We start from the raw sequence: 225,528 nt of genomic DNA, 5'->3' as shown, positions 1-225,528 counted from the left end.
ATGATCGGCGTGCGGCCGCCGGCCGGGGTCTATACCCACATCATCGGCGTCGACATCGTGCGTATCAGCGAGGACGAGTTCTATGTGCTGGAGGACAATGCGCGCACACCGTCCGGTGTCTCCTACATGCTGGAGAACCGCGAAACGATGATGCAGCTGTTCCCCGAGCTGTTCCAGAAGATCAAGGTGCGACCGGTGGAGAATTATCCGCAGCTTCTGCGCCAGTCGTTGGCGGCGGTGCGGCCGCAGAACACCAAGGGTGCGCCGACCATTGCGGTGCTGACGCCCGGCAGTTTCAATTCCGCCTATTTCGAACACGCCTTCCTCGCCGATCAGATGGGTGTGCAGCTGGTGGAGGGGCAGGATCTGCGCGTCGTCGATGGCCATGTCGCGATGCGCACGACCGAAGGCTACAAGCAGATCGACGTTCTTTACCGCCGCGTCGATGATTCTTTCCTGGACCCGCTGACCTTCAGGCCGGATTCAGCTCTCGGCATACCCGGCATCATGGATGTCTACCGCGCTGGTAACATCACCATCGCCAACGCACCGGGAACCGGCATCGCCGACGACAAGGCGATCTATTCCTACATGCCCGAGATCGTCGAATTCTACACCGGCCGCAAGGCAATCCTCGGCAACATCCCGACCTGGCGCTGTTCGGAGCCGGACAGCCTGAAATATGTGCTCGAGCATATCCATGAGCTGGTTATCAAGGAAGTGCATGGTTCCGGCGGCTACGGCATGCTTGTCGGCCCGGCCGCGACCAAGAAGGAATGTCAGGATTTTGCCAAGAAGCTGCAGGCCAAACCGTCTAATTACATCGCCCAGCCGACGCTCGCCCTCTCGACCTGTCCGATCCTGACTGAAAAGGGCCTGGCGCCGCGCCACGTCGACTTGCGGCCTTATGTTTTGGTTTCCGATCGCATCCAGATCGTGCCCGGCGGGCTGACGCGCGTTGCGCTGAAGGAAGGCTCACTGGTGGTGAATTCGTCGCAGGGCGGCGGGACGAAGGATACGTGGGTGCTGGATGATTAATGAGCGAATAGGGAGTAGCGAATAGCGAGTAGGGTAGAGAAAAGGGGGACGAGACGACGATAAATTCTTACAGAGACCTGATTGTTTGGAAAGTGGCCGTTGACTTGGCGGTAGATTGCTATTCGGCAACGAAGGCCTTTCCAAACAGTGAAGTCTACGGAATGACCTCACAAATACGCCGGTCGTCCGTATCGATTGCCGCGAATATTGCCGAAGGACATGGGCGAGAAAATACCGGCTCATTCATTCAGTTTCTACGTATCGCTCAGGGATCCCTGAAAGAGTTGGAAACGCACCTAATCGTGTCAGGAAAAATAGGTTTGATGGTCGAAGTCGAGGTTGCGCGTTTGCTCAAACAAGCCGACGAGATAGGGAAGATGCTGCATTCCATGATCAGGAGCCTGCAGCAAAGAACATGAAGCTAATTTTCCCCTATTCGCTATTCGCTACTCGCTATTCGCTCATCGGAGCACATTGACATGCTTCTCGGCCGCACCGCCAACGGGCTCTACTGGATGAACCGCTATATCGAGCGGGCCGAAAACATGGCGCGGCTGGTCGACGCCGGCCTGCGTATGGCACTCACTCGCACCCAGAGCGCCTCGGAGGAGTGGAACTCCGTGCTGCTCAGCGCCGGCTCCGACGTCGCCTTCAAGCAGAAATACCCGGACTATACCGCGGCCAATGTCTCCGACTTCCTTTTGCGCGACACGTCGAACCCATCGAGCACGATGTCGTCGATCGAAACGGCCCGCAACAATGCGCGCATGGTGCGCACCGCGCTGACGCGCGAGACGTGGGAGAGCATCAACGAAGCCTGGATGGCGCTGAAACGGATGCTGGCGAGGCCGATCGACGAGCGCGACCTGCCCACCGTGCTCGATGCGATCAAGCGTGAGACCGCACTGATCCGCGGCTCGTTCTACGGCACCATGCTGCGCAACGAGATTTTCGACTTCTCGCAGCTCGGCACCTATGTCGAACGCGCCGACAACACCGCGCGCATCCTTGACGTGAAATACTACGTGCTGCTGCCATCGATCTCCTGGGTCGGCTCGACGCTCGACAACTATCAGTGGGAATCGATCCTGCGCTCGGTGTCGGCGCATCGCTCCTACCGCTGGGTCTATGACGCCGACTACAAGCCGACCAATATCGCGGACTACCTGATCCTCAACGTCCGCATGCCGCGATCGCTGACCTTCTGCTACCGCTTCCTGGCAGAGCATCTGAAGTTTCTCTCCGACGACTATGGCGAGCGCCATGCGTGTCACGCAACGGCGGAAAAAACGCAGGCGATGCTGAGGGCAGGGTCGATCAAGGATATATTCGACGCCGGCCTGCACGAGTTCCTGGCCGGGTTCATCCGCGACAACACCAGGCTCGGCGACGAGATCGCGCAAGACTACAGGTTTTATTGAAACATGATCCCGAACCGAAGGACCGCGTCAGCGAAAGGTGGGTACCAGCTTTCGCCAGGGATCATGCACTCGAACGGAAGATGGCGATGCGGCTGAAAATCACGCACCGGACAGAATACCGCTACGACGCACCGGTGCAGTATTTGCTCCAGAGGCTACGGCTGCTTCCCATGAGCGGGCCGACCCAGACCGTGCTGTCCTGGGCGCTGAAGGTCGAGGGCGCGCGCGAGGAAGTGCGATTTACCGACCATTACGGCAATGATAGCAGGCTGTTGAGCGTCGAGGGTGATCACGACTTCATCACAGTCGAAGCGTTGGGCGAGGTGGTGACGCGCGATACATCAGGTGTTAGCGGGCCTCATCAAGGCTTCGCGCCACTCTGGTTGTTCGCGCAGGAGACCGCTTTGACCACCATAGGCGGCGGCATCCGTGATCTTGCCGAGGCGCTCGGCAAGGGCACCGACCTTGACAGGCTGCACCGGCTGATGGCCGCCATCGGCGAGCGCGTCGCCTACACGCCGGGAACCACCAATGCGACGACTCCGGCCGAAGAGGCATTGATGCTGAAGACCGGGGTTTGCCAGGATCATAGCCACATCTTTGCCGCCGCCGCACGCGCCATGGGATTTCCGGCCCGCTATGTTAGCGGCTATCTGATGATGGATGCGGCGGTGGAGCAGGCGGCGAGCCACGCCTGGGCCGAAGCCCATGTCGCGGGCCTCGGCTGGGTTGCCTTCGATCCCGCCAATGGTATTTCTCCCGACGAACGCTATGTGAAGGTGGCCACCGGCCGCGATTACCGTGACGCTTCGCCGGTGTCGGGAATTCGACTGGGACAGGCGGAAGAACTGCTTGCGGTCACCGTCACGGTAGAGCAGTAATCCCCCAGGGATTACTGCTCAAGAGATTCCATGACCTATTGCGTCGGCCTCAAGATCGATCGCGGGCTCGTGTTCATGTCGGACACGCGCACCAATGCCGGGATGGATTCTATCTCGACCTTCAAGAAGATGCACGTCTGGGAGCAGCCGGGCGAGCGCGTCATCGTTTTGATGTCGGCCGGCAATCTGGCGACGACGCAGGCCGTGGTCAGCCTGCTCGACGAACGCACCAAGGCGGTGACCGACCGCCACGAGAAGCTGCTCGAAACGCCATCCATGTACCAGACGGTGCGGCTGGTCGGGGACACGGTCAAGGAAGTGATCGCGCAATCATCACCCGCGGGCGAGAAAGCCGATTCCTATTTCAATGCCTCCTTCATCCTCGGGGGGCAGATCAAGGGCAGCCCGCCGCGCCTGTTCATGATCTATCCCGAAGGCAATTTCATCGAATCGACTGACGACACGCCGTTCTTTCAGATCGGGGAAACCAAATACGGCAAGCCGATCATCATCCGCGCTTACGAAAAGACGATGAGCCTCGCCGAGACGGTCAAACTCCTGCTGGTGTCGTTCGATTCGACGCTGAAGTCGAACCTGTCGGTCGGCTTGCCGCTCGACCTGCTTTTCCTGGAACAGGGCGCCTTTCAGGTTGGTCTGAAAAAGCGGATCGCCCAGGACGACCAGTATTACCGCACGATCTCCGACGGATGGTCGAATGCCCTGAAGACGGCGTTCGCCAGCCTGCCGGACTTTCCTGGCTAGTCCGCATATCTCGCCGTTCGCGAAAGCCGGCGCATCGCCGGCGGCGAAAGATCATGTCGGGAGGACAAGATGAACAATGATGATTTCCGGCAATGGTCGCAACGTGCCGCTGATTGGGGCGCCGATTATCGCAACAATCTGCGTGAGCGACCGGTGCGGCCACTGGTCGAGCCGGGCGACATTTTCAGGGGCATCGAGGCGTCGCCACCCGAAGACGCGGAGCCGATGGACAGGATTTTCGCCGACTTCGAAGAGAAGATCGTGCCGGGGATGACGCATTGGCAGCACCCGCGCTTCTTCGCCTATTTTCCGGCCAACGCGGCGCCCGTCTCGGTGGTGGCTGAATACCTGGTGTCGGCGATGGCCGCGCAATGCATGCTTTGGCAGACGTCGCCGGCGGCGACCGAGCTTGAAACGCGGACCGTCGACTGGATGCGCCAGGCGCTCGGCCTGCCGGAGGGTTTCTCCGGCGTCATCCAGGATTCGGCCTCGTCGGCGACACTCAACGCGGTGTTGACCATGCGCGAGCGGGCGCTGGACTGGCAAGGCAACAAAAAAGGATTGGCTGGGCAGGGGCGGTTGCGCATCTATTCCTCCGACCAGGTGCACACTTCGATCGATCGGGCGATCTGGGTGTCAGGGATAGGCGAGGACAATCTCGTGCGCATTCCGGTCGCCGGCCGTTTTCGCGCCATGGAAGCGGCCGCACTCGAAGCGGCAATCGTCGACGACCGCGAGGCCGGCATGCTACCCGCCGGTATCATCGCCAGCGTCGGCGGCACCAGTACCGGCGGCACGGACGATATTGCAGCGGTTGCGGACATTGCTAGGCGGCAGGGGCTCTACCTGCATGTCGATGCCGCCTGGGCCGGGTCGGCGATGATCTGCCCGGAATTTCGCCATTTCTGGGCAGGCGCCGAGTTGGCTGATTCCATCGTCTTCAACCCGCACAAATGGCTGGGCGCGCAGTTCGATTGCTCGATGCAGTTCATCCGGCATCCGGAAGATCTGGTTCGTACGCTGGCGATCAAGCCCGAATTCCTCAAGACACATGGCCGCGACGGCATCATCAACTATTCCGAATGGTCGGTGCCGCTTGGTCGACGCTTCCGGGCGCTGAAGCTTTGGTTTCTGCTGCGCGCCCATGGACTGGAAAACCTGCGAACCATGATCCGCAACCATGTCGCCTGGAGCGAAGGCCTTGCGCTGCGTCTGGCAAGGGAGGCGGATTTCGAAATCGTCAGCGAGCCGATGCTGTCGCTGTTTTCGTTCCGGCACAAGGCTGCATCGGGCGCCGATGCCGACGAGCACAATCTGCGGCTGGTCAATGCGATCAACGACGATGGCCGCATCTACCTGACGCAAACGAAAGTCGATGGGAGGGTGGCGATCCGCTTCCAGGTCGGTCAGTTCGATGCCACGGCAGAGGACGTCGACGCCGCTTTCACCGTCATCACCGAAATAGCGCGTGCCATGGCCTGAAAAGGCTGGGTCAAGGTCGCGCCGAGGTTCACCCGTACAATCATCGGATTTCGTTAGCCGGCTTGCGCCTTTTCATCGGTTTCGTTTTCGATTATAAGCAAGAAAAACGAAAACGGGAGGTCGCCCATGTATCTATCGCCACGCCATGCCGAAATCATCCAGATGGCCAAGGATCATGGTCGCGTGCTGGTCGATGATCTGGCCACGCATTTCAACGTGACGCCGCAGACCATACGCAAGGACCTCAACGATTTGTGCGACCAGCGGCTGCTTTCGCGCATCCATGGCGGCGCCTTGTTCCCGTCTGGTATCGAGAACATGGAGTATGAAGCCAGGCGCAAGATCGCGGCCGACGAGAAGGAAGCGATTGGCCGCGCGGCGGCCAGGTTGATCCCCGACAACGCCTCGCTCTTCATCAACATCGGCACCACGACGGAGGCGGTCAGCAAGGCGCTGCTCGATCATGACGGCCTGATGGTCATCACCAATAACATCAATGTTGCCAATAGGATGCGAATCTACCCGTCGATCGAGGTGGTGATTGCGGGCGGAGTGGTGCGCGGCTCGGACGGGGGTGTCGTCGGCGAGGCGGCGGTCGATTTCATCAGGCAGTTCAAGGTCGATTATGCTGTCATCGGCGCCTCGGCCATCGATCATGATGGCGCCTTGCTCGATTTCGATTTTCGCGAGGTGAAGGTGGCGCAAGCGATTATCGCCAATGCTAGGCATGTCATCCTTGTATCCGACCAGACCAAATTCGAGCGTACGGCACCTGTGCGCATCGGTCACCTGTCGCAGGTCAACACCTTCATCACCGATCGCTGCGATATCGCTTCGGTACGCAAGATCTGCCAGGAGGCCGAGGTTCAGCTGATCGAGACATCGCTTGGCTGAGATGATTCACGGTCTTCTCGCAGGTGTGTGATATTTCGTTTGACATTCGTTATGAGTTCGAAATAATTCCGCAACGGTTTCGCAAAAGACCCAAAATGGTGCAATGCGAAATCGTGGAGGAGCTAAGTGGACACATCTTCAGTCCGGGACATTTTCGTCATAGGCGGCGGCATCAACGGTTGCGGCATCGCCCGTGATGCCGTTGGGCGCGGGTTTTCGGTCTTTCTCGCCGAGATGAACGATCTCGGCAGCGGAACCTCGTCCGGCTCGACCAAGCTAATCCATGGCGGGCTGCGCTATCTCGAATTCTACGAATTCCGCCTGGTGCGCGAGGCACTCATGGAGCGCGAGGTTCTGTGGAAGAACGCGCCGCACATCATCTGGCCGATGCGCTTCGTGCTGCCCTATGCCAAGGGCCTGCGCCCCGCCTGGCTGATCCGGCTTGGCCTTTTCCTTTACGACCACATCGGCGGGCGCAAATTGCTGCCGGCGACCAGGACGCTCGACATGACGAGCGACCCGGCCGGAAAGCCTTTGAAACCCTTGTTCAAAAAGGCTTTCGAATATTCCGACGGCTGGGTCAACGATGCGCGGCTGGTGGCGCTGAATGCACGTGACGCCGCTGACCGGGGCGCAACGATCCGGACCCGCACGAAAGTGATTGGAGCCCGCCGCGAGGGCGGCATCTGGACGATAAAGATCGAGAACCTGCAGACCGGCGAGACCGAAGAGGTCAAGGCCCGGTTGCTGGTCAATGCGGCGGGTCCTTGGGTCGACCACGTGCTGTCGGGCGTCGTCGGGCAGAATGACGTTCACAATGTTCGCCTCGTGCAGGGCAGCCACATCGTCATCGCCAAGAAGTTCGACGATCCGCGCGCCTATTTCTTCCAGAACAAGGATGGCCGCATCATCTTCGCCATTCCCTACGAGGACGAGTTCACGCTGATCGGCACCACCGATCAGGATTATCCCGGCGATCCGCATGATGTGAAGATCAGCGACACAGAGACCGATTATCTCTGTGCCGCGGCCAGCGAGTATTTCGCGGTTCCGGTCAAGCGCTCGGACATCGTCTGGACCTATTCGGCCGTGCGTCCGCTCTATGATGACGGCGCCTCCAAGGCGCAGGAAGCGACACGCGACTATGTGCTGAAGGCCGATGGCGGCGAGGGGGCCGCGCCGCTGGTCAACGCGTTTGGCGGCAAGATCACCACCTATCGCCGGCTGTCGGAATCGATGCTGGAGAAGATCGAAGGGTTTCTCGGCAAGCGCGGCAAGCGGTGGACATCAGATGCGCCGCTGCCAGGCGGCGATTTTCCCGCCACCGGTTTCGATGCGCAGGTGACGAAGCTGAAATCGGCCTATCCGTTCCTCGACGCACGCCTGGCCCGCCGGCTGACCCGGCTTTACGGCACGCGAGCACAGGTTCTTCTGGGCCTGGCCAAATCGAATGCCGATCTGGGCCGCAATTTCGGTGCCGATCTCTACGAGGCCGAGATACGTTACCTCGTTGAAAACGAATGGGCTATCACGGCTGAAGATGTACTATGGCGCAGGACCAAGCGCGGCCTGCATCTCGGCCGCGAGCAGGTGGCATCGCTCGATGAATTTATGCGCGGCATAAGCCGACGGCATGTCGCGGCTGCTGAATGAAGAAGGTTTTGAGCTGATGCGGAAAGCCTGGGAGGAGGCGTCATGCTGGAACTGAGGAACGTCACCAAGACGGTGGGTGCGGTCGAGCACATCCGCGATGTGTCGCTGACGCTTCAGCACGGCTCGCTCAACGTTTTGCTCGGGCCCACGCTTTCCGGCAAGACCAGCTTGATGCGGCTGATGGCCGGCCTCGATGTGCCGACTTCCGGCTCGGTCTGGTTCGACGGCCAGAATGTTACCGGCACGCCGGTGCAGAAGCGCAAGATCGCCATGGTCTACCAGCAGTTCATCAACTATCCGGCGATGACCGTCTATGACAATATCGCCTCGCCGCTCAGGGTGGCCGGCGTCGAGCAGCGCAAGATCGACAGTCAGGTGCGCGAAGCGGCGGCTCTCCTCAAGCTGACCCCCTATCTCGACCGCACGCCGCTCAGCCTGTCGGGCGGCCAGCAGCAGCGCACGGCGCTGGCGCGTGCCATCGTCAAGAATGCCAGCCTGGTGCTGCTCGACGAACCGCTTGCCAATCTCGACTACAAGCTGCGCGAGGAATTGCGGGCGGAACTGCCAAGGATATTTGCCGCCGCCGGCACCATCTTCGTATATGCCACCACCGAGCCGCATGAGGCACTGCTGCTCGGCGGCAACACGGCAACGCTGTCGGAAGGCCGCATCACCCAGTTTGGGCCGACCATCGACGTGTTCCGCAAACCGGTCGATCTGGTGACGGCCAGGACCTTCGCCGATCCGCCGCTCAACACCATCGTGCTGGCCAAAAAGGGGGCGGATTTTCTGCTCGAGGGCGGCGTCAAGCTGCCGGTGCCGGCGGAACTCGTCGGCATCGCCGATACGAACTATACGATCGGCTTCCAGCCGCACCATCTTTCGCTCGATCGGCCCAATGTCTCCGCGGTGCCGGTGCGGGCAAAGGTCACCATTACCGAAATCACCGGGTCCGAGAGCTTCATCCATCTCGACTTTGCCGATGCCCGCTGGGTGATGTTGACCCACGGCATCAGGGATTTCGAGACCGACGCGGTGGTCGAGGTGTTCATCGACCCGCGTCACATCATGGTCTTCGACGAGCACGGCCAGGCCGTGACCGCGCCGAAGCTGGCGGCGTAGGAGGGGCGATATGGCACGCATCGACGTCAACCATGTCAGGCATTCCTATCTGCCGAACCCGCGCAAGGATGCCGATTTCGCGCTACGCGAAGTGCACCACATTTTCGAGGATGGTGGTGCCTATGCGCTGCTTGGGCCGTCCGGCTGCGGCAAGACCACGCTGCTCAACATCATATCGGGGCTGCTTCACCCCTCGCACGGCCAGTTGCTGTTCAATGGCAGGGACGTGACCACACTGTCGACGCAGGAGCGCAACATCGCGCAGGTGTTCCAGTTCCCGGTCATCTACGACACCATGACCGTCTACGACAACCTGGCCTTCCCGCTGCGCAATCGCGGCGTGCCGGAACCAGATGTCGACCGCAAGGTGCGCGAGACGCTCGACATGATCGACCTGGCCTCGTGGGCGAAAAAGAAGGCAAGGGGCCTGACCGCCGATCAGAAGCAGAAGATCTCGCTCGGCCGTGGACTGGTGCGCTCGGACGTCAACGCCATCCTGTTCGACGAACCGCTGACCGTCATCGACCCGCACATGAAATGGGTGCTGCGCTCGCAGTTGAAACAGCTCCACCGCCGCTTCGGTTACACGATGGTCTATGTCACGCACGACCAGACCGAGGCGCTGACCTTCGCCGACCAGGTGGTGGTCATGTATGACGGCGGCATCGTGCAGATCGGCACGCCGGCGGAACTGTTCGAGCGGCCGCGCCACACTTTTGTCGGCTATTTCATTGGCTCGCCAGGCATGAATGTCGTGCCGGTGGCAATCGATGGCAGGACGGCGACGCTTGGGTCGCAGCGGATCGAATTGCCGGGTGCGCCCAAGGCCGGCGGTGGCGCCATCGAGCTTGGTATCCGTCCCGAATATGTGCGGCTCGGCCGCGATGGAATGGCCGTTTCAATCACCAAGGTCGAGGATGTCGGCCGCCACAAGGTGGTGCGCGCCAAGCTGGAAGGCCGCGACATCGCGGCGGTCATCGGCGAGGACGAAACCGTACCCGCCGAACCAAAGGTGCGGTTCGACCCGGCCGGCATCAACATCTATGCTGATTCCTGGCGCGTCGAGATGGGGGCGTAGATGGAAAAGACCTGGAACAACAAGACCTGGTTCCTGGTGCTGCCGGTGCTGGTGCTGGTGGCCTTCACCGCGGTCATCCCGCTGATGACGGTCGTCAACTATTCGGTGCAGGACACGTTCGGCAACAATGTCTTCACCTGGGCAGGCACCGAATGGTTCGAGGAACTGCTTTCGTCCAGCCGCTTCTGGGAAGCAATGGTTCGCAACCTGATCTTTTCCTTCATCATCCTGGCCATCGAAGTGCCGCTCGGCATCTTCATCGCGCTCAACATGCCGAAAAAGGGCTGGGGCGTGCCGGTCTGCCTGGTGCTGATGTCGCTGCCGCTGCTGATACCGTGGAACGTGGTCGGCACCATCTGGCAGGTGTTCGGGCGCAGCGATATCGGCCTGATGGGCTATTACCTCAACGCGATCGGCATCGACTACAATTATGTGCAGGATCCATTCGACGCCTGGGTGACGATCATCATCATGGACGTCTGGCACTGGACGAGCCTTGTCGTGCTGCTCTGCTATGCCGGCCTGGTCTCGATCCCCGACGCTTTCTACCAGGCGGCCAAGATCGACGGCGCGTCGCGCTGGGCGGTCTTTCGTTACATTCAGTTGCCGAAGATGCAGCGCGTGCTTCTGATCGCCGTGCTGCTGCGGTTCATGGACAGCTTCATGATCTACACCGAACCCTTCGTCGTCACCGGCGGCGGTCCGGGCAACTCGACGACGTTCCTGTCGATCGACCTCGTCAAGACGGCACTCGGCCAGTTCGACCTTGGTCCGGCGGCGGCAATGTCGCTGGTCTACTTCCTCATCATCCTGTTGTTGTCATGGGTATTCTACACCGTGATGACCAACTACGACGCGGAGCGCTGATATGGCTGGCGCCAACGAACGCACCGAGCGCAATGCAATGAGCCGGACCGTCGCCGCGGAAGGGGGGCTCGCCAGTTCGCTGTCACAGGGCGAACTCGACAGGCGGATGCGCCGGCGCGGCGAGGAGTCGCGCTGGTGGTGGATCGTGCCAACGCTCTACATCATCGTTCTGCTGCTGCCGATCTACTGGCTCATCAACATGAGCTTCAAGACCAATGCCGAGATCGTCAACTCGCTGACGCTTTACCCGCATGCACCGACGATCGCCAACTACGTCACCATCTTCACGCAGAAGGCCTGGTATTCCGGCTACATCAACTCGATCACCTATGTCGTCATGAACATGGTGATTTCGGTGTCGGTGGCTCTGCCGGCGGCTTACGCTTTCTCGCGCTATCGCTTCCTTGGCGACAAGCATCTGTTCTTCTGGCTGCTGACCAACCGCATGGCGCCGCCGGCCGTGTTCGCGCTGCCGTTCTTCCAGCTCTATTCGGCCTTCGGCCTCATCGACACGCACATAGCGGTGGCGCTGGCGCACTGCCTGTTCAACGTGCCGCTGGCGGTGTGGATCCTGGAAGGTTTCATGTCGGGCGTGCCGAAGGAAATCGACGAGACAGCCTATATCGACGGTTATTCCTTTCCGCGGTTCTTCATCAAGATATTCATGCCGCTGATCGCCAGCGGCATCGGCGTCGCCTGCTTCTTCTGCTTCATGTTTTCATGGGTGGAACTGTTGATCGCGCGCACGCTGACCACGACCGATGCCAAGCCGATCGCCGCCACCATGACCCGCACGGTTTCCGCAGCCGGCATGGATTGGGGCCTGCTCGCCGCCGCCGGCGTTTTGACGCTGATCCCCGGCGCGCTCGTCATCTGGTTCGTGCGCAACTATATCGCCAAGGGCTTTGCCCTGGGGAGGGTGTGACAAATGAATCTCGACCTCTCCTGGATGGCGTGGACATGGCCGACGGCGGCCTTCTTCGCGACCATTCTTCTGCTGCTGTGCGGCATGGCAGTGTGGGAATACGCCTCGCCAGGCGGCAATCCACGCAACGGCATCCTGCGCTTCGAGACGACGCGCGGCGACCGTCTTTTCCTGTCGCTGCTCGGCAGCGCCTTTATCCATCTCGCTTGGCTGGGTCTTGTCGGACCCAATCTGTGGTGGGCTCTCGCTCTCTCCGTGGTCTACGCCGTCGGCGTGTTCCGCTACGTATAGAGGGGGAAACTGTTGGAGCGACCGCGTGCCGGCGGCCGCTCCAGATCGCACTTGAAACCTGAAACAGTGGAGGAAACACATGCGACGGCAATTTTTAACATCAACGACTGCCCTTGTCCTATTGCTCGGCGTGGGCAATGCCTACGCCGGGATGGACGAGGCAAAAGCCTTTCTGGACAAGGAGATAGGTCCGCTCTCGACGCTTTCGCGCGCCGACCAGGAAGCCGAAATGCAGTGGTTTATCGACGCAGCCAAGCCGTTCGCCGGCATGGACATCAAGGTCGTCTCCGAAACCATCGCGACCCACCAATACGAATCGCAGGTGCTGGCGCCGGCCTTTACCGCCATCACCGGCATCAAGATCACGCATGACGTCATCCAGGAAGGCGACGTCGTCGAGAAAATCCAGACTCAGATGCAGACCGGCCAGAACCTCTATGACGGCTGGGTCAACGACAGCGACCTGATCGGCACCCACTGGCGCTACCAGCAGGTGCGCAACCTGACCGATTGGATGGCGGGCGACGGCAAGGATGTCACCAACCCGAACCTCGACCTGAAGGACTTCATCGGCACCTCGTTCACGACAGCTCCGGACAAGAAGCTCTATCAGCTGCCCGACCAGCAGTTCGCCAACCTCTACTGGTTCCGTTACGACTGGTTCAACGACGAGAAGAACAAGGCCGACTTCAAGGCCAAATACGGCTACGACCTCGGCGTGCCGGTCAACTGGTCGGCCTATGAGGACATCGCCGCGTTCTTCACCGGTCGCGAGATCGACGGCAAGAAAGTCTATGGCCACATGGACTACGGCAAGAAGGATCCGTCGCTCGGCTGGCGGTTCACCGACGCCTGGCTGTCGATGGCCGGCAATGGCGACAAGGGCCTGCCGAACGGCCTGCCGGTCGACGAATGGGGCATCAAGGTCGACGAGAACTCTCGTCCGGTCGGCTCCTGCACGGCACGCGGCGGCGACACCAATGGGCCGGCCGCCGTTTATTCGATCCAGAAATATCTCGACTGGCTGAAGGCCTATGCACCGGCTGAAGCCCAGGGCATGACTTTCTCCGAGTCCGGACCGGTCCCGGCGCAGGGCGCAGTTGCCCAACAGATATTCTGGTACACCGCCTTCACCGCTTCGATGGTCGACGCCGGCGCCAAGGCAGTGTTGAACGACGACGGCACGCCGAAGTGGCGCATGGCGCCGTCGCCGCATGGCGTCTATTGGAAGGACGGCATGAAGCTCGGCTATCAGGACGTCGGTTCCTGGACGCTGATGAAGTCGACGCCGACAGACCGCGCCAAGGCCGCCTGGCTCTATGCGCAGTTCGTCACCTCGAAGACCGTGGACGTGAAGAAGAGCCATGTCGGCCTGACCTTCATTCGCGAGAGCACGATCCACGACAAGAGCTTCACCGAGCGCGCGCCGAAGCTCGGCGGCTTGATCGAGTTCTATCGCTCGCCGGCTCGCGTGCAGTGGTCGCCGACCGGCACCAACGTGCCTGACTATCCGAAGCTGGCACAGCTCTGGTGGCAGGCGATCGGCGATGCGTCGTCGGGTGCCAAGACCGCGCAGGAAGCGATGGACTCGCTCTGCGGTGAGCAGGAAAAGGTCATGACCCGCATCGAGAAGTCGGGCGTCCAGGGCGATATCGGCCCGAAGATGGCCGAAGAGCATGACCTCGCCTACTGGAATGCCGACGCGGTCAAGAAAGGCAATCTCGCGCCTCAGCTCAAGATCGAGAACGAGAAGGAAAAGCCGGTCACCATCAACTACGACGAACTGGTGAAGAGCTGGCAGAAATAGGACTGTTCCAGGCGGGCGTTCGCGCCCGTGTGAAAATTGGGGAGGCGGCACATTGCCGTCTCCCCTGTTCGTATCAAGGCGGAGGATGTGGGAATGAGCGGTTTTGTGCTGGCAATCGACCAGGGGACGACATCGACCCGGGCGATCCTGTTCGACGGTCAGATGAAGGTCGTGGGCAGCGGGCAGAAGGAATTCGCCCAGCACTATCCGGCCTCCGGCTGGGTCGAGCACGATCCCGAAGAGATCTGGGCGAGCGTCATAACCACCGTGAAGGCTGCACTGAAGGCCGCTGGCCGCGAGGCTTCCGATGTGGCGGCGATCGGCATCACCAATCAGCGCGAGACCGTCGTCATCTGGGACAAGGCGACGAGTAAGCCGATCCACAACGCCATCGTGTGGCAGGACCGGCGCACCGCGCCGCTGTGCCAGAAGCTGAAGAAGCAGGGGCTGGAGAAGAAATTTACACGCAAGACAGGGCTTCTGCTCGACCCCTATTTCTCGGGCACCAAGATCGCCTGGATGCTGGACAAGGTGAAGGGCGCGAGAAAACGCGCGGAGAAGGGCGAATTGCTGGCCGGTACCATCGACAGTTTTTTGATCTGGCGGCTGACCGGCGGCAAGGTGCACGCCACCGACGCCACCAACGCCTCGCGCACGCTGGTCTATAATATCGAGAAGAATGCCTGGGACGACGAACTGCTTTCCATCCTGCGCATCCCGGCCGCGATGCTGCCGGAGGTCAAGGATTGCGCCAATGATTATGGAATCACAGAGAAAAACCTGTTTGGCGCCGGGATAAGAATCCTCGGCGTTGCCGGTGACCAGCATGCAGCGACCATCGGCCAGGCCTGTTTCGAGCCGGGCATGATGAAATCCACCTACGGCACAGGCTGTTTTGCGCTGCTCAACACCGGCAGCGATCTGGTGCGCTCCAAGAACCGCCTCTTGACGACCATCGCCTACCGGTTGAACGGCAAGACCACTTATGCGCTGGAAGGCTCGATCTTCATCGCTGGAGCTGCCGTGCAGTGGCTGCGCGACGGCATCAAGGTGATCGGCAAGGCCGAGCAGAGCGGCAAGCTCGCGGCGGAGGCCGATCCGACGCAGAACGTCTATCTGGTACCGGCCTTTGTCGGGCTCGGCGCGCCGCATTGGGATGCCGGAGCGCGGGGCGCCATCTTCGGGCTAACCCGAAATTCCGGTCCGGCCGAGTTCGCCCGAGCGGCTTTGGAATCCGTTGCCTACCAGACCCGCGACCTGCTCGATGCCATGCACAAGGATTGGAAGGGCGCCAAGGCAAAGACCGTGCTCAGGGTCGATGGCGGCATGGTGGCTTCGGACTGGACCATGCAGCGCCTGGCCGACATTCTCGATGCACCGGTCGATCGGCCGACCATTCTCGAGACGACCGCGCTGGGGGCCGCCTGGCTCGCCGGCTCGAAGGCGGGCGTGTGGCCCGCAGCGAGGGAGTTTGCGAAAAGTTGGGCACTTGAGCGACGCTTTCAACCGGAGATGGACGCTTCCAGTCGTGCCGCGAAACTAGCAGGCTGGCGTGATGCCGTGCGCAGGACACTGAGCGCATAAGGGAAGGCCCGCGCCGTTTCTGCCGCAGGCCTTTCACTCACATTTGCAGGTCACTCATACTTACCCACGCATCAGTAAGGCGAACGGCACTCCCGACGAGGACCGTTGTTCGGCTGGAAGGTGTTGTCGGAGGCGCGGTAGCTCCGATAATGATCGTAGCACCACTGCACATGGGCATTGCCTTCATAGACGCGGTTGTTCTGGTTGACGATCGCGCCGGTGATCAAGGCGCCAGTCGCGAAGGCCGCGAGCGGGAACCAGTAGTCGCCGTGACGGCGATAGCCGCGGCGATATTCACGATAGCCGCGATGACCATTCCAATACATGTCACCGTTGCGGCTAAAGCTGCGATTGCGTGAGAAATTGCGGTCGAAGGAGCGGTTTCTCCTCCACTCCCGGTATTGCACTGTCTGCACATCCGGCGTTGCCGCCTGGGATAATGGCACGTAGGCCGGCTGGGCGTTGACCGGCACCACCTCCGCCGCGACAAATGTGGCCGACAGGGTGGCGGCAAGCAGGCCCGTTGCGATTCTGTTCATTGGTATTCTCCTCAAGCGTTTGTCGGTCGTCCCATTGGCAAAAAACGATAGCGCGTCGGATTTGTTCCCCATGCTGGCGCCCGCCGCCGGACTGAGATCGAAACTGCCCGGCTGCTCGCCAGAACCCGGGGAACAAGCAGGGGCCAACGATTTAAGGGCAAGGAGCGGGTTTGGACCCCATCTTTTCCGGTTGACCGGTCGCGGCACTCTCCCTATGTTCCGCGCAATTTCGAGGGCGGCCTTTTCGAGCCCGCGGGAGCGCGTAGCTCAGCCGGTAGAGCAACTGACTTTTAATCAGTAGGTCATGGGTTCGAATCCCATCGCGCTCACCACAATTTCACGTGAAAAAACATCAACAACTTGGCAATTCGGCCTCTGGAACAGAGCCGCAACCTGTGCGGATAAAGCGGGCCGTGCGGATAGATTTATCCACACGGCCGTTCTCCGACTGTTCTATGCCGCCATGCGCAGAATTCGCGACACGTCGCGGTTGGCGCGTCGCACCGGACAACCAGTGACAGGATCCAAAAAGAATTAGGCGCCGCTAATGTTCGTCCAGCAATCTACATGGGGTTATAGGTTTCCCGCCGCCGGCAGTACATCGGTGCTCGGCGACGGGCGGGCGGGGTACACCCAGAGTTCGGAGCAATGCCTATTTTGCAGGATCGTCGTTCCAGATATCGCGATAGAGCAGCCAGTTGCCGTCCTGCGCCTTCTTCCAGACCACTATAGACTTGCCGGCGCCGTCCACGGTCTTGGAGTCTTTGCCGGGCATCTTGTATGTAAAGGCGCCTTGCTCAAACGCGAAATCTCCGCTCTCTACCACCTCAACAGTTGTAAGTTTGAGGTCGGAAACGCCATAATCGATTATGCCCTGCCAAAATTTGCGAATGTTCTCCCGCCCGTCGGCTCGCATCCCATTCGGCGGCAATACTCTCGCATCCTCAGCGTAGTGCGATGCCACACCCGCGGCATCCTTGCTGTTAAGGGATTTCATGAACTCGGCATTGCTGGCTTCAATGGCGTCTTTGGCCGACTGGGCATTGGCTGGTCCTAGGCACAGCGCCCCGATAGCTACGATCAGAAGACAATGTTTGAACTTCATTTCTTCCTCCCTCTTTGCTGCGTGTGAACTTGGCACGCGAGAAGGGATTTATATTAGAAATCTCTAAACTAGGCGACCAAAATCGGCACTAAGGAGCGAGCGAACCCGCCGCGCCAGTACCTCCGTGGTCGCGACGGGCGCCGCCGGCTACAGGAGCCCGCAAAGGTGACGCGCCGCACGAGCGCATCAACCGCGTGCGCGACGAATATGTGCGCCGCGTCGTCGACCACGACGGCCACATGACGCGCATGGAAACGAACGTCAAGGAACTGCGCGAGGAAGGCCGCGAGGGCGCCCGCGAAATCAACCGACGGCTCGATCAGGTGCTGACCACATTGCAGCCGCGATCGACGCGCACGGAGCGGTAGCAGTCCGCAAGGATCGTGCGGAAAAAGCGGTGGCGATTTTGTAAGGCTTTGAAATCTTTTAATTTATCACGAACTTTTAATCAGTAGGTCATTGGTTCGAATCCCATCGCGCTCACCATTGTCGAATGACATGCCAGCACTTTTGGTTTGCCCGTGAATCCGTGCGGGGCGCAACAACCGCTCAGACGCCTGGTGACAGATGCACCTCCAAAACGGCGGCTTTCTTGGCAATCAATCCTTCCAGATCCGCGTCGGATCGCTTGGTGCCGGTACGTTCGCGCAGCAACGAGATCACCGCGCTCATCGAAAGCTGGACGGTGCGATCGCTCAGGATAGCGTCCACCGCGCCGGCGACATCGGGAGTCTCCGTCGGTGCTCGCATGATCGGTTCCTTTCTGTTCAAGTCGGCCTCGGCGCCGTCGGCCGGTCCCCGCACGCCCCGGTCGAAGATGACCGCCAGGCCGTTCTTCACGGCGAGGGCGGCGACCATGTCGTCGAGGTGGCGATCGGAGACCGCTGGCTCCAAAGGATCGGGTTTCAGGGTTCTGCGGATCACCCGGGCGGCCTGGTCCGTCGACACAAAGCCAAAGTGCCGTTTTCTGGCCTCGACATATTGTTCGACGATCATGCTCAGACGCCGGGCTGCGATATCCCTGGGTTCCTGCATCTGGACCTCCTTCGGCTGCCGTAAGCGCAAGGTCGGCATTACCGACAGGAAATAGGGCGGCTGGTCGAGTCACACAGGGGAGGGATCAATCATTCCATGCATCTTCCAAAGAATCAGGAACGATCCCGGCCCTGATGCATTTTGGCTCTATGACCAGCTCATTGAGGGACGCCGGGACATGAAGATTGCGCATGTCGCACCACTTTACGAATCGGTGCCACCAAGGCTCTACGGGGGTACCGAGCGTATCATCTCATACCTTACCGAAGCTCTCGTCGATCTCGGCCACGAGGTGACATTGTTCGCCAGCGGCGACACAAAGACCTCCGCCAAACTGGTGCCATGCCGCGAAAGGGCGCTTCGTCTCGATCCCCGCCCGCTGAAGTCCGAGATCGCCGCGCATCTGTCGATGCTCGACGAGGTGAGGAACCGGGCCGACGAGTTTGACGTCGTTCATTTCCATCTCAGCCATTTCCTGCATTTTCCGTTTTTCCGCGATATGCCGCAACGCACGGTGACGACCCCGCATGGCAGGCTGGATTACGCGGACCTCGCGCAAGCCTACGACCGGTTTCCTCGGTTTCCCATGATTTCCATATCCCGCAGCCAGCGGGCGCGGTTCGCATCCGCGAATTGGCTGGCTACAATCCATCACGGGCTGCCGCTCGACCTTTACGAGCCCGATTTCGAGGCAGGCTCCGATGGGACCTATCTTGCATTTCTCGGCAGAATGTCGCGTGACAAGCGGCCGGACCGGGCGATCGAGATCGCCCGCCGCACCGGCCTGAAACTGAAGCTCGCCGCCAAGGTCGGCGATGGCGACCGCGCTTATTTCGAGGAAGTCGTGCAGCCGCTGATCGATGGCGACCAGGTCGAGTATGTCGGCGAGATCGGCGAGGATCAGAAGAGCAGGTTTCTGGGCAATGCGGCCGCTTTGCTGTTTCCCATCGATTGGCCCGAACCCTTCGGGCTTGCGGTGATCGAGGCCATGGCCTGCGGAACCCCGGTCATGGCCTGGAGTTGCGGCGCCATGCCCGAGATCATCGATCATGGCGCCACCGGCTTTGTCGTCGAAAGCATCGAAGATGCCGTCGCCTCGATGCCGGCTCTCCTGCAACTCGACAGGCGACGAATAAGAACGGCCTTCGAAAAGCGGTTTTCCGCCGTCAGAATGGCCCGGGATTATGTCGCGGCCTATTCGCGGCTGAGCGACCGCCACGAGCAGAGCAGAGCCTCGTAACCTTCACCCGTCCAGAAATCAGCACGGGACAATCTTCTTGACCATTACCCAACTCGACGAGCGCAAGCTCGACCCTGCAATAGCACTGGCTTCCCTGGACGACACCGCTCCCAGGGAACCGCATCGGCTTTACGCCCTCAAGCATAGCGATTGCTTTGCCGTCGCCGATGCCTATGGCGACATACGCGGCGCTGGCGACGGCTTCTTCCGTGACGACACGCGCATGCTCTCCGAATTTCGCCTGACCGTTGGCGGGCGGTCGCTGTCGTTGCTTGGCGCATCGCTTAGTCAGGACAACGTCCTGTTCACCAGCAACCTGACCAATCTGCCGATCGAGAGCGCCGCGGGCCGTCAGATTCCGCAGGGCGCGATCCATATCGAGCGGGTCAGGCTTCTGTGGGAGGAAAGGCTGTATGAACGCATCACGCTCTCCAATTATAGCCGGGAGCATTCGACGGTCCTGGTGTCGCTGCGCTTTGGCGTCGATTTTCGCGACATGTTCGAAGTCCGGGGCTCGACCCGTTCCAAGCGCGGCACCGCGCATACCGCAGAGATCGACCAGAGTTCGGTCGTGCTTCGCTACGAAGGTCTGGACGAAGTGGAGCGGACATCGGCGATCTCGTTTTCACAGCCGCCCGATCAACTGACCTCCGAGCGGGCGGATTTCTTCATTGCCGTCACCAAGCGCAGCCGCCAGACGCTTTACGTGGAGGTGGGGAGCAAGACAGACGCCCGCCCGCAAAGCGATCGGTTCCGGGCCGCCGCCGCCCGCGCCCGTTTCGGCATGCGCGCCAAGCGCCGGCATGGGGCGACGCTCCACAGTTCGGGCCGCGTCTTCAATGACTGGATGGAGCGCGCCCGCGCCGATGTGGCGTTGCTGACGACGGAACTGGCGACCGGGCCTTACCCCTATGCCGGCATTCCGTGGTTCTCCACCGCCTTCGGCCGGGACGGCGTGATTTCCGCTCTGCAGATGCTTTGGCTAAATCCCGGCCTCGCCCGTGGCGTTCTTGCGTTTCTCGCCCAGCACCAGGCGACCGAGACCTCACCCTTCAGCGATTCCGAGCCCGGCAAGATCATGCATGAGACCCGCAAGGGCGAGATGGTGGCGCTGAGTGAGTTGCCGTTCGGCCGCTATTATGGCGGCGTCGACACGACGCCGCTCTATATCCATCTCGCCTGTGCCTATGCGGACCGCACGGGAGACACGGAATTCATCGATAGCCTGTGGCCATCGCTGTGCGCCGCCGCCGAGTGGATCGAGACGGCGAGCCGTTCGACCGGGTTCCTTACCTACCAGCGCGCCGCGGAATCCGGTCTTGCCAACCAGGGATGGAAGGACAGTTTCGATTCCGTCTTCCATGCCGATGGCCGCATTCCGAAAGGACCGATCGCGCTGGTCGAGGTCCAGGGTTACGTCTTTGCGGCGTTCCAGGGATTGGCAAAGCTCGCACGGCTGCGCGGCGAAGAGGAGCGGTCGGAAAATTGGGAACTACGCGCCGATGCGATTCGCCAACACGTCGAACGCCATTTCTGGATCGAAGACCTTGGCTATTATGCGCTGGCGATCGATGGCGATGGCCAACCCTGCAAGGTGCGCACGTCCAATGCAGGCCACCTGCTCTATGTCGGCCTTCCCAATCCGGATCGCGCACGCATTGTCGCCGACCAACTGCTATCGGCTTCGTTCCACTCCGGCTGGGGGCTGAGAACGCTGGCGGACGACGCTATCTTCTTCAACCCGATGTCCTATCACAACGGCTCCATTTGGCCGCACGACACCGCGATCTGCGCCGCCGGACTGGCGCGCTACGGCATCCGCGACAACGTGGTGCGGTTGATGAGTGGGACCTTCGAATCCGCGGTTCATTTCAACATGCGGCTGCCCGAACTGTTCTGCGGATTCACGCGCGCGGCCGGCGAAGCGCCGATTGCCTATCCGGTGGCTTGCCTGCCGCAGGCCTGGTCCGCAGGCTCCGCCTTCATGCTCATGCAGGCCTGCCTGGGCCTTCAGATTGACGGTCGGACGAACGAAATTCACGTGACCCAGCCGCGCTTGCCGATCGGTATCGACAATCTCGTCATTCGCCATCTCTCGGTCGGACATGTGGCGGTGGATCTGACGTTCCAGCGCGTGGGAGATCGTGTCGGCGCCTTCCTTGCGGATGCGCACGAGGGACTGGTGCCTCTGGTGGTCAGGAGTTGAAAAATCGGAACCATCATGAGTGCGGAGCGTTGGATCACCACGTCGTGGATGCCGGAGATCCTGTCGGTGGATTTGCCGCGTCCCATTGAAAGGTAGTCAATTCGAAATGCCCGACAACAGTTGGTATCTGGTCGTCCCTTCGGCTGCAATGTGGCTCTTCATTCTCGCAATTGTCGGTATCTCATGCGTCGCGCTTGCGGTGGCAATATCGCGAGGAAATCGGGCCAGAAGCGCGAAGCTCGCCAGGTCTGAAGCAGAACCCATTCGCGGTCCGTTGCCGGAATTCGAGAAGAACGGGCAATCCGCGACCGCCGCTCTCGTCCAGTGGTCGCCGGAAACGTTGCGTCACATTTTGGCGAAGGAACTTCCCGATGCGCAGGTGATCGTGGTTTCAAACCGCGAACCCTACATCCACAACCGCAGCGGCGACGAAATCCAACTGGTCGTGCCCGCCAGCGGGCTGGTCTCCGCGCTGGAGCCGATTACGCGCGCCTGCGCCGGCACATGGATCGCCTATGGTGGCGGTTCGGCCGATCCGCTTGTCGTCGACGAAAATGACCGCGTCGAGGTGCCGCCTGAAAATCCGTCCTATACGTTGCGCCGCGTCTGGCTGAGCGAGGAAGAACTGCAAGGCTATTACCTGGGCTTTGCCAATGAAGGGCTCTGGCCGCTGTGCCACATAGCCTTCACCCGGCCGATATTCCGCGCCTCCGACTGGGAGGCCTATGAGGCGGTCAACCGTAAATTCGCCGATACCGTCGTCGCGGAGGCACGTAACGAGCGGCCCATCGTGCTGGTCCAGGACTACCATTTCGCGCTGTTGCCGCGGATGATCCGGGAGCGCCTGCCGGAAGCGATCATCATCACCTTCTGGCACATTCCGTGGCCGAATTCAGAGGTGTTCAGCATCTGCCCATGGCGCGAGAAAATTCTCGAAGGATTGCTGGGCAGTTCAATCGTCGGCTTTCACACCCAGTTCCATTGCAACAACTTCATCGATAGTGTCGACCGCTTCCTGGAGAGCAGGATCGAGCGTGAGGATTCCGCCATCTCCTATGGCGGTCAGATCAGCCTGGTTCACGCCTATCCGATTTCAATCGAATGGGAGCCGCCGCGTCTGAGCAAACTGCCCGCCGTTGCAGAATGTCGCCGGCTTATCCGCGATAAATTCGGCTTTGCCGAACACGTCAGGCTGTGCGTGGGCGTCGAACGCCTCGACTATACCAAAGGCATCCTGGACCGCCTCAACGCGCTCGATGAGCTGCTCACACTGCATCCGGAATGGGTCGGCAAGGTGGCGTTCCTGCAGGTCGCCGCGCCAAGCCGCGGCACCTTGCCTGCCTATCAACAATTGTACGAGGAATGTCTGCGCCATGCCGAGGATATCAACCAGCGCCATGGTCGTGAAGGCTATGCCCCGGTGGTGCTGGTGACCGAACATCACTCGCAAACACAGGTCTACGAGATTTACCGGGCCGCCGACGTCTGCATGGTCACCAGCCTTCACGACGGCATGAACCTGGTTGCAAAGGAGTTTGTCGCGGCGCGCGAGGATGAACAGGGCGTGCTGCTGCTCAGCATGTTTGCCGGCGCGTCGAAGGAGCTGCTGGAGGCGTTGATCGTCAATCCCTATGACGCGGCGATGATGGGCGACGCCCTGCTGCAAGCCTTGACCATGTCACCGGAAGAGCAAAGTCAGCGCATGCGACGCATGCGCGAGGTCGTACGCGAAAACAATGTCTATCGATGGGCTGGCAGCATGCTGTTCGATGCGGCGCGCCTGCGCAAGCGCGATGCGGTCGATCGTGCCGTCAACGGCGCCCCCGGTTCTCCTGGCCCCGGTTCTCGTGGCCCCGGTTCTTCTGGCCCCGGTTCTACTGGCAATGTGATATCGCTGCTCGACCGCAAGCGCGTGGCAGCGCTGTGATGTCGACATTATCAAACTTGACCGAACCCAACGTCCCGCAGGATGCGTGGTGTCTTTTCCTCGATATCGATGGCACGCTTCTCGAACATGCCGCGCATCCAGATGCGGTGGTTGTCGGCGATGAGTTGCGGACGCTGTTGGCGGGGCTCGAATTGCAATTGGACGGAGCTCTGGCGTTCATCACGGGACGGTCGATCGCCGCGGTCGATCATCTTTTCCAGCCCCTCAGATTGCGCGCCGCCGGGCTTTACGGCCTTGAACACAGGCTCACGCGTGATGGTCCGGTCGAGGCGGCGGGAGAGCCGGCCGACATTGCGGCGCTTGCCGAGGAAATCGAAGCGGAGCTGGGCAGTGCGGACGTCTATATCGAGCGCAAGGGTCCGATCCTCGCAATCCACACACGCGCGGCACCGCAATTGTTGCAGCGCGCGACGCAACTGGTCGAGCAGGCGCTGGACAGGTTGCCCGTGGGGTATCGGGTGCTGGCTGGCAATGCCGGCGTTGAATTGATGCCGTTGGAGGCGGCGAAGGGAGCGGCAATCAGGCGCTTTTTGGATCTGCCGGCTTTCGAGGGGAGGCGGCCGGTGTTTCTGGGCGACGACACATCCGACGAGAATGGTTTCGAGGCCGTGAATGAGATGGACGGCATTTCGATCCGCATCAAACCGAGCGGACCGACAGCGGCGCGCCATGTGCTTGCCGGCGTTGGCGAGGCTTTGGCTTGGCTGGGTGCGGTGAGCCAGCGCAACTTGGATGGATCGACCGGTCTGGTCCATCCCTCGAATCGAGGGAGTCGGTGATGACCCAATTCACCAGTCTCATCCTGGAGATCATGCCTGCTTGGCTACGCCGGCGGTCGCTCCCGAACGAGCACGAGAGCGAGCCGGGTTTCGATCCGTCGCGCCCGCAGGACGCGGACGAGGTCTGGCGCCAGTTTGTCCAAAAAGATCTCTTTGACACCAACACGCAGGATTACGCCGAGACCGGGGATAAAAAGACCAACCGTCACTGACGGCGGTCAGCCTTCCCCGAAAACCAGCGAAACATTGCCACCCGCGTGGCGCTCGAGGCGGCCGGCGAGGTCGAGTTCCAGCAGCACCATGAAGACCTGGGCCGGGTGCAGGCCGGTGTGGCGGATGATTTCGTCGACCGGCACCGGTGTCGGTCCCAGTGCCTCGATCACCTTGGCGCGGTCGCTCTCGCCCGGTGGCGGTGTTGCCGAAAAATCGGGCGGGTCTTCAAACGGCGGCACCTCAGGCGCACGCATGCCGGTCAGCGGAAGGATCGCCCTGGAGATGTCCGAAGCTTCGGTGACCAGCGTGGCGCCGTCCTTGAGCAGGCCGTTGGTACCGGCGGCGCGCGGATCGAGCGGAGAGCCGGGCACGGCAAAGACCAGTCGGCCCATCTCGCCGGCAAGCCTGGCGCTGATCAGCGAGCCTGAGCGCTGCGCTGCCTCGACCACCACCAGTCCAAGGGCAGCCCCTGCGACAAGGCGGTTGCGGCGCGGGAAATCCTGGGCACGCGGTTGCCAGCCGAACGGCATTTCCGAGATGATGGCGCCGCGCTCGGCAATGTCATCGCACAGGCCGGCATTTTCGGGCGGGTAGGGCAGGTCGAGGCCACCGGCGAGCACTCCGACCGTACCGGTCAAGAGACTGCCCTGATGCGCCGCCGTGTCGATGCCGCGCGCCAGGCCGGAGATGATGCCGTAGCCCTCTCTTGCGAGATCGGCTGCCAGCATGCGCGCCATCTTGATGCCGGCAAGCGACGCGTTGCGGGCGCCGACAATCGCGACCCCCGGCAACCGGAACACCGCGGCGTTACCCTTGACCGCCAGCAACGGCGGCGGATTGTCCATGCTGCGCAGCAGCGGCGGATAGTCTGCCTCGCCGATGCCGACAAAGCGTGCACCGATCCGCCGCGCGGCCTCCATCTCGGCCTCGGTTTCGGCAACGGAAGGGATGCGCACGATCCGGTTGGCGCCACCGGAAATCATCAGTTCCGGCAGCATTTCCAACGCGACCTCGGCCGAACCGAAGCGGTTGATCAGGTCGCGAAAGGAGGCCGGGCCGACATTCTGGGTGCGGATCAGCCGCAGCCAGCTTAGCCGCTGGCGATCGGTGAGACGCGGCCCGGCGGCCGGTTCGCTCACCCCTTGGCTCCGATCTTGCCTTCGGTGCCGGCAATCAGCCGCGAAATGTTTTCCCGGTGTTTGATGAAGACAATGATGCTCATCACCACGAACAGCGCTGCAATCCGCGGTGTGCTCATGAAATACAGGGCGACCGGAACGACGACGGCCGCAGCCAGCGCTGCCAGCGAGGAGAAGCGGAACAGAAAAGCCATCACCAGCCAGACAATGGCGAAGATCAGCGCCACCTGCCAGGCAAGGCCGACCAGCACACCGAGATAGGTCGCGACGCCCTTGCCCCCTTTGAACCCCAGCCATGCCGGGAACAGGTGGCCCAGGAAGGCGCCAAAGCCAGCCCAGACCGCCGTCTCAGGCGCGAAATGGCCTGCTATCAGCACGGCGGACGTGCCTTTCAGCGCGTCGAGCAGCAAGGTCGCGGCGGCAAGCCCCTTGTTGCCGGTGCGCAGCACATTGGTGGCGCCGATATTGCCGGAGCCGATCTTGCGTACGTCACCAAGGCCGGCCGCGCGGGTGAGCAGCAGGCCAAACGGAATTGAGCCCAGCAGATAACCGAACACCAACGCCAGGATCAGGCCGTAAGTCATTGTTTCCCCCGCATTTTCCACAACCATGCTCGATGTGGCATGGTTACCGCCGGCTCAGGCAGGAAATACTGTGCGGCCCGCCACCAGCGTTTGCAAGACCTTGCCTTGCAGTCGTGCGCCTTCGAAGCATGTGTTTTTCGAGCGCGAGCGGATGCCGCTTTCACTGACGATCCAGGGTTCATCCAGATCGACGAGCGCGAGATCGGCTACCGCGCCCGGCTTCAGTGTGCCGCCGGGCAATCCAAACAGCCTCGCCGGCGCGGTGGACAAGGTTTCGATCAGCCTGAGCAAAGGCACGTCGCCATTGTGGTAGAGCCGCAAGGCCGCCCCAAGCAGGGTTTCGAGGCCGATGGCACCGGCTGCTGCATCGGCGAAGGGCAGCCGCTTGGTGTCGACATCCTGCGGATCATGCGAAGAGACGATGACATCGATCGTTCCGTCCTTCACCGCCTCGATCACAGCCAGCCGGTCTTCCTCGGCGCGCAGCGGCGGCGTCAGGCGGAAGAAGGTGCGGTACTCGCCGACGTCGTTTTCATTGAGCGACAGATTGTGGATCGATACGCCCGATGTCACGGCCGCGCCGTCAGCTTTCGCCCGCGCCACGGCGCTTGCCGCCATTGCCGTCGATATCTTTGCCGCATGGTACGAACCGCGCGTCAGCCGCGCCAGCGCAAGGTCACGCTCGAGCGGGATGGATTCGGCCTCACGCGGAATGCCGGAAAGGCCAAGCCAACTGGCGTACAGGCCTTCATTCATGACGCCCGATGACCCAAGGTCGGCATCCTGCGTTTCATGGACGATGGTGGCGCCGAAATCGCGCGCGTAGGTCAGCGCGCGGCGCATCACCAGCGCGCTCGATATGGTATGCCGCCCATCGGTGAAGGCGACCGCACCCGCCTCGCGCAGCAGGCCGAACTCCGTCATCTCGCGCCCGTGGAGGCCCTTGGTGATGGCGGCGGCCGGAAAGATGTTGACGACGGCCGTATCCTTGGCGGTGCGCAGCACGAATTCGACCAGCGCCACATTGTCGATCACCGGGTCGGTATCGGGCATCATGACGATCGACGTCACCCCGCCCGCGGCCGCGGCGACACTCGCCGAAGCGATGGTTTCGCGATGCTCGCCGCCCGGCTCTCCGATGAAGACGCGGCCATCGATCAAACCTGGCATGATCGCCTTGCCGGCGCAGTCGATCGCCGTGGCGCCGTCGGGGACGCCCTGGTTCAGCGCAGCCTTGCCAGCGGCAACGATTTTCTTGCCATCGACTATGACCGAGCCGACTTCGTCGATGCCGCGCGAAGGGTCGACGATGCGGGCACGTTCAAAGACCGTGATGCTCATGCGCCGCGGCCCCCATGATTGCGGCCCTCTTGATTACGACGGGGATCGAGCAGGGCTTCCATCACCGCCATGCGCACGGCGACACCCATTTCCACCTGCTCCTGGATGACGCTTTGCGGGCCGTCGGCGATTTCGGAGGCGATCTCGACACCTCGGTTCATGGGGCCGGGATGCATGACAAGCGCGTCGTCCTTGGCCGCTTTCAGCTTCTCGGCATCCAGGCCGAAATAGCGGAAATATTCGCGCACCGACGGCACGAAGGCGCCCTCCATGCGCTCGCGCTGCAAGCGCAACATCATCACCACATCCGCGTCCTTGAGGCCTTCCGCCATCGAGCGGCAGACGATGACGCCCATCCTGTCGATGCCCGAGGGCAACAGCGTCGAGGGCGCCACCACGCGGACCTGTGCGCCGAGTGCGTTGAGCAGCATGATGTTGGAGCGCGCCACGCGCGAATGCAGGATGTCGCCGCAGATCGCCACGATCAGCTTCGACAGCGGACCCTTGGCGCGGCGGATGGTGAGCGCGTCGAGCAGCGCCTGTGTCGGGTGTTCATGCGCGCCATCACCGGCATTGACCACCGAGCAGCCGACCTTCTGCGCCAGAAGGGCCGCCGCGCCCGCCGACTGATGACGGATGATCAATATATCGGGCCGCATGGCGTTCAGTGTCATCGCGGTGTCGATGAGCGTTTCGCCCTTCTTCACGGAAGAGCTCGCCACCGACATGTTCATGACGTCGGCGCCGAGCCGTTTTCCGGCCAATTCGAAGGACGACTGCGTGCGGGTCGAGGCTTCGTAGAAGAGGTTGATCTGGGTGCGGCCGCGCAGCGTCGATGTCTTTTTCTCGGACTGCCGAGAGATCGCGACCGCCCGATCCGCCCTGTCGAGCAACAACTCGATATCGGCGGGCGAAAGATCGCTGATGCCCAGAAGATGGCGGTGAGGATAGAATGGCAGGGACGAAGCGTCGGTCATCTCAAGGGGCTGCTATAGGGTGCGGATTTCGCGCCCGCAAGCACCCGCTTTGGATTGACGCCGTTCTCCCCGGTATTTTCGTCGCGCGCGCGGCAACGCTTGGGCTATATCTAGCCGATGGCCTCGGATTCGAGGCTTTCCGACGACAGGGCCTTTCTAGAAGGATTGGGCGTGACCGACGACGTGACGAACCAGCCGCCGCCGCTGACGGGCGGCAACGCCTGGCGAGGCGATCCGTTGCTGATCCAGCTTGCCGAACGCTTTTCGGATCCGGTGCGCAAGGATCTCGATGGGATTGGCCGTTTCGTGCTCACGCAAGAAGCCCAGGAACTGGCGCGCCTCGCCAATGTCGAGACACCGAAACTCAGGACCCACGATCGCCAGGGACGGCGCATCGACCTGGTCGAATTCCATCCCGCCTACCACGCCTTGATGCGCCGTTCGGTGGCCAACGGCCTGCACTCTTCAGTCTGGGAAAATGGCGACGCCGAGATTGGCCGCCGCCACCAGGTGCGGGCCGCCCGTTTCTACCTGACCGCCGAGCTCGAGACCGGACACCTTTGCCCCATCACCATGACCAGCGCCTCGCTGGCGGCGCTGATGGCCAGTCCAAAACTGTTTCGCGAATGGGCGCCGCGCGTAACGACACGCAAATACGACCAGAGCCAAAAGCCGCCGGTCGAGAAGACCGGGCTGACGCTCGGCATGGGCATGACCGAGAAACAGGGCGGCACGGACGTGCGGGCCAATGTGACCAGGGCGGAACGCGTCGGAAGTGGGTTCTACCGCCTGACGGGACACAAATGGTTCATGTCGGCGCCGATGTCGGATGCCTTCCTGGTGCTGGCGCAGGCGCCGGAGGGGCTGTCGTGCTTCCTGGTGCCGCGCGTGCTCGGCGACGGGTCGGGCAATGGCTTTCGTTTCCAGCGGCTGAAGGACAAGCTCGGCAACCGCTCCAACGCGTCTTCCGAGGTCGAGTTCGTCAACGCCATCGGCGAGATGGTCGGCGAGCCCGGCGCCGGCGTCAAGACGATCATGGACATGGTGACGCTGACCCGGCTCGACTGCGCGGTGGCGTCTTCGGCGATCATGCGGGCGGGGCTGGCCGAAGCGATCCATCATGCTCGTCATCGCCAGGTGTTTGGGACCAACCTGATCGAGCAACCGCTTATGCAGCGCGTGCTGGCCGACATGGCGCTCGATGTCGCCGCGGCGACCGCGCTCTCGTTCCGGTTGGCGCGTTCCTTCGACGAGGCGGCGAGCGATCGCGGCGAGGCGGCGTTCGCCCGCGCCATGACACCGGTCGTCAAATACTGGGTCTGCAAGATCGCACCGCCGCTGCTTTATGAGGCGATGGAGTGCCTTGGCGGCAATGGCTATGTCGAGGAAGCTCCGCTCGCCCGCTATTACCGCGAAGCACCTGTCAACGCGATCTGGGAAGGATCGGGCAATGTCATGGCGCTCGATGTGCTGCGCGTGCTTGGCCGCGCCCCGGGCCTTTTCGACGAGGTGCTGGGCGGCATCGACCGCGATCTCGGCGCCGGCGGGCGCGGCACGATCGGTGTTCTGAAGGCGGCCATGCAGGTCGCTTCGACCGACCAGGGCTCGGCCCGGCTGCTGACGGAGCAGCTTGCGCTGTCGGCGGCGGCGGCCGAGTTGCGCCGGCTGGGGGCAGGGCGGATCGCCGACGCTTTCGTCGAGACGCGGCTCGCGGGCCAATGGCGCAATACCTACGGTATGCTTGATTCGCGCCACGACGCGCGCATGATCATCGATACGCTCTATCCGCCGGTGAATTGACGGCGATGCCATTCATCATTCGAGGCTGTTGCCGGACTCTTCACCGGCCCGGCCGTCGCCGTTAACCTTAACAAATGGTTTCCATTGCGGCGGCGGACCGCAAAGCCCACTGTCATTCCTGTCGAAGCAGGAATCACGATGCGACACGTATTGACCTCCTTTCTGTCGGTGCACTGGGCGATCGTTTTCGGCCTGCTCGCGCTGATCTGTATCGATGGAAATCGAGGTGTGGCGGCGGCTCTTGGGGTACTCGGGGTGGCCGTCGAGAGCGCCCGATTGATCAATCTGGAGAATATCGTCGTGGTCGCTCCGCTGGCGACCGCGTTGCTGGTCGTGGCGGTGCTGTTCTTCTGGGCCTTTGTCGATACGCTGATCAACGACGCGTCCAGCCCGGGCGCCGACAGCGTAATTCGCATCGCCTTTATTTCCGCTTCCGGCGTGATGTCGATGATCCTGATCGGCGGCGCGGCGCAAGGCATCAACGGTCTGTTCATGGTGGTGGCCGTGCAACTGGCCGCACTTCTGGCTTCCTATGTCGCCATGCTCGCCGAACGGCGTTCGGTAGCTGCGTCGGATGAGGACGAATTCCACGCCACGGCGCACAGCATGGCGAAGGCCGCGGCGCATAATTCGCTGCTCTCCCTGATATCGGGCCGGACCGGCTCGAACGGCAAGGGAGGTCGCTGATGCGCTACATCTTCGCGTTGTGGGCGGGCCCGATGGCGCTGTTCTGGGGCTGGTTCTATCTGTCGGCCAACGACATGAATTTCGGCTACGTCATGCTCAGCCGGCAGATGCACGACTTCTTCTTCCAGCTCTATGGTCAGATACTCGGTATCGATCCAGCGATCATCCCCGGTATGGTGGCCAAGACCTGCATCTTCGACGGTTTTCTGCTTATGGCGCTGTGGGCGTTTCGCCGCCGCAGTGAGATCATCGGCTGGATCAGGCAGAGGTCGGTGGTTCAGGTTCCCTTCGATCGGCTGCATCGAGCGACTGAAGCCGGTCCAAAACTCCCTGCAGAATAAAGGCGGCTGCCGCCGAATCGATCTTGCCGGCGCGTTTGGCGCGCGAGAAGTCCATTTCGATCAGCGTCCGTTTGGCGGCGACCGTCGACAACCGCTCATCCCAGAACACGAAGGGCAGGTCACTCAGCTGCGCCATGTTGCGCACGAAGGCGCGCGATTTCTGTGCGCGTGGGCCTTCCGACCCGTCCATGTTGATCGGCAGTCCGATCGCCACCGCACCGACATTCTCCTTCTCCAGCAACGCCAGAAGGACGGCGGCATCGAGTGAGAATTTCTTTCTGAGGATGACCGGGCGGGGATGAGCGAAGGAGAAACCCCGGTCGGAAACAGCGACGCCGATCGTCTTGTCGCCGAGATCGAGCCCCGCCAGGGTCTTGCCATGGGCGAGCCGTGCCGGCAATTGCTCAATCGTGATGACAGCCAACGGTTTTTCCTCGTCTTTTCGGCGCCACGCGTCTTTTCGGATGCGCGGCGGACACTATACCCTTTGATATCTGGGCTATCGGCGTTCTATCGTCTGGCTCGGCAAAAATCGAGGAAATGCATTCATGAAACTGACCTGGTACGGCCACTCGGCCTTCCGCATCGAAACTGGTGCCGCGAAAATCCTGATCGACCCCTATCTGATCGGCAACCCATCCTGGACGGGCGATTGGGAAGGGCCGGCCGAAGGGATCACGCATGTTCTTTTGACACACGGGCATAGCGACCACATCAGCGGCGCGCTGGAAGTGCTCGGCAAGAGCGGCGCCCAACTGGTCGCCAATTTCGAGATCTGCATGTACCTGGTCGGCAAGGGCGTCAGCGACAAGAAGATCAATCCCGGCAATATCGGCGGCACGGTCGATTGCGGCGGCTTCACCACCACCTTCGTCCAGGCGCTGCACTCTTCCTCGTTTGGCGAAGAGGGCGGCAAGAACGTCTATCTCGGCAATCCGGGTGGGCTGGTTCTGCATTTCCCGGAAGACAAGACGCTCTACCACATGGGCGATACCGACATCTTTTCCGACATGGCGCTGATCAACGAGCTGCACGAGCCGAAGATCGGCATTGTTCCGATCGGAGACCGCTTCACCATGGGTGGCGCGGTGGCAGCCCTTGCCTGCCGCCGCTTCTTCAAGTTCGACACGGTTGTCCCTTGCCATTTCGGCACGTTTCCGATGATCGATCCGACGCCTGAGAAGTTCGAAGCCGGCATGGAAGGATCCGGCGTCAAGGTCGCATTGCCGAGGATCGGGGAAACGATTACGATCTAGAAACAACCAAAGCGGACAAATCCATGGTGTTGGGGCGATCTCTTTGCGTGTCGATGTTTGTCGCGGCGTCGCCCGCGCTCGCCGCGGATGATTTCATCGAAGGCGTCTATCTCCAGTCCGAGGAACTTTGCGCGCAGGCCAAAAAGGACATGCTGCAGACGCTTGTCGATGCCGGCAACATCGTGCTTTCGAAGAATGGCCTGCAAGGCGTGGAATACAATTGCGAGTTCGTGCAGGTCAGCAAGGCGACGCGCTCGCCGAGCTGGGCGGTGACGGCGATCTGCCAGGAACCGGGCTATGTCTTTCCCGATGTCCTGTCGGTAACGCGGATCAGCCCGACGCAGCTCGATCTCGTCTCGGTCCGGCCCATCGACGATGAAAGCGAGGCGAGCGGTAACAGCGGCAGCTATTATCTGTGCGAGGGCGTTGCCCTGCCATGAAGCTGTTTGCCCGATTGTCGGCCGGCGCATGTTGCGCGCCGCGCGCCGCGCCGCTATAGCGCGGACTGGTTTTTCCCGAGGCGAATACATGTCCGTTGATGTCAAGACAGTGAAGCGCGTCGCGCATCTCGCCCGCATCGCAGTGAGCGAGGAAGATGCCGAGCGCATGACCGGCGAGTTGAACGCCATACTGGGCTTCGTCGAGCAGTTGAACGAGGTCGATGTTTCCGGCGTCGAACCAATGACCTCGGTAACGCCGATGGAGATGAAGAAGCGCGGTGATGTCGTCACCGACGGCAACAAGGCGGCCGACATCGTCGCCAATGCACCGGCGACCGACGAGAATTTCTTCCTCGTGCCGAAGGTCGTGGAGTAAGGCGCCGATGGCAATCGAGATCGCCATCGAGACGCCGCTGCAGGATGACGTGCGCGACCTGGTCAGGCAACTCAACGAAACCTTGCTCGAATTGACGCCGCCGGAGCATTGCTACCATCTGACGGTCGAGCAGATGGCGGGCCATGACACGACCGTGTTCATCGTCCGCGACAACGGCACCGCCATTGGTTGTGGAGCGCTGAAGCGCCATGGCGGCTCCATTGGCGAGGTCACGCGCATGTATATCAGGCCGTCGCATCGTGGTCAGCGGATCGGTGCCAGGATTGTGGAACGCGTTGAAGCCTTGGCGCGCGATGAAGACCTCAAGCGGCTGGTGCTGGAGACCGGCGATCGCCATCCCGCCGCCTGGACCGTCTACGAACGTGCCGGCTTTTCGCGTTGCGGCCCGGTGCTGGATTATCCCGATTCCGAATGGTCGGTGTTTTACGAAAAGAGCCTTTGATGAGCGACCTGACCCATCTGACGATTTCACAGGCCCGCGCCAAGCTGCGCGCCAAGGAGATTACCGCGACCGAGATCACCGAGGCCTATCTCTTGGCGATCGATCGCGCCAATCCGACGCTCAATGCCTATGTCGCGGTGACCGGCGACAGGGCGCGCGACATGGCCAAGACGTCGGACGCCAGGCTGCTCAAGGGCGAGGGCGGTGCGCTGGAAGGCATTCCGCTCGGGATCAAGGACCTGTTTGGCACCGAAGGCGTCCACACCCAGGCTTGCAGCCACGTGCTCGACGGCTTCAGGCCGCGTTATGAATCGACTGTCACATCCAATCTGTGGGCCGACGGCGCGGTCATGCTGGGCAAGCTCAACATGGACGAATTCGCCATGGGGTCGTCCAACGAGACCTCCTACTACGGCCCGGTCATCAACCCGTGGCGGCGTTCGCGCCTCGATACGGTGGTGATGCCGACGACACATCAGGGCGATGGCGGCTTCGTTTCGGCCGGTGGCACGAAGACCCAGCGCAGCCTCGACAATGCGCAACTGGTGCCGGGCGGCTCTTCCGGCGGTTCGGCGACCGCTGTATCGGCCTTCCTGTGCGCCGGTGCGACAGCGACCGACACCGGCGGTTCGATCCGCCAGCCGGCCGCCTTCACCGGCACGGTCGGCATCAAGCCGACCTATGGCCGCTGCTCGCGCTGGGGCATCGTCGCCTTTGCCTCGTCGCTCGACCAGGCCGGGCCGATCGCCCGCGACGTGCGCGATGCCGCGATCCTGCTCAAGTCGATGGCCTCGGTCGATCCGAAGGACACGACGTCCGTCGACCGGCCGGTGCCGGACTATGAGGCTGCGATCGGCAAGCCGATCAAGGGCATGAAAGTCGGCATTCCCAAGGAATACCGCGTCGACGGCATGCCGGAGGAGATCGAGGCGCTGTGGCAGAAGGGTATTGCCTGGCTCAGGGATGCCGGTGCCGAGATCGTCGACATCTCCCTGCCGCACACCAAGTATGCGCTGCCTGCCTATTACATCGTCGCGCCCGCCGAGGCTTCTTCCAACCTCGCCCGCTATGACGGCGTCCGCTACGGCTTGCGCGTGCCGGGCAAGGACATCGTCGAGATGTACGAGAAGACCCGCGCCGCCGGCTTCGGCCGCGAGGTCAAGCGCCGCATCATGATCGGTACCTATGTGCTGTCGGCCGGCTACTACGACGCCTACTATCTGCAGGCTCAGAAGGTGCGTAATCTGATCAAGCGCGACTTCGAAAACGTCTTCGCCGCCGGCGTCGATGTCATCCTGACACCGGCTACACCGTCCGCCGCCTTCGGCATCGCCGACGAGGACATGGCCGCCGATCCGGTCAAGATGTATCTCAACGACATTTTCACGGTCACCGTGAACATGGCCGGCCTGCCGGGCATTGCCGTGCCCGCCGGCCTCGATCCCAAGGGATTGCCGCTCGGCCTGCAACTGATCGGCAGGCCGTTCGAGGAAGAGACATTGTTCCAGACCGCGGCCGTCATCGAGCAGGCGGCCGGCTCATTCCAGCCGGAGAAGTGGTGGTAAGGGTATCGCTCGCCTGACGCGTGACCTCCGAAATCGCGTCGATTTCGGAGAGAATCATGCGCAAAACCAAAGCACTGCAGCGTCAACGACGCCGTAAGGGTTGAGCGATGTTCTACTATCTTTCCAAGATCTTCTGGTTCTTCGTCCAGCCGCTCAACCTGGCGATCTTCCTGCTTTTGGCGGGGCTGATCGCCGGGACGATCGGCCGGCGGCGACTTGCCGTCACCGGCAGCGTGCTGGCGTTCCTGATTCTTGCGCTGTCGGCGTGGACGTCGCTCGGCGCCATGATGCTCAATCCGCTGGAGGAACGCTTTCCCAAGCCGCCGCTTCCGGAGAGGGTGGACGGCATCGTCGTGCTCGGCGGCGGCTTCGAGGGCGCCATCAACCTCGCGCGTGGCGGCTATGAATTGAACAGCAGCGGCGATCGCATGGTCGAGACCGCAATCCTCGCCCGGCGTTTCCCGCAGGCAAAGGTGGTCGTCTCCGGTGGAAACGGCTCACTGTTCTTCGACGGCGAAGGTGATGCCGACACCGCTCCGCGCCTGCTCGAGGCGCTGGGTGTCCCGGCCGATCGGCTGATCCTCGAAGACAAATCCCGCAACACCTACGAGAATGCGGTCTTCAGCCACGAACTGGTCAAACCCAAACCGGCCGAGACATGGCTACTGGTGACATCAGCCTTTCACATGCCACGCGCCAAGGCGCTGTTCGACAAGGCCGGTTTTTCAACCGTTCCCTGGCCGGTCGACTATCGCACCTCCGGTCGGGAAGGCATCGGGCTGTTTCGCGACAATGCGGCCGATTCAGTACAGAACACGACCATGGCCATCCGCGAGTGGATCGGACTTTTCGCCTATTGGCTTTCCGGGCGTATCGATCAGCCGTTTCCGGCGCCGGGCGGCTGACCGATCACGGCGCGCCGCGCCGCCGAGAAGAACTGGCGCCGTATCAGGACGGCCAGCAGCAGAAGCGTCGACAGCACGAACACCACCGGATCCACGAACCAGCCGAGATAGCCGATCGAGAAGAACACGCCGCGCAAGCCCGAATTGAAATGCTTGCCGGCCAGCATATTCATTTGCGTCGCGCGCCACACAGCCGTTTGCGTGACGGGATTGCGCGAGGCTTCGCCATGTGGGATCGGCACCGCGCCAATCAGGATCGAGCAGTAATTGAACAGCCTGTAGGCCCAGCCGAATTTGAAGAAGGAAAAGGCCAGGATCAGCACCAGTCCCAGCACCTTTATCTGAAAGGCGGCGCGCGACGGCGCGCCGCCGAAGGGCAGGGTGCTCAGCACCTCAAGCACCCGGTCGGACGCACCAAGCAGGGCGAAACAGCCGCCGAGCGCGATCAGTGAACTGGAGGCGAAGAAGGCGGTCCCCTGCTGCAGGCCGCTCATGATGGCGGTATCGACGATGCGGATCTCACGCTCGGCCATGGTGCGCATCCAGGCCTCTCGTTGGGCATTCATGGCAGTCGTCAGCGACATGCGGCTAACCAGCTTGCCATCGGAAGCAAGCGTGTGCAGCACCCATGCGAGGAGGAAAAAGCCCAGCGCCGCGAGATCGGCCGTCGAAAGATAGGAGGAATCGCCCATAGGGTGAATTTATCACATCTTCATTGCTTCGATCGCCGCATGCAGCGTCGGGCAATCAATGTCGCTGCCGGAGCAAACAAGGTCGGCAGGTGCTGCGCCGCGATTGTCAAAAGAGCGGAAACATCTCGGGAATTCCTATATGTAGTCCTCGACGTGATCCAGGAGACAGCGTGTTCCTTTCGGTTTTCGACCTGTTCAAGATCGGCATCGGCCCCTCGAGCTCGCACACGATGGGGCCTATGACGGCTGCGCGCCGGTTTCTCGACGAGGTCGCGGGCGACGACTGGCCGCGGCCGGCCGGCGCCAAGGTCGACCGCATCGGCGCCAGCCTGCATGGCTCGCTCGCCTATACCGGCATCGGCCATGGCAGCGATCGTGCCGTCATTCTGGGCCTTGCCGGCCAGACGCCGCAAACGGTCGACCCCGACCAGGCCGACGGTATCATCAGCCGCATCACCGCCGACAAGCTGATTTCACCGCCCGGCCACCCTTCCTACCATTTCGACCCGGCCACCGATCTGGTGCTCGACCGCAAGACGCCGCTCACTGGTCATGCCAACGGCATGGCGTTCTACGCCTACGACGCCGGCGGCCGGTTGCTGCTCAAGCGCATCTACTATTCGATCGGCGGTGGCTTCGTGGTTTCGGAAGAAGAGCTGCAGCGGATGAAGGCAAAAGGCTCGGTCACGACCGAGGGCAAGAAGGTGCCGTATCCCTTCAAGAACGCGGTCGAGATGCTGAAGATGGCGGCCAAGAGCGGCCTTTCCATCGCCGACATGAAGCGCACCAATGAGGAAACGCAGATGTCGCGCGAGGCGCTCGACGCCGGTCTCGACGCCATCTGGGACGCGATGAAGGGCTGCATCGACCGCGGCCTGTCGCAGGACGGCATCATGCCGGGTGGGCTGAAGGTGCGGCGGCGCGCCAGGCAGCTGCATGACAAGCTGCAGGAGCAGTGGCAGCAGAACCGGCCGAACCCGCTGCTCGCCAATGACTGGCTGTCGATCTATGCGATGGCCGTCAACGAGGAAAATGCGGCCGGCGGGCGTGTCGTCACCGCGCCGACCAACGGCGCGGCCGGCACGCTGCCCGCGGTGCTGCGCTACTGGCTGCATTTCCATCCCGAGGCCGACCAGCCGAGCATCCGCGACTTCCTGCTGACGGCAGCGGCCGTCGGGGGCATCATCAAGTCCAATGCGTCGATCTCCGGCGCCGAGGTCGGCTGCCAGGGCGAGGTCGGCTCAGCCTCGGCGATGGCGGCCGCCGGCCTGTGCGCCGTCATGGGCGGCACGCCCGAACAGGTCGAGAATGCCGCCGAGATCGCGCTCGAACATCATCTCGGCATGACCTGCGACCCGGTCGGCGGGCTGGTCCAGGTGCCATGTATCGAGCGCAACGCGCTGGGTGCCGTCAAGGCGGTGACGGCCGCGTCATTGGCCATCAAAGGCGACGGCGTGCATTTCGTGCCGCTCGATGCCGCGATCGAGACCATGCGCCAGACCGGGCTCGACATGAACGAAAAGTACAAGGAAACCAGCCTTGGCGGGCTGGCGGTCAATGTCGTGGAGTGTTGAGGACTGGCCCAAACCGGTACTGTGGAGAAGTCCGTCAGGCCGTTGACGTCTCGACGCCCCGGACTAACCTTAGCGAATGGCTCTCAATCTCCTAAAGCTTTGCGTCGGCTGCGACAGTGTCGAGGATCTCGAAGAGTGGATCGCCTTCCGTCTTGACGAGCGCCGCCGTGCCGGTGAGCCAGCCGAACACTGGCACACCACCCGCATGGTGCCGACACGTGGCGACGAGGTAACCGATGGCGGCTCACTCTATTGGGTGATCAAGGGCAGCGTGCAATGCCGCCAATTGATCACGGAAATCCGGCCGTTCACCGATGATGACGGCATCGGCCGCTGCCATTTGATGCTCGATCCCGAGGTGGTGCGCACCGACTGGCAGCCGCGCCGCGCCTTCCAGGGCTGGCGTTACCTGAAGCCAGCCGACGCTCCGGCTGATCTCGGCAAGGGCAAGGCGGGATTGGTCGAGATGCCGCCGAAACTCAGGCGCGAGCTGGCCGAACTCGGCTTGCTCTAATGCATGTCGCCCAAAAGTGACCTCGGTTTTGGGAGAACGACATGCATAAAGACAAAGCCTCTGAAGCGCGTCGCATAGGTCCGTTTCGACGCGACGCGCTTTAGACATTTTCTGGCCCTCAATCTTGCCTCGTGCTGGACTTGCAAGCGAGGGGACAACGCCACATCTTCAAATCCATGCGCGATGAAGAACCGTCGAAGTCGACACAGGCCGCGGCGTTGCGGAACCAGTTCGCACGATGGTCCTCTTCCAGCCCGGGTAAAGGCCATGATTCTGGCGCAGAAAAAGTGTTGAAGGACATCACGCGGCTGTCCAGGCGGACAGGATACCTGCGGGGCGATGGGAAATGTTAGGCGCAATTATCGTTGTGGTCGCGTTGTTGCTGGTGCTCCTGGGGGTAGCCACGGCTTTTCTCCGCGCGGATCCGGCGCAACTCGCAAGCGGGATGAGAACCTTGGGGCCGATCCTGCTGGCGCTGGTCGGTGGCGCCGTGCTCCTGGTAGGGCGTCAAGCCATCGGCGGCATCATCCTGTTCGTGGCAATCGCCTGGTACGGCGCCACGCGTACGGGCCGGCCAAATGCCAGGCCGGTTGCTGGAAAACGCTCAACCGTGCGGACGGCGGCACTCGAGATGGAACTCGATCACAATACGGGCGGCCTTGAAGGGCTGGTTCTGGCCGGCCGCCACGACGGCAAGATGCTTGGCTCGATGACCCTTGCGGAATTGCAGCATCTCTACCGCGAGCTCTCCGGCGATCCGGAGAGCCGGCAGTTGCTAGAGACGTATCTTGACGGCAGAGTTCCCGTCTGGCGCAAACACGCTGAGACGAACGGTGGCGAAGGGCTGGGTGTTGCGCCAAGTCCGGGCGCCATGACTAAGGAGGAGGCCTACAAGGTCCTTGGTCTTGAAGCGGGGGCCGCCGCGGCGGATGTCCGCAAGGCGCACCGCCGCCTGATGCAGCGCCTGCACCCCGATATCGGCGGCACGTCTTTCCTGGCGGCGCGGATTAACGAAGCCAAGGACGTCTTGCTCTCCAATCACAACTAGTCTCCTTCGACGCAAAATTTTTCCGGGAGATACCTTCCACGCGGTCCTATTGCTGGACGGCGTAGCACTCGATTTTCTTCTTCTTCAAAGCGGTGCAGGCCTTCCACGCGGCGTCCTTCGACCCAAAGCCGCCGAAACGGGCGCGGTAGTAGGTGACGCCGTCCTTGTCGAAAGCGACGGTGAAGCCGGAAGCGTCGGCCAGCACCTTGGGAGCCTGCTTGGTTGTGTTGTCGAGGAAAGCCTGGGCTTCGGACTGCTTCGGCGAGGAAGCGACCTGGATGGCCCAGCCTGATGGAACCGACGCGGTGTTGACCGGATCAACGGCCGGGGCGGGCTCTGCATAGGCAGCCACGACCTGTGCGGTGGCGACCTTGGGGGCGGAGACGATGACCGTCTTCACCTTCTTTGCCGGGACAACCAGCTTGGGTGCCTCTGCCTCAGCTGTATCCTCGTCCTCGCTGTCGCCCTGGGCAACGGTCGCGTCGTCCGCGACGGCCGTATCGGCTTCCGCCACGGCCACCGGCTTTTCGTCCGGGGTCGGCGCGTCATGCTTGGGCAGGAGAACCTTCGCAAGTGCGCTGATGGGATTGCTGTCCGCCTTGGCGACCAGATCGCCACCACCGCGGGTCGATGCCCTCGGCAAATAGGCGTTGATCAGACCAGCCATCTGGTTGTCGCGGCTGCCGCCCGAGGTGCCGCCCATGACGACGGCGACAAGGCGGCGGTTGCCGTCATTAACGGAGGAGACGAGATTGAAGCCGGAGGCGCGGGTATAGCCGGTCTTGATGCCGTCGACGCCCTTGATGCGTCCGAGCAGGCGGTTGTGCCCATTGATGCGCTGGCGACCGTAGAGAAAGGAGCGCTGCGCGAAATAGCCGTAGTACTGGGGAAAATGTTCCCTGAGCGCGATGCCGAGCGTGGCCATGTCGCGCGCGGTGGTGAATTGCCCCGGGTCGGGCAGGCCGTTGGCGTTGCGGAAGACGGTGCCGTTCATGCCGAGCTGCCGCGCCTTGGCCGTCATCATGCGGGCGAAATTGGTTTCGTTGCCGCCGAGCATCTCGCCGAGCGCGGTCGCCGAGTCGTTGGCCGACTTCGTGACTATCGACAGGATCGCGGTCTCGACCGCGACCGATCCGCCCGGCTTCACGCCGAGTTTGGTCGGTGCCTCGGCGGATGCATGGGCTGAAAACACCACTGGCGTGTTTCTGCTGATCTTGCCCTTCGCCATCGCTTCGAAGGTCAGGTAGAGCGTCATCATCTTGGTCAGCGAGGCAGGATAGCGCCGGCCATCGGCATTGGCCGAGTAGAGCACCTTGCCGGTCTTGGCGTCGACGACGATGGCTGCCGATTTTGCCGCGAACGACGAGGCGGCACCCGCGACGACGAATGTCATCGCCATGGCGAGGATCATGATCGTTTTGAGAGGGGACGCGGATTTGGAAACGATGCCCGACAACGCCTGACGCACTGGTAGTTCCTTTGAATTTCTCGTTGCGTTGGAGGCGGCAAAGGGATCCTGCCTCACTTTCGGCCAAGCTAGCGGGGCAGCGTTACCAATCCGTTTATGGTAACCGCCGCGTTCACCATTTTCTGGCGGTTTGAGCCTTCCTTTATTTGAATTTTAGCCATTGCCGCGGCCAGCGCGGCCGCGAGCCCCTGAATTCTTGACTTTTGTGCGCCGCACAATATATATTATGCATTGCACAACGGCGCTCGGGGCAGGGCGCGTCAACCGTCCAGGGAGAGTACGAAATGACCCAGACCTATGAGGACTTCAGCAAATACGGCAAGGAGTTCACTGACACCGGATTGAAGAGCTTCGCCTCTTTGTCCAAGGGCGCGCAGGCGATCGCCACCGAGGCCGGCGAATACACCAAGAAGAGCCTCGAAGCTGGCAGCGCCGCGGTCGAGAAGCTGTTCTCGGCCAAGTCGCTGGACAAGGCGATCGAGATTCAATCCGACTATGCCAAGCAGTCCTACGAGGCGTTCGTTGCCGAGGCCACCAAGATTGGCGACCTCTATGCCGAACTCGCCAAGGAAGCCTACAAGCCGTTCGAATCGATCGTTGCCAAGGCGAAATAATTTTCGCCCGAGAATTCCAGATCCGGCCCTTTGGGCGCGGGAAAAAACCCGGTCGTGGAAACGCGGCCGGGTTTTTTCATGTCAACGCTTCACGATCGCGAAATTCCGCCAAGTTGGTCACCTAGCCATATTGTCAGCTAACCAGAAGGGCTTAAAATCGTCCATCGAACACCTACATGTGAAACTCGCATGAGGATTCGAAGAGGCAGGAATACGTGACGATCGGTTTGACTGCCACGAGACGAGTGGCGCGGATGCAAAACGGCGGCGGCGACGGCAATGAGGCCGGCCGCGGGACGGCCGTCATCACGCGCACCAAAACCAAGACCAAGAAGCCCAGCCTTTACCGGGTCCTCATCCTCAACGACGACTACACTCCGATGGAGTTCGTGGTTCACGTGCTGGAGCGTTTTTTCCAGAAGGACCGCGAAGCTGCCACACGCATCATGCTTCATGTTCACAATCATGGAGTGGGCGAGTGCGGGGTCTATACATTCGAGGTGGCCGAGACCAAAGTGTCTCAGGTCATGGATTTCGCCCGACAGAATCAGCATCCGCTGCAATGCGTGATGGAGAAGAAGTGAGGTAACATGCCGGCTTTCTCCCAAGGCCTGGAAAAGGCGCTTCATCAAGCGCTGACGCTCGCCAACGAGCGGCACCATGAATATGCAACCCTTGAACACCTGCTGCTCGCGCTCATCGACGACACCGAGGCGGCCGCCGTCATGCGCGCCTGCAACGTCGATCTCGACGAGCTGAAGCATACCGTTCTGACCTACATCGACACCGAGCTCGACAATCTGGTCACCGGCTACGATGAGGATTCCAAACCGACCGCCGGTTTCCAGCGCGTCATCCAGCGCGCGGTGATCCATGTGCAGTCATCTGGCCGCGAGGAAGTGTCGGGTGCCAACGTGCTCGTCGCCATCTTCGCCGAGCGCGAAAGCCATGCCGCTTATTTCCTGCAGGAACAGCAGATGACCCGCTACGACGCGGTCAACTACATCTCGCATGGCATCGCCAAGCGTCCGGGCGCGTCCGAGAGCCGCACCCCGCGCGGCGCCGATGACGAGCAGGGCGGCCAGAACGGTGCCGAGCCCCAGGAGGAAGGCGGCAAGAAGAAGCAGCAGCAGGACGCGCTGACCGCCTATTGCGTCAATCTCAACAACAAGGCCAAGGCCGGCAAGATCGATCCGCTGATCGGCCGCGAGAGCGAGATCAACCGCACCATCCAGGTGCTGTGCCGCCGCTCCAAGAACAACCCGCTCTATGTCGGTGATCCCGGCGTCGGCAAGACGGCGATCGCCGAAGGCCTGGCCAAGCGCATCGTCGAGGGCGACGTGCCGGAAGTCCTGCACAATGCCACCATCTTCGCGCTCGACATGGGCACGCTTTTGGCCGGCACGCGCTATCGCGGTGATTTCGAGGAACGGCTGAAGCAGGTCGTCAAGGAGCTCGAGGACTATCCGGGCGCGGTGCTGTTCATCGACGAGATCCACACCGTGATCGGTGCGGGTGCTACGTCAGGCGGCGCCATGGATGCGTCGAACCTGTTGAAGCCGGCTCTGTCGTCGGGTGCGATCCGCTGCATCGGTTCGACCACCTACAAGGAGTTCCGCCAGTTCTTCGAGAAGGACCGCGCGCTGGTGCGGCGCTTCCAGAAGATCGACGTCAACGAGCCGACCATCGAGGACGCCATCGAGATCATGAAGGGCCTGAAGCCTTATTATGAGGAATTCCACAAGGTGAAGTTCACCAACGAGGCGATCAAGGCCTCGGTGGAGCTGTCGGCGCGCTACATCAACGACCGCAAGCTGCCGGACAAGGCGATCGACGTGATCGACGAGACCGGCGCCTCGCAGATGCTGGTGCCCGAAGCCAAGCGCAAGAAGACGATCGGTATCAAGGAGATCGAAGCGACGATCGCCACCATGGCGCGCATCCCGCCGAAAACGGTTTCGGCCGATGACGAGAAGGTGCTGCAGGGCCTGGACATCGAGCTCAAGCGCGTCGTCTACGGCCAGGACACCGCCATCACCGCGCTGACCTCGGCGATCAAGCTGGCGCGTGCCGGCCTGCGCGAACCGGAGAAGCCGATCGGCTCCTACCTGTTCTCAGGTCCGACCGGCGTCGGTAAGACCGAAGTCGCCAAGCAGTTGGCCGCCTCGCTCGGCGTAGAACTGATCCGTTTCGACATGTCGGAATATATGGAACGCCACACCGTCTCGCGGCTGATCGGCGCGCCTCCCGGCTATGTCGGCTTCGACCAGGGCGGCCTTTTGACCGACGGTGTCGACCAGCATCCGCACTGCGTGCTGCTGCTCGACGAGGTCGAAAAGGCGCATCCCGACCTGTTCAACATCCTGTTGCAGGTGATGGACCACGGCAAGCTGACCGACCACAACGGCAAGCAGATCGACTTCCGCAATGTCATCCTGATCATGACCACCAATGCGGGCGCATCCGATGCGCAGCGCGCGGCGATCGGTTTCGGTTCGACCAAGCGCGAAGGCGACGATGTCGAAGCGATCAACCGGCTGTTCACGCCGGAATTCCGCAACCGTCTCGATGCGATCATTCCGTTCGGCTCGCTGCCGGTGCCGGTCATCCACCAGGTGGTGCAGAAGTTCGTCATGCAGCTGGAAGCCCAGCTTTCCGAGCGTGGCGTCACCTTCGACCTGTCGCCGGACGCGATCGCCTGGCTCGCCGACAAGGGCTATGACGAACGCATGGGCGCGCGTCCGCTCGGCCGCGTCATCCAGGAGCACATCAAGAAGCCGCTGGCCGACGAAGTGCTGTTCGGCAAGCTGAAGAAGGGCGGCACGGTGCGCGTCACCGTCGAGAAGAAGGAAACCGGCGAGACCGGCCTCAAGCTCGAATCGCTCGCCGACGAGGCGCCGGTGAAGCCGAAGAAGGAAGAGCCGGAAGACGCGCCGAAGCCCTCCAAGGCCGTGGCCAGGAAGCCTGCGGCAAAGAAGGTCGTGGCGCAGAAGCCCGAGCCCAAGGGCAAGGACGGCGGCAAGCGCAGCCTCGTGCCGCAACTGCCCAGAAAGAACTGAGCCTGACAAAAGTTGAAGAGAGCCCCGGAAACGGGGCTTTTTCATTGGGACGACGAGGTGGCGCGTTCAGGAAGTCGAGCATCGCCGGGGCCCTCGGGGAAGCTTCTGCCTAAGGACTGATGCAACGCCCCCGCCCGAGCGCGATCGAACGGCTCACGCGAGCGGCCGATTCTCTTCGCGAAATGATGCGCGGAATCAGCTTCCCAGCGCGGCACGGATCTTGTCTGCGTTCCGCGCCAGCACTTCCGGATTCTCCATCTGGCCGCTGTGGGGCTTCAGCGGGATGCCGTCGAAGCGCGGAATGACATGCACGTGAAGATGATAGACGGTCTGCCCCGAAGCAGGTTCATTGAACTGCATGACGGTGACGCCGTCGGCATCAAATGCTTTGCGGACGGCCCGCGCCACTTTCTGGACCACCGTGAAAAGCGGACCGAATGTTGACGGATCGGCGTCGAGCAGGTTGCGCGACGGCACCTTCGGCATCACCAGCGTATGCCCCGGCCCCTGTGGCATCACATCCATGAAGGCCACGACCGCTTCGTCCTCATAGATGCGGTGCGAGGGTATTTCGCCGCGCAGGATCTTCGCGAAGATGTTGTCGGTGTCGTAGGCGGTTTGGGCCATCGTGAACGCTCCGGATTGTGTCTTTCGTGTAGCGAAGCCGTCGAAACTCGGCAAGACGATCGGGCGAAGTCGACACTGCCCAGGCAGCCCGGTCGCTATTCCTCGAGATCTTTGCGGAACGGGGTATGTTCTTCCAGATATTCGCCCATCCGCTCCACCTCGCGCCGCTCGCGGCCGAGATAATCGGCGACCGCTTTGCGCAGGCCGGGGTGGGCAATGTAGTGCGCCGAATGCATGGTCACCGGTCGGTAGCCGCGCGCCAGCTTGTGCTCGCCTTGCGCGCCTGCTTCGACCACCTTCAACTTGCGTTCGATGGCGAAGTCGATGGCCTGGTGATAGCAGACCTCAAAATGCAGGTAGGGATGATCCTCGATGCAGCCCCAATTGCGGCCATAGAGCGCGTCGGAGCCGATGAAGTTGATGGCGCCGGCAATGTAGCGCCCGTTGCGCCTGGCCATCACCAGCAGGATGTCGTCCGCCATGCGTTCGCCGATCAGCGAGAAGAACTGGCGGTTCAGGTAGGGGCGGCCCCATTTGCGGCTGCCGGTGTCCATATAGAAGGCGAAGAAGTCGTCCCAGGCCTTTTCGGTCAGGTCCTTGCCGGTCAGCCAGTCGATCGAGATGCCATCGGCTAGCGCCTCGCGCCGCTCCTTCTTCATCGCCTTGCGCTTGCGCGAGGCAAGCGTGGCGAGGAAGTCGTCATAGCTGGAAAAGCCTTCGTTGAAGAAATGGAATTGTTGGTCGGTGCGATGCAGGAAGCCCGCGGCCTCCAGCATCGCGACGTCGCTTTCCTGCGCGAAGGTGACATGCGCCGAGGATATGCCGAGCTTGTCGGTCACCATTTTGAGCCCGGCGGCAAGCCCGGCCTTAACCGCGTCCTGATCCTCGCCCTTGCCGACCAGCAGGCGAGGGCCGGTGACCGGCGTGAACGGCACGGCACTTTGCAATTTTGGATAGTAACGGCCGCCGGCGCGCTCGAAGGCATCCGACCAGCCGTGATCGAACACATATTCGCCCTGGCTGTGCGACTTGAGATAGCAGGGAACAGCGCCGAGCAGCCTGCCTTGCGCGGTTTCCAGCCGCAGGTGATGGCCTTGCCAGCCAGTGCGCCGCACGGCGCAGCCCGAATCCTCCAGAGCGCTCAAAAAAGCGAATGAAACGAGCGGGTTATATCCGGCCGCGTCGCCGCGCGTGGTCCCGGCAAAGCCGTTCCATTCATCGCAGGTAAAGGCGCCTATGCCCGCGGCGATGCGGATCGAATAGCCCGCATTCGCCGATTGTCCGTCGCAGTCGTCGCCCTGATCCATGAGGCTTATTTAAGCTCCATTCGGGCCGCTACAAGTCACGTTTCGGACACCCTGCTCAGGCGACTTTGACCAGGTCGGGTTCGAAACCTTCGAACGTCATCTGGTCGGCATATCTAAAGGTCAGGTCGACCGCCGGCTGGTCATGCACCGTCCAGGTGATGACAGGCATTTTGAGCTTTTCGCGCACGAAGCTGACAAACGGGTTCGGCAGATCGCCGGCGGCATAGGAGGTAAAGGAGAGTTCGTGCGCCAGCATGGAAAAATGTGCTTCGATCAGCTTGGCGTCCTTGCCATAGGCGGTCAATCCAGCCGGAATGCCGGGCGCGTGCCTGGGGAAATCGCGGATCAGCCAGTGATCGAACGACATGATCGCCGCCTTGCCCTTGTAGCGCTTCAGCATCTTGCCGACGCGCGCCACCAGGCCCTCATCGCGACCGGGAGTTCCTTTCAGCTCGACGACCACGGGCACGCGGCCGTCGACGAGGTCGAGCGTTTCCTGCAGCGTCGGCACGTGATCCGCCGTGCCGCCGACCTTGAGCGCGGTAAGTTCGGCCGCGCTGCGTTGCCAGACGAAGCCGTCCTGACCTGTCAGCCGTTGCAGATCGTCATCATGGATGACGATGGGAACGCCATCCGACGACAGATGCACGTCGCATTCGATCGCGTAGCCGCGTTCGGCCGCGGCGGCGAAGGCGGAAAGCGTGTTTTCCCAGCGCGTCTTGTTCATGTCGTGAAAGCCGCGATGGGCAACCGGCCGGGCGGTCAGCCAGGAGAGGTCGGTCATGTCCGCACCTTCACTCATTCGACTTCAAAGATCGCTTCGATTTCCACCGCGGCATTAAGCGGCAGGGAGGCGGTGCCGACGGCGGAGCGTGCGTGCTTGCCGCTTTCACCAAGCGCGGCAACCAGGAAATCGGAGGCGCCGTTGGCGACCAGATGCTGTTCGACGAAGTCGGGGGCCGACGCCACGAAGACGGTGATCTTCACCAGACGGCGGATCTTCTCGAGGTCGCCAAGTGCCGCCTTGGCTTGCGCCAGGATGTTGATGGCGCAGTATTTCGCGGCGTCCTTGCCGCTTGCCGTGTCGACGTCGCGGCCGAGCAGGCCGCTCGCCTGCAGCTTGCCGTCCTTAAGCGGCAATTGTCCCGCCGTGAACAGCAGGTTGCCGGTCCTGCAATAGGGCACGTAGTTGGCGGCAGGCGCGGCGGCAACAGGAAGCGTCACGCCGAGATCACTTAGCCGCTTTTCGATTGTTTCACTCATTGCTTTTCCCTATTGCTGGAAGGTGCCGCGCTGGCCGGGCCGAAATTGCTATTTTTGCCTCGCTTCCGCCACGACTTTTTTTAAGCTGGACCATCTTTCCCTGCGGCCCTGCCATCAGCCGCGACGATTGGAGTACCTCATGCGCGCAGCGCGCCTTGCATTCCACGCCGTTCTGTTGTCGGCGCTGTTCCCTGTGGGCTCCGCTTTCGCCGTACCGGCGTTGCAGGCGCATCGCGCCGTCTACGATCTCACCCTCAAGAAGGCGGATGATCGATCCGGCATCACCGGTATCACTGGCCGTATGGTCTACGAGTTCAACGGCTCGGCCTGCGAAGGCTACACGGTGAAATTCCGTTTCGTCACCCAGATCGCGACCAGCGACAACACGAAGCTGACCGACCAGCAGACCACCACCTTCGAGGATGCGGAAGGCAAGGTGTTTTCTTTCGTAACGAAGTCCTTCGTCGACCAGAACCTCGACAAGGAGGTCAAGGGCGTCGCGACAAAGAATGCCAAGGGGCTGAAGGTCGATATCGACAAGCCGGAGAAGAACAGTCTTGAACTCGCGGCCACCCAGTTTCCGACCCAGCATCTGGTCGAGTTGATCGGCAAGGCCGAAAAAGGCGAAAACTTCTATCAGACCAACCTGTTCGACGGCTCGGAGGATGCCAACAAGGTGATGACGACCACGGTTGTCGTCGGCAAGAAGACCGAAGCCGACAAGGCCGATCCGGAAGCGCCGGCACTGGCGAAGCTTGCCACCGACAAATATTGGCCGGTCGACATCGCCTATTTCGACGACAGTGCCCAGAAGGGCGAGGAAGTGCCGGAATACCGGATCAGCTTCAAGCTGCACGAAAACGGCATCACCCGTGATCTCGTCATGGACTATGGCGACTTCTCCATGACCGGCAAGCTGGTCAACCTGTCCCTGTTCGACCAGACAAAGCCTTGTCCCGTATCGAAGTAGCAGCGATGCGCAAGTGAACTGGCCGGGCTTGATGGCGGTCTATGTCGATGCGGCGATCTGGAAGTGGGCAGGCCATCGCTGGTGCCATTTGATGGCCGACGACACCGAAGAGCTGCATCGGTTCGCATCCCGGCTTGGCGTGAAGCGCTCGTCCTACCAGGGGCCGCCCAGGACATCGGCGCCACACTATGACATAACCGGTTTCGAGCGCGACCGCGCGGTGCGGCTCGGCGCCATCGAATGCAGCCGCGAGGAGATCGTCGCGATCTTCAGGCGCGTGCGGGTACCCAACGGAAAGGCCCGGTCATGACACCAACGGCATTTTTCGCGTATTGCGCAGCCGTCACACTCGCCGCCGCCACACCCGGGCCAGCGATGTTCACGGTCATCACCAATGGCGTGTCGCGTGGTTTTCTTCGCGCCTTCATGGCCGGCGTGGGGGTTGCCGCCGGCGATGCCGTGCTGGTCACTCTGGCACTGCTCGGGCTGGTAGCCCTCGCCCAGACATTCGAATGGATATTCCTCCTGCTTAAATATGCAGGCGCCGCCTACCTGATTTTTCTCGGCATCAGGATGTGGCGGGCCTCGGCCACGCAACCGAACGGGCCGCAGACGGCACAGGCGAGATTGTCGCGATTCTTCTTCCTTGGCGCGTCCATTGCGCTGGGGAACCCGAAGGCGATCCTGTTTCATGCCTCGATCATGCCGCTGATCCTCGATCTCGACACGCTGACGTTTGTCGATGGCCTGCTGGTGGTGGCAGTCGTCGTCAGCGTCAATATCGTCACCATGGGTGTCTATGCGGTACTTGCGGGCCGGGCCTCGGGCTGGTTCAGGACGCCCGGGCGCATGCGGCTGATGAACAGGTTCGCCGGCAGTGCCATGATCGGCACCGGAGCGCTGATTGCCGCACGCTGAGCGGAAAGCGTCACACGGCTTGCGTTTATCGCACTTCCCCTCTATATGCCCGCTCATTCCACACACGGACTTTGGTGTCTGCCCGGGAGAAATCCGGCTGAAACCTCCGGTGGCGTTCGAGGACTTCGTCCAAAAATGCCTGTGTCCGTGGAGGCTAACCGGAAAGGAAATGAGAATGGCACTGCCTGATTTCAGCATGCGCCAGCTTTTGGAAGCTGGCATTCACTTCGGCCACCAGACCCACCGCTGGAACCCGAAGATGGCGCCCTACATCTATGGCGCCCGCAACAACATCCACATTATCGACCTCTCGCAGACGGTGCCTTTGCTGCACCAGGCGCTGAAGCAGGTTTCCGATACCGTTGCCAAGGGCGGCCGCGTGCTGTTCGTCGGCACCAAGCGCCAGGCGTCCGACATCGTCGCCGATGCCGCGCAGCGTTCGGCCCAGTACTACGTCAATTCGCGTTGGCTCGGCGGCATGCTGACCAACTGGAAGACGATCTCGAACTCGATCCAGCGCCTGCGCAAGCTCGACGAGATGCTGGCCGGCGAGGCGCAAGGCCTGACCAAGAAGGAACGCCTGAACCTCGACCGCGAGCGCGAGAAGCTCGACAAGGCGCTCGGCGGCATCAAGGACATGGGCTCGACGCCCGACCTGATGTTCGTGATCGACACCAACAAGGAAGCGATCGCCATCCTCGAGGCCAAGCGCCTGGGCATCCCGGTCGTTGCCATCATCGATTCGAACTGCGATCCGGACAAGATCGATTTCCCGATCCCCGGCAATGACGACGCGGCCCGCGCCATCCAGCTTTATTGCGATCTGATCGCCAAGGCCGCGATTGACGGCATCGCCCGTCAGCAGGGCGCGCTCGGCATGGATATCGGCGCTTCGGTCGAAGCTCCGGTCGAGCCGGCGCTCGATCCGGCTCCGGCGTCGGAAGCCCCAGAGGCTTGATAGTCGAAGGCCGGTTTGCGGCCTTCATCTTTCTCATATTTTGGCACGCTAAACAGACGCACCATCAAATAACGATGGTGCGTCGGTGCATTTAAACAAAGAGGCGACAATGAGCATTTCGGCTGCACAGGTCAAAGAACTCCGCGACTTGACCGGCGCGGGCATGATGGACTGCAAGGCGGCGTTGAACGAGACCAATGGCAACATGGAAGAAGCCGTTGACTGGCTGCGCAAGAAGGGCATCTCCAAGGCCGACAAGAAGGCCGGCCGCACCGCCGCCGAAGGCCTGATCGGCGTCGACAACGGCGTGCGCGAAGCCGCCGTCGTCGAGGTGAATTCCGAGACTGATTTCGTCGCCCGCAATGCCGCCTTCCAGGAAATCGTCGCCAACGTCGCCAAGGTGGCGCTTGCCTATGGCACGACAGAGGCTGTGGCCGCCGCGAAGTATCCGGGTTCGGACAAGTCGGTCACCGACACCATCAAGGACGCTGTCGGCACCATTGGCGAGAACCTGGGCTTCCGTCGCTCGGCCAAGCTGACCGTGCCGCATGGCGCGGTTGCGACCTACGTCCACAATTCGGTCGCCGATGGCCTTGGCAAGCTCGGCGTGCTGGTCGCGATCGAGACTACCGGCAACGAGCATGCCGCCAATGCCTTTGGCCGCCAGGTCGCCATGCATGTCGCCGCCACCAACCCGATGGCGCTGACCGCCGAGCAGATCGACCCGGCAGCGGTCGAGCGTGAGAAGGCAATCTTCTCCGACCAGGCGCGCCAGTCCGGCAAGCCGGAAGCCATCATCGAAAAGATGGTCGAGGGTCGCCTGCGCAAGTTCTATGAGGAAGTCGTGCTCTTGAAGCAGGCCTTCGTGCTCAACCCCGACATCACTGTCGAGAAGGCGCTGAAGGATGCCGAAAAGGAAATCGGCGCGCCGGCCAAGATCACGGCCTATCTGCGCTTCGCGCTTGGCGAGGGCATCGAGAAGGAAGAGTCCGATTTCGCCGCGGAAGTCGCGGCGGCGGTCAAGAAGTAAGCGTCCTACCGCTTTATTCCGACTGTGTTTTTCGGCCGGGCGTCCGCAGGGATGCCCGGCCGATTTCGTTTGCTGTATCGATAAACGCCCTGAGCTTCGGCGCCATCGCGGCGCGGCGCGGGAAGTAGAGGAAAAGGCCGGGTTCCTCGATCGCTGATTGCGGCAGAACCTGCACTAGGCGCCCGGCTGCCAGATCCGCGCGGGCCAGCGGCTCGAACATATAGGCGAGGCCGACGCCAGCGAGCGCCAGATCAATGGCGGCGAGCGAATCCGTCACGATGGCCGTACCGCTGGTTTCCATGACCACGTCCTTGCCATCCTCGGTCAAATCCCAGCGATAGAGAGCCCCCGAGCGGACAAGCCGGTACCCTATGCAATTATGGTTCGCGAGATCGGCTACTCGGCGCGGACGGCCACGTCGCCCGATATAGGCGGGAGAGGCGACGATGACGACTTTGAAGGGCTGCGTCAGGCGGATGGCAACCATGTCCTGCGCGATCATCTCGCCGAGCCGGATGCCGGCGTCGAAACCTTCGCCGACGATGTCGACCAATCCCTGATCGGCAAAAATCTCGACCGTAATGTCGGGATAGCGCTCGGCCATCGCGGCGACGACCGGCGTCACCGCCAATGGAATCGCGATGTTGGAGGCGTTGATCCTGAGCAGGCCAGACGGCCTGCCCTTGTCGCTGCGGATGCGGTCCATCCGCTCGGCAATATCCTGGAGGGCAGGGGCCGCCGTTTCCACCAGCGCCTTGCCGGCCTCGGTGAGCGAAACGCTGCGCGTCGTGCGCGCAAACAGCGGCTGGCCGATACGCTCCTCGACGAGCCGCACCGCGTGGCTGACCGCCGACGGGCTCATCCCGAGTTCCGCCGCGGCAAGTGCGAAGCCGCCCCGCCGCGCAACGGCTACAATGACAGGCAGGTGGGTGAGCAGGTCTCGGTCCATTCATGAACCATATCGCACGGTCCATGCAGATCATGCAATCTTATCGAGGAGGCAAAAGCGGGGCATTTAAGACGGCATCGAACGGCAAGCATCAGACAGGAGCCTCCGATGTCCGACCTTCATTCCAGACAAGCCCGCAACCTCCAGACGGTACACAACTTCTTTGACCTGATGCACCGCAAGGATATCGACAGTTGGAGTGAACTCTGGGCCGAGGATGGCCGCATCATAGTCTTCTATCCGCCGGCGGGATTTGGCGACAGCATCGACGGCAAGGCAGCGATCGTGGCCGCTTTCAGGGGACTGTTCGGCAATTTCGAAACCTTCGAATCGCAACTGACGGCCATCTATCCCGCCGCGGACTCCGAAGCCGTGGTGGTCGAATACCGGAACCGCGCCGTGCTCGTGGGCGGCACCGAATACACCAACAGCAACATTGCCGTCTTCCATTTCGAGAATGGCCTGATCAGCGCCTATCACGACTATTTCGACCCGCGCCGGTTCCAGGTCGTTGTCGACGCGCTGTCAAAAGGCTGAAGGCGGACCTCCCCGACTGATCATCCGTCCGTTTGCAAACCTATCCACCAAAGGAGAAGCGAAATGAATGCCTTGAAACACGTTACCTTCGCCGCAGGCCTTGCCTTGGCGCCCGTCGATGCCGGTGGTGCCGAACCGACCGGCTGGCAGGCACTTGCCGATGAACGCGCCGTGATCCGTATCGCCGATGCCATCGACCGCGCCGTCGACGCGCAGGACTGGAAACGCGCGCGCAGCTATTTCGCGGATAGGGTCACCGCCGACTTCAGCAGCCTGTCCGGGCAGCCCGCGGCCAACATTGCCTCCGACGATCTGATCGGCGCCTGGGCCGGCAATCTCAAGGGCAGCAAGACCAGCCTGCACCTGCGCACCAATCACCAGGTCGTCCTCGAGGCGGACACGGCGACTGTTCTGTCGAACGGCTATGCCTGGAACCGGATGGAGGGCAATGGCGATCCACTCTGGGAAGTCTGGGGCACCTATGAGCACCACCTGACGCGTTCTGGCACCGCCTGGAAGGTCGATGGCTTCACCTTCCACATGACGCATGAACGCGGCAATCCCTGGGTCAAGACGACCCCGGGCCAATGACGCCCGCATCAACCGGATCAGGATCGGAAAAGACAATGACCATGAGCTACTACACACTCGGCAACAGCGGCCTGCGCGTCAGCCGGCTGGCGCTGGGCACGATGACCTTCGGCACGGAATGGGGCTGGGGCGCGGACCGGGATACGGCGCGCGCGATGTTCGACGCCTATGTCGAGGCCGGCGGCAATTTCTTCGACACCGCCGACCTTTATACCGCGGGCACCGCCGAGACCTGGCTCGGTGAATTCGTGGCCGAGCGAGGCTTGCGCGACAAGGCGGTGATCGCCACCAAGTTCACCATGAACTCGAACCCCGGCAATCCGAACGCCGGCGGCAATGGCCGCAAGAATATCATGCGTGCCGTCGACGCCTCGCTGAAGCGGCTGGGCACCGACTACATCGATCTCTATCTCATGCATATCTGGGACAGGCTGACGCCGGCCGAGGAAGTACTGCGTACGCTCGACGATCTGGTTCGGGCAGGCAAGATACGTCACATCGGCCTGTCCGACGTGCCGGCCTGGTATGCTGGGCGGGCTCAGGCGATCGCCGAACTGCGTGGCTATGAGCCGATCTCGGCGTTGCAGCTCGAATACTCCCTGGCGGAGCGTGCCATCGAGCATGAATTCGTGCCGTTCGGGACACGTCATGGCGCCGGCATCATGGTCTGGAGCCCGCTGGCCAGCGGCCTGTTGAGCGGCAAATACCGGCCGATGGAAGCGGGCAATGCCGGCCGGCTCGACGGCTTCCGCAACACCACCCATCCCGGCTTCCAGAAATTCACGGATCACAACTGGGCTGTTGTGGCGGAGTTGGAGAAAGTCGCCGCCGAACTCGGCCGCGGCATGGCTCAGGTGGCGCTCAACTGGGTGGCGACACAGCCAGGAATCGCCACCGTCATCCTTGGGGCAACGAGACTTTCGCAGTTGCAGGACAATCTTGCCGCGCTCGATTTCTCGATACCGCCCGCGCTTCGCCAGCGGCTGGACAAGGTGAGCGGCACGCCGGCGCCGTTCCCGCATTCCTATTTCGGTCCCGAGATCCAGGTCCGTGTCGCCGGTGGTGTCGTGACCGGCGACAAGCCGTCCGGTTATGCGTTGCCGGTCGTGGTCGAAGGCGAGGCCGTTGCCATCAGCAGCAACTGATCCAAAAAGCCTGGAATTTTGCACAAAGGCGCGGCGTGACATCGCCGCGCCCTTCGTGTATCCGGTCAACCCGTCATGACAGCACCGCCGGGCGAAGCAGGAGGCCTTTTTCGCCTTCAGAGCTTGCCGCGCCGGGATTTTCGAGGAACCAGATGACGGTGAAGCCCCTCTACCGACGTGTTCTGCTGAAAGCTTCGGGCGAAGCGTTGATGGGCGAACAGCATTTCGGCATCGATGTCTCGGTCGTGGACCGCATCGCCGGCGACATCGCCGAGGCGCGCGCGCTGGGCATAGAGGTGGGTGTCGTCATTGGCGGCGGCAATATCTTTCGCGGCGTGGCCGTTGCCTCCAAGGGTGGGGACCGCGTTACCGGCGACCATATGGGCATGCTTGCCACCGTCATCAATTCGCTGGCGCTGCGCACATCGCTGAACAAGATCGGCGTCGAGGCCGTCGTGCTGTCCGCGATTGCCATGCCCGAGCTTTGCGAGAGCTTTTCGCAGCGCCAGGCGACCGCCTACATGAACCAGGGCAAGGTGGTGATCTTCGCCGGCGGCACCGGCAATCCGTTCTTCACCACCGATTCGGCCGCAGCGCTCCGTGCGGCCGAAATCGGCGCCGACGCGTTGTTCAAGGGCACGCAGGTCGACGGCGTCTATTCGGCCGACCCGAAAAAAGACCCAAGCGCGACACGTTTCGAACGCATTAGCCATGCCGAAGTCATAAATCGCGGCCTTTCGATCATGGATACGGCTGCGATTGCACTTGCGCGCGAAAACAACATTCCGATAATCGTCTATTCGATCCACGAAAAAGGTGGTTTCGGCGATATTCTGAGGGGCGGCGGCCGCTGTACGGTCGTCGCGGACGAGTGATCCGGGCCTGATCCCGGGAAACCGGGTTTCGAAATCAGGCTCGAACACGGGGCCTTTGCCCCGAAGCAGTGAACCCGCCGCAGACGGGTCGAGGAGACTAGAATGAGTGGTGAGTACGACGATCTCAAGCGGCGCATGGATGGGGCAATCGCGGCGTTCAAGCATGATCTGGCCTCGCTGCGGACCGGTCGCGCCTCCAGCAACCTGCTCGACGCGATCCAGGTGCAAGCCTATGGCACCACCATGCCGATCAATCAGGTGGCCAACGTCACCGTGCCTGAGCCGCGCATGATCTCGGTCTCGGTCTGGGACAAGTCGATGGTCGGCGCGGTCGACCGCGCGATCCGGGAATCCAATCTGGGCTTCAACCCGATCGTCGACGGCACCAATCTGAGGATTCCGCTGCCGGAGCTCAACGAGCAGCGCCGCAAGGAACTGGTCAAGATTTCGCACGGCTATGCCGAGAACGCGCGCGTCGCCGCGCGCCATGTGCGTCGCGATGGCATGGATTTCCTGAAGAAGGCGGAGAAGGACGGCGACATCAGCGAGGACGATCAGCGCAAGCGTTCCGACCAGGTCCAGAAACTTACCGACGAGACCATCAGCACCATCGATCATCTGCTTTCCGACAAGGAAGCTGAAATCATGCAGGTTTAGGGTTGGCCCTTGGCTGATCCGAAAGCGAGATCATGACAACGCCCGCGCATGTCGCGATCATCATGGATGGAAATGGACGCTGGGCCAAGGCGCGCGGTATGCCGAGGCTCGCGGGTCATCGCGCCGGTGTCGAGGCGCTGCGCAAGGCTGTGCGTGCCGCCCCCGGTCTCGGTATCTCCTTCCTGACCGTCTATGCTTTCTCGTCGGAGAACTGGTCACGGCCGAAGTCCGAGGTCAGCGACCTTATGGGGTTGTTGAAGCTGTTCATCCGTCGCGACCTTGCCGAGCTGCACCAGAGCGGCGTGCGGGTCAGGATCATCGGCGACCGGGCAGGGCTGCAGGCGGACATCAGGGGGCTGCTCGAGGAAGCCGAATCGCTGACGACCCACAACACCTCGCTGACGCTGGTGATCGCCTTCAATTACGGCGGGCGCGACGAGATCGTGCGCACGGCGCGCAAGCTCGCCGAGGCGGTGGCGCGCGGTGAAATCGACAGCGAGGCGATCACCGCCGAAAGCTTTGCCGGCTCTCTCGACACGCAAGGCATTCCCGATCCGGAGCTGGTCATCCGCACCAGCGGCGAGCTTCGCCTGTCCAACTTCCTCTTATGGCAGGCCGCCTACAGCGAACTCGTCTTCCTGCCGTGCTACTGGCCGGACTTCAATCGCGAGCATCTCGCCGAGGCCTTGCGCGAATATGCCGGCCGCGAGCGCCGCTTCGGCGGACTGGACCCGCAAGACGTCGCGTCGCGACCGGCCGCGGGATGAGCAACCTTCAGCTACGTGTGATTTCGGCGGTCGTGCTCGCTATTGCGGCCCTTGGCCTGACTTGGCTTGGCGGCCTGCCTTTCCGGCTGCTGTGCGCCGTCATGGCGGCAATGATCTTTTATGAATGGACACGCATGTCGCGGCCCGCCGCGGCCGACGGGCTTGGCTTCCTGCCGGAAGCGCTGATGGTCATTTTCGTCGGTACCTTGATTGCCGGCCTGTCCGCATTGTGGCTGCTGCCGCTCGTGGTGATTCTGGTTGCGATAACGGCGACCACCGCGGGAATTCGCAGGATCGGCCAGTGGGACGCTGGCGGCCTTGCCTATGCCTGCGTGTCGGGTCTGTCGCTTGCCCTGCTGCGCGACGGCGACCATTCGGGCTTCGTCGCCATCCTGTTCCTGTTCGCGGTCGTCTGGGCGACCGACATCTTCGCCTATTTCGTCGGGCGCGCCGTCGGCGGGCCCAAACTGGCGCCGTCGATTTCGCCAGGCAAGACGCGCAGCGGCGCGTTCGGCGGGGCGGTCGGTGGCGTCGTCGCGGGACTTTTGCTGGCAGCCATTGCCGGCGCCGGCAACCTGGCGTTGCTCGGCTTTGTGGCGCTGGTGCTGTCCGTTGTCGCCCAAGCTGGCGACCTGTTCGAATCCTGGGTCAAACGGCGGCACGGCCGCAAGGATTCGGGCGTGCTCATTCCTGGCCATGGCGGCGTCATGGATCGCGTCGACGGGCTTGTCGCGGCCGCTCTTGCCCTATACGTCATCGGTTGGATTTCGGCGGGCGCCGACCATCCGGCACAGGGGCTGTTTGCCATTTGAATGGTGTCATTCCACGATCTGGCGCGGACGTGCCTTGGATTCGCCTGTATTGATGTCACAGTCACGCAGCGACCGCGGAAGAATTTGAGGGCTTGAGTTGAACGAGATTCTTCACGCGATTTTCAGCACGGAAGGCCTCTTTCTCGGCACGCTCGTGCCGTTTCTCTTCGTACTGACCGTGGTGGTGTTCGTTCACGAGATGGGCCACTACCTCGTCGGCCGCTGGTGCGGCATCGGGGTCAGGGCCTTCTCGATCGGCTTCGGTCCGGAGCTCATAGGCTTCAACGACAGGCACGGCACGCGCTGGAAGCTTTGCGCCATCCCGCTTGGCGGTTATGTCAAGTTTGTCGGCGACATGAGCGCCACCTCCAGCAAGCCGACATCGGATGAGCTCGAAACGCTGACCGACGAGGAACGCAAGGTTGCCTTCCACACCCAGGCGATCTGGAAGCGCGCGGCAACGGTGGTGGCCGGGCCGCTGTTCAACTTCCTGCTGACGATCGTCGTCTTTTCCGTGCTGTTTGCCTCCTATGGTCGTTATGTGGCGGAGCCCATGGTGGCGGAGGTTACCGCCGAGAGTCCCGCGGCCAAAGCCGGCATTTTGCCTGGCGACCGATTCGTCAGCGTCGACGGCAGCAAGGTCGAAACCTTCGGAGACGTGCAGCGGCTGGTCTCGGGCCGGGCCGGCGACACCATCACCTTCGTCATGCTGCGCGGCGGCAAGGAGGTCACGGTGACCGCGACGCCGCACCTGATGGAACAAGAGGACGCGCTCGGCAACAAGATCAAGGTTGCGGTGATCGGCGTCGTCAACAACAAGGAACTCGGCCAGCCTCGTCTCATCACATACACCCCGGTGGGAGCCGTTGCGGCGGCCGTTGAGGAAACGGGCCATGTCATCGAGCGCACGGGCCAGTTTCTGCAGCGCTTCGTCGTCGGGCGCGAGGACAAGTGCCAGCTGGGTGGTCCGGTCAAGATCGCCGGCATGGCCGGCAAGGCTGCCAAACTCGGTTTCGAGTGGCTGGTGCAGCTTGTCGCGCTGCTCTCCGTGGGGATAGGCATTCTAAACCTTTTGCCGATTCCCCCCCTCGACGGCGGCCATCTGTTGTTCTACGGGGTGGAGGCCGTCATCCGCCGGCCGGTGTCGGAACGGATGATGGAAATGGCCTATCGGGCCGGTCTGCTTCTGGTGCTGTGCTTCATGGCGTTCGTGTTCTGGAACGATCTCTTTGGGTGCTGAAATCATGAAGGAATTTGGCCTGGGCATGGTCGATGTTGAGACGCCGTTTACCATGCACGGGGATATGAGTGACGCGAAAGCCACGCAACAGGGTTAAGTAAATACAAATTAACCAGAAGCCTTGCGTGTAGGGAAAATCCGGTTAATACGGTAGGGGAAATGACCGCACGTCCGGTTTTCTCGCCGTGGGGACTACGAGAAAAGGTTATTAAGCCCGATGAAGGCAGCATCCAAGTTTCTAAACGCCGCGTCAGCGGCGGCACTGTCCGCCGCTCTGGTCGTACCCGGTGCGCTCGCAGTGCAGTTCGTTGCCACATCGGCGGCCGAAGCCGCTGTCGTAAGCAGGGTGGAGGTGAGCGGCAACCAGCGTGTCGACGCCGATACTATCCGCAACTACATCACCATCAAGCCCGGCAAGGCCTTCTCCAGCTCCGATGTCGATAGCGCGGTCAAGGCGCTGTTCGGCACCGGCCTGTTCTCCGATGTCCAGATCAACCAGGTCGGCTCGACCCTGGTCGTCAAGGTTTCGGAATACAAGGTCGTCAACCAGGTGCTGTTCCAGGGCAACAAGAAGCTCAAGGACAACGCGCTTCAGGCAGCGGTTCAGCTGAAGCCGCGCGGCACGTTCTCCCAGGCTACGCTCGATTCGGACGTCGAGGCGGTCAAGGCCGCTTACAGGCGCATCGGCCGTGACGATGCCGGCGTGACCGCGCAGATCATGGAGCTCGGCGACAACCGCGTGAATGTGGTGTTCCACGTCACCGAAGGCGATCGCACGCAGATCGCGGCAATCAATTTCGTCGGCAACAGCGCCTATTCCAGCCGCCGCCTGTCGGACGTGATCAATACCAAGCGCTCATCCTGGGTCTCGTTCATCCTGCGCGACGACGTCTATGATGAAGACAAGCTGCGCGCCGACCAGGAACTGCTGCGCCGCTTCTACTATAATCACGGCTATGCTGATTTCCAGGTCGTTTCCGCTGTCGGCGAGCTCGACAATGCGACCAACAAATACACGGTCACCATCACCGTCCAGGAAGGCGAGCGCTATACTTTCGGCGACATCAGCGTCGAAAGCACGATCCCGGAAGTGGACTCCAAGTCGCTGGAATCGGTGGTGGAAACACACAAGGGCGATGTCTACAACGCCAAGAATGTCGAAGACTCGATCATTGCCTTGACGGAGAAGGTGGCCGGTTCCGGCTACGCATTCGCGCAGGTGACGCCGCGTGGCGATCGCAACTTCGAGAACCATACGATTTCGGTGGTCTACACGGTCGACCAGGGCACCAAGGCCTATGTCGAGCGCATCGAGATCCGCGGCAACGATCGGACGCGTGACTATGTCATTCGCCGCGAATTCGATGTCAGCGAAGGCGACGCGTTCAACCAGGTGCTCATCCAGCGCGCGAAGAAGCGTCTGGAAGACCTCAATTACTTTGACAAAGTCGACATTTCGACCGTGCCTGGCTCGGCCCCTGATCAGGTCGTGCTGGTGGTCGATGTGGTCGAGAAGTCGACGGGTGAATTCTCGGTTGGCGCCGGCTATTCGACCGGTGGCGACTCGGCCGGACCGTCCGTCGAAGGATCGATCACCGAGCGCAACTTCCTCGGTCGCGGCCAGTTCATCAAGGTGTCGGCCGGTGGCGGCAAGAACTCGCGCGACTACAGCCTGTCGTTCACCGAGCCCTATTTCCTCGGACGGCGCATCGCCGCCGGCTTCGACATCTACAAGTCGACGCGGGAATACAACAACAACTACGACAGCGACACCACCGGCGCGACGATCCGTTTCGGACTGCCGATCACCAACAGCATCACGACCCAGTTGGCGTACAACATCTCGCAAGAGAAGTATAAGGTCGACAAAAGCTGTGGTCCTACCAGCGACCTCGATCCCGACGGCACCTGTAACATCTCACAGGCCGTCCTCGACGGCATCGAGCAGAGCCCATGGATCAAGTCCTCGGTCAGCCTGGGACTGGTCTACAACACCATCGACGACATGAAGAACCCGCACGAGGGTATCTATGCCAACACGACCGTGGAGGTCGCCGGTCTCGGTGGCGATGCCAAGTTCGTGAAGATCACCGGCCGCGGCAGCATCTATCAGACGCTGTCCGAGCAGCTTGACCTTGTCGGCCTCCTTTCAGGTGGCGCGGGTCACGTCGAGGGTTACGGCAGCGACGGCGATCTGCGCATCTTCGACCACTTCCAGAGCACCGATCGCATGATCCGCGGCTTTGCCTATGGTGGCATCGGCCCGGTCGCTACCGGTACCAGCGGCGATCATCTGGGCGGCACGACCTATTTCAACGCTTCGGCCGAGGCGCAATTCCCGCTCCCGGTTGTTCCCGAGAGCTTCGGCTTGCGTGGCGCGGTGTTCGCGGATGCGGCGACGCTCTACGGCAACAAGATTGCCGATCAGTCACTGGTCGATCAGGACTCGACCGGCTTGCAGATACGCGCCTCGGTCGGTGTCGGCCTGATGTGGGCCTCGCCATTCGGGCCGATCCGTATCGACTATGCGATCCCGGTCAAGAAGGAAGCCAAAGACGACGTGCAGGAATTCAACTTCGGCATATCGACCCGCTTCTGATCGGCGGCCAACGATGCTCCCGGGTTTTGGATCCGGGAGAAATGTTCCGACCTAGCTGGATATAGCTTCTGGAATGACCGATCCGGTGTTCTTCGCGCCATCACGCCGGTATACGGCGGCCGAAGTCGCGAATCTGACTGGCTCGGTGCTTGTCGATTCCGGCCAATCCGACGTTTCGATCGAAGCGTTGGCGCCAGCCAATGAAGGCGGCGCCAACGCGCTCGTCTTCGTCGACGGCAGGCGCAATTCGGCGCTGATGCCGTCGCTGCGGGCGGCAGCGGTGCTGTGTCCGGCGGAATTCGCGAACAAGGCGCCGGCTAGCGTCGCCGTCCTGATCCATCCGCGGCCGCAACAGGCATTCGCCCTGGTCGGTCGGCTGCTGTTCCCCACGGCCGCTACGCCGGGGCCGATGACCGGTGAAACCGGTGTTTCGCCCCATGCCCACGTCGATCCGACAGCGCATGTCGAAGCCGGCGCTGTCATCGAGGCCGGCGTGGTCATCGGGCCAGGCGTCTCGATCGGCAGCGGCACCGTCATCGCGCCAAACGCCGTCATCGGACAGTCCTGCCAGATTGGCCGTGACGGCTATGTCGGCCCGGGCGCCAGCATCCAGTACGCATTGATCGGCAATCGGGTCATCATCCATGGTGGCGCCAGGATCGGCCAGGACGGCTTTGGCTTTGTCGGCGGCGCCAAGGGTCCCGAACGTGTTCCACAGATCGGGCGGGTCATCATCCAGGACGATGTCGAGATCGGCTCCAACTCCACCGTCGATCGCGGCGCCATGTCCGATACGATCATCGGGCAAGGTACCAAGATCGACAATCTCGTGCAGATCGCCCATAACGTCCGCATCGGTCGCAATTGCATAGTAGCCGGGCTTTCGGGTATTTCCGGTTCCGTGGTGGTGGGGGACAATGTCACCATGGGCGGCGGCGTCGGGCTTGCGGATCATCTGACGATTGGTACAGGTGCCAAGCTTGCCGCCAGAAGTGGATTTATGAGCAATGTTCCCGCCGGCGAGATATGGGGTGGCTATCCGGCGCAGCCGATGGCGGAAGCCATGCGAGAGATAGCCATGTTGCGCACGATGGCCAGGGCACGCAAGCAGGGCAAGGACAATGGCTGACATGGTGGCGGCGACAACGCTGGAAGCGGTCGACATATTGGGGCTTATGAAGCTCCTGCCGCACCGTTACCCCTTCCTCATGATCGACCGCATCGTCGACATCGATGGCGACGACTCCGCCATCGGCATCAAGAACGTGACCATAAACGAGCCGCATTTTCAGGGTCATTTCCCGGAGCAGCCGGTGATGCCGGGTGTGCTGATCGTCGAGGCCATGGCGCAGACGGCGGGCGCCATCTGCATCCGCAGCCTCGGGGCGTCGAAGCCCTCGCTGGTCTATTTCCTGACCATCGACAACGCCAAATTCCGCAAACCGGTCGTTCCCGGCGACCAGTTGAAGATCCATGTCAAGAAAATCAAGAAGCGCGGCAACCTGCTCAAATTCGCCTGCGAAGCCCTGGTCGAAGGTACCAAGGCGGCCGAGGCCGAGATTTCAGCCATGATGGTCACCGGCGACTGACGATCGAGTGCCCATGAAAATCAACACGTCAATCCATCCTTCCTCCGTCGTGGAAGAAGGCGCCCAAATCGGCCACGGTGTGCGCATTGGGCCGTTCTGCCATGTCAGCGCCGATGCGGTGATCGGTGACGGTGTCGAACTGGTTAGCCATGTCTCGGTCATGGGCGCGACCACTGTCGGAGCGTCGACCAAGATCTATCCGATGGCGATCCTGGGCGGACCGCCGCAGAACACCAAGCACAAGGGCGGCCGCACCACACTCGTCATCGGCGCCAACTGCACCATCCGCGAAGGCGTGACCATGCATGTCGGCACCGACACCAGCCGCGGCGAAACGACGGTGGGCGACAATGGCAATTTCCTCGCCTACGCCCATATCGCCCATGATTGCGTCGTCGGCAACAACGCCACCTTCGCCAATGGGGCGACATTGGGCGGCCACTGCGAGATCGGCAACAATGTCTATATCGGCGGCCTTAGCGCCGTTCATCAATTCGTGCGTGTAGGCGACAACGCCTTTCTTGGCGGATGCTCGGCTTTTGTTGGTGATGTCATTCCCTACGCCATCGCGGTCGGTAACCGCGCCAGCTTGCGCGGCTTGAACATCATCGGCCTCAAGCGCGCCGGTCTGCCCCGTTCCGAAATCTATCTGCTGCGCAAGGCCTACAAGACGATCTTCGACCGCTCCCGCACCGTCGGCGAGAACATCGAGTTCGCCAAGGCGGAGTTCGCCTCGTCGCCGACAGCAATGAAGATCATCGACTTCATCACCAGTCGCGGCAAGCGGCACTACGCGGTGCCATCGCTCAAGGGCGGCGATGGCGACGATACCGATGACGAAGGCTGAGACAGCCGCGGCTGGTCTTGATCTCCCGCCTGATGCCAGGGTCGGCATCATCGCCGGCGGGGGCAGCCTTCCGGTCGAAGTCGCTGCCGGTTTGGCCGAACAGGGTCATGCGCCCTTCATCGTGCTCATGGACGGTGAGGCTGACCGCCTGGCGGAGTTGTGCCGGTACGAGCATGATACCCTTGCCCTGGAGGCGATAGGATCGCTCGTTCCGCTGCTCAAGCGCAACCGGATTACCCATCTGGTACTTGCCGGCGAGATAAAGCGCAGGCCAAGGCTGACACATCTGCGACCAAGCCTCAGCCTGCTCGCCGTGGTGCCCCTCGTTGTCATGGCGTTGGCGCGTGGCGATGACGGGCTGCTCAAGGTGGTGGCGCGCGGGCTCGAGGCCCGGGGGATTAAAGTCGTGGGTGCCCACGAGATCGTGCCGAACCTTGTCGCCGCCGAAGGGGTGTTGACCAAGGCTAAGCCTCTGAAATCGGACTGGCGCGACATCGAGGCGGGTTTTGCGGCGGCAAAGGCCATTGGGGCGCTGGATATCGGCCAGGCGGCGATCGCGGTCGGCGGCCGGACCATTGCGCTTGAAGGCATCGAGGGCACGGCCGGATTGCTGGACCGCGCCAGGCTGCTACGCGGCCACGGCCGTATCGCCGGCAAGACGCGCGGCGTTCTGGTCAAATGCGCCAAGCCTGGCCAGGAGTTGCGGGCGGATCTTCCTTCCATGGGACCACAGACGGTAGAAGCAGCGCATGCGGCCGGCCTTGCCGGCATTGCCGTCGAAGCGGGACGCTCCCTGATCCTCGAAGGCCCCGCAACCCTCTCGCGTGCCAATGAGCTTGGGCTGTTCATCGTCGGCCTGGCAGCAGCGGAGTCCGGACATGGCTGACAGGGCGCTGAAGATCGCGATCGTCGCGGGCGAGGAGTCAGGCGACCTCCTTGGCGCTGACATCGTCCGGTCGCTCCGCCAGATGACAGAGCGCGAGGTGCAACTCGTTGGACTCGGCGGCCGCCACCTCCAGGCGCTTGGGCTGGTTTCGCCGTTCGACGCCGGCGAGGTCGCTCTGATGGGGTTTAGCGCCGTCCTGCGTGACCTGCCGCGCCTGATCCGGCGGATCGGCCAGCTGGCGGGGATGGTTGCGGACGCCAAGCCCGACTGCCTCATCACCATCGACAGTCCCGATTTTTCGTTGCGCGTCGCCAAAAAAGTGCGCGCGGCCAACCCGTCGATCCCGATCGTCCACTATGTCTGCCCGAGCGTCTGGGCATGGCGGCCGGGCAGGGCGGTGGCGATGAAGCCCTATGTCGACCACATTCTGTGCATCCTGCCGTTCGAAGTGAATGAACTCGATCGGCTGGGTGGTCCGCCCGGCACCTATGTCGGGCACCGTCTGACCCATGACGCGGGTGTGCTCTCGGCGGCAAAGGCTCAAGCCCAGCCGCGTGATCTATCACCAGACCGCGTGAAGACGCTGCTCGTCCTGCCCGGCTCGCGGCGCGGCGAGGTGCGGCGGCTGCTCGAACCGTTCGGCGAGACCGTGTCGATGTTGCGGGCTCGCGGGCATCGGCTCCGGCTGATGCTGCCGACGGTGCCGCATGTCGCGGATACCGTGCGCTCCGCGGTCACGCGCTGGGACGAGAAACCCGAGATTATCCTTGAGCCCGAGCGCAAATGGCAGGCCTTCGGCAAGGCCGACGCCGCGTTGATCGCGTCCGGCACGGTGTCCCTGGAACTGGCATTGTCCGGGGTGCCGATGATCTCTTGCTATCGGCTCGACCCGGTCGCACGCGTCGTCGCGCCGTATCTCGTTTCCGTCTGGTCGGCGCTGCTTCCCAACCTGATCTCGGATCGCGCGTTGATCCCGGAATTCTACAACGAGTACGTCAAACCGAACAATCTTGCGCGCCAGCTGGAAGCGCTGTTGGCAGACAATGGCATGCGCGCCTGGCAGAAAGACGGGTTTGCCGAGATCTCACGGCGCATGGCAACGGACAAACCGTCCGGTGAAATCGCCGCGGGCGTGGTCCTGCGCCATATGAAAAAGGCGCCCTGACGGACGCCTTTTTCGGTCATCAGCCCGGCACCGCTCACCGCTTGGCGATCGGCACGTAGTCGCGCTCCGGCGCGCCGGTGTAGAGCTGGCGCGGGCGGCCGATCTTCTGGCGCGGATCCTCGATCATTTCCTTCCACTGCGCGATCCAGCCGACCGTGCGGGCGACCGCGAACAGCACGGTGAACATGGTGGTGGGGAAGCCCAGCGCCTTCAGCGTGATGCCGGAGTAGAAGTCGACGTTCGGATAGAGCTTCTTCTCGATGAAATAGGGATCGGTCAGCGCGATCTTTTCCAGTTCCATCGCGATGTCGAGCAGCGGATCGTCCTTGATGCCGAGTTCGCCCAAAACCTCATGCGCCGTCTTCTGCATGATCTTGGCACGCGGATCGTAGTTCTTGTAGACGCGATGGCCAAAGCCCATCAGCCGGAACGGATCGTTCTTGTCCTTGGCGCGGGCGATGAATTCCGGGATGTGATCGACATGGCCGATCTCGCCCAGCATGTTGAGCGCCGCTTCATTGGCGCCGCCATGGGCCGGGCCCCACAGGCAAGCGATGCCGGCGGCAATGCAGGCGAAGGGGTTGGCGCCCGAAGAGCCGGCGAGACGAACGGTCGAGGTCGAAGCGTTCTGCTCATGATCGGCGTGCAGGATGAAGATGCGCTCCATGGCGCGCGCCAGCACCGGATTGATCTTGTATTCCTCGCACGGCACGGCAAAGCACATGTGCAGGAAGTTGGCGGCGAAATTCAGCTCGTTCTTCGGATAAATAAAGGGCTGGCCGATGTGGTACTTGTAGGCCATGGCCGCGATCGTCGGCATTTTGGCGATCAGGCGCATGGACGCAACCATGCGCTGGTATGGGTCGGAGATGTCGGTCGAGTCGTGATAGAAGGCCGACAGCGCGCCAACCACGCCGCACATCACCGCCATCGGGTGCGCGTCGCGGCGGAAGCCGGTGAAGAAGCGCGACATCTGCTCGTGCACCATGGTGTGGCGCGTCACGCGATAATCGAAATCGTCCTTCTGCGCCTTCGTCGGCAGTTCGCCGTAGAGCAGGAGGTAACAGACCTCGAGGAAGTCGCCGTGTTCGGCCAACTGGTCGATCGGGTAGCCCCGATGCAGGAGGATGCCGGCATCACCATCGATGAAGGTGATTTCCGACTCGCAGCTTGCCGTAGAGGTGAAGCCGGGATCATAGGTGAAGGCGCCGGTGGTGCTGTAGAGCGAGGCGATGTCGATGACGTCAGGTCCGACCGAGCCGCTTCGCACCTTGAATTCGTGAGTCTTGCCGGCGAATTGCAGCGTTGCAGTGGCCTCCTGGCCGCCCACATCCAGTTTTTTCGCAGCTTCGGTCATTGCAAACTCCTTCTTGTTTCCTCATGCCGGCAAAGGCAAATTCCGCAGAGCGACACGTCGAAATCACCGCAATGCGCGTATTCGCCACCGCATTTTAGGAGGTGCGTGCCAGATTGGGCCAAGCCTAATGTTGCACTGCGAAACGCGCCTTTCAATGCCAATCTTCTTGGGCCAGTTTGCTCCTAATCGATTTGATCCGCTATGCGCGCCAGGCTTTCCTCACGCCCCAGCACGGCCAGCACGTCGAACACACCTGGCGATGTGCTTTTGCCGGTCAAGGCAGCCCGCAGCGGCTGGGCCACGGCGCCAAGCTTGTGGCCGCCAGCCAGCGCATAGTCGCGGATCGCGGCCTCGGCCGTGGCGGCTGTCCAGTCGCCGGACAGCGCGTTCAAAGCTTCGTGAGCGCCGCGCAGGATCTTGCGGGCATCGTCGTTGAGCAGGAGTGCCGCCTTGTCGTCGATCGGCAGCGGCCGCGCGGCAAACAGGAAGCCGGCGCCGTCGACGAGCTCGACCAGCGTCTTGGCGCGCTCCTTCAGGCCCGGAAGTGCTGCCAGCAACTGCGCCTTGTTCTTCTCGTCGAGGCGCGCCGCCATCGCCGGGCCACCCTCCAGATAGGGCAAGGTGGCGATGAAAATGTCGAACAATTCGGTGTCGGCCATGCGGCGCATATGGACGCCGTTCAGCGCCTCGAGCTTGGCGAAGTCGAAGCGCGCCGCGCCCTTGTTGACGTCGCCGATATCGAACCAGGAGATCATGTCCTTGATCGACATGATCTCGTCGTCGCCATGGCTCCAGCCCAGGCGCGCGAGGTAGTTCAGCAGCGCCTCGGGCAGATAGCCCATGGCGCGGTAGGCCTCGACGCCCAGCGCGCCGTGGCGTTTCGACAGCTTGGCGCCGTCGGCGCCATGGATCAGCGGGATGTGCGACATCGACGGCACGTCCCAGCCCATGGCGTTGTAGATCACCGTCTGGCGGGCGGCGTTGGTCAGGTGATCGTCGCCACGGATGATATGGGTGATGCCCATGTCGTGGTCATCGACGACGACGGCATGCATATAGGTCGGGTTGCCGTCCGAACGCAGGATGATGAAATCGTCGAGATCCTTGTTGGGGAAACGCACCTCGCCCTGGACCCGGTCCTGCACCACCGTCTCGCCCTCGGTCGGTGCCTTGATGCGGATGGCACCCTTGACGCCGGCGGGTGCCTCCGACGGGGCGCGGTCGCGCCAGTGGCCGTTATAGCGTGGCGGCAGGCTCTTGGCGCGTGCCGCCTCGCGCATCGCCTCGAGCTCGGCTGAAGTCTCGTAGCTGTAATAGGCCTTGCCCAGGCGCACCAGCTCCTCGGCCACCTCCCGGTGGCGCGGCGCGCGCTCGAATTGGGAGACCGCGTCACCGTCCCATGACAGGCCGAGCCAGGTCAGGCCATCCAGAATGGCCGATGTGGCCGCATCGGTCGAACGCTCGCGATCGGTGTCCTCGATGCGCAGCAGCATCGTGCCGCCGGTGTGCTTGGCATAGAGCCAGTTGAACAGCGCCGTGCGCGCGCCGCCGATATGCAGATAGCCGGTCGGCGACGGAGCAAAACGGGTGATGACCTTGTCGGGCATGGAACTCTCGGAAAACGTCTGAAGCTGAGTGCGGAGTGCGCGGACTTTCGCGCGTCGCGCGTTCATGTAGCATAGGGTGTCGAGGGCGCAAGGGGCAGACCCGATGACTGGACGAGGCCGGGGCTCGGATCGGGGCGAGGGCGCCATTGTCGGCGTCAGCGAGCGATCCCTGTTCGCGACGCCTCCTGCGATCCCGCTGCCATCGCCGCTCGTGGCTGCGCCCGCAACCCAGCCGCTGCAGGCGGATAGCCCAGCGCCAACTCCCACTCCTGCCGCACGCAGAGTTGTGCGCATGCGCCGGCAAATCGGCCCGATATCCTTGCCACGCCTGCGTCACGGCGTCGCCAAGGCGGCGGAGCTGGAACTCGACCGGGGCATCGCCTTCCTGCTGGTGCCGGTCTGTCTGGCCGTTGGGGCGATCTGCTACTTTTCGTTGCCATCCGAGCCCGATTTTGCAAAGCCGGTCGCGGTCGTGGTTCTGGCGGCGGTCTGTGCATTCGTCGCGCGCTCCTGGCCGAAAACCCATCTGTGTTTCATGGCACTGCTGTTGTGTGTGCTTGGCCTGCTCGCGGCGAAGGTCGAAACATGGCGAGCCGGAACCCGGATGCTGGGCTCGGAAATCTCGACGCAACTGACCGGCCGCGTGATCTCGCTCGAGGAGATGGAGAGCGGCCGCATCCGGCTGACCATGGACGTGGTTTCGACCGCCCGGCCGAAACTGCGCTACGCGCCTGAAAGGGTCCGGCTTTCGGCACGCAAGATACCGCCCGAAATGACCGCCGGCTCGCTTATCACAGGCTATGCCAAACTGCTGCCGCCGACCGGCCCGGTGCGGCCGGACAGCTACGACTTCTCCTTCGACAGCTATTTCGCCGGCATCGGCGGCAGCGGCTTCTTTCTCGGCAATCCAACGGTTGTCTCCGCCGAAGCCGGTGAGATGCCGCTGCCGGCACGCGTGTTTTCAGGCATCGAAAATGCCCGCGAAGCCATCGCCGACCACATCAGGGGCAGCATTGGCGGCGCCGAAGGCGAGATCGCGGCGGCGCTGATCGTCGGCGTGCGGGCCGGCATTCCCGATGAAATCAACGAAGCGATGCGGCGAACCGGCATCTACCACATCATCTCGATTTCGGGTCTGCATATGGCGCTGGTGGCAGGCACCATCATGGGTCTGCTGCGCGGCGCCTTCGCGCTGTTTCCAGGCTTTTCCGCGCGCCGGCCGGTGAAGAAATACGCCGCCGCCGCCGCACTGTTTTCGATCGCCGCTTATCTCGTCATTTCGGGCGTCGTCGTCGCGGCCGAACGCAGCTTCATCATGCTGGCGGTGATGCTGATCGCCGTCTTGTTCGATCGCGCGGCGCTGACCATGCGCAACCTGGCGATCTCGGCGATCGCCGTTATCCTGGTTTCGCCGCACGAGGTCGTCGGCCCGAGTTTCCAGATGTCGTTCGCGGCAACCGCGGCCTTGGTTGGCGCCTATGCCGGCTGGGCCGACCACCACCAGGGAAAGACGAGGCCTCCGCCGCCAAAGCGATCCCTACCCGGGTTTCTGACGCGAAAATTCCTCTTGGCGACAGGTGGATTGGCCATGACGTCCATCATCGCCGGCAGCGCGACGGCACTGTTTGCCATCTGGCATTTCCAGCGGGTGTCGCCGCTCAGCCTGTTCGCCAATCTGGCCGTCATGCCAATCGTGTCGATCGTGATGTTCCTGGCCGTCGCCAGCGCGTTGCTGATGCCGTTCGGGTTGGATTGGCCGGCTCTCTACCTCATGGGCAAGGGCCTGACAGCGATGATCGCCATATCGGCGTGGATATCGGAGCGCTCTCCGGTCGATGGAGTCGGGCTGATTTCGCAGCAATCCGTGCTGCTGGTCACCGTCGCGCTGGTCATCGCGACGATGGCGACGACGTGGCTCCGGCTCACGGCGGTGCCATTCGCGCTTGCCGGTCTGTTGACTGTGTCGCACACGCGCACGCCCGATGTGCTGATCTCGGAAGATACGCGGTTGGTGGCTCTGTCGATCGGCAATGGCGAACTGGCCGTCAACCGGGAACGTCCGAACGAATTCGCAACCGACAATTGGAAACGCGCTCTGATCTCCGAAACAGTCGTCCTACCGGAAATGTTCGACAAGACGGACGGGCAATTCGATCTTGCCACTCCCACCGACCTGCCGCTGGGATCGCCGTTCTATTGCCGCGAAGGCCTGTGCCTTGCCAGGCACCCTTCCGGCGCGATCATCGCCTATGTCGAAGATCGCAAGAACACCTGGAAGGCCTGCGCTTTCGCCGACCTGATCGTCGTCAATGACGCGACCGCCTATGACGCCTGCCATAATCCGCTGGTTCTCGTCGTCACGAAACGGCAGCTCGCCCGCAAGGGGAGTGCCGCCGTCTTCTTCGATCCCCAGTCGGCCACGAGCCCGGCTGCGATCGAATTCGCCGTCGACGGACCATACCGGCCCTGGCACGAGCAGCGAAAATTCTCACGCGAGGCGCGGGGGTTGGCCCCCTATAAAAAGGCCGACAAGCCCGATGGCAAGCAAGTTCAGTAGCGCCTGATCAGCCCGACAAGCTTGCCCTGCACCTTGACCCGATCCGGTCCGAAGATGCGTGTTTCGTAGGCTGGATTGGCGGCTTCGAGCGCGATCGAGGCGCCCTTGCGGCGGAATCGCTTCAGCGTTGCTTCCTCCTCGTCGACCAGCGCCACGATGATTTCGCCCGGACTTGCTGTATCGGCATTGCGGATGATGACCGTGTCGCCGTCGAAGATACCGGCCTCGATCATCGAGTCGCCCTTGACCTCCAGCGCATAGTGCTCGCCGCCCATGATCATGTCCGGCGGCACCGAAATCGAATGCGTCTGATGCTGGATGGCATCGATCGGCACACCGGCGGCGATACGGCCCATGACGGGGATGGACACGGCTGAAACCGCATCATCGTCGTTGCCGGCCGCGGCCAGGCGGGAAGGCGGCGTCGCCGGCCTGATCTGGCGGCCGAGACTGCCTTGGCCAAGGCTGCCCTGGATGACGCTTGGCGAGAACTTCTTTGCCGCATTGAGGCCCGGCGCGATCGAGTCCGGCAGCCGCAGCACTTCCAGTGCGCGCGCCCGATTGGGTAGCCGGCGAATGAAGCCGCGTTCCTCCAGCGCCGTGATCAGGCGATGGATCCCCGATTTGGAGGCAAGATCGAGTGCTTCCTTCATCTCGTCGAAGGAGGGCGGTATCCCGCTTTCCTTGAGCCGTTCGTGGATGAACATCAGCAGTTCATGTTGCTTGCGTGTCAGCATGGCGGCCCCCAAGGCATTGAACGAAAGGTCTGAACCAGAATCGAAAAACAAACCCAGAACAAACACTATCCGTTCCAGTTGTGTTCCGCAACCGTTTAAAGTTTAATGAATTTGTTAACGCGTCTGAAGTTTTTTGCCGCGACAGCGGACTGCGGCCGACCCTTTCCGCGATCGGCAGGCATTGAAATTGTTTTGGTTAACGGCCTGTGGCCTATCCACTGATGGGCCGTGGCATCAGTCTTTCGGAGGGCTCTTCGCGGGTGGATTGTACAATTTGTGGATCCATTATTCGCGGAACGAAACGAAACCAAAACGCCAACGATTGGTAGCTTTGGGGCGGCGATGGATCCAGGTGCTTGGCCCACTCCGGCCAGCGCATGCCAACAGGCGTCGCGCAAGCGCTGAAGTCACCCGGAACCCGCTTTCAAACTGCCGGCGCGCGCGGCGTATTTGGTCGCGCCGCTGTCTTCGCTATGGACATAGACGTGCAGGGTATAGCCGATATGCGCCGTCATCAGCGCCTTGGCCCGCTCGACGTCACGATCGAGTGCAGCTTCCATGATCGCTGTATGGTGTTCGATCGCAATGGCTTCGCACAATGCCTCCATTGCCTCTTCATAACCGTCCTTCAGGCCAGCCGCGGCCCGCAATGTCGGCGCCAGGCCGAGAAAACGATGATGCCGTCGCAGCTGATCGGCGATGGTCGAGCGGAATCGCATGAGCCAATTGGAAGTCGCCGCGCTCAGCAGCGCCGCATGGAAAGCCTCGTGGTTCTCGTCCCATTTATCGACGGCCGCATCCGAAGGATCGTCGACCGCGGTCTTGCAACGGGAGAGCCGGTAGTGGGCGGTGACAACGGCATCCTCCCACTCCTTGCCGCCTTTTTCCATCGATTCGAGGAACAGGGGTATCTCGACCACCATCCTGGCGCGTGCCAGGTCCTCCAGTTCGGCCCGCGATACCGGAGCGACGGTAAAACCACGATTGCTGATGGCGGTGACCAGGCGTTCGGCCTCCAGCCGCGACAAGGCTTCGCGCAACGGCGTCCAGCCGACACCATAGGTGCCGCGCAGCGCACTCAGCTTGAGCGGGGCCCCGGGCATGAGGCGCGTCGTCAGGATATCGCGCCGCAACAGCTGATAGGCTGCCTCCGTCTTTGTGGAGATCGTTTGATCCTGCATCACGGTCCATCCATCGTCTGGCAGAGGAAAATTATATATGATGTAGGTGCATGGCAAGAATTATATATAATGTTTGACACGGGACGGCGGACTGACCATGATCGCCGCACTAGCCGCGGTGCAAGCGGCGTCGATCAAATCTGGGAGGAAATGATGTTGAAGTCGAAATCCGCTTGGCTGTCGGGTTTGTTCGTGGCCGGCGCATTGATGGTGAGCGCCGGCAGTGCCGCCGCCGATCAGATCCGCATCGGCATCGCCAATTTTGGCGAGCATCCGCAATTGAACGCCGCCATAGCCGGCTTCAAGAAGGCGCTGACAGACAATGGCTTCGTCGACGGCAAGGACGTCGTCTATACGGAGAGCCATACCAATTTCGATGCATCGCTGGTGCCGCAGATGATCGCAAAGCTGCAGGCCGAGCAGCCCAAGCTGATCTACACCATCACCACGCCGGTCTCGCAGATCGCCAAGAAAGCGCTCGCGGGCTCCGGCATTCCGATCGTCTTTGCCGCGGTCACCGATCCGGTGGCGGCCAAGCTCGTGCCGTCGTGGGACTCCGGTGATGAAGGCATGACCGGCGCCACCGATCTTCAGGATGTTGCCGCGGTGATGGCCTTCACCAAGAAGCTGTTACCAAACGCCAAGCGTTTCGGCGTGCCTTACAATCCCGGTGAGGCCAACGACGTTGCCCTGATCGAGAAGATCAAGGCGGCGGCACCGGCCGCCGGCTTCGAGGTCGTGGAAGTCGGCATCGACAACGTCAATGACATCCAGCAACGCATCGCCTCGCTCGCCGGGAAAGCAGATGTGATCTACGGACCGACCTCGAACCTGATCCAGCCGGCGATCGCCGCTGTCTCCGCCGCCGCGCGCCAGGCCGGTATCCCGGTCGTCAACGCCGATGACAGCGCGGTCCGCAACGGCACCGTGCCGGCGAGCTTCGCGGTGAATTATACGCAGGTCGGGATCAACGCCGGCAACATCGCGGCCGAAGTCCTCAAGGGCAAGGATCCCAAGACGATCGCGCCGTCACGCCCGGCCTACAAGGACCACATGGCGTTGATCTCGCGCAAGGCGATGGCTGCGTTCGGCATCGAGATACCGGCTTCGATGGCCGATTGCGGCTGCATCGTCGACTGACATCGGCGCTGTGAGGGTGACGGCGCGGGCGCTGTCACCCTGAGGTCAGGGAGGAACGATGCTCGAGATCCGATCCGCGCGTAAAGTATTCTACAAGGGCCAGGCTGACGAGAAGATCGCGCTGGACGGTCTCAGCCTGTTGCTGGCCACGGGCGAGTTCGGCATCGTCATCGGCTCCAACGGGGCCGGCAAGAGCAGCATGCTTAATGCCATTTCCGGCGCTCTGATCCTCGATTCCGGCCAGATCCTGATCAATGGCGCCGATGTGACTGGTATGCCGGTGCACAAGCGCGCCGCGAGACTGGCTCGCGTATTCCAGGATCCGATGCGCGGCACCGCCGCCAGCATGACGGTTGCGGAAAACATGCTGCTGGCTGATTTGCGCAGCAGCAAGCGCACCTTGCGCCAGGGGCTGAACGCCACCCGCCTTGCGTCCTACAGGGAACGCCTGTCGATACTGGGCCTCGGCCTTGAAAACCGCCTCGACACACGCGTCGACCTGCTCTCGGGCGGGCAGCGGCAATCCTTGTCGCTGATCATGGCGGTCGGCGGATCGCCTGACTTGCTGCTGCTCGACGAGCATACCGCGGCACTCGATCCGCGCACGGCCGAGATTGTCATGCAGGCGACGGTGCGCGCCGTCAGCGCGCTGAAGCTGACGACTTTGATGGTGACCCACAACATGCAGCACGCCGTCGACTATGGCAGCCGCGTGATCATGCTCGACGCGGGCCGCGTCCTTCTGGAAGTTAGCGGCGAGGAGAAGGCGAGGGTCACGGTTATCGATCTGATCGGCCATTTCTCCGTCAAAACCGACCGCATGTTGCTGGCGAGCTGATCATCATGGGTTTTGTTCAGGACGTTCTCGCCAGCTTCGTCGCGATCATGCCGGTCACCTTGGCGCAGAGCCTGATCCTGGCCTTTGTCGTGCTCGGGATCATGATCCCGTTTCGCATGCTGAATTTTCCCGATCTCACCAGCGAAGGCGCTTTTCCGCTGGGCGGCTGCGTCTGCGGCGTTCTCCTTGCCGCCGGCGCATCGCCGCTGATGGGCATCGCCGCCGCCCTCGTTGCCGGCTTCGCGGCGGGCTGCTGTACCGCGTTCATCCATCTGCGCTTCCGCATCCACACGCTTCTTGCCGGCATCCTGATGATGACGATGCTCTACAGCATCAACCTTCGCATCATGGGCAAGTCCAACCTCTCCGTGTTCGGCTCGCCGACGGTGTTCGACTGGGTGCCGTTCGCGCGGCCGGGTTTTCCCGCCAGCAAGATCGTCGTCGCTGGCCTTCTCGCGCTTATCGCCTTCATGCTGCTCTACATGTTCTTCAGGACCGAGAAGGGCACGGCCGTGCGCGCTGTGGGCGCCAATCCTGACATGGCCGAGGCGCAAGGCATCAATGTCTGGGCCGCGACCATAGGCGGTGTCGGGCTGGCGAGCGCGTTTTCGGCGTCAAGCGGCGCGCTGATGGTGCAGTCGCAGGGGTTCGCCGACGTCAATATGGGGCTGGGCATCCTCATCAACGGCCTTGCCGCGCTGATGATCGGCGAGGCCGTCGTCGGCAAGCAGACGGTCTGGCGGCAGTTGCTGGCGCCTTTCGCCGGCGCGATCATCTACTACCAGCTGGTGTCGTTCTGCCTTGCCGCCGGCATGCCGCCGCCTGACCTGAAGCTTGCAACGGGCCTGTTCGTGCTGGCCATGCTTGCCTTGCCCAGCTTGAAGCGCAGCCGGGGACCCGCACCGGTACGCGAAGCCATTCGTGAGTAACCAGGACGTGAATAATCAGGGAATGTCACAGATCATGCACGCAACGCTCGATCTCGCGGCCGTCGAAGCCATGGACGCGGCGGACCCGCTGCGCGCCATGCGCGACCGCTTCATCTTGCCGGAAGGCGTCATCTACCTCGACGGCAATTCGCTCGGGGCCGCGGCGCCCGCCGTCTTTGACGAATTGCAGAAGGCAGCGACGCAGGAGTGGGCGCAGGACCTGATCCGCGCATGGAACACAGCCGGCTGGTTCGACATGCCGGTCGCGCTTGGCGACCAGCTGGGACGCCTGATCGGTGCGGCGGCCGGCCAGACGGTGGTCTGCGATACGACCTCGATCAACATCTACAAGGTGCTGCATGCCGCACTCGGCATGCGGCCGGACCGCTCGGTCATCGTCGCCGAGGGCGACAGCTTTCCGACCGATCTCTACATGGCCGAAGGCGTGGCCTCGACGCGGCCCGGCACCGTGCTGCGGCTCGAGGGCGTCGACGCGCCGACTATTGAGGAACTGATCGACGAGCGTGTCGCGGTCATCCTGGTCAACCATGTCAATTACAAATCCGGCCAGTTGCGCGACATGGCGGCACTGACATGCAAGGCCCATCAGGTCGGTGCGCTGATCGTCTGGGACCTCTGCCATACGGCCGGCGCCTTGCCGGTCGAACTCGACAGCGCCAATGCCGATTTCGCCATCGGCTGCACGTACAAATATCTCAATGGCGGCCCGGGCGCGCCAGCCTTCATCTACGCCGCCGAGCGTCATCACGACAAAGTCCGGCAGCCGCTCAGTGGTTGGTGGGGCCATGCGCGGCCCTTTGCCTTCGAACAGGGTTACGCGGCCGGCAGCGGCATCCGCCGGTTCCTGTGCGGCACGCAGCCTGTCTTGTCGATGCGGGCGCTGAAGGGGGCACTGGACCTTTGGGACGATGTCGACATGGCGGTGGTGCGCAAGAAGAGCATCGCGCTCACCGATCTGTTCATCCAACTCGTCGAGACCAGATGCGGCGCCTACGGCCTGGAGCTGGAAAGCCCGCGCGATGGCAATGCGCGTGGAAGCCAGGTTTCATTCCTCCACCCCAATGGCTACCAGGTGGTGCGGGCACTGATCGAGCGCGGCGTGATCGGCGATTTCCGTGCGCCGTCGACGATCCGCTTCGGCTTCACGCCGCTCTATGTCGGCTACACCGATGTATGGCAGGCGGTCGACGTACTGGAAGATATCCTGCGCACCGGCGCCTGGAAGGATGCGCGCTTCGCGGTCAAGACGGCGGTGACCTGAAAAGTCGGCGCAATTCATGCGCGAAAACTGGGACGCGGTTTTCCCACAAACAAGGGTTCAGAGCCGGGTACGGACGTTCCAGAGTTCGGGAAACAGGACGACCTCGAGCATCTTCTTGAGATAGGAGGCGCCCGATGTGCCGCCGGTGCCACGCTTCAGGCCGATGATGCGCTCGACCGTGGTGACGTGGTTGAAGCGCCAGCGGCGGAAGTAGTCCTCAAAGTCGACCAGCTTCTCGGCCAATTCGTAGAACATCCAGTAGCGCTGCGGATCGCGGTACACCGTCTGCCAGGCGACCAGGACTTCTTCGTTTTCCGTCCGCGTCTCGCGCCACTCCGTGCGCTTTGCGTCCGCCCCAATGTCGAAGCCGTTGCGCGCCAGAAGCAGCAGCGCTTCATCGTAGAGCGACGGCTCGGCCAGGATCGCCTCCAGCTTGGCGTTGAGGTCCGGCCGGTGCTTGTGCGGCCCGAGCATGGCGAGGTTACGGTTGCCGGCCATGAACTCGATGGCGCGATACTGCCAGGATTGGAAACCCGAGGACTGGCCGAGCGAGTCGCGGAACTCGGTGTATTCGCTGGGCGTCATCGTGCGCAGCACGTCCCAGGCATTGTTCAACTGCTCGAAAATACGGGCGACGCGCGACAGCATCTTGAAGCTCGGCTCGAGCCGATCGGCACGGATCGAACGGATCGCTGCGCCGATCTCATGCAAGGCGAGCTTCATCCATAATTCCGATGTCTGGTGCTGGATGATGAACAGCATTTCGTCATGCGCCGATGACAGCGGCGCCTGCGCGTCGAGCACTTTGTGCAGTTGCAGATAGTCGCTGTAGGACATGCGTTCCTTGAACGACATCTCAGCACCTTCGGACGCCGGATCGTAGGGATCGCTCAATTGATTTTCTCCGTGCGCAGCCGGAAGCGCTGGATCTTGCCGGTCTGGGTCTTGGGCAGAGCGGCGATGAATTTGACCGATCGCGGGTATTTATAGGGCGCGATGGTTGCCTTGACGTGCTCCTGCAGGCGCTTGACGGTCATCGCGTCTGGCGAGACACCTTGCACCAGAACGACATGCGCCTCGACGATCTGGCCGCGCTCGCCTTCGTCGGCGCCGATGACCGCGCATTCGGCGACATCGGGATGCGACAGCAGCGCCGCCTCGACCTCGGGTCCGGCGATATTGTAGCCGGCGCTGACGATCATGTCGTCGGAACGCGCGGCGAAGTGGAAGAAGCCGTCCTCATCCTGCGTGAAGGTGTCGCCGGTGAGGTTCCAGCCGTCGCGCACATAGTCCTTCTGCCTGTCATCGGCCATGTAGCGGCAGCCGGTTGGCCCGCGCACCGCCAGCCGTCCGGTCTCGCCACGCGGCACCTCGTGCATGTCGCCGTCGACGATGCGGGCCTCATAGCCGCCGACCGGCTTGCCGGTCGAAGCCGGCTTCCTGTCGTCAAAGCGGTTGGAGATGAAGATGTGCAGCATTTCGGTGGCGCCGATGCCGTCGAGGATCGGCTTGCCGGTCTTTCGCGTCCACTCTTCGAAGACCGGCGCCGGCAAGGTTTCGCCGGCCGAAACGGCAACACGCAGCGATGACAGATCGGCGCCTTCGTCCATGGCCTTCAGCATGGCCCGGTAGGCGGTCGGCGCGGTGAAGGAAATGGTCGCTTTGTAGGTCTCGATGATGTGGACCATGTTGGGCGGCGTCGCCTGCTCCAACAAGGTCGCCGCCGCGCCGAAGCGCAGGGGAAAGATGGCCAACCCGCCAAGGCCAAAGGTGAAGGCGAGCGGCGGCGAGCCGACGAAGATGTCGTCCGGCGTCACCTGCAGGACTTCACGCGCGTAGGCATCGGCGATGATCAGGAGATCGCGGTGGAAATGCATCGTCGCCTTCGGCACGCCTGTCGTGCCCGAGGTGAAGCCGAGCAGGGCGACGTCATCGCGGCCGGTGCTGACGGCGGTGAAGATGACCGGCTTGTCGAGGGCGGCGCGGTCGAGCTCGGCGTCATGGTTGGCGGTGCCGTCGAAGCCGATCACCTGCTTCAGGAACGCACTGCCTTTGGCGCAGGCGGTCATCTCGTCCATCAGCCTGGTGTCGCAGAGCGCGGTCGTTATTTCCGCCTTATCGACGATCTTGGTGAGTTCACCGGCGCGCAGCATCGGCATGGTGTTTACGACGACTGCGCCGACCTTGGTGGCGGCCAGCCAGCAGGCGACCATTGCCGGGTTGTTGGCGGAGCGTATCAGCACCCGGTTGCCCGGCTTGACGCCATAATTCTCGACCAGCGCACGGGCGAGCCGGTTCGTCCAGTCGGACAGTTCCTTGTAGGTGCGGCGGCGGCCGTTGCCGATCAGCGCGGTGTGGTCGCCGAGACCCTTCTCGACCAGCCTGTCGGTCAGTTCAACACCGGCGTTGAGGTGTTCTGGATAGTCGAATCCGTCGAGCAGGAAGTCCGGCCATTGGTCGGGCGGCGGCAAATGATCGCGCGTGAACGTGTCGGTATGTGCTGAAGGCCCAAGCATCTTGCGGCTGCCCCTGTCTGCCTCACGTCCATGGTGGAACAGAGCGCAGGATCGCACCAGTCGAAATTTGTTTCAAGCCTAAAATGTTTTTCGCTCGAGCATTGACGCATGACATGGCGGCGGCCATTGCTAGTGTTGAAACGATGCCGCTTCGGGGAGGGTGCCGATGCTCGACCATCGCATTGCCGACTGGGACAATGCCTACGCCAACGGCGCCAATATCGCCCGCAGCGACCGTTGGCCGGCCGCCTGGGCGGAACCCGCGCAAGCATTCCGAGACGCGATGTCGGCTCAGGGCCGGGCACGGCTCGACATCGCCTATGGCGATCGTCCGCGCAATCGGTTCGACCTTTTCCTTCCCGATGCCGCGCCCAGGGGACTCGTGGTGTTCATCCATGGCGGCTATTGGATGGAGACCGACAAGAGCTTGTGGTCGCACCTCGCCGGTGGCGGGGTCGGCGCCGGCTTTGCCGTGGCGATGCCGTCCTATACGCAATGCCCCGATATACGCATTGCCGGCATCGTCAGCGAAATCGGGGCGGCGATCGGCAAGGCGGCGGCCATTGTCGGGGGACCACTGATGCTGACCGGACATTCGGCCGGCGGCCATCTCGCCAGCCGCATGGTGACGACATCGACGCCTTTGGCGGCCGATGTCTCGCGGCGCATACGCCATGTCGTTTCGATTTCAGGCTTGCATGATTTGCGTCCGCTGATGCGCACGGACATGAACACGGTGCTGAAAATCGACGAGCATGAGGCGCTGACGGAAAGCCCGGCACTGCTGCGGCCCTTGGATGGTGTCCGCATCACCTGCTGGGCTGGCGGCGGGGAGCGTTCCGAGTTCCTGCGCCAGAATGCATTGCTGGCCAACATCTGGACCGGGCTTGGCGCCACCACCAGTGCCGTGGTCGAGCCCGATCGGCATCATTACGACGTTGTCGATGGGCTTGTCGACCCTGCGCACGCGTTGACACGGGCCTTGATCTCGGAATAGCCGAGATCATTTTTGTCTTGTTATCAGCTTATTTATGGGAAAATTCTTTAGCGCAACATCAGAACGCTGCAAACGTCTCCGGCAGCGGATACAGGGGCAAAAGGCGCGCGCACGATCAGCCCGTTGGCGTCGGCAAGCATCCTCAGCATCGAGGAATCCTGGATGCCGAACGGCGTTGCCATCAGTTCGCCGTGGTCTTCCCTGACCACCGCCCGCACATAATCCTGGCGCAGATCATTGGCGGGCATTGCGGTGCCCAGCCGCGCCTGACGGATGTCCTGACGGTAGGCGCGACCGCCCAGCCTTGCCAGAAGCGGCTTCAGGAACAATTGCGAGCAGACCAGGCTTGCCACCGGGTTGCCGGGCAGGCCGATGCATCGGATATCGCCGAGGCGTCCGAACATCAGCGGCTTGCCGGGACGCATGGCGATCTTCCAGAAGCCGAGCGTCATGCCTTCGCCGGTCAGCACGTCATGGATCAGGTCGTGGTCGCCGACCGAGGCGCCGCCGAGCGTGACGATGACATCGGCGCCCGCCGCGACCGCTTTCCCGACCATGCCGGCGATGGCGTCCTTGCGGTCGGCGGCGATTCCGAGATCGAGCGCGCGGGCACCGACCGACTGTGCTGCCGCGGCGACGCCATAGGCGTTGGACGAAATAATCTGGTCAGGCCCGAGTTCGCTTCCGGGCGGCAACAGCTCGTCACCGGTGGCGATGATGGCGACCAGCGGCCGTTTCACCACGCGCACTCGGGGATGATTGGCCGATGCCACCAGCGACAGTGCCGCCGGGTCGAGCACGCGCCCCTTTTCCAGCAACACGTCGCCCTTGGAAAAATCGAGGCCGATGCGGCGGATGTTACGCCACTCTGCGGTGGGCTCGATCACCTCGATATTGCCACCGCCGATATCCCGGACATTTTCCTGGATGACGATGGTGTCGGCGCCGTCAGGCAGCGGTGCGCCGGTGAAGATGCGCACGGCCTGTGCCTGGCCGACCGTACCGTCAAAGCCACGCCCGGCTGACGCCATGCCGATCACCGCGAGTTTCGACGGCACCGACGCCACGTCGGCGGCACGCACTGCATAACCGTCCATGGCCGAAGCGTTGAAAGGCGGCTGGGTGCGAAGCGCCACGACGGGTTCCGCCAGCACACGATCGGCAGCCTCCATGAGAGGAACGCTTTCGCCGCCCAGCGGCACTGCGCTATCAAGCAGGCGTTCGAGCGCCTCGGCGATCGGAACCAGCGCCATCAGGCACCTGCCTTGTAGTCGCCAGACTTGCCGCCGGTTTTTTCGACCAGCCGGATACCTGAGATGACCATGGCGCGGTCCACCGCCTTTGCCATGTCGTAGATGGTCAGGCAGGCCACGGACGCGGCGGTCAGCGCCTCCATTTCGACCCCGGTCTTGCCGGTGACGCGCGCCAGGGCAGTGACCTTCAGGCCTGGCAGCGCATGATCAGGCTCAATGTCGACGGAAACCTTGGTCAGCAGCAGGGGATGGCAGAGCGGGATCAATTCATGCGTCTTCTTCGCCGCCATGATGCCGGCGATGCGCGCGGTGCCGAGCACATCGCCTTTCTTGGCATTGCCGGCAAGGATGGTCTTCAACGTCTCTGGATGCATCGAGACGAAACCCTCCGCAATCGCGGTGCGCGTCGTCTCGTCCTTGTCGCCGACATCGACCATGTTGGCCTCGCCCTGCGCGCCGAGGTGCGTGAGGTTGGCAGCCATCGTCAAATCGCCATAGAACGACGTGCGTCCATTCGGACGCACAAAGTGCGTTCTATCACTTTGACTCTATGCATCGTGCTCTCCGAAAATCGATTCCGATTTTCGGGCCGACCCATCGGACGCCTTGCCCGTGAGCAGCGAGCGTGTTGCAGCGGTCACATCCCGTTGGCGCATCAAGCTCTCGCCCACCAGGAAGGCGCCGATGTCCATCCTTTGCAGTCTAAGACAATCGTCATGCGAGAAGATGCCGCTTTCGCTGACCAGCAAATGACCACCCGGCACCATCGCCCGCAGCCGCTCCGACGTGTCGAGGCTGGTCTCGAATGTCCGCAGGTTGCGGTTGTTGATGCCGATCAATTGCGATGACAGTTTCAGCGCGCGCTCCGTCTCGGCTTCGTCGTGCACCTCGATCAGGGCATCCATGCCTAGCTCGAATGCGGTCGATTCGAGTTCGCTTGCCATGGCGTCATCGACGCTGGCCATGATGATCAAAATGGCGTCCGCGCCCCAGGCCCGCGCCTCGTAGACCTGGTAGGGATCGAACAGGAAATCCTTGCGCAGGGCGGGCAGCGTCACGGCGGCTCGCGCCTTGGTCAGAAACTCCGGTGCGCCCTGAAAGGAGGGCGCATCGGTCAGCACGGAAAGGCAGGCCGCGCCGCCTTTTTCATAAGCCTTGGCCAGATTCGGCGGATCGAAATCGGCACGGATCAACCCTTTGGACGGACTTGCCTTCTTGATCTCGGCGATCAGGGCAAAGCCGCCCGATCTGCGCTTCGCTTCGAGCGCGGCGAGGAACCCGCGCGGTGCGTCGGCGTCTTTTGCGCGCGCCTTGATCTCGGCCAGCGGCAGGCGTGCCTTGGCGGCGGCTATCTCGTCGCGCTTGTAGGCCTCGATCTTGCGCAAAATGTCAGACACGGTTCACCCGTTCGAAATTTCGACCAGCCGGTCGAGCACCTGCAGCGCCCGGCCGCTGTCGATCGCCTGCGCGGCGATGGCGATGCCGTCGCCGAGTGTCGTCGCCTTGCCCGCAATCACCAGTCCAGCGCCGGCATTCATCAACACCGTGTCGCGGTAGGCGCCGGCGGCGCCGCCCAGCATGTCGCGCAAGGCCTTGGCATTATAGGCGGCATCACCGCCGCGCAGCTCACCCTTGGTATGGCGCTTTAGTCCAACCTCTTCCGGGGTCAGCGTAAAGCTGCGGATTTCGCCGCCAACCAGTTCGGCGACCTGCGTCTCGCCCGTGGTGGTGATCTCGTCATAGCCATCGCCATGGGCGACCCAGGCATGCTCGGTGCCGAGCGCCTTCAGCGTTTCGGCCACCGGCATGATCCATTCCGGCATGAACACGCCGACCATCTGCCGCTTGACGCTGGCCGGGTTGGAAAGCGGGCCGAGCAGGTTGAAGATAGTGCGCGTGCCAAGCTCGCCCCGAACCGGACCGACATGCTTCATCGCCGGATGGTGCGCCGGCGCGAACATGAAGCCGACGCCTGCTTCATGGATGCATTTGCCGATAATCTCCGGCGCGATGTCGATCTTGACGCCGAGGGCAATCAGCACGTCGGCCGCGCCGGTCAGCGAGGACAGGCCGCGATTGCCGTGCTTGGCGACCGGCACGCCGCTGCCGGCAATGACGAAGGCGGAGGCCGTCGAGATGTTGACCGAGTGCGAATTGTCGCCGCCGGTGCCGACGATGTCGATAGCGCCGTCAGGGGCATCGACGCGAAGCATCTTGGCGCGCATCGTGGCGACAGCGCCCGAAATCTCGTTCACCGTCTCGCCGCGCACGCGCAGCGCCATCAGGAAGCCGCCGATCTGCCCTGGGGTCGCATCGCCCGACATGATGATGTCGAAGGCCTCGCAGGCCTCCTCGAAGGACAGGGCGGTGCCGGTCGCGACCTTGGCGATATGGGTTTTCAGCGCGCTCATCTTGTCGAGGCTTGGGCAACGGCGGCCTGGTCGATGCGGACGTCGTACTGCGTCTGCAACTGCGCCACCAATTGGTCGAGCAGGTCGTCGGACATGCCGGAGGTGAATGACTTCTGCGCGTCGTCCGGCACCGAGCTGGCGTCGGCGCCGGCCGGTTCGAATACTTCGGCGACCTTGAACAGGATCTGGCCGTCGCCGGTGGGCGAGGGGATCAAGCCGGTGCCGCCTTCGCCGACCCCGAACATCACGGCGGCGCCCTCCTTGCCGAAATCGGCATCATCGGCTTCGCGCTTCAAGCCGCGCTTGGTCTGCTTTTCCAGCTTGAGGTCACCGGCGATGACGTCGAGCGTGGCGCCGGCCTTGAGGCGCTTCTCGAGTTCGCCCGCCTTGGCGGCGAGCCGCTTGGTGGTCTCGGCCGCCGTCCAGTCGGCGGCAACTTTCTGGCGCACCTCGTCAAGAGTGCGGTCGCGGGCCGGTGTGATCGAACCGACCTCATAGAAGACGAAGCCGTTGTCCGCGGTGGTCAGCGCCTCGTTTTCGGTGTTGGGTTCCGCATCAAAGACGGCCTTGATCAGAGACGGTGATTCCGGCAGGTCCTTGACGATGGAGCCATCGGGCCTCAGGCCATTGCGATCGATGGCGTCGACGGTGATGTCCTTAAGCTTCAATTTGGCGGCCGCGTCGGCCAGAGAACTGCCCGATGCACGGGTGTCCTCATAATTGTCGTGTACATCCAAGAGGATGCGGCTTGCCTCGCCCAGCGCCAGGTCCTTGCGGATCTGGTCGGACACTTCGGCGAGCGGCTTTACCACCTCGGGCTTGATCTCGGTCACGCGCAACAGCACTGGGCCGAAGGTGCCCTGAACGACCTGGCTGACTTCATTGACGTTGAGCGCGAAGGCGGCATCGGCAACCGCCTTGTCGGCGATCTTGTCCTTGGCGAGCGTGCCAAGCAGCGTGTCGGCCGGGGTTTTGCCTTCGGCGATCACCAGTTTGTCGAAGGTGGCGCCGGCCTTGAGCGAATCGAGCGCTGCCTTGGCCGCATCCGGCGTCTTGAACACAAGCTGCTCGATGGTGCGCATTTCGGGCGTGGTGTAGCGTGCCTTGTTCTTGTTGTAGTCGTCACTGACCTGCTGGTCGGTGACCGCGGTCGTGTCCATGATGTCCACCGGTTCCAGGCGGACATACGAGAATTTGCGGTATTCAGGTGCGGCGTAGGTTTTCTTGTTGGCCTCGAAATAGGCCTGGAGCACGCTGTCGCTCGGCGCCTCGATCGGCTCGACCAGCGTCTTTGGCAATGTCAAATAGTCGACGGTGCGGTCTTCACCGCGGTAGAGCGCGACCGCCCTGAAGAACGTGTCCGGCGCCTTGAGGCCGTCCGAGACCGCCTCGACGATCTGCTGGCGCACCGCCACCTGGGCGCGGTTCTTCAGGTAATCCTCGGGCCGCATGCCGACCTCGTGCAGCATATAGTCGAATGTCCTTCGGTCGAACTGACCGCCAGGGCCCTTGAAAGCCGGATCTTCGCGGGTGAGTTCGGCCAGCCGGTCCTTGGAGAGGCCGAGGCCCAGCTTGCGTGCCTGTTCGTCGAGAACGGCACCGGAAACGAGTTGCGCCAGCACCTGGTTGTCGATGCCGAGCGCCTTTGCCTGTTCATGAGTGAGGCGCTGACCGAACTGCTGCGACATGACGGCGAGCTGGCGGTCATATGCAAGGCGGTATTCGTTGATCGATACCTTGGTGCCGCCGGCCGTTATCACCGAATCGTGGCCCGCAAGGCCGCCCATCAGCCGTCCGGAGATGCCCCACGCGGCGAAACTGACCACTAGCAGCGAAAGCAATGTCTTCGCGACCCAGGTACCCGCCGCGCTTCTCAATACACCAAGCATGGTTACTTCCGATTTATGCGCATTTTCGCATGCGCCGAGTTTGAAACAAGCGCAATAGCGCCCTTCCGGTCGCCTGTCGATTGCTTTGTGGCCTGATTTTGGTAGTGAGGGCCAGAGCCTGATATCGCCCGGAGAAGCACACCATGACGCCAGGAATTCGCCCCCTTGTCGCCGGCAACTGGAAAATGAACGGCACCAGCGCCTCGCTGAACGAGCTCAGAATGATCGGCAACGGTTTCATGAGCGGGCTCGACGCCGAGACCGAAGCACTGGTCTGTGTTCCCGCGACGCTGCTTTCCCATGCCGCCGAGATCCTGTCGCGCACGCCGGTCCATGCCGGCGGTGAGGACTGCCATAGCAAGGAGAGCGGCGCATATACCGGCTGCATTTCCGCGGAGATGCTGAAGGACGCGGGCGCAAGCCATGTCATTGTCGGTCATTCCGAATGCCGCGAACAAAGCGGCGAGGACGACGCGACGGTCCAGGCCAAGGCCACCGCGGCCTGGCGTGCCGGGCTGGTGGCCATCGTTTGCATCGGCGAGACGCGGCAGGAGCGTGAGGCTGGAGCCACGCTGGAGGTGCTGTCGCGCCAGGTGGCTGGCTCGGTACCGCCAAGTGCCACGCCATCCAACACCGTCATTGCCTATGAGCCGGTATGGGCGATCGGCACCGGCTTGACGCCAACCGCGGCCGATGTGGCCGAAGCGCATGCGCATATCCGCGAAAAGCTGTCGGAAAAGCTGGGGACCGCCGCTGCCAGGATGCGCATTCTCTATGGCGGCTCGGTCAAGCCATCCAACGCGGTGGAGCTGCTGGGCGTCCGGAATGTCGATGGCGCGCTGGTCGGTGGCGCCAGCCTGAAAGCGGCTGATTTCCTGGGTATCGCCGAAGCCTATCGCAGCATTGCAGGCTGAGATTCACGAGGGTGGGCGGGTCTCGTCCCGTCCAAATTCGTTGCAAAGGGCGCGTTGCTTCCCATATTCCGGCCACGGGCTTGGAAATGCCGTGAAAGCATTGTATTGAGCCGCCTCCAATTCACCGGTCGTGTTCGCGGCCGGGCAGGGCCTTGCCAGGATAAACTATGCAAACCGTACTGATCGTCATCCATCTCATGGTCGTGCTCGCCCTTGTCGGCGTGGTGCTGCTGCAGCGCTCCGAAGGCGGCGGCCTCGGCATTGGTGGCGGATCGGGCTTCATGACGGCACGCGGCGCCGCCAACGCTCTGACCCGGGCGACGGCGATCCTGGCGGCTGCGTTCTTTGTGACGTCGCTGACCTTGTCGATCATCGCCCGCTACGGCGAGAAACCGATCGACATTCTCGATCGGGTTCCCACGACCTCGGATGGCAAGGGCGTGCTCAACCAACTGCCGGGCAAGACCACGCCGGCACCCGCCGGCAACGCTACGCCGACGCCGCCGTCCGGAAACGACGCCGCGGCAAAGCCTCCGGCAACGGCCCCGGCCACGGCACCCGCCGCCGGCTCGACGCCGCCGGCGACCAATGGCACCACCAACACCGCGCCGGCGGCGCCTCAGGTTCCGAACCAGTAACTTCCACGTCTCCAAACCGCGACCTGTGATCGTTTGAACACAGTCGCGGCAAATGCTGCGCGATCACGAAGATTCGACGGGCGGCAGTGCGGTCTCGCGCTTGAGGCATCCGCGCTTATTCGACTATAGATTGCACGCGGCATTTTCGGCGTCCTTGGGGGACGCCGGGCGACGCCGTGGGCAACAAGCATTGAACGATCGGATCTTCGCCATGCAGCTTCGCAGCTTCATTTTCCTGGGACTTTGCGCCGCAATCGGCATGAGTTCCCCGGCCTTCGCCGGCATGCCGGCAAATATGGCCGCACAACAGTCGGTGTCGCTTGAAAAAACCGACGCCATCCCCGTCGCGGCCAAGAGCGATGCGGCGCAGTTGAAGCTTCTCAAGAAGAAGAAAACCCCGACACCGGACGACCTCGCCCAGATCAAGAAGATCGAGGCCAAGATCGCCGCTGGCAAGGAAGACGCCAAAGCCAAGGCGCTCGAAGCCAGGAAGCTGGCGATGCGCGAGGCAGCCAAAGCCAGGGCTGACGCGGACCGGAAGGCATTCCTGGCCAGCAAGGGTCAAAAAGCACCGGCAACCGAAGTGGCCGATGCCAAGCCGGCCAAGAAGACCATCAAGATTATCGAGCCGATTGAACCGGTCACGGCTATCCAGTCGGCCGAGCCTGTCCCGGCCGAGGTGATGAATGTCGCTTTGACCGGTAACAATGGCGAATTGCGCAGCGAGGTGGTCGGCGGCCAGAAGCAGTCAAGCGGCGGCCTGTTCGCCGGTCTGTTCGGTGGAACCTCATCCGGCTCATCGATCAGCTATCTGCCCGAGACACGCGCGCTCGACTCGGCACTTGCCCAGAAGAATGCCAAGAAGCCGTTCAAGGTGAAGCCGGAATTCGTGCCTCAGGACGTGGAATTCACGGGCTACGATGCCGGCACGATCGTCATCGACACCAGTGCTCGCCGGCTCTATCTCGTCGAATCATCGACCACCGCACGCCGCTACGCCATCGCGGTCGGCCGCGAAGGCCTGCAGTTCAAGGGCACGGTCGCGGTCGGCGACAAGCAGGAATGGCCGCGCTGGATCCCGACGCTCGACATGCAGAAGCGCGAGCCCAAGCACTACGGCCAGTACAAGGACGGCATGGCCGGCGGCGGCCAGAACCCGCTCGGCGCACGCGCCATCTATCTCTATGACGGCAAGAAGGACACGCATCTGCGTATCCACGGCACCATCGCGCCGCAGTCGATCGGCACCAGTGCCTCCAATGGCTGCTTCCGCATGATGAACGAGCACGTCATGGATCTCTACAGCCGCGTCCGGGTCGGCACCAAAGTCGTCATCATCTGACGTTTCCATCATCATGCCGAAAGGGCCGGCTCAGCCGGCCCTTTTGTTTTGCTTAAGGTCCCGCTCAAACCTGTTTGGTCGTGGTCTTGTCCAAAAACCGGATTCCACTTTTCGGGATCATGGTCCGAGCGCCTTTTTGGGAAAAAGCCTTCGCGGCGGTTTTTTCTCTGGCGGAATCAATCCGGCCGCGTTAAGCGATGACTCCCATGGCGCGATATGTATTCATCACAGGCGGCGTGGTTTCCTCACTTGGAAAAGGCATTGCCGCAGCGGCCCTTGGGGCTCTCCTGCAGGCGCGAGGCTATCGCGCACGCATCAAAAAGCTCGACCCCTACCTCAATGTCGATCCCGGCACGATGTCGCCGTACCAGCATGGCGAAGTGTTCGTCACCGATGACGGGGCCGAAACCGACCTCGACCTTGGCCATTACGAACGCTTCACCGGCCGTTCCGCCAACCAGCAGGACAACATCACGACCGGGCGTATCTACAAGAATATCATCGAGCGCGAGCGGCGTGGCGACTATCTCGGCGCGACCGTGCAGGTCATCCCGCACGTTACCGACGAGATCAAGAACTTCGTCCTCGACGGCAATGACGACTATGATTTCGTTCTGTGCGAAATCGGCGGCACGGTCGGCGACATCGAGGCGATGCCGTTCCTCGAGGCGATCCGCCAGCTCGGCAACGATCTGCCGCGCAACAACGCCGTCTATGTCCACCTGACCTTGATGCCCTATATCCCGACGGCGGGTGAGCTGAAGACCAAGCCGACGCAGCATTCGGTCAAGGAATTGCGCGGCATCGGCATTGCGCCGGATATTCTTCTGGTGCGCGCCGACCGCGCCATTCCCAAGGAAGAGCGCCGCAAACTGTCGCTGTTCTGTAATGTCAGGGAAAGCGCCGTCATCCAGGCGCTCGACGTGCCGCATATCTACGACGTGCCTATGGCCTACCACAAGGAAGGTCTCGATTCGGAAGTGCTGGCCGCCTTCGGCATCGACCCGGCGCCCAAGCCGCGCATGGAACCATGGCAGGCTGTCTCCAACCGCATCCACAATCCGGAGGGCGAGGTCACCATCGCCATCGTCGGCAAGTATACCGGCCTCAAGGACGCCTACAAATCGCTGATCGAGGCGCTCTCGCATGGCGGGCTGGCCAACCACGTCAAGGTCAAGCTCGACTGGATCGAATCGGAAATCTTCGAAAAGGAGGATCCGACGCCTTGGCTGGAGAAGGTGCACGGCATCCTGGTGCCCGGCGGTTTCGGCGAGCGTGGCTCGGAGGGCAAGATCCTGGCGGCGAAGTTCGCACGCGAGCGCAAGGTGCCGTATTTCGGCATCTGCTTCGGCATGCAGATGGCCTGCATCGAGGCGGCGCGATCGCTGGCCGGTGTCGAACATGCTTCATCGACCGAGTTCGGCCCCACCAAGGAACCGGTCGTCGGTTTGATGACCGAATGGCTGAAGGGCAACATGCTGGAAAAGCGCAGGGCGAGCGGCGATCTCGGCGGCACCATGCGGCTCGGCGCCTATCAGGCCGAGCTCGCCAAAGGCTCGAAGATCGCCGATATCTACGGCGACACCCAGATTTCCGAACGTCACCGGCACCGCTACGAGGTCAATATCGACTACAAGAAGCGCCTGGAGGATTGCGGGCTGGTCTTTGCCGGCATGTCGCCCGACGGTGTGCTGCCGGAGACCGTCGAGTATCCCGACCATCCCTGGTTCATCGGCGTGCAATATCACCCCGAGCTGAAGAGCCGGCCGCTCGATCCGCATCCGCTGTTCGCCAGCTTCATCGAGGCGGCGGTGGAGCAGAGCCGGCTGGTCTGATCGCTGCCATGCGGACCTATGTGGCGCTTCTCTATAGCATCACCCTGCGAGAGGGGCGGCGGGTCGTCATGTCCGATCTCAAGGCGATGGTGGAAGGCCTCGGCCTGAAGAATGTCCGCACCCTGGTGGCGACCGGCAACCTGGTTTTCGAGAGTGAAAAGATCTCGATCGCCGGACTTGAGAAGCGGCTGGAATCCGCCTTCGAACAGACCTTTGGCCGCCATGTCGACATCATCGTCCGTGCCGCCGGAGACTGGCGCAAACTCGCAAGCGGCAATCCATTCCCGACCGAGTCGGTGGAAGCCGGCGACCAGGTCGCGGTGCGCGTGATGCGCAAACCCGTGGCCGAGGATGCCATATCGGGCCTTCAGGCCTATGCCGCCGCGGACGAGAAGGTGCTTCTGGTCGGCGGCGACATCTGGGTCGTCTTTTCACGGGAGAGGCCTAGCTCGCGGCTGCTCGCGGCCGCAAATCACAAGCGCATGGGTATCGGAACCTCGCGCAACTGGAACACGGTGCGCAAGCTGGCCGAGATGATAGGAGCATAAATCTGGGGCGGCGTTGCGCCGCCCCAGAGAAGTTCGTCAGGCTTTTGCTATCTTGGCGCCTGCACCCAGGGCGGCGGTGCGCAGCACGTAGTAGATGACGCCGGCGATCGCCACGCCGAAGAACCAGCCATAGACGCCCCACCAGGACGGCAGCCAGTTGGTGAAGTTCGGCAGGATCGACGAGAAGACGGCGCCGATGCCGGCGGCGATGAAGGCATTGACATGCCAGCCGCCCTGGAAGCGGAACTCGCCGTCCTCGCGATACAGCGCCTCGACGTCGACGTCGCCCTTCCGGATCAGATAGTAATCGACCATCATCACGCCGAAGATCGGCCCCATCGTCGCGCCGATGACGTTGACGAAGGAGGCGGCACTGCCTTCCCACGGTGCGAACGGATAGAGCACAAGCGCGATGACAGCGGCGATGTAGCCGCCCTTCTTGAAGTCGATCTGCCGCGGGAAGACGTTGGAGAAGTCGAAGGCCGGCGACACGAAGTTGGCCACGACGTTGATGCCGAGCGTCGCCACCGCGAAGGTCAGGGCGGCAAGGGCAGCCAGGAACCAGCTGTCGAACTTGGCCGAGATCTGGTCGGGGTGCAGCAGCACGTCATGGTAAACGTCGTAGGCGGCAATGGTGGTGACGCCGGCGACCAGCGAGAACAGGATCAGGTTGATCGGCAGACCCCAGATATTGCCCTTGCGCAGCGCCGCCTGATCGGGCGCATAGCGGGCGAAATCGCAGAAATTGAGATAGAGCGCCGAAAAATACGTCACCCAGATCGCGGCGACCGCGAACAGCGACGTCCACGAGCCCGGCGTTCCAGGCACGCCGGCATCCTTGGTCTTTTCCAGAAGCACGTCCATCGGGATGTCGCTGGTGAAGGCGAAGGTTCCGGATTTGACGCAGAGATAGATGGCCAGGAGCAGCATCATCACCCAGACGGCGGGTCCCGCCCAATCCTGGAACCGGCGCACCGTTTCCATGCCTTTCTGGATGATGAGCAGTTGCAGGGCCCATATGACCACGAAGCAGATCACCTCCAGGCCGGAATGGCCGAGGAAATGGGTGTTGGCGTTGAAATCGGCGAACCATTGCGAGCGGATGAGCAATGCGACGATGGCGCCGGAGGCGGCGGCAGTCTGCGCGCCGTACCAGAAGCAGGCGACGATGGCGCGCACCAGTGCCGGAATGTTGGCGCCCCAGATGCCGAAGGAGGCGCGGGCGAGCACGGGGTAGGGCACACCGGTCTTCACACCGGCATAGCCGACCATGTTCATCAGCGCGTAGATGATCAGCGAGCCGATGCCGATGGCGATGATGAAATTGACGAAGCCGCCACAGAACAGAAACAGGCTGGCGGCGAGGTAGTAGCCCCACAGGCTATGGACGTCCGACGTCCAGACGTTGAAGATCGAGAACGGTCCCCAGTTTCGAACCTTGGCAGGAGCGAGGTCTTCATTATACAGGTCAGGCGATGCGCCTTGTATCGTCATTGCAATGTCCCCTTCTTGCAGCACGCGCCCTCACGCGTTGACCGCGGAGGTTACGCCTGACGCAGGGGAACCGGCAAGCAATCGATTTGCCGGCTTTGACCTTAAAGATATTCAATGCGAACCGCGATTATCGACGGGGCGATGATGGTGAGCCGCTTTTGAAAAGGCCTGCCTGTTGATTCGAGTTCTCGATCCACGGCCTGAATCTGGACGGACCCGTGTTCACAACATCTGTCGGCAAGCGGGGCTGCCTAGGCGATGGCCATCACCCGCTTATGGTCCTCGACTTCGGAAAGCAGCCAGTCCTGAAAGAGGCCGGTACCCGGCTTGTTGCCGATGCTGCGGCGCTGATGCAGGTAGATGCCCGCCGGATAGGTATGACGGGCGCTGAACGGGGCGACCAGCTTGCCCTGCTGCAGCAGATCCTGGGCCATCATCGTGTCGGCAAGCGCTATTCCAGCGCCATTGATCGCCTCGCGCATGATCAGCGTGCAATCATCCAGCGTCGTGCTGGATTTCGGCGTCGTGTCCAAAACGCCTTCCTGTTCCAGCCAGCGCTTCCATCGCATGGTCTCGCATTCGTGGATCAGATGGTGGTTGACCAGATCGGCGGGCGATCGCAGCGGCATCGGGCCTTCGAGCAGCGAGGGCGCACAGACCGGCGTCAGAACCAGCGGGATCAGCAGCGTCAGAGCCGGGCCGGCCTTGTAGACGAACTCGTCGACGATGGCCAAATCGAAATTGGCGCGCTTGCCTGACGTCGAAATCTCCAGATCCACGGCCGGATGCTGCCGGCGAAAGTTCGGCAACCGGTCCGCCAGCCAAAGGTTCAGAACAACCGGCACGCACAGGACCCGGACACGCTGGGTCCTGCCGTGGTTCGGGCCGTTGGCGAGATTGACATCGTCGGTGGCGCGCCAGATGGCCTCGAACGCTTCGGAGAGGCTGCGTGCATAGTAAGAGCCCCTGGTAGTGGGCGTTATCTGGCGAAAGCCGCGCTCGAACAAATCCTGACCGAGATTCCTTTCAAGCGCGCGGATATGACGGCTGATGGCGGAGGGCGTCAAATGCAGTTCTTCCGCTGCATCCTTGACGCTGCCGAGACGTGCGGCGGCTTCGAAAGCGCGCATGCCATTGAGTGAGGGTAGGGCCATTGAACGATCATGAATTGTCAGTTGAGTTTTTGTCAATCGACATGGACAAAATTGGCGTTTGATCGCTTGGCCCGTTCAGGGATACCCAAGAGGCAAGAGCAACTAAGTCGTCTTACGAAAACGACTATTTGGGGACTTCGGCATCATTCCACCAACGGCGGCGACCGGTTTGACCGGCTTCCACCGGTGGCAGGCGAAGCGTTACGCAAATTGCGAGCAGCGCCTCTGCCAAAGCCCTGCAATGAGGAGAACGCCCGCTTATGCCTCAATCGCCAGTGCCGGTCTTTGAAACGGCGGACGAGATTTCCGCGGAAACTTCCGTCGTCGTGATCCTGCAGACTGCCCAGACAGGCTTTGGCCCGCGGGCAATGGCACTGGACACCGAAATGGGCGGGATCCTCTCCCGGGCCTGTTCCGATGCAACCGCCTTGGCTGAATCCGGCGCCTGTATCGATGTCATCGCCCCCCAGGCGATATCGACCCGGCGCGTGGTTGTCCTGGCCCTCGGCAAGGCCGAGGCCGTCACCGCACTCTCCTTGGCACGCGCCGGCGGCCTGCTTGCCGCGCATCTGGAAGGCAAAGGGGAATGCGCGGCTACCCTGGTCCTTGACCCCATCGCAGGCGTAGGTCTGCCGGGAGCGGAGGTCCTGGCAAGAATCGCGCTTGGAATGCGGCTGCGGCGCTATCGCTTCGACCTGCGCAACCGGCGCCAAGGGGCGGGGGCCGATCGGACCCTGCGGGTGCAATTGGTCGGGGCCGGCGGCCCGGAGCTGAATTCGGCGCTGGCACGGATCAACGCCATCGCGGATGGCGTCGAATATGCGCGCACACTGGTCAACCTGCCGCCAAACCATCTCCATCCCGACAATTTCCACGATCATCTGGAGCCGTTGCGCGAAGCTGGCATCGACGTCGAGATACTCGATACGGCGAGGCTGAAGGAACTCGGCATGAATGCGATCCTGGCCGTGGGGTCAGGCTCCGTGCGGCCGCCGCGCGTCGCGGTCCTGCGCTATCGCGGCAAGGGTGCCCCCGCACAGCCGCTGGCCTTTGTCGGCAAGGGCGTATGTTTTGATTCCGGCGGCCTTTGCATAAAACGCGGCGAGCAGATGTTCGATATGAAGGCCGATATGGGCGGCGCGGCCGCGGTGGTCGGCCTGCTGATCGCGCTGGCCCGGCAAGGCAGCCCGGTGCACGTGGTCGGGGTGCTCGGCATTGCCGAGAACATGCCGTCGGGCACCGCGCTCAAGCCGCGCGACATCATCACGACAGCGTCCGGCCAGACCGTGGAAGTGTTCGACACGGATGCGGAAGGGCGCCTGATCCTGGCCGACTGCCTCTATTATGCCGCCTCGCGCTTCAACCCGTCGGTGATCGTCGACCTTGCCACTCTGACCTATTCGGTGATGCGAGGTCTCGGATCGGTATTCGCCGGCCTCTTCAGCACCGACGATGCCATCGCCTCGCGGATGATCGCGGCCGGAGAAATGGTCGGCGAGCGGTTCTGGCAGCTGCCGCTCGACCGGGCTTACGACGAGGGGCTGCAATCGCCGTTCGCGGATCTGCGACATCACGCCAAGGACATGGAAGACGGTGACGCTCCCTACGCCGCGGCGTTCCTGCGTCATTTCACCGAGGATCGGCCCTGGGTGCATCTCGACATTGCCGGCAAGGAACTGGCCGAGGCGGATCGGCCCCTCGGCAGGCAAGGCGCCACGGCATTCGGCGTGCAGATGCTGGAAGAATGGGTTCGGTCCGGCCGACTGACGAACTAGGGGCAAAACAAGATGTCTTCAGCCACACAGGGAATCGGGATGTCATCGGAAATCGTCACCAGGGAAGGCCGGGCCGGCTTCGGCGGGTACGAAACCTGGTATCGGGTCAGCGGCGAACTCGACGCCGACAAGGCTCCGGTCGTCATCCTGCATGGCGGGCCAGGTGCCGCCCATAATTACGTTGATGCCTACAAGCTTCTTGCCCGAGGAGGCCGTGCCGTCATCCACTACGACCAGCTGGGCTGCGGCAATTCCACCCTGCTGCCTGACAAGGGCGCCGATTTCTGGACGCCCGGGCTGTTTATCGACGAACTTGAAAATCTCGTCGATCATCTCGGGATCCGAGGCGGCTTCCATGTGCTCGGACAGAGCTGGGGCGGCATGTTGGGCGCTGAATATGGGGTGACGCGGCCGAAGGGCTTGAGGTCGCTGACAATCGCCAACTCACCGGCGTCCATGACGCTATGGGTACAGGAGGCCAACCGGCTGCGCGCCGACCTGCCCGAGGACGTGCAGGAGACGCTCACTCGGCACGAGCAGGCCGCCACGACGGACGATCCGGCCTATCAAGAAGCGACGATGCGGTTCTACGAACGCCATGTCTGCCGCGTTGTTCCGTTCCCGCCGGAAGTGACGGAGACCTTCGCTCAGATCGTGCGCAATCCGACCGTTTATCATGTGATGAACGGTCCGAACGAATTCCACGTGATCGGAACGCTGAAGAGCTGGAGCATCATCGATCGGCTGCCGGCGATCGATGTTCCCACGCTGATCATCTCCGGCCGTTACGACGAGGCCACGCCAGCGACCGTGCAGCCCTTCAAGGACGGCATCAAGGGATCGCGCTGGCAGATATTCGAACATTCCAGCCATATGCCGCATGTCGAAGAGCAGGATCTATGCATGCAGGTGGTGGGAGACTTCCTGGACGACAACGACAACTGAGAAAAGGGGAACTAAGACATGAAGAAATTGCTCTTGGCGGCCTCGGCCGCGGCATTGCTGGCCGGCTCGTGGCTGGCTCCGGCACAGGCCGAATACCTCAGGGAACATCGCGGCGGCACCATTCGCCTGCTGGCCCGCTCGGCGGCCGGAACGCTCGATCCGCATATCAACTACACCGACCAGGGCTGGCAAATGTACCAGCCGATCTATGACGGCCTGGTCGCCTTCCGCAAGGCCGAGGGCATGGACGGCTTCACCATCGTCCCCGACCTGGCCGAGGCGCTGCCGCAGGTCAGCAATGACGGCAAGACCTTCACCTTCAAACTGCGCAGGGGCATCAAGTTCTCCGATGGCAAGGATCTCGGCGTGAAGGACGTCGTTGCTTCCTTCCAGCGCATCTTCAAGGTCTCCGGACCGACCTCGGGCACCTTTTATGCCGGCATCGTTGGCGCCGACAAATGCCTTGCCGACACCAAGAGCTGCACGCTGGAAGGCGGCGTTGTCGGCGACGAAGCGGCCGCCGCCATCACGTTGAACCTCACCAAGCCGGACGCAGAGATCCTCTACAAGCTTGCCTTGCCGCATGCCGTGGTCCTGCCGGCGGACACGCCCGCGGAAGATATGGGCTCCAAGCCCATCCCCAGCACCGGCGCCTACATGATCTCCGCCTTCGATCCCAACAAGGGGATGACGGTGACCCGCAATCCCAACTTCAAACAATGGAGCGAGGACGCCCAGCCGGACGGCTATCCTGATGTCGTCCAATATGATTTCGGCCTCTCCGAGGAAGCTGCCGTCACCGCGATCCAGAACGGGGAAGCTGACTGGATGTTCGACGCGCTGCCCAGCGATCGCCTCGGCGAACTCGGCACCAAGGCCATGGATCAGTTGCACATCTCGCCGCTTTCGGCCTGGTGGTATGCGCCGCTCAACAACCGGCTGGCGCCGTTCGACAATGAAAAGGCTCGTCAGGCCGTTGCCTACGCGATCGACCGCAACACGCTGGTCAAGCTGTTTGGCGGCAAGGTGCTGGCCTCGCCGGTCTGCCAGGTCCTGCCTCCGGATTTCCCCGGCCACGAGGACTATTGCCCCTTCACCAAGAACCCCGGCGCCAAATGGTCGGCGCCTGACCTCGACAAGGCAAAGCAGCTCGTCGAGGAATCGGGCACCAAGGGCCAGAAGGTGACCATCATCGTCGAGGACACGGCCATTTCACGGTCCATCGGCGTCTATCTGCAGAGCGTGCTGACCACCATCGGCTATGTCGCCGACGTCAAGCCGATCTCGTCCAACATCCAGTTCACCTACATTCAGAACACCAACAACAAAGTGCAGATGTCCGTCACCCAATGGTACAAGGACTATCCCGCGGCTTCGGACTTCCTGAACATCCTGTTCAGCTGCGCCTCCTTCCGCGAAGGTTCGGACGCTTCAATCAACATCGCCGGCTTCTGCGACAAGGATATCGACGCCAAGATGCAGAAGGCATTGGACCTCGGCGTGACCGACCAGAAAGCCGCCGACAAATTGTGGGCCGAGATCGACAGGCAAGTCACGGACAAGGCGCCGGCTGTCGGCCTCTTCACGCCGAAGCGGCTTGACTTCGTCAGCAAGCGCGTGGGCAATTTCAAGTTCAACCGGCAGTTCAACTGGATGATCACCCAATCTTGGGTACAGTAATGGCCTGGGTGCAGTAACGAACCGCGGGGGGCACGTCCGTGTCGAACGAAGCTGTCGCCATGCCACGCAAGACGCGAGGGCCCTGGGCCGTCGCGTTTGCGAGGCTGGCAACGGACAGGGCCGCCATGGCATCCCTGGCCGTGTTCCTCCTCATCGTCTTCGCCTGCCTTAGTGCGCCTTTCTACGCGAGATGGGCTGGCGTGGACCCATTCGCCTCGACGCTCGACGCCGTCATCCAGATCGACGGCGCCGACGTTCCGGTGATGGAACAATCGACAGAGGGGCTCGGGCTCGGCTACACGCCGCTTGGGCCGACCTGGCGGCTCGGCAATTATTTCCTTGGCGCCGACAGCCAGGGGCGCGATGTCATGGCCCGGATGCTCTATGGCGGGCTGATCTCGCTGCTGATCTCCGGGGCAGCCACCATCTTCACCCTGATTCTGGGCACGGCGGCGGGATTGATCGCGGGCTATTTCGGCGGCGTCACCGACACGGTGCTGTCGCGCTTGCTGGATGTCCTGTGGGCGTTTCCAATCTATCTCTTGGCGATTTCGCTTTCGATCGTCACCATCGCGCAAGGCATTTCGATCGGGCCGATCGAGATCGAATCCGGCAGTCTGTGGCTGCCGGTCATCATCATCGGCATCGTCTACATACCCTATGTGGCGCGTCCGATACGCGGGCAGGTTCTGTCGCTGCGCCATAGCGAGTTCGTGCTCGCCGCGATCAATCTGGGGGTGCCGGGGCTGCGGATCCTGTGGCGCGACATCCTGCCCAACATCACCACAACGCTGATCGTCTTCGTGCCGCTGATGATGGCGCTGAACATGCTGACGGAATCGGCACTCTCCTTCCTGTCGATCGGCGTGCAGCCGCCCGCCGCGAGCTGGGGCACCATCATCCAGGACGGCCAGGCGCTGCTTTACACCAGGCCATTGGTGGCGCTGGTGCCGGGCCTGGCGATCGCGGTTTCCGTGATGGCGCTCAATGTCTTCGGCGACGGCCTGCGCGATGCGCTTGACCCGCGCTCCAAGGTTCGACTGGGGCGCGACTGATGATTTACGCGATCCTGCGCCGTTTCGGTCAGATGCTGTTCGTGATGTTCGGCATCTCGGTCATCGTCTTTTTAATCTTCTTTGCCACGCCGGGGGCCGACCCGGCGGCGCGCATCGCCGGCCGCAACGCATCGCCTGAGGTGCTGGAGGCGGTACGCCACAGCTTCGGCTTCGACCGGCCGCTCTACGTGCAATATGTGAAGATGATGGAGAAGATCTTCGTCACGGGCGATCTGACCTCCTTCGTCAATCGTGGTTGGAAGGTGGTGCCGGCGGTCATGGATTCGATCCCCGTCACACTCTCGCTGGTGTTCGGAGCGGCGATCCTGTGGGTGGTTGTCTCGATCGTGATCGGCATCGTGGCCGCCGCTACCCGCGACAGCTGGCCGGACAAGCTGCTGATGGCGTTGGGGCTGCTCGGCATTTCCATGCCGGTCTACTGGCTGGGCGAGGTGATGAACCTGATCACCCAGAGCCGCTATCACGACAGCTGGGCATTCTCCTGGGTGCCGCCGCTCGGCTACAAGAATTTTTCCGACGATCCGAAAGGCTGGTTCCTGACGCTGGTCATACCGTGGATCACGCTGGCCATTCTCTACATCGGCATCTACGGGCGGGTCTTGCGCGCGGCCATCATCGAATCCCTGCAGGAAGACTATATCCGCACGGCCCGGGCCAAGGGCCTGTCGGAGACGCGCATCCTGCTGCGCCACGCCTTGCGCACGTCGCTCATCGCCTTCGTCACCCTGTTCGGCCTCGATTTCGGCGCGCTGGTGGGCGGCTCGGCCCTGCTGACCGAAGTCGTATTCGGCCTGCACGGCATCGGCAAGCTAACCTATGACGCGCTGCAGAACCTCGATCTGCCGATGATCATGGCGACGGTGATGTATGCGTCCATGTTCGTGGTGGTCGCCAACGCGGTTGTCGATTTCGTCTACATCCTTCTCGATCCGCGGCTGAGGACATCATGATACTGTCGGTGCGTGATCTCCGGGTATCCTTCCGGACCGATGACGGCCCGGTGAGGGCCATCGATGGCGTTTCCTTCGATCTCGCGGAAAGCGAAATTCTCGGTGTCGTTGGCGAGTCCGGCTCGGGCAAGACCGTGTCGCTGCTGGCGGTGATGGGGCTCATCACCGACCCCAACGCCATCATCGAAGGCTCGATCCGCTACAAGGGCCGCGAGTTGGTCGGACTGCCGCCGCGCGAACTCAGGCGCCTGCGGGGCAATGAGATCGCAATGATCTTCCAGGATCCGATGACGGCGCTGACGCCGGTCTACACCATCGGCTGGCAGATCGCCGAACAGATCCGCGCCCATCGCAACATCAGCAAATCCAAGGCCATGGAGCGGGTGGAAGAACTTCTGGCCGAGGTGAACTTCCCCAACCCGCACGAGGCGATGTCGCGCTACCCGCACCAGCTCTCCGGCGGCATGCGCCAACGGGCGGTGATCGCGATGGCGTTGTCCTGCAACCCGGCGCTGCTGGTGGCGGACGAGCCGACCACGGCGCTCGACGTCACCGTGCAGGCCGGAATTCTCGATCTCGTGCGCAAGCTGCGCGCCACGCACAAATCGGCGGTCGTCTTCATCACGCATGACATGGGCGTGGTCTCCGAACTCGCCGATCGGGTCATGGTCATGTATGCGGGCCGCATCGTGGAACGCGGCAGTCGCACGGAGCTGTTTTCCAACCCGCGACACCCCTACACGCGTGCATTGCTTGGTTCGATCCCGCCGCTGACCGGTGCGAAACCGCGCCGCCTGCCGGCCATCCCCGGGTCGCCGCCATCGCTGCTGCGATTGCCGCAAGGCTGTGCCTTCGGTCCGCGGTGCCAGGTCCGCTACGAGCCCTGTCTAACCGGCAAGCCCGAGCTTGGTGCCGCCACGCACGCGGCGGCCTGCTTTCGGGTGGCGCAGACATGAGCGGACCGATGATCGACGACGACCGTCCAATCCTCGAAACGCGCTCGCTCGGCAAGCGTTTCTCGATCGGCACCCGTTTTTCCGCCGAAGGCAGGCGAACCGTCCACGCGGTCGACAATGTCTCCCTGACGGTGCGGCGCGGCGAAACCGTCGGGTTGGTCGGCGAGTCCGGATGTGGCAAGTCCACGCTGGCGCGCTGTCTGGTCAGGCTCTACGACATTTCGGACGGTGAGCTGCTGTTCGAAGGCGACGACATCACGTCGAAGTCGCTGTCTGAACTGAGGCCGCTGCGGCGGCGCCTGCAAATGGTGTTCCAGGACCCGTCGGCCTCGCTCAATCCGCGCCGGCGTGTCGGCGACCTCGTGGCGGAACCGCTGCGCATCCATGGCAAGCTTTCATCGCGCGAGATCACCAACCGCGTCGCGGAGCTCTTCGAGCTCGTCGGACTGTTACCGGACCATGTCATGCGCTTCCCCCATGAATTCTCGGGCGGGCAGCGCCAGCGTGTCGGCATAGCGCGCGCCATCGCCCTCAATCCCGATCTCGTTGTTCTCGACGAACCGGTCTCAGCGCTCGACGTGTCCGTACAGGCGCAGATCGTCAACCTGCTTGCCGACCTTCAGGAGAAGCTGGACCTCACCTATGTCTTCATCGCCCACGACCTGTCCGTGGTGCGTCAGGTCTCGACCCGCATCGCGGTCATGTATCTCGGCTCGATCGTCGAGGAAGGACCGGCGGAAGAGGTGTTTTCAGCCCCGGCCCATCCTTACAGCCAGGCGCTGATCTCGGCCGTTCCCGTCGTGGAGACGACACCCAGCGGGACGCGCAAGCGCATTATCCTTACGGGCGATGTGCCGAGCCCGCTCAATCCGCCATCCGGGTGCCGGTTCCACCCCCGATGCCCGATGGCGGTTGAGCGCTGCCGTTCGGAGCGGCCGGAACTGAGGGCGTACCGACCCGGCCGCAAAGCGGCCTGCCACTTCCCGACGATATAGCCGATATTGCCTCATCCATCCGACCGCCAGATTTTTCAAAATTCTGTGTTCCGCGTGGAACCAACCACCGGACGGCGCGTTTCATGGGGTTCGATCGAGCGCATCTCGATCGACCGGAGGAAACAATGGACTACCTGCATTTCTTTTCGCCCGTGCGGATATCGCGCGGGCAGGGACACCCTGTAGAAGAAGTGGATAGTGTCGCCGAGGCGATGGTTTTCTTGCGTAAATGGCCGAAGGGACGGCGTGGGCCTGTGTATCAGTGTGCACTGAATTGCTGCTCGGCCGCCCTGTCGGGACAGATGTCGGCGGAGGAAGCAAGAAAGGCGTTCACCGGCTTTGCCCGGATCACGCGGCTTCTGGACGATGACATGGCTCTGCCGATAGGCAACGACAGCAAGGCGAGCATACACGCGCTGCGGCGGTAGCCGTCCACGGCCTTTACTGCTGGCGGATCGCGCCCGTTGCGGGCGCGATGTCGCTGTTTGCGCTTCGGGGCAAACCGCCCCACCATCCGGTCACCAATCGACACTGTATCGATCAATCACCCAGAGCCATGATCCATCCGTTTGCCGGCGGGCGACCTCGCTTGTCACATCACCGTCCGGAAAGCGGGTCGACGTCAGCGCCAGATCACCGCTGACCACCGCCGCAGTCGATCACCGCATCCGGTTCGAACAGCGAGGCCCGATCTCGCTGAATCTGCAGGAATTGGAGCCGCTGATTGCGCGGCAACATGCGGGCGACGCGTCGACCGGATTCCCGTCTCTCTAAGCAGGTATCAGGACGGCGATGCGATGTATGCCGACCACCTTGCTTGTGTTGGTCGCCTCGTCGGTCTTGCCCTTGGCGCAAGTGTACATGTCTCCTTCCTTCAGCTTGAATTCCTTGTCCGCTTTCTTGATGGTGAATGCACCGGCGGTAATCGTGCAGACCATGTCGTTATCCATCACCATTTGAGGAGCGTGTGCGCCGGGCTGAAAGACGACGTCGACAATCGAGATGCTCTTGTAGGCGGGAATGTCGGCGTTCCCGGTGCCGACCTCCACCACCCTGATGCCGGGGGCAATCTCCTTGCCGTCTTTCGGGCCGTATTTCTTGGTCTTTGCATGCGCGGTCAGGACGAACAGAGGGGTTGCCGCCGCGGCCGTGAGACCAAGGGCAATTGCAGATCTGCGATTCATGCTTTCCTCCCATATGTTGGTCGCGCAACAATGTGAGCGACAACTAATATTACTCCTTTCCCATATGATTTTAAATGACCGTGATGGCGCCATGGCATTTCTGCCGCTCATGATCGACCAATGCAGCTGTGCGGGCAGGGGCGTGTGCACTATCTGTGCACAGAAAAGACTGATGCCTCACGTCACGGCGAGCACAGTCGCACAATAGGTGGTTTTTGGAATGGCTGCCCGGGCGGCGAGCGACACTATTGTTCGAAAGGCTCTCCCAGCGAAGCCACGCCGTTGAGCTTGAGCAGACGCCGGTTCGAAGAAATGATGCCCAGCACGACGATTGTCACGAGATAAGGTAGGCTGGATAGAAGTTGCGAGGAAACGTCGAGCCCAGTTGTCTGGGCCGCGAGGCTTGCGAGGGACACGGCGCCGAAGAGGCAAGCACCGAGGAAGATGCGACTGGCAAGCCAAGTGCCGAAGACCACGAGCGCGATCGCGATCCAGCCGCGCCCGGCGATCATGCCATCGGCCCAGAGCGGAGTGTAGACCACGGCCGCGTAGGCACCGGCGAAACCCGCTAACGCGCCGCCGAAAGCGACCGCGGCGAAACGCACGGCGATTACCGGATAGCCGAGCGCACGGGCCGCCTTGGGATTCTCGCCGACGGCGCGCACGACAAGGCCGATCTTGGTGTAGGCGAATATCGCCCAGATGGCGACGGTCGCAGCAAGCGAGAGCCACACGACGACGTCCTCGACGAACAGGCCGCCGATGACCGGGATATCTGAAAGCCAGGGCAATGAAAGCTTCGGTAGGCCTTTGACCGTGAGGCTCTCATAGCTCTTGCCGAACAGTGCCGAGAGGCCCTGGCCGAGTATGCCGATGGCGAGACCCACCGCGACCTGGTTGGCGCGGAACCCCAGCGCGATGACGGCAAAGACAAGAGAAAGAGCCGTGCTGGCGAGACCGGCGGCGAGGAAACCCAGGAGGTGACCGCCGCCGTGATAGACGATGATGAAGGCGATGACCGCCCCCATGGCCATCAGTCCCTCCACGCCGAGATTGAGGACGCCGGCCCGCTCGGCCACCATTTCGCCCAGCGCAGCCAAAAGGAACGGCGTGGCCGCCGCCAGCATTCCGGCGACGATGAACTCGAGGGCATTCATGGAGCGCTTCCGTGAGCGGCATGGCGCCATTCGAGCCGATAGCGGACGAAGGCGATGGCGACGAGATAGGCGAGCAGCAGGCTGCCCTGGAAGACCCGGACCGCGGCGACCGGCAGATTTGCCGAGACCATGGCATTGTCGCCGCCGATATAGAGGGCCGCCATGAGCAGCGCGGAAAAAACGATGCCAATCGGGTGAAGGCCCCCCAGATAGGCAACGATGATGGCCGCATAGCCGTAGCCGGTCGAGATGGAGCGCTGCAACTGGCCGAGCGGCCCGGCCACCTCGGCCGCCCCGGCGAGGCCTGCCGCGAAGCCGCCGATGAGGAGGGAAAGCCAGATCGCGCGTCCTTCGTTGAAGCCGGCGTATCCAGCCGCGCGCGGCGCAAGGCCGCCGACCTGCAGCTTGTAGCCAGCGAAACTCCTCTGCATCAAGACCCAGGCCGCGAGGGAGAAAGCGAAGGCGACAAGCAGCGAGAGGTTGACGCGGGTGCCGGGGATCAGGATCGGCACCGTCGCGTCGTACTGGAACATCACCGATTGCGGGAAGTTGAAGCCGGCCGGGTCCTTCCAGGGGCCGAGAAGCAGATAGTTGAGCAGTTGGGCGGCAACGAGCGCCAGCATAAGCGATACAAGGATCTCGTTTGCGTTGAGCCGCACGCGCCAGAACGCCGTGACCGAGGCCCAAAGCGCGCCGCCCAGTGCGCCGAGGACGAGCATGGCGGGCCAGATCCACTGGCCCGTTGCCTGCGGGAGCCAAATGGGAATGGCCGACGCGAAGATCGCGCCGAGGATGAACTGGCCCTCGGCGCCGATGTTGAAGACCTTTGCGCGAAAGCCGATGGCAAGCCCCTGCGCGATCAGTAGCAGCGGCCCCATCTTCAGCAGGACTTCCGAGAAGGAGGCCCAGGATAGGAAGGGCTCCAGAAGCATCGCATGGAAAACGGCGGCCGGATCGCGGCCCATCAGGAGGTAGAGCGCGAGATTGAGCAGTGTCGCCAGGCCGAGCGCGGCGGGCGGGGCGACCAGCTTGATTGCAAGCGAGGCGTGCTCCCGGCGAACCAGAACGGGAAGGAACGGCCGGGACCGAGCGCTCATGCGGGGACCTTTTCGGCCGTCGAATGCGCGCCGATCATGTAGCGGCCGATCTCCTCGGGTCTGGTGTCGCGCGTCACCAGCGGCGGGCTCAGCCGGCCCTGATGGATCACCTGGATCGCATCGCAAAGCTCGAACAATTCCTCCAGTTCCTCCGAGATGACCAGGATGCCCATGCCTTCGTTGCGCAAAGCGACAAGGCGCCGGCGGATGGCGGATGCGGCGCCGATGTCCACGCCCCAGGTGGGCTGCGCCACGAACAGCAATTTCGGGGACAGCATGATCTCGCGGCCTACGATGAACTTCTGCAGATTGCCCCCCGAAAGCGCCCCGGCCTCCGTTTCGGAACCCGGCGTGCGCACGTCGTATTGCCGGATGCAGTCCTCGGTGAAAGCCTTGGCGCGGGCCGCGTCGACGAGGCCTCGTTTCAAGAGGCCGGAGGAATGGGCAGTCAGAAGGCTGTTGAGGACGAGCGACATTTCCGGCACCGCACCGCGGCCCAGCCGTTCCTCCGGAACGAAGGCGAAGCCCAGCCGGCGGCGGGCCGCCGCGTCGAGCGCGCCGACATCCCTTCCCATCATAAAGATACGCTCTGACTTGTCGCGCGGCAGCACCGTCTCGCCCGAGATCAGCGCAGCGAGTTCGCTCTGCCCATTGCCCGATATGCCGGCGATACCGAGGATCTCGCCTGCCCGGACCGTCAGGCTGACGTCGGAAAGCGCCACGGCGAAGGGATCGTCCGGCCGATGCTCGAGGCCGAGGATTTCAAGGCGCTTTTCCCCGCCGGAATGCGCAACTGCCGGCATGGGCTGCGGCATATCGCGGCCGATCATCATGCGGGCGAGGTCGTGCGCGTCGTGGTCACGCGGATCCACATGGCCGGTGATGCGCCCGCCGCGCAGGATGGTCGCGCGGTCGCAGACCGCACGAATCTCCTCCAGCTTGTGCGAGATGAACAGAATGGACACGCCGCCGTCGCGCAGCCGCCGCAATGTCTCGAACAGCCTGTCCACCGATTGTGGCGGCAGGACGGAGGTCGGTTCGTCGAGGATCAGGAGCTGCGGTTCGGTCATCAGGCAGCGGATGATTTCCACCCGCTGCCGCTCTCCGACCGAGAGCGCGTGCGCGTGGGCAAGCGGATCGACCTCCAGGCCGAAGTCGCGGCCGAGCTTGCGGATGCCTTGCGCAAGATCTGATTTTTTCCCGGGCACGACCAGCCGGACGTTCTCCACCACCGTCAGCGTCTCGAACAACGAGAAATGCTGGAAGACCATGCCAATTCCCTTGCGCCTCGCGTCCGCCGGGGACGCAAGCGCGAAGGCCTCTCCTTTCCAGGTCGCTGTTCCGGCGTCCGGCTCCTCGACGCCGTATATAAGCTTCATCAGCGTCGACTTGCCTGCCCCATTCTCTCCGAGGATCGCATGGATCGAGCGCGGAGCCACGTCCAGATCGATGTCCCGATTGGCATGGATCTGGCCATAGCTTTTGGAGATGCCGCGCAGCGACAGAAGCGGGGCGGTCATGGATTACTTGGGCAGCGGCGTGGTGACACCCTTGACGTGCCAGTCCATGGCGACGATCTCGGCCTCGGTCATTGTCTTGCCGGCGGGAACGCCTTCGCTGCCGTCGGCCTTGGCGATCGGACCGGCAAAGGGCGAGAAGCTGCCGTCGGCGATCTTGGCTTCAACCTCCTTGATCTTGATCATGATGTCGGCCGGGATGCCAGGGTTCCAGTCGACGACTTCGACGACCTTGTCGCCGACACCCAAGAAGGCGTTGGCGCCCTTGAAGGTACCGGCAAGGTGGGCATCGACCGACGCTTTGAAGAAGGGCGACCAATCGGTCGCCACGCAGCCGAGGTAGGTCTTGGGCGCGTATTTCTTCATCGACGAGTTGAGGTTGAAGGCGGGGATGCCGGCCTCATCGCAGGCCGCAACGACGGAAGGCGTGTCCTGCGCGTTGGAGAAGATGACGTCGCATTTCTGCGCCAGCAGCGCCTTGGCGGCTTCCTGCTCCTTGGCCGGATCGAACCAGGAGTTCACCCATACGACCGAAACCTCGACATCGGGCTTCACCGCCTGCGCCCCCAGCGTGAAAGCGTTGATGGAGGTGATCAGCTCGGGAATGGCGAAGGCGGAGACCGAGCCGAGCTTGCCGGACTTCGAAAGCGCGGCCGCCGCCATGCCCATCAGGTAGGTGCCCTGGGAATATTGGGCGGCAAAGGGCGAGAAGTTCGGCGCCACCTGGTAACCGGAAGCGTGCAGCACGGTGACGTCGGGATTGCGGCGCGCGATTTGCAGGGCGCCGTTCTGGTAGCCGAAGGAACCGGCGATCAGGAACTTGTTCCCGTCGGCGACCGCCTTGTTCATGATGCGGTCGGCGTCGGGGCCTTCCTGAATGTTCTCGATGATGGTGACCTTCACCTTGTCGCCGTAGGCGGCCTTGACCGGCTCGAGCCCGTCGGCCAGCGCACGGCCCCAGCCGACGTCGCCGACCGGCGAGGGGACCACAAGCACGATGCCCAGCGGTTCGTCGGCGGCAAGCGCGCGGCTACCCACCGCGGCGACGAGCCCGGTAGCGGCAGCGCCCTTCATCAATGTTCTGCGGGTAAGATTTGTCAGCATGTCGGTTCCCCTTGTTTTTGGTTTTGGCTTCTAGAATTCCACGGTCGCGAGCGCCGCCTCGGCTTGCGCGAACAGTCTGGCCTCGTCGAGCCCCGGGAATTCTCCCTTGGCCCAGACGATGCGGCCGTTGATCATCGTCATGTCGGTCGGCGTGCCGATGCCCACCTTGGCCAGCAGGCTCAGCGGATCGTGCCGCGTGCCGACATAGTCCATGCGCCGCGTGTCGATGGCGAACAAGTCGGCGGCCATGCCGGGCGACAGCCTGCCGATGTCGCCGCGCCCGAGCAGCGCCGCGCCCCCGGTTGTCGCATAGCCGAGGAAATCGGCCGGCGGCGGAACCGGATGGTCACGTGTCGACGCCGACAGGCATTGCAGCATGTAGGCGGAATGGATGCAGTGCATCAGGTTGGAATTGTCGTTCGAGGCGGCGCCGTCGCAACCCAAGCCCACGATGAGCCCGAGGGCCGACATCGCCGGTATGTCGGTGATTTCGGCGCCGACGAGATAGACCGGCTCCGGGCAGTGCGCGACGCCGGTGCCGCTGGCGGCCATCGTGCGCAGCTCGTCGTGGGTCAGCTCCCAGCAATGGGCATAGAAGGCATCCGACCCGCAGAAGCCTATCTCCGCGCAATAGTCCACCGTGCGCAGGCCATGGCGGGCCTGCATGACCGGGCTTTCGCCCTCGCCGACATGGGTATGCATGCGCGCCTTGCGGTCGCGCGCTAGCGCCACCGATTCCACGAATGTCTCGCGATAGCAGTTGACCGGCTGGCAGGGCGCGACGACGACCTGGCGCATGCCGAAGCGACCGGCATCATGGTAGGCGTCGATCAGCCGGGCGCAGTCGGCGATGAACTCGTCCGTCGTTTCCAGCATGGCGTCGGGGATGGTCGAGCCTTCCGATTTCGGCAGCGTGTTGCCGCCACGTCCGGCATGAAAGCGCATGCCGAGCAGTTCGGCTGCCTCGAACTGCCGGTCGATCAGCCTTTTGCCGGCATGCCGCGGAAAGCAGTACTGATGGTCGAACGCCGTCGTGCAGCCGTGCTTTATCAACTCCGCCATGGCCGTGACCGATGCGTGGTAGAAGCACTCCTCGGTCAACCGCGAGAAGATGGGATAGATGCGGTCGAGCCATTCGATGACCGACAGTTTCGTCCAGTCCAGATCGGCGCGGTTGCGCACGAAGCACTGAAAGAAGTGGTGATGGGTGTTGACGAGGCCGGGATAGACGAACCAGCCGGCAGCCTCCTGCGCGACGGTCCCGACAGGCAGATCCCCCTTGTCGAGGCCTTCGCCGATAGCCCGTATCGCCGGGCCGTCGGTCAACACATCGACATTGCGACGGACGCGCGGACCGTTGCCATCGTCCACGATGACCGCAGCGCAGTTCTTCAACAGATAGCCCGCCACGTCAGGCCTCGCCTGGGGCGGGCTCGGGTCTGAGCTCGTGCAGCCGGTGGATGCCGGGCATCTCGATGAAGCCGTCGAGAGCGCGGATCGCCCGCGACCACAGCCGGATCACGGGATAGGGATCGAGCGAGACGCCGCCGTCCGGCGCCAGCGCCACATAGGGAAAGCAGGCGATGTCGGCGACACTCGGCCGGTCCGACGCGAGGAAGCGCTGGCCGCGGATATGCTGTTCGACGAGGCCGGCTTCCAGCTCCCGCAGGGCCGTTGTCCCCTGTCCCTGAAGGACATCGATGTTGCCCGGGCGCAGCAGCATCTCATGCAGGCGCGCCGCCCCCAGGCTGGCGGTCAGCCGATGCGAGAAGGAAAGCCATTGCTGGACGCGCGCCGCCTCTCCGGCCGTATCGTTGGCCAGCCATTGCGGTGCCGCCTTCGCGGCGAGGTAGACAAGCATGGCCGAGGATTCGGTCAGGACGAGGTCGCCATCCTCCAGGATCGGGATCGAACCCGCCGGGTTAAGCGCCATAAGTTCGGGACCGCGATGCTCGGCACCGGGATGGAAGTCGACGGGCCGGATGTCGAGCTTCACCCCGGCCAGCGCAGCCATCAGACGCGCCTTGTAGCAGCTCGGCGACAGCACGTAGTCGTAGAGCTTCATTGCGCCACCAGTTGCGCGCCGTAGGTGTAGCCATGGCGTTTCAGCCAGCGCCGGTAGGCAACCGACGTCAGGTCGGCTCGCGTGGGAATCTCCATGCCGGGATCGAGCGGCAGCAGCCCCGGAATCTGGTTTTCAAGAATCGACCGGTCCTGGACGAAGATCGTCTGCTGGAAATGGATCAGGTCTGTCATGGGCGTCTCGTCGTCGAACAGCGCCATCCATGGCCACACGTCGCACAGGTCTTCGGCAAGAGGCTGCACGAAAAGCGTGATGACGTCCCATTCGCCCGGGCGCGGCGGACAGGTCTTGTAGAGGATCGAGCAGGTCGGCGCGGGAACGCGATACATGTATTCCGTGGTTATGCCGCCTTCCGCCGACTTGGCGGCCTGCGGCTGGTAGAACTTAATCTGGGTCGCCCAAACCTCGTCCTCGTCCTCGCGGATCTCGACCTTGTAGCTCTGGACCTCCGTATGCGGTTCGGCCCCCAATATGTCGGTATGGACGAACGGAAAATGCGCAATGTCCAGGAAGTTCTCCACCGCGCGCAACGGCGAGCAGCGCACGCGCACCACCCCGACATCGACAAGCCGGCGGCCGGGCTGATCGGCCTCGGGGATCGCAAACAGCGCCTTCTGCGGATCACCGGGCGACGACCAGACATGGCCATAGCGCACGCAGACCGGCAGGGCGCGTCCGTTGCCCCCCGTGACAATGGCGTTTCCGTCGTCGCCAAGCCGCACCTCGATCGGTTCGCCCATGAGGGCCGTCTTGCGCCCCCGCGCATCGAGCTGGCTGGCAAGGCCGACCGGATACCATTCGTCGATCATCGCGTTGCGGGTCATCGGACGGCCCTGCTGCGCCGAATGCTCTCGGCCGCCCGCCGCAGCGTTTCGGCGGCCCGCGACGCGGCGATCCGCTCGGTCGGATTGACGTCCTCGCCCACCAGAACATGCATGAGCGTCCGCGCTTCCCCTGCGGGGGCAAGCAGCAGCCGCAGCGTCCGGCCATCGTGGGTATGGTCGAGCAGGCCTCCCTCGGCCTTCGCGCCCGCGGCCGCCTCCAGCGCCGCGACGTCCGCTTCCACCATCATGGAACGCAGCGGGGCCACGCCGTCGAGCCGCGGCGGCGGGGCAGCGGCTTCGCCGACGGAAATCCATATGAGCCCGCCGCTGTCCTCGACCGCCTGGGTCGCGACGCGAATCGTCTCCGGCGGCGCCAGCCCCGGATGGGCCGGGATGCGCAGGCAGTTTCCCGCCCGGGCATAGTTCCAGCCGTGATAGATGCAGGACAGGGCCTCACCGCGCACGAAGCCATGGGAAAGCCGCATGCCGCGATGAGGGCATCTGTCGGCGAAGGCCGCCGTGCGGCCGGAGCGGCTGCGCCAAAGGGCAATCGGTCCGACTGAGGATTGCGCCGGCATCACGGTTCCCGCCGGCAAGTCCGCAGAGAGGGCAACTGGCATCCATGAGCCGGTCGGATAGGGTGGCATACGTCAACTTTCAAATGACATCAACATCTTCCCGAGCACAGCTTCGCGGTCAAGGGATTTGCTAATTAGTCCGGTCACGTTTGCACAATATTTCCTCACTGACAATAATGCCTAAAAAGGGGGCATCACGTCTCCCAGCCAGGGCCAGCGAGTTTCAAACCCTAGCTCGATTCGTTGTCGATCTGCGTCCGGCGAATGGTCTCGACCCAAACATCGATTGGTCCAAGGGAGCACCCCATCTCCATCATATCGATCAGTTCGGCCGGACCGGCGACATCGAGCTCAATCCGATCGGGACCGGCAACGCATAGGGTCTGCGCGAGCCCGAGCTTGGCGGCATGACGCTCGATCCACGGAAGGAAGGATGCCGCCTCGACATCGCCGAGGATCGTCATGCGCTCCCGCCAGGAATATCGATTTTGCTCGCTCATAGAAAACCTCGGCAATGAAACAGATACATATATATCTATCTGCATTGTGCTCAATCGCCGCCGTCTTCGGCTCGCGTCCAGCAACAGCTGCGTGCCTTCGCAATCTGTACCCCTTATTAGGCAGGGCTCGTTATCTGTCATCCTAAAGGGCTGGCTGACTTCCTAGCTGCGGCGTCAGGCTTGTCCATGCTCATGTGGGGTTAGATCGATGCTTCTAGGAATCCATCATATTGCAATCATCTGCAGTGACTACGAGCTGTCGAAGCAGTTCTACAATAAACTCGATTTCGTCATCGTCGACGAAAATTGGCGCGCCGAAAAGCAATCTTGGAAGTGCGACTTGCGGCATGGTCCCGTCCAGATCGAATTGTTCAGTTTTCCCATGCCGCCCAGCCGGCCGACCAGGCCTGAGGCATGCGGGCTACGACATGTAGCATTCTCGGTGGACTCGGTAGAGGCGACAGCCCGGTTGCTTCGCGCACGAGGTGTCGAAGTTGAGCCTATCCGCATAGACCCACACACAGGCCGTCCGTTTACTTTCGTGGCAGACCCCGATGGTCTCCCAATTGAGGTCTACGAGGATAGAGTTTGACAGCCGGAGGATTGCGACGAGAAGAGTGCGCAGCTGCCGGCATCCGGCTGACGGTCGAAAAAAGCGAAGTAGCGGCAATTGTGCGCACCTCGTTAGATGGTTTCAAGCCGGCTGAACCGAACCGGGATGAGTTTCCGAGTCTCGAGTTGCCCAGCAGCATCCTTGTCGATGATAGTCAGAAACTGTACTTCTTCAGACGCCAAAGGCAGAACAAGGCGTCCCCCTGGCTTGAGCTGATTCAGTAAAGCGGGCGGCGTCCGCTCAGCCGCCACGCTAACGAGAATCTTGTCGAATGGGGCGTGCTCCGGCCAGCCGCGAGACCCGTCTCCGACACGAATAGCGACATTCGAGAAGCCAAGGCCCTGCAGCAGAGCCTCGGCATGGGTTGCGAACTCCTCGATGATTTCGACGCTCCAAACTTGTCCTGCGAGTTCCGCGAGGATGGCGGATTGATAGCCTAGGCCAGTCCCGATCTCGAGCACAGTTTCGTGCGCCTGGGGAGTAAGGAGATCGGTCATCAGAGCGACCATGAAGGGCTGCGACACGGTCTTATTGAAGCCAATCGGCAGCGGCATGTCCTGGTAGGCATAAGACGCGACCGCAGCGGGCACGAAGAGATGTCGCGGGACCCGCCGCATCGATGCCATCACCCGCTCATCGAGCGTTGCCTTGCCGAGTTCTTCGCTTGCAAGGTCGGCATGGATCGCAATCATCTCGACCATGTGCCTGCGTAGAACCGCAAGGTGCTCTTCGTTCATCGGTTTCATGACGGTGAGGCTTTCCTCGACCAGCTGCCCCCAATAACGTTATATCCTGTTCGTCTCGTCACCGTAACCGACAAGGCCGATGTGCAGGGTATTGCCCATATGATGCGACGTCGCGGCCAGCCGACGCAGAGCCTGAGAGATGCTGCGGCGGCCTCGGCGACCGCAGGCCCGCCGCGCGCCCACCTCATGCTTTCGCCTGCTTATGTTCCATTCGCGATGCAGATGCCCAAGTGGAACCGTTCCCCTCCCGATGTGCATTGATGGTCAGGTTCAACGGAGGATAGCGCAATGTCCATCATAGTCGATGCGCTGTCGGAAGGGGATGCCTGTGGATCGCGCAAGCTGCAAATGCGTCGCCTTATGCTAGCAGCAGGCCGCTGTGGAAGTTGTCATTGTGGAACTGTTCCTCATGAACCCCTATCAACGTGACCTGATCCCCGCCGCCAAGGGATACCACGACATCCCGCCCTGGTTCATGGCTACCGCCGGCCGCTGACGCAGTAGGTCACAAGGAATCGAACGCGGTCCGGCCGTCTCGCGATCGGCACCGCCGCAACGCAGATAAGGTGCGTTCACCACGGAGGCCTTGGAGCGCCGAGGGGACTTGCCTACTTCGCGCATGTCGTCGATATGAAGGTCGATGAGTTCGCCGAAAGTTTTCAGGCTCGCTTTACGGGACTTCGTCGGCGTCTCACCGTGATCGACTTGGCGCTCGGTTTCGGTCGCCCAGCGCCGCGCGTCGTCTCGGCGCAGGAAGGTCTCGCTGGCGTAGCGACCTTTGCGACGGACTTGGACACGCCAGGAACCAGACGAGAGCTTGGTGTAGGTGGCCATTTTTTCGTCTGCGCTCCGTGTGCACTGAGAGATCTAAACGTGGCGAAAAGGGTCGTATTCTGGCGTAAATTCGTGTGCACTCGGCAGGGTCTAACGATTTGATGTTAAAGAAAAAATGCTGAAAAATCAAGATCATAGAATAGCCATAGCACCCATGATGGACTGGACAGACCGGCATTGCCGGTTCTTCCATCGCCGGCTGACGACACATGCGCTGCTGTACACCGAAATGGTTGTCGCTGACGCGGTGATCCACGGCACGCGCGAGCGGCTGCTTGGCTTCGATGAGGTGGAACATCCCGTCGCCCTGCAACTTGGCGGCTCGGATCCCGCAAAACTTGCCGAAGCGGCGCGCATTGGCGAGGCCTTCGGTTATGACGAGATCAATCTCAATGTCGGCTGCCCGTCCGACCGCGTCCAGTCGGGCACCTTCGGCGCTTGCCTGATGAAAGTGCCCGACCTTGTCGCCGACTGTGTCGCAGCGATGAAAGCGGCAGTGACGGTGCCGGTCACGGTCAAATGCCGCATCGGCGTCGACGAACAGGATCCGGAGCCGGCGCTCGATGCGCTGGCGAATGGGGTTTTCGATGCCGGCGCCGATACCTTGTGGGTGCATGCTCGCAAGGCGTGGCTGGAAGGGCTGAGCCCCAAGGAGAACCGCGACATCCCGCCGCTTGACTATGACAGGGTCTATCGGCTGAAGGAAAAAAAGACGAGCAAATTCATTGGCATCAATGGCGGTATTCAGTCGCTTGAAGAGGCTCGGACGCATCTCGATCATGTCGATGGCGCCATGCTCGGCCGCGCCGCCTACCACACACCAGGCATTCTGGCCGGTGTTGACGCCGCCTTCTACGGAGCGCTGCCGGAAGCGTTCGATTTCGCGGCGCTGATCGATGCGATGGCGGACTATGCGGCGCGCCATATCGAACAAGGCGGACGGCTCGGCCATGTCACCCGCCATATGGTCGGGCTGTTTCACGGGCTGCCCGGCGCGCGCCGCTACCGCCAGGTCCTGTCCACCGACGCGACCCGGCCCGGAGCCGGGCCGGACGTGCTGAAGACGGCTTTCGCGGCTGTCGAATTCGGAGGAGCGGCCGCCGAAGCGGCCTGAACTTACAGCATGTCGCGGCGAATAGGATTCGCCTGACCGGCTGTAAGCTTCTGATTTTATGCATGCCGTTATCCCGGAACCGAGGACACTTCCGGGCGACATGCATTAGTCCCTGAGGATCATACGGTCGCCGCGCACGTCGAAGCCCGAGAGCGAACCGATGAAGTTCATGCCGAGCAGGCTTTGGCTCAGCATGCCGGGGGCGGCGATCATCACCGACATATCCTTGCGCACGATGCCGCCGATCGCCAGCTCGTGGGTTTTGACCGCCGCGGCGCGTGCCATGCCGTTGGCTGTCGAAACCTGTATTGTGTAGTTGAGCGCCGCGGGATTGAAGCCGGCGGCTTGCGCGTCTTCGGAAGTCAGGACCGTGCTGGTCGCGCCGGTGTCGACAACGGTGCGAACCGGGTTGCCGTTGACCAGGATGCGCGCTTCGAAATGACCATTGTCGGCCTTGTCCAGGGTCACGGTGGCGTGGCCGTCTTCGACGCCGAGCGCCAGCGGACTGCCGGGAACAAGGCCCGCGGTCACGCGGCTGGCGACGTCCTGCAGCTCGTAGCGATATTGGTAGCCCGCGATCAGCGCGAGCACGATTGCCGCCCAGGCGCCGAGATTGCGGGCCATCACTCCGAGCGGAGCCGACCGCAGCAAGCCGGCGCCGATAAGGGCGCCGAAAGCCCCAAGCCAGATCAGCCGGCCAAAATCGTAATTCTCGACGCCGAGCGTGCTGCCGGCGGAATCGTTGAGCATGAGAAGCACTGCCCCCACCCCGATCACCGCCATCACAGTCCAGAACAGCCGGCTGCTCATCCGTTCCTCGCTAGAGTGCGTCGCGTTCGCGCGCCATACGGGTGCGGCGTGTTTCCCGGCGCGGCCGGCGCTCGACGGTTTCCAGCCGGGCCGGCAGTTCGGCCATCACGCTGCGGCGCGTCTCGGGCGTCATCGCCATCCAGGCGCCGATCTCCTCGCGCGTGCGGCCGCAACCGAAGCAGAAGCCGGTTTTCATATCGATCGAACAGACCAGGATGCAGGGAGTTTCGATGGCCGTCATGACTTTCTCTCGAGGGACACGGTCCGGAATCCGCTCTTCCATCTCCACATGGTGCAACGGCAAAGCCAATGCAAGCCCTCGCGATAGCGCCTTCCGTGACCGCCTTTGCGGCAAATCAGGGAAGGACGATCGAGGAGGTTGTGCCGATCACGCAAGGCAGCTATGCCGCTCCCCGGATCCAGGAACGATTGTTCGCGACATGACCAGTGCACTGCCTTTCGATGATTTCCGTAACCTGCTCGACAGTTTGCCGGCAGCCGACCTTAAAGCCGAAGCGCGCGTGCGCACGCTGTTGGCCAAAGCCGACAAGCCGGTGAATTCGCTTGGCCGCGTCGAGGACATCGCCGCGTGGCTCGCGGCCTGGAGCGGTCGCGCTCCGCCCGCCGTGACCAGGCCCTTGATGGCTGTCTTTGCCGGTAATCATGGCGTTGTCAGGCATGGCATTTCGACGAGGCCCGTGGCGGCGACCGCCAACGCGGTCGAGCTTTGCGCGGCCGGCGGTGCGGCGATCAACCAGATCTGCATTGCCAACGACCTCGGTCTGAAGGTGTTCGATCTTGCGCTGCACATCCCGACCAGCGACATCACCGAGGATGCCGCGCTCGATGAACGCGGTTGCGCGGCCACCATGGCCTTCGGAATGGAGGCGATTGCCGGCGGCACCGACCTGCTTTGCCTGGGCGATCTCGGCGTCGGCAACTCCACCGTCGGCGCGGCCCTGTTCGCCGCGTTGCTGGGTGGCAGGGGTGCCGACTGGATTGGTCCGGGATCCGGCGCCGATGCGGCGATGCAGGCCCGCAAGGCGAAGGTGATCGATGCGGCGCTGGCCTTTCACGGCCACCATCTGGAAGACCCCCTGGAGGCGCTGCGCCGGGTCGGCGGCCGCGAGTTCGCGGCGATAGCCGGCGCAATCCTCGCCGCGCGGATGCAGCAGATACCGGTACTGCTCGATGGGTTCGCGGCAACGGCAGCCGCGGCGGTGCTGCATGCGGCGAACCCCGCAGCGCTTGATCATTGTCTTCTCGCCAGCCTGTCGCCGGAGCCCGCGCATGCAAGGGCCGCCGAGCACCTCGGGCTGCGTCCGCTGCTCGATCTGGGCATCGGTCATGGCGAAGGGGCAGGAGCAGCCCTGGCGGCCGGGCTGGTCAAGGCAGCGGCATTGACCAGTTCAGGCATGGCGGCGGCTGTGCGGGGCTAACGTCCCCGGTCCTCGCGCGTCAACGCCGGCTATTGGGAATGCGATAGACGACAGAGGTATATTTCGAATTCGAGCGTGTCTCGACTATTGAACCGCCAAGGCCTTCCGCGATCCTTCTGCTCGCCACGTTCTCTTCTGCGACTGGGTACTCGAAGCAATCCGGATTGAATGCGTCGGACGCCCAAGCCGCCACGGCGGCAACGGCCTCACGGCCGATGCCGTTTCCATGTACGTCCTCCCTTAGCCAAATTCCGATCTCGGGACAGGCAGTCCTGGCCGCATGAAGGCCGACAAGCCCCATGCAGCGACCGTCCGCCAACGAACGCACGACGAAATGCAAATCCGATCCGTCAAGGATCGGGATCAGCCAGGATCGCCATACCTCGGCAAAAGCCGCTGGTGATCGAGGTGGTTCCCACTGCATGAAACGGGTGATCGCGGGAGTGATGGCGGCAAAGACGTCTGCGGCATCGTCGGCCGCAAACAGCTTCAGGCGAAGCCGCTGCGATTTGATTTCGATGCTGCTGGCATCCCACTCCGCCCTCATTATGGTCCACGTTTCTTTCCAGTCATGTCGACGCAGGTCCCTTAGGCGCTACCGCCGCCGCGCGGCGACCGCGGCGGTCGGCAGCGCCGGCAGTTCTTCCATCACCCTGCTCAGCGGGAAGATGGCGATCGCCTCGGTGCCCTCGCGCAGCTTGGAATGAAGCTCGAACTCACCGCCATGCATGGCGAGCAGCCCTTGCACGATCGGCAGCCCAAGCCCGGTGCCTTGCTCGGCGCTCTTGATGGCGATCGAACCCTGGCCGAAGGCTGAAAGCACGATCGGAATCTCGTCCTCGGGAATGCCGGGGCCGTTGTCCTTGATCGAAATGTACTGGCCGCCACCCGCCGTCCAGCCGACCCGGACGCGGATTTCGCCGCCGGTGGCGGTGAATTTGATGGCGTTGGACAGAAGGTTGAGCGCGATCTGGCGCACGGCGCGCTCGTCGGCGAACAGCCGCGGCAATGTCTGTTCGAAATCCTGAACGACGCGGATATCCTTGTTGCGTGCCTTAAGCTCCATCATGTGGCAGCAATCCTCGACGATGTTGAGCAGCATCACCGGCTCCTCGTTGAGCTGGTATCGGCCGGCCTCGATGCGCGACAGGTCGAGGATCTCGTTGATCAGGTCGAGCAGGTGCTGGCCTGAATCATGCACGTCATGGGCGTAGTCGCGATAGGTAGGATTGCTCATCGGCCCCAGCACCTCGTTCGCCATCACCTCGGAAAAGCCGAGAATGGCGTTGAGCGGCGTGCGCAATTCATGGCTCATCGAAGCAAGGAAGCGCGATTTTGCAAGGTTGGCGTCCTCGGCCCGCCGCCGCGCCTCGTCCGACATCGATTTCGCCGTCTCCACTTCGGCGATCAGCGCATCCTTTTCGGAGCGGAACGACAAGAGCAGCAGGGAGAAGCGATTGAGGTGACTGGCGATATAGGCGAAGAAAGGCAGCGACAGGACGAGCAGCCCGGCCATGATCGCCTCGACCGGCATCCACGACCTGGTCGCGGCATAGGCGTAGAGCGCCACTGGAAACGCGAAGGTCGCCAGCAGGGCGCCGCTCAGGGACGAGGCCATGAGCGCGGTCCCTGCCATGGCGAACAGGAGCACTACCGCCTTGATCACCTGGAACTGGTCGACCTCGCAGGCGCCGCAGCCCAGCCAGACAAACCAGGCCCAGCCAAGGCCGCAAAGGAAATGCCCGACCAGGAATTCCCTTCGCGTTTGCAATGAGTTGAGTTCGGAAGCTTCCGTGCGCTCGATGCGCCGCGCCATGAAGACGACTGTTGTATAGCAGGTGAGCGTAAACAACGCCCAGAGGCCGATCTCATTGCCGACACCGGCCAAACGGCCGACGGCGGCGATCACCAGGACGAGCAGCGGGATGACGACGGCACCGCTTGTCATCGCCCGGGCGTGGAGCTTCAGCAGTTCGCGATCGAAATCGGGGTTGCCGGCCTGCTGCGAAAGACGGTCGCGCGTCTTGCGCACCGCGCGCGCGACATCGCTGTTGCGATGCCGTTTCCTGCGGTCCACAATGAACTTGTCCGCTGTGTTCGAGCGTTGCAAGGGCATCAAAAGCTTCAATTTATGCGCGCAGCGATTTCAAGGTGTTAAGCTACGTTCGAATGATTAACCAACCGTTTGCCATATGAGCCGTTCCTGGTCGCCAAGGTCGCGCCCGCGGTACGCGGCACCTCGCCGCAGAAGCCTGTGGCGCAAGCTGCTGGACTACGGGCTGACCGTCATCATTCTGGGGCTGTTGATCCTGCTTGCGGCGCGTCTTGACCGGGTGGAGACACGCAAGACGCAAGGTACGGCCATCATCAATGACGGCGATTCGATCACGCTCGGCGCCGAGCGCATCCGCATGCGCGGCATCGACGCTCCGGAGTATACCCAGACCTGCCGCAAGAACGGCGCCGACTATGCCTGTGGTACTCAGGCGCGCCAATCGCTGGTGCGGCTGATCGCCGGCAGGCCGGTCACCTGCAGCGGCTGGCAGCGCGATCGCTATGGCCGGTTGCTTGGCGACTGCAAGGCCGGCGGCACCGACCTCAACCGCGCCCAGGTCGAGGCGGGCTGGGCCGTCGCCTATGGCGACTTCGAAGGCGAGGAAGCCACCGCGCGCGCCGCAAGGATTGGCATCTGGGCGGGCACGTTCGACCAGCCGCAGGATTGGCGCGACAGCCACCACGGCGATGTCGTGGAGCGAAAACATGGCATGCTGGCGTCGATCGGCGATGCCGTGCGCGAGATATTTCGCTTCTGGTGAAGCATGTCTGGCGGAAGGAAAAGGAGGATCGAAATGAAGCTGTTCGACGGCGGTCGTGCGCCCAACCCACGGCGGGTTCGCGTTTTCCTCGCTGAAAAGGGGATCACGGTTCCGTTGGTGCCCATCGACATGAGCGCGCTGGAACACAAGCAGCAGCCGGTCAGCTCGCGCAATCCGCTGCGGCGCCTGCCGGTTCTGGAGCTCGATGACGGCACCATCCTTACCGAATCCGTCGCTATCTGCCGCTATTTCGAGGAGCTTTATCCAGAGCCGGCATTGTTCGGGCGCGGCGCACTTGGCAAGGCGCAGGTCGAGATGTGGCAGAGGCGGATGGAGTTCAACCTGCTCAGCAGCGTCACGCAAGCTTTCCGCCACATCCATCCGGCCATGAAGGAATGGGAAATCCCGCAGATCCCCGAATGGGGCGAGGCCAACAAGCCGAAGGCGGTGGATTTTCTCAGGCTGCTGGACGCTGAACTGGGCAGCCGCGAATTCGCCGCCGGCGACAGCTATTCGATTGCCGACATCACCGGCCTGATCGCGATCGACTTCATGAAGCCGGCACGCATCAAGGTGCCGGAGGAATGCACCAATGTGCTACGTTGGCATCAGGCCGTCTCCAGCCGCCCGAGTGCCGCCGCTTGAGCGTCCAACTGGACAGGCTCGCCGCGACGGTCCGCGCCTGCCGCATCTGCGTCGACACTCCCGTCGGCAAGCCGCTGCCCCACAAGCCGCGTCCGGTGCTGCGACCCTCGTCCAGCGCCCGCATCCTGATCGCCAGCCAGGCCCCTGGAACCAAGGTGCATGTGTCGGGCATGCCATTCACCGACGCTTCCGGCGACCGCCTGCGCAACTGGCTCGGCGTGACCAGCGACGAATTCTATGACATCGAGAAATTCGCCATTGTGCCGATGGGCTTCTGCTTTCCCGGACAGGACGCCAAGGGCGGCGACCTGCCGCCGAGGCGTGAGTGCGCCCCCGCCTGGCGCGCGCCCTTGATGGCGTCGATGCCGCGGATCGACCTGGTGCTGGCGATCGGCCTCTATGCGCAGACCTGGCATATGGGCGCGGCGCGCCGCCCCTCGCTGACGGAAACGGTGATGAACTGGCGCGCCATCTGGGAGAGTTCCGTCGGCCCCAAAGTGCTGCCACTGCCACATCCATCCTGGCGCAACACTGGCTGGTTGAAGCAGAATCCTTGGTTTGAAATGGATTTGCTGCCTTTCCTGCGGTCGGAAATCCGCTATCGCCTCGCTTAGGCATTCAGCAAGAAATCACTTGCTTTCGGCGCAGGCAGCAGAATTTCTTTCTTGTGAACGGCCCAAATAAAAGGGAATATAGCGAAACTATTCCACCAGGAGCCTCCGATGGATCGCCTTGACCGAAAAATTCTCCGCCTCCTGCAGGAGGACGCGACGCTCGCGGTCGCCGACGTTGCCAAGAAAGTCGGCCTGTCGACCACACCGTGCTGGCGGCGCATCCAGAAGCTCGAAGAGGAGGGCGTCATCAAGCGGCGCGTCGCCATTCTCGACCACGAAAAGGTCAATGTGCGGGTCACCGTCTTCGTGTCGATCCGCACCAATTCGCACAGCCATGAATGGCTGCGCCGGTTCTCCGAGGTCATCCAGGAATTTCCCGAGGTGGTCGAATTCTATCGCATGAGCGGCGACGTCGATTACCTGTTGCGTGTCGTGGTGCCCGACATCGCCGCCTATGACGCCTTCTACAAGCGGCTGATCGCCAAGATCGAGATCCGGGACGTGTCGTCGTCCTTCGCCATGGAGCAGATCAAGTACACGACCGAAATCCCGCTCGACTACATGGTGCTGGACAAGGAGTCGGGCGCCAACGCGGCCTGATCCCGCAACTCAATTCTTCTTCTTATTGAGGAAACTCCAGGGCGAGTTCACCGGCAATACGACGGAGTCCGGAACCGTGTCGACGCCCACGACATCGGCCTTGCGCACGGCGTAACCGGATTGGATGACGCTGACGCCGTCGAGAATGAACAATTGGCTTTTCTCCATCTCCGGCTTCAGGGCACCAGTAACGGCGACCGGCTGGTAGGCTTGCGACATCTTGTAGGGACGGGCAGGCGTGACCAGCACGATCTGATTGGGCGGCGGCGTCGGCATGTGGCTGCACGCGCCGGTCCAAGGTACCAGCAGGAACTGATAGACGAGATCGCCGTCGCGATCGACCGGCAATGCATAGCCGGCTAATTGTATCGTTTTGTCCTGCAGGGCAACCGACAGCGTCTCGCCGTGATCCGGCAGTTTCGCCGCGATCATCGGCAGGCCGGCGTCTTCGGCAACCGCCTGGGTTACCGGGCGCAAATCCTTCCAAAAGATGTGCGTGGTTTCGGCCGAAGCGCCGGCGGTGGAGAGAGCAAGCGCGGCCGCAAGCGCCAGGATTGATTTGAAATGGGTCATGGCCGCATCCTTTGCGGGCGAGTAAAGACGCCGCCGTCGGTGGCGTCAATGCTCGAGCCGCATCACATGTCGGCGAGAACCGGCCGCAGCACTCCTCAACCTGTCAGGTCTTTCTGGCGGCGAGGCGCTCGATTGTCCTGGCATCCGACAGTTCCTTCACAGCATCCTTGCCGATCCAGCGCGCGGTCTTGTCAGTCGATTGCGCGAGCCTTTCGGCGACTGCAAGGGCAGCACCGTGCATAACCATGGACCGTTTGCCGAGCGAACGAAGGGCCCAGTTCACACCCTTCTTCACGTAGTTGCGGGCGTCGGTGGCCTGCGCTTCGATGATGGGCAAGAAGGCGAGAAAGGTCGCCTCCGGCTCTTTCTTCCGGTGGACGACAGACCAGGCCATCATGGCAAAAGCCGTGCGTCGAACAAATTCCCGTTCATCGGCCGCAAATTCGTTGATCAGTTCTATCCAGGCATCCGTGTCGACGAACAGATCAGAGACGCCATCGACGATATCCCAGGAGTCGAAACTCGACGCCCATTGCCTCGCATCCGCGGCGGAAAACCGCTTTGGGTCGGCCGTGACGGAGGCGATGAACTGCGCCTCCACGATACCTGTCTGCCACAGCGCGAACGCGCGCTCGTGGTTGCGTTTGATTTTCTTGGCAATCTGCCGCTGCACACCGTGCGAGATACCGAGCGCACGTTCGATCTTGATGCCGTAGCGCAGCATGCCAAGACGATTTTCCTCCGAGGCGATCGAGCGCAGATGCGCGACGATTTCGTCGGCACTGGATTGGGGCGAAAGCTCGGCCATCGCGATCCTATTTTTCCAGCCGGGCCAGCAACGAGGACGTGTCCCAGCGTTTGCCGCCCATCGCCTGCACGTCCTTGTAGAACTGGTCGACAAGCGCGGTCACCGGCAGCCGGGCGCCGTTGCGGTCGGCTTCCGCCAGGCAGATACCGAGATCCTTGCGCATCCAGTCGACGGCGAAACCGAAATCATATTTGCCGGCGTTCATGGTCTTATGCCGGTTTTCCATCTGCCACGAACCGGCCGCACCCTTGGAAATCACCTCAATGACCTTTTCGATGTCGAGCCCGGCCTTCTTGCCGAAATGGATACCTTCCGACAGTCCCTGTACCAGTCCGGCGATGCAGATCTGGTTGATCATCTTGGTGAGCTGGCCGGCGCCCGCCGACCCCATCAGTCCAACCATGCGGGCAAAGGCGTCGATGACCGGCCTGGCCCTGTCGAACGCAGCCTCATCGCCACCGACCATGACGGTCAGCACACCGTTCTCGGCGCCGGCCTGACCGCCGGAGACCGGTGCGTCGAGAAATGAGAATCCGCCCGATTGCGCGGCTTGCGCCAGTTCGCGCGCGACTTCAGCCGACGCCGTGGTGTTGTCGATGAAGACCGAGCCTTTCTTCATCGCCTTGAAGGCGCCTTCCGACCCCGTGGTCACCGAGCGCAAATCATCGTCATTGCCGACACAGGAAAAGACGAAATCCTTGCCCTCGGCGGCCTGGGCCGGCGTCGCGGCAAGGCTGCCGCCATGTTGGGTGACCCATTGTTCGGCTTTGGCTTGGGTGCGGTTGTAGACGGTGACGTCGTGGCCGCCCTTGTTCTTCAGGTGTCCGGCCATGGGATAGCCCATGACCCCAAGACCGAGAAATGCCACCGATGCCATGCCTTGTCCTTCCGGCGAAACAGAGATTTCAGCTGCGGAAGCTCTAGGCCATGCGACGAATTCGTCAAGGCGCGCACCGCCGCATCGACTGGCACAGGCCGATCAGGAACGGTTCAGCGCTTTAGGTGGATCGTGATCCGGCGCTCGATCCATTCGACGCCGTGGCGCAGGATTTCGACCATCACAAGATAGACGATGGCGACCCAGACATAGGCCTGGAAATCGAAGGATTTGGCGTAGGCGAGCTTCGCGTTGCCCATCAGGTCATAGACGGTGATGATGGCGACGATCGCCGAAGCCTTGATCATCAGAACCAGCTCGTTGCCGTAGGGCCGCAATGCCACGATGAACGCCTGCGGCAGGACAACCTTGCGCAGCGTCTGCAGCTTGTGAAGGCCGAGCGAGGCGGCTCCTTCCCATTGGCCCCTGGGCACGCTTTCGATGGCGCCGCGCAGGATCTCGGCCTGATAAGCCGCGGTGTTGAGCGCAAAGGCGAAGACGCCGCAGTTGAAGGCCTCGCGGAAGAACCACCACAGCCCGATGGATTCGAGCTGCAGCCGGAAAGAACCCAACCCATAGTAGACGAGGTAGACCTGGACCAGCAGTGGCGTGCCGCGGAAGAAATAGACATAGCAATAGGCAAGGCCGGACAGGAAACGGCTCTTCGACATGCGGCCATAGGTGACGGGCAGCGAAAAGATCGCACCGACCACCATCGAAATCGCAACGAGCGACAGCGTGGTCCACAGCCCCTGCAAATAGGCAGGCGCATATCTGGCAAAGAACTCGCCGTTCCAGGCATAGATGAGATAGGCGAGGATACCGAGGCCGAAGAGAATCCAGAGGCCGACGAGCGCGTACCCGACGATACGGGTGCGCGGCCAGCCGCGTGCCTGCGGCGGCGGCCGGTCAACGGACATAGCTTGGCTGACGCTCATCGTGCCTCCCTCCGTCCCAACGAACGCAAGATGAACCCGGTCGCGATCGACGACAGGATCGCCAGGACGAGGAAAACCAGGGCCGCGACGCTGTAGAACAGGAACGCGTGTTTCGTGACACGCGCCGCCACCCCCGCGTTGCGCAGGGTTTCGGCGAGGTTGACGACCGAGACCAGGGCGGTGTCCTTGAGCAGGCTGAGCCAGCAATTCTCGAGGCCGGGGAAGGCGATGCGCAGCAGCTGAGGCAGGATCACCTTGCGCATGGTCAGCCATGTCGACAGGCCGATCGCGTAGCCGCCCTCATACTGGCCCTTGGGAATGGCGCGAAAGGCGGAGAGGAATACCTCGCTGGCGTAGGAGGAAAAGATCAGCGACAGCACAATCATGCCGGCGATGAAGCTGTCGACGTCGACCGTCGCCTCGGGCTTGAAGAGGCGGATGACATATTGCAGCAGGATGGGCATGCCGAAGAAGAACAGGAACAACGTCACCAGTTCCGGCAGGCCGCGAAACACGGTGGTGTAGATGTTGGCGGCCACCCGCAGCGACGGTTCTTCGGACTGCTTGGCCCAGGCGATGAAAAAGCCGATCGTCAGGCCGATCGGCAGCGTCGCAAGGGCAAGCGCGATGGTGACCAACGCGCCATAGGCAATATCGTCACTCCAGCCCTCGGGTCCCCAACTCAGCAGTGTCCATATGCTTTGGGCTGGCATTGACTGGTCTTATCCCCACGGCGCTCCTGAGATGAAAGGCGGCAGGAGACCCCTGCCGCCTTGGCAATGAAGATCAGGACTCGGCGCCGTAGACGTCGAACTTGAAGTACTTGTCGTTGATTTCCTTATATTTTCCGTTGGCACGGATGGCGTCGATGGCGGAATTCAGCTTGTTGACCAGGTCGGTCTCGCCCTTGCGAACGGCTATGCCGGCGCCAGGGCCAAAAATTTCGACCGGTTGCGGCGATGGCTGGCCGAGGATCTTGCAGCAGGCGCCGTCAGGCGAATCAAGCCACTGCTGCAGCACGACGATGTCGTCCTCGATAGCGTCGAGACGGCCATTGGCAAGATCTGCCTGCTCCTCGGGGCTGCTCGGATAACCTTTGACGGTGCTGTCGGTGTAGGTCTTCGAGGCATAGTTGAAATGGGTGGTCGTGGTGGCGACACCGATGCTCTTGCCGGCGAGGTCTTCCTTGGTCACGCCCTTCAGCGGCGAATCCTTCGGCACGGCGAGCGCCGACGGCGTGTTGTAGTATTTGTGCGAGAAGTCGACCTTCTCCTTCCTCTCCGGCGTGATCGACATCGAGGCGACGATGGCATCGAACTTGCCGGCCTGAAGTGCGGGAATGATGCCGTCCCAATCCTGGGCGACGAAGGTGCACTTGACCTTCATCTCATCGCAAAGCGCCTTGGCGATGTCGATGTCGAAGCCGACAAGCTGGCCATCGGCGGTGAGGTTGTTGAATGGGGGGTAGGCGCCTTCGGTGCCGATCCGCAGGGTCTTTTCCTGGGCCTGGGCTACGCCGAGCGTCAGCAGCGCAGCCGATGCGGCGAGCGCGATACGCAGTGCAATACGCATGATAGTCCTCTCTTTATGGTCCCGGCCGTCGTTCCGAAACGGCTCTGTGGGGCGGTGCTTTTTGACCGCCCGCTAGGCCGATACTCCCACTCTTTCCAAGAAAAAAGCAACTGCAAAACCGCCAAAATCGGTAATGGGATTCTGCCCTTACGTTACATCTCAAGCAACGAGGCCGGTCGTGCGCTCGATGAAGTCGGCTATGGATTCTACGTCGTCGAGGTCGAACACCGGCAGGCTCTTGTCGGTGATGGCGAAATCCGCGGCGACGGCGACAATATTGGGATCACCCGCCGCAAGCGGCGTCCGGTCCTTCGCTTCCAGTCGCCTCGTTTCGATCTTGCGGTGGGATTCGCGCTTGTAGCCTTCGACCAGCACGATGTCGCACGGGGCGAGCCGCGAGAGGATCGCGTCCAGCGGCGGCTCTTGCTCGCCACGCAACTCGTGCATCAGCGCCCAGCGATTGCCCGACACGATCGCAACCTCGGTTGCGCCGGCCTGCCGATGGCGGAAGCTGTCCGCGCCTGGCTTGTCGATGTCGAAATCATGATGGGCGTGTTTGACCGTCGAGACCTTCCAGCCGCGCCGCACAAGCTCGGCGACCAGCTTCTCGGTGAGTGTGGTCTTGCCGGAGTTTTTCCAGCCGGTGATGCCGAAGACGCGTCTGTTCATGGCGTCATGCTCTGCAACAGGCGCGCGGCCAGGGCAAGATCGTCCGGCACGTTGATGTTGAAGAAAGGATCGATTGGTTGTCCGGCGGATTGCAGGAACGGGAATTCCACCTCGACATAGTCGTGCCGCTCGATGAAGGCCGAAACCCGCTTGTTGTCCTCGTCGACCAGGAAATGCCGCAAGGCTTCGCGGCATCCGGTCGGCCATAGCGCGAAGGTTGGATGCCGCCTGCCTGACGAGAAAGCGACGGCGATCGAACCGGGACGCTCATCGACTGCCGCCGCCAGACGATCGACGAGATCAAGCGGCAGGAAAGGCGTGTCGCCGGCAGCGGTGACGATCGCCTTGCAAGGCCTGCCGGCAGCGGCCCATTCCAGGCCGGTGAGGATACCGGCAAGGGGCCCGGCAAAGCCTTCAACGGTATCGGCCAGCACCGGCAGCCCGAAACGCGCAAACCGTGCCGGGTCGCCGTTGGCACTAAGCGCCAGGGTCTCGAACTGCGGACCAAACCGCGACAGGACCTGGTCAAGCACGCAGCCGCCGCCCAGCGGCAACAACGCCTTGTCACCACCGCCCATTCGTCTCGACTGGCCACCGGCCAGAATGATCCCCGCGACATCGCGCTTCATGCCATCCAGCCTGTACGCCAGCCGCGGGAAATCGCAAGCGGCTTCAAGGGAGTGCTAGAGTCCTTCCGGCGCCATGGCCGGGCCGGTGCTTTCGGCGACGATCCTTCGCCGGCCGACGATGCGCTCGCGATAAAGCGCATAGAGGCCCGAGCCGACGACTATTGCTGCGCCGGCGATCATCGGCATGTCCGGTATGTCACCGAAGATGATCAGGCCAAGCAGTATCGACCAGAGGAGCGCGGTGTAGCGGAACGGCGCGATGAAGGAGATCTCGCCCGAACGCATCGCCATGATGATGAATTGATAGCCGATGAGCACCAGCACTGCCGCCAGTGCCAGCAGCGCCGTGCTTTTGCCTGTCATCGGTGTCCAGCCGCCCATCGGCGTCAACAGAAACGCGCCGACGACGGTCATGGCAAGCGCGGTGGCGGTTGATACCAGCATCGTCGGGACGGCCCGGGGGATGCGCTTGGTGGCGAGGTCCCGCACCGTGCAGCACGCGACGCTGGCCAGGGCCACCAGAGAATAGACGCTGAAGCCCTCGAAACCCGGCCGCACGATGATCATAACCCCGGCAAAACCGATAGCGATCGCCAACCAGCGCCGCCAGCCGACCGCTTCGCCGAAATACAGCGCCGCGCCCATCGTCACCGCCAGCGGCAGTGCTTGCAAGACGGCCGAAACGCTGCCGATCGGCAAATGGGCGAGGGCGATCAGGAAGGACACGGTAGCGCCCGCTTCACTCAGCACACGGATCGCCACCAGCGGCTGCAGCATCAGGCGAGGCTGGACAAGCGCTCCGCGTTGCCAGGCCAGCAGGCCGACGAAGAGCGAGGCGAACGCCCCTCTGATCAGCATGACCTGCGCCATGTTCATCGACTGGGAAGAGTATTTGGTAATGGCGTCGTTGAGCGTGAAGCCAACCATCGCCACCACCATGAACAACGCGCCGCGAAGATTTGGGGAAAGGGGCAAGACATCAACCGGTTGCTTTGGCAGGCAAGCCTGTAACAGCCCGCAACGAAACAGCAACAGCAAAGGGCTAGGCCAGGACCGGATACCCATCGTCGCCGGCGTGAAATCATCCTGGATCAGGCACGAATTCTGTCGGAAGGCGGCATTGCCTCCCGACACCTGTACAACCGAGGCGATCGCTATTTCTTCGGCGTCAGCACCTCGGTGCCGTTGCCGTCCTTGCCGGCGATGGTCCACAGGCCATGCAGCGACCCGTCATCCTCGACCTTGTAGACGACGAGGCCGATATCCTTGCCCATCGCGTAGCCGGCGGAGAATGCGTTGTCGTTGCGCATGCAGATACCATCGGAGGATGAGCCGCCCGTCTCCCAATGAATCGCGCAGGTGGTCCCGCTGGTCAGCGTGATGGTGGCTTCGCCGTCATAGGACGAACCGTCGAAATTGGTGCCGGCGACGATGTAAGTGCCGCCGATCGACTGGGCAGCCGCGGGCAGGGCGGTCAAGCCGAGCAAGGCGAAAGACAGAAGAAGTTGGCGCATGATGTTATCCCCCGGGAAAGCGATGAGCCGCTAGGGAACGGAGGCTAGGCGGGAAACCGTCACCAGTAAATCAGACCGGCATTTGCGGACAAAGATTTGCTTGCGGTGTGACTAAAATGCTCATGCGCCCCCCGTTCATGGCCCCTTTAGGCTGCCGGCGATGGCGCCGACCAGCGGGTCATATTTCGATTTCAGCGCCGGTGGGTAATCGATCCAGACCGTGCGGATGACGCCATCCCTGCCAAACAGCCGCCGCTCGTAAAAGATCTTTCCATCCTTCACGCCCGACAGCACCGCCCAGTCCTTGCCGGCCTTGCTGTAGGTGACCTCGTAGCCCGGCTCGTTGCTCGCTCTTTCGCCGGCAATGAATCCCTTCGGCGTGTCGTCATCGACATTGAATATGCCGGAGCATGTCAGGCTGGCGCTGTCCGCACTCAGCCACACCTGCCCGTCGCCATTCTCAGGCTCGGGCTGGCGATCGGTAAAGACATCGTCGGGAAAGGTGCAGACGGTGCCGAAGCGCTCGTTCACGTAGGTGGATTGCGCGGCAAACGCAGTGCTCGCCGAGGCCACGGCGAGAGATGTCACGATCGAAAAGAGCCACCGCATGTCTGCCCGAAGCCGATGATTGCAGGGCAATTCTCGCACAAAAAGACGAGAAGGTCAGCCGCCCGTGACACTCATATGCCGTGACACCGACGGACGGCTGGTGCGGCGATCGATGATGAAGTCATGGCCTTTCGGCTTGCGGCCGATTGCTTCGTCTATAGCATCGGCGACAAGTTCGTTGCCTTCGGACGCGCGCAGCGGCGCGCGCAAATCGGCCGCATCCTCCTGGCCAAGGCACATGTAAAGCGTGCCCGTGCAGGTCAGCCTGACCCGATTGCAGCTTTCGCAGAAATTATGCGTCATCGGCGTGATGAAGCCGAGTTTCCCGCCGGTCTCGCTGACATGGACGTAGCGGGCCGGGCCACCGGTCTTGAACGGGATGTCGGTCAGCGTGAACTGGCGCTCGAGCGAAGCGCGCAGCAGCGACAGCGGCAAATACTGGTCGGTGCGGTCGGCATCGATCTCACCCATAGGCATGGTTTCGATGACGGTCAGGTCCATGCCCCGGCCATGCGCCCAGCGCATCATTTCGGGCAGCTCGGCGTCGTTGAAATCCTTCAACGCCACCGCGTTGAGCTTGACTTTCAGTCCCGCCGCCTGAGCCGCGTCGATGCCGGCCATGACCTTGTCGAGATGACCCCAGCGGGTGATGGCGTGGAATTTGTCGGCATCGAGCGTATCGAGCGAAACGTTGATGCGCTTGACACCACAATCGGCGAGTTCGGCGGCGAAGCGCGAAAGCTGCGAGCCGTTGGTGGTCAACGTCAGTTCTTCCAGTGCGCCGCTTTCGAGGTGCCGCGAAAGCTGGCGCACCAGATGCATGATGTTCTTGCGCACCAACGGCTCACCGCCGGTGAGGCGCAACCGTCTGACACCCTTTTCGATGAACACGGTGCAGAGCCGGTCGAGTTCTTCCAGCGACAGCAGGTCCTTCTTGGGCAAGAAGGCCATGTCCTCCGCCATGCAATAGGTGCAGCGGAAATCGCAGCGGTCGGTGACCGACACTCTGAGATAACTGATCGTGCGACCGAAGGGGTCGATCATGTTCATGTTCGAACGTTTCCGTGGCCGCTATCGGCATCGTTATATATAGCTATGTGATACGATCCAGCCCGCCATTCAAGATAGCTTGCCTCGATCCTTGGTAACATTCCGCGACCGACATTGCGTGTCGGACACCGTTGACGCCTTTGCGTAGGGGGCGAAGCAGCGTAGGGAAGGGCATTCAGGCAGGATCGACCATGACAGCGCCAAAAGAACTGAGGGTCTCCAGGGACCGCAAGCTGCTCACCGTGACGTTTCCCGGCCATCAGCCGTTCGAGTTGCCGGCGGAATTGCTGCGCGTGGCATCGCCTTCCGCGGAAGTGCAGGGCCATTCGCCGGAACAGAGAGTGACGGTTCCCGGCAAACGCGATGTGGCCATCCTGAAGATCGAACCGGTGGGCAATTACGCCGTGCGCATCACCTTCGACGATTTCCATGACACCGGCATCTTCACCTGGAATTACCTGCACACGCTCGGCCACAAGAAGGACGCACGCTGGAACGCCTATCTCGCGGAGCTCGCCGAGAAGGGCTTGAGCCGCGATCGTTAGCCGCCGTTGCGTCGTCAAAACGTCATGTGCCGGGAGTAGGGGCGGCGGATCGGGAGACGGAAAATGTCGGTGATCACCACAGTCGAACAACTCGAAGCGCTCTACGGATTGCCCGGCGAAGCCTCCGTGGTCAAGGAACTCGACCATGTCATTCCCGAATACGCAGCCTTTATCGAAGCCTCGCCCTTCGTCGCGCTCGCGACCAGCGGTCCGGAGGGGCTGGACTGCTCGCCGCGCGGCGATCTCGCGGGCTTCGTGCGCATCGTCGATGCGAAAACGCTGATGATGCCGGACCGGCGCGGCAACAACCGTGCCGATTCGCTAAAGAACATCATCGGCGACCCGCGCGTCGGCCTGCTGTTCCTGGTGCCGGGCTCCGGCACGACGCTGCGCATCAACGGCCGGGCGCATATCACCACGGATGCAGCCCTGTGCGCGTCGTTCATGGTCGACGGCAAGCCGGCGCGTTCGGTCACCGTGATCGATGTCGATTCGGTTTATTTCCAATGCGCCCGGGCGATCGTGCGGTCGGAGCTGTGGAACCCGGAGAGACATGTCGATCCGAAGTCGCTGCCGACACCCGGAAAGATCCTGGAAATCACCAGCCGCAAGAATATCGACGGCGAAAGCTACGACAGGGAATGGCCGGAACGGGCGAAAAAATCGATGTGGTGATCTACTGAAATTCACGCTTCGTTCAGCACGTCATAGATCTTGCGCATCTGATCGCCGATCATGTCGCATTGCTCCGGCGTCGACTGGCTCATCGCCTTCTCGATCAGCGCCATATGCACTTTCAGCGCCTGCATCAGCAGCGCCTCGCCGGCTTCGGTCAGCGTAAGCCGCAAGACGCGCTTGTCCTTCTCGTCGCCTTCGCGCCGCAGCAGGCCACGTGTCTCGAGTTGCGGCAACAACATGGTAATGTTGGAGCGGCCCACGAGCAGCTTGCGGGCAAGGTCGTGCTGCGACATGCCGGGATGGCGGTAGAGATTCATCAGCACGTCGAGCTGCGCCGGCTTCAGATCGAGCGGCGCGAGTTTCACCGCCAGCGTGCGCTCCAGCACATGGCAGGCGCGCGCCACCGCGACCCAGTTGCGAAAACGCGGGTTGTCCCAGGGTAGCTCTTGTTTATTGTTCATCTTTGAACTATTATGTTCATGCTTGAACGTATGGATGGATTCTGACTATGGCATCATTCGGGCTGAAGGTCATCCGAGGTGTGTTTGGTGCGGCCGAACATGTCGCGCCGCGCATCACCGGACGCGCGGCTTTCGAATTGTTCTGCCGTACGCCAAGCACCAGGACGCTCACCGACGGCGAGCGCCGGGCAATCGACCGCGCCGCCGAGTTCATGGCCGAGGCGCGGCATCACCGGCTGAAGACCGCGACCGGCTGCGTCATGGTGCATGAATTCCGCCCCGAGCCGGGCCGCGAGCCTGCCGGCACCGTTCTCATCATCCACGGCTGGCGCTCGCGTACCGAATATATGCGCGTGCTGATCGAAGGGTTTCGCGCTGCCGGCCATAAGGTCGTCTCGCTCGATCTTCCCGGTCATGGCCATTCGCAGGGCAGGCACCTCAACATGGTCAACGCCGTCGAAGCCGCAAGAGTGGCCGGCGAATGGTTCGGGCCATTCGTTGCCGCCGTCGGCCATTCCTTCGGAGGCGCCGTTGCCGCCAATGCCATCGCCGGCTCCGTCAAGGACATCCTGCCACTGGCGGCCGCACGTCTTGTGCTGATCGCGGCGCCAAGCTCACTGCCGGCAATCTTCGCCGACTTCAGCCGCATGCTCAATGTCGGTCCCCGCTCGCAACTGGCGATGGCTGACCGCGTCGAATATCTCTCCGGCCGGCCGCTGCATGAATTCACCGGTGACCGCCAGCTTGCCCAGGCGCCCGTGCCGACGCTGGTCATCCACGCGCCTGACGACCGGGAGGTGCCGGCTGAACACGCACGACGCTATGCCGGCGCCGGTGATCATGTGCGGTTGCATTGGGCCGACGGGCTCGGCCATCGCCGCATTCTGGTCGACAAGGGTGTGGTTGAACGCGCCGTCGACTTCGTGGCCACGCAGCGCGGGCCGTCGCTGCTCCACTGAGCTTCAGGCTATTTCTTCTTTTCCCCCGGCTCTACGGGCAACCCGGCCGCTTTCCAGGCCGTGTAGCCGCCGAGGATGTGCTTGACCGGCGAAAGCCCCATGTCCTGCGCCGTCTTTGTGGCCAGCGCCGAACGCCAGCCGCCGGCGCAGAAGAAGACGAAGCTTTTTCCCGAAGCGAAGAAGGCCTTGTGGTAGGGGCTTTCGGGATCGATCCAGAACTCCAGCATGCCACGGGTGACATGCTTGGCGCCGGGAATTCTGCCGTCACGCTCGATCTCTCGAGGATCGCGCAGATCGACGAAAATGGTGTCTTCGTCTTCAAGCAGTCCTGCCGCCTCCTCGGGTGAGACCACTTCGATCTCGGCGTTGGCCTCATCCAGCAGTTCGCGATACCCTTTTTTCACTGTCGTCCCTCCCGGCCGCAGGTTTGCTGGCAAGGCGGATTTCGAGCACAACGAACTGTGTTTGTCACGCCTCGACAGTGCCGGCCATGGTCTTCCAGGCGGCCATTGCCCCGGCTACCGTCGCCAGCAGGGCGGCCCGGGAAGCGCCGTCGCGCGCCTGGATCGACATGCCGTGCTGGACCGTTGCGAAAAAGGTCGCCGCGGCACGGCAATCGAATCCGGCGGGCAGTTCACCCTCGGCCACGCCGCGCTCGAGACGCTTCCTCAGGGCGGTAAGATTCTCGGCGCGGCGGCGCCGCAAATCCGTGCAGATCGCGCCTCGGCTCGAGTCTTCGTGCAGCGCACCCAGAGCAATCAGGCAGCCCTGCGGGCGACCCGTCTGCGAATAGGCCTTTGCAGTGCGGCGCAGAAACCGCTCGATCGCAAGGCGCGCCGTTGGCGCCGCTTCCAGCGCGGTCCAGATGTCGGCGCCCTCCACGCGGGAATAGAGATCGGTCGCCTCGAGGAACAGGGCCTCCTTGCTACCGTAGGCGGCATAGAGGCTCGGCGAATTGATGCCCATCGCGGCGGCGAGATCGCTGATCGACGCGCCTTCATAGCCCTTGGCCCAAAATACATCCATCGCGCGCCGCAGGGCCGCGGTTCGATCGAACGTGCGGGGACGGCCTCTTTCCGACATGACGCTCTTTTCTGTGTTGATCGATACATAAATGAGTTGACGCGATTGGGCAAGGTTGGCAGATATTTATGTATCAATCGCTACATAAATGGAGAAATCGATGTCATCAGGAAGTTTGAACGGCAAGGCGGCACTCGTCACCGGAGGCAGCCGCGGTATCGGCGCGGCAATCGCGCGAAGGCTCGCGGCAGACGGGGCCGATGTCGCGCTGACCTACCTGCATGGAGAGGAACTGGCTCGGTCCGTCGTCGCCGAGATAGAGACCAAGGGCGGTCGCGCCATCGCGATCAAGGCCGACAACCGTGATGTCGAGGCCATAGACCAGGCGGTTGCCGATGCGGTGACCGCCTTCGGCCGGCTCGACATCCTGGTCAACAGTGCCGGCATCTGGCGTGCGGCGCCGATCGATACGCTGTCGCTTGCCGATTTCGACGAAACCATGTCGGTCAATCTGAGGGCGCCGTTCATCGCCTCGAAAGCGGCGGCAAGACACATGGGCGAGGGCGGCAGGATCATCTCGATCGGCAGCAATCTGGCCGAGCGGGTCACCGACACCAGCCTGGTAGCCTACTCGGCCAGCAAGGCGGCGCTGGTCGGCCTGACCAAGGCATTGGCCCGCGACCTCGGGGCACGCGGCATCACCGCCAATGTCGTCCATCCCGGCTCGACGGATACCGACATGAACCCGGCCGACGGCCCGCATGCCGACCATCAGCGCCAGAAGATGGCGACCCCGCGATTCGGCAAGGCGGAGGATATCGCCGGCATGGTTGCCTGGCTCGCCGGACCGGAGGGCCGTTTCGTCACCGGAGCCGCGCTGACCATCGACGGCGGCGCAAACGCTTGAGGCGCGAGGCTTCCCGTGGCCGGGGCGACAGTTCGGTCGCGCCGGCCGTCACGATGTTGTGAAACCGTTCTGCAACAGCCCTGCCGAAATTTATGAAAGCTTAACGAAATCGGTATGAATCGGTATAGTCGCGCCTTACATCCGCCATGCGGTGAGCGGGACGGTTTAGCGTGCGGAACGGGAACCGGTTGCGACCGGAGCGGGTGATCCATGAAATTCCTCGGTAAAAAAGCAACCGTGATGCCGCTCGTGGCGATTACGGCGACGCTGGCTTTCGGCATGCCTCAGGCAGGGGCCCAAGGGCTTTTCGACATGCTGTTCGGCGGCGGGATCAGGCATGAGCCGAAGGGCGAATTTCCGCCTCCTCCGCCAAAGCACAAGCCGAAGGCGCCGGCCGGCAGCGGCGGCGGTAGCGTGAGGATCAGCGGTCCGTCATACTATACGTACAAGGCCGACAGGCTGGTGCGTGTCGACTTCTCGACGCTAGCGACCGCGCCGCAGCCGGCGACACCGCAAGATGCCGCCTTCGTTCCTTCGGCCACCGGTGCGGCCTTCCACGATGCCATTGCCGGCCTCAGCGACTACGAACTCTACGCGGAGCCCGACATCGCCAAGGCGCTGATCGCCTATTACTCGGCCAACCCGGATTTCATCTGGGTGAGCGGAACCAGCCCCAACAACCGTGCGCAAGATGCCTTGCGGGTGCTCGGCGAGGCTGCCAGCTACGGCCTCACGCCTGCCGACTACACCGTCGACGTGCCAGCCACCAGTTCGACCTCGACAGACGACGCAGCCAAGCTAAAGGAACTCGTCCGTTTCGAGATGGCGCTGTCGGCACGCGTCCTGCGTTACGCCCATGACGCCCAGAGCGGCCGTGTCGAGCCCAATCGTATGACCGGCTACTACGATTTCCCGGCCAAGCCGCTCGACATGATAGGCGTGCTGAAGACACTGGCGCATACACAGGAAGTTCGCACATATCTGGAATCGCGCCATCCGCAGAATGCGGAGTATCAGGCGCTGCGCGTCGAACTGGAATCGCTGCAGGCGAGTGCCGAGAACGAGATCGTCGTCGATCCCAAGCTGCTGCTGAAGCCAGGCGAAACCAGCCCCGAACTGCCAAAGCTCCTGTCGCTGATCGCGCGTAATCTCGACGACGAGATGGGCGGCAGCTATGGCGAGGTCCTGTCGCGGCTGGCAACCAGCGAACTCTATGTTCCCGAGCTGGTCCCGCTCATCAAGGCGGTGCAGCAGAAGGAGGGCATGAAGGGTGACGGCGTCATCGGACCGCGCACCGTCGCCACACTGGCTGGGACGTCGAAGGCCGACAGGCTGCTGAAGGTCGAGGTGGCGCTGGAAGAACTGCGCTGGCTGCCTTCCGATCTCGGCAGTCCGCGTGTTTTCATCAACCAGCCCGCCTTCACCGCAAGTTACATTGACGACGGCCAGGAAAAGCTGAAGACGCGTGCCGTCGTCGGTCGGGTCACCAACCAGACGGCCTTCTTCTACGATCAGATCAAGCAGGTCGATTTCCACCCCTACTGGGGCGTGCCGCAGTCGATCATCGTCAACGAAATGCTGCCGAGGTTGCGCGGCGACCCCGGCTATCTCGACCGTGCCGGCTACGAGGTGACGGATTCACGCGGCAAGCGCATTCCTTCGTCGGCAGTGAACTGGGGCGCTTATGGCGCCAACATCCCCTACAATGTGCGCCAGCAGCCGAGCGAGGCCAATGCGTTGGGCGAACTGAAGATCCTGTTCCCCAACAAGCATGCGATCTACATGCATGACACGCCGCAGAAATCGTTCTTCAAGCAGGATATGCGCGCGCTCAGCCATGGCTGCGTACGCCTGCAAGATCCACGCGGCATGGCGGCGGCGGTGCTCGGCACCTCGGTCGATTATATCGCGGAGAAGCTGAAGCACGGACACTCGACCGAGGATGTAACGCGCAAAATCCCGGTCTATGTCGCCTATTTCACCGCCTGGCCAGACATGTCCGGCAAGGTCGAGTATTTCAGCGACGTCTATGACCGCGATTCCCGGCTAAAGCAGGCCCTGGATGCGACCGAGGCGGTGCGCTCACCCTCGAGCTAATCGCTAACTCTCTGACAGCGGGCGCCGGAAACCCGCGTCGCGCCCGGCGATCAGCCAGTAGACCAGCCCGGCCACAAGACCGGCGACGGCGATGATGCCGATATCGGCCCAGCGCTCCGGATCGACGTCCTCCGCCGCGCTCGGCCAGATCAGGAAGAAGCCGCCGGCCGCTGCGGCGGCGCCGAAGAGCATGTGCAGCAGGGCGCTGCGCAGGAAGAAAAACTCGGCGATCAGCGCGAAAATCAGTGTCTGTGGCGCGGTCAGCACAACCGTCAGGAAATAGATGAACATGCCGAGCGGCGGCACCACCAAGGCCGCGATCGGCGATACGCCCATGAGGTCGAAATAGGCGGGCGCGTTGGGCAGAGAACTCAGCGCCGCATAGATCGCCACCACGGCGATCAGCCCGACCAGTATGGCGACAAGATAGCCGGCCAGCATCATCAGGACGCGCTTCATCAAGTGCTTCGCAGTCGACATGCCCACCCCCGTGAAGCCCGTTCATCCTACAGTCAGCCATCAATGGCGAATTGACGCAAGGGGAGACGGAAGACCTGGCCAGCGTCGAGGCCCGACGCAGGCGGACCAGTCACTCAGGCGCCGCCGCACATATGCTGCGAATCCGACAGGGCCCAGGAGCCTTTCGCGACGAGGTCGACGGAATAATAGACCCGGCCACGGTCGTCGTCCTTGGGGCAGTCCCTGGGAATCGAGATCAAGCACATGACGACCGGTTCTCCAACCTTCGAGGCGGCCAATCCAGGCTCGCGGTCATAGGAGACAGCCCCGCCACCATTGGTGAACGTGGCCGCGCTGCCCGCTTCGGGACTGGCCGTTTCCAGCGGATCGTCGCCGAGGCGCGTGGTAAGCGTCTTGATGTGCGTCGATGCGCATTGGCCGATTGCTAAGGGCAAGGGCTGATCGTTACGCCCGGGGTTTCGCCCGGCGCCTTCGAGCGCCTTCTTGCCAATCAGCGCGACGTTGTAGTCCTGCACCCAGGATGGCGCATTCCCATAGGTCTGCAAGGCGTTGTTGAGCGCGCTGACGATACAGGCCGTATCGCTCTTGCAGGCATTGCGGTCGGCGACCAGCCCGCGGGCAATCTTGCGCTTGTCGCCGCCGAACGCTGGCTCGAAACCCTTGTACGCCTTCGAAACCAGCAGATCGATCGCCGACAGTTGCGGGTCGGCGCAGATCGCTTTTTCCGCCGGCAGGCTTGCCTTGGCGCAGTCGAAGGACGGCCCATCGGCCCGCGCCGGAGAAACAGCAAGGAAAGTGCCGGCTGGGACGATGGCGAGCACAGACAGCAAATAAGTTCTAACGAAACATCGCATCATGGTCCCCAAGCCAACAGGATTGCCCAAGGCGCGGCCCTGCGCCGGCGCATAACATACCCCAAGGATGGACAATTTGGGCTCCCGTTTCGTCGTTGAGAATGCTCGTAGGCAGCGCATTCGCGACGAGGATATCCCTACGAATCCTATTTTGGTTCGGCCGTCACAGGATCGAAGTCGATTTCGACCTTTGCCTTGTCCGACGTGTAGTAGGTGACGGTGTAACCGTCCTTGTCCCAGTCGACCTCTTTCACGTAGCGAAACCCGTCACGCTGCTCGACCTTGGCGATGATCTCCGACAGCTTCTTGGCATTGGGTGGCGGCAGCGGAGTTTCATCCGCGGCAAAGGCGGGTCCGGCGGCGAGAAGAACGGCGACGGAGGTCGCCACGAGAAATCTGGACATGGTTTTCCCTCAAGTTTCGACGGAAAGAAACTCGCTGCCATGCAGGTTTGTTCCGCATGTGGGCATCCCGGGTCACCGATCCAAGGATTTGCAGTTGCGGCAAGACAAGCGTCCTATGCCAAAAACCACGATAGCCGCTTCAATATTCATGGCCATGCAACGTTGGCGCCACGTCGTCCTGCCTGCATCCCGGCGTTTCAATGCCTGCGCAAAAAGGCAGAACGCTGAAGGAGCGGACTGTAGCTGCCGATGTGATGCCCAGCAAACAGATGGTGGGCGATGCAGGGATTGAACCTGCGACCCCACCCGTGTGAAGGGTGTGCTCTCCCGCTGAGCTAATCGCCCGCTCGTTGCCCGAAGGCCAAGCGAGCCGCGATATAAGGGAGGCCGGCCCGTTAAGTCAAGGCAGTGTCTGGTGTTCTCACACAGATCGGATTTGCGGTCCCGCCAGGGGCCGTTCCGAAGACATTTTCATCGCCGGCGCTCAGTGTGCGGCGGCGCCGATCAGTCCTTGCGCCAGATCGAGCGTCAATGCATCAAAATGCGATATCACCGCCGAGGGCTCGAACTCGCGCACATGACGGTCGGTGTAGCCGAAGTCGACGGCGACGACAGGAATGCCGGCGGCCTTGGCGGTGTCGATATCTGTTTGCGAATCGCCCACCATCAAGGCGCAGTGCGGATCGCCGCCGGCCCGTTTGATGGTTTCGATCAGGTGACGCGGATCGGGCTTGCGGAACGCGAACGTGTCCTGCCCGGCAATTGCCGCGAAATGCCTGGTCAAGCCAAGCGCTTCGATCAGCGCCAGCGAATTGGCTTCGTATTTGTTCGTGCAGATGGCCAGCAGATAGCCGGCCTTCTCAAAGCGGGCAATCGCCTCGATCACGCCGGGGTAGGGGCGGGATTTGCCAGGAATATTGTCGGTGTAGTGATCGAGGAACAGTTTCAGAAGCCGGTCGTGCTCCTCAACCTTGAGGGATCGTTGCTGCGCGGCATGCGCCCGTTCGATCATCACCCGGCCGCCATGGCCGACGAAGCGTCTGAAGCCGGCTTCGTCGACGGCTGCCAGTTGGCTGGCCGCCAGGCTGTGGTTGAGGCTGTCGAGCAGGTCCGGCGCCGTGTCAATCAGCGTTCCATCGAGGTCGAACACGATGATCGGGCGACTCATGATCCATCCTGCGCAGGTTTATGCATCGGCAGGCGATAGCGGCTGCGACGCTTTAAGGCAAGCAGACTGGTGGGGCCGCCGCCAAAGGCTTTGACCCGGCCGGCAAAAGTGCTAGGAGCCCGAAACGCTAAAGCGCGTTGCGTCGAAACGGACTCTCCGCGGCGTGCTTTGGGTCTTTGTTTCATGCATGTCGTTTCCCAAAACCGAGGTCACTTTTGGGCGGCATGCATTAGGTTTCGGGGCAGCAAACGGCATGGATGCGAGGCAATTGAAGGTCGAGGCCGCGCGGGCGGCCCTTGCCCATGTCACCGACGGCATGCGGCTCGGCATCGGCACCGGCACCACTGCCGACGAGTTCGTGCGGCTGCTCGCCGACAAGGTTGCCTCCGGCATGACCATAACAGGCGTACCAACCTCGGAACGCACCGCTGCGCTGTGCCGCGAACTCGGCGTGCCGCTGTCGACGCTGGAGGAAACGCCCGAACTCGATCTCACCGTTGACGGCGCCGACGAAGTCGACCCGGAGCTGACATTGATCAAGGGCGGCGGCGGTGCGCTGCTGCGTGAGAAGATCGTGGCCGCGGCCTCGCAGCGCATGATCGTCATCGCCGACCGTTCGAAGATGGTCGAGACGCTCGGCAGGTTTCCTCTTCCGGTCGAAGTCAACCGGTTCGGCCTGCGCGCGACCGAGATCGCCGTGGCGGTGGCGGCTGGAAGTCTCGGCCTTTCCGGTCCGGTGACATTGAGGATGACGGGAGGCCAGCCTTTTGTTACAGACGGCGGCCATTTTATCCTCGATGCATCTTTTGGCCGCATTCCGGATACAAGAGCGCTTTCGAATGCTCTCCACGCCATTCCTGGCGTGGTCGAGCACGGTCTTTTCATCGGGCTGGCGTCAGCGGCCATCATCGCCGGCGGCGACGGTATCCAAACTGTCCATGCCGCCCGAAAACCAGGGAGTTCTACCGATCATGATGTTGCATAACCGGGTTCGCCGTCTTTCCGTCCTTGTGGCGGCTTCGGCCGTCATCGCGTTCTCCTCGCCTGTCTTCGCGCAGGACGTCACGGAATCGCATCTGAAGGCCGCACGCGCCGCGGTTGCCGCGATCCACGCGACCGACCCGTTCGACAGCATCCTGCCGCAGGCCGCCGCGGCGCTCGAATCGCAGCTCATCCAGAAGAACCCTGACATGCAGGAGCTGATCGGCAAGACGATCAACGAGAAGGCACTGGCGATGGCCTCGCGCCGCGCGGATCTCGAGAAGGAAGCGGCTCTTGCCTATGCGAAAGTGTTTTCCGAAAAGGAACTCACCGACATCGCGGCCTTCTACAGCTCCGAGTCCGGCAAGAAGCTGCTCGACAGCGGCCCGACCGTGACGCGCGACCTCGTCAAGGCCGCCGACATCTGGCAGAACGGCGTAGCTCGCGATCTTGCCCAGCAGGTCGGCGAAACGCTGGCGGCGGCGGCAAAAGCGAAGGCGCCGGCTGCGCCCGCGCCCGCCGATGGCGCCGCTCCGGCCGACAATGCCGCCCCGGCGGATGGCGCCGCACCCGCGGACGGTTCGGCTCCTGCCGACGACACGCAGAACTGATCCTGCATTTCAAACGCGGCCTTGCGGCCATCTGTAAAGCCCGGCCTGTCCGGGCTTTTCTTTTGGTGGTTTGCGGCCTACCTGTCACTCACATTTTTGGCGTTCAAGGAGCCGCTTCATGGCCGGTTATGATTACGACCTCTTCGTCATCGGCGGAGGCTCCGGCGGGGTGAGGGCGGCACGGGTCGCGGCAGCGCTCGGCAAGCGCGTCGGCATCGCCGAAGAATACCGTTTTGGCGGCACCTGCGTCATCAGGGGCTGCGTGCCGAAAAAGCTCTATGTCTATGCCTCCCAATTTCCCGAGCATTTCGCCGACGCCGCCGGCTACGGCTGGACGGTGCCGGAAGCCAGATTCGACTGGCAGACGCTGGTCGCTAACAAGGACCGCGAGATCAGCCGCCTGGAGTCGATCTACAAGAAAAACGTCGAGGGTTCGGGCGGCGAGACCTTTCATTCGCGGGCGATGATCGTCGACCCGCACGTGATCCATCTCCTGAGCGAGGACCGCACCGTCACCGCCGATCAGATCCTGATCGCCACCGGCGGCCGTCCGGCGGCGCATCCGGCACTGCCCGGCCACGAACACTGCATCTTCTCCAATGAGGCTTTCGACCTCAAGGAACTGCCGAAGACGATCATGATCGAGGGCGGCGGCTATATCGCGGTCGAGTTCGCCAACATCTTTCACGGGCTCGGCGTCGACACCACGCTGGTCTATCGCGGCAAGGAAATTCTTGGCCGCTTCGACATGGACCTGCGGCGCACGCTGCATGAGACGATGGAAAAGAAGGGGATAAAAATCCTTTGCCATTCCGTCTCCGAATCGGTCAGCAGGCGGCCGGACGGGCGGCTCGACGCGCAGCTCATCAGCGGGCAGGTGCTGACGGTCGACCAGGTGATGCTGGCCATCGGCCGCATCCCCAACAGCGAGAATATGGGCCTGGAGGGCATAGGCATCGAGATGGCCGCCGCGACCGGTGCGATCAAGGTCGACCGGTATTCCCGCACCAACATCGACAATATCTGGGCGATTGGCGATGTCACCAACGGCGTACAGCTGACGCCGGTGGCGATCCACGAAGCCATGTGCTTCGTCGAGACGGCGTTCAAGGAAAATCCGACGGCGCCCGACCACGACACGATCGCGACCGCCGTCTTCTCGCAACCCGAAATCGGCACGGTCGGCCTATCGGAAGACGACGCCGTCAAGCGCTTCGCCGATATCGAAATCTACCGCGCCAGCTTCCGGCCGATGCGGCACACGCTGTCGGGCCGTGACGAAAAGATGCTGATCAAGCTGGTCGTCGACGGCGCTTCGCGCAAGGTTCTCGGCGCCCACATACTGGGGCCGGATGCCGGGGAAATGGCACAGTTGCTCGGCATCCCCCTGAAAGCGGGGCTGACCAAGGATGATTTCGACCGCACCATGGCCGTGCATCCGACCGCGGCAGAAGAGCTCGTCACCATGTACAAGCCGACCTACCGCGTGAAGGACGGCGAACGCATCGACTGACGGCAAAATCAAGAACTCCGCCCGGAGTGAGACGTACACTGGTGGTGATGCGCAAAGCGGACCTCTCAGCCTAATTCCCGGCGCTGACGGGGAGGAGCTTCTCGACTATGCCAAAGGCGACCACGAACGCGCTACGATGAGTTCGACAAGGCGAGGTGCTTCCTCGGCGATCGCCAATATGATGCCTGACTTGCGTGTGGAGGCGAAATCCAGTCCGGCGAAGTAGAGGCCCGGCAGGACGCCCACGCCATCCGTGTGAACGGGCTGTCCGGCAGCGTCGAGCGCATCAGGAAGTCTCACATAGCTGAAATCGCCCTTGAATCCTGTGCACCACACCACGTTGGTGATGCCGGACCGGGAGAGATCGAGCGAATCTATGACGGGATCCCGCTGACGCCACGCGACCGTCTCCGTCGGGTCGGGGTCCGACACAGCTGCGTCGATCCCGGCTCGGCCAATATAATCGTCGATATAGCGTTTGGCATTGTCGGAGGCTTCATCCCCAAAGCGAACATTTGCTTCGACATCGTCGGCGAACGAGAGGCGGCCGCCATCCGAAACGCCGGTCAAGCGCCCGAGAAGCACAATACCCTGGGCGGCGAGCGCCTGAAGGCTTATCGTGTGCTCCGACCCGAGCACACCACGCGGTGGGATGCGCCCCGCAAGCCGAATGACCTCCTCTCGCCGGACGTCGAGAAATCCGCTTTCCTCGAGCCAGATCATGACGTCGCGCCCCCGATAGCGCCGTGGGAGCCGCCCGACGCGACTGGTCGCAAGGAACACCGTCCGGCCCGCTTCCGCCAGTTCCTCCGCGATCTGGGCGCCTGATTGACCGCTTCCGACCACCAACACCGCTCCGTCGGGCAGATCGGCAGCGCTGCGATAGCCGGACGCGTCTATCTGGTGAATGTCAGGCGGCAACGCATCTGACGAGATCGGGCGCACCGGACAATTCAGGTTGCCGCTCGCGACGATCACGTTGCGCGCTCGAAGCGTGCCGTGCGAGGTGGTCAGCCGATAGGCGCCATTCTCCTGCGTGAGTTCGCTCACCTCCGTATCCGATTCGATTGGCAGCCCATTTCTCCCGGCGAAGTGCTCAAGAAGAGCGACGAACTGGTCGCGGGAGAGGACACCATACGGATCCGCACCCTCGTAGCGGTCGCCTGGCATGACGGTCTGCACGTTGGGCGTGTTCATGCGAAAGCGATCCCACCGCTGCGTGCGCCAGGTCTCTCCTATGCGACCCCGCTCCAGGATGCTATGGCGCAGGCCCTTTCGTGCCAGCCAATAGCTGACACCGAGGCCCGCCCAGCCGGCCCCGACGACGACAGCATCGAGAACATCGACACTATCATTCATTTGCCGCGATGATCTCAAGATCGGCGTCCCCAACCATCCCCGCGGCATTAAGCCTTGTTGATGGCAATGAGTCCAGTGTCGCCGATGTCCGTCCGACTGGCACGGCAGATGCCACAACGGGCAAGCCATCGGTTGCGCTACAGCAGAGTGCCGCGCAGGATGACCAGCGCCACCGAGAAATAGATCACCAGTCCAGTGACATCGACCAGCGTGGCGACGAACGGCGCGGATGCGCTGGCTGGGTCGAAACCGACCCGTTTCAGCGCGAAAGGCAGCATCGACCCCGACAGCGAGCCGAAGGTGACGATGCCGACCAGTGCGGCGCCGACAGTCGTGGCGATCAGCGGCCAGTGCGGGCCATAGTCGTAGAAGCCCATATATTGCCAGAGCGCGATGCGGCAGACCCCGACCACGCCGAGCATGGCGCCGAGCACGAGACCGGTAGGCAATTCGCGCAACGCCACCCGCCACCAGTCGCGCAGGCCGATCTCGCGCAGCGCCAGCGCTCGGATGACCAGCGAGGTCGCCTGCGAGCCGGAATTGCCGCCGGAGCTCATGATCAGCGGGATGAACAGCGTCAGCACGATCGCTTTCTCCAGCTCGCCCTCATAGCTTTGCATCGCATTGGCCGTCAGCATCTCGCTGATGAACAGCGCGCAGAGCCAGCCGCCACGCTTCTTGATCATGGCGAGGAAGCTCATCTTCATATACGGCTCGTCCAGAGCCTCCATGCCGCCGAAGCGATGCACGTCCTCCGTGGTCTCCTCGATCATCGTGTCGATGATGTCGTCGATGGTGACGATGCCAAGGATCTTGCCGTGGTCGACGACCGGAACGGCGAGCAGATCGTATTTGGAGATCGTCTGCGCCAGGTTTTCGCGGTCGGTCAGCGGGCTGACCGTCACCGGCATGCGGTCGGGCGCCACCGACAGGATCGAGTCGTCCGGCTCACCGGTGATGAGCCGACGCAAGCCCGTCGACCGCACCAGGAGGTGTGTTTGCGGATCGACGATGTAGATTGCATAGACGGTCTCGCGCGTCCGCTCGACCTTGCGGATGTAATCGAGCGTGCGCCGGACGGTCCAGTCGGAGGGAACGCTGACGAACTCCGTCGTCATGATCGAGGCGGCGCTGCCTTCAGGATAGCCCAGAATGGAAAGCAGGGTCGCGCGCAGCGGCGGCGCCAATGCGCCGAGTAGTTCGGAGCGTGCCGACTCTTCGAGCTCGCGCAGGATGTCGGCCGCGCGGTCGACCGACATGGCGGTGAGCAGCTTGCTCGCCTTGGGACGGGGCAGGGCCTCCGCCAGTTCGGGCGCGCCCTCAAGCTCAGGCTGATCGAAAATCTCGACCAGCCGTTCGAAGGGTACGGCGCAAAGCAGCTCCGTCGCGGTTTCGCGCGATTCATGATTGAGCGCCTCGACAACGTCGGCGACGTGGTCATTGGCAAGGATGCGGGCGATGGCGACGGCCTCGTCGCCCGCTACCGGGGAAAAATCGTTCATGGTTCACTCCTTGCCGTCCGGCAGGACATGAACCATTCAGGTCACGTCTAGGCGGACGGCGGTTGCGTTCGACTGTGACTGTCGCCAGGCATGGCGCGGTGACCTTTCCGCTTGCGGGTTCGTTTTTGATTGTCTGCAAGCCGGCGCAACATAGGAGCGCGCCTTGCCGAGTCAATCACGGTGACGAAGGAAAACTGTGCCGAACGGTGCCGATCGCGAGACTGTGATCACCGTGTGCCGTTCAACGCGGTAAGTCCCGGTGACGTCGTCGTTATTTCTGCTTCAGCCGGCGCGAGAACCGCGTCCATTTGTCCTCGACCGGCCTTGGCTGGGCCAGGATCGTGGTGAGTTCGAGAGGCAGGCTCGGGGCGAGTGGTTTCTTCGTGGCGACACCGTCGGCAATCAGCACCATCGAGTGGTAGAACTCGGTGCCGGCAGCCGATCTCGGCGCCACGGCTTCGTGCATGACACTGATCACCGTCACATCCGGGCAGTTGTCCTTGATGGCCTGGTGGAAGGCAATCTTGCCGTCAGGGTCGAGAGCACCGGTCGCCTCGTCGAGGAACAACAGTCCCGGCTGCTGCAGTATGATACGAGCCACCACCAGCTTCTGTTTCTGGCCGCCCGACAGGACCTGATCCCAGCTTTTGCCCTCGCGGCTTTCATTGGCCATGTGTTCGATGAAATCGCCAAGGCCAGCCTTGTGCAGCGCCGACGCGACCTGGGCATCGCCATGATCGCGTTCGGAGCCGGGCAGGCAGACCAGCTGCTTCAGCGACACCTGCGGCAGCTTGACCTCCTGGGCGGCATAAAAACTCTTCACGCCCTCGGGGAAGACGATAGTGCCGCGACCGTAGGGCCACAAACCGTTGATCGCCTTGATCAGCGAGGTCTTGCCGCAACCGGATTCGCCCTTCAGGAAGGTCCATTCGCCGCGCCGGAAGCGCAGGTTGGCGGAGCTGAGGAATGGCGTCGCGTCCTCGCCCTGATGCGCCAGCTCCAGCTTCTGGATGGTCAGGCCGAAAACCGGATTCTGGCTGGCGTAGTGGAAGTCGGAACGGCCGCTCTGGCTGTAGAATTCCTGTGGGTGCTGGACATTCTCGATCGCGTTGGCGAGCTCCGTCACACGCTGGCTGTTTGCGCGAAGCGTGGCGATGGCGGGCATGACATGGATGAACCACGAACACTGGCTGATGAGTTGGCCCACCATTTCGGAGCCGGTGATGTAACCTTTATAGTCCAGGCGGCTGTGGATGAACGGCACCAGGCCAGGAGCATAGGCTACAATACGGGCGCCGATGAAATTATAGATCAACTCGAACGACATATAGCTGGTGTTGACGACATTCAGCCGTCCCCAGGTGCGATCGATGTCGACATAGAGCCGATCGTGCATCATTTTCTGCACGCCCTCGCCATGTGAGGCGGCGACATGGAAGCTGCGGCGCAGAAATGTCGTCAGTTCGCTGCGATAGCTTCCCTCGGCCTTCTGCATGCGAATATTAAGACGTTCCAGCAGGCTGCCGAGCTTGACCGCGATCCAAGTGTTGAGGGGCACGTAAGTGGCAACCGCGAGGAGGGCCAGAACAGCGCTGCCATAGCTGCCAAGAAACTCCAGTCCTTTGACCTCCACTGACGACTGCAGCAGGTTCTGGCCGATAAAGTAGAGCGAAGTCGCCAGCCCCAGCACGCCCATGGCGAGGCCGATCGCGCCGCCGGTCATGTCCTTGATCGATTCCTGGATGCGCTGGTCGACATTGTCGGGCGCAACGATGCCGCCGTCCGCGGAACCATGTTGAGCATGGAAATGAGTATGGTTGCCGTCGAGCAAGGCCTGGTTGAATTTGTCATTCAGCCAGCCACGCCATTTGCGGTGCAAGGTTGCCGAGACGAGATTGCGAATACCGGTGAAGCCGGCATCCTTGAGCAGGACGAGCAGCACCAGCACGCCGGCGTTGGTCAGGATTGTCTCCAGCGGACGGGTGTTGGCGGCGTCGTGCAGGAAGGCAATTGAATTCACCAATTCGCCCGAAGCCATGGCGAACCAGACGCTGGCCTTGCTGGACAGCGCGGTGAGCAGCGCGATCACCAGCGTCAGCGTCCAAGCTTCCTTCCAGCGGTCCGAGACCCAGTAGGCTCGCATGAGCCCCCAGAAATTGCGCATCGAGGATACCGGCGTCAAATGCGACTGCCCTGCGGCGTCGCGGTGTAGTCCATCCGGTACTGACTCTTGCGATCGTCTGCCGATCCGAATCACGATCCCGCCCAAACCTTTTTTGTTTTGTTACGGATGGTAACACCAATTGATCATTTTCCATTAATTTTAAACCGGGCAGACCAGAAAGCCGCCGCGGCCGTTGCCCTGAGGCAACAGATTGAAGATCGAATTGACATCAAAACCGTGGATGATGGTCAGAAAATTTCAATGTATTTCAGTCATTTAGGCACCATGGCCGTGGCTGCGGCAGATCTTCCCTTGGGGAAGCTTCGTACACGGCTTTGTGACTCAAAAGTCGTGTGGGGCGGGGGATTTTCTTACTGGGCCTGGCCAGAATTCCCGAAATACGCCGCCCTCAATGTCTGATTCCTTGCCGCAGCGACGTCGCCAAACTCGCCTGTCCCGTCATCAACCAAGGGGTTGATCCGCACCAGCGCGCCAACGGTGGCTGGTTCTCTCATCAGCAAGGCCAAAATGGCGGCGAAGTGGCGTCTGCTGGCCTCAGTCGGCCTTTTCCAATTCACCACGCGCCTTGGCCGCCGCGACCTGACGGATCGCATCAGCCAACGTGTCCGCGTCCTGTGCGCCCATCACGGCATATTTACCCTCGAGCAGGAAGCATGGCACGCCTGTGATACCCATGCGCGAAGCGGTGGTGATTTCCGTGCGAACCGCTTCGACATCGGCGTCGCTCGGCAAGAGCGTTTCAACAACCGAGGCGTCCATGCCGGCCTCGCGGGCAGCTTCGACCAGCACCGTATGGTCGCCGATGTTGACGCCTTCCTCGAAATTCAGCTGGAACAGGCGGCGCACCAGCCGGTTCTGAACGTCCTCGCCGGCGGCACCGGCCCAGCGGATCAACCGATGCGCGTCGAGTGTATTGGGCGCCACCTTTATGGCGTCGAAAGCAAAGGAAATGCCCTCGGCCTCGCCAAGCGGCTCGATGCGGGCATGAATCTCGCGAATGCGCTCATCGCTGCCGAACTTGGCCAGCATGTAGTCGCGGCGGTCCTTGCCTTGCGGCGGGATAGTGGGATCGAGCTGGAACGGCCGCCAGCGTATATGCACTTCGACATCTCCGGCCGCGGCAACCGCCTTGTCCAGCCGCTTCTGGCCGATGAAGCACCACGGGCAGACGACGTCCGACACCACATCGACGGTTATGGCGTTCACTTCGCTCATCTCTATCTCCGGATTTTCAGTTCGGTTTGCGCCACCAGGTCGGCAACTGGTAACCGAATATGGGCGTCTTTCGCGGATGTTCCAGATAATTCCAGTAAGCAAGCCATTGCTGCGTGTTGTATTGCATCGGCACCATATAATTGCCGGAGATCAGCAGCCGGTCGAGAACGCGAACCGCCGCGACATAATCCTCCTTCGAACGGGCTCGCAGCATTGCGTCGATGGCGGCATCGATCGCCGGATCGGCGACGCCGGCGAGATTGAACGATCCTTCGGTCCTGGCCGCGGCGGACGACCAGCGCCCGATCTGTTCGATGCCAGGGGACAACGAATTGTTGAAGCCGCTGGAGCCGATCAGGGCTTCGAAATCGAAACGCTGCTTGCGCGACTGGATCTGGTCGCCATCGAGGCTGCGGATGCTGACGTTGATGCCGATCTTCTCCAATGTGCGCTGGTAGATGCCGGCCAGACGCTCTTCGTCCTGCGAGGCGGTCAGGATCTCGAAACCAAAAGGTTTGCCATCGGGATCGATCATCGTGCCATTGTTCACGTGGTAGCCGATGCTTTTCAGAAGGTCGAAAGCGGTCTTCAGCACCTTGCGGTCCTGGCCCGAACCGTCTGTCACCGGCGGTTTCCAGGTACCGTCCATGACGTCGGCCGGCACGCGGCCGGGGTAGGGCGCCAGAAGCGCCTTTTCCCTGTCGTCAGCCGGATGGCCGAGCGCGGAAAGCTCGGAATTCTGCCAATAGCTCATCGTGCGGGTGTACTTGCCGCCGAACAGATTTTTGTTGGCCCATTCGAAATCATAAAGCATGCCGAGCGCGCGCCGAACCACCGGGTTGGAAAACTTCGGCAACCTCGTGTTGAACAGAAAACCGGTCACGACGGGCGGAATGCCGGTGTCGAAGGTTTCAGAAACCACGTCACCCCTATGGAAGGCGGGAAAGTCGAGATCGCGCTCGCGTTTCACCGGATCGCCGTCGTCGTCGATGGCGCAAAGCCCCTTCTTGAAGGCCTCGAGCTTGGCGTTGGCGTTGAGAAAATACTCGATGGTGATCTGGTCGTAATTGTCGAAACCCCGTTTGGCGGGAATGTCCTTGCCCCAGTAATCGGGGTTGCGCTTGAAGACGATGCGCTGGCCGGGCGTCACCTGCGCGATCCTGTAGGGACCGCTGCCGATCAACGGCTTCAGCGTCGTTCTGTCGAAAGTGTCGATGTCGAAAGCGTGCTTGGGGATGATCGGCGTCAGCGCGATGATCAGGGGAAACTCACGATCGGCCTTGTCGTTGAAGGTGAAGCGCACGCTATGGTCGCCGGTTTTTTCGAGCTTGGCGATCCTGGCCATGCGGTCGCTGTAGGGTGGGCGGCCTTTCTGCGTATAGGCATCGTAAGTGAACAGCACGTCTTCCGGCGTCACCGGCTGACCATCCGACCATTTGGCATTCGCGTTGAGATGGAACTCGATGCTCTTGCGCTCGGGGTCCATGTCGGCGGTGTCGGCCAAAAGCCCGTAGAGGGTAAAAGCCTCGTCGGCACTGCGCTGCATCAGCGGCTCGAAGACCAGATTGCCGAAGATCGTGTCCATCATGCCGCGCGCCGTCGTGCGCAGGCTTTTCAGGATGAAAGGGTTCAGATTGTCGAAGCTGCCGACGACGCAATAAGTGATGCTGCCACCCTTCGGAGCGTCGGGATTGACGTAGCTGAAATGGGTGTAGTCCGGTGGCAGGGCCGGTTCGCCCTGCATCGCAATCGCGTATTTCGGCTCCGACAGCGCCGGTGGCGACGACAGGGTGAAAAACGATAGTGCGGTGACCAGCCAAACAAGAACGCGGCCCATGACCGTCTCCTTAACAGGTCGGCTTGATGATTCGGTCCGCACCCTAGCATGGGGCAACTGCGTGGCGGCCAATGGCGTCGTCAAGAATTACAAGTGGGCGGGCTGGATTCGACGCCGCTTGCAGTGTAACACGCCGTCCGAAGTCATTCTGTTGCCTCATTTTGGCAACAGGTAGCTGGACCACACGGCACGAAGAAGCCGGTCCCGGGATCATTGAGAGGAAGTACACGACATGACGAGCCTGAACAGCAACGCGTACCGCCTGTCGGTCATGGCCGCAGGCGTGGTTGGCTTTCTCGGCGCAGGACTTCCCTCTGCTTCCGCGCAGCAGCAGCCGCAGATTCCGCAGGGCTGGTTCAAGGCCTGCACCAAGCAGGAAGATGTCGACATCTGCAATGTCCAGAACATCGTCACCGCCGGCAATGGCCAGCTCGTCACCGGCGTCAGCCTGATCGAGCTCAAGGGCAAGGTGAACCGCAAGGTATTCCAGGTGACGGTCCCGACCGGTCGCCTCGTGCCTCCCGGCATCGGCCTGCAGATCGACGCCGGCAAGGCGCAGAAGCTCGACTATGTCATCTGCTTCCCGGATCGTTGCGTGGCCGAAGTGCCGCTGACCGACCAGCTCGTCGCCTCGTTCAAGAAGGGTCAGGGGATCACGCTGACCTCGATCAATTTCCAGAACCAGGCCAACCCGATCAAGATCGCGCTGCAGGGCTTCAGCGGCGCCTATGACGGCCCCCCGCTGCAGCAATCGGACATCGAGGACCGGCAGAAGAAGCTCCAGGACTTCGTCGCCAAGAACAACCAGGACTTCGCCAAGAAGCTCAAGGACGAGCAGGACAAGGCGAAGACCGCGAACTGATCCACCATCGGGTCATTATCGAGTCAAAAAAAAGCGGGGTCATGCCCCGCTTTTTCATTTCTGTCCGTCTCAGTCTCAGTATGCCGGAAGTCAATGCCTGGACTGCCGTTTTGGCGCGTAGCGCCCATCCGGCTTCTTGTCGAACATTTCCTTGATCTGCGGATGGCGGACGGGTTCTCCCGACTGATCCTCGAGCAGATTCTGCTCTGAGACATAGGCGATGTATTCGGTTTCTGAATTCTCGGCGAGCAGGTGGTAGAACGGCTGGTCCTTGCGCGGCCGCACGTCGGCGGGGATGGCTTCGTACCATTCGTCGGTGTTGGCGAATTGCGGATCGACGTCGAAAATAATGCCTCGGAACGGGAACAGCCGGTGGCGAACCACCTGTCCGATCGCGAATTTGGCCGTTTTCATCGTACTCACCACTGAATTCCTTGACTTTATTTGGCGCAGACTCCGCATCAATTCAATCCCGAGCGTCTGAGCGCCTTCAAAATACGCGGAATGCGCAACAAAGGTTTTGGATGAACGTCGCGATACCGCGGCAAAGTCCTCAAAATCGCTACCGCTGCCGCGTCGGCTTCCGCAGGCCGCCCGCAAGGGCCGCAAAGCCGCTGCCGGGACGCAGCCCTTCGCGCATGAAAAAGGCGCGAAGCGGTGCAAAACCACCAAGCACGCCGAGACCGACGCCACGCGCCATCTGCGCCGGCAATATATCGGAAAGAAGCGACACGTTGAGCAGATTGACCGCGCTGCTCCGCGCGAGGATGTCAGGCCGGCGTTTGAAATCGTAGGCTGCAAGGGCCTCGGCAGCGCCGGGATCTCCGCGATTTTCCGTTGCGATTCCAATTAGATCGTCGATATCCCTGATGCCTAAGTTGAGGCCTTGCGCACCGATCGGCGGGAAGACGTGCGCGGCTTCACCGACAAGCGCCACCCGTCGCGCCGCGAAACGCAGAGGAGTCACCGTCGATAATGGATAAATCTGGCGGCCCGGCTCCACGGTTACTCGGCCGAGCATCGACTGCATCTTTCGTTCGATCCGCAGCGAGAGCGTTGCGTCGTCCAACGCGGCAAGCTCCTTGGCGGTCTCGGGCTTGACCACCCAGACAAGGCTGGAGCGATTGCCCGGCAGCGGAACCTGCGTGAACGGGCCAGTCTCGGTATGGAACTCCGTCGAGGTGAAGCCATGTTCGCGGCCGTGGCCAAAATTGAGGACGAGCGCCGCCTGGGGGTAGGCGCGCGCCGCCGTCGAGATGCCCGCGGCCTCGCGGGCCGGCGACAGGCGACCGTCGGCAGCGACCGCAAGGGATGCATCGATATCGCTGCCGTCAGCCAGCGCGGCATGAGCTTTGTCGCCGCCGAGATGCCAGGCTTTCACCATCGATCTGCGCCATTCGATCCCGGAATGCGCGGCCACCTTGCCGGCAAGCGCGGGTCCAAGGACGCTGTTGGGCAGGTTCAGGCCGAACTGTTCCTCGTCGATCTCGCTGGCGCGGAAAGTGACGACGGGACTGCGGATCAGCCGGCCGGTCGCATCGACAATGCGCATCACCTTCAAGGGTGCGGCCTTGGGCTCGATGTCCTGGAGCACGCCCAGCCGTTCGAGCACTTTCAGCGCAGGCGTCATGAGCGCCGTGGTACGGCCATCGGGAGCCGAAACCTCGGGCCCGGCAATCGTCACCGGAAAACCGGCATCGGCGAAGCCAAGGGCGGCGATCAATCCCGCCGGCCCCGTGCCTGCGATCAGTATCCGCGCTGTTTCCTGATGCTCCAAGATCGGTTTCCGGCTTGCTGTGCGAGGCGGCCATCAGACCTGCCAGTCAAGAGACGCATATAGGGCAGATCATGCGGCTTGATCAACGCGGCGATTCGGCCCATTCGAGTGGAATGGCCGGCCAACAGGATGATTTCAGCCACCTCGATCGTGCCGGGCGCGCCACGGCAAACGTCGCGCGCAACCCGCGCTTGACGGTCAACGTCGTCGTCGGTGCAAGCATCGCACTGGCTTGGCTGCTGCTTGCCGCGATGGCGATTCGCAGCGCCGACGCCCAGATCAGCGCGCCAGGCGCTGCTTTGTTGCGTAATTTGCCGCAACTGCCGTTACCGGCCTTCCTCGAACGGTTCTTCGCGCTCTGCCTTTCACCAGCGCCGCTCGACGCAAGCATCGGCCCGCATACCTTGGCGCTCATCCTCATGTGGTTTCTCATGGCGATCGCCGCGATGCTGCCATCCGCGGCACCAATGATCCGCATTTATTGCGAGATCGCCGATACGGCGCGGATCAAAGGGGAGTCAGTCGTCCATCCGCTGGTGCTGGTTGCCGGCTATCTCTACGTCTGGCTTGCCGCCTCGATGTTGTTTGCGGCACTGACACTTGCCGTCCACGCATTCGCCGCCTCCGGAAAGATATTCGATCCGGTGCTTGGCGTTGCTGGTGGGCTCGCCTTGCTGGTTGCTGGCCTCTACCAGTTCAGCGGCCTCAAGGAAGCCTGCCTGACGAAATGCCGGAACCCGTTCTCGATCCTGTTTTCGAACTGGAGTGCCGAGACCCTCCGCGTCTTCCGGCTCGGCGCCGCGCAAGGCATCTGGTGCCTGGGATGTTGCTGGGCATTGATGCTGGTGATGTTCGCCGTGGGCGTGATGAATGTCTTCTGGATGGCGCTGATCGGTGTGTTCACCCTGATTGAAAAACAGACGACGGGCAGCCTTCCAACCCGGCTGGCTGGTGCGATACTGCTTGTCTGGGCAGCCGCGCTGCTAGTAGTCTCGCTATGACGGGGGGAAATTCGATGGCAGATCAAAGCTGGGCAATGAAAGGAGAGCTCGTACTCTCCTGCAATTGCACGGTTTTTTGTCCTTGCGTGCTGTCGCTTGGCAGCCATCCTCCGACCGAGGGCTATTGCCAGACCTGGGCGGGTTTTCGTATCGACGCCGGGCATTTCGGCGAGGTCGACCTCTCCGGCCTCAATCTCGGGTTGATCATGGAAATCCCCGGTTACATGAGCCGCGGCAACTGGACCGCGGGCCTGTTCATCGATATCAGAGCCTCGGTCTACGCGGTCAAGGCATTGACCAAGATCTTCACCGGCAAGGCCGGCGGGACGACGTCGCTGCTCTCGATCCTCGTCGGTAAATTCCTGGGCGTCGAACAGGTGCCGATTACCTACGAGATGCGGGACAAGACGCGTATTTTCCAGATACCGAAGATCATCGACGGGGCGGTCACGCCAATCGCGGGCAAGGACCGCGAGAAGGATACGGTGATCACGAATTCCGAATACTGGATCGCGCCGGAGATCATCGTGGCGAGGTCCGACAAGAGCAAGATGCGCGCCTTTGGCCGCAATTGGAATTTCGCCGGCCGCTCGGCCGAAATCTGCAAGCTGGATTGGCGGGGCCCGTGAGAAAGACCACAAAGGCCCGGAAAATCGCCGAGAAGATCACCGAGCGGATTCCGCGACCGAAGAAGAAGGTAACCTGGCCGCAGGCGCGCGCGTTTTCGGTGCATCTGCTGACCGCCTCCGGTTCGTTCCTGGCTTTCCTGTCGCTGGTCGCGGCGAGCGAGGAGCGCTGGACGGCCATGTTCTGGTGGCTCGGACTGGCGCTGTTCGTCGATGGCATCGATGGGCCGATCGCCCGAAAGCTGGAGGTCAAGGAAATCCTGCCGACCTGGTCCGGCGAACTCCTCGACAATATTATCGACTATGTGACCTACGTGCTGATCCCGGCCTTCGCGCTCTACCAACGGGGCTTCATGGGCGAAGGCCTCTCGTTCCTTTCGGCCGCCATCATCGTCGTGTCGAGCGCGATCTACTATGCCGACACCGGCATGAAGACGAAGGAGAACTTCTTCAAGGGATTCCCCGTGGTCTGGAACATGGTGGTGTTCACTCTATTCGTCATCGAACCCGGACAATGGGTTTCGTTCGCGGTGGTCGTGGTGGCCGGTATTCTGACTTTTGTCCCGATAAACTTCATCCATCCGGTGCGGGTGGAGCGGCTGCGGCCGATCAATCTCGGCATGACACTGTTGTGGTGCGCCTTTGGCGCGCTTGCGCTCGCGCAGGCGGCGCTCGCCGCTTTCTACGATCAGATCGGCGTGCTGGGCGAGCAGGTCGGCACCTTCACCAAGATCGGCATTACCGTTACCGGGCTCTACCTTGCAACCATTGGTGGCCTCATGCAGTTCTTTCCAAACCTCGGCGCCAAAAAGCCCTGACCAGCCGCTTTTCAAGGAATCCCGTCCATGTCCAAAGCGATCCGCATCCATGCCAATGGCGGCCCGGAAGTCCTGACCTATGAAGACGCCGATCCCGGCCAGCCGGGTTCGGGCCAGATCCTGATCAGGCATACCGCGATCGGTCTCAACTTCATCGATGTCTATCATCGCTCGGGCCTCTATCCGCCGCCCGGAGGGTTTCCGCTCATTCCGGGCAGCGAAGCCGCCGGCATGGTGCTGGAAGTCGGCAAGGACGTCGACTGGCTGAAGCCCGGCGACCGGATTGCCTATGCCGTGACGACGGGCGCTTATGCGCAAGAGCGCGTCATCGATGCCAGCAAGGTCGTCAAGGTGCCGGACGGCATCAGCGACGAACAGGCGGCCGCCATGATGCTGAAGGGCATGACCGCGGAATATCTGCTGCGCCGAACCTTCAAGGTGAAGGCAGGCGACACGATCCTGTTTCATGCAGCGGCCGGCGGCGTCGGGCTCATTCTGGGCCAGTGGGCGAAGCATCTCGGGGCGACGGTCATCGGCACCGCCAGCTCTGCCGACAAGATCGAACTGGCCAAGGCACACGGTTTCGATTACGTCATTAACTACAAGGAGCAGGATTTCGTCGCCGGCGTCGACGCGATCACCGGCGGCAGGAAATGCGACGTCGTCTATGATTCCGTGGGCAACGACACATTTCCGGCCTCGCTCGACTGCCTCAAACCGCTCGGTATGTTCGTCAGCTTCGGGCAGTCTTCCGGACCCATCCCGCCGTTTTCGATGTCGCTGCTGGCGCAGAAGGGCTCGCTGTTTGCCACGAGGCCGACGCTGTTCGTCTACAATGCCAAACGCGAGGACCTCGACGCCTCCGCCGCGGCACTGTTCGAGGTCGTGCTCAGCGGTGCTGTCGAGATCAAGATCAATCAGCGTTATGCGCTGAAGGACGCCGGCAAGGCACATCAGGATCTTGAAGGACGCAGAACGACAGGCACGACCGTCCTGGTTCCCTGACGACAGTCTGCCTGGGTTTTCAGCGTCCTGCCGCAGCGGCGGGCATGGTTTGCACGAAAAGCCGGCCAGCCGTATCCTTGTGCGAGAAGGGCTAATCTTTACCCTTGAGTTTCCGCTGAAATTCTTGAAGCTCTTTCAAGTTGCGTGCTGCTTTCGCACGAGAGCCGGCCGCGCATACGATGCTTGCGGGAACACAGAACATGTCCGGTAATCCGGATGGGAGGCACTGTGAGTGCAAATCATGATGGGGCGAACCTGCTTGAGGTTCGTGGCCTGACCAAGATATTCGGCACGCTGACAGCGTGCGACCATATCGACCTCAACATCGCCAAAGGTGAAATCCACGCTTTGCTCGGCGAGAACGGCGCCGGCAAGTCGACGCTGGTCAAGATGCTGTTCGGCTCGCTGGAGCCCAATTCGGGCGAGATTTTCTGGAATGGCCAGGCGGTGCGGATCATCGACCCTGGCGCCGCCAAGAAGCTCGGCATCGGCATGGTGTTCCAGCATTTTTCGCTGTTCGAGGCGCTGACGGCTGCCGAGAACATCGCGCTGTCGCTGGATGACGGCTCGCCGATCAGCAGCATCGCGGCCAAGGCGAGGGCGCTTTCCTACAGCTACGGCCTGCCGCTCGATCCGGAATCGCTGGTCGGTGACCTTTCGGTCGGTGAGCGCCAGCGCATCGAGATCATCCGCTGCCTGCTGCAGACGCCACAACTCATCATCCTGGACGAGCCTACATCGGTGCTGACGCCACAGGAGGCCGACAAGCTGTTCGAGACGCTGGAGCGGCTACGGGCGGAAGGCAAATCGATCCTCTACATTTCGCACCGGCTCGAAGAGGTCAAACGCATCTGCGACCGCGCCACGGTGCTGCGGCACGGCAAGGTGGTCGGTCACTGCAATCCGCGCGAGCAGACCGCTTCATCGCTCGCCCGCATGATGGTCGGCAGCGAGGTGCAGGCCGTGGTGCGGGCGCCGGTCGAGGGGATCGAAACCGCGCAGCCGCTGCTCGAAATCCGCGGCCTCAACCGCAAGCCGGCAACGCCGTTTTCCATTCCGCTCAGGAACGTCAGCCTCAATGTCCGCGCCGGCGAGGTGATCGGCATTGCCGGCGTCGCCGGCAACGGCCAGGGCGAGTTCTTCGAATCCGTCTCCGGCGAGGTTTTGCAGCAGGATGCCGCCTCGGTGCGCATACGTGGCAAGGACGCCGGCGGCCTCACCATTACCGGGCGGCGCCTGCTGGGGGCTGCCTTCGTGCCGGAGGAGCGTCTCGGCCACGGTGCCGCGCCGCGCATGAAACTGTCGGAAAACCTCCTGCTGTCGCGCCATGCCACGGACGGCAAGGCCTTTGTCGGCACCGGTGGCATGGTCAGGAGCGGCGCCGTCTACGCCGCTTCGCAACGCATCATCGAGGCGATGGATGTGCGCAAAAGCGCGCCGGATCCCGAAGCGGCGGCACTTTCGGGCGGCAATCTGCAGAAATTCATCGTCGGCCGCGAACTCGACCGCCGGCCAAGCGTCATGGTGGTGAACCAGCCGACATGGGGCGTCGACGCCGGTGCCGCCGCCCACATCCGCCAGGCCTTGATCGAGCTCTCTCGCAGCGGATCGGCCGTACTGGTGATCAGCCAGGATCTGGACGAGCTGTTCGAGATATCGGACGCGATCGCGGTCATGCACAATGGCGAATTGTCCAGGCCGATGCCGATCGCCGAAGCGACTTTCGAGAAGGTCGGCCTGTTGATGGGCGGCGCCGAACCCGGCCACGCCGAACACACGCTGGAGACGGCATGATGCGCCTCGAACTCGTCAAACGCCCGCAGCGCTCGGCGCTGTTTTCGATGCTGTCGCCGTTCATCGCCTTCGCGCTGACCATCATCGCCGGAGCCATTATGTTCGCGCTGCTCGGCGTCAACCCGCTCAACGCATTCAAGATCTATTTCATCGAGCCGATCAGCCAGGTCTGGCAATTGCATGAGCTGGCAATCAAGGCCGCGCCGCTGATCCTGATCGCTGTCGGCCTGTCGGTCTGCTACAAGGCCAACATCTGGAACATCGGCGCCGAAGGCCAGTTCATCTTCGGCGCAATCTTCGGTTCCATCATTCCCGTGCTGTTTCCGCAATTCGAAGGCCTGCTGGTGCTGCCGCTGATGCTTCTGCTCGGCATGGTCGGCGGTGCGGCCTACGCGGCGATCCCGGCCTTGCTGAAGACCCGGTTCAATACCAACGAGATCCTGACCAGCCTGATGCTGGTCTATGTCGGGCAGCTGTTCCTCGACTGGCTGGTGCGCGGTCCCTGGCGCGATCCGCAGGGACACGGCTTTCCGCAGACGATCCAGTTCGGCGACTCGGCCGTGCTGCCGGAGCTGATGCCCGATGCCGGGCGAGCCAATTGGGGCTTCGTCTTCGCCCTGGTTGCGGCGGTGCTGATCTGGATCCTGATGGGCCGCATGCTCAAGGGTTTCGAGATCCGCGTGCTGGGCTCCAGTCCGAGGGCAGGGCGGTTCGCCGGCTTCGGCCTGAACCGCATGGTGTTCTTCGCCTTCCTGCTGTCGGGCGCGCTGGCCGGCCTTGCCGGCATCTCGGAAGTCTCGGGTGCCATTGGGCAACTGCAGCCCGTGATTTCGCCCGGCTATGGCTTCACCGCCATCATCGTGGCCTTCCTTGGCCGCCTCAATCCGCTCGGCATCGTCGCCGCGGGTCTGGTTCTGGCGCTGACCTATCTCGGCGGCGAGGCGGTGCAAAGCGCGCTCGGCATTTCCGACAAGGTGGCGAGGGTGTTCCAGGGCATGCTGCTGTTCTTCGTGCTCGGTTGCGACACGCTCATTCATTACCGCATCCGATTGATCGGCCTGGCGCTGACCAAACAGGAAGCCCCCGCGAAGCTCGAAGCCGCGCCAAAGTTGAAGGAAGCCCGCTGATGGACATTACCGTCAACATCCTCCTGACCATCGCAACGGCGGCGACGCCGCTTTTGATCGCCGCCATCGGCGAATTGGTGGTCGAACGCTCTGGCGTGCTCAATCTCGGTGTCGAAGGCATGATGGTCATGGGCGCCGTCGGCGGCTTCGGAGCCGGCTACCTAACCGGATCGCCCTGGATCGGCCTCCTGGCGGCGATCGCCGTGGGAGCGCTTTTCTCCCTGCTGTTTGCGGTCATGACGCTGTCGCTGGCCACCAACCAGGTGGCGACCGGCCTGTCACTGACACTGCTTGGTCTCGGCCTTTCCGGCATGATGGGAACGCGCTTCGTCGGCCAGCCTGGCGTCAGGCTGCCCAACCTCGACATTCCCGGCCTCAGCTCGATTCCGGTCGTGGGCAGGCTGCTCTTTGGCCAGGATCCTGTGTTCTACATTTCAGTCGCGCTGACGGCCGCGGTAATGTGGTTTCTGTTCAAGACGCGTACCGGGCTGACGCTGCGTTCGATCGGCGACAGCCACACATCAGCGCATGCGCTCGGCATCAAGGTCATCCGCTACCGCTACCTGGCGGTCATCTTCGGCGGTGCCTGCGCCGGTCTTGCCGGCGGGCATCTGTCGCTGGTCTATACGCCGCAGTGGGTCGAGAACATGTCCGCCGGCCGCGGCTGGATCGCGCTCGCACTGGTGGTGTTCGCATCCTGGCGGCCGTGGCGGGTGCTGGCCGGCGCCTACATCTTCGGCGCGGTCTGGATCGGCCAGCTTCATGCACAGGCTTTTGGCATTCCGGTGCCCTCGCAAATGCTTTCTTCTCTGCCCTATCTGGCAACGGTCGTGGTTCTCGTTCTAATCTCGCGCAACAAGCGTCTGACGATGATGAACACGCCGGCCTCCCTGGGGCAGCCATTCGTTCCGGATCGTTGACAACAACAAAAAGACGGGAAGCTCCAAGGCTTAACACAGAGAGGTAACACAATGAAAAAACTGCTTATTGCCCTGATGACGACGACAGCGGCTTTGTCGCTGGCCGCGTCAGCAGAGGCCGCTGACAAGTTGAAGGCCTGCTGGGTCTATACCGGCCCGATCGGCGATTTCGGCTATTCCTACCAGCACGACCAGGGGCGCCTCGAGGTCGAGAAGGCGCTCGGCGACAAGGTCGAAACCGCCTATCTGGAAAACGTCTCCGAAGGCCCCGACGCCGACCGTGCCTTCGAGCGTCTGGCGCGCGAAGGCTGCAAGATCATTTTCGGCACCTCGTTCGGTTTCATGGACGCCGAAGTGAAGGTCGCCAAGAAGTTTCCCAAGGTGATGTTCGAGCACGCCACCGGCTACAAGACCGGGGACAATCTCGGCATCTACAATGCGCGCTTCTATGAAGGCCGCTACGTGCTCGGCCAGATCGCCGCCAAGGAATCGAAGTCCGGCGTCGCCGGCTACATCGTCTCCTTCCCGATCCCGGAAGTGGTGATGGGCATCAACTCCTTCATGCTCGGCGCGCAATCGATCAATCCGAACTTCAAGGCCAAGATCGTCTGGGTGAACTCGTGGTTCGATCCGGGCAAGGAAGCCGACGCCGCCAAGGCGCTGTTCGACCAGGGCGCCGACATCATCGTCCAGCACACCGACTCGACCGCTGCCCTGCAGGTGGCCGAAGAGCGCAAGCTGCACGGCTTCGGCCAATCGTCCGACATGATCAAGTTCGCGCCGAACGCGCAGCTGACCTCGCTGACCGACGAGTGGGGCCCTTATTATATCAGCCGCGTGCAGGCAGCCATCGACGGCTCCTGGAAGCCGGACAATGTCTGGCTCGGCATCAAGGACGGCGCGGTCAAGCTCGCGCCCTACACCAACATGCCCGACGACGTGAAGGCGATGGCCGAAGCCACCGAAAAGAAGATCGCCGGCGGCTGGAACCCCTTCACCGGACCGATCGCCAAGCAGGACGGCTCGGCATGGCTGAAGGACGGCGAGGTCGCCGACGACGGGACGCTGCTCGGTATGAATTTCTACGTCAAGGGCGTCGACGACAAGCTGCCGCAATAAGCGGCGGATCATTTCGGATCCTGAGAGGGCGCCGCGAGGCGCCCTTTTCATCTGTCGGAAAAGCGAGGAAGGGTCAGACGGCCGAACCGTAGAGATCATAGGCGTCGGCGCGCTCGACCTTGACGGTGACGATATCGCCGGCGCGCAACGGCCGGCGCGACTGGATGTGGACCGAGCCGTCGATCTCAGGCGCGTCATATTTGGTGCGGCCCTTTGCCGAGTTCCCGTGCGCTTCGTCGATCAGCACCGGCAGCCGTTTGCCGACCTTCCTGGCAAGCTGCGTCGCCGAGATCTTCTGCTGGCGCTGCATGAAGCGATGCCAGCGCGCTTCCTTGATCTCCTGCGGAACCTGCTCGAGCCCAAGGTCGTTGGAACGGGCGCCTCTGACCGGCTCGTATTTGAAGCAGCCGGCGCGATCGATTTTCGCTTCATCCAGCCAATCGAGCAGCATCTCGAAATCGTCGTCCGTTTCGCCGGGGAAGCCGACGATGAAGGTCGAGCGGATGGCGAGATCCGGGCACACGTCGCGCCAGCCGCGAATGCGCTCAAGCGTCTTTTCGCCGTGGGCGGGCCTGCGCATGTTCTTCAGCACCTGCGGCGAGGCATGTTGGAAGGGGATATCCAGATAGGGAAGGATTTTTCCCTCGGCCATCAGCGGGATGACGTCGGCGACATGCGGATAAGGGTAGACATAATGCATGCGAACCCAGATGCCGAGCTTGCCCAGCTCCTCCGACAGATCGAGGAATTTCGCCCGCACTTCGCGGTCGCCGAACATCGACGTCTGGTATTTGATGTCGATGCCGTAGGCGCTGGTGTCCTGCGAGATGACGAGGAGTTCCTTGACGCCGGCCTTGGCCAGTTTTTCGGCTTCCCGCAGCACATCGGCCGCCGGCCGCGAAACGAGATCTCCGCGAAGTGCCGGGATGATGCAGAAGGTGCAACGGTTGTTGCAGCCTTCCGAAATCTTCAAATAGGCATAGTGGCGCGGCGTCAGCTTGACGCCCTGCGGCGGCAAGAGGTCGATGTAGGGATCGTGCGAGGGAGGGGCAGCCTCATGGACGGCGGCCATCACGCTCTCATAGGCCTGCGGCCCGGTGATCGCCAGCACGTTGGGGTGCTTCTCGCGGATCACGTCCGGCTCGGCGCCCAGACAGCCGGTGACGATGACCCTGCCGTTTTCCGAAAGCGCGGAGCCGATGGCGTTGAGCGACTCGTCGCGGGCGGAATCGAGGAAACCACAGGTATTGACGACAACGAGATCGGCGCCGTCATGCTTGCGGGCGATCTCGTAGCCCTCGGCCCGCAGACGCGTGATGATGCGCTCGGAATCCACGAGCGCCTTCGGGCATCCAAGGCTGACGAAACTGACGCGAGGGGCGGACATAGGCAAGTTTCCAATGGGGGCACGGGCCGAAACGGTGCCCCGGCCTCAAGTCGCTGTAAATGTCGGTCTGTGGGCATGGCCGGAGCCAATACGCGCGGCGCAATAGCACGGGTTCAGCAATCAAGCAAACCTGTCGATGGGCTGGTCCACGCCATCAGGGTGGCTCAGTGGCCTCCCGATCCGAACCAGGGTGCCAAAAAAGCGAAATGATCGGGGAATTGCTGCACGGCCCCATCAAGCAGCATCTTGACCGCGACATAGAGGATGATGACCAGGCCGACATAGGCAATCCAGCGGTATTTGTGCAGCAGGCGCGCGACGAAGGACGCGGCAAAGCCCATCAACGCGATCGACAGCGCCAGTCCGACAATCAGCACCGTCGGATGGTTCATGGCCGCTCCCGCCACGGCAAGGACATTGTCGAGCGACATCGAGACGTCGGCAATGACGATCTGCCAGGCGGCCTGCGAGAAGGTCTTGCTTGGCCCCTTGCCGCCGACGACGCCATCCTTGTCGAAGTCGCCGTTCGACAGCGCTTCGGTGGCGTCGCGCTCGTCGTCGTGGCTGACACGCAATTCGCGCCACATCTTCCAGCAAACCCACAGCAAAAGCAGGCCGCCACCGATAAGCAGCATGGGACCAATGGTCAGCAGCCATTGCGTGATCAAGGCGAAGAAAATGCGAAGAACGGTGGCAGCCGCGATGCCGACAAGAATGGCTCGCTTGCGTTGGCTGACCGGTAGGCCGGCCGCCGCGAGGCCGATGACAATGGCATTGTCGCCCGCGAGGGCAAGATCGATGGCGATGACCTGAAGAAGAGCCGAAAAGCCCGCGGTGGTAAAAATTTCCATCGACCTGGAAGCCCTTCGTCGAGTGTTCGTCGTCGATCGTCCAAACGGGCCTAAAGGCATGGTCCGCTGGCGTCAAGTCGCGGCACCGGACAACGCTGGAAAACCATTTTCGTGGCGGTGGAACCACGCGAGATTCTCAACAGCCGCCGACTGCAGCCAGATGCCGGCGCGAGCCCGCGAGAACCTAATCGTACAGATTGTACTTCGCCCAGTCGGCTTCCGGGATCTCATCCCCGATCCGATAGCGGAGCTGGAGAACGTCCATATGGTCCGGCCCCGTCTGGCATTTGAATTTCAGCCGGTACCATTGTCCCTTGCTGCGGAACGCCGCACCGGGGCTCCGGATCGCGTCGGCGCTCATCTCTGGCGTCGCGAAGGCATATGCGACGACGCGGTCGGCCTTGAACTTGCGGTCGTCATGAGAGATGCGGTCGAGGATTTCGGCGTCGCAACGCTGTTCGAGGCGAGTTTGCGGGTCGAGTTTCAGGAGGCCGGCGCGCAGGGCGCTGTCCATGGCGCTGGCCGGAAAAGCCAGGGCCAAGGACGCCACGGCCGTCATACATAGTGTCTTCATGGGCGGGACTAGCAGCATGTTTTGTCTGAAAAATCAACCAACGGGCCTGGCAGGTTCCCGTGTTCAGGCGGTCGGCGCGTTCAAAATCCCGTGTCGTGTTTCATCGTCGGACGACCGCGGCCAACGGATCAGCGAGGCGTGAGTAACGCCGTCCCCAAGACTTGGCCGGCGCCAACCTGTTGTCGGAGAAACACCTTTGTGTCCTGGTCGAGATTCCGCCAATCGCAGTCGCACAATGCAGCTTCCATCGCATAGAGCGCGAGGATCGTCACATGCCGGCCAAATCGAAACTTCAGGCGATGATAGGCTTCGACCGAGCCGAGATTGCGCAAATCGTCGTCGGACACAATGTCGATTTCCGCCAACATCCGCGCCATCGCCGGGCCAAGGTTTCGCATGTCCTGGATGCGCACCATCACCATGCATCCCCTGGTTCGATCGGCAAATCCCACTCAAACTGACCGACGGCATAGAGCACGTTCACGATCATCCTGGCGAACTGTCCGGGGCCTGCGGCCAACGGATCAGCGAGGCACGGCCAGCGTCGGTGAGATCGTAGACGCCGCGGTCGACGCGCGCGAACCAGCCATAGACATTATGCAGCAGGATCTTTGGCGCAAGCGGCGTCAGCGCCTTCAGGTCGCGTGGGCGCTTGGGCCCGTCCGCCAACGCCGCGGCGCAGGCGAGGGCGCTCTGCCGGTAAGCGGTCATGATCGGAGTGCGCGATCCTCCGCCGGCGACAGGATCGCCGCGGCGGCGCTGGTGCTCGTCGACAAGGCGAGAACGCCGTCGCGCATTCTTGCGCGGCGCCACGGCGATCGGACTGAGAAGCACTTCGACCCGATCATTGGCGGTCACGCCAATCAGGCCGAAGCCGAGCCGACGGCAAAGGTTGCGGAACCTGGCATCGCTTTCGCGCCCCTTGCCACGCGCCGACATGCGCGCCGCCAGCCACACTTCATCGCAAGCGGCAGCACGGTCGACGCCCTGCAGAACCAGCTCGAGATTGAACTGCAGCTTCAACTCGCAGATGACGACGATCGGCGGCTCTCCCTCGCGCAGCGCGACGATATCGCAGCCGCCGATTTCGCCTTTCACGACGAAGTCGAGGTTTTCGAGGAAACGCTTCACCGGCGTATAAAGTGAGGTCTCGTTCATGCCGCAAGGCTTAGCCGATTCGACGTGAAAAGCCTCGCAGGCGAAATGATGTCTCGCGTGCATGCCCGGAGCTGGGACTCCGGAAACGGTGCGGCAGGGCTCAAGGATGAATTTTTTTGAGGAAGGCCAACAGCACGCGATTGAACTGGTCGGGACGCTGCAAGGGCGCGAAATGACTGACCTCGGGCAGCATGACCAATTCCGATCCCGGTATGCTGTGGGCCAAATAGATCGCGTGCTCGTCCTTGATAAACTCGTCGTGCTCGCTTTGGACGACCGCCACGGGCACGCCGATCTCTCCCAGGTCGGCGGCGCCATAATTGGGTTCGCTCTTCATCATCAGGCCGACAGCTTTGACAAACGCATCGAATTGACCTGGCGTGGCCGACAGCTCGGCATAGTCCTTTTTGTGCCGGCTGAAACACCGCTCGATGACCGGACTGGCCTCGAACTCCTTCGTGCCGCTGGGATCCATATTGCAGCCGAAGAAGAACACACCCGCGATGCGATCGGCGGCCTTCATGCCAAGGATCAGGGCAACGCAGGCGCCATCGCTCCAACCCACTGCGATAGCCTTGTTCAATTGCAGGCGATCCATCACCGCCAGGACATCCGAGGCCATCAGTTCGTATTTGTACGGCCGTTCGTCGCGGGTGCTGCGTCCATGGCCGCGGCTGTCGATGGTGACGGCCTGATAGCCGTTCTTGACCAATGACGGGACCTGAAATCCCCAATTGCCGCTATGGCCAAGGCCACCATGCAACAGGATCACGGGATAACCCGTCCCAAACGTCGCGTACCAGATCTTTGCGCCCTCGTGCTCCACCTGGCCTTCGTTCGCCGCGGCCGGCAAAGGAGCGGCGCCGTGCGCTTCGAATTTCGTGAGGTCGTCGTCGCGATAATCCATGCCGAAACCAGCCTCGTGGCAAATTGCGCAGGACCTACATTTATCGCCGGCGCCCGCCGACACCAACCCACGAAGGAATTTCTGCTGCCATCAGCCGACACGACAAGTGGGGTTGTGTTGCCGCCATGAACGCCGTTCGGCGCGAAGCAGCCACATCGGGCGGCAACAGCTGCGGTCAATATCTGCCGTCAGCCTTTGCTCTCCGGCGCTGCCCGATTCGATCGTTTCCTGCGGCGCAGCAGTGGATAGCCAATCTGCCCGAAGTAGCTGGAAGGGACCGGATCATCGACGCCATACTTCTCAGGCACTTTGTTGCCTGTCGCATTATAGGTGCCGAACACCACGTCGAGGAGGGGCAACTGTCCGGCGAAGTTCTTGTCATAGGCTTCGCGCTGGTTGGCATGGTGCCAGCGATGGAACTGCGGGCTGGCGATAAGCCACTTCAAGGGGCCGAACGGAATTCGCAAGTTCGAATGAACGAGCAGAGTGTGCCAGAAGTAGATGACGGAAAAGACCCCGATCGAAGCTTCGGAAAATCCGAGAAAAAAGATCGGAGTCAGCGAAATTGCCTTCGTGATTATGGAGTCGACGGGGTGAGAGTGGAATGCACCGAGCCAGTCCAGTTCCTCGATGCCGTGATGGACCGCATGGAACTTCCAAAGCGCGGGGATTTCGTGAAACGCACGGTGTGCCCAGTAGACACCTGTATCGGTAATCACGATGATTTCGGCGACCTGCAGCCAGATTGGCTGGCCGCCGATCGCGTGCGTTACCGATTGCGGGACCAGCATTGCAGCGGCTTCGAGCGTGTTCGCCGCGATCAGGACTACTACTGCCTTTACGACGAGGCCGTTGAACAGCACATAGATCAGGTCGACACCCAAGCCGTTGCGCAGGATCTTCTGCGGTCGCTCTGCAAACAGATGCTCGAACGGAATGAAGATCAGCGCGCAGATCAACAGCCCCTTGATGCCAAAGATATCCATTCGACCGCTATCGCCTTGCCTTTGGCCAGCGCCACCCGCGCTTCAGTTTCGAACAGAACCACATTTCTCCTTTCGAAAGGCTTGATGCCGGCGGCCTGTGTCACGCTCACGGCTTCCCACGCAATCGCCGGGTGTCACATCCGTGTCGCAAGCTGGCGCTACTTGGTCGGCGCGCTTGTCGAACGCAGCGCAACGCGCGTCCTCCCAGGACTAACCCCTCCGGTCCCTGCCGGCGGGGTTTTTCATTTCCAGAACCATATTGTCGGTCGCGAGTTGTCCTTGCTATTGTGACATTGCGGTCAGCACAGGGACGCCCATCATGGACGCAAGCGAAATGAGTGCGATCGGCGACACTCTCATGAGGATCGTCACGCCCGACATGTCTCCCAAGCAGCTTGTCAAAGCTGCCCGGAAAGCGCACCCCAAGGCCTCCAAGAAGGACATTGCGAGAGCAGCCTTCTTCTCGATCATCGTGAACGCGGACCAGGACATCGGCAAGGCCAGGAACCTGCAGGCATTTGCCATCGCGGAGCGCACACAGCAATCGGACTGAGCAAGTCGGCGCCTTGGCGTTGGACTTACTATCGCTGCGCGATCACGCTTCATCGCCGGGGATAGGCCGCCCGGCAGACTGACATGACGGTATCGCGCAGCCAACGATGGGCCGGGTCGGCGTCCATGCGAGGATGCCATATCGCCGATATCTTGAACTCCGGAATGGGAAGCGGGAGCTCGAAGCTCTCGAGACCCGCCGTGACGGCATGGTCGCTTGCGCCGGCGTTGCCGAAACACGAGCGCGGCACGGTCGCGACCAGATCCGATTGGCGCACGATCCGCATTGCATCGGGGTACCCGGGCACGACAACCACGACGGTGCGTCCAAGGCCAAGCTTCACCAAGGCTCCATCGATCGGCTCGACGACATTTCCTTCCCGTGATGCCACCACATGCTTGCAGGCGGCGTAGCGTTCGGGCGTCACACAGGCGCCCATCAGAAGCGGGTGTCCGGCCCGGGCCACGCCGACATATTTGTCGTGGAACAGGAACTGGGTGCGTATCTCGGGCGCGGACGTTCCAAGCAAACCGATCTCCAGATCGATGAGACCTTCCCGAAGCGGACGCGCGTCCTTGTCGGGCTTGGGTGCGAAGCGCAGGCGAACACGGGGCGCCGCACGGGTGACCGCAATCACGACCGGGCCGGAAAGGAATTCCAGGAATGCTTCGCTGGCGCGAATGGTGAATGTCAATTCGAGCGTGGCCAAGTCCAGGCGCATGTTTTGCGGCCGAAGAACAGCTCGCACATCCCGGCTGAGCTCATGGACGCGATCGCGCAATTCCGTGGCGTGGGGCGTGGGCACAAGCCCGCGTCCGGCCCGGACGAGCAGCGGGTCGCCGGTGGCAGCGCGAAGTCGCGTGAGCGTCCGGCTCATCGCCGAGGTGCTCAAGCCGAGCCGGCGGGCCGCCCCCGTCACGCTGCCTTCGGCAAGCAAGACGTCCAGCGCCACGAGAAGGTTCATGTCCACATTGTCCATGGCACAGCCTTATCGCAGCTGTTCTGGCAGACATAGCGCCGGATGCAACCATAGTTTGAATTTGGCGCGTCTGGCGCGGGGCTTCCGCTTGCCCATATCTGCGGTCACCCAGCAAACGAAAGAGATTGCCCAATGTCCGCAGACGTTCTGAACACCCCATCAGGTACAGCCCTTCTTATCGGCGCATCGCGCGGCCTCGGCCATGCAATGGCGGCCGAGTTCCTCAGGAAAGGCTGGCACGTCGTTGGCACGATCCGGGCAAGCGGCGGCCGGACCAAGCTGCACGATCTCGCGGATGAGTTCGACGGCCGGCTCGAAATCGAGACGGTCGACATCTGCGAGCCCGATCAGGTCGCGGCCTTGCGCGACCGGCTATCCGGCAGGGCATTCGACATAGTGTTCGTCAATGCCGGCGTGACAAACAACCCGTGTGAAACGATCGCTGATGTGGCGACCGACGAGTTCGTTCGCGTGATGGTCACAAATGCACTCAGCCCGATGCGTGTCCTCGAGAGCCTGGAGCCATTTGTCCCGGCGACCGGTCTGATCGGCGTGATGTCGTCCGGGCAGGGCAGCATTTCCAACAACGAAACAGGTCAACGTGAGGTCTACCGCGGCAGCAAGGCGGCGCTGAACATGTTCATGCGAAGCTTCGCGGCCCGTCATGCCGCAAAATCGCGTGCCATGGTGCTGATGGCGCCCGGATGGGTCCGTACTGAGTTGGGCGGACCAGAGGGACGGCTGAGCATCGAGGAAAGCGTGCCCAGCCTTGTGAACGTCCTGCTTGCCAGGCGGGGAACCCCGGGGTTGACCTATGTCGACTATCTCGGCCGCACCGTCCCCTGGTGATATAGGCCCGCCAAGCGGAACGTCGCAAACGTCACCGGCACCGCACGATGGTTCTGGAGAAAGAGGGACAAAGGTTCGGGCGTCGGCGCTCAATCCTTAAGCGTCGGTCCTGTGCGGAAAGTGCAGGCGTCTGAAAGCCTACATGTTGCTGGCGGCGTGATGCTGCGGCGGAGCCGGTCTGTTCTTGGCGGGCCGGGGTTTGATGTGAACCGGCCGATCGGCGAGTGTTTTCACTATCGGCGGCATCACGCGCTGCTTGGCAGCTACGCGCTCGCGTTTCACCATCTTGGCGACAAAGCTCCGCACTTCAAACATAAAGGGCTCCTCCCAGATGCCCTCCCGCGAGTCCATCGTACGCCTGCTGAAGGCCAACCGCATCTAGATTCGGCATGGTTAAGCCGCCTCCCTGCCTTTGCTGCCGCTCCTCGCCCTCACCGCGGCGCTGGCCGTCGTCGGCGCCCCGCTGCTGCACTGAAAGGAAACACGATCCCCCAAATCAAACCTGCATATTTGCAGGTTTAGCTCGGCTGCTCAGGTGCCCGGACTTTCTTCGTCTGTGGCGGAGGACTTTCTTCGTCTGTGGCGGAAAAGTCACGCAACCCGGATAATGCGGCGCTTCAACTGCTGCGCGCTTATTATCCAACCAGGCGAGGCGTATCGTCATCGAGGGTAAAAGGGGGCCACCCTTGACCGCACGCGTTTCATTTCCTCCCATGAACTAGCGCCCGCTGCGCAAAACGTGGCGGGCGTTTTCTTGATTCAGGGGCGTCAAGGCCCGGCGGGGTTCGGCTTCCGGCCCTTTTCATTTTGCCAAATCTCAGCCAATAGGAACATATTCCGCGCGTGGCGATTTTCTCATTCCGAGGCCGCACCTCGCCCAAAACCATTGCCGATGCGATTCGTTTTACGTCACTTGCGGCATCCCAAGTGCAAACATTCCGTCAAGTTCGACCTTGAGGCGCTAGGCGCCCGCCTGGGGCTTGAGCACGCCCATGCACGATGACTTGGTGAAGATGTTCCGGTGCGAGTGCAAGCAGGCGGGCAGGGACCGCGCCCAGTCGTGGCCGCAGGCGGGCTGAACTCGATGTCGAGCAAGCTGTCAAAGTGGAGGCTGCCGAGGAGGCGCGCGCGCAAGCGAACGTATTGCGAGCACTCGCTGCGCTGACCGTAAAGGATTCGGCGGGTCCGACACTATCAAAAGTTGGCGGACAATAACTTAGACGTACCTGCCCCCTGAGCCGCCGAACGCAACAGGGGGCATTGCTCCTGAAGCGCACGCTTTCTCGACTGGCCATTTTATGATATTTAGCATTTCGATAGGAATTATCGCACGCTAATCGGGAGTAGATTTAGAAATGCCTGAAGAAGGCGACAGTACAGGCGAAAATCGATACCGATCTAGGCTGGCATTGCGCCTGCGATACCAGCCATATTCTCATTTCATAGCTTGTAATTCATGCGGCGTTTGCCTCGGATCTTCGGTCCGGGGTTTTTCGCGTTCGCCTGATAAAATCTGATAGGTACCGCCATGGAATTCCTTGCAGATCCAAACCTCTGGATCGGCCTCACAACCCTTATCGTTCTGGAAGTCGTCCTCGGCATCGACAATCTCGTCTTCATCGCAATCCTCGCCGACAAGCTTCCTCCGCATCAACGAAACAAGGCAAGACTGCTCGGCCTGGCGCTGGCGCTCGCCATGCGCATCGTATTGCTGTTCTCGATCTCCTGGATCGTAACACTGACGCAGCCGCTATTCAGTGTTGCTGGCCTGTCATTCTCAGGGCGTGATCTCATCCTGATCCTGGGCGGCGTGTTCCTGCTCGCAAAGGGCACGATGGAACTCCACGAGCGGCTAGAGGGCTCGCATCGGCCCAAGGAAGGCAAGGTCGTTCACGCCGTCTTCTGGCAGGTCATCGTTCAAATCGTCGTGCTAGACGCCGTTTTCTCACTCGACAGCGTGATTACCGCCGTCGGCATGGTTGATGAGCTCTGGGTGATGGTCACAGCCGTCTGCGTGGCGATGGCGGTTATGATGGCGGCATCGAAGCCGCTCATGGCCTTCGTGTCGAAGCATCCGACCGTCGTCGTCCTGTGCCTCGGTTTCCTTCTGATGATCGGTTTCAGCCTGGTGGTGGAGGGTTTTGGCTTCCATGTCCCGAAGGGCTATCTGTATGCGGCCATCGGCTTCTCGGTTCTCATCGAGGCAGCAAACCAGGTCGGGCGTCACAATCGGGAAAAGCGCATAACGACCGGCGATCTTCGTGAGCGCACGTCAGCGGCGGTGCTGCGCCTTCTTGGCGGCAGGGTGGGTGAAGAACCGCTGGGTGAGACCGTGGACGTGATTGCCGAGCAGGTCGCGCATGGCACCCTCTTCAAGCCCGAGGAGAAGGAGATGATCCGCGGCGTGCTCGGTCTCGACAATCGACCGGTCAGCTCAATCATGTCGCCGCGCAACGAGGTCGAGTGGCTCGACTTGAACGACGAGCCATCCGAGCTTCAGACAGCGATCTGCAAGCTGACGCACAGCCGCGTCATTCTTGCCCGTGACAGGGTCGACGAGTTCGTCGGCGTCGCGATCACGAAGGAACTCCTGAACATGCTCATCGACGGGAGATCGATCGACTGGACACGCGTCGTCCGACAACCGGTGATCGTCCACGAAACCACCAACGTGCTGAAGGTCATGGAGCAGCTGCGCCGCTCGCCGGTCCAGATGGCGATGATCGTCGACGAGCATGGCTCGCTCGAAGGGATCGCCACGCCAACCGACATCCTTGAGGCGATTGCCGGCGAATTCCCTGACATCGACGAAGAAGCGGCGACACTCGAACGCCAGGATGATGGCTCATGGCTGGCTGATGGCTTTGTCGACATTCGCCAGTTCAGCGGCGCGATTGACCGCGATTTCGTCGACGATACAAACCGCTACTCCACCCTTGGCGGTTACATCCTCACGCAGTTGGGCCACCTGCCGGCGGCTGGCGAAACGCTGCAGGTCGACGGAATGAGCTTTGAAGTGGTCTCACTCGACAAGCGAAGTATCGGTAAGGTTCGTGTCAAGGATCATGAGGATGCCTGGGGTCAAAACGGGCGTCCTTAAATTGTGGCCAGCACCTCAGCGACGAGTGGGGCCATAGCTTAAGAGGCCCCGCCGCCCCTCTCTAGAGCCGTCAAAGACGGTCATTGCGGGAGGCACCAACGGCGGCGGCCGCTCGCACCTGCACCCTGAGATTCCGCGCACCCTGAGCGTCAGGGAATGCGCGCGGCTTCAGACCTTTCCCGACGACTACGCCTTCGTCGGGCCGACGGCTCGGCAGTTCGCGCAGGTCGGGAACGCGGTGCCTCCGGTGCTCGCAGCTGAGGTCGCCACACAGTTGCTAAAGACATACTTCTGAACGCCTGATTCTCGCGGTCATGGGAATTCATCCCCAACTGGCTCGAATCGGGCCTCGGTGCAACAGGATAGCTGTTGCACTATTGTTGCAGTAGCATCCCGAAATGTTGCAGGGAGTCCGCTTCAGGGTTGTGGGTTCGTCAACGAATTTTGCGTAGACAAACCAACAGGTTGTGGCGGAGGGAGTGACCTTAAGTTGGCCTAGTCGTGACTAGTCGCTATTAGCCAACCTGTTGATGTCGCTATGTTTTGCTTAATCGTAGCTATTCAACTGATCTGTCGGACGGCTTCTAACGGTTAGTACGGCCATCGCCATCTAACCAAAGGACGCTCCGCACATGGCAACCAAAATCGACACTCTCAATCGCGAACTCCGTAACCGCATTAAGGCAGGCAAACCCAATCTTTGGTCGCACGGCAACGGCTTGTGCTTCGCGCTCGCCAAGAACGGAACGGCGTCATGGGTTATCCGCTACACCGTCAACGCTAAGCGCCGCGTGATGACGCTCGAACCGCATTCGGACCCGATCAGCGACCGCAAGCTGAAAGAGCTTGAAATGGTCGCGCTCGAATATCGCGACAAAGTGAAAGCCGGGATCGATCCGCTCGCAATGCGCGAGGCAACCGCGAACCGTTCGAAAAGCGCTTCCGGCGATACGTTCGAAACTTTCGCCCGCGACTACATTGCGCAGCATGAAAGCGATTGGAAAAACGAGAAGCATCGTCAGCAGTGGGATAACACGCTTAGTCAGTACGTTTATCCCAAGATCGGACGGGCGCTACCACACGAAATCAGCGTTGATGACGTGTTGTCCGTTTTGCAGCAACCGCACATTCGGCGCGGCAAGAAATTGCCGTTGTGGGATGCCGTGCCGGAAACCGCATCGCGCGTCCGGATGCGCATCGAAACGATCATTGCCGCCGCGAAGTCCAAGGCACTCGGCAGCGCCAACCCTGAAACCAAGGCTTTGTGGAAGGACCATCATAACCCTGCAAAATGGGAAGACGGTTTGCAGCACTGGCTGGGCAAAAAGGGAAAGCAGTTCAAGGGCAATTTCGCAGCAATGGCTTTTGCGGACGTTCCGGCCTTTGTCCAGGAGTTGCAGACAAAGGCCGACTATTCAGCAAAGGCGCTCATGCTGACGATCCTTTGCGCAACCCGCACGTCGGAAACGTTGAACGCGGTCTGGACGGAATTCGACCTTGAAGCCGCAACGTGGACCATACCAGCGGCGCGGATGAAAGCCGGTGTCGAACACCGCGTTCCGTTGTCGAGCGCCGCAATCACTCTGTTGAAAGGTCTGCACCGCATCGCTGACCATCCGTATGCTTTTCCGGGTGCGAAGCGCAATCAACCGCTTTCAAATATGGCAATGCTAGAAAGTCTCCGTGGCATGAGAGACGGATTGACCGTTCACGGCTTCCGCAGTGCATTCCGCGATTGGTGCAGCGAAACAACGTTGCATCCAGATACTATCGCCGAAATGGCTCTTGCGCACACCATTAAAGATCGGACCGTAGCCGCCTATAGGCGCGGCGATGCCTTTGACCGTCGCAAACAATTGATGCAGCAATGGTGCGATTATCTTTTGGTTTCAAACGACAATTATAAGCAAGAATGGCAACGACTAATCGCATAGATCAATAGTCTGTGGACAACTATTTCAAGCGGCCCGTTAATCCGGGCCGTTTTGCTTGACTATATCCGCATAGTCATGCTCCGCTCCGGTTTGCCGCCTAGATCGGATGATCGGCGGCGCTAGGGCGCTGGATGGTGCCGTGCAGCGAGCAAGACGCTGTGAACCGCAGGTGGACTGCCTGCAATAATCCCGGCAACCCAGAGATTTTGAAAGGCCCGTTCGCTATGAACGACATGACCATCCTGACGCGCGATCAGCTTTGCGCGAAACTCCTGATATCCGACACTACACGCCAACGGCTCGAAAAGACGGACCCGGCGTTTCCACGCAAGCTGCACGTTTCCGTGCGCAAGGTCGGCTACCTTGTCAGCGACGTACAGGCGTACATCGCCCGCCAGCACCAAAAAGCAGCATGATCGTTAGTAAAAGCGGTTAGATGGCGATTTTTGCGCCCGGCACCGCTGCCAAATGTGCAGTATTTTCAGCAATTTATTTGAAACAGGTTCGACAGAGCCATGCTCCGCCGAACTCAAATAAAAAGCCCGGCAGGCCGTGCGAAGCCTCACCGGGCATAGGAATAAATGCAATGACCGCTTTAACACCGCCTGCGCCAGCGGGCAACCGCGCCGTTAATCTTGCCCGCCACGGCTACGCGGTTTTTCCCCTAACGAACAATAAGCTGCCTTTTGCTAATGAAACCGTTGCGAGCGTCCTTGGCATACCGGCGCCTCCAAAAGGGCAAGGCGGCGTTTGGCTGGCGACACGCGATGAAACGGCAATAGCGCGCCTCTGGACGGCCTTCCCCGCCGCGCTGATCGGAATTGCGACTGGTGCGCCATCTGGCGACCTGATCGCCCTGGACGTTGATCGGAAGAACGGGCGAGACGGGTTGCATACGCTTGCCATATTGGGGCTGCGCTTGCCGACGACGGCTTGGCAGCAAACCACTTCGGGCGGCTATCACTATCTTTATCGCGGTCCAGCCGGGCAGGGGTTGCCGACCGATGCGGGCCAGTTAGGCGAGGCATTGGACCGGCGGGGCGATGGCGGGTACGTGGTCGATTACGGCTTTGATCTTGCCACACCACTTGCCATCGCACCGGAATGGCTGTTGGCAGGCGCTAGGGCACTCTCCGGCGGTGATCGAAAGCCATTCGGGACAGACTGCGCACCCACATTCGCCGATGCCCATGCTGCGCTGTTTAGCATCGACAACCCGGAGCAGTACGACGATTGGCGCAATATCAGCGCGGCATTCCGGCAAGCGGCGACCGGCCTTGTTCACGATGATCTTGTGCGGATGATGTGGGATAGCTGGTGCGCACAGTGGCCGAAAAACAACAAAGCCGAGAACCAAAAGCTTTGGCAATCATTCGACGCCGGGACGCAACTCGGCTGGCGACGACTTCACCGCGAGGCATACGGGCGACCGCCGCAGCCGGACGCCACGGCACTGTTCAATGGCGCGACGTACCAACTGCCGCCCGGAGCGTCCTCCGCGCCTCGGCGGCCGACATTATCAACGTCAAGCCGCGCAATCGAGGCAATCTTGAACGACGCGGCGAAGTTGACGCCGGAAAATGCCGATGCGATCACGATTCTATGTAGAGAAGCCGGGGCGCTTCCACCGATCCACCGCGATACCGTGTTGAACGCAATTCGCACCACGACCGGCATTAGGATTGCCACGCTTCGCGCTGAAGCATCGCAGACGACCGACGACACCGAAGCGGATCACCTAGCGCTTGCAAGGATGACACTCGCAGCCGTGGGCGTTGAGAACGTGATCCATGCCGAACATCACTTTTGGACATGGGAAGGCCGAGGCGTTTGGAACAAGCGCGACGATATCGCGATCAAGAAGTGGGTTCAGACAACGCTTGAGGCAAACAGCTGCGGCGTTACCGCGCCAAAGGTCAACGGCGTGACCGACGTTCTCCGTAACGAGATTTACCGACCCGATCACACCTTCAACATCGGCAATCCGGACGTAGTGAATTGCCTGAATGGCGAATTGGAATTGAGAGACGTCGGTTGGACGCTACAGCCGCACCGACGCGAGCACTACCGGACAACCCAAATCCCGGCTGCCTATGATCCAAGCGCTACCGCGCCAATGTTTCTCGCGTTCCTCAACGATGTGTTCCGCGACGATCCGGACAAGGATCACAAGGTTTGGTCGCTGTTGGAATTGACTGGCTACACGCTAATGAGCCATGCAAAGCATGAACGCTTCGTTATGCTGATTGGCGGCGGCGCGAACGGAAAAAGCGTGCTACTTTCGGTAGTCGAATCGTTGTTGGGAACGAAGAACGTAGCCGGTGTTCAACCAAGCAATTTCGACAATCGCTTTCAACGCGCACACCTTCACCAGAAGCTTGCCAACATCGTAACGGAGTTGAAGCAGGGCGAGATAATTGCCGACGCCGAATTGAAGGCGATCACAAGCGGTGAATTGACTACGGTTGAGGATAAGCAAGGTCATCCGTTCGAAATGCGCGCCTTTGCGACGTGCTGGTTCGGCACCAACCACCTTCCACATACGCGAGATTTTTCGGACGCGCTGTTCCGACGTGCCACCATTATTGCGTTCAACCGGACTTTCAGTGAGCCGGAACAGGATCACAACCTAAAGACCAAACTAGCCGCAGAATTGCCGGGAATTCTCAATCTCGCGATCACCTGTTACGCCAAGGCAACCATCAACGGGTTTATGGCACCACCATCATCCATTGAGGCGAAACGAAAATGGCGGATGGAAGCCGATCAAGTCGCACAGTTTGTGGACGAACAATGCGTTGCCGATCCGCTAGGCATGGTGGCCGTGGATGAAGTCTATCGCGTGTTCTCTGAATGGGCGCGGCGATCCGGTGTGCGCCAGATTGTGGGCAAGCAGATGATGGGCGACCGACTGGAAAAGCTGCGGTTCCCGCGCAAACGTTCAAATGGAAGTTGGATTACCGGGCTGACCCTACGGGCGGCTGCGAACTTTGGACCACCACCGATCACAAACGGATAGCGAGAAATGAATTCAGAAGAATTGAGCAATATCGTCAAGCCGATCATCAAAGGAATGGTGCGATCGTCAAAACAAAATGACCACTCAAATAGCCCCGACCGTTGGCAAATTCGCTTTGATCTGGCGTTACCTACCGGGGAGCAAATTCATGTTTCAGCATGGTGTGACCAACGTCTTGAAGATGGAGCATCCATAGTCTTGTTGAATCCCACAGACGGCTTGCTACAAGAGAAACTTAGCGCAAGCACCCACTACGGAGGTCCAACGTTCAAAGAGATCGTGGCGAAGCGCTGTGACATTGCTTTGCAAACATGGTTTGAATTTTACACAGACAAAAGCGGTAATCCGGTAAAAGGCCAAGGCGCCGACAATTTCGCAATTTTGGAGCGATATACTCGGCGCGAAGCGAGGTGAAACGAATGAAGATTCAAGAGACATTGATAGCATGGACGCCGGCTTTTGAGGCTTGGCGCAACAGCAAGGCAAACACGTTCGGCCAAATCAAAATCGGTCCGCTGATCAAAGAAGGCAATCGAGATTGGACAGCGGGCTATGTCAACACGGGCGGCGCGGCCTACACGACATGGCGCAAGGCGAACGACAAAGAAGCGATCTTTCAGCTTCTGCTACTGTTTCGCACCCTTGTGGTGCAGGACAAGCTTGACCCGATGGTGGTGCATCACGAGTTTATCAAGTTGCCGCAGTACCGTGAAATTGACGGCATGCACACCGACGAAGAAGGCAATTTTTTCTATCCGTAAGGCCAGAGGACGCCTTGCCTCTTTAGCTTCTATAATTTGCCGTGATTTTTTGTGCAATTTCTATTGGACAGCTTGGACAGCTTTTTTTCAACTCTATGCGTATGAGAAAGGGTAAGGGTATCACCATACCCATATCCGTGTTGCTCCTATAGAGAAGGATAGCGAAAAGCTGTCCAAGGTGTCCGCGCTAATTAAACGTTGCTGCGCCGTGGCGGAGATATCGTCCGCCTTGCTAGTGCCGTTAAAGCTCTGAAATCCCTCTCGATTGAGATGGATGCTTTTTCTCTGCTAACCACCGGACTATCCACTTCACGGTTTTGATGGTCGTTTGCGACGGATTGTCGTTGTGATCGCGGTCGAATTGGCACAAGTAAATTTGCGTTGGCGTCGTAAGTAAATTTGCGATTGAATTTGCTACAATCTGTAGATGTGGATATCCATTTAAACAAATGTAATTGTCAAAACTTGTTCTGCTTGACGGCTACTTACTATCCTGTCAATTCTTCACTCGCAAAGCCAATAGGAGTGAAGACCAATGCCAGCATATCTTGAACTGAAACCCTTCGAAGACACGTCGAACGTTGGCATCACCGTGAGCCGCGATGATGGCCGCAACGGTTCGTTTGTTGTCCGGAAGTCACTCGAAAACAGCGAAGTGCTAGGCCCGGACGTGCGGCGACTGCGTGAGACTGCCAGTAACGCAGCGGCGGTCGCTTCGGCTCAAATTGCTGATCGAAGCGCGGAAGGATGGAAAAAAGAGTTTCCCGCGACTATTCGCCCGCTCGCCACCCCGTGGCAGCAGTTGCAAGGCGCGGCGGTGAACAGAATGCGGGAACTGGATACGCGCCGCGCCGACCTGCTTGCCAACCGGCCGGCAATCCCGCTCAACGCTAGCGAAGGCGAGAAACTTCGCCTTACGTTCGGCCATGAGGTCCGGGCCGCACAGACGGTTAATTGGTTGGCCGACAAAAAGCCATCTGACCTATTGGCCGCTGCGCTCGGCAATCGTGAACTCGGATCGTTGATCCTCTCGAATCCGTCGCTTCGCGAAAAGCTGCCCGGCGATCTTGCCGAACGGCTCGAAACGGACGTGATGGAACAGGCGTTGACCGGTCAAGTCGCCGCCAACTTCAAGGTGAAGCCATCATATGAAGCGCCGCTAGGCGATGGCCCCGACATTACCGCCGCGTCTGCGGCAGCACGGCAGGCGATGGCCGCATTCGATGCGTCACGCAACGAAATTGCCGGTGTGGAAATGGTGCTGAAATCCGCGGTCGATTTCGTCGCGATCCTTGGCGATATCTCACGGGCCGAAGCGTTCGGGATGCTCAACGGATGACGCCCGCTTTGCTCCCTTCCGTTGTGATGTTGCCGATCTCGCCCACCATCGAAATTGGACATTTGCGCATAGCCTTGGGCGGTCTGTCGCGACAGTTATTGTCGCTGTGGCGGCGCAAATATCGCTTTCCCGAAAGCTGGCAGGAAGGCAGGACAACGTGGCTCACATCAACGGACGCTGTGTCGGATTGGCTGCGAAGCCAGGCCGTTACCGTCCGTCGTCTCTGAACCGCTTAAAGCCGATAAATAAACGGGAATTGTGATGGACGGCAAGGACAAGCGCACGGGAAGGTTCCTACCCGGCAACAAGCTTGGTGGCAGAGCGCCCGGAGCGATCTCGCACCGCCGCAGAGCTTTGGAGCATCTTACCAAGCATGGCGAGGCGATCATCACGACAGCCATTACCGCAGCGCTTGGTGGAGATACGCAATTGCTGTCAGTGCTGGTCAAGATGCTCGTTCCTACGGGTGGCATACCAGCCATGATCCCGAACGGCGATCCAATCGCAGCGTATTCGGAGGGCGAGATTAATAGCGCCGAACTCCGCCAGCTAATGACATCTGTTGAGAAGGCAAGAGCATTGGACGCCGCTTTCAAGGATGCCGACGACGCTCCACGCAACGCGCCCGTTTTGCCTGCGGATATCAGCGAAGAAAACGCGGCGGAAATTTACCGGCGAATGCTCGATACGCCATGACAACGCAACGTGAAACAGTCGCGATCCCGTCCAACTGCGCATTCGTTGATGAAACCTTTGCTGCTTCGATCTTCGAATGGAGCATGGATAGGCTTTATCACATGCAGTCCTTCAATTCATTTCCGATCCCGATCCGATGCGGAGAATTGTTGGTCATAAGGACCGACCAGATCGCGATTTGGGCGCGCAACCGACGCTATGGCGTCAAACGGTATGCAATTAAACCCATACGGAGCAACGACCCATGAACATCGTATTTTTCCGCAACGCCAAGCTCGAAGCCGAGACATTAGACGGGCGGTTGATCAATCTCTGCAATCTCAATTCGCCGGGAAAGAGCAATCTTTCCGACAGTATGCCGCTCGAGCGCGGTCGGCTGGCGATTGTCTTTGATGTTGATGACCCTAGCGTCAACCCGTCAATCGATTTTGATGGTCCCGGCGATCTCAGCCGCAACAGCATTGACGCTAAGGAATAGAGCAACAGCAATGAACATCGGAACCGAAGCCTATCCCAACACGATCGCCGTTCACGTGGTCCCCATGGACTGCATTGTCCAGCTAGAGGCAGGACGGATTAAGGACACTTACACGCGTGTTCGCAGCATGATTGCGCCCGTCGCCGGCAAGCTCGGGTTTCACGGCAGTTACAGCGAGCTTTCCCATTATGACGATGTTCGCGGGACTTTGGAGCTTTGCGACAAAGACGTGTTTGCGATCATATCGCATTACCGCTGCAAGTTTCCGCACCTGACCATCCGGCAGTTTCGCCTTTCAACCGCGATGCTTTTCGGCATGGGCGACGACGAATTCGGGGAACAGTGGAAGCGTAGCCTTATGCGCATTCCCGACCGACTTGAACCGGCCGGCTCTGCTTGCGGGCAACAGTTCTATAGACCGCGCATTGCCGGGCGCAGCCTCGCAGAGTTGCATGGCGAAGACACCCTGAAGCTTGTACATCTTCATTGACCAGAGCAGCAAAGGCGCGAGCCAGGGCATCAGCAGGAGTGATTTCGCCGGTGCGTCCCGCCATCGCTTCGCTTGAGGCGGGCGTGGGCTCAATCGCTAGACGGCGCAATGCTTCCTGCGTGCGCTACCAGTGCGACAAGTTCGTCATGTGTAGTTCGTTGCCGCCCATTCATGACGCGATCCCAATCTTCGTGAACGATATCAAAAACATATCTCTCTTCGGGATTGCTCAGCTCTTTATCGTTAAGTGCCCTGAATGCGTCTTTGTTACTGTTAACCTCGACAAATTTCGTGAATATACTTTGAATGCTCAGGTCAAACGCTCGGTTCCCATATCGGCGATCACCTTGAACTGGAAATGAAAAATTGCTCGGGATATTTGCAACAGCGCCGCGCCAGCTTGCGTTGCCGCTCTGATAATATGCGATCGCCAGAGGCAGTAATAGTGTCATATCGATTGCACGTTTATGCGGCCAAGCAATGGCCGCGTTTTCAATCAGTTTCAGAACTCGTTTGATATCTCTGGCTTTCAATTTGTAAGCATCAAAGCCCAATTGGAGGAATTTCTCCACGTTTTCGTCCGGTGCACGCAAACCGTATGGCGCTATTTGTCGAGCGTTGACCGAGACAAACTGTGAAATATCGGGAGTGGATAACTGATAGGTGATTTCAAAGAATCTTTTTAGATAAGCAAAACCGTTAAAGCCCGCTCCATAAAGTCCGGAAATGCTATGTCTTAATTGGTCGGAATTTGTCGCAAAGACGAACGCGATGTTCGGCGCGCCGAACAAGTGCTTCACCCTCTCTAGTAAGGCTATGGCGTATGAGGGGCGGCACCGATCTAGCTCGTCAACGATGACATAGAAGGGCAAGGCTCTGTCGCTGCCTATTGCGGCGACAGCGTTGGTCAAACGCATCTGGAACTCATCAGCGGCTTTGCGCTTCTCGTTGAAACGGTCGATTACTTTTTGGGTGCCCTGATCAATTACGCTCTCAACTTCAATTGTAATTTTCTCGGTGCCCGACTTAACAAGCTCTCCTATAAAGCTCGGGGCGTCTGAATCTCCCGCAATTTCCGGATCGCTCCTTAAAAGCTCCTCGATCTCCTCACCGACGTATTTTCTCACGACCGTTTTCGCTACGCCCGAGACAACTCTTCCTAAAACCGGGACAGCACCCCGCTTGACGCCCTTCCACGCGCTCTGAATTGCACCCTCTTTCTTGACGAAAGGAGCAATCGCTTCGTCAATTGCCGCCAGCACCGCAACGAAAGGATCATCAAGATAGTCATCACGCCACGCATTGACCCTTGCAACCACGTGGCCGGAATTACGAAGTTGCTCCGCCAGACAATCTACGAAGAAGGACTTGCCCGCCCCCCAGTCAGCATCAATGTTGATGGCAAATGATCCACGTGTGCCGTCCTGCAATCGGGTTCGCACCTGCCCAGCTATGAATTTTTCCAAAAAGTCAGCATCGCCACGCCGTTTAAGTAGATCGTTTTTCCAGATTTCGTCCAGATCAGCCATGCCAACCCCGCTTTTTGTGGCGCTCAATCTCGCAAACCAGTGCCGCGTGAGTAAACTGTGTTAGATGGGATGCGTGTGAGCAGCAACACCCAAACCGACGACAAATTCCCAACGAAAGGTTAGTGGATTCGGTTAGTCGCTTTGGAAAGCGACTAACAATCAACGAGTCAGGGGGAGGGGTTCTCCGTCCGGCGATTTGCGCTTAAGTTTCGGGCGGTTCTGCAACATATTGGAGGGGGATGCGGAAATGGGTTGGCTGCCGCGTGTGGCGCTCGGCGTCGGATTAGTGTTAGCTGGCAGTGCGGGAAGAACTGATGCAGCGGATAAGGGTTGGGCACAGCTATTCCTCTGCGCGGTGACTGCAATGAGCGACGACGCAACTAAGGACGGCAGCGTTGCGTTGGGTGACAAGATTTTAATCGCGGCGAACACTTACCTTGAGGCCACATTGACCGAAGTTTACCCCAGAGGATGGGGCTTTACGCGCGAGTGCAACGCAACTGGCGATGTGCTGATTTGTGACTTCCCCGGAGTTCCGACAGGTCGCAAGATTGTCTTCCAAAGGAATCTGCCGAAGTTAACGCAACCGTGGGGCTGGAAGGACGGTTACATCGAAAGCGATTGCAAGCCCTATCAGCTTTAAAGGTCGCAGAGCCTAGCGGGCGTCGCCCCGTTGATGCACATTCGCAACCCGCAATATGCCCAGTGGCAGCAATACTTGGCGTTGAGAACCGTTGCGCCGTTCCTTTGACCAAGGTTCGCGGAACCTAGCCCAACGCCGAACGACAAGGACGCCGCCGTGTAAATGGAAATTTCTGCGGCACAAAGCTCTACGGTGAGATTGGCAAGACGATATGAAACTCGACCCCAAAGGATTGGATGCTGCTGTCAAGGCGATGTATGATCATCAAGTTGGGGTAGCCAAGACCGCCGTCGATCAGACGAAATTTGACTCGTCCGCTATGCCAAATATCTTTCGGCGTCTGCACACAGAATCTGAGACCTCACAGGTTCTTGTCGTTTCATCATACATCGAAGATCGGGTTACAAACCTTTTTCAGAATCAGTTGATTGACCTAGGCTCCGAAGCTGCAAAAGAGCGAATATTTGGAAGCAACGGCCCACTAGGCACGTTTGGGGGCCGCATCACCATGGCTTATCATTTAGGTTGGCTAACTAAGGGTACGGTCGATAGGCTGAACAATTTCAGAAAAGTCAGAAACATTTTTGCGCACAGGGCGTTTAGCGCGTCCTACTCCGATCAGCGAGTAAGAGACTTGTTTGTCCCATTGGTTAAGGCGCTAGATTTGTTTGACACAACCTCCGTGGTCGCCGCGATTGAAGTCGACAACAGACAGGGAGTAAGACGTATAGCTGAGGCAACGGAACCCGAACGTTATCTCTGCAGTTTGGCACTGCTCTCCGGAGACGTTTTTCGAGAATTGCTGGTAATGCCCGAAGCAGTTCGGCACCGTGTCAGTCCAAGAGATATCGCTTCAAATTTCGATGCCCAGCCTCAGGTGCTTGCCGAACTGCTGAGGAATATGATTCGCAGCGCGTTAGAAATTCTGCTTCCCGCCGATCAGCCCAGATTGATCCAATAGAGGCAACCCTCTGAGGCACGCCTATTTTTGGCTGATTTCCGGCGCACATTCGACAAGGCGACGGACGCCTGTTTTCACACGAAAAGAGCGCGACAGAAGGCAATGGATAACCACACTGGTTAGTAGGTTGGTTAGTTGGTCACTAATTAAAAATCGCCAAACCCTATGGTTTCCTAGCGTTTCAGGGGTTGACTTGGCGGAGGGAGTGGGATTCGAACCCACGGTGAACTTGCGCCCACGCCGGTTTTCAAGACCGGTGCCTTAAACCGCTCGGCCATCCCTCCAAGTAGTTACAAACGCTGCGCTTTTTTGATTCCGCGTCCGGTCGAGAAACACCGGCTGCTGCGCACTTTGCAACTATTTGCCTTTTTTCGATCTGCTTATAGCCGCCTGCGACGCGACGTCAACTTGCTCCGCTGCGTCGGCCTGCATTCCCGGCATCACATGGGAATAAACGTCCAGCGTGATTTTGATGTTCCAATACCCCTAGGCGCTCACAGCACGCGCCGCGAAACAGAGACCAACATTGGAACCAATCCACTGTTGGTCTGCTGTCTCCGCAGCATGGAAATGTCCCCTCAACTCCTAGCCAAAGTCCGCTGCCCGAGGCAGCGGGCTTTCTTGTTTTTGGAACCCGAGCCTCCCTTCCTTGTTTCTGGAGAGAACTAAAGGAGGCGCATATGGAACCGAAGTCATCACGCGACGTGCCAGGTCCAAAGCCCCGCAAGGACAAAGACAGGGACACCCTAGAGGCTGTCGTCAAAACGCCCGAGAAGACGAACAATTGGGATCATGATGCCGTGCATGGAGATGGCGATACGATCGACATGCGGCCTGAGCTGGGCGTGGAGTCGAAATAGCCGACCCCGCCGCCCATCGTTAACCTATGCTGGCCTCGAACAGGCCCGCTACCGTTCCTCGGTAGCGTTAGCTCACGCCTTGAAACCTCTTTGCCGCTTCTCACGTGTTAAGAGATAGCTTGGGTTTCCAACGCTCCGGCTATGTCCCTTGATTCATCCCTGGGGATGCCCGGCGGGCTTTTTGCATCTGGTGGCGGGAAGGCGACCGACGCAGCTCGGTGCAGACCAAAGCGCGGTCGTTGTGGGCCGATGGCTCGGTATCGTCCGATGTGCCGGTGATCAGGCTAACTGCCGATCGAAGCCGGGGATTCAAGGAGCGCTGCAAACAAAGATCTTATTAGGGAGAACCGTTTCGCTCTATTTGCAACAACTGCAGTAACAGTTGATTCAACCATTGCTGGTATCTTCAGGCTAGTATGGTGGCGGCTCCGACAGTGCGGCGGGGGCTGTGTTGCCGGAGCCGCCTGCGCAGTCCGGATGGGACTAGACCGCGCTGTCTCAGAATAGGACAGCGCGGTCAACGATCCGTTAATTTTTGCGATCTCGCAGGCCGGGTGGGCATCAGCCGTTATCCCTCAGCTTCTCGACCGTGGCGACGATTGATACCGCCAGCGTTTCGGCCTTATCCAGAGGGCTTGGTTGCTAGTTAGGATCGCCTGCCCTCGATCCTCCGTGGGATCCGCCGCCGGCGTTGTCAGAGTGGCCTCGCTCGAACAGGAACTGAGTATGGACCTGACCGGGAGGGCCGGGTTGAGGATGACCCGGCGGGCCGGCGTGGGGGTGGTTCTTGTCCCCCCCACCGTTGCCAGGACGTGATCCGCCTGATTTGGCAATCGCCTTGGAATTCAAGCTGGTGCCGAGCAGGAGGGTTACAGCCGGCGGCGTAACCGCAGCGAAACGCCCCGCCTTTTTAAGAAAGTCCCGGCGCGCCTGAGATTCCGATACAAGGCCCTGGTCGAGTTTCGAGCCGTTTGTGTTCTGGGTCGACATGTATAAAGCCTCCAATTCAACACTACCGTACCATTCGCAGCATCGGCCGCCAGCAAGCTAATGGGCTTAGATGGGTGTATGAAAGAAGTAGAATTCTTAGAAGAGAATTCCGCCCGCGCCGGTCCCGCCGGTGCCATGCATTACGGAGGTTGGTTTTTTCTACTTTTTAGCCATAGCTAACGGAACCAAAACGTTCAAAGTCTATTGAATTGGCTGTTGTGTAAGCGTTGCGTTGTTGAGTTCTGGATTGAGCCTATCATTCGGTAAGCCGATGTTGCCCGCCCTCGGGGAGAAGCCTCCCGAGGGCGGCGACTGAACAGCCCTTCCTGATGAGAACTACCAAATGTCACACGCACAGACGCGACGCGCTCCGCGCTCGCGGGTGCGATCACCGCTGCTCCTGGCCTTGGAGCCGCTACGGCGGCTTTCCGACGCCGGCAACTTGCCGATGAAGCGGAGATCAACCGCCTGATCGCTTCCTGCGGGCAGGCGCCGCAAAGGCACACCTCTCCCTAGCCAACGACAGGACGGGCAGTGTCACAATCTTGCCCGGTTCCGGCCACAATCGGTTAATACCGTGATAAACAATTCCTGCGCACAAAGGATCGGGGTCCGAGACGTCGTTGGCATTGTCGAGTGAGTGCTTGGCTCCTCTGATGGTCGGATACGACGTCTTTGGTTCAGACTTTAGGGGACAATCAAGAATGCAGGCTGTGACGCACCCGCGTCTTCGTCGCGTTGCCACGGTTGCGTTGCTTGCAGCGTCTGCTGCATTGCTTGCCGCTTGCGCATCGCAGCCTGAGCCGAAAGGCATGGTCTACAAGAAGACCCGCTCCAAGGAATATTTCGCCGAGACCGAATATGGCGTGAAGGCCAGTCCGCGCGCTGCCTTCATGCGGCGCGGCGGCGGCCGCGACCAGCTTGGCAAGCCCTATCAGGTGCGCGGCAAGTGGTATTATCCCAAAGAAGACAAGAAGTACGCCAAGGTGGGTCTGGCCTCGTGGTATGGCGACGCCTTCCACGGCCGGCTGACCGCCAACGGCGAAGTCTACGACACGGCGCACCTGACGGCGGCGCATCCGACCATGCCGCTGCCCAGCTATGCCCGCGTCACCAACCTCGAAACCGGCAGTTCGGTGATCGTGCGCGTCAATGACCGCGGCCCATACCATGAGGGCCGCATCATCGACGTCTCTGAGCGAGCCGCGCAGATGCTGGACTACGACAAGGTCGGCACCGCAAAGGTGAAGGTCGAATATGTCGGCCGCGCGCCGCTCGACGGCAATGACGACCAGTACCTGATGGCCTCTTACCATCCAGGCAACCGCATACCGGACCCGTCGGATGGCCTGCCGACCGGCGTCATGGTGGCCATGAACGGGCCTTCGCCGAGCCTTCCGGTCGGCGCGGCCGCAGTGCCGTTTCCAGGTCAGCTGACCGATGCCGCAACCCCGGTGCAGGGGCAGATGTCCGCGCAGTCGGCGGCCTTCGGCGACCTGGCGCTGCCCGATTTCGGACCGATCGTGCCGGAACGGCCGCAGATCAGCCTGCCGCCGCAATCGCCGTTCGCCATGGCCTCGCTGTCCTATGCGAATGAACGCGTCCATCACGCGGATGTCTTTGCCGCTCTGGATGACAGCGGCATGTCGCCCGCCGACATCCTGCGGTCGTGGAAAAAGAACGGCCGTCAAGCGGCGCCGTCCAGCCCAGATTATGTCGCCGCCGGCACGTTCGACGATGCTACCGAAGCCAAACGTGTGGCCTCGGCACTAAAGCCCTTCGGCAGAATAGAAATCCAGCGCTCCGATCTCGACGGCAATGACTGGTATGCGGTCAACCTCTATCCGGACGGCCATGGCGGCCTGGACGAGTTGCTGAAGGCGGCATGGTCTCACGGTGCACCCGATGCGCTGGTCGTGCGCGACTGATCCAACAGCCGGCTTTCCGCCCGGCTGTTGATCCCTCAGCGAAAAAGCCCGATAGTTTCGGCACGCCGGAGGGGCCGGCCAACGGGTCGAATTTCATGCAGTTTCGCTTGCTACAGCCTTTCGTCGGGTTCTTTCTCCTCGGTCTCCTGCTCACGCTTTCGCCGGCCCAAGCGCAGCTTTTCGAGACCAAGGCCGCACAGGCCTTCATGATCGATGCCGACACCGGCACGGTGCTGTTTTCGAAAGATGCCGACAAACCCATTCCGCCGGCCTCGATGGCCAAGCTGATGACGATGGAGGTGGTTTTCAACGCCCTCAAGTCCGGGCGCCTCAAACTCGACGATACGTTCGTGGTCAGCGAGAACGCCTGGCGCAAAGGCGGCGCGCCGTCGGGAACCTCGACGATGTTCGCCAAGCTCAAATCGGCGATCCGGATCGAGGACCTGATCCAGGGAGTGACCGTGCAGGCCGCGAACGACGGCTGCATCGTTGTCGCCGAAGGCATGGCCGGATCCGAGGACAATTTTGCCGCAGAGATGACCGAACGCGCGCGCCAGATCGGCCTCAAGACATCGACTTTCGTCAATTCGACCGGCCTGCCGGCCGATGGCCAGCAGACAAGCGTGCGCGAGCTGGCGCAGCTCGCCCTGCATCTGTGGCGCGAATACCCGGATTTCTATCGCTACTATGGCCTGAAGGATTTCACCTGGAACAAGATCTCGCAGAGGAACCGCAACCCGTTGCTGGCGATGGACATCGGCGCCGACGGCCTGGCTGTGGGCGCGAGTGAGGCGTCCGGCTTCGGCATCGTCGCTTCGGTCAGCCACGGTGGCACGCGGGTGATCGCGGCAATGAGCGGGCTGGCCAGTGACAAGGAGCGTGCCGAAGAAGCGCGCAAACTGCTCGATTGGGGCGTTCGTTCGTTCGCGAAGACCGAGATCTTCGCCAAGGACGAGGTGGTCGGTGAGGCCCAGGTTTTTGGCGGTGCGAAATCCGGCGTGACGCTTAAGGCAAAAGGTCCGATCGACATTTTCCTGCCGATCACCAACCGCGACAAGCTGACGGCCAGGATCGTCTATACCGGCCCGGTCGCGGCACCGGTAGAGGAGGGGCAACCGGTGGGCGCACTGCGCGTCTGGATCGGCGACACGCTGAGCCAGGAGACACCGTTGTTCGCGGCCGAGTCGATCGGCGTCGGCACGTTGCCGCAACGCGCGCTCGATGCCGTCAAGGAACTGGCGGTCGGCTGGCTTCGATAGTACCGACGGCATGGACGTTTCCCCTGTCGCGGACTATCTAAAGCGCAACAATCTACTCAAACAGGAATAAAGGCCCCTCGGTTGGCGCGCGGATTTTTCATCACCTTCGAAGGCGGCGAAGGCGCAGGCAAGTCGACACAGATCGAGCGGCTGGCCACAAAGATGCGCGCCAAGAAGTATGATGTCCTGCGCACGCGTGAACCGGGCGGCTCGCCGGGCGCCGAAGCGGTCCGGCATGTGCTGCTTTCGGGTGCCGCCGAACCGTTTGGGCCGAAGATGGAAGCGCTGCTCTTCGCTGCCGCGCGTTCCGACCATGTCGAGCAGGTCATCCGGCCGGCGGTCGAGCGCGGCTCCATCGTGCTTTGTGACCGCTTCCTGGATTCCTCGCGTGTCTATCAGGGCGTTACAGGCGGGATCGATCCGGCATTCATGGCCATGCTGGAACAGGTCGCCATCAACGGCATGATGCCCGACATGACGCTGATCTTCGATATCGACCCGGCCGAGGGCTTGAAGCGCGCGACATTGCGGCGTGGCAGCGATGCCGTCGCCGACCGCTTCGAAAAGGAGACGCTGGCTATCCACCAGGCCCGCCGCGAAGCGTTCCTGGCAATCGCGGCGGCAGAGCCGGAACGCTGCATCGTCGTCGATGCCTCCGCCGATCCGGACACGGTGGAGGATGTCGTCACGGCGACCGTGTTCGCGGCACTGGAGACAAGGGCGCCCGAGCGCAACAGGCAGGTCGCACCGGTATGATCTTCGAACGCATCGCGCCGGAACAGCATGACACGCTGGACGGTGTGCCGGAACCTTCCGAGACGCCACGTCTGGTCGGGCACGGGCAGGCCGCCACCATGCTTGCCGCCGCCTATCGCGCGGGAAAGCTGCCGCACGCGCTGATCTTCGCTGGACCGGTCGGGATCGGCAAGGCGACGCTCGCCTTCCATCTTGCCCACCACCTTTTAAAGCATCCAGCCTTCGAGCAGGCGCCCGGCAACCTTGCGGTTCCCGATCCGGCCTCGCCGCTGTTTCGCCAGATCGCCACCGGTGCGCATCCGGGGGTGCTGCATCTGACTCGTCCCTTGAACGACAAGACCAAGAGCTTCAAAACCGTCGTCACCGTCGACGAAATCCGCAAGGTCAGCCGCTTCCTGTCGTTGACTTCGCATGACGGCAGCTACCGGGTGGTGATCGTCGACCCGGCCGACGACATGAATGCCAATGCGGCCAATGCCCTGCTGAAGAATCTCGAGGAACCACCGGCACGGACCCTGTTCATTCTCATCGTCCATGCGCCGGGCAGTCTGCTGCCGACGATCCGTTCGCGCTGCCAGGTGGTGCGGCTGACACCGCTCGACGCCAACGAACTGATGGCGGTGCTGGAGACAGCGGAGCCGCCACCACCGGACGATCCCGCCGCAAGGGCCGCACTGGTCGAGCGGGCAGGGGGGAGTGCCCGCAGCGCGATCCTGTTGACGCAGTATGGCGGGCTGGAGATCGCGCAGACGCTCGATGGCCTGGTGGCGACGGGAAAGAGCGATATTGCCGGTGCCTATCGCCTGGCCGAGGCCGTCGCGGGCAAAGACCAGGCGATCCAGTTCGACATCTTCAACCGCCGGGCGCTGGACCTTCTGTCGGACGCGGCAAGCCAGGCGGCGCGGGCTGGCGATCTCAAGCGGGCCAAAACGCTCTCCGATACTTGGCACGAGGCCTTGGACGCTATATCTGAAACGGACACCTACAATCTCGACAAGAAGCAGCACGCCCTGACCATGATCGACCGCCTGAATTCTGCAATGCGAATGTGACGGCCTTTTTGGTGCATGCCGTTGGCCCCCCAAACAGGAGCCACTTTTGGGCGGCGTGCATTGGTCTCGGGATGGCAATCGCCATTCCGATGCGATATCCACCGCCACGGCTTCCATTCAGACATTCATGACGGTTCATTCATGTCACGCGACACATTCTACATCACAACCGCGATTTCCTATCCGAACGGCAAGCCGCATATCGGCCATGCCTATGAGCTGATCGCCACCGACGCGCTTGCCCGCTTCCAGCGGCTCGACGGCAAGCAGGTCTTCTTCCTCACCGGCACCGACGAGCATGGCATCAAGATGCTGCAGACGGCGAAGAAGGAAGGCATTTCCGCGCGCGACCTGGCCGACCGCAACTCGGCCGAGTTCAAGCGCATGGCGACTGCGCTCAACGCCTCGAACGACGATTTCATCCGCACCACCGAGGAGCGGCATTACGCTGCTTCGCAGGCGATCTGGAAGGCGATGGCCGCCAATGGCGACGTCTACAAGGGCGGCTACGCCGGCTGGTATTCGGTGCGCGACGAAGCCTATTATGGCGAGGAAGAGACCGAGGTCCGTCCCGACAATATTCGCTACGGGCCACAGGGAACGCCCGTCGAATGGGTCGAGGAAGAAAGCTATTTCTTTCGGTTGTCGGCCTATCAGGACAAGCTCGTCGCGCTTTATGAAAACCAACCCGACTTCATCGGTCCGGCCGAGCGTCGCAACGAGGTGATGAGCTTCGTCAAGTCGGGACTGAAGGACCTGTCGATCTCGCGCACCACATTCGACTGGGGCGTGCCGGTACCTGGCGATGAAAAGCACGTCATGTATGTCTGGGTCGACGCGCTGACCAACTACATTACCGGCGTCGGCTATCCCGATGAAAAAGCTGACAATTGGCGGTTTTGGCCGGCTGATGCACACATCATCGGCAAGGACATTGTACGCTTCCACGCGGTTTATTGGCCCGCCTTCCTGATGTCGGCCGGCATCCCGCTGCCGAAGCGCGTCTTTGGCCACGGCTTCCTGTTCAACCGCGGCGAGAAGATGTCGAAATCGGTCGGCAACGTCATCGACCCGTTCACCATGATCGAGCATTACGGCCTCGACCAGGTGCGGTACTTCTTCCTGCGCGAGGTGCCGTTCGGACAGGACGGCAGCTACAGCCATGAAGCGATCGTCAACCGTACCAATGCGGATCTGGCCAATGGTCTCGGCAATCTGGCGCAGCGCTCGCTGTCGATGATCGCCAAGAATTGCGGCGGCGTGGTGCCGAAGCGCGGCGATCTGGCGGAATCCGACAAGGTGATCCTGGATCAGGCGGTCGACGCTCTCGCCACCGCGCGCAAGGCAATGGCCGAACAGGGCATCCATCTGGCACTGGCGGCGATCTTCGGCGTGGTCGCGGAAGCCGATCGGTATTTCGCCAGTCAGGAACCTTGGGCGCTCAAGAAAACCAATCCGGAACGCATGGAAACGGTGCTGTGGACGACGGCCGAAGTGGTCCGGCGCGTGGCCGTTCTCTGCCAGCCCTTCATTCCGGGCTCGGCCGGCAAGCTGCTCGACCTGCTGGCGGTGCCGGCGGACAATCGCGATTTCGTGCATGTCCACGCCGACCATGCGCTTGTGTCCGGCACGGCGCTGCCTGCGCCAGAGGGCGTGTTTCCGCGCTATGTCGAACAGACGGACGCGAACACCTGATGCTCGTCGACAGCCATTGTCATCTGGACTTTCCGGACTTCGCCGAGGAGCGGGCGGCCATTGTCGCCCGCGCCAAGGCGGCCGGTATCGGCCGCATGGTGACGATCTCCACACGCGTGAAGCGGTTTCAGCAAGTCGTTGAGATCGCAGAGACTTTCGACGAAGTCTATTGCTCGGTCGGCACCCATCCGCACAATGCCGCCGAGGAGCCCGACGTCACCACCGCCGACCTTGTCCGCCTCTCCACTCACCCGAAGGTGGTGGCGATCGGTGAAGCGGGGCTCGATTTCTTCTACGACAAGGCACCACGCGAAGCGCAGGCGCGGAGCTTTCGCGCCCATATCGCCGCCGCCCGCGAGACCGGGCTGCCTCTCGTCATCCATTCGCGCGATGCCGACGACGACATGGCCGCCATTCTCGAGGACGAGACAGGGAAGGGCGCCTTCCCGTTCATCCTGCATTGTTTTTCGTCGGGACGGCGGCTCGCCGAGGTTGGCGTATCATTAGGCGGCTATGTGTCGTTCTCGGGCATCCTGACCTTCAAGAGTTCGATCGAATTGCGCGCCATCGCCGCCGATGTGCCGCATGACCGGCTGCTGGTCGAAACCGATGCGCCATATCTGGCGCCGGTGCCGTTTCGCGGCAAGCGCAACGAGCCGGCCTATGTCGTGCAAACCGCCAAGGTGCTGGCCAAGACGATCGGCGTCAGCGAGGCTGAAATCGCAGCGTTGACCGCCGACAATTTCTTTCGGCTGTTTGGAAAAATGCCACGTCCGGACCAGCAGGCGCCCGAGGCATGAGCGACCGGCTGCGCCTGACCATTCTCGGCTGCGGATCGTCGCCAGGCACGCCGCGCATCATTGGCGACTGGGGCAATTGCGACCCCACCAATCCCAGGAACCGGCGCATGCGCACGGCCGCGCTTGTCGAGCGCATCGCCGACAATGGCGGCCGCACCACGGTCGTCATCGACACCGGTCCGGATTTCCGCGAGCAGATGCTGATGGCTTCAGTCAGGCGCATCCATGGTGTGCTCTACACGCACCCGCATGCCGACCACATCCACGGCATCGACGATTTGCGTGGCTATGTGCAGGAGCAGGGGCATCGCATCGACATCCATGCCGACGAGCCGACCATGCTACGACTGCGCCAGGCGTTCGGCTATTGCTTCGAGACGCCGCCAGGCAGTTCCTATCCGCCGATCGTCGACGCCCACGTCATCAACCATGCCAGGCCGATTGTGATCGAAGGAGAGGGGGGTGCCCTCACCTTCGAGCCGCTGCCCCAGATCCATGGCGACATCATTTCGCTGGGTTTCCGTATCGGCGGGCTCGCCTACTGTCCCGATGTCAGCGACTTTCCCAAGACCACCACAGAGCGGCTGCGAGGCCTCGACATGCTGGTCATCGATGCGCTGCAGTACAACACGCATCCAAGCCATCTTTCGCTTGGCCAGGCGCTGGACTGGATCGGGCTGCTTTCGCCCGGCAACGCCGTGCTGACGCACATGCACGTGCCGCTCGATTACACCGCCGTGATGACTGAGACGCCCGACAATGTCGAACCAGCCTACGATGGCATGGTGATCGAAATCCCTTACGAGTCAGAACGATAGAGACAGCGGCTCAGTCGGCTTTTCAATCCGCCCTTCGAATGTTCGATCATGGGTTCGAGGTCGTGAAGTGCCAGCGTGGTGCTGTTCACGATGTTTGCTCGCCAATGGCGGAAACCGCAGCAATTCCCGGGCTGCGCCCCATGCGCCAGTTCCATAATCTATCTTATGCGACTTTTGTCACAGTGTGAGAAGCATCTCGAATCCATCTCGCAACCCTGCTTTACAGCCCTGCCTTCCGAAGCAGACCGGCCCAGAAGCTTCTGAGCGAACTCGCGGATGAGACAGGCGCACGCCGCTTCACGCCGCGGTATTCGATCCTGTCGCGACCGACCGTTTCGTCGTTCCAGGCCAACTCAAAGGCGATGCCTTTGAGCCCGAGGTCTCCAATCTGACGCACGATGGTTTCTTGCAGATAGATATCGGATCTTCGCACGCCATCTGCACGCTCCGGCAGCTTGAATATCTCGGCCCCGGCGATGGCCTCGGCCCGAAGGACGAGGTTTTCGATCGTCATGATGCCGCCATCGTCAAAGCGGACGATTCCTGAACGTTCTTCATCCAGCGCATCGACCACAGTGGTGACGTTGAAGAGCGATATCGGCTCGTCAGCACGAAGCGGCAGGAATTCGCCATACGGTTCGAGAATCGGCCGAAGCGACTCCAACGCCGTGCCCCTCAGAATGAGCACGTGCTCGCCAAGCCAAGGAAAATCCGAATACAGCCGGGGTGTTCCGTCGTCTTGCTCGCGCAGGAATTTCATCCGGGGCGAACGCCATCGCTTCTGGCTCCGGCCCCCGAGGGTCGCGAATAGCTGGTAGTCGTCGGGTTGATGGGGAAGAACCCATTCCTGCCCCTCCACTACACTCAAAACATAGATTTTCACCCGACCTCCTGACCCTCGTCCGCTCAAGGCAGTGAAGCCTCCCTAATGCTGCTCCACAGGTGTACTCCTCCGGAGGGCGTATTCGGCCTCGCAGCGGATTTCGAACGGCGCCCCCGATACAGACACGTCGATCGAGACAAACACATCCGGTTTGGCGGACCGCCCGCACCAACATATTATTGTAGACGACGCGGCGGTGCCGCCCGACGCTCTACATGTGTTCCCATTTCCGCGACCAGATGGATCAGCGGAGCCTCCGCCGGTCGAGCAGGATGCGATGGATCTGGATGCGCTCCGGCAGCTCGATCAGGAACTCCGGGTCGCGGTCGAGATGATGGACCTTGGTTGGCTCCCCCTTGGTGAAAGCCGTCATCGATTCGTAGTCGGGCCAGTACGAGATGGTGGTAAACCAGCTTTCCCCTTCGCGATCCTCGCGAAACAGCTGGACGCCCAGCGCGGTCTTCTCAAGCGGCGGAATGCCCTCGGCCTTCAAATAGACTTCGTAAGCGTCGCCCACATCAGCCCGGGTGCGGCCGCGCCAAATGCGCGCGATTGTCGGCGTTGTCGTCATCGATCCTTCTCGTCTTGCACTCTTCACAAACCTTGCGCTGAGCGATGGACGCGCGCGAGGAAGTCACGCACCAGCGGAAGCACGTCATCGAAATGGGTTTCCAGAAGCCAGTGGCCGGCGCCCTCCACGAGATGGAGTTCTGCTCCCGGCAGGTCGCGTTTGTAGGCTCGAGCCGATGCGGCCGGCATGTAGCCGTCTTCCGGCCCCCAGACGATGAGCGTCGGCGGCTGTCTTTCGCGCAAATAGGCCTGGTATCGCGGGAACCAGTCGAGATTCGCCTCCAGCTTCTCCATCAGGCCCACGGCCAGCCGCCGACGCAGCGGCGTATCCATGAGCGGCCAGTGGAGTTTCCATAGATCCGGTGGCATTCGCTCGGCCACGGCGTCAGCCACCTCACCGATAAACTCGTGCCGGAAACCCTCCTCGCTCACCGCCTCCTCCAGCGGACGATGCTTCTCAGGTGTTTTCTCGGTCCAATAGGCCTTGATAGCCGCATATTTCGGGCCGAGCACGTCCTCGTAGATGTCGCCGTTCTGGATGACCAATGCGGCGATGCGTTGCGGATGTGCGATGGCGTGACGCGATCCGATCTGCGACCCGTAGTCGTGCAACCAGAGCGCATAGCGGGACAGACCGAGCGTATCCGCGAAAGCCGTCAGAAATCCTGCATAGGCATCGAAATCATAGCCGAATGCTGAGAAGTCGGGCGTCGTACTGTAGCCAAAGCCCGGGAAATCCGGCGCAAAGGTACGCCAGCGATTGGCCAATGCCGGCATCAGTCTCCGAAATTGATAGGACGAGCAGGGATAGCCGTGCGGCAGCAGAAGCACTGGTGCGTCGGTCGGACCATCCTCGCGATAGAAAATGGTATTTCCGTCAACTTTCACTTGGCGGTGTCGCAACCTTGCCTCCTCGATAGAGCGTTCGAAAACGAGCGCATTGGGCTTCCAATACCTCTCGTCGTTTACGATGCTCGCGCTGGAAGGTTCCGTGCCAAACGGCGGTCAAGGAAAGATCGAAAGGGTCGCCCGGCGCGGAACGCCGGGAATGAACCCAATGCAGGCCGAGCATGGGATCAAGATTTCGACGATGGAATCCGGCATACAAAGCAACTACCCTGCCCCAATCCGCTCATCATGCGTCGGCGGGACTGAAGGCGATCAGAAATGACCACTCGATCTTCCTTTCTCGGCTTGCCCGATCGTCTCGCCGATGGCACGGCGCCCCGCGCAGTGATCTTCGGAGCTGGTCACGGCAGCACCTATCCCGGCAAAGACAGCGGCAGCCATGCCTTGGCCGCCGATGCCATCCGTGTTGCAAGCCAGGGTGATGCCGCGCTCATCGAGCATTGGGATTTCGATCTCGGCGGCCCGCTGTTCGACGGCAGGCCGATCTGCTGCGTCGACGCCGGCGACATCCTGACCACCATGCATGACAATGCCGGCAACCGCGCCCGGATCGAGGCGAAGACGCGCGAGGTCCTGTCATTGCCGGCCGCGCCCATCCTGCTCGGCGGAGACGATTCCGTGGTCATTCCCTTCCTCGCCGGCTTCGCGGATCACGGGCCTGTCTGGATCCTGCAGATCGACGCCCATATCGACTGGCGCGACGAGGTGCATGGCGAACGCCACGGCTACTCCAGCCCGATGCGCCGGGCGAGCGAGATGGCGCATGTCGCCGGCATGGTGCAGGTCGGACTGCGCAGCGTCGGCAGCGCACGCCTCACGGAGATCGAAGCGGCGCGGCACTATGGCAGCCGTTTCGTCACCGCGCGCGAGGTCCACACCCTGGGTGTCGAAGCGGCGCTCAGGCACATCCCGGAGGGAGCGCGGGTCGTCGTCACCCTGGACTTTGACAGCCTCGATCCCAGCATCATGCCGGGCGTAGCAGCGCGTACTCCCGGCGGCCTCACCTACACGCAGGTCATCGATCTCATTGCCGGCTTGGGCAAGCGGGCGAGGATCGCCGGATTCGATCTTGTGGAGTTCTATCCGCCAGCCGACATTGACGGCCTGTCGGCGCTGACCGCCGCGCGCCTCCTCGTCAATGTGATCGGCGCCGTGGTCCGGCAGGTTTGAAACCCGACCTGAGATCGAATACGGCCCCTGTCCAGCCTGCAGGAAACTTTACCGAGGCCCCTGCTCCAGCCTGATCCGGTAACTCAGCGAACGCTTCGCGCCCGGCGCGATCAGCATCAGGCCGGGTTTGTCGGTGAACTCTCCATCGAAATCCAGCGGGCTGGCCATGCCGTGCCAAGGCTCGATGCACAGGAACGGTGCGCCGCCGGGTTTGGACCAGATGCCCAGTTCCTGAAATCCCTGCCATGAGACCTCGATCGCCGGACCAGTCTCGGCGCCGTAGCGAACGCTGTTGCTGACCGGCCGGTCCAGGATCACGGCGTCTTCGTCGAACAGCCGTTCGGAGAGCTCGAGGATATTGCCTCTGACAGGCGTCGGCTGCGGTGTTGCTGTGAGCAGGCCATCCTTCAGCCGGCGGATCGGTGTTGGCTCGTCATCGGAAAAGGTCAGCCGATAATCCGTTTTGGCCAGATCCGGCAGCAGCGGCCAATTGAATGCCGGATGCGCCCCGATCGAGGCCGGCATCGGCTCGTCGCCGGAGTTGGTGACCTCCAATCCTATGTCGAGTTGCCCCTCGCCCAGTGTATAGGTCACGGCCAGGCGAAATGCGAACGGGTAGTGGGTTCGGGTTTCCGCGTCATCGGTGAGCACCAGCGTGCAGGATCGAGGCCCCCTCTCCCCCCACATAAACGGCTTGTCGCGGGCGAAGCCGTGTTGCGTCATCGGATAGGTCTGACCGCGATGGCGCAGTTGATCGCCCTTCAGCCGGCCGACGATCGGAAACAGCACCGGTGAATGGCGCCGCCAGGCCGGTCCGGCCTGCCACAGGAACTCAAATCCTTGCGCATCCCTTAGCGAAACCAGTTCGGCGCCTTGCCCGGCAATGGTCGCCGATATGCCGTCGCCATGAAGCGTCAGGCTGTCCTGTTCCATATGTCCTCGCGGTCCGTCTGGTGTGGCCGGCAGGCTAGCAAATGGCCAGGAGTGAACTCAAGGCGGCGGACGCAGCATTTCACACAGTCGCGATGAACTTCGATGGCGCCACGGGCCGGGCGCGGTCTCAGATGAAAAAGTGGCCGGAGGTTTCCCTCCGGCCACGGCAAGATGCCAGCTGTTTCCTGCTGCGGTTCGGATTATTCCCGCTCGCCGGTGAAATTCAGCAGCAACTGGAAGATGTTGATGAAGTTCAGATAGAGCGAGAACGCGCCGAAGACGGCGAGCTTCTGCCGCGACTCCGCATCGAAATTCTCCGCATACTGCTCCTTGATCGTCTGCGTGTCCCAGGCGGTCAGGCCGATGAACACGGCGATGCCGATCACCGAGATGGCGAACTGCAGCGCGGTCGAGCCGAGGAAGATGTTGACGATGCTGGCGATCACCACGCCGATCAGGCCCATGATCAGGAAGGACGAGAACTGGGTCAGGTCGCGCTTTGTCGTGTAGCCATAGAGGCTGGTGGCACCGAACATGGTCGCGGCGATGAAGAAGGTGCGCGCGATGCTGGTTCCGGTGAAGACCAGGAACACCGAGGCCAGCGACAGGCCCATGACGGCACAGAAGGCCCAGAACATTGCCTGCGCGCTTGCCGCCGACATGGTCTGCATCTTGAACGAGAACAAGAGCACGAAGGCGAGCGGCGCCAGCATCACCACCCATTTCAGCGGGCTGGAAAAGATCGGCACATAGAGAGCCGGCGTCGACGACACCAGCAAGGCGATAAGGCCCGTAACCACCAGGCCGAGGCCCATATAATTGTAGACGCGCAGCATGTGCTGGCGCAGGCCCTCGTCATAGACGGCTCCGGCCCGGGCGCCCGTGCCCACGCGGTATCCAAGATTGGGCGTATTCATTTTGAGGTCTCCTTTGTGGATGGGTCAGTAAAGCGTTCTGGCGAGCGTTTCGGCGGTGCGGTCGAGATCATGAACCCCGCTCTTCGCGACAACCGCGTAGGCGACATCGCCGATCTGGAAATAAGCCGAGGAGATATCGCCGGAGGGCGCGACGGTCGGTTTGACCACATCGAAAGTGCCTGGCCGGATCGCGAACAGCGACACCAGGCCCATCTCCTTCGTTTCAACCGCGATCTCGACGCTCGGGCCGAAGCGCGACGGATAGATCTGCACGTCGCGGACCTTCCAGTCCTGCGGCAGCGACGGCATGACGATGGCAGTGGCGGCGCGGATCTCGCCAGCGTTGTAATTGGGCGCCTCGGTCTGCGAGGGCATGTTTTCGCGCAGCAACGTCGTCCTGTGTGCCTGGACAGCCTCGTCGACATAGGCGGGCGGCTGCGGCGAAGCGACGACCTTTGTCACCGACATCGGCCCGACGATACCGTTGGCCAGCCAGCCGGCGGCAACGAAGGCGGCGACCGCCGCGGCGCGTTGCAGCACGCCGAAGATACGGCCCCGGCCAAGTCCCCTCTCCAGCCGCCGCGCCGCATCGGCCGTCGCCGGCCGCGCCATGCCCTCGGAGCCGGCCAGCGCCACGCGCAGTTCGTCGCGGGTGCGCAGATCAGACATCACGCGCGCGGCCGCCTCCGGACGCGCGGACAGGAAAGCCTCGACCTCGATGCGGCGGGCGACATCAAGCTGGTCGTCGACATAGGCGTCGAGATCGGCGTCCGTAACCGGGTCGACAAGAGCGGTCATGAGTCACCTCCAACGATCCTGAGATGATTTTTGCCCCGCGCTGGCGCTTCTTCCATCTGGCGCAAGGCCGCGCGCGCCCGGCCGATACGCGACATTAGCGTGCCCAGCGGCACGCCACTGGCGTCGGCGGCCTGCTGGTAGGAGAGCCCCTCGATGGCGACCAGATGCAGCGCCGAGCGCTGCTCTTCCGGCAGGCTGAAAAAGGCTTCGCGCACCTGCGCCAGGCGCACGGAGTGTTCCTGCGGCGCCGGCGTGCTGCCGTCGGCCAGATATGCGGCTTGTTCGAGACGTGCCGCTTCCGAGCGGCGCGAACGCATGCGGTCGATGAAGGTGTTGTGGACGATCGACAGCAGCCATGCCCGCAGGTTGCCGCTGGAGCGGAAGGTGCCGCGCCGCTCATAGGCGCGCACCAGCGCGTCATGCACGAGATCCTCGGCCTCGACGCCGTCGCGCGTCAACGAGCGCGCGTAGCGCCGCAGCGACCCGAGCTGTCCTATGATGTCAAAGCGTGGCATCGACGGTTTCATGTCCTGTTTACGGAGCATGTGGGGGTTTTAATCCCGGGGGCGCCACTTTTCTTTGCTGGAGGGTATCGCCGCGGCTGCCCTCGGCTTGCCCAACTTCCGTAAGCGCCCTCAGGCCAAAAGTGGTTTTGCCGGTTTGGGAGCAGTTACGCCGCAGGCGCGCAGCGTCCACCTGCGGCCATCGCTGCGAAAATCGGTGATGCTCAGTGGCTCGACGTCGATCTTCCAACTGGCGTCAAGTGGCGCGCTGAGAACATGCAGGATCGCTGTGCGGATGACGCTGGCATGCGTCACGGCGATCGTGTGACCACGTTCGGCGATCAATCGATCCATCAATCCAGCGGCCCGTTGGGCAACGTCGGCCAGCGATTCACCACCATGCGGGGCCGCATTCGGATCCGTGCGCCAGGCGGCGCTCTCGTCCGGCTGTAGCGCCTGCACCTCGTCAAAGCTCTTGCCTGCCCATCGACCGTAGTTCTGGTCTGCCAGCATCGGATCGACAGACGCTTCCAGCGATAGCGCCTCCGCGGTCTGACAGGCGCGAAGCGCCGGCGCTGTCCACACACGGTCGGCCCGACGCAGCGTCCCACTCATCGCCTTTGCCAATGTCAGCGATCGTGGCTCCAGCGGTTCATCCGAAGGAAACGATCCTTTCCGGGTCGCCGCCGTGGCGCCGGCGCAGATCATGGTCAGACGGACGAGCATGGAGCATGCTTTCTCTGAAGTTTGTGGAAGCTGCACCAACAGGTGCCGCCTTTCGCGTCGGCGCACCGAAACCGCTGGTGAAACCTGGCCAATTTGCGTATCACTCCGCCGCGCCAACGGAACCATAATGATGTTCGAAGACCTGCAGCCAGCTCCCGCCGACAAAATTCTTGCGCTGATCGGCCTCTATCGCGCCGATCCACGCCCTGGCAAGGTCGACCTCGGCGTCGGCGTCTACAAGGATCGCGACGGCAAGACGCCGGTCATGCGCGCCGTGCGCGAGGCCGAAAAGCGGCTGCTGGAAGGACAGGATACCAAGACCTATCTCGGCCTTGCCGGCGATACCGCTTTCAACACTGTGATGGCCAGGCTCGCCTTCGGTCCGGGCGCGGACCTGTCGCGCATCCGTGCGGCACAGGCGCCCGGCGGCTCCGGCGCGCTGCGGCTGGTGGCGGAACTGCTCAAACGCACACGGTCGGACGCGACGGTCTGGGTCTCCGACCCGACCTGGCCGAACCATATGCCGGTGATGCGTGCCGCCGGCCTGCGGATTCGCGAATACCCCTATTTCGATGCGGCCTCGGGTGCGGTTCGTTTCGACGCCATGCTGGCGGCATTGCGGGCCGCCGACAGCGGCGACGTGGTGCTGCTGCATGGCTGCTGCCACAACCCGACCGGCGCCAATCTGGATGCGGTTCAGTGGGAGGCCGTCACGGATCTGATCGTCGAGCGTGGCTTGCTGCCGTTTGTCGACATCGCCTATCAGGGCTTTGGCGAGGGCCTCGAGGCCGATGCCCTCGGCTTGCGGCTGCTTGCCGCGAAAGTCCCGGAAATGGTCGTCGCGTCGAGCTGCTCGAAGAATTTCGCCGTCTACCGCGACCGTGTCGGCGCGGCGATGGTCCTGGCCAGGGACGGCGCGCAGGCAGACGTCGCGATGAGCCAGATGCTGTCGGCGGCGCGCGCTATGTATTCGATGCCGCCGGACCATGGCGCGGCCGCGGTGCGCATCGTGCTGGAAGACGCCACGCTGCGTGCCGACTGGGAAGCAGAGCTCGAAGAGATGCGCCTGCGTATGCTGAGGCTTAGGGTCGCATTCGCCGAGGCGCTGCGCCGGCAATCCAATTCCGACCGCTTCGACTTCATTGCCAGCCATCGCGGCATGTTTTCCCGGCTTGGCCTCACGGAAGCGCAGGTCGAACGGCTGCGCGCCGAGCACGCCGTCTACATGGTCGGCGACAGCCGCATCAACGTGGCCGGCCTGCCCGAGGACGGCATGGATGACCTCGCCAAGGCGGTCGTTTCCGTGCTCGACTGACGAAGCGGATGCGGTGCAATTGTGGACAAGGTCCCCTCTCCGGCTGACAGCGTTGGCAGCGCGGCGGTTCGCGCTGTAGCATCCGCTACATGACGCCATCGAAAGACATTTCACGCCTGATCGAGATCATGGCGGCGTTGCGCGCGCCGAAGACCGGCTGCCCGTGGGACATCGAGCAGAATTTCTCCACCATCGCCCCCTATACGATCGAAGAGGCCTATGAAGTGGCGGACGCCATCGCGCGCGGCGATCTCGACGACCTGCGCGACGAGCTTGGCGACCTCCTGCTGCAGGTCGTCTACCATGCCCAGATGGCGCAGGAGGCCGGTGAATTCGCGTTCCCTGACGTGGTCCAGGCCATCACCACCAAGATGATCCGCCGCCATCCTCACGTCTTTGGCGACGAGAAGGCTCGCAGCGCCGGCATGGCCAAGGGCATGTGGGAGAAGATCAAGGCGCAGGAGAAAGCCGAGAAGCGGCAAGCCCGCCTCGCGCGTGGCCTCGACCCGGAGGACAATGGCAAGGGATTCCTGGACAGTGTTCCGGTCGCCCTGCCCGCCTTGACGCGAGCCTTGAAGCTTCAGGAAAAGGCCGCCCGTGTCGGCTTCGACTGGAGCGAGGCTGCTCCCATCCTGGATAAGATCGAAGAAGAGATCGGGGAGCTGCGCGAGGCTCTGGCCAAGGGCGAAACGGCTGAGATCAAGGACGAGTTCGGCGACATGTTGTTTGCCGTCGTCAATCTCGGTCGTCACCTCAAGCTCGATTCGGAGGCGGCGCTGAGCGGAACGAACGAAAAATTCCGCTCGCGCTTTCACTATGTCGAGCAGGCCCTGGAAAAATCAGGCGGCTCGCTAGAGGAAGCTACCCTGGAGGAAATGGAAGCGCTCTGGCAGGAAGCAAAAACCGCGAAGTAAGCCTATAGCTCGGCAATCCCAGACGAAAAGCCGCGATACACTTTCCCTGGAATTGTTGTGCGTTAGCCGTTGTTTTTGCGGCGCAACCGGCTTTCGATCTCTTCACGGGCGCTTTGCGTGGCCCGGAGCGAGATGGTGGCGCTGCCATCGTCATTGTCGGTTCGCGAAACGACATCACCATTGCGGTAGAGCCAGTCGAGAAGCCCGAACTGGGCCGGCTCGATCGTCACCGTCAGATCCTGCAGCTCGCCGGCCATCCGCGTTTCGATGATCGCTTTCAGCGCATCGATGCCCTCGCCTGATACCGCCGATATTGCGATTGGCGGCTCCTTGCTGCCGTTGGCGCCGTCGGCGAGCAGCCGCTGCCTGTTGCCTTCGTCCAGCAGGTCGATCTTGTTCCAGACTTCGATCACGCGCTTGGTGTCGCTGGCGTCGACGCCGAGATCGGCGAGGATGCGTTCGACATCCTCGGCCTGCGCCGCCGTATCGGGATCGGAAATATCGCGTAGATGGAGGACGAGATCGGCCTCGACCACCTCTTCCAAGGTCGCCCGGAAAGCCGCGATCAGATGCGTCGGCAGGTCCGAGATGAAGCCCACCGTGTCGGAAAGGATAATCGGCGTTCCATGCGGCAGGCGCACGCGGCGCAGTGTCGGATCAAGCGTGGCAAACAGCATGTCCTGCGCCAGCACCCCTGCTCCGGTCAGCTTGTTGAACAACGTCGACTTGCCGGCATTGGTGTAGCCGACGATCGCCACCACTGGAAACGGCACCTTCTTGCGCTTGGCGCGATGCAGGTCGCGGGTGCGGCGCACGGTTTCCAGCTCGTGCTTCAGCTTTATGATCTTTTCCTGCAACTGACGCCGATCGGATTCGATCTGCGTTTCACCGGGGCCGCCGAGGAAGCCGGCACCACCACGCTGACGCTCCAGATGGGTCCAACTGCGCACCAGGCGGCCCTTCTGATAGTTGAGATGGGCAAGCTCGACCTGCAGCGTGCCTTCCTTGGTGCGCGCCCGCTCGCCGAAGATCTCCAGGATCAGCCCCGTGCGATCCAGCACCTTGGCGTTGAATTCCTTCTCGAGATTGCGCTGCTGCACCGGGGTCAGCGGATGGTCGACAATGACCACTTCCGCGTGACCCTCCCTGACGATTTGACCGAACTCCTCGACCTTGCCGCTGCCGAGCAACGTCGCCGGACGTGGATCGTTGACGGTTACGACCGCCGTATGGATCAGATCAAGGTTGATGGCTCGGGCAAGGCCGACTGCTTCGTCGTGGCGCGCCTCGGCCGAGCGCGTCAGCCGGGGACGGCTCGTGTCATCGTCATTACGCGGCTGGCGGGTAAGCACAGGCACAATGACAACGGCCCGGGTCGGACCCTTGGCTTCCGTCCCGGGATGATGCGCTGGTTTTCCGCGAACCGTGCCGTCCGCGTCCTTCTCACGTGCCAATCAGGCGCCCTGGCTTTCCTCGCCATCGAACATCTGAACCGGCTGGCTCGGCATGATCGTGGAAATGGCGTGCTTGTAGACGAGCTGGGAGTGGCCGTCGCGGCGCAACAGAACGCAGAAGTTGTCGAAGGAAGTGACCACGCCGGTCAGCTTCACGCCGTTGATAAGGAAGATGGTGAGCGGGTTCTTGCTCTTGCGAACTGAATTCAGGAACAGGTCCTGAAGGTTTTGCGATCGTTCCGCCATTGTTTTTGTCTTTCGCCGATCCCCTTCGGTTTGCAGCCAATGCGCCAAATTAACGGGCACATGTCAAGCGCGCAAACACCCTCTTGCCGTCAGTAACGACAAGCAGAACGAGATATATTGATGTTCATTCCACCTGTGCGGTTATCAGGCTGGACTTTTTTCCGCAATGTCAAAAAAGGCCTGCCGCAACGAAAGTGTTATTGAGCCGGGGTGCCCATTGGCTATGGGATCACCGTCAATGGTCACGATTGGCATGGCAATAGTCGTCGCCGAACTGATGAATGCTTCGCGAGCCGTCTTGGCCTCGGCAACGGAAAATCCACGCTCCTCGATCTTCAAGCCAAGTTTCGCCGCGACTTCGAACATGGTGGTGCGCGTGATTCCGCGCAGAATGCCATGTTCGGCCGGCCTGGTGACCAGAACGCCATCCCTGGTAACGATCCAGGCGTTCGACGAGCCACCTTCCTTGACGTTGCCATCCGTGTCCACGAACCAGGCTTCCTGAGCGCCGGCCTCCTTGGCCTTCTGCTTGGCCAATACATTGGGCAGCAGCCCGGTGCTCTTGATGTCGACACGGTCCCAGCGGTTCTCGGGTACGGTGATGACCGCGATACCCGTCTCAGCCCGTTTCGTGCCGGCGGCAGGATCCGCCTTCCTGGCGGTCACCACCAAAGCCGGCTTCGTGTCCGCCGACGGAAAAACGAAATCGCGGCTGGCGACACCGCGCGTCACCTGGACATAGACCAGACCGTTGACGACATGATTGCGGTTGACCACCTCGCGCAGGATCAGCGGCAACACATTGCGTGTCACCGGCCAGGCGATCGACAGTTCGGTCAGTGAGCGGTTCAGCCGGGCAAGGTGGCGCGGCATGTCGACGATGAAGCCGCGCGCCACCTCGCAGACCTCATAGACGCCATCGGCGAACTGATAGCCGCGATCCTCGATATGCACGGACGCGTCGGCATGAGCGACGTAGCGCCCGTTGACATAGGCAATGCGCGGCATTGGCGACCCCTGGAAAATTCTCGGGCTTTCTTATGCGATTCCGCCGCCGCCGTAACCGGCAAATGCTTGGCCCAGGCGCGTCTGACGGACGCCGCGCGTCAGACGCCCAGCGACTTCAGCTTACGATGCAAGGCGGAGCGCTCCATGCCGATGAACTCGGCCGTCTTCGAGATGTTGCCGCCGAACCGGTTGATCTGGGCGATCAGATAGTCCTTTTCGAACTGTTCGCGTGCCTCGCGCAGCGGAAGCGCCATGATGTGCTGGTCCGACTGGTTGGGCGTGCGCGGCATGACATCGCCGATTTCGGACGGCAGCAGATCCGCGGTGATCGGCGCGTCGACATCCTCGCCGCGCGCCAGGATCATCAGCCGCTCGACATTGTTGCGCAGCTGACGCACGTTGCCCGGCCAATTGTGCGCCTGCAGCACGGCCAGCGCGTCGTCGCCGATACGCCGCGGCTTGATGCCGGCCTGGCGGGCGATCTGCTTCATGAAATTGTCGACGAGATAGGGAATGTCCTCGCGCCGCTCGGCCAGCCCCGGCACCATGACCGGAACCACGGCGAGACGGTGGTAAAGATCCTCGCGGAAACGCCCGTCGGCGATCATCGCCTCCAGATTCTGCGAGGTCGAGGAAATGATGCGGACATCGACCTTGACCCGCTTTGTGCCGCCCACCCGCTCGAACTGCTGTTCGACCAAAACGCGCAAAATCTTGTTCTGCGTCTCGCGCGGCATGTCGGCCACTTCGTCGATGTAAAGAATGCCGCGATGGGCTTCCTCCAGCGCTCCCACCTTGCGTTCGACGCCGTTCGATTCTGTGCCGAACAGTTCGATCTCCATGCGTTCGGGCGTGATGTTGGCGGCGCTCAGCGTCACGAACGGCGCGCCCTTGCGGGTCGACAGCGTATGGATGGCGCGGGCCGCCAGTTCCTTGCCCGAACCGGAGGGACCAATGATCATCACGCGGCTGTTGGTCGGCGCGACGCGCTCGATGGTCTGGCGCAACTGGCTCATCGCCGACGACATGCCGATCAGGTCGAAGGTCTCGCCGCTGCGCAGCTTGAGGTCGGAAACCTCGCGGCGCAATTTCGAGGTCTCGAGCGCACGTTCGGCAATGAGGATCAGCCTGTCGGCCTTGAACGGCTTCTCGATGAAGTCATAGGCGCCGCGACGGATGGCGGAAACCGCCGTTTCGATGTTGCCGTGGCCTGAAATCATCACCACGGGCAGGTTCGGGTGCATGGTCTTGATCTCGTCGAGCAACGCCAATCCGTCCAGGCGCGAGCCTTGCAGCCAGATGTCCAGGAAGATCAGCCTCGGCGCTCGATCGGCGATGGCCGCCAGTGCGCTGTCGGCATCGAATGCCGTGCGGGTTTCGTGACCCTCGTCGCTCAGGATGCCTGCGACGAGTTCCCGGATGTCTTCCTCGTCATCGACGATGAGAATATCAGACGCCATTATCGACCTTTTCAGTTTCTCTTTCGTGGTCCGCCCTGCTTTCGCCGCGCGGCAGTGCGGCGGCCGCGGGCGGCAGGATGATGCTGATCATCGCGCCGCGCCCGCCGTGGAAATCAGCAGGTGCATCATGGAGCTCCAGCCTGCCGCCATGGTCCTCCACGATCTTCTTGACGATAGCGAGACCAAGACCGGTGCCTTTTTCACGTGTGGTCATATAAGGCTCCAGCAACCGTTGGCGATTCTCGCGCGGCAGGCCTTTGCCATTGTCGATGACGTCGATGCGAATCGCGCCATTCTGACGCCCGGCTTGAATCCGGATTATGCCGTGCGAACCGTCCTTCTGTTCCAGTCCGTCGATCGCTTCGGCCGCATTCTTGATCACATTGCCGAAGGCCTGGGCCATCAACCGGCTGTCGAAAGTGCCCTTGAGCGGCTCATTGCCGAATGTCCGCTCGAACGTGATATCGGCGCGGCTGACTTCGACCAGGAAGGAAGCTTCGCGCAGTGATTCGCGCAGGTCGATGGCCTTCATCTCGGGCTTTGGCATGCGCGCGAAAGCCGAGAACTCGTCGACCATGCGGCCGATGTCCTCCACCTGCCGGATGATGGTGTCGGTACACTGGTCGAAAACTTCGCGGTCTTCGGTGATGACCTTGCCATAGCGGCGCTTGATACGCTCGGCGGAAAGCTGGATCGGTGTCAGTGGATTCTTGATCTCGTGGGCGATGCGCCGCGCCACGTCGGCCCAGGCGGATGAACGCTGGGCCTGAACCAGATCGGTGATGTCATCCACCGTCACGACATAGGATTTTTCCTCAGAGCCGTCGTCGCCGGCCTCGATGGTGACCTGCACATTGAAGGTCCGTTCGGCGCCGGCGCGATAGAAAGTCACCTGCTCGCGGTAGACTGGCTTGCCGGACTTGCGGCCGATCTCGAAGACACGGCCGACATGCGGCAGGATCGCGGAAAGGTTTTGCCCAAGTGCCGCGCTGGCGGAAATGGCCAGCATCGATTCGGCAGATCGGTTGACGATGGTAACGATGCCGTATGGGTCGACGCCGATGACGCCGGCGGTGACACCGGCAAGCACGGCTTCCGAAAAACGCCGCCTCTCGTCGATCAGGTCCTTCGCCGACAGGATCTCGTTGCGCTGTGATTTGAGCTCCAGCAGCATCTTGTTGAAGGTATCGCCGAGCGAGGCGACATCGCCATCGGACGGCCGCACCGGCACCGCGACATCGAGATTGCCGGTCGCGACTTCATCGGCGGCACCGATCAGCTGGCGGATTGGCCGCACCAGCCGGTCGGCGACGGCTATGCCGGTCCAGATTGCCGACAGGATAATGATCAGGGTCAGCGACAGGTAGGGCAGCGCAAATGCCACTTGCGAGGTGCGCCTGTTGTCCTCGAGATTGCGATACTCGTCGGTGTTGGACCTGACGATCTGCCGCGCCTTGATCACCTCTGGGTCGACCAGACGGATGGTGTAGAGATAGAGGCCCTCGATCTCACGCAACTTGACGATGGCGCCCATGATGTTGCGCGTGCGCGGCTCGATCAGCACCGGCTTGCCGTCGGTGGCAGTGGCAACCGCGCCTTCCGGCGGTTCCGGCATGGCGAAATCGGCATCGGTCTTGGCGCTCATGACGAAGGAGCCGTCGGGCTTGATCAGCGCGGCGTGCGCCAGCGAGCGGCCTACGGCTTCCTTGTTCATGAGATCGAGAAAGCCGGTGCGATCGAGGCCATAAAGCGAGCGGGAGGCATCGAGATCGTAGGCCATCGACAATGTCGTGCCCTGCAGGTTGCGCGCGTTCTCCTGCACATAGGCGTCGGCGATCGATAGTGAAGAATTGACGATTGTCTTGGTGCGAATCTCGAACCAGCGATCAAGGCCGATATCGAGTGTGATCGAGGCGATGATCGCCACCATGATGGCGGGAATGGCGGCAACCAGCGCGAACATGGCAACGATGCGCACATGCAGGCGCGAAGCCGCCTTGCCATGGCGGCGGGCCATGACGATGCGATGCACCTCGCGCCCGACCAGCGCAATCAGGACGAGCACGAAGGCGGCGTTGAGGGCGATCAGCGCCCAGGTTGCCTTGGCGTCCGGCGCGATCGGCGTCGCTCCGACCAGGATAGCGAACGAAATAGCCGCCATGATCAGGGCGCCGACGACCGCGACCACGCCGGGCAGCGCCAGCAGCCGGCGTCCGTCGCGCGCGCCGGGTTCGCTGAAAAGCGGTTGGTTGGGTACAGGTATCTGCGGAGCCATGTCGCCGTGTAGAGCCAGTGATTGCATCCGATCTATGCAACGCATTGTGGCGATTATGCAACAAGTGTGACGGCGACGGGACTCTTTCCCCGTTCGGTCCCCTGAAAAGATCGTGTGCCCGGCGCCGGCTCAGGTCTGGCGGGATGACTTGTAGACGTTGACGCCCAATTCGCGAATCTTCTTGCGCAAGGTGTTGCGGTTGAGGCCCAAGAGCTCCGCGGCCTTGATCTGGTTGCCGCGGGTTGCCGTCATCGAAGCCAGCACCAACGGATATTCGACTTCGGACAGAATGCGCTCGTAGAGACCGGCGGGCGGCAATTCGCCTACGAAGGAGGCGAAATAGCGCTGCAGGAAGTGCTCCACTGCCTGGCCAATGGAAAGATCGTCGGGAATGAGGTTGCCGGCGCCTGGTACCACCGGGCGCTCACCTGTCTTGAGCTCCGCCTCGATGATCTCGGCGGAAATCTCGTCCTGCGAATAAAGCGCGGCGAGCCTGCGAACGAGATTTTCCAGCTCGCGCACATTGCCTGGCCATGGATAGCGCTTCATCAGTTCGATTCCGCCGGAAGAGATTCGCTTGGTCTGCAGCCCCTCCATTTCGCCAAGCTTGAAGAAATGGCGCACCAGATCGGGCACATCCTCGGAGCGCTCGCGCAGCGCCGGCAACCTGAGCGGCACGACGTTGAGGCGATAGAAAAGGTCTTCGCGGAAGAGGCCTTGGTTGATCAGCGTGCGCAGGTCCTTGTTGGTGGCAGCGACGATGCGCACATCGGTCTTGATCGGCGTGCGGCCGCCGACCGTCGTGTACTCGCCCTGCTGCAGGACGCGCAGCAGGCGCGTCTGCGCCTCCATCGGCATGTCGCCGATCTCGTCGAGGAACAGCGTGCCGCCCTCTGCCTGCTCGAAGCGGCCAGTCGAGCGGTTCTGCGCTCCGGTGAACGCGCCCTTCTCGTGGCCGAACAATTCCGATTCGATCAGGTCGCGCGGGATCGCCGCCATGTTGATGGCAACGAATGGACCGCCACGGCGGCGTCCATACTCATGCAGCGCGCGCGCCACCAGTTCCTTGCCGGTGCCCGATTCGCCCGAGATCATGACCGTCAGGTCGGTCTGCATCATGCGCGCCAGCATGCGGTAGATGTCCTGCATGGCGGCCGAACGGCCGACCAGCGGCATCGTCTCGGGCTGCTCTTCTTGCCGGGCATCGATCTTCAGCCGCCGGGGCTCGGATAGCGCGCGATTGACGATGTTGAGGAGTTCGGTCAGGTCGAAAGGCTTCGGCAGATATTCGTAGGCGCCCGTCTCGGAAGCGCGGATCGCCGTCATGAAGGTGTTCTGGGCGCTCATGACGATGACGGGCAGTTCCGGCCGCGCCTTCTTGATGCGCGGCAGCATGTCGAAAGCGTTCTCGTCCGGCATCACGACGTCGGTGATGACGAGGTCACCCTCGCCCGCCGCCACCCAACGCCACAGGGTCGAGGCGTTGGAGGTGACGCGCACCTCGTGACCGACCCGCGACAGGGCCTGATTGAGCACGGTGCGGATGGCCGCATCGTCGTCGGCGACGAGAATATTGCCGCGAACCGTCATTTGCGGTCTCCTTCGCCGTCTTGATCAGCGCCCAGCGCCGTTTCCTTCCAGGCCGGCATCAGGACCCGGAACGTTGTCGCGCGCGGCGTCGAATCGCATTCGATGATGCCGCCATGTTCGCCGACGATCTTGGCCACCAGCGCCAGCCCCAGCCCCGAGCCATTCGGCTTGGTGGTGATGAAGGGATCGAACAGGATCGGCAGGATATCTTCCGAGACGCCGGAACCATTGTCGCGCACGCAGAACTCCAGCGGCAGCGATACGCGGTCCTGCGTGCCCGGGACCGAAACCCGAATACCGGGCCGGAAGGCGGTGGACAGCACGATTTCGCCCTGCGGATCGCTGCCGATTGCCTCGGCGGCGTTCTTGATCAGGTTGAGGAACACCTGGATCAGCTGGTCGCGGTTGGCGAATACCGGAGGCAATGAAGGATCGTAATCCTCTAATATCTTGATTTTCTTCGCGAAACCGTTCTTTGCGATCGCTTTCACGTGATCGAGCACGACGTGGATGTTAACGGGATAGCGATCGATCGGCCGCTCGTCGGAAAACACCTCCATACGGTCGACCAGCGACACGATGCGGTCCGTCTCGTCGGTGATCAGCCGCGTCAGCGCGCGATCCTCATCGGATGCGGACAGTTCGAGCAGCTGGGCAGCACCCCTGATACCGGAGAGCGGGTTCTTGATCTCATGCGCCAGCATTGCCGCCAGGCCGGTCACCGAGCGCGCGGCGCCGCGATGCGTCATTTGCCGGTCGATCTTGTCGGCCATCGACCGCTCCTGGAACATGACGACGACGGAGCCCGGAAATTCCGGCACCGGCGCGACATAGAGATCGACGACCTTTTCGATGCCGAGGCGCGGTGACGAGACGTCGACCCGATACTCGTTGACGGGCGCGCGGCGCTCGCGCACCTGGTCGACCAGCGTCAGCAACGGGCTGCCGAAGGGTATGAGCTTGGACAGGGTGTTGCGCGCCAGCATGGTCGCGCTGGAGCGAAAGAAATCCTCGGCATCGGCGTTGGCGAAGGTGATGAAGCCTTCCTCGCTGAGCATGATCACCGGGCGGCGGATCGTGTTCAGCACGATCTGGGCGGCATCGGCCATTTCGGTGCCCTGGCCAGCGGTGGCGGTCATGCGGCGCTCCGCAGGTTCAAGGTTTGCGGATCGCGCGAAAACACATCGCGCAGCAAGGCAATGACGCGAGCCGGCTCGAGTGCGGTCATTATCGCTTTTCTACTCTCGCCAGCGACACCGCCGGCATGTCGATCGAGATACCAGCCCAGATGCTTGCGCGCCTGCCGCAGGCCGCTCTCGATGCCGTAAAGCGCCAGCATGTCCTCGTAATGGGCGACGACATAGTCGGCGAGCCCTTGCGGGGTCTCGGGAATGCCGGATGAAAATGTCCCGCCGGCAGCCGCAGCGATGCTGCCGGCGACCCACGGCGCGCCATAATGGGCGCGGCCGACCATCACTGCATCGGCGCCGGACTGTTCGAGAATGACCGAGGCTTCAGCCTGGGAGCAGACATCGCCATTGGCGACGACCGGGATGGAAACGGCCTCCTTGACGCGAGCGATGGCGCGCCAATCCGCCTTGCCCTGGTAGAACTGGCAGCGTGTACGACCGTGAACCGTGATCATCCTGACGCCCGCCTGCTCGGCACGGCGGGCCAGGACGGGAGCGTTAAGTGCGGCGTCGTCCCAACCCAGTCGCATCTTGACCGTCACCGGCACCTTGACGGCGGCGACCACGGCCTCGATCAGCGAGAGCGCGTGGTCGAGGTCCAGCATCAATGCCGAGCCGGCATAGCCACCGGTGACCTTCTTAGCCGGACAGCCCATATTGATGTCGATGATGTCGGCACCCTCGCCGGCGGCGATCCGCGCGCCTTCAGCCATATGCATGGCTTCGCGGCCGGCAAGCTGCACCATATGGACGGGCAGGCCGGAATGACGTATGCGCAGGTCGCAGCCGGCCCTGCCCTTGGCGAGTTCGCTGCTGGCCACCATTTCGGACACGACCAGGCCGGCGCCATGCGCATGGGCGCGCTGTCTGAACGCCTCGTCCGTAATCCCGGACATCGGCGCGAGGAAGACGCGGTTGCGGATTCTCACGCCGCCGACGTCGAGAGGCGCGGCCAATCTGATCAAGTTAACCATGCACAAAAACCAAGCATGTCCATTCTTTGCACATTCTCTAGCCAGATCGAGAGAAATGTGCAACGCGGAATGACGCCACATTAAGGCGCAATTGGGAAAATGCTGGCCTTCGGCCTTAGCCGCGACTAGGACCAGACTGAATGACTGGCGCAACTGAAAATCAGGCTCCGGATCCGGGTGGCAAAGTCGCGGTGGTTATCGTCGCGGCCGGTCGCGGCGCGCGTGCCGGACAGACTGACGGTCCGAAGCAATATCAACGAATTGGCGGACGTGCCGTCATCGCTCGTGTCATCGATATTTTTCTGGCGCACCCGCTTATCGGCCGGATCGTCGTGGCCATTCATGCCGAGGACCAGGAGCTTTTTCGGCAAGCGGTCGGCACCGATGCCGATCGGGTGACGGCAATCGCCGGAGGCGCGACCAGACAGGATTCGGTTCGGCTCGGGCTGCACGCGCTAAGAAGCTACGCGCCGGACAAGGTCCTCATCCACGACGCCGCGCGCCCCTTTGTCGACATGGATCTGATCGACCGCACCATCGCGGCCATCGGCGAGGGCGAAGGCGCGCTTCCCGCCTTGCCCGTTGCCGACACGCTGAAACGCGAATCGGCCAGCGGCATGGTCGGCGAAACAGTCCCCAGGAGCGGGCTGCACGCGGCGCAAACGCCGCAAGGCTTTCCCTTCCTCGCGATCATGACGATGCATGAGGAAGCCTATAACAGAGGCAAAACCGACTTTACCGACGACGCGTCGATCGCTGAATGGATGCAAATGCCGGTGAAGCTCGTTCCCGGCTCGCCGGACAATGTCAAACTCACATGGGCACGGGACATCGCCATGGCGCACCAGCGACTTTCCAGCGAGCGGGCACACTTTCCCGACATCCGCACCGGCAATGGCTATGACGTCCATGCCTTCGAGCCCGGCAACCATGTCACGCTCTGCGGCGTCGCCATTCCGCACGACAGAAAATTGTCGGGCCATTCCGACGCCGATGTCGGCCTGCATGCCCTGACCGACGCGCTGCTGGCGACTTGCGGGGCCGGCGACATCGGCACGCACTTCCCGCCGTCCGATCCGCAGTGGAAAGGTGCTTCGTCGCGGATATTCGTCGAACATGCGGCAAGACTGGTGCGGGAGCGCGGCGGGCGCATCGCCAATGCCGACATCACGCTGATCTGCGAGGCACCGCGTGTCGGCCCGCACCGCGAGGCGATGACGGCGGTCCTTTCCCAGATGCTGGGCATTTCCGCCGACCGCATCTCGATCAAGGCGACAACCAACGAGAAGCTCGGCTTCGTCGGCCGCGAAGAAGGCATCGCGGCGATCGCAACCGCCAGCGTGGTGTTTCCCGGCGAGGTTCCGGAATGACCAACAGCGATCTGGCGATCGCCCTGTTTAAGGCCTGCCGGGAGCGCAGCCTCATGCTGGCGACCGCGGAAAGCTGCACCGGCGGCATGATCATTGCCGCGCTGACCGACATTGCCGGCTCTTCGGCCGTGGTTGATCGCGGCTTCATCACCTATTCCAATGAAGCCAAGATGGACATGCTCGGCGTGCGCGCCGCCACGCTTGACGCGCATGGCGCGGTTTCTCGCGAGACAGCGATCGAAATGGCAGCCGGCGCGCTCGCCCGTTCACGCGCCGGGCTGACCCTGGCCGTCACCGGCATTGCCGGTCCGGGTGGCGGTTCCAGGGAAAAGCCGGTCGGGCTGGTCTGGTTCGGCGTTGCGGTGAACGGCCAGCCCGTGACGGCTGAACGCAAGCTGTTTGCCGACAATGGCCGTGACTTCATCCGCCGGGAAACGGTCAACCATGCACTCAAGCTCGGCTTGCAGGCGCTTGGCGAGAGTCAGGCCGCCGGTGTCTTGCCGTAGATGACGTCGGCGCGTTTTTCGAAAGCTTCGGCGAACATGCGGAAGGCGCGGTCGAACATCGTGCCCATCAGCGCACCCAGGATGCGACTCTTGAATTCATAGTCGATGAAGAAGCGCACGGTACAGCCAGCACCGTCCGGCTCGAAACGCCAGACATTGCTCAGATATTTGAACGGGCCGTCAATGTATTTCACATCGATTGCGTTCTCTTCGGGCTTGAGCAGCACCTGCGTCGTGAAGGTCTCCCGGATCGCCTTGTAGCCGATGCTCATATCGGCCACGAGGATGGTGCGTCCGTCACGCTCCTTGCGCGAGCGGACCGTCAGCGCTTCGCAAAGCGGTAGGAATTGCGGGTACGTCTCGATGTCGGCGACCAGCGCGAACATCTGCTCAGGCGTGTGGGCGACGCGGCGGTTGGCTTCGAATTTCGGCATGAACCCGGCCCTAAAGCGCGTCGCGTCGAAACGGAGTCATGCGACGCGCTTCAGAGTCTTCGTCTTTATGCACGTCGTTCTCCCAAAACTGAGGCCACTTTTGGGCGACATGCATTAGGGCGCTTTCATGAGTAGCGCTTCGCGCGCCGCGCGCAGCCGGGCGAAATCGTCGCCGGCGTGATGCGACGAGCGCGTCAGCGGGCTCGATGCCACCAGCAGGAAACCCTTGGACTTGCCGATCGTCTCGAAGGACTTGAATTCCTCGGGCGTGACGAAGCGGATCACCGGATGGTGCTTTTTCGACGGCTGCAGGTATTGGCCGATGGTCATGAAGTCGACATTGGCCGAGCGCAGATCGTCCATCAACTGCAGGATTTCGTTCCGCTCCTCGCCCAGACCCACCATGATGCCGGACTTGGTGAAAATCGACGGATCGAGTTCCTTGACCCGCTGCAGCAGCCGGATCGAGTGGAAATAGCGGGCACCCGGCCGGACCTTCAGATAATTCGACGGCACGGTTTCGAGATTGTGGTTGAAGACGTCGGGCCTGGCCGCCACGACGATCTCCAGCGCCCCGTCCTTGCGCAGGAAATCCGGCGTCAGGATTTCGATCGTCGTCAGAGGCGTTGCCGCCCGAATCTCACGGATGACATCGGCGAAATGCTGCGCACCGCCATCGGCGAGATCGTCGCGGTCGACCGAGGTGATGACGACATGGGTAAGGCCCATCTGCTTGACTGCATGCGCGACCCGGGCCGGCTCGTCGGGATCGAGCGCGGTCGGGATCCCGGTGGCGACATTGCAGAAGGCGCAGGCGCGTGTGCAGATCTCGCCCATGATCATGAAGGTGGCGTGCTTCTTTTCCCAGCACTCACCGATATTCGGGCAACCGGCCTCTTCGCACACGGTCACCAGCTTGTGCGATTTCACGATATCGCGTGTCTCGGCATAACCTTTCGAGACCGGCGCCTTGACGCGGATCCAGTCCGGCTTGCGCAACACCTCCTGGTCGGGCTTGTGCGCTTTCTCGGGGTGCCGCAGCCGCGGCGCGTTGGCGATCGTGTCGAGGACAGTGACCATCTGAACCCTGGCTTTTCTCGCGACCGCCCGTCGGCGATCGTCACTTTCACGTCATCTAGGACTTTTCAACACAAAGAAAAAGGCTGCAGCGGCGCATGCCGCCACAACCGTTTTCGCATAGCCTGAGCGATATCGATTAACGGCGCACCAGACGACCGACCCAGATCAGCAGGCAGGCACCGATAAAGCCGGTGATCAGATAGGCGGTCCAGCCGACGCCGAACACGCCGATGTTGAGCGCCTGCAGGATGGCGTTCAGCACTACAGCGCCAACGATGCCCATGATAATATTCATGAATATGCCGGTGTTGCTCTTCATGACCATTTCGGCCAACCAGCCTGCCAGGCCTCCGATGATGATGGCTGCGATCCAGCCCACGCCGTTCAAGTGCATATGCCTTCTCCTTGCGCGAGTAAAAATGCATCCGGAAACGAACTGCCCCGCCGTCGCGACCCTGCGGCTTTCGAAGCTGAGTCTCCTGCGGCGAATCTATCATGCGTTCAAGGCGCGGCCATAGGCGTCGAGCACGCTTTCCTTCATCATCTCCGACAGCGTCGGATGCGGGAAGATCGTGTGCATCAGCTCTTCCTCGGTCGTTTCGAGGTTCATCGCCACGACAAAGCCCTGGATCAATTCGGTGACTTCGGCGCCGACCATATGCGCGCCAAGCAGCTGACCGGTCTTCTTGTCGAAGATGGTCTTGATGAAGCCCTGGTCTTCGCCAAGCGCGATCGCCTTGCCGTTGGCGGCGAACTGGAAGCGGCCGACGCGGATGTCCTTGCCTTCGGCCTTGGCCCTGGCTTCCGTCAGGCCAACCGAGGCGACCTGCGGATTGCAGTAGGTGCAACCGGGGATCTTGAGCTTGTCTATGGCGTGAACACCGGGGAAATTCGCGATCTTCTCGACGCACACGACGCCCTCGTGCTCGGCCTTGTGGGCAAGCATCGGCGGGCCGGCGACATCGCCGATGGCGTAAATGCCAGGCACATTGGTCTTGCCGTAACCATCGATGACGACGCAACCGCGATCGGTCTTCACGCCGAGTGCTTCAAGGCCGAGGCCCTCGATATTGCCCTGGACGCCGACGGCCGAGATCATGCGGTCGGCTGATATCTTCTCGACCTTGCCGTCCTTCATCTCGACATGCGCGGTGACCGAGTTCGCCCCTTTCTCGACCTTGGTCACCTTGGCTTCGAGGATGATCTTCATGCCTTGCTTCTCGAACTGCTTTTGCGCGAATTTCGAGACTTCGGCGTCCTCGACAGGCATCACCGCCGGCAGCAGCTCGACGACTGTCACGTCCGCGCCCATGGTGCGGTAGAAGGAGGCGAATTCGATGCCGATGGCGCCCGAACCCATCACCAGCAGCGACTTCGGCATCTCCTTGGGCACCATGGCTTCGAAATAGGTCCAGATCAGCTTGCCGTCCGGCTCGATGCCGGGCAGTGCGCGCGGCCGGGCGCCGGTCGCCAGGATGATGTGCTTGGCGGCGTAGGTGCCCTCGCCCTTGACGCCTTTCGGCACCGGCGGCTGCGGTTCCATCGGCTTCTTGGCCGTCTTGGAAACAACGATCTCACCCAATTTATCACCGGAAGGAGACCTCGATAGCTTGGCCTCACCCCAGATAACGTCGACCTTGTTCTTCTTCATCAGGAAGGCAACGCCGCCATTGAGCCGCAGTGACACTTTCCGCGACCGATCGACCACTGCCGCCGTGTCGGCGCTGACCTTGCCGTCGAGCTTCAGGCCATAGTCCTTCAGGTGATCCGAATAGTGCATGATCTCGGCCGAGCGCAGCAGCGCCTTGGTCGGAATGCAACCCCAATTGAGGCAGATGCCGCCGAGATGCTCGCGCTCGACGATCGCCGTCTTGAAGCCGAGCTGGGCGGAACGCACCGCCGTGACATAGCCGCCGGGACCGGAGCCGATGATGATGACGTCGTAGTTCTCAGCCACGGTTTTTCTCCTTCAATCACAATTCCAGCATGACGCGCACGACCGAAGTCAGCGCCTTGCCGATGTTTCGCGTGTTTTCGGCGTCGAGGTGGACACCGTCGAGCGGTGTGGTTTGCGCCACGATGGCTGCATCGAAGAAGCCGCAGCCTGCTTCGTCGGCAAGCGCCGAATACTGCCCAGCGAGCTGCGCCGAGGCGTCATCGCCGCCGGCAAACATCTCCTTGAAATCGGCATTCTCGGTGCGGCTTACAACAGGTGGCGAAACGATCAGTATCTGCGGCGCCGGCCAGCCGAACGGATAGTCGTGGCCACGCACGATGTCGATCAGCCGCTGGATGCCTTGCTTGGCCGCAACCGGGTTGCCATGGATCCATGGCTTCATGTCGTTGGCACCGAGCATGATGACAATCAGGTCGATCGGCGCATGCGTCGTCAGCACCGTCGGCAGCAGCCGCGCACCGTTGCGGTCGGCTCCGGCCAGATGATCGTCGAAGGCGGTGGTGCGGCCGTTGAGGCCGTCGGCGATAACCTGAACGCCTTCGCCGAGGCCAGCTTGCAGCACGCTTGGCCAGCGATCCTCCAGCGCATGACGTCCACCTTCGGCATTGTAGCCCCATGTCAGCGAGTCGCCGTAACAAAGAACCGTCTTCATCCGTTTAACCCGCCTCTATGTCGGCCACACCGCGCTTCACGCGCCAGCGCACGAACAACCAATGGATGATGATCGTCACCAGGCCCGGCAGACCGAGACCGGCAACCACCGGCATGTCTTTCCTGACCACCGCGGCGCTGCTGTCGCTGTAGAGGATCAGCGCGACCAAGAGGAGGAGCAGCGCCACAAATACAATCAGCGTCCACTTTCCCGCAATCGCCACGGCCGCGACCGGATCGTTCGTCAATTGCGCGACGAAGAAGACGAAGGTGACGACAAAAGTCACCAGCACCGAGAACATGAAGACGATGATGTATTCTTCCTCGGCGCCGGTGGCGACGGCCAACCATTGCGCGATCAGCCCGCCGGCCAACCCGGAAACGAGAAAGGCAAAAAGGCTGGTGAAGAATATCCGCACAGCCTTTTCCTTTCCTAGACCAGCATGCCCATCGGGTTTTCGATCAGCTTCTTGAAGGCGACCAGCAACTCCGCCCCAAGCGCGCCGTCGACGGCGCGATGGTCGGTCGACAGCGTCACCGACATCACGGTGGCTATTTTG

The 225,528-nt window shown here is 61.8% G+C and carries 231 protein-coding genes and 3 tRNA genes (1 of these 234 only partly in view); 128 read left to right on the top strand and 106 right to left on the bottom strand.

Annotation, left to right across the window (positions count from 1 at the left end; genetic code table 11):
- The 15 genes from O7A70_RS10985 to glpK form a co-directional block, all read left to right on the top strand.
- Positions 1–1,038, top strand: partial view of a circularly permuted type 2 ATP-grasp protein gene (locus O7A70_RS10985; RefSeq protein WP_181166272.1) — the 3' portion only. 375 nt of this gene lie to the left of the window's left edge; only the last 1,038 of its 1,413 coding nucleotides appear in the window; its start codon lies beyond the left edge, outside the window; it ends in the stop codon at positions 1,036–1,038.
- Positions 1,039–1,097: 59 nt separating this feature from the next.
- A complete protein-coding gene (locus tag O7A70_RS10980; protein ID WP_337140563.1) occupies positions 1,098–1,457 on the top strand; it encodes a four helix bundle protein in 360 nt (119 codons plus the stop codon).
- A 60-nt stretch (positions 1,458–1,517) separates the two neighbouring features.
- A complete protein-coding gene (locus O7A70_RS10975) occupies positions 1,518–2,459 on the top strand; it encodes an alpha-E domain-containing protein (RefSeq protein WP_140503757.1) in 942 nt (313 codons plus the stop codon).
- Positions 2,460–2,545: 86 nt separating this feature from the next.
- Positions 2,546–3,340 (top strand): transglutaminase family protein, encoded by a 795-nt coding sequence (locus O7A70_RS10970; RefSeq protein WP_027144962.1) that lies wholly within the window; start codon positions 2,546–2,548, stop codon positions 3,338–3,340.
- Positions 3,341–3,370: 30 nt separating this feature from the next.
- Positions 3,371–4,102 carry a peptidase gene (locus tag O7A70_RS10965; protein WP_027144963.1) on the top strand — a complete coding sequence of 244 codons (732 nt, stop codon included), beginning with the start codon at positions 3,371–3,373 and terminating at the stop codon, positions 4,100–4,102.
- 69 nt (positions 4,103–4,171) lie between these two features.
- Entirely contained in the window at positions 4,172–5,584 is a 1,413-nt protein-coding gene (locus tag O7A70_RS10960) for a pyridoxal phosphate-dependent decarboxylase family protein (RefSeq protein WP_337140395.1), read from the top strand.
- Positions 5,585–5,710: 126 nt separating this feature from the next.
- Positions 5,711–6,478: a DeoR/GlpR family DNA-binding transcription regulator gene (locus O7A70_RS10955; RefSeq protein WP_027144964.1), complete on the top strand. Its 768-nt coding sequence runs from the start codon at positions 5,711–5,713 to the stop codon at positions 6,476–6,478.
- Between the two features lie 126 nt (positions 6,479–6,604).
- Positions 6,605–8,131, top strand: a complete 1,527-nt coding sequence (gene glpD, locus O7A70_RS10950) for a glycerol-3-phosphate dehydrogenase (protein ID WP_337140394.1) — start codon at positions 6,605–6,607, stop codon at positions 8,129–8,131.
- A 42-nt stretch (positions 8,132–8,173) separates the two neighbouring features.
- Positions 8,174–9,253, top strand: coding sequence for an ABC transporter ATP-binding protein (locus O7A70_RS10945; protein ID WP_027144966.1), 1,080 nt, complete (start codon positions 8,174–8,176; stop codon positions 9,251–9,253).
- 10 nt (positions 9,254–9,263) lie between these two features.
- The gene (locus tag O7A70_RS10940) at positions 9,264–10,331 is read left to right on the top strand and encodes an ABC transporter ATP-binding protein (protein WP_337140393.1); all 1,068 of its coding nucleotides are present in this window, start codon (positions 9,264–9,266) and stop codon (positions 10,329–10,331) included.
- On the top strand, positions 10,332–11,198 hold the full coding sequence (locus O7A70_RS10935; protein ID WP_337140392.1) for a carbohydrate ABC transporter permease: 867 nt from the start codon (positions 10,332–10,334) through the stop codon (positions 11,196–11,198). It abuts the gene before it with no gap.
- A 1-nt stretch (position 11,199) separates the two neighbouring features.
- Positions 11,200–12,123: a carbohydrate ABC transporter permease gene (locus tag O7A70_RS10930; RefSeq protein ID WP_337140391.1), complete on the top strand. Its 924-nt coding sequence runs from the start codon at positions 11,200–11,202 to the stop codon at positions 12,121–12,123.
- Positions 12,124–12,126: 3 nt separating this feature from the next.
- Positions 12,127–12,414, top strand: coding sequence for a DUF2160 domain-containing protein (locus tag O7A70_RS10925; protein WP_337140390.1), 288 nt, complete (start codon positions 12,127–12,129; stop codon positions 12,412–12,414).
- 79 nt (positions 12,415–12,493) lie between these two features.
- Positions 12,494–14,221, top strand: a complete 1,728-nt coding sequence (locus O7A70_RS10920) for an ABC transporter substrate-binding protein (RefSeq protein WP_337140389.1) — start codon at positions 12,494–12,496, stop codon at positions 14,219–14,221.
- 93 nt (positions 14,222–14,314) lie between these two features.
- Positions 14,315–15,805 carry a glycerol kinase GlpK gene (gene glpK / locus O7A70_RS10915; protein WP_337140388.1) on the top strand — a complete coding sequence of 497 codons (1,491 nt, stop codon included), beginning with the start codon at positions 14,315–14,317 and terminating at the stop codon, positions 15,803–15,805.
- A gap of 71 nt (positions 15,806–15,876) precedes the next feature.
- On the opposite strand, the gene O7A70_RS10910 is transcribed toward glpK, so the two are convergent.
- Positions 15,877–16,344, bottom strand: a complete 468-nt coding sequence (locus O7A70_RS10910) for a BA14K family protein (protein ID WP_337140387.1) — start codon at positions 16,342–16,344, stop codon at positions 15,877–15,879.
- Between the two features lie 256 nt (positions 16,345–16,600).
- Between O7A70_RS10910 and O7A70_RS10905 the strand changes: the two genes are divergently transcribed.
- A tRNA-Lys gene (locus O7A70_RS10905) sits at positions 16,601–16,676 on the top strand.
- A gap of 320 nt (positions 16,677–16,996) precedes the next feature.
- Here O7A70_RS10905 and O7A70_RS10900 read toward each other — a convergent pair.
- The gene (locus O7A70_RS10900) at positions 16,997–17,449 is read right to left on the bottom strand and encodes a YybH family protein (RefSeq protein ID WP_337140386.1); all 453 of its coding nucleotides are present in this window, start codon (positions 17,447–17,449) and stop codon (positions 16,997–16,999) included.
- A 194-nt stretch (positions 17,450–17,643) separates the two neighbouring features.
- Between O7A70_RS10900 and O7A70_RS10895 the strand changes: the two genes are divergently transcribed.
- Positions 17,644–17,817 carry a hypothetical protein gene (locus O7A70_RS10895; protein WP_337140385.1) on the top strand — a complete coding sequence of 58 codons (174 nt, stop codon included), beginning with the start codon at positions 17,644–17,646 and terminating at the stop codon, positions 17,815–17,817.
- Between the two features lie 181 nt (positions 17,818–17,998).
- On the opposite strand, the gene O7A70_RS10890 is transcribed toward O7A70_RS10895, so the two are convergent.
- Entirely contained in the window at positions 17,999–18,445 is a 447-nt protein-coding gene (locus O7A70_RS10890) for a hypothetical protein (RefSeq protein ID WP_337140384.1), read from the bottom strand.
- Positions 18,446–18,662: 217 nt separating this feature from the next.
- On the opposite strand from O7A70_RS10890, the gene O7A70_RS10885 reads away from it, so the two are divergent.
- The 5 genes from O7A70_RS10885 (at position 18,663) to O7A70_RS10865 (ending at position 24,869) form a co-directional block, all read left to right on the top strand.
- Complete coding sequence (locus O7A70_RS10885; protein ID WP_337140383.1) at positions 18,663–19,724, top strand: glycosyltransferase family 4 protein; 1,062 nt, start codon at positions 18,663–18,665, stop codon at positions 19,722–19,724.
- 43 nt (positions 19,725–19,767) lie between these two features.
- Entirely contained in the window at positions 19,768–21,930 is a 2,163-nt protein-coding gene (locus O7A70_RS10880) for an amylo-alpha-1,6-glucosidase (RefSeq protein ID WP_337140562.1), read from the top strand.
- Between the two features lie 106 nt (positions 21,931–22,036).
- Positions 22,037–23,857: an alpha,alpha-trehalose-phosphate synthase (UDP-forming) gene (locus O7A70_RS10875; RefSeq protein ID WP_337140382.1), complete on the top strand. Its 1,821-nt coding sequence runs from the start codon at positions 22,037–22,039 to the stop codon at positions 23,855–23,857.
- On the top strand, positions 23,857–24,657 hold the full coding sequence (otsB, locus tag O7A70_RS10870) for a trehalose-phosphatase (protein ID WP_337140381.1): 801 nt from the start codon (positions 23,857–23,859) through the stop codon (positions 24,655–24,657). Before O7A70_RS10875 ends, otsB begins: the two co-directional genes overlap by 1 nt.
- Positions 24,657–24,869 (top strand): hypothetical protein, encoded by a 213-nt coding sequence (locus O7A70_RS10865; protein ID WP_337140379.1) that lies wholly within the window; start codon positions 24,657–24,659, stop codon positions 24,867–24,869. Before otsB ends, O7A70_RS10865 begins: the two co-directional genes overlap by 1 nt.
- 6 nt (positions 24,870–24,875) lie before the next feature.
- Here the strand turns inward: O7A70_RS10865 and dprA are convergent, their stop codons facing one another.
- From dprA to O7A70_RS10845, 4 genes are read right to left on the bottom strand one after another with little or no spacing between them, the layout of a single operon-like run.
- Entirely contained in the window at positions 24,876–26,009 is a 1,134-nt protein-coding gene (gene dprA, locus O7A70_RS10860; RefSeq protein ID WP_337140378.1) for a DNA-processing protein DprA, read from the bottom strand.
- On the bottom strand, positions 26,006–26,593 hold the full coding sequence (gene plsY / locus O7A70_RS10855) for a glycerol-3-phosphate 1-O-acyltransferase PlsY (protein ID WP_337140377.1): 588 nt from the start codon (positions 26,591–26,593) through the stop codon (positions 26,006–26,008). The genes dprA and plsY overlap by 4 nt, the downstream gene beginning before the upstream one ends.
- A 54-nt stretch (positions 26,594–26,647) precedes the next feature.
- Positions 26,648–27,934 (bottom strand): dihydroorotase, encoded by a 1,287-nt coding sequence (locus O7A70_RS10850; protein ID WP_337140376.1) that lies wholly within the window; start codon positions 27,932–27,934, stop codon positions 26,648–26,650.
- Positions 27,931–28,911, bottom strand: a complete 981-nt coding sequence (locus O7A70_RS10845; protein WP_337140375.1) for an aspartate carbamoyltransferase catalytic subunit — start codon at positions 28,909–28,911, stop codon at positions 27,931–27,933. The genes O7A70_RS10850 and O7A70_RS10845 overlap by 4 nt, the downstream gene beginning before the upstream one ends.
- A gap of 117 nt (positions 28,912–29,028) precedes the next feature.
- Between O7A70_RS10845 and O7A70_RS10840 the strand changes: the two genes are divergently transcribed.
- The 3 genes from O7A70_RS10840 (at position 29,029) to O7A70_RS10830 (ending at position 31,739) form a co-directional block, all read left to right on the top strand.
- Positions 29,029–30,711, top strand: coding sequence for a DNA alkylation response protein (locus O7A70_RS10840; protein WP_337140374.1), 1,683 nt, complete (start codon positions 29,029–29,031; stop codon positions 30,709–30,711).
- Positions 30,712–30,849: 138 nt separating this feature from the next.
- Positions 30,850–31,398 carry a hypothetical protein gene (locus tag O7A70_RS10835; protein WP_337140373.1) on the top strand — a complete coding sequence of 183 codons (549 nt, stop codon included), beginning with the start codon at positions 30,850–30,852 and terminating at the stop codon, positions 31,396–31,398.
- The gene (locus tag O7A70_RS10830) at positions 31,398–31,739 is read left to right on the top strand and encodes a DUF6105 family protein (RefSeq protein WP_027142588.1); all 342 of its coding nucleotides are present in this window, start codon (positions 31,398–31,400) and stop codon (positions 31,737–31,739) included. The genes O7A70_RS10835 and O7A70_RS10830 overlap by 1 nt, the downstream gene beginning before the upstream one ends.
- Here O7A70_RS10830 and ruvX read toward each other — a convergent pair.
- Positions 31,657–32,163 carry a Holliday junction resolvase RuvX gene (ruvX, locus tag O7A70_RS10825; protein ID WP_337140372.1) on the bottom strand — a complete coding sequence of 169 codons (507 nt, stop codon included), beginning with the start codon at positions 32,161–32,163 and terminating at the stop codon, positions 31,657–31,659. The genes O7A70_RS10830 and ruvX overlap by 83 nt on opposite strands.
- 124 nt (positions 32,164–32,287) lie before the next feature.
- On the opposite strand from ruvX, the gene O7A70_RS10820 reads away from it, so the two are divergent.
- From O7A70_RS10820 to O7A70_RS10795, 6 genes are all read left to right on the top strand, one after another.
- Entirely contained in the window at positions 32,288–32,995 is a 708-nt protein-coding gene (locus tag O7A70_RS10820) for a metal-dependent hydrolase (protein ID WP_337140371.1), read from the top strand.
- Between the two features lie 53 nt (positions 32,996–33,048).
- A complete protein-coding gene (locus O7A70_RS10815) occupies positions 33,049–33,435 on the top strand; it encodes a hypothetical protein (protein ID WP_442921179.1) in 387 nt (128 codons plus the stop codon).
- Between the two features lie 88 nt (positions 33,436–33,523).
- Positions 33,524–33,811, top strand: a complete 288-nt coding sequence (gene gatC, locus O7A70_RS10810) for an Asp-tRNA(Asn)/Glu-tRNA(Gln) amidotransferase subunit GatC (RefSeq protein WP_015317757.1) — start codon at positions 33,524–33,526, stop codon at positions 33,809–33,811.
- 7 nt (positions 33,812–33,818) lie between these two features.
- Positions 33,819–34,274 (top strand): GNAT family N-acetyltransferase, encoded by a 456-nt coding sequence (locus O7A70_RS10805; RefSeq protein ID WP_337140369.1) that lies wholly within the window; start codon positions 33,819–33,821, stop codon positions 34,272–34,274.
- Positions 34,274–35,839 carry an amidase gene (locus tag O7A70_RS10800; protein ID WP_337140368.1) on the top strand — a complete coding sequence of 522 codons (1,566 nt, stop codon included), beginning with the start codon at positions 34,274–34,276 and terminating at the stop codon, positions 35,837–35,839. The genes O7A70_RS10805 and O7A70_RS10800 overlap by 1 nt, the downstream gene beginning before the upstream one ends.
- Positions 35,840–35,946: 107 nt before the next feature.
- Positions 35,947–36,744: a YdcF family protein gene (locus O7A70_RS10795; protein ID WP_337140367.1), complete on the top strand. Its 798-nt coding sequence runs from the start codon at positions 35,947–35,949 to the stop codon at positions 36,742–36,744.
- On the opposite strand, the gene O7A70_RS10790 is transcribed toward O7A70_RS10795, so the two are convergent.
- Positions 36,717–37,436: a DUF599 domain-containing protein gene (locus O7A70_RS10790; protein WP_337140366.1), complete on the bottom strand. Its 720-nt coding sequence runs from the start codon at positions 37,434–37,436 to the stop codon at positions 36,717–36,719. The genes O7A70_RS10795 and O7A70_RS10790 overlap by 28 nt on opposite strands.
- Positions 37,437–37,606: 170 nt before the next feature.
- Between O7A70_RS10790 and O7A70_RS10785 the strand changes: the two genes are divergently transcribed.
- From O7A70_RS10785 to O7A70_RS10775, 3 genes are all read left to right on the top strand, one after another.
- Entirely contained in the window at positions 37,607–39,010 is a 1,404-nt protein-coding gene (locus O7A70_RS10785) for an L-serine ammonia-lyase (RefSeq protein ID WP_337140365.1), read from the top strand.
- 76 nt (positions 39,011–39,086) lie between these two features.
- On the top strand, positions 39,087–39,524 hold the full coding sequence (locus tag O7A70_RS10780; RefSeq protein WP_337140364.1) for a DUF1489 family protein: 438 nt from the start codon (positions 39,087–39,089) through the stop codon (positions 39,522–39,524).
- Positions 39,525–39,870: 346 nt separating this feature from the next.
- Complete coding sequence (locus O7A70_RS10775; protein WP_337140363.1) at positions 39,871–40,572, top strand: DnaJ domain-containing protein; 702 nt, start codon at positions 39,871–39,873, stop codon at positions 40,570–40,572.
- A gap of 46 nt (positions 40,573–40,618) precedes the next feature.
- Here the strand turns inward: O7A70_RS10775 and O7A70_RS10770 are convergent, their stop codons facing one another.
- Positions 40,619–42,040: a D-alanyl-D-alanine carboxypeptidase family protein gene (locus tag O7A70_RS10770; protein ID WP_337140362.1), complete on the bottom strand. Its 1,422-nt coding sequence runs from the start codon at positions 42,038–42,040 to the stop codon at positions 40,619–40,621.
- A gap of 284 nt (positions 42,041–42,324) precedes the next feature.
- On the opposite strand from O7A70_RS10770, the gene O7A70_RS10765 reads away from it, so the two are divergent.
- From O7A70_RS10765 to clpA, 3 genes are all read left to right on the top strand, one after another.
- Entirely contained in the window at positions 42,325–42,654 is a 330-nt protein-coding gene (locus O7A70_RS10765) for a phasin family protein (protein WP_027142601.1), read from the top strand.
- Positions 42,655–42,908: 254 nt separating this feature from the next.
- Positions 42,909–43,238: an ATP-dependent Clp protease adapter ClpS gene (clpS, locus tag O7A70_RS10760; protein WP_010909565.1), complete on the top strand. Its 330-nt coding sequence runs from the start codon at positions 42,909–42,911 to the stop codon at positions 43,236–43,238.
- 6 nt (positions 43,239–43,244) lie between these two features.
- Positions 43,245–45,713, top strand: coding sequence for an ATP-dependent Clp protease ATP-binding subunit ClpA (gene clpA, locus O7A70_RS10755; RefSeq protein WP_140768279.1), 2,469 nt, complete (start codon positions 43,245–43,247; stop codon positions 45,711–45,713).
- Between the two features lie 195 nt (positions 45,714–45,908).
- Here the strand turns inward: clpA and O7A70_RS10750 are convergent, their stop codons facing one another.
- From O7A70_RS10750 to O7A70_RS10735, 4 genes are all read right to left on the bottom strand, one after another.
- Entirely contained in the window at positions 45,909–46,340 is a 432-nt protein-coding gene (locus O7A70_RS10750) for an HIT family protein (RefSeq protein ID WP_337140561.1), read from the bottom strand.
- Between the two features lie 95 nt (positions 46,341–46,435).
- Entirely contained in the window at positions 46,436–47,647 is a 1,212-nt protein-coding gene (locus tag O7A70_RS10745) for a GNAT family N-acetyltransferase (RefSeq protein ID WP_337140361.1), read from the bottom strand.
- Positions 47,648–47,702: 55 nt separating this feature from the next.
- Positions 47,703–48,431: a glycerophosphodiester phosphodiesterase gene (locus tag O7A70_RS10740; RefSeq protein WP_337140560.1), complete on the bottom strand. Its 729-nt coding sequence runs from the start codon at positions 48,429–48,431 to the stop codon at positions 47,703–47,705.
- Positions 48,432–48,445: 14 nt separating this feature from the next.
- Complete coding sequence (locus tag O7A70_RS10735; protein WP_015317774.1) at positions 48,446–48,910, bottom strand: RidA family protein; 465 nt, start codon at positions 48,908–48,910, stop codon at positions 48,446–48,448.
- 139 nt (positions 48,911–49,049) lie between these two features.
- Between O7A70_RS10735 and O7A70_RS10730 the strand changes: the two genes are divergently transcribed.
- From O7A70_RS10730 to tsf, 5 genes are all read left to right on the top strand, one after another.
- Positions 49,050–49,880 (top strand): cell envelope integrity EipB family protein, encoded by an 831-nt coding sequence (locus tag O7A70_RS10730; RefSeq protein WP_027142607.1) that lies wholly within the window; start codon positions 49,050–49,052, stop codon positions 49,878–49,880.
- Between the two features lie 31 nt (positions 49,881–49,911).
- A complete protein-coding gene (locus O7A70_RS10725) occupies positions 49,912–50,190 on the top strand; it encodes a DUF4031 domain-containing protein (RefSeq protein WP_027142608.1) in 279 nt (92 codons plus the stop codon).
- A complete protein-coding gene (locus tag O7A70_RS10720; RefSeq protein ID WP_337140360.1) occupies positions 50,187–50,798 on the top strand; it encodes a LysE family translocator in 612 nt (203 codons plus the stop codon). Before O7A70_RS10725 ends, O7A70_RS10720 begins: the two co-directional genes overlap by 4 nt.
- Positions 50,799–50,973: 175 nt before the next feature.
- Positions 50,974–51,756: a 30S ribosomal protein S2 gene (rpsB, locus tag O7A70_RS10715; protein WP_140505484.1), complete on the top strand. Its 783-nt coding sequence runs from the start codon at positions 50,974–50,976 to the stop codon at positions 51,754–51,756.
- Between the two features lie 109 nt (positions 51,757–51,865).
- Positions 51,866–52,786 (top strand): translation elongation factor Ts, encoded by a 921-nt coding sequence (gene tsf / locus O7A70_RS10710; protein WP_027142611.1) that lies wholly within the window; start codon positions 51,866–51,868, stop codon positions 52,784–52,786.
- A 13-nt stretch (positions 52,787–52,799) separates the two neighbouring features.
- On the opposite strand, the gene O7A70_RS10705 is transcribed toward tsf, so the two are convergent.
- Entirely contained in the window at positions 52,800–53,735 is a 936-nt protein-coding gene (locus tag O7A70_RS10705) for a LysR family transcriptional regulator (RefSeq protein ID WP_337140359.1), read from the bottom strand.
- 108 nt (positions 53,736–53,843) lie between these two features.
- On the opposite strand from O7A70_RS10705, the gene O7A70_RS10700 reads away from it, so the two are divergent.
- From O7A70_RS10700 to lpxB, 14 genes are all read left to right on the top strand, one after another.
- Positions 53,844–54,272 (top strand): nuclear transport factor 2 family protein, encoded by a 429-nt coding sequence (locus O7A70_RS10700; RefSeq protein ID WP_337140358.1) that lies wholly within the window; start codon positions 53,844–53,846, stop codon positions 54,270–54,272.
- 63 nt (positions 54,273–54,335) lie between these two features.
- Entirely contained in the window at positions 54,336–54,863 is a 528-nt protein-coding gene (locus O7A70_RS10695; protein WP_337140357.1) for a nuclear transport factor 2 family protein, read from the top strand.
- A 35-nt stretch (positions 54,864–54,898) separates the two neighbouring features.
- Positions 54,899–56,008, top strand: a complete 1,110-nt coding sequence (locus tag O7A70_RS10690; protein ID WP_337140356.1) for an aldo/keto reductase — start codon at positions 54,899–54,901, stop codon at positions 56,006–56,008.
- A gap of 152 nt (positions 56,009–56,160) precedes the next feature.
- Positions 56,161–56,883, top strand: a complete 723-nt coding sequence (pyrH, locus tag O7A70_RS10685) for a UMP kinase (RefSeq protein WP_337140355.1) — start codon at positions 56,161–56,163, stop codon at positions 56,881–56,883.
- 102 nt (positions 56,884–56,985) lie between these two features.
- Positions 56,986–57,540: a ribosome recycling factor gene (gene frr / locus O7A70_RS10680; RefSeq protein WP_027142617.1), complete on the top strand. Its 555-nt coding sequence runs from the start codon at positions 56,986–56,988 to the stop codon at positions 57,538–57,540.
- Positions 57,541–57,572: 32 nt separating this feature from the next.
- Positions 57,573–58,307, top strand: a complete 735-nt coding sequence (locus O7A70_RS10675) for an isoprenyl transferase (protein ID WP_337140354.1) — start codon at positions 57,573–57,575, stop codon at positions 58,305–58,307.
- Positions 58,304–59,119, top strand: coding sequence for a phosphatidate cytidylyltransferase (locus O7A70_RS10670; RefSeq protein ID WP_337140353.1), 816 nt, complete (start codon positions 58,304–58,306; stop codon positions 59,117–59,119). Before O7A70_RS10675 ends, O7A70_RS10670 begins: the two co-directional genes overlap by 4 nt.
- A gap of 97 nt (positions 59,120–59,216) precedes the next feature.
- Entirely contained in the window at positions 59,217–60,359 is a 1,143-nt protein-coding gene (gene rseP / locus O7A70_RS10665; RefSeq protein ID WP_337140352.1) for an RIP metalloprotease RseP, read from the top strand.
- A gap of 217 nt (positions 60,360–60,576) precedes the next feature.
- A complete protein-coding gene (gene bamA, locus O7A70_RS10660) occupies positions 60,577–62,958 on the top strand; it encodes an outer membrane protein assembly factor BamA (protein WP_337140351.1) in 2,382 nt (793 codons plus the stop codon).
- 73 nt (positions 62,959–63,031) lie between these two features.
- Positions 63,032–64,087: a UDP-3-O-(3-hydroxymyristoyl)glucosamine N-acyltransferase gene (gene lpxD, locus O7A70_RS10655; RefSeq protein ID WP_027142622.1), complete on the top strand. Its 1,056-nt coding sequence runs from the start codon at positions 63,032–63,034 to the stop codon at positions 64,085–64,087.
- Positions 64,080–64,547 carry a 3-hydroxyacyl-ACP dehydratase FabZ gene (gene fabZ / locus O7A70_RS10650; protein ID WP_015317790.1) on the top strand — a complete coding sequence of 156 codons (468 nt, stop codon included), beginning with the start codon at positions 64,080–64,082 and terminating at the stop codon, positions 64,545–64,547. The genes lpxD and fabZ overlap by 8 nt, the downstream gene beginning before the upstream one ends.
- 13 nt (positions 64,548–64,560) lie before the next feature.
- Complete coding sequence (gene lpxA / locus O7A70_RS10645; RefSeq protein ID WP_337140350.1) at positions 64,561–65,394, top strand: acyl-ACP--UDP-N-acetylglucosamine O-acyltransferase; 834 nt, start codon at positions 64,561–64,563, stop codon at positions 65,392–65,394.
- Complete coding sequence (locus O7A70_RS10640) at positions 65,366–66,280, top strand: LpxI family protein (RefSeq protein WP_442921175.1); 915 nt, start codon at positions 65,366–65,368, stop codon at positions 66,278–66,280. The genes lpxA and O7A70_RS10640 overlap by 29 nt, the downstream gene beginning before the upstream one ends.
- The gene (lpxB, locus tag O7A70_RS10635) at positions 66,273–67,445 is read left to right on the top strand and encodes a lipid-A-disaccharide synthase (RefSeq protein ID WP_337140348.1); all 1,173 of its coding nucleotides are present in this window, start codon (positions 66,273–66,275) and stop codon (positions 67,443–67,445) included. The genes O7A70_RS10640 and lpxB overlap by 8 nt, the downstream gene beginning before the upstream one ends.
- Positions 67,446–67,479: 34 nt before the next feature.
- Here the strand turns inward: lpxB and gltA are convergent, their stop codons facing one another.
- Entirely contained in the window at positions 67,480–68,802 is a 1,323-nt protein-coding gene (gene gltA, locus O7A70_RS10630; protein WP_337128109.1) for a citrate synthase, read from the bottom strand.
- A gap of 182 nt (positions 68,803–68,984) precedes the next feature.
- Entirely contained in the window at positions 68,985–70,409 is a 1,425-nt protein-coding gene (gene gltX / locus O7A70_RS10625; RefSeq protein WP_337140347.1) for a glutamate--tRNA ligase, read from the bottom strand.
- 103 nt (positions 70,410–70,512) lie between these two features.
- Here gltX and O7A70_RS10620 point away from each other — a divergent pair, with 103 nt between their 5' ends.
- Positions 70,513–72,966: a ComEC/Rec2 family competence protein gene (locus tag O7A70_RS10620; protein ID WP_337140346.1), complete on the top strand. Its 2,454-nt coding sequence runs from the start codon at positions 70,513–70,515 to the stop codon at positions 72,964–72,966.
- Here the strand turns inward: O7A70_RS10620 and lexA are convergent.
- Positions 72,960–73,703: a transcriptional repressor LexA gene (gene lexA / locus O7A70_RS10615; RefSeq protein ID WP_337140345.1), complete on the bottom strand. Its 744-nt coding sequence runs from the start codon at positions 73,701–73,703 to the stop codon at positions 72,960–72,962. The genes O7A70_RS10620 and lexA overlap by 7 nt on opposite strands.
- A gap of 407 nt (positions 73,704–74,110) precedes the next feature.
- Positions 74,111–74,884, bottom strand: a complete 774-nt coding sequence (locus O7A70_RS10610; protein ID WP_337106873.1) for a GntR family transcriptional regulator — start codon at positions 74,882–74,884, stop codon at positions 74,111–74,113.
- 153 nt (positions 74,885–75,037) lie between these two features.
- On the opposite strand from O7A70_RS10610, the gene O7A70_RS10605 reads away from it, so the two are divergent.
- The 4 genes from O7A70_RS10605 to kynU are packed head-to-tail and all read left to right on the top strand — an operon-like array spanning position 75,038 to position 79,073.
- Positions 75,038–76,024, top strand: coding sequence for an ABC transporter substrate-binding protein (locus O7A70_RS10605; protein ID WP_337140344.1), 987 nt, complete (start codon positions 75,038–75,040; stop codon positions 76,022–76,024).
- Between the two features lie 58 nt (positions 76,025–76,082).
- Positions 76,083–76,862 carry an ABC transporter ATP-binding protein gene (locus O7A70_RS10600; RefSeq protein ID WP_027142633.1) on the top strand — a complete coding sequence of 260 codons (780 nt, stop codon included), beginning with the start codon at positions 76,083–76,085 and terminating at the stop codon, positions 76,860–76,862.
- A gap of 5 nt (positions 76,863–76,867) precedes the next feature.
- Positions 76,868–77,791: an ABC transporter permease gene (locus O7A70_RS10595; protein ID WP_337140343.1), complete on the top strand. Its 924-nt coding sequence runs from the start codon at positions 76,868–76,870 to the stop codon at positions 77,789–77,791.
- 34 nt (positions 77,792–77,825) lie between these two features.
- Positions 77,826–79,073 (top strand): kynureninase, encoded by a 1,248-nt coding sequence (kynU, locus tag O7A70_RS10590; protein WP_337140559.1) that lies wholly within the window; start codon positions 77,826–77,828, stop codon positions 79,071–79,073.
- A 57-nt stretch (positions 79,074–79,130) separates the two neighbouring features.
- On the opposite strand, the gene kynA is transcribed toward kynU, so the two are convergent.
- The gene (gene kynA, locus O7A70_RS10585; protein ID WP_337140342.1) at positions 79,131–79,967 is read right to left on the bottom strand and encodes a tryptophan 2,3-dioxygenase; all 837 of its coding nucleotides are present in this window, start codon (positions 79,965–79,967) and stop codon (positions 79,131–79,133) included.
- Complete coding sequence (locus O7A70_RS10580; protein ID WP_337140341.1) at positions 79,964–81,589, bottom strand: AMP-binding protein; 1,626 nt, start codon at positions 81,587–81,589, stop codon at positions 79,964–79,966. The genes kynA and O7A70_RS10580 overlap by 4 nt, the downstream gene beginning before the upstream one ends.
- Before the next feature lie 166 nt (positions 81,590–81,755).
- On the opposite strand from O7A70_RS10580, the gene O7A70_RS10575 reads away from it, so the two are divergent.
- Positions 81,756–82,586: an alpha/beta hydrolase gene (locus O7A70_RS10575; protein WP_337140340.1), complete on the top strand. Its 831-nt coding sequence runs from the start codon at positions 81,756–81,758 to the stop codon at positions 82,584–82,586.
- A gap of 47 nt (positions 82,587–82,633) precedes the next feature.
- Here the strand turns inward: O7A70_RS10575 and O7A70_RS10570 are convergent, their stop codons facing one another.
- From O7A70_RS10570 to O7A70_RS10550, 5 genes are all read right to left on the bottom strand, one after another.
- Positions 82,634–83,839 carry a molybdopterin molybdotransferase MoeA gene (locus O7A70_RS10570; protein ID WP_337140339.1) on the bottom strand — a complete coding sequence of 402 codons (1,206 nt, stop codon included), beginning with the start codon at positions 83,837–83,839 and terminating at the stop codon, positions 82,634–82,636.
- A complete protein-coding gene (gene moaC, locus O7A70_RS10565; RefSeq protein ID WP_337140338.1) occupies positions 83,839–84,321 on the bottom strand; it encodes a cyclic pyranopterin monophosphate synthase MoaC in 483 nt (160 codons plus the stop codon). The genes O7A70_RS10570 and moaC overlap by 1 nt, the downstream gene beginning before the upstream one ends.
- A 66-nt stretch (positions 84,322–84,387) precedes the next feature.
- Positions 84,388–85,236, bottom strand: a complete 849-nt coding sequence (gene trpC / locus O7A70_RS10560; protein WP_337140337.1) for an indole-3-glycerol phosphate synthase TrpC — start codon at positions 85,234–85,236, stop codon at positions 84,388–84,390.
- 3 nt (positions 85,237–85,239) lie between these two features.
- The gene (gene trpD, locus O7A70_RS10555; protein WP_027142642.1) at positions 85,240–86,250 is read right to left on the bottom strand and encodes an anthranilate phosphoribosyltransferase; all 1,011 of its coding nucleotides are present in this window, start codon (positions 86,248–86,250) and stop codon (positions 85,240–85,242) included.
- Complete coding sequence (locus tag O7A70_RS10550; protein ID WP_337140336.1) at positions 86,247–88,139, bottom strand: SurA N-terminal domain-containing protein; 1,893 nt, start codon at positions 88,137–88,139, stop codon at positions 86,247–86,249. Before O7A70_RS10550 ends, trpD begins: the two co-directional genes overlap by 4 nt.
- A gap of 143 nt (positions 88,140–88,282) precedes the next feature.
- Here O7A70_RS10550 and tpiA point away from each other — a divergent pair, with 143 nt between their 5' ends.
- The 5 genes from tpiA to O7A70_RS10525 all read left to right on the top strand — a co-directional run bounded on the left by tpiA (position 88,283) and on the right by O7A70_RS10525 (position 93,416).
- Complete coding sequence (gene tpiA / locus O7A70_RS10545) at positions 88,283–89,053, top strand: triose-phosphate isomerase (protein WP_337140335.1); 771 nt, start codon at positions 88,283–88,285, stop codon at positions 89,051–89,053.
- Positions 89,054–89,220: 167 nt separating this feature from the next.
- On the top strand, positions 89,221–89,691 hold the full coding sequence (gene secG, locus O7A70_RS10540) for a preprotein translocase subunit SecG (RefSeq protein ID WP_140505433.1): 471 nt from the start codon (positions 89,221–89,223) through the stop codon (positions 89,689–89,691).
- 211 nt (positions 89,692–89,902) lie between these two features.
- Positions 89,903–91,033, top strand: coding sequence for a L,D-transpeptidase (locus O7A70_RS10535; protein WP_337140334.1), 1,131 nt, complete (start codon positions 89,903–89,905; stop codon positions 91,031–91,033).
- A gap of 197 nt (positions 91,034–91,230) precedes the next feature.
- Entirely contained in the window at positions 91,231–92,868 is a 1,638-nt protein-coding gene (locus tag O7A70_RS10530) for a CTP synthase (protein WP_140505430.1), read from the top strand.
- Between the two features lie 8 nt (positions 92,869–92,876).
- Positions 92,877–93,416: a DUF1697 domain-containing protein gene (locus O7A70_RS10525; protein WP_337140333.1), complete on the top strand. Its 540-nt coding sequence runs from the start codon at positions 92,877–92,879 to the stop codon at positions 93,414–93,416.
- Between the two features lie 36 nt (positions 93,417–93,452).
- Here O7A70_RS10525 and O7A70_RS10520 read toward each other — a convergent pair whose 3' ends face one another.
- Both O7A70_RS10520 and O7A70_RS10515 read right to left on the bottom strand, forming a co-directional pair.
- Positions 93,453–94,910 carry an NCS1 family nucleobase:cation symporter-1 gene (locus O7A70_RS10520; RefSeq protein WP_337140332.1) on the bottom strand — a complete coding sequence of 486 codons (1,458 nt, stop codon included), beginning with the start codon at positions 94,908–94,910 and terminating at the stop codon, positions 93,453–93,455.
- 251 nt (positions 94,911–95,161) lie between these two features.
- A complete protein-coding gene (locus tag O7A70_RS10515; protein WP_337140331.1) occupies positions 95,162–96,064 on the bottom strand; it encodes a LysR substrate-binding domain-containing protein in 903 nt (300 codons plus the stop codon).
- A gap of 260 nt (positions 96,065–96,324) precedes the next feature.
- On the opposite strand from O7A70_RS10515, the gene O7A70_RS10510 reads away from it, so the two are divergent.
- From O7A70_RS10510 to O7A70_RS10475, 8 genes are all read left to right on the top strand, one after another.
- Entirely contained in the window at positions 96,325–97,839 is a 1,515-nt protein-coding gene (locus O7A70_RS10510) for a leucyl aminopeptidase (protein ID WP_337140330.1), read from the top strand.
- Between the two features lie 39 nt (positions 97,840–97,878).
- The gene (locus O7A70_RS10505; RefSeq protein WP_337140329.1) at positions 97,879–98,784 is read left to right on the top strand and encodes a proline iminopeptidase-family hydrolase; all 906 of its coding nucleotides are present in this window, start codon (positions 97,879–97,881) and stop codon (positions 98,782–98,784) included.
- A gap of 18 nt (positions 98,785–98,802) precedes the next feature.
- The gene (locus O7A70_RS10500) at positions 98,803–100,464 is read left to right on the top strand and encodes an ABC transporter substrate-binding protein (RefSeq protein WP_337140328.1); all 1,662 of its coding nucleotides are present in this window, start codon (positions 98,803–98,805) and stop codon (positions 100,462–100,464) included.
- A 38-nt stretch (positions 100,465–100,502) separates the two neighbouring features.
- The gene (locus O7A70_RS10495; protein ID WP_337140327.1) at positions 100,503–101,519 is read left to right on the top strand and encodes an ABC transporter permease; all 1,017 of its coding nucleotides are present in this window, start codon (positions 100,503–100,505) and stop codon (positions 101,517–101,519) included.
- A complete protein-coding gene (locus tag O7A70_RS10490; protein WP_337140326.1) occupies positions 101,519–102,490 on the top strand; it encodes an ABC transporter permease in 972 nt (323 codons plus the stop codon). The genes O7A70_RS10495 and O7A70_RS10490 overlap by 1 nt, the downstream gene beginning before the upstream one ends.
- On the top strand, positions 102,487–103,446 hold the full coding sequence (locus O7A70_RS10485; protein WP_337140325.1) for an ABC transporter ATP-binding protein: 960 nt from the start codon (positions 102,487–102,489) through the stop codon (positions 103,444–103,446). The genes O7A70_RS10490 and O7A70_RS10485 overlap by 4 nt, the downstream gene beginning before the upstream one ends.
- 8 nt (positions 103,447–103,454) lie before the next feature.
- Positions 103,455–104,441, top strand: coding sequence for an ABC transporter ATP-binding protein (locus O7A70_RS10480; RefSeq protein WP_337140558.1), 987 nt, complete (start codon positions 103,455–103,457; stop codon positions 104,439–104,441).
- A 125-nt stretch (positions 104,442–104,566) separates the two neighbouring features.
- The gene (locus O7A70_RS10475) at positions 104,567–104,869 is read left to right on the top strand and encodes a DUF982 domain-containing protein (RefSeq protein WP_140505424.1); all 303 of its coding nucleotides are present in this window, start codon (positions 104,567–104,569) and stop codon (positions 104,867–104,869) included.
- Positions 104,870–105,211: 342 nt separating this feature from the next.
- Here the strand turns inward: O7A70_RS10475 and O7A70_RS10470 are convergent, their stop codons facing one another.
- The 10 genes from O7A70_RS10470 to O7A70_RS10425 all read right to left on the bottom strand — a co-directional run bounded on the left by O7A70_RS10470 (position 105,212) and on the right by O7A70_RS10425 (position 114,485).
- Positions 105,212–105,625 (bottom strand): hypothetical protein, encoded by a 414-nt coding sequence (locus O7A70_RS10470; protein ID WP_032935069.1) that lies wholly within the window; start codon positions 105,623–105,625, stop codon positions 105,212–105,214.
- A gap of 245 nt (positions 105,626–105,870) precedes the next feature.
- Positions 105,871–106,782, bottom strand: coding sequence for an ABC transporter permease (locus tag O7A70_RS10465; RefSeq protein ID WP_337140324.1), 912 nt, complete (start codon positions 106,780–106,782; stop codon positions 105,871–105,873).
- Positions 106,779–107,879 (bottom strand): ABC transporter permease, encoded by a 1,101-nt coding sequence (locus tag O7A70_RS10460; protein WP_337140323.1) that lies wholly within the window; start codon positions 107,877–107,879, stop codon positions 106,779–106,781. Before O7A70_RS10460 ends, O7A70_RS10465 begins: the two co-directional genes overlap by 4 nt.
- Positions 107,876–109,399: an ABC transporter ATP-binding protein gene (locus O7A70_RS10455; RefSeq protein WP_337140322.1), complete on the bottom strand. Its 1,524-nt coding sequence runs from the start codon at positions 109,397–109,399 to the stop codon at positions 107,876–107,878. Before O7A70_RS10455 ends, O7A70_RS10460 begins: the two co-directional genes overlap by 4 nt.
- Before the next feature lie 3 nt (positions 109,400–109,402).
- Positions 109,403–110,497 (bottom strand): BMP family ABC transporter substrate-binding protein, encoded by a 1,095-nt coding sequence (locus O7A70_RS10450; RefSeq protein WP_337140557.1) that lies wholly within the window; start codon positions 110,495–110,497, stop codon positions 109,403–109,405.
- Positions 110,498–110,530: 33 nt separating this feature from the next.
- Positions 110,531–111,910 (bottom strand): amidohydrolase, encoded by a 1,380-nt coding sequence (locus tag O7A70_RS10445; protein WP_337140321.1) that lies wholly within the window; start codon positions 111,908–111,910, stop codon positions 110,531–110,533.
- 1 nt (position 111,911) lies between these two features.
- Complete coding sequence (locus O7A70_RS10440; RefSeq protein ID WP_337140320.1) at positions 111,912–112,565, bottom strand: glutathione S-transferase family protein; 654 nt, start codon at positions 112,563–112,565, stop codon at positions 111,912–111,914.
- Positions 112,562–113,407: an aromatic ring-hydroxylating dioxygenase subunit alpha gene (locus tag O7A70_RS10435; protein ID WP_337140319.1), complete on the bottom strand. Its 846-nt coding sequence runs from the start codon at positions 113,405–113,407 to the stop codon at positions 112,562–112,564. Before O7A70_RS10435 ends, O7A70_RS10440 begins: the two co-directional genes overlap by 4 nt.
- The gene (locus tag O7A70_RS10430; protein ID WP_337140318.1) at positions 113,404–114,054 is read right to left on the bottom strand and encodes an aromatic ring-hydroxylating oxygenase subunit alpha; all 651 of its coding nucleotides are present in this window, start codon (positions 114,052–114,054) and stop codon (positions 113,404–113,406) included. The genes O7A70_RS10435 and O7A70_RS10430 overlap by 4 nt, the downstream gene beginning before the upstream one ends.
- A gap of 161 nt (positions 114,055–114,215) precedes the next feature.
- Positions 114,216–114,485 carry an acylphosphatase gene (locus O7A70_RS10425; protein ID WP_337140317.1) on the bottom strand — a complete coding sequence of 90 codons (270 nt, stop codon included), beginning with the start codon at positions 114,483–114,485 and terminating at the stop codon, positions 114,216–114,218.
- Between the two features lie 208 nt (positions 114,486–114,693).
- On the opposite strand from O7A70_RS10425, the gene gloA2 reads away from it, so the two are divergent.
- Complete coding sequence (gloA2, locus tag O7A70_RS10420) at positions 114,694–115,077, top strand: SMU1112c/YaeR family gloxylase I-like metalloprotein (protein ID WP_337140316.1); 384 nt, start codon at positions 114,694–114,696, stop codon at positions 115,075–115,077.
- A gap of 92 nt (positions 115,078–115,169) precedes the next feature.
- Here the strand turns inward: gloA2 and O7A70_RS10415 are convergent, their stop codons facing one another.
- Positions 115,170–115,844, bottom strand: a complete 675-nt coding sequence (locus O7A70_RS10415; RefSeq protein WP_337140315.1) for a protein-L-isoaspartate(D-aspartate) O-methyltransferase — start codon at positions 115,842–115,844, stop codon at positions 115,170–115,172.
- A 420-nt stretch (positions 115,845–116,264) separates the two neighbouring features.
- On the bottom strand, positions 116,265–116,678 hold the full coding sequence (locus tag O7A70_RS10410) for a hypothetical protein (protein ID WP_337140313.1): 414 nt from the start codon (positions 116,676–116,678) through the stop codon (positions 116,265–116,267).
- Positions 116,679–116,793: 115 nt separating this feature from the next.
- Between O7A70_RS10410 and dusA the strand changes: the two genes are divergently transcribed.
- Positions 116,794–117,792: a tRNA dihydrouridine(20/20a) synthase DusA gene (dusA, locus tag O7A70_RS10405; RefSeq protein WP_337140312.1), complete on the top strand. Its 999-nt coding sequence runs from the start codon at positions 116,794–116,796 to the stop codon at positions 117,790–117,792.
- Between the two features lie 105 nt (positions 117,793–117,897).
- Here the strand turns inward: dusA and O7A70_RS10400 are convergent, their stop codons facing one another.
- Positions 117,898–118,602, bottom strand: coding sequence for a TIGR02281 family clan AA aspartic protease (locus O7A70_RS10400; protein ID WP_337140311.1), 705 nt, complete (start codon positions 118,600–118,602; stop codon positions 117,898–117,900).
- A 10-nt stretch (positions 118,603–118,612) separates the two neighbouring features.
- Positions 118,613–118,843, bottom strand: coding sequence for a DUF1289 domain-containing protein (locus O7A70_RS10395; protein WP_337106896.1), 231 nt, complete (start codon positions 118,841–118,843; stop codon positions 118,613–118,615).
- Between the two features lie 199 nt (positions 118,844–119,042).
- Between O7A70_RS10395 and O7A70_RS10390 the strand changes: the two genes are divergently transcribed.
- The gene (locus O7A70_RS10390; protein WP_337140310.1) at positions 119,043–120,041 is read left to right on the top strand and encodes a nicotinate-nucleotide--dimethylbenzimidazole phosphoribosyltransferase; all 999 of its coding nucleotides are present in this window, start codon (positions 119,043–119,045) and stop codon (positions 120,039–120,041) included.
- A 19-nt stretch (positions 120,042–120,060) separates the two neighbouring features.
- Here O7A70_RS10390 and O7A70_RS10385 read toward each other — a convergent pair whose 3' ends face one another.
- Positions 120,061–120,588 carry a GNAT family N-acetyltransferase gene (locus tag O7A70_RS10385; RefSeq protein ID WP_337140309.1) on the bottom strand — a complete coding sequence of 176 codons (528 nt, stop codon included), beginning with the start codon at positions 120,586–120,588 and terminating at the stop codon, positions 120,061–120,063.
- A 48-nt stretch (positions 120,589–120,636) separates the two neighbouring features.
- Positions 120,637–122,157 (bottom strand): sensor histidine kinase, encoded by a 1,521-nt coding sequence (locus O7A70_RS10380; protein ID WP_337140308.1) that lies wholly within the window; start codon positions 122,155–122,157, stop codon positions 120,637–120,639.
- Positions 122,158–122,233: 76 nt separating this feature from the next.
- Between O7A70_RS10380 and O7A70_RS10375 the strand changes: the two genes are divergently transcribed.
- From O7A70_RS10375 to O7A70_RS10360, 4 genes are all read left to right on the top strand, one after another.
- Positions 122,234–122,857 (top strand): thermonuclease family protein, encoded by a 624-nt coding sequence (locus tag O7A70_RS10375; protein WP_337140307.1) that lies wholly within the window; start codon positions 122,234–122,236, stop codon positions 122,855–122,857.
- A 33-nt stretch (positions 122,858–122,890) separates the two neighbouring features.
- Positions 122,891–123,502 carry a glutathione S-transferase gene (locus O7A70_RS10370; RefSeq protein WP_337140306.1) on the top strand — a complete coding sequence of 204 codons (612 nt, stop codon included), beginning with the start codon at positions 122,891–122,893 and terminating at the stop codon, positions 123,500–123,502.
- Positions 123,442–124,116, top strand: coding sequence for a uracil-DNA glycosylase family protein (locus tag O7A70_RS10365; protein WP_337140305.1), 675 nt, complete (start codon positions 123,442–123,444; stop codon positions 124,114–124,116). Before O7A70_RS10370 ends, O7A70_RS10365 begins: the two co-directional genes overlap by 61 nt.
- A gap of 108 nt (positions 124,117–124,224) precedes the next feature.
- Complete coding sequence (locus O7A70_RS10360) at positions 124,225–124,716, top strand: Lrp/AsnC family transcriptional regulator (RefSeq protein WP_006205209.1); 492 nt, start codon at positions 124,225–124,227, stop codon at positions 124,714–124,716.
- A gap of 9 nt (positions 124,717–124,725) precedes the next feature.
- Here O7A70_RS10360 and O7A70_RS10355 read toward each other — a convergent pair whose 3' ends face one another.
- The 12 genes from O7A70_RS10355 to moaA form a co-directional block, all read right to left on the bottom strand.
- Entirely contained in the window at positions 124,726–125,289 is a 564-nt protein-coding gene (locus O7A70_RS10355; protein ID WP_337140304.1) for a DUF3299 domain-containing protein, read from the bottom strand.
- 103 nt (positions 125,290–125,392) lie between these two features.
- Positions 125,393–126,097 (bottom strand): DNA alkylation repair protein, encoded by a 705-nt coding sequence (locus O7A70_RS10350; protein WP_337140303.1) that lies wholly within the window; start codon positions 126,095–126,097, stop codon positions 125,393–125,395.
- A 7-nt stretch (positions 126,098–126,104) separates the two neighbouring features.
- The gene (locus O7A70_RS10345; protein WP_337140302.1) at positions 126,105–126,974 is read right to left on the bottom strand and encodes an NAD(P)-dependent oxidoreductase; all 870 of its coding nucleotides are present in this window, start codon (positions 126,972–126,974) and stop codon (positions 126,105–126,107) included.
- A gap of 113 nt (positions 126,975–127,087) precedes the next feature.
- Entirely contained in the window at positions 127,088–127,912 is an 825-nt protein-coding gene (locus O7A70_RS10340; protein ID WP_337140301.1) for an ABC transporter permease, read from the bottom strand.
- On the bottom strand, positions 127,909–128,625 hold the full coding sequence (locus tag O7A70_RS10335) for an ABC transporter permease (protein ID WP_337140300.1): 717 nt from the start codon (positions 128,623–128,625) through the stop codon (positions 127,909–127,911). Before O7A70_RS10335 ends, O7A70_RS10340 begins: the two co-directional genes overlap by 4 nt.
- A 73-nt stretch (positions 128,626–128,698) precedes the next feature.
- Complete coding sequence (locus O7A70_RS10330) at positions 128,699–129,484, bottom strand: ABC transporter substrate-binding protein (protein WP_027142669.1); 786 nt, start codon at positions 129,482–129,484, stop codon at positions 128,699–128,701.
- A 159-nt stretch (positions 129,485–129,643) separates the two neighbouring features.
- On the bottom strand, positions 129,644–130,153 hold the full coding sequence (gene mobB, locus O7A70_RS10325) for a molybdopterin-guanine dinucleotide biosynthesis protein B (RefSeq protein ID WP_337140299.1): 510 nt from the start codon (positions 130,151–130,153) through the stop codon (positions 129,644–129,646).
- Positions 130,150–130,782 carry a molybdenum cofactor guanylyltransferase MobA gene (mobA, locus tag O7A70_RS10320; protein ID WP_337140298.1) on the bottom strand — a complete coding sequence of 211 codons (633 nt, stop codon included), beginning with the start codon at positions 130,780–130,782 and terminating at the stop codon, positions 130,150–130,152. The genes mobB and mobA overlap by 4 nt, the downstream gene beginning before the upstream one ends.
- A 54-nt stretch (positions 130,783–130,836) precedes the next feature.
- On the bottom strand, positions 130,837–131,757 hold the full coding sequence (locus O7A70_RS10315; RefSeq protein WP_337140297.1) for a DMT family transporter: 921 nt from the start codon (positions 131,755–131,757) through the stop codon (positions 130,837–130,839).
- 179 nt (positions 131,758–131,936) lie between these two features.
- Positions 131,937–132,296, bottom strand: coding sequence for a hypothetical protein (locus O7A70_RS10310; protein ID WP_337140296.1), 360 nt, complete (start codon positions 132,294–132,296; stop codon positions 131,937–131,939).
- A gap of 135 nt (positions 132,297–132,431) precedes the next feature.
- Entirely contained in the window at positions 132,432–132,884 is a 453-nt protein-coding gene (locus O7A70_RS10305) for a hypothetical protein (RefSeq protein WP_337140295.1), read from the bottom strand.
- Between the two features lie 75 nt (positions 132,885–132,959).
- A complete protein-coding gene (gene moaA / locus O7A70_RS10300) occupies positions 132,960–133,955 on the bottom strand; it encodes a GTP 3',8-cyclase MoaA (RefSeq protein ID WP_337140294.1) in 996 nt (331 codons plus the stop codon).
- A 191-nt stretch (positions 133,956–134,146) separates the two neighbouring features.
- Between moaA and O7A70_RS10295 the strand changes: the two genes are divergently transcribed.
- Entirely contained in the window at positions 134,147–134,500 is a 354-nt protein-coding gene (locus O7A70_RS10295; protein ID WP_337140293.1) for a DUF971 domain-containing protein, read from the top strand.
- A 63-nt stretch (positions 134,501–134,563) separates the two neighbouring features.
- Complete coding sequence (locus O7A70_RS10290) at positions 134,564–135,175, top strand: pyridoxamine 5'-phosphate oxidase family protein (protein WP_337140292.1); 612 nt, start codon at positions 134,564–134,566, stop codon at positions 135,173–135,175.
- An 11-nt stretch (positions 135,176–135,186) separates the two neighbouring features.
- Here O7A70_RS10290 and O7A70_RS10285 read toward each other — a convergent pair whose 3' ends face one another.
- Entirely contained in the window at positions 135,187–135,639 is a 453-nt protein-coding gene (locus O7A70_RS10285; protein WP_027142678.1) for a MarR family winged helix-turn-helix transcriptional regulator, read from the bottom strand.
- 47 nt (positions 135,640–135,686) lie between these two features.
- On the opposite strand from O7A70_RS10285, the gene O7A70_RS10280 reads away from it, so the two are divergent.
- Positions 135,687–136,598 (top strand): alpha/beta hydrolase, encoded by a 912-nt coding sequence (locus O7A70_RS10280; protein ID WP_337140291.1) that lies wholly within the window; start codon positions 135,687–135,689, stop codon positions 136,596–136,598.
- A gap of 8 nt (positions 136,599–136,606) precedes the next feature.
- Here O7A70_RS10280 and O7A70_RS10275 read toward each other — a convergent pair whose 3' ends face one another.
- Together O7A70_RS10275 and O7A70_RS10270 are read right to left on the bottom strand one after the other, a co-directional pair.
- Entirely contained in the window at positions 136,607–137,002 is a 396-nt protein-coding gene (locus O7A70_RS10275) for a rhodanese-like domain-containing protein (RefSeq protein ID WP_337140290.1), read from the bottom strand.
- Between the two features lie 64 nt (positions 137,003–137,066).
- A complete protein-coding gene (locus O7A70_RS10270) occupies positions 137,067–137,681 on the bottom strand; it encodes a TetR/AcrR family transcriptional regulator (RefSeq protein ID WP_337140289.1) in 615 nt (204 codons plus the stop codon).
- A gap of 100 nt (positions 137,682–137,781) precedes the next feature.
- On the opposite strand from O7A70_RS10270, the gene O7A70_RS10265 reads away from it, so the two are divergent.
- Positions 137,782–138,528 carry a 3-oxoacyl-ACP reductase family protein gene (locus O7A70_RS10265; RefSeq protein WP_337140288.1) on the top strand — a complete coding sequence of 249 codons (747 nt, stop codon included), beginning with the start codon at positions 137,782–137,784 and terminating at the stop codon, positions 138,526–138,528.
- A gap of 210 nt (positions 138,529–138,738) precedes the next feature.
- On the top strand, positions 138,739–140,625 hold the full coding sequence (locus O7A70_RS10260; protein WP_337140287.1) for a L,D-transpeptidase family protein: 1,887 nt from the start codon (positions 138,739–138,741) through the stop codon (positions 140,623–140,625).
- A gap of 3 nt (positions 140,626–140,628) precedes the next feature.
- Here the strand turns inward: O7A70_RS10260 and O7A70_RS10255 are convergent, their stop codons facing one another.
- The 5 genes from O7A70_RS10255 to O7A70_RS10235 form a co-directional block, all read right to left on the bottom strand.
- The gene (locus tag O7A70_RS10255) at positions 140,629–141,105 is read right to left on the bottom strand and encodes a hypothetical protein (RefSeq protein WP_337140286.1); all 477 of its coding nucleotides are present in this window, start codon (positions 141,103–141,105) and stop codon (positions 140,629–140,631) included.
- A gap of 113 nt (positions 141,106–141,218) precedes the next feature.
- On the bottom strand, positions 141,219–141,926 hold the full coding sequence (locus tag O7A70_RS10250; protein WP_337140555.1) for a lysozyme inhibitor LprI family protein: 708 nt from the start codon (positions 141,924–141,926) through the stop codon (positions 141,219–141,221).
- 179 nt (positions 141,927–142,105) lie between these two features.
- Positions 142,106–142,363: a PepSY domain-containing protein gene (locus O7A70_RS10245; protein WP_337140285.1), complete on the bottom strand. Its 258-nt coding sequence runs from the start codon at positions 142,361–142,363 to the stop codon at positions 142,106–142,108.
- 270 nt (positions 142,364–142,633) lie between these two features.
- Positions 142,634–142,708 (bottom strand) — tRNA-Val (locus O7A70_RS10240).
- 139 nt (positions 142,709–142,847) lie between these two features.
- Positions 142,848–143,531, bottom strand: a complete 684-nt coding sequence (locus tag O7A70_RS10235) for a phosphoglycolate phosphatase (RefSeq protein WP_337106919.1) — start codon at positions 143,529–143,531, stop codon at positions 142,848–142,850.
- A 253-nt stretch (positions 143,532–143,784) separates the two neighbouring features.
- Between O7A70_RS10235 and rpiA the strand changes: the two genes are divergently transcribed.
- The 3 genes from rpiA (at position 143,785) to gor (ending at position 146,636) form a co-directional block, all read left to right on the top strand.
- Positions 143,785–144,516, top strand: a complete 732-nt coding sequence (gene rpiA / locus O7A70_RS10230; RefSeq protein WP_337140284.1) for a ribose-5-phosphate isomerase RpiA — start codon at positions 143,785–143,787, stop codon at positions 144,514–144,516.
- On the top strand, positions 144,503–145,123 hold the full coding sequence (locus O7A70_RS10225; protein ID WP_337140283.1) for a DUF2059 domain-containing protein: 621 nt from the start codon (positions 144,503–144,505) through the stop codon (positions 145,121–145,123). The genes rpiA and O7A70_RS10225 overlap by 14 nt, the downstream gene beginning before the upstream one ends.
- A gap of 118 nt (positions 145,124–145,241) precedes the next feature.
- Positions 145,242–146,636 carry a glutathione-disulfide reductase gene (gene gor, locus O7A70_RS10220; protein ID WP_337140282.1) on the top strand — a complete coding sequence of 465 codons (1,395 nt, stop codon included), beginning with the start codon at positions 145,242–145,244 and terminating at the stop codon, positions 146,634–146,636.
- 105 nt (positions 146,637–146,741) lie between these two features.
- Here the strand turns inward: gor and O7A70_RS10215 are convergent, their stop codons facing one another.
- The 3 genes from O7A70_RS10215 to O7A70_RS10205 form a co-directional block, all read right to left on the bottom strand.
- On the bottom strand, positions 146,742–147,995 hold the full coding sequence (locus O7A70_RS10215; protein WP_337140281.1) for a flavin-containing monooxygenase: 1,254 nt from the start codon (positions 147,993–147,995) through the stop codon (positions 146,742–146,744).
- A gap of 137 nt (positions 147,996–148,132) precedes the next feature.
- Positions 148,133–149,497, bottom strand: coding sequence for a magnesium transporter (gene mgtE, locus O7A70_RS10210; protein ID WP_337140280.1), 1,365 nt, complete (start codon positions 149,495–149,497; stop codon positions 148,133–148,135).
- A 271-nt stretch (positions 149,498–149,768) separates the two neighbouring features.
- Positions 149,769–151,661 (bottom strand): ABC transporter ATP-binding protein/permease, encoded by a 1,893-nt coding sequence (locus O7A70_RS10205; RefSeq protein WP_027142692.1) that lies wholly within the window; start codon positions 151,659–151,661, stop codon positions 149,769–149,771.
- A 66-nt stretch (positions 151,662–151,727) separates the two neighbouring features.
- On the opposite strand from O7A70_RS10205, the gene O7A70_RS10200 reads away from it, so the two are divergent.
- Positions 151,728–152,081: a hypothetical protein gene (locus tag O7A70_RS10200; RefSeq protein WP_337140279.1), complete on the top strand. Its 354-nt coding sequence runs from the start codon at positions 151,728–151,730 to the stop codon at positions 152,079–152,081.
- Positions 152,082–152,216: 135 nt separating this feature from the next.
- Here the strand turns inward: O7A70_RS10200 and O7A70_RS10195 are convergent, their stop codons facing one another.
- A complete protein-coding gene (locus O7A70_RS10195; RefSeq protein WP_337140277.1) occupies positions 152,217–152,897 on the bottom strand; it encodes a DsbA family oxidoreductase in 681 nt (226 codons plus the stop codon).
- Between the two features lie 16 nt (positions 152,898–152,913).
- On the bottom strand, positions 152,914–154,734 hold the full coding sequence (locus O7A70_RS10190; RefSeq protein ID WP_337140276.1) for an extracellular solute-binding protein: 1,821 nt from the start codon (positions 154,732–154,734) through the stop codon (positions 152,914–152,916).
- A 232-nt stretch (positions 154,735–154,966) separates the two neighbouring features.
- Between O7A70_RS10190 and O7A70_RS10185 the strand changes: the two genes are divergently transcribed.
- The gene (locus tag O7A70_RS10185; protein ID WP_140812814.1) at positions 154,967–155,596 is read left to right on the top strand and encodes an invasion associated locus B family protein; all 630 of its coding nucleotides are present in this window, start codon (positions 154,967–154,969) and stop codon (positions 155,594–155,596) included.
- 90 nt (positions 155,597–155,686) lie between these two features.
- Here O7A70_RS10185 and hspQ read toward each other — a convergent pair whose 3' ends face one another.
- Positions 155,687–156,010: a heat shock protein HspQ gene (gene hspQ / locus O7A70_RS10180; protein WP_027142695.1), complete on the bottom strand. Its 324-nt coding sequence runs from the start codon at positions 156,008–156,010 to the stop codon at positions 155,687–155,689.
- A gap of 148 nt (positions 156,011–156,158) precedes the next feature.
- Positions 156,159–157,373: a UbiH/UbiF family hydroxylase gene (locus O7A70_RS10175; RefSeq protein ID WP_337140275.1), complete on the bottom strand. Its 1,215-nt coding sequence runs from the start codon at positions 157,371–157,373 to the stop codon at positions 156,159–156,161.
- A gap of 113 nt (positions 157,374–157,486) precedes the next feature.
- Here O7A70_RS10175 and O7A70_RS10170 point away from each other — a divergent pair, with 113 nt between their 5' ends.
- The 8 genes from O7A70_RS10170 (at position 157,487) to O7A70_RS10135 (ending at position 165,783) form a co-directional block, all read left to right on the top strand.
- Positions 157,487–158,374: a DUF2182 domain-containing protein gene (locus O7A70_RS10170; RefSeq protein WP_337140274.1), complete on the top strand. Its 888-nt coding sequence runs from the start codon at positions 157,487–157,489 to the stop codon at positions 158,372–158,374.
- 14 nt (positions 158,375–158,388) lie between these two features.
- Positions 158,389–159,003 carry a DUF1326 domain-containing protein gene (locus tag O7A70_RS10165; RefSeq protein WP_337140273.1) on the top strand — a complete coding sequence of 205 codons (615 nt, stop codon included), beginning with the start codon at positions 158,389–158,391 and terminating at the stop codon, positions 159,001–159,003.
- Positions 159,000–159,818, top strand: a complete 819-nt coding sequence (gene pcsA, locus O7A70_RS10160) for a phosphatidylcholine synthase (protein ID WP_337140272.1) — start codon at positions 159,000–159,002, stop codon at positions 159,816–159,818. The genes O7A70_RS10165 and pcsA overlap by 4 nt, the downstream gene beginning before the upstream one ends.
- Positions 159,819–159,845: 27 nt before the next feature.
- On the top strand, positions 159,846–160,823 hold the full coding sequence (locus O7A70_RS10155) for a quinone oxidoreductase family protein (RefSeq protein ID WP_337140271.1): 978 nt from the start codon (positions 159,846–159,848) through the stop codon (positions 160,821–160,823).
- 216 nt (positions 160,824–161,039) lie between these two features.
- Positions 161,040–162,617 carry an ABC transporter ATP-binding protein gene (locus O7A70_RS10150; protein WP_337140270.1) on the top strand — a complete coding sequence of 526 codons (1,578 nt, stop codon included), beginning with the start codon at positions 161,040–161,042 and terminating at the stop codon, positions 162,615–162,617.
- The gene (locus tag O7A70_RS10145) at positions 162,614–163,744 is read left to right on the top strand and encodes an ABC transporter permease (protein ID WP_337140269.1); all 1,131 of its coding nucleotides are present in this window, start codon (positions 162,614–162,616) and stop codon (positions 163,742–163,744) included. The genes O7A70_RS10150 and O7A70_RS10145 overlap by 4 nt, the downstream gene beginning before the upstream one ends.
- Positions 163,744–164,664, top strand: coding sequence for an ABC transporter permease (locus O7A70_RS10140; RefSeq protein WP_337140268.1), 921 nt, complete (start codon positions 163,744–163,746; stop codon positions 164,662–164,664). The genes O7A70_RS10145 and O7A70_RS10140 overlap by 1 nt, the downstream gene beginning before the upstream one ends.
- 51 nt (positions 164,665–164,715) lie before the next feature.
- Positions 164,716–165,783 (top strand): BMP family ABC transporter substrate-binding protein, encoded by a 1,068-nt coding sequence (locus O7A70_RS10135; RefSeq protein WP_027142704.1) that lies wholly within the window; start codon positions 164,716–164,718, stop codon positions 165,781–165,783.
- A 73-nt stretch (positions 165,784–165,856) separates the two neighbouring features.
- Here O7A70_RS10135 and rimO read toward each other — a convergent pair whose 3' ends face one another.
- The 7 genes from rimO to O7A70_RS10100 all read right to left on the bottom strand — a co-directional run bounded on the left by rimO (position 165,857) and on the right by O7A70_RS10100 (position 171,646).
- A complete protein-coding gene (rimO, locus tag O7A70_RS10130) occupies positions 165,857–167,170 on the bottom strand; it encodes a 30S ribosomal protein S12 methylthiotransferase RimO (RefSeq protein ID WP_027142705.1) in 1,314 nt (437 codons plus the stop codon).
- A 164-nt stretch (positions 167,171–167,334) separates the two neighbouring features.
- The gene (locus tag O7A70_RS10125) at positions 167,335–168,021 is read right to left on the bottom strand and encodes a TerC family protein (RefSeq protein ID WP_140505329.1); all 687 of its coding nucleotides are present in this window, start codon (positions 168,019–168,021) and stop codon (positions 167,335–167,337) included.
- A 184-nt stretch (positions 168,022–168,205) separates the two neighbouring features.
- The gene (locus O7A70_RS10120) at positions 168,206–168,613 is read right to left on the bottom strand and encodes a DUF930 domain-containing protein (protein ID WP_032935075.1); all 408 of its coding nucleotides are present in this window, start codon (positions 168,611–168,613) and stop codon (positions 168,206–168,208) included.
- A 110-nt stretch (positions 168,614–168,723) separates the two neighbouring features.
- Entirely contained in the window at positions 168,724–169,011 is a 288-nt protein-coding gene (locus O7A70_RS10115; protein WP_337140267.1) for a TfoX/Sxy family DNA transformation protein, read from the bottom strand.
- A gap of 70 nt (positions 169,012–169,081) precedes the next feature.
- Positions 169,082–169,753, bottom strand: a complete 672-nt coding sequence (locus O7A70_RS10110) for a DUF2161 domain-containing phosphodiesterase (RefSeq protein WP_337140266.1) — start codon at positions 169,751–169,753, stop codon at positions 169,082–169,084.
- 100 nt (positions 169,754–169,853) lie between these two features.
- Complete coding sequence (locus O7A70_RS10105; RefSeq protein ID WP_337140265.1) at positions 169,854–170,660, bottom strand: alpha/beta fold hydrolase; 807 nt, start codon at positions 170,658–170,660, stop codon at positions 169,854–169,856.
- 188 nt (positions 170,661–170,848) lie between these two features.
- On the bottom strand, positions 170,849–171,646 hold the full coding sequence (locus O7A70_RS10100; RefSeq protein WP_337140264.1) for a sterol desaturase family protein: 798 nt from the start codon (positions 171,644–171,646) through the stop codon (positions 170,849–170,851).
- Between the two features lie 319 nt (positions 171,647–171,965).
- On the opposite strand from O7A70_RS10100, the gene O7A70_RS10095 reads away from it, so the two are divergent.
- The gene (locus tag O7A70_RS10095) at positions 171,966–172,199 is read left to right on the top strand and encodes a hypothetical protein (RefSeq protein WP_337140263.1); all 234 of its coding nucleotides are present in this window, start codon (positions 171,966–171,968) and stop codon (positions 172,197–172,199) included.
- Between the two features lie 49 nt (positions 172,200–172,248).
- On the opposite strand, the gene O7A70_RS10090 is transcribed toward O7A70_RS10095, so the two are convergent.
- The gene (locus tag O7A70_RS10090; protein WP_337140262.1) at positions 172,249–173,178 is read right to left on the bottom strand and encodes a LysR family transcriptional regulator; all 930 of its coding nucleotides are present in this window, start codon (positions 173,176–173,178) and stop codon (positions 172,249–172,251) included.
- A gap of 132 nt (positions 173,179–173,310) precedes the next feature.
- On the opposite strand from O7A70_RS10090, the gene O7A70_RS10085 reads away from it, so the two are divergent.
- Positions 173,311–174,027 (top strand): SDR family oxidoreductase, encoded by a 717-nt coding sequence (locus tag O7A70_RS10085; protein WP_337140261.1) that lies wholly within the window; start codon positions 173,311–173,313, stop codon positions 174,025–174,027.
- A 138-nt stretch (positions 174,028–174,165) separates the two neighbouring features.
- Here O7A70_RS10085 and O7A70_RS10080 read toward each other — a convergent pair whose 3' ends face one another.
- Complete coding sequence (locus O7A70_RS10080; protein WP_337140260.1) at positions 174,166–174,342, bottom strand: hypothetical protein; 177 nt, start codon at positions 174,340–174,342, stop codon at positions 174,166–174,168.
- A gap of 1,201 nt (positions 174,343–175,543) precedes the next feature.
- On the opposite strand from O7A70_RS10080, the gene O7A70_RS10075 reads away from it, so the two are divergent.
- From O7A70_RS10075 to O7A70_RS10025, 11 genes are all read left to right on the top strand, one after another.
- Positions 175,544–177,127, top strand: coding sequence for a TerC family protein (locus tag O7A70_RS10075; protein ID WP_337140554.1), 1,584 nt, complete (start codon positions 175,544–175,546; stop codon positions 177,125–177,127).
- 82 nt (positions 177,128–177,209) lie between these two features.
- On the top strand, positions 177,210–177,422 hold the full coding sequence (locus O7A70_RS10070; RefSeq protein WP_442921178.1) for a DNA cytosine methyltransferase: 213 nt from the start codon (positions 177,210–177,212) through the stop codon (positions 177,420–177,422).
- Positions 177,423–177,759: 337 nt separating this feature from the next.
- Positions 177,760–179,061, top strand: coding sequence for a tyrosine-type recombinase/integrase (locus tag O7A70_RS10065; RefSeq protein WP_337140259.1), 1,302 nt, complete (start codon positions 177,760–177,762; stop codon positions 179,059–179,061).
- Positions 179,062–179,285: 224 nt separating this feature from the next.
- Positions 179,286–179,477, top strand: a complete 192-nt coding sequence (locus O7A70_RS10060; protein ID WP_337140258.1) for a helix-turn-helix transcriptional regulator — start codon at positions 179,286–179,288, stop codon at positions 179,475–179,477.
- Positions 179,478–179,497: 20 nt separating this feature from the next.
- Positions 179,498–182,080, top strand: a complete 2,583-nt coding sequence (locus O7A70_RS10055) for a phage/plasmid primase, P4 family (protein ID WP_337140257.1) — start codon at positions 179,498–179,500, stop codon at positions 182,078–182,080.
- 6 nt (positions 182,081–182,086) lie between these two features.
- Positions 182,087–182,494: a hypothetical protein gene (locus O7A70_RS10050; RefSeq protein ID WP_337140256.1), complete on the top strand. Its 408-nt coding sequence runs from the start codon at positions 182,087–182,089 to the stop codon at positions 182,492–182,494.
- A 5-nt stretch (positions 182,495–182,499) separates the two neighbouring features.
- The gene (locus O7A70_RS10045; protein ID WP_337140255.1) at positions 182,500–182,841 is read left to right on the top strand and encodes a hypothetical protein; all 342 of its coding nucleotides are present in this window, start codon (positions 182,500–182,502) and stop codon (positions 182,839–182,841) included.
- 535 nt (positions 182,842–183,376) lie between these two features.
- Positions 183,377–184,180 carry a hypothetical protein gene (locus tag O7A70_RS10040; RefSeq protein ID WP_337140254.1) on the top strand — a complete coding sequence of 268 codons (804 nt, stop codon included), beginning with the start codon at positions 183,377–183,379 and terminating at the stop codon, positions 184,178–184,180.
- Between the two features lie 261 nt (positions 184,181–184,441).
- Positions 184,442–184,876: a hypothetical protein gene (locus O7A70_RS10035; protein ID WP_337140253.1), complete on the top strand. Its 435-nt coding sequence runs from the start codon at positions 184,442–184,444 to the stop codon at positions 184,874–184,876.
- A 244-nt stretch (positions 184,877–185,120) separates the two neighbouring features.
- Positions 185,121–185,354 (top strand): hypothetical protein, encoded by a 234-nt coding sequence (locus tag O7A70_RS10030; protein WP_337140252.1) that lies wholly within the window; start codon positions 185,121–185,123, stop codon positions 185,352–185,354.
- A 10-nt stretch (positions 185,355–185,364) separates the two neighbouring features.
- Positions 185,365–185,844 (top strand): hypothetical protein, encoded by a 480-nt coding sequence (locus O7A70_RS10025; RefSeq protein ID WP_337140251.1) that lies wholly within the window; start codon positions 185,365–185,367, stop codon positions 185,842–185,844.
- 89 nt (positions 185,845–185,933) lie between these two features.
- Here the strand turns inward: O7A70_RS10025 and O7A70_RS10020 are convergent, their stop codons facing one another.
- Complete coding sequence (locus O7A70_RS10020; RefSeq protein ID WP_337140250.1) at positions 185,934–187,373, bottom strand: KAP family P-loop NTPase fold protein; 1,440 nt, start codon at positions 187,371–187,373, stop codon at positions 185,934–185,936.
- A 247-nt stretch (positions 187,374–187,620) separates the two neighbouring features.
- Here O7A70_RS10020 and O7A70_RS10015 point away from each other — a divergent pair, with 247 nt between their 5' ends.
- Together O7A70_RS10015 and O7A70_RS10010 are read left to right on the top strand one after the other, a co-directional pair.
- Positions 187,621–188,016: a hypothetical protein gene (locus tag O7A70_RS10015; protein WP_337140249.1), complete on the top strand. Its 396-nt coding sequence runs from the start codon at positions 187,621–187,623 to the stop codon at positions 188,014–188,016.
- A 211-nt stretch (positions 188,017–188,227) separates the two neighbouring features.
- A complete protein-coding gene (locus O7A70_RS10010; RefSeq protein ID WP_337140248.1) occupies positions 188,228–188,977 on the top strand; it encodes a hypothetical protein in 750 nt (249 codons plus the stop codon).
- Positions 188,978–189,171: 194 nt separating this feature from the next.
- Here O7A70_RS10010 and O7A70_RS10005 read toward each other — a convergent pair.
- Positions 189,172–189,261: transfer RNA gene (locus tag O7A70_RS10005), tRNA-Ser, on the bottom strand.
- 396 nt (positions 189,262–189,657) lie between these two features.
- Between O7A70_RS10005 and O7A70_RS10000 the strand changes: the two genes are divergently transcribed.
- On the top strand, positions 189,658–189,837 hold the full coding sequence (locus O7A70_RS10000) for a hypothetical protein (protein ID WP_337140247.1): 180 nt from the start codon (positions 189,658–189,660) through the stop codon (positions 189,835–189,837).
- A gap of 642 nt (positions 189,838–190,479) precedes the next feature.
- Here O7A70_RS10000 and O7A70_RS34185 read toward each other — a convergent pair.
- Positions 190,480–190,827, bottom strand: a complete 348-nt coding sequence (locus O7A70_RS34185; RefSeq protein WP_442921174.1) for a hypothetical protein — start codon at positions 190,825–190,827, stop codon at positions 190,480–190,482.
- 704 nt (positions 190,828–191,531) lie between these two features.
- On the opposite strand from O7A70_RS34185, the gene O7A70_RS09995 reads away from it, so the two are divergent.
- The 7 genes from O7A70_RS09995 (at position 191,532) to O7A70_RS09965 (ending at position 199,135) form a co-directional block, all read left to right on the top strand.
- A complete protein-coding gene (locus O7A70_RS09995) occupies positions 191,532–192,755 on the top strand; it encodes a septal ring lytic transglycosylase RlpA family protein (RefSeq protein WP_337140246.1) in 1,224 nt (407 codons plus the stop codon).
- A 95-nt stretch (positions 192,756–192,850) separates the two neighbouring features.
- The gene (locus tag O7A70_RS09990; protein WP_337140245.1) at positions 192,851–194,014 is read left to right on the top strand and encodes a D-alanyl-D-alanine carboxypeptidase family protein; all 1,164 of its coding nucleotides are present in this window, start codon (positions 192,851–192,853) and stop codon (positions 194,012–194,014) included.
- Between the two features lie 81 nt (positions 194,015–194,095).
- Positions 194,096–194,770 carry a dTMP kinase gene (tmk, locus tag O7A70_RS09985; protein WP_337140244.1) on the top strand — a complete coding sequence of 225 codons (675 nt, stop codon included), beginning with the start codon at positions 194,096–194,098 and terminating at the stop codon, positions 194,768–194,770.
- Entirely contained in the window at positions 194,767–195,822 is a 1,056-nt protein-coding gene (locus O7A70_RS09980; RefSeq protein ID WP_337140243.1) for a DNA polymerase III subunit delta', read from the top strand. The genes tmk and O7A70_RS09980 overlap by 4 nt, the downstream gene beginning before the upstream one ends.
- Positions 195,823–195,963: 141 nt before the next feature.
- The gene (metG, locus tag O7A70_RS09975) at positions 195,964–197,517 is read left to right on the top strand and encodes a methionine--tRNA ligase (protein WP_337140242.1); all 1,554 of its coding nucleotides are present in this window, start codon (positions 195,964–195,966) and stop codon (positions 197,515–197,517) included.
- Positions 197,517–198,317 (top strand): TatD family hydrolase, encoded by an 801-nt coding sequence (locus O7A70_RS09970; RefSeq protein ID WP_337140241.1) that lies wholly within the window; start codon positions 197,517–197,519, stop codon positions 198,315–198,317. Before metG ends, O7A70_RS09970 begins: the two co-directional genes overlap by 1 nt.
- The gene (locus O7A70_RS09965; protein ID WP_337140240.1) at positions 198,314–199,135 is read left to right on the top strand and encodes an MBL fold metallo-hydrolase; all 822 of its coding nucleotides are present in this window, start codon (positions 198,314–198,316) and stop codon (positions 199,133–199,135) included. Before O7A70_RS09970 ends, O7A70_RS09965 begins: the two co-directional genes overlap by 4 nt.
- Positions 199,136–199,355: 220 nt before the next feature.
- Here O7A70_RS09965 and O7A70_RS09960 read toward each other — a convergent pair whose 3' ends face one another.
- From O7A70_RS09960 to O7A70_RS09950, 3 genes are all read right to left on the bottom strand, one after another.
- Positions 199,356–200,018 (bottom strand): imm11 family protein, encoded by a 663-nt coding sequence (locus O7A70_RS09960; RefSeq protein WP_337140239.1) that lies wholly within the window; start codon positions 200,016–200,018, stop codon positions 199,356–199,358.
- Between the two features lie 244 nt (positions 200,019–200,262).
- The gene (locus O7A70_RS09955) at positions 200,263–200,589 is read right to left on the bottom strand and encodes a hypothetical protein (RefSeq protein WP_337140238.1); all 327 of its coding nucleotides are present in this window, start codon (positions 200,587–200,589) and stop codon (positions 200,263–200,265) included.
- A gap of 23 nt (positions 200,590–200,612) precedes the next feature.
- On the bottom strand, positions 200,613–201,506 hold the full coding sequence (locus tag O7A70_RS09950) for an alpha/beta fold hydrolase (RefSeq protein ID WP_337140553.1): 894 nt from the start codon (positions 201,504–201,506) through the stop codon (positions 200,613–200,615).
- 249 nt (positions 201,507–201,755) lie between these two features.
- On the opposite strand from O7A70_RS09950, the gene O7A70_RS09945 reads away from it, so the two are divergent.
- Entirely contained in the window at positions 201,756–202,667 is a 912-nt protein-coding gene (locus O7A70_RS09945; protein ID WP_337140237.1) for an agmatinase, read from the top strand.
- A gap of 48 nt (positions 202,668–202,715) precedes the next feature.
- On the opposite strand, the gene O7A70_RS09940 is transcribed toward O7A70_RS09945, so the two are convergent.
- The 5 genes from O7A70_RS09940 to O7A70_RS09920 form a co-directional block, all read right to left on the bottom strand.
- Complete coding sequence (locus O7A70_RS09940; RefSeq protein WP_337140236.1) at positions 202,716–203,600, bottom strand: aldose 1-epimerase family protein; 885 nt, start codon at positions 203,598–203,600, stop codon at positions 202,716–202,718.
- 200 nt (positions 203,601–203,800) lie between these two features.
- A complete protein-coding gene (locus tag O7A70_RS09935) occupies positions 203,801–204,517 on the bottom strand; it encodes a Bax inhibitor-1/YccA family protein (protein WP_337140235.1) in 717 nt (238 codons plus the stop codon).
- 24 nt (positions 204,518–204,541) lie between these two features.
- A complete protein-coding gene (locus O7A70_RS09930) occupies positions 204,542–205,315 on the bottom strand; it encodes an anti-sigma factor family protein (protein ID WP_337140234.1) in 774 nt (257 codons plus the stop codon).
- The gene (locus tag O7A70_RS09925; RefSeq protein ID WP_337140233.1) at positions 205,312–205,830 is read right to left on the bottom strand and encodes a sigma-70 family RNA polymerase sigma factor; all 519 of its coding nucleotides are present in this window, start codon (positions 205,828–205,830) and stop codon (positions 205,312–205,314) included. The genes O7A70_RS09930 and O7A70_RS09925 overlap by 4 nt, the downstream gene beginning before the upstream one ends.
- Before the next feature lie 120 nt (positions 205,831–205,950).
- Entirely contained in the window at positions 205,951–206,670 is a 720-nt protein-coding gene (locus O7A70_RS09920; RefSeq protein WP_337140232.1) for a histidine phosphatase family protein, read from the bottom strand.
- 4 nt (positions 206,671–206,674) lie between these two features.
- Between O7A70_RS09920 and O7A70_RS09915 the strand changes: the two genes are divergently transcribed.
- Complete coding sequence (locus O7A70_RS09915; protein WP_337140552.1) at positions 206,675–207,859, top strand: amino acid aminotransferase; 1,185 nt, start codon at positions 206,675–206,677, stop codon at positions 207,857–207,859.
- 89 nt (positions 207,860–207,948) lie between these two features.
- On the top strand, positions 207,949–208,773 hold the full coding sequence (mazG, locus tag O7A70_RS09910; protein WP_337140231.1) for a nucleoside triphosphate pyrophosphohydrolase: 825 nt from the start codon (positions 207,949–207,951) through the stop codon (positions 208,771–208,773).
- A gap of 62 nt (positions 208,774–208,835) precedes the next feature.
- On the opposite strand, the gene hflX is transcribed toward mazG, so the two are convergent.
- The 8 genes from hflX to dusB all read right to left on the bottom strand — a co-directional run bounded on the left by hflX (position 208,836) and on the right by dusB (position 218,970).
- The gene (gene hflX, locus O7A70_RS09905) at positions 208,836–210,227 is read right to left on the bottom strand and encodes a GTPase HflX (RefSeq protein WP_337140230.1); all 1,392 of its coding nucleotides are present in this window, start codon (positions 210,225–210,227) and stop codon (positions 208,836–208,838) included.
- Positions 210,228–210,473: an RNA chaperone Hfq gene (gene hfq / locus O7A70_RS09900; RefSeq protein WP_006202172.1), complete on the bottom strand. Its 246-nt coding sequence runs from the start codon at positions 210,471–210,473 to the stop codon at positions 210,228–210,230.
- 144 nt (positions 210,474–210,617) lie between these two features.
- Positions 210,618–211,481 carry a D-amino-acid transaminase gene (locus O7A70_RS09895; RefSeq protein WP_337140229.1) on the bottom strand — a complete coding sequence of 288 codons (864 nt, stop codon included), beginning with the start codon at positions 211,479–211,481 and terminating at the stop codon, positions 210,618–210,620.
- Between the two features lie 98 nt (positions 211,482–211,579).
- Positions 211,580–212,941, bottom strand: coding sequence for a nitrogen assimilation response regulator NtrX (gene ntrX, locus O7A70_RS09890; RefSeq protein WP_027142744.1), 1,362 nt, complete (start codon positions 212,939–212,941; stop codon positions 211,580–211,582).
- Positions 212,931–215,216, bottom strand: a complete 2,286-nt coding sequence (locus tag O7A70_RS09885) for a sensor histidine kinase NtrY-like (protein ID WP_337140551.1) — start codon at positions 215,214–215,216, stop codon at positions 212,931–212,933. Before O7A70_RS09885 ends, ntrX begins: the two co-directional genes overlap by 11 nt.
- 129 nt (positions 215,217–215,345) lie before the next feature.
- Positions 215,346–216,806, bottom strand: a complete 1,461-nt coding sequence (ntrC, locus tag O7A70_RS09880) for a nitrogen regulation protein NR(I) (protein WP_337140228.1) — start codon at positions 216,804–216,806, stop codon at positions 215,346–215,348.
- Positions 216,803–217,945 (bottom strand): two-component system sensor histidine kinase NtrB, encoded by a 1,143-nt coding sequence (locus O7A70_RS09875; protein WP_027142747.1) that lies wholly within the window; start codon positions 217,943–217,945, stop codon positions 216,803–216,805. Before O7A70_RS09875 ends, ntrC begins: the two co-directional genes overlap by 4 nt.
- Positions 217,942–218,970: a tRNA dihydrouridine synthase DusB gene (dusB, locus tag O7A70_RS09870; protein WP_337140227.1), complete on the bottom strand. Its 1,029-nt coding sequence runs from the start codon at positions 218,968–218,970 to the stop codon at positions 217,942–217,944. Before dusB ends, O7A70_RS09875 begins: the two co-directional genes overlap by 4 nt.
- A gap of 140 nt (positions 218,971–219,110) precedes the next feature.
- Between dusB and O7A70_RS09865 the strand changes: the two genes are divergently transcribed.
- Both O7A70_RS09865 and O7A70_RS09860 read left to right on the top strand, forming a co-directional pair.
- Positions 219,111–220,340 carry a bifunctional 2-C-methyl-D-erythritol 4-phosphate cytidylyltransferase/2-C-methyl-D-erythritol 2,4-cyclodiphosphate synthase gene (locus O7A70_RS09865; RefSeq protein WP_337140226.1) on the top strand — a complete coding sequence of 410 codons (1,230 nt, stop codon included), beginning with the start codon at positions 219,111–219,113 and terminating at the stop codon, positions 220,338–220,340.
- Entirely contained in the window at positions 220,337–220,846 is a 510-nt protein-coding gene (locus O7A70_RS09860) for a CinA family protein (RefSeq protein WP_337140225.1), read from the top strand. The genes O7A70_RS09865 and O7A70_RS09860 overlap by 4 nt, the downstream gene beginning before the upstream one ends.
- Here the strand turns inward: O7A70_RS09860 and O7A70_RS09855 are convergent.
- The 7 genes from O7A70_RS09855 to O7A70_RS09825 all read right to left on the bottom strand — a co-directional run.
- Positions 220,822–221,280 (bottom strand): type II toxin-antitoxin system RatA family toxin, encoded by a 459-nt coding sequence (locus O7A70_RS09855; protein ID WP_027142751.1) that lies wholly within the window; start codon positions 221,278–221,280, stop codon positions 220,822–220,824. The genes O7A70_RS09860 and O7A70_RS09855 overlap by 25 nt on opposite strands.
- 114 nt (positions 221,281–221,394) lie before the next feature.
- Positions 221,395–222,360 (bottom strand): lipoyl synthase, encoded by a 966-nt coding sequence (lipA, locus tag O7A70_RS09850; protein ID WP_337140224.1) that lies wholly within the window; start codon positions 222,358–222,360, stop codon positions 221,395–221,397.
- A gap of 136 nt (positions 222,361–222,496) precedes the next feature.
- Positions 222,497–222,754, bottom strand: a complete 258-nt coding sequence (locus O7A70_RS09845; protein ID WP_027142753.1) for a GlsB/YeaQ/YmgE family stress response membrane protein — start codon at positions 222,752–222,754, stop codon at positions 222,497–222,499.
- Positions 222,755–222,853: 99 nt separating this feature from the next.
- A complete protein-coding gene (lpdA, locus tag O7A70_RS09840; protein ID WP_337140223.1) occupies positions 222,854–224,317 on the bottom strand; it encodes a dihydrolipoyl dehydrogenase in 1,464 nt (487 codons plus the stop codon).
- A 16-nt stretch (positions 224,318–224,333) separates the two neighbouring features.
- Positions 224,334–224,969 (bottom strand): SGNH/GDSL hydrolase family protein, encoded by a 636-nt coding sequence (locus O7A70_RS09835; RefSeq protein WP_337140222.1) that lies wholly within the window; start codon positions 224,967–224,969, stop codon positions 224,334–224,336.
- A 4-nt stretch (positions 224,970–224,973) separates the two neighbouring features.
- Positions 224,974–225,387 carry a hypothetical protein gene (locus O7A70_RS09830; protein WP_337140221.1) on the bottom strand — a complete coding sequence of 138 codons (414 nt, stop codon included), beginning with the start codon at positions 225,385–225,387 and terminating at the stop codon, positions 224,974–224,976.
- 14 nt (positions 225,388–225,401) lie between these two features.
- Positions 225,402–225,528: 2-oxo acid dehydrogenase subunit E2 (locus O7A70_RS09825; protein WP_337139036.1), on the bottom strand; the 127-nt coding region annotated here is incomplete at its 5' end.

Origin of the sequence: Mesorhizobium sp. Cs1299R1N1 (genome assembly GCF_037179655.1) — a bacterium.
GTDB lineage: Bacteria > Pseudomonadota > Alphaproteobacteria > Rhizobiales > Rhizobiaceae > Mesorhizobium > Mesorhizobium salmacidum.
This window is presented reverse-complemented; position numbering and strand designations above follow the sequence as displayed.

Coding starts and splice junctions, on each gene's coding strand:
- O7A70_RS10975 (WP_140503757.1), top strand. CDS start 1,518: ATGCTTCTCGGCCGCACCGCCAACGGGCTCTACTGGATGAACCGCTAT.
- O7A70_RS10970 (WP_027144962.1), top strand. CDS start 2,546: ATGCGGCTGAAAATCACGCACCGGACAGAATACCGCTACGACGCACCG.
- O7A70_RS10965 (WP_027144963.1), top strand. CDS start 3,371: ATGACCTATTGCGTCGGCCTCAAGATCGATCGCGGGCTCGTGTTCATG.
- O7A70_RS10960 (WP_337140395.1), top strand. CDS start 4,172: ATGAACAATGATGATTTCCGGCAATGGTCGCAACGTGCCGCTGATTGG.
- O7A70_RS10955 (WP_027144964.1), top strand. CDS start 5,711: ATGTATCTATCGCCACGCCATGCCGAAATCATCCAGATGGCCAAGGAT.
- O7A70_RS10945 (WP_027144966.1), top strand. CDS start 8,174: ATGCTGGAACTGAGGAACGTCACCAAGACGGTGGGTGCGGTCGAGCAC.
- O7A70_RS10940 (WP_337140393.1), top strand. CDS start 9,264: ATGGCACGCATCGACGTCAACCATGTCAGGCATTCCTATCTGCCGAAC.
- O7A70_RS10935 (WP_337140392.1), top strand. CDS start 10,332: ATGGAAAAGACCTGGAACAACAAGACCTGGTTCCTGGTGCTGCCGGTG.
- O7A70_RS10930 (WP_337140391.1), top strand. CDS start 11,200: ATGGCTGGCGCCAACGAACGCACCGAGCGCAATGCAATGAGCCGGACC.
- O7A70_RS10925 (WP_337140390.1), top strand. CDS start 12,127: ATGAATCTCGACCTCTCCTGGATGGCGTGGACATGGCCGACGGCGGCC.
- O7A70_RS10920 (WP_337140389.1), top strand. CDS start 12,494: ATGCGACGGCAATTTTTAACATCAACGACTGCCCTTGTCCTATTGCTC.
- glpK (WP_337140388.1), top strand. CDS start 14,315: ATGAGCGGTTTTGTGCTGGCAATCGACCAGGGGACGACATCGACCCGG.
- O7A70_RS10910 (WP_337140387.1), bottom strand. CDS start 16,344: ATGAACAGAATCGCAACGGGCCTGCTTGCCGCCACCCTGTCGGCCACA.
- O7A70_RS10900 (WP_337140386.1), bottom strand. CDS start 17,449: ATGAAGTTCAAACATTGTCTTCTGATCGTAGCTATCGGGGCGCTGTGC.
- O7A70_RS10890 (WP_337140384.1), bottom strand. CDS start 18,445: ATGATCGTCGAACAATATGTCGAGGCCAGAAAACGGCACTTTGGCTTT.
- O7A70_RS10885 (WP_337140383.1), top strand. CDS start 18,663: ATGAAGATTGCGCATGTCGCACCACTTTACGAATCGGTGCCACCAAGG.
- O7A70_RS10875 (WP_337140382.1), top strand. CDS start 22,037: ATGCCCGACAACAGTTGGTATCTGGTCGTCCCTTCGGCTGCAATGTGG.
- otsB (WP_337140381.1), top strand. CDS start 23,857: ATGTCGACATTATCAAACTTGACCGAACCCAACGTCCCGCAGGATGCG.
- O7A70_RS10865 (WP_337140379.1), top strand. CDS start 24,657: ATGACCCAATTCACCAGTCTCATCCTGGAGATCATGCCTGCTTGGCTA.
- plsY (WP_337140377.1), bottom strand. CDS start 26,593: ATGACTTACGGCCTGATCCTGGCGTTGGTGTTCGGTTATCTGCTGGGC.
- O7A70_RS10850 (WP_337140376.1), bottom strand. CDS start 27,934: ATGAGCATCACGGTCTTTGAACGTGCCCGCATCGTCGACCCTTCGCGC.
- O7A70_RS10845 (WP_337140375.1), bottom strand. CDS start 28,911: ATGACCGACGCTTCGTCCCTGCCATTCTATCCTCACCGCCATCTTCTG.
- O7A70_RS10840 (WP_337140374.1), top strand. CDS start 29,029: ATGGCCTCGGATTCGAGGCTTTCCGACGACAGGGCCTTTCTAGAAGGA.
- O7A70_RS10835 (WP_337140373.1), top strand. CDS start 30,850: ATGCGACACGTATTGACCTCCTTTCTGTCGGTGCACTGGGCGATCGTT.
- O7A70_RS10830 (WP_027142588.1), top strand. CDS start 31,398: ATGCGCTACATCTTCGCGTTGTGGGCGGGCCCGATGGCGCTGTTCTGG.
- O7A70_RS10820 (WP_337140371.1), top strand. CDS start 32,288: ATGAAACTGACCTGGTACGGCCACTCGGCCTTCCGCATCGAAACTGGT.
- O7A70_RS10815 (WP_442921179.1), top strand. CDS start 33,049: ATGTTTGTCGCGGCGTCGCCCGCGCTCGCCGCGGATGATTTCATCGAA.
- gatC (WP_015317757.1), top strand. CDS start 33,524: ATGTCCGTTGATGTCAAGACAGTGAAGCGCGTCGCGCATCTCGCCCGC.
- O7A70_RS10805 (WP_337140369.1), top strand. CDS start 33,819: ATGGCAATCGAGATCGCCATCGAGACGCCGCTGCAGGATGACGTGCGC.
- O7A70_RS10800 (WP_337140368.1), top strand. CDS start 34,274: ATGAGCGACCTGACCCATCTGACGATTTCACAGGCCCGCGCCAAGCTG.
- O7A70_RS10795 (WP_337140367.1), top strand. CDS start 35,947: ATGTTCTACTATCTTTCCAAGATCTTCTGGTTCTTCGTCCAGCCGCTC.
- O7A70_RS10790 (WP_337140366.1), bottom strand. CDS start 37,436: ATGGGCGATTCCTCCTATCTTTCGACGGCCGATCTCGCGGCGCTGGGC.
- O7A70_RS10780 (WP_337140364.1), top strand. CDS start 39,087: ATGGCTCTCAATCTCCTAAAGCTTTGCGTCGGCTGCGACAGTGTCGAG.
- O7A70_RS10775 (WP_337140363.1), top strand. CDS start 39,871: ATGTTAGGCGCAATTATCGTTGTGGTCGCGTTGTTGCTGGTGCTCCTG.
- O7A70_RS10765 (WP_027142601.1), top strand. CDS start 42,325: ATGACCCAGACCTATGAGGACTTCAGCAAATACGGCAAGGAGTTCACT.
- clpS (WP_010909565.1), top strand. CDS start 42,909: ATGCAAAACGGCGGCGGCGACGGCAATGAGGCCGGCCGCGGGACGGCC.
- clpA (WP_140768279.1), top strand. CDS start 43,245: ATGCCGGCTTTCTCCCAAGGCCTGGAAAAGGCGCTTCATCAAGCGCTG.
- O7A70_RS10750 (WP_337140561.1), bottom strand. CDS start 46,340: ATGGCCCAAACCGCCTACGACACCGACAACATCTTCGCGAAGATCCTG.
- O7A70_RS10745 (WP_337140361.1), bottom strand. CDS start 47,647: ATGGATCAGGGCGACGACTGCGACGGACAATCGGCGAATGCGGGCTAT.
- O7A70_RS10740 (WP_337140560.1), bottom strand. CDS start 48,431: ATGACCGACCTCTCCTGGCTGACCGCCCGGCCGGTTGCCCATCGCGGC.
- O7A70_RS10735 (WP_015317774.1), bottom strand. CDS start 48,910: ATGAGTGAAACAATCGAAAAGCGGCTAAGTGATCTCGGCGTGACGCTT.
- O7A70_RS10730 (WP_027142607.1), top strand. CDS start 49,050: ATGCGCGCAGCGCGCCTTGCATTCCACGCCGTTCTGTTGTCGGCGCTG.
- O7A70_RS10725 (WP_027142608.1), top strand. CDS start 49,912: ATGGCGGTCTATGTCGATGCGGCGATCTGGAAGTGGGCAGGCCATCGC.
- O7A70_RS10720 (WP_337140360.1), top strand. CDS start 50,187: ATGACACCAACGGCATTTTTCGCGTATTGCGCAGCCGTCACACTCGCC.
- rpsB (WP_140505484.1), top strand. CDS start 50,974: ATGGCACTGCCTGATTTCAGCATGCGCCAGCTTTTGGAAGCTGGCATT.
- tsf (WP_027142611.1), top strand. CDS start 51,866: ATGAGCATTTCGGCTGCACAGGTCAAAGAACTCCGCGACTTGACCGGC.
- O7A70_RS10705 (WP_337140359.1), bottom strand. CDS start 53,735: ATGGACCGAGACCTGCTCACCCACCTGCCTGTCATTGTAGCCGTTGCG.
- O7A70_RS10700 (WP_337140358.1), top strand. CDS start 53,844: ATGTCCGACCTTCATTCCAGACAAGCCCGCAACCTCCAGACGGTACAC.
- O7A70_RS10695 (WP_337140357.1), top strand. CDS start 54,336: ATGAATGCCTTGAAACACGTTACCTTCGCCGCAGGCCTTGCCTTGGCG.
- O7A70_RS10690 (WP_337140356.1), top strand. CDS start 54,899: ATGACCATGAGCTACTACACACTCGGCAACAGCGGCCTGCGCGTCAGC.
- pyrH (WP_337140355.1), top strand. CDS start 56,161: ATGACGGTGAAGCCCCTCTACCGACGTGTTCTGCTGAAAGCTTCGGGC.
- frr (WP_027142617.1), top strand. CDS start 56,986: ATGAGTGGTGAGTACGACGATCTCAAGCGGCGCATGGATGGGGCAATC.
- O7A70_RS10675 (WP_337140354.1), top strand. CDS start 57,573: ATGACAACGCCCGCGCATGTCGCGATCATCATGGATGGAAATGGACGC.
- O7A70_RS10670 (WP_337140353.1), top strand. CDS start 58,304: ATGAGCAACCTTCAGCTACGTGTGATTTCGGCGGTCGTGCTCGCTATT.
- bamA (WP_337140351.1), top strand. CDS start 60,577: ATGAAGGCAGCATCCAAGTTTCTAAACGCCGCGTCAGCGGCGGCACTG.
- lpxD (WP_027142622.1), top strand. CDS start 63,032: ATGACCGATCCGGTGTTCTTCGCGCCATCACGCCGGTATACGGCGGCC.
- fabZ (WP_015317790.1), top strand. CDS start 64,080: ATGGCTGACATGGTGGCGGCGACAACGCTGGAAGCGGTCGACATATTG.
- lpxA (WP_337140350.1), top strand. CDS start 64,561: ATGAAAATCAACACGTCAATCCATCCTTCCTCCGTCGTGGAAGAAGGC.
- O7A70_RS10640 (WP_442921175.1), top strand. CDS start 65,366: ATGGCGACGATACCGATGACGAAGGCTGAGACAGCCGCGGCTGGTCTT.
- lpxB (WP_337140348.1), top strand. CDS start 66,273: ATGGCTGACAGGGCGCTGAAGATCGCGATCGTCGCGGGCGAGGAGTCA.
- gltA (WP_337128109.1), bottom strand. CDS start 68,802: ATGACCGAAGCTGCGAAAAAACTGGATGTGGGCGGCCAGGAGGCCACT.
- gltX (WP_337140347.1), bottom strand. CDS start 70,409: ATGCCCGACAAGGTCATCACCCGTTTTGCTCCGTCGCCGACCGGCTAT.
- O7A70_RS10620 (WP_337140346.1), top strand. CDS start 70,513: ATGACTGGACGAGGCCGGGGCTCGGATCGGGGCGAGGGCGCCATTGTC.
- lexA (WP_337140345.1), bottom strand. CDS start 73,703: ATGCTGACACGCAAGCAACATGAACTGCTGATGTTCATCCACGAACGG.
- O7A70_RS10610 (WP_337106873.1), bottom strand. CDS start 74,884: ATGCAGGATCAAACGATCTCCACAAAGACGGAGGCAGCCTATCAGCTG.
- O7A70_RS10605 (WP_337140344.1), top strand. CDS start 75,038: ATGTTGAAGTCGAAATCCGCTTGGCTGTCGGGTTTGTTCGTGGCCGGC.
- O7A70_RS10600 (WP_027142633.1), top strand. CDS start 76,083: ATGCTCGAGATCCGATCCGCGCGTAAAGTATTCTACAAGGGCCAGGCT.
- O7A70_RS10595 (WP_337140343.1), top strand. CDS start 76,868: ATGGGTTTTGTTCAGGACGTTCTCGCCAGCTTCGTCGCGATCATGCCG.
- kynU (WP_337140559.1), top strand. CDS start 77,826: ATGCACGCAACGCTCGATCTCGCGGCCGTCGAAGCCATGGACGCGGCG.
- O7A70_RS10580 (WP_337140341.1), bottom strand. CDS start 81,589: ATGCTTGGGCCTTCAGCACATACCGACACGTTCACGCGCGATCATTTG.
- O7A70_RS10575 (WP_337140340.1), top strand. CDS start 81,756: ATGCTCGACCATCGCATTGCCGACTGGGACAATGCCTACGCCAACGGC.
- O7A70_RS10570 (WP_337140339.1), bottom strand. CDS start 83,839: ATGGCGCTGGTTCCGATCGCCGAGGCGCTCGAACGCCTGCTTGATAGC.
- moaC (WP_337140338.1), bottom strand. CDS start 84,321: ATGGCTGCCAACCTCACGCACCTCGGCGCGCAGGGCGAGGCCAACATG.
- trpD (WP_027142642.1), bottom strand. CDS start 86,250: ATGAGCGCGCTGAAAACCCATATCGCCAAGGTCGCGACCGGCACCGCC.
- O7A70_RS10550 (WP_337140336.1), bottom strand. CDS start 88,139: ATGCTTGGTGTATTGAGAAGCGCGGCGGGTACCTGGGTCGCGAAGACA.
- tpiA (WP_337140335.1), top strand. CDS start 88,283: ATGACGCCAGGAATTCGCCCCCTTGTCGCCGGCAACTGGAAAATGAAC.
- secG (WP_140505433.1), top strand. CDS start 89,221: ATGCAAACCGTACTGATCGTCATCCATCTCATGGTCGTGCTCGCCCTT.
- O7A70_RS10535 (WP_337140334.1), top strand. CDS start 89,903: ATGCAGCTTCGCAGCTTCATTTTCCTGGGACTTTGCGCCGCAATCGGC.
- O7A70_RS10530 (WP_140505430.1), top strand. CDS start 91,231: ATGACTCCCATGGCGCGATATGTATTCATCACAGGCGGCGTGGTTTCC.
- O7A70_RS10525 (WP_337140333.1), top strand. CDS start 92,877: ATGCGGACCTATGTGGCGCTTCTCTATAGCATCACCCTGCGAGAGGGG.
- O7A70_RS10520 (WP_337140332.1), bottom strand. CDS start 94,910: ATGACGATACAAGGCGCATCGCCTGACCTGTATAATGAAGACCTCGCT.
- O7A70_RS10515 (WP_337140331.1), bottom strand. CDS start 96,064: ATGGCCCTACCCTCACTCAATGGCATGCGCGCTTTCGAAGCCGCCGCA.
- O7A70_RS10510 (WP_337140330.1), top strand. CDS start 96,325: ATGCCTCAATCGCCAGTGCCGGTCTTTGAAACGGCGGACGAGATTTCC.
- O7A70_RS10505 (WP_337140329.1), top strand. CDS start 97,879: ATGTCATCGGAAATCGTCACCAGGGAAGGCCGGGCCGGCTTCGGCGGG.
- O7A70_RS10500 (WP_337140328.1), top strand. CDS start 98,803: ATGAAGAAATTGCTCTTGGCGGCCTCGGCCGCGGCATTGCTGGCCGGC.
- O7A70_RS10490 (WP_337140326.1), top strand. CDS start 101,519: ATGATTTACGCGATCCTGCGCCGTTTCGGTCAGATGCTGTTCGTGATG.
- O7A70_RS10485 (WP_337140325.1), top strand. CDS start 102,487: ATGATACTGTCGGTGCGTGATCTCCGGGTATCCTTCCGGACCGATGAC.
- O7A70_RS10480 (WP_337140558.1), top strand. CDS start 103,455: ATGATCGACGACGACCGTCCAATCCTCGAAACGCGCTCGCTCGGCAAG.
- O7A70_RS10475 (WP_140505424.1), top strand. CDS start 104,567: ATGGACTACCTGCATTTCTTTTCGCCCGTGCGGATATCGCGCGGGCAG.
- O7A70_RS10470 (WP_032935069.1), bottom strand. CDS start 105,625: ATGAATCGCAGATCTGCAATTGCCCTTGGTCTCACGGCCGCGGCGGCA.
- O7A70_RS10465 (WP_337140324.1), bottom strand. CDS start 106,782: ATGAATGCCCTCGAGTTCATCGTCGCCGGAATGCTGGCGGCGGCCACG.
- O7A70_RS10460 (WP_337140323.1), bottom strand. CDS start 107,879: ATGAGCGCTCGGTCCCGGCCGTTCCTTCCCGTTCTGGTTCGCCGGGAG.
- O7A70_RS10455 (WP_337140322.1), bottom strand. CDS start 109,399: ATGACCGCCCCGCTTCTGTCGCTGCGCGGCATCTCCAAAAGCTATGGC.
- O7A70_RS10440 (WP_337140320.1), bottom strand. CDS start 112,565: ATGAAGCTCTACGACTACGTGCTGTCGCCGAGCTGCTACAAGGCGCGT.
- O7A70_RS10435 (WP_337140319.1), bottom strand. CDS start 113,407: ATGACCCGCAACGCGATGATCGACGAATGGTATCCGGTCGGCCTTGCC.
- O7A70_RS10430 (WP_337140318.1), bottom strand. CDS start 114,054: ATGCCACCCTATCCGACCGGCTCATGGATGCCAGTTGCCCTCTCTGCG.
- O7A70_RS10425 (WP_337140317.1), bottom strand. CDS start 114,485: ATGAGCGAGCAAAATCGATATTCCTGGCGGGAGCGCATGACGATCCTC.
- gloA2 (WP_337140316.1), top strand. CDS start 114,694: ATGCTTCTAGGAATCCATCATATTGCAATCATCTGCAGTGACTACGAG.
- O7A70_RS10415 (WP_337140315.1), bottom strand. CDS start 115,844: ATGAAACCGATGAACGAAGAGCACCTTGCGGTTCTACGCAGGCACATG.
- O7A70_RS10410 (WP_337140313.1), bottom strand. CDS start 116,678: ATGGCCACCTACACCAAGCTCTCGTCTGGTTCCTGGCGTGTCCAAGTC.
- dusA (WP_337140312.1), top strand. CDS start 116,794: ATGCTGAAAAATCAAGATCATAGAATAGCCATAGCACCCATGATGGAC.
- O7A70_RS10400 (WP_337140311.1), bottom strand. CDS start 118,602: ATGAGCAGCCGGCTGTTCTGGACTGTGATGGCGGTGATCGGGGTGGGG.
- O7A70_RS10395 (WP_337106896.1), bottom strand. CDS start 118,843: ATGACGGCCATCGAAACTCCCTGCATCCTGGTCTGTTCGATCGATATG.
- O7A70_RS10390 (WP_337140310.1), top strand. CDS start 119,043: ATGACCAGTGCACTGCCTTTCGATGATTTCCGTAACCTGCTCGACAGT.
- O7A70_RS10385 (WP_337140309.1), bottom strand. CDS start 120,588: ATGAGGGCGGAGTGGGATGCCAGCAGCATCGAAATCAAATCGCAGCGG.
- O7A70_RS10380 (WP_337140308.1), bottom strand. CDS start 122,157: ATGCCCTTGCAACGCTCGAACACAGCGGACAAGTTCATTGTGGACCGC.
- O7A70_RS10375 (WP_337140307.1), top strand. CDS start 122,234: ATGAGCCGTTCCTGGTCGCCAAGGTCGCGCCCGCGGTACGCGGCACCT.
- O7A70_RS10370 (WP_337140306.1), top strand. CDS start 122,891: ATGAAGCTGTTCGACGGCGGTCGTGCGCCCAACCCACGGCGGGTTCGC.
- O7A70_RS10365 (WP_337140305.1), top strand. CDS start 123,442: ATGCACCAATGTGCTACGTTGGCATCAGGCCGTCTCCAGCCGCCCGAG.
- O7A70_RS10360 (WP_006205209.1), top strand. CDS start 124,225: ATGGATCGCCTTGACCGAAAAATTCTCCGCCTCCTGCAGGAGGACGCG.
- O7A70_RS10355 (WP_337140304.1), bottom strand. CDS start 125,289: ATGACCCATTTCAAATCAATCCTGGCGCTTGCGGCCGCGCTTGCTCTC.
- O7A70_RS10350 (WP_337140303.1), bottom strand. CDS start 126,097: ATGGCCGAGCTTTCGCCCCAATCCAGTGCCGACGAAATCGTCGCGCAT.
- O7A70_RS10345 (WP_337140302.1), bottom strand. CDS start 126,974: ATGGCATCGGTGGCATTTCTCGGTCTTGGGGTCATGGGCTATCCCATG.
- O7A70_RS10340 (WP_337140301.1), bottom strand. CDS start 127,912: ATGAGCGTCAGCCAAGCTATGTCCGTTGACCGGCCGCCGCCGCAGGCA.
- O7A70_RS10335 (WP_337140300.1), bottom strand. CDS start 128,625: ATGCCAGCCCAAAGCATATGGACACTGCTGAGTTGGGGACCCGAGGGC.
- O7A70_RS10330 (WP_027142669.1), bottom strand. CDS start 129,484: ATGCGTATTGCACTGCGTATCGCGCTCGCCGCATCGGCTGCGCTGCTG.
- mobB (WP_337140299.1), bottom strand. CDS start 130,153: ATGAACAGACGCGTCTTCGGCATCACCGGCTGGAAAAACTCCGGCAAG.
- mobA (WP_337140298.1), bottom strand. CDS start 130,782: ATGAAGCGCGATGTCGCGGGGATCATTCTGGCCGGTGGCCAGTCGAGA.
- O7A70_RS10310 (WP_337140296.1), bottom strand. CDS start 132,296: ATGCGCCAACTTCTTCTGTCTTTCGCCTTGCTCGGCTTGACCGCCCTG.
- moaA (WP_337140294.1), bottom strand. CDS start 133,955: ATGAACATGATCGACCCCTTCGGTCGCACGATCAGTTATCTCAGAGTG.
- O7A70_RS10295 (WP_337140293.1), top strand. CDS start 134,147: ATGACAGCGCCAAAAGAACTGAGGGTCTCCAGGGACCGCAAGCTGCTC.
- O7A70_RS10290 (WP_337140292.1), top strand. CDS start 134,564: ATGTCGGTGATCACCACAGTCGAACAACTCGAAGCGCTCTACGGATTG.
- O7A70_RS10285 (WP_027142678.1), bottom strand. CDS start 135,639: ATGAACAATAAACAAGAGCTACCCTGGGACAACCCGCGTTTTCGCAAC.
- O7A70_RS10280 (WP_337140291.1), top strand. CDS start 135,687: ATGGCATCATTCGGGCTGAAGGTCATCCGAGGTGTGTTTGGTGCGGCC.
- O7A70_RS10270 (WP_337140289.1), bottom strand. CDS start 137,681: ATGTCGGAAAGAGGCCGTCCCCGCACGTTCGATCGAACCGCGGCCCTG.
- O7A70_RS10265 (WP_337140288.1), top strand. CDS start 137,782: ATGTCATCAGGAAGTTTGAACGGCAAGGCGGCACTCGTCACCGGAGGC.
- O7A70_RS10260 (WP_337140287.1), top strand. CDS start 138,739: ATGAAATTCCTCGGTAAAAAAGCAACCGTGATGCCGCTCGTGGCGATT.
- O7A70_RS10255 (WP_337140286.1), bottom strand. CDS start 141,105: ATGTCGACTGCGAAGCACTTGATGAAGCGCGTCCTGATGATGCTGGCC.
- O7A70_RS10245 (WP_337140285.1), bottom strand. CDS start 142,363: ATGTCCAGATTTCTCGTGGCGACCTCCGTCGCCGTTCTTCTCGCCGCC.
- O7A70_RS10235 (WP_337106919.1), bottom strand. CDS start 143,531: ATGAGTCGCCCGATCATCGTGTTCGACCTCGATGGAACGCTGATTGAC.
- rpiA (WP_337140284.1), top strand. CDS start 143,785: ATGGATGCGAGGCAATTGAAGGTCGAGGCCGCGCGGGCGGCCCTTGCC.
- O7A70_RS10225 (WP_337140283.1), top strand. CDS start 144,503: ATGATGTTGCATAACCGGGTTCGCCGTCTTTCCGTCCTTGTGGCGGCT.
- gor (WP_337140282.1), top strand. CDS start 145,242: ATGGCCGGTTATGATTACGACCTCTTCGTCATCGGCGGAGGCTCCGGC.
- O7A70_RS10215 (WP_337140281.1), bottom strand. CDS start 147,995: ATGAATGATAGTGTCGATGTTCTCGATGCTGTCGTCGTCGGGGCCGGC.
- mgtE (WP_337140280.1), bottom strand. CDS start 149,497: ATGAACGATTTTTCCCCGGTAGCGGGCGACGAGGCCGTCGCCATCGCC.
- O7A70_RS10205 (WP_027142692.1), bottom strand. CDS start 151,661: ATGCGCAATTTCTGGGGGCTCATGCGAGCCTACTGGGTCTCGGACCGC.
- O7A70_RS10195 (WP_337140277.1), bottom strand. CDS start 152,897: ATGAGCGAAGTGAACGCCATAACCGTCGATGTGGTGTCGGACGTCGTC.
- O7A70_RS10190 (WP_337140276.1), bottom strand. CDS start 154,734: ATGGGCCGCGTTCTTGTTTGGCTGGTCACCGCACTATCGTTTTTCACC.
- O7A70_RS10185 (WP_140812814.1), top strand. CDS start 154,967: ATGACGAGCCTGAACAGCAACGCGTACCGCCTGTCGGTCATGGCCGCA.
- hspQ (WP_027142695.1), bottom strand. CDS start 156,010: ATGAAAACGGCCAAATTCGCGATCGGACAGGTGGTTCGCCACCGGCTG.
- O7A70_RS10170 (WP_337140274.1), top strand. CDS start 157,487: ATGGCCGGCCAACAGGATGATTTCAGCCACCTCGATCGTGCCGGGCGC.
- O7A70_RS10165 (WP_337140273.1), top strand. CDS start 158,389: ATGGCAGATCAAAGCTGGGCAATGAAAGGAGAGCTCGTACTCTCCTGC.
- O7A70_RS10155 (WP_337140271.1), top strand. CDS start 159,846: ATGTCCAAAGCGATCCGCATCCATGCCAATGGCGGCCCGGAAGTCCTG.
- O7A70_RS10150 (WP_337140270.1), top strand. CDS start 161,040: ATGGGAGGCACTGTGAGTGCAAATCATGATGGGGCGAACCTGCTTGAG.
- O7A70_RS10145 (WP_337140269.1), top strand. CDS start 162,614: ATGATGCGCCTCGAACTCGTCAAACGCCCGCAGCGCTCGGCGCTGTTT.
- O7A70_RS10140 (WP_337140268.1), top strand. CDS start 163,744: ATGGACATTACCGTCAACATCCTCCTGACCATCGCAACGGCGGCGACG.
- O7A70_RS10135 (WP_027142704.1), top strand. CDS start 164,716: ATGAAAAAACTGCTTATTGCCCTGATGACGACGACAGCGGCTTTGTCG.
- rimO (WP_027142705.1), bottom strand. CDS start 167,170: ATGTCCGCCCCTCGCGTCAGTTTCGTCAGCCTTGGATGCCCGAAGGCG.
- O7A70_RS10125 (WP_140505329.1), bottom strand. CDS start 168,021: ATGGAAATTTTTACCACCGCGGGCTTTTCGGCTCTTCTTCAGGTCATC.
- O7A70_RS10120 (WP_032935075.1), bottom strand. CDS start 168,613: ATGCTGCTAGTCCCGCCCATGAAGACACTATGTATGACGGCCGTGGCG.
- O7A70_RS10115 (WP_337140267.1), bottom strand. CDS start 169,011: ATGGTGCGCATCCAGGACATGCGAAACCTTGGCCCGGCGATGGCGCGG.
- O7A70_RS10110 (WP_337140266.1), bottom strand. CDS start 169,753: ATGAACGAGACCTCACTTTATACGCCGGTGAAGCGTTTCCTCGAAAAC.
- O7A70_RS10105 (WP_337140265.1), bottom strand. CDS start 170,660: ATGGATTATCGCGACGACGACCTCACGAAATTCGAAGCGCACGGCGCC.
- O7A70_RS10100 (WP_337140264.1), bottom strand. CDS start 171,646: ATGGATATCTTTGGCATCAAGGGGCTGTTGATCTGCGCGCTGATCTTC.
- O7A70_RS10095 (WP_337140263.1), top strand. CDS start 171,966: ATGGACGCAAGCGAAATGAGTGCGATCGGCGACACTCTCATGAGGATC.
- O7A70_RS10090 (WP_337140262.1), bottom strand. CDS start 173,178: ATGGACAATGTGGACATGAACCTTCTCGTGGCGCTGGACGTCTTGCTT.
- O7A70_RS10085 (WP_337140261.1), top strand. CDS start 173,311: ATGTCCGCAGACGTTCTGAACACCCCATCAGGTACAGCCCTTCTTATC.
- O7A70_RS10080 (WP_337140260.1), bottom strand. CDS start 174,342: ATGTTTGAAGTGCGGAGCTTTGTCGCCAAGATGGTGAAACGCGAGCGC.
- O7A70_RS10065 (WP_337140259.1), top strand. CDS start 177,760: ATGGCAACCAAAATCGACACTCTCAATCGCGAACTCCGTAACCGCATT.
- O7A70_RS10060 (WP_337140258.1), top strand. CDS start 179,286: ATGAACGACATGACCATCCTGACGCGCGATCAGCTTTGCGCGAAACTC.
- O7A70_RS10055 (WP_337140257.1), top strand. CDS start 179,498: ATGGCGATTTTTGCGCCCGGCACCGCTGCCAAATGTGCAGTATTTTCA.
- O7A70_RS10050 (WP_337140256.1), top strand. CDS start 182,087: ATGAATTCAGAAGAATTGAGCAATATCGTCAAGCCGATCATCAAAGGA.
- O7A70_RS10045 (WP_337140255.1), top strand. CDS start 182,500: ATGAAGATTCAAGAGACATTGATAGCATGGACGCCGGCTTTTGAGGCT.
- O7A70_RS10040 (WP_337140254.1), top strand. CDS start 183,377: ATGCCAGCATATCTTGAACTGAAACCCTTCGAAGACACGTCGAACGTT.
- O7A70_RS10035 (WP_337140253.1), top strand. CDS start 184,442: ATGGACGGCAAGGACAAGCGCACGGGAAGGTTCCTACCCGGCAACAAG.
- O7A70_RS10030 (WP_337140252.1), top strand. CDS start 185,121: ATGAACATCGTATTTTTCCGCAACGCCAAGCTCGAAGCCGAGACATTA.
- O7A70_RS10025 (WP_337140251.1), top strand. CDS start 185,365: ATGAACATCGGAACCGAAGCCTATCCCAACACGATCGCCGTTCACGTG.
- O7A70_RS10020 (WP_337140250.1), bottom strand. CDS start 187,373: ATGGCTGATCTGGACGAAATCTGGAAAAACGATCTACTTAAACGGCGT.
- O7A70_RS10015 (WP_337140249.1), top strand. CDS start 187,621: ATGGGTTGGCTGCCGCGTGTGGCGCTCGGCGTCGGATTAGTGTTAGCT.
- O7A70_RS10010 (WP_337140248.1), top strand. CDS start 188,228: ATGAAACTCGACCCCAAAGGATTGGATGCTGCTGTCAAGGCGATGTAT.
- O7A70_RS10000 (WP_337140247.1), top strand. CDS start 189,658: ATGGAACCGAAGTCATCACGCGACGTGCCAGGTCCAAAGCCCCGCAAG.
- O7A70_RS34185 (WP_442921174.1), bottom strand. CDS start 190,827: ATGTCGACCCAGAACACAAACGGCTCGAAACTCGACCAGGGCCTTGTA.
- O7A70_RS09995 (WP_337140246.1), top strand. CDS start 191,532: ATGCAGGCTGTGACGCACCCGCGTCTTCGTCGCGTTGCCACGGTTGCG.
- O7A70_RS09990 (WP_337140245.1), top strand. CDS start 192,851: ATGCAGTTTCGCTTGCTACAGCCTTTCGTCGGGTTCTTTCTCCTCGGT.
- O7A70_RS09980 (WP_337140243.1), top strand. CDS start 194,767: ATGATCTTCGAACGCATCGCGCCGGAACAGCATGACACGCTGGACGGT.
- metG (WP_337140242.1), top strand. CDS start 195,964: ATGTCACGCGACACATTCTACATCACAACCGCGATTTCCTATCCGAAC.
- O7A70_RS09970 (WP_337140241.1), top strand. CDS start 197,517: ATGCTCGTCGACAGCCATTGTCATCTGGACTTTCCGGACTTCGCCGAG.
- O7A70_RS09965 (WP_337140240.1), top strand. CDS start 198,314: ATGAGCGACCGGCTGCGCCTGACCATTCTCGGCTGCGGATCGTCGCCA.
- O7A70_RS09955 (WP_337140238.1), bottom strand. CDS start 200,589: ATGACGACAACGCCGACAATCGCGCGCATTTGGCGCGGCCGCACCCGG.
- O7A70_RS09945 (WP_337140237.1), top strand. CDS start 201,756: ATGACCACTCGATCTTCCTTTCTCGGCTTGCCCGATCGTCTCGCCGAT.
- O7A70_RS09940 (WP_337140236.1), bottom strand. CDS start 203,600: ATGGAACAGGACAGCCTGACGCTTCATGGCGACGGCATATCGGCGACC.
- O7A70_RS09935 (WP_337140235.1), bottom strand. CDS start 204,517: ATGAATACGCCCAATCTTGGATACCGCGTGGGCACGGGCGCCCGGGCC.
- O7A70_RS09930 (WP_337140234.1), bottom strand. CDS start 205,315: ATGACCGCTCTTGTCGACCCGGTTACGGACGCCGATCTCGACGCCTAT.
- O7A70_RS09925 (WP_337140233.1), bottom strand. CDS start 205,830: ATGCCACGCTTTGACATCATAGGACAGCTCGGGTCGCTGCGGCGCTAC.
- O7A70_RS09920 (WP_337140232.1), bottom strand. CDS start 206,670: ATGGTTCCGTTGGCGCGGCGGAGTGATACGCAAATTGGCCAGGTTTCA.
- O7A70_RS09915 (WP_337140552.1), top strand. CDS start 206,675: ATGTTCGAAGACCTGCAGCCAGCTCCCGCCGACAAAATTCTTGCGCTG.
- mazG (WP_337140231.1), top strand. CDS start 207,949: ATGACGCCATCGAAAGACATTTCACGCCTGATCGAGATCATGGCGGCG.
- hfq (WP_006202172.1), bottom strand. CDS start 210,473: ATGGCGGAACGATCGCAAAACCTTCAGGACCTGTTCCTGAATTCAGTT.
- O7A70_RS09895 (WP_337140229.1), bottom strand. CDS start 211,481: ATGCCGCGCATTGCCTATGTCAACGGGCGCTACGTCGCTCATGCCGAC.
- ntrX (WP_027142744.1), bottom strand. CDS start 212,941: ATGGCGTCTGATATTCTCATCGTCGATGACGAGGAAGACATCCGGGAA.
- O7A70_RS09885 (WP_337140551.1), bottom strand. CDS start 215,216: ATGGCTCCGCAGATACCTGTACCCAACCAACCGCTTTTCAGCGAACCC.
- ntrC (WP_337140228.1), bottom strand. CDS start 216,806: ATGACGGTTCGCGGCAATATTCTCGTCGCCGACGACGATGCGGCCATC.
- O7A70_RS09875 (WP_027142747.1), bottom strand. CDS start 217,945: ATGACCGCCACCGCTGGCCAGGGCACCGAAATGGCCGATGCCGCCCAG.
- dusB (WP_337140227.1), bottom strand. CDS start 218,970: ATGGTTAACTTGATCAGATTGGCCGCGCCTCTCGACGTCGGCGGCGTG.
- O7A70_RS09865 (WP_337140226.1), top strand. CDS start 219,111: ATGACTGGCGCAACTGAAAATCAGGCTCCGGATCCGGGTGGCAAAGTC.
- O7A70_RS09860 (WP_337140225.1), top strand. CDS start 220,337: ATGACCAACAGCGATCTGGCGATCGCCCTGTTTAAGGCCTGCCGGGAG.
- O7A70_RS09855 (WP_027142751.1), bottom strand. CDS start 221,280: ATGCCGAAATTCGAAGCCAACCGCCGCGTCGCCCACACGCCTGAGCAG.
- lipA (WP_337140224.1), bottom strand. CDS start 222,360: ATGGTCACTGTCCTCGACACGATCGCCAACGCGCCGCGGCTGCGGCAC.
- O7A70_RS09845 (WP_027142753.1), bottom strand. CDS start 222,754: ATGCACTTGAACGGCGTGGGCTGGATCGCAGCCATCATCATCGGAGGC.
- O7A70_RS09835 (WP_337140222.1), bottom strand. CDS start 224,969: ATGAAGACGGTTCTTTGTTACGGCGACTCGCTGACATGGGGCTACAAT.